This is a genomic window from Thalassotalea mangrovi, assembly GCF_005116735.1.
GTDB lineage: Bacteria > Pseudomonadota > Gammaproteobacteria > Enterobacterales > Alteromonadaceae > Thalassotalea_A > Thalassotalea_A mangrovi.
In genome coordinates this window covers 1-225976 of record NZ_SWDB01000004.1, presented here as the reverse complement: position 1 = coordinate 225976, position 225976 = coordinate 1, and the positions used below count along the sequence as shown (strand labels likewise).

At 46.2% G+C, this 225976-nt stretch carries 188 protein-coding genes, 1 tRNA gene, 1 pseudogene and 1 riboswitch; of the genes and pseudogenes, 98 read left to right on the top strand and 92 right to left on the bottom strand.

What is annotated here, in order from left to right; translation table 11 throughout:
* Positions 1-201 precede the first annotated feature (201 nt).
* Genes E8M12_RS02790 through E8M12_RS02765 form a run of 6 tightly spaced genes read right to left on the bottom strand, consistent with a single transcriptional unit; the run spans position 202 to position 5197 of the window.
* On the bottom strand, positions 202-753 hold the full coding sequence (locus tag E8M12_RS02790; RefSeq protein ID WP_136734553.1) for a lipid-binding SYLF domain-containing protein: 552 nt from the start codon (positions 751-753) through the stop codon (positions 202-204).
* A gap of 32 nt (positions 754-785) precedes the next feature.
* Positions 786-2672: a DNA topoisomerase IV subunit B gene (gene parE / locus E8M12_RS02785; RefSeq protein WP_136734552.1), complete on the bottom strand. Its 1887-nt coding sequence runs from the start codon at positions 2670-2672 to the stop codon at positions 786-788.
* Positions 2669-3301 carry a YqiA/YcfP family alpha/beta fold hydrolase gene (locus tag E8M12_RS02780; protein WP_136734551.1) on the bottom strand — a complete coding sequence of 211 codons (633 nt, stop codon included), beginning with the start codon at positions 3299-3301 and terminating at the stop codon, positions 2669-2671. The genes parE and E8M12_RS02780 overlap by 4 nt, the downstream gene beginning before the upstream one ends.
* A 17-nt stretch (positions 3302-3318) precedes the next feature.
* Positions 3319-4083, bottom strand: coding sequence for a metallophosphoesterase (locus E8M12_RS02775; RefSeq protein WP_169303020.1), 765 nt, complete (start codon positions 4081-4083; stop codon positions 3319-3321).
* Between the two features lie 17 nt (positions 4084-4100).
* On the bottom strand, positions 4101-4550 hold the full coding sequence (locus tag E8M12_RS02770; RefSeq protein ID WP_246033989.1) for a DUF1249 domain-containing protein: 450 nt from the start codon (positions 4548-4550) through the stop codon (positions 4101-4103).
* A gap of 23 nt (positions 4551-4573) precedes the next feature.
* Positions 4574-5197, bottom strand: coding sequence for an NUDIX domain-containing protein (locus tag E8M12_RS02765; protein WP_136734549.1), 624 nt, complete (start codon positions 5195-5197; stop codon positions 4574-4576).
* Between the two features lie 156 nt (positions 5198-5353).
* Here E8M12_RS02765 and tolC point away from each other — a divergent pair, with 156 nt between their 5' ends.
* Positions 5354-6775, top strand: coding sequence for an outer membrane channel protein TolC (tolC, locus tag E8M12_RS02760; RefSeq protein ID WP_136734548.1), 1422 nt, complete (start codon positions 5354-5356; stop codon positions 6773-6775).
* A gap of 274 nt (positions 6776-7049) precedes the next feature.
* On the opposite strand, the gene hldE is transcribed toward tolC, so the two are convergent.
* Entirely contained in the window at positions 7050-8477 is a 1428-nt protein-coding gene (gene hldE, locus E8M12_RS02755; RefSeq protein ID WP_136734547.1) for a bifunctional D-glycero-beta-D-manno-heptose-7-phosphate kinase/D-glycero-beta-D-manno-heptose 1-phosphate adenylyltransferase HldE, read from the bottom strand.
* Between the two features lie 141 nt (positions 8478-8618).
* On the opposite strand from hldE, the gene lpxL reads away from it, so the two are divergent.
* Entirely contained in the window at positions 8619-9560 is a 942-nt protein-coding gene (gene lpxL, locus E8M12_RS02750) for an LpxL/LpxP family Kdo(2)-lipid IV(A) lauroyl/palmitoleoyl acyltransferase (RefSeq protein ID WP_136734546.1), read from the top strand.
* 12 nt (positions 9561-9572) lie between these two features.
* Here the strand turns inward: lpxL and glnE are convergent, their stop codons facing one another.
* The gene (gene glnE / locus E8M12_RS02745) at positions 9573-12440 is read right to left on the bottom strand and encodes a bifunctional [glutamate--ammonia ligase]-adenylyl-L-tyrosine phosphorylase/[glutamate--ammonia-ligase] adenylyltransferase (protein ID WP_136734545.1); all 2868 of its coding nucleotides are present in this window, start codon (positions 12438-12440) and stop codon (positions 9573-9575) included.
* Positions 12441-12557: 117 nt separating this feature from the next.
* Between glnE and E8M12_RS02740 the strand changes: the two genes are divergently transcribed.
* The 5 genes from E8M12_RS02740 (at position 12558) to E8M12_RS02720 (ending at position 16012) form a co-directional block, all read left to right on the top strand.
* On the top strand, positions 12558-13388 hold the full coding sequence (locus E8M12_RS02740) for a hypothetical protein (protein WP_136734544.1): 831 nt from the start codon (positions 12558-12560) through the stop codon (positions 13386-13388).
* Between the two features lie 11 nt (positions 13389-13399).
* Positions 13400-14302, top strand: a complete 903-nt coding sequence (locus E8M12_RS02735) for a DUF350 domain-containing protein (RefSeq protein ID WP_136734543.1) — start codon at positions 13400-13402, stop codon at positions 14300-14302.
* 138 nt (positions 14303-14440) lie between these two features.
* Positions 14441-14854 (top strand): YjfI family protein, encoded by a 414-nt coding sequence (locus tag E8M12_RS02730; RefSeq protein ID WP_136734542.1) that lies wholly within the window; start codon positions 14441-14443, stop codon positions 14852-14854.
* An 85-nt stretch (positions 14855-14939) separates the two neighbouring features.
* Complete coding sequence (locus tag E8M12_RS02725; RefSeq protein ID WP_136734541.1) at positions 14940-15629, top strand: PspA/IM30 family protein; 690 nt, start codon at positions 14940-14942, stop codon at positions 15627-15629.
* 59 nt (positions 15630-15688) lie between these two features.
* On the top strand, positions 15689-16012 hold the full coding sequence (locus tag E8M12_RS02720; RefSeq protein ID WP_211244968.1) for a hypothetical protein: 324 nt from the start codon (positions 15689-15691) through the stop codon (positions 16010-16012).
* Positions 16013-16080: 68 nt separating this feature from the next.
* Here the strand turns inward: E8M12_RS02720 and E8M12_RS02715 are convergent, their stop codons facing one another.
* A complete protein-coding gene (locus tag E8M12_RS02715; protein ID WP_136734539.1) occupies positions 16081-17601 on the bottom strand; it encodes a CYTH domain-containing protein in 1521 nt (506 codons plus the stop codon).
* Between the two features lie 242 nt (positions 17602-17843).
* On the opposite strand from E8M12_RS02715, the gene E8M12_RS02710 reads away from it, so the two are divergent.
* The 3 genes from E8M12_RS02710 to E8M12_RS02700 all read left to right on the top strand — a co-directional run bounded on the left by E8M12_RS02710 (position 17844) and on the right by E8M12_RS02700 (position 20781).
* Positions 17844-18452, top strand: a complete 609-nt coding sequence (locus tag E8M12_RS02710; protein WP_136734538.1) for a TIGR04211 family SH3 domain-containing protein — start codon at positions 17844-17846, stop codon at positions 18450-18452.
* Positions 18453-18464: 12 nt separating this feature from the next.
* Positions 18465-19565, top strand: coding sequence for a CDP-glycerol glycerophosphotransferase family protein (locus tag E8M12_RS02705; protein ID WP_136734537.1), 1101 nt, complete (start codon positions 18465-18467; stop codon positions 19563-19565).
* Positions 19566-19740: 175 nt separating this feature from the next.
* Positions 19741-20781 carry a CDP-glycerol glycerophosphotransferase family protein gene (locus tag E8M12_RS02700; protein WP_136734536.1) on the top strand — a complete coding sequence of 347 codons (1041 nt, stop codon included), beginning with the start codon at positions 19741-19743 and terminating at the stop codon, positions 20779-20781.
* Between the two features lie 21 nt (positions 20782-20802).
* Here the strand turns inward: E8M12_RS02700 and E8M12_RS02695 are convergent, their stop codons facing one another.
* Positions 20803-21204: an FAD synthase family protein gene (locus tag E8M12_RS02695; protein ID WP_136734535.1), complete on the bottom strand. Its 402-nt coding sequence runs from the start codon at positions 21202-21204 to the stop codon at positions 20803-20805.
* A gap of 369 nt (positions 21205-21573) precedes the next feature.
* On the opposite strand from E8M12_RS02695, the gene leuA reads away from it, so the two are divergent.
* Genes leuA through leuD form a run of 4 tightly spaced genes read left to right on the top strand, consistent with a single transcriptional unit; the run spans position 21574 to position 26259 of the window.
* Entirely contained in the window at positions 21574-23139 is a 1566-nt protein-coding gene (gene leuA, locus E8M12_RS02690) for a 2-isopropylmalate synthase (protein ID WP_136734534.1), read from the top strand.
* Positions 23140-23151: 12 nt separating this feature from the next.
* Positions 23152-24261: a 3-isopropylmalate dehydrogenase gene (leuB, locus tag E8M12_RS02685; protein ID WP_136734533.1), complete on the top strand. Its 1110-nt coding sequence runs from the start codon at positions 23152-23154 to the stop codon at positions 24259-24261.
* Entirely contained in the window at positions 24254-25660 is a 1407-nt protein-coding gene (gene leuC, locus E8M12_RS02680; protein ID WP_136734532.1) for a 3-isopropylmalate dehydratase large subunit, read from the top strand. The genes leuB and leuC overlap by 8 nt, the downstream gene beginning before the upstream one ends.
* A 2-nt stretch (positions 25661-25662) precedes the next feature.
* The gene (gene leuD / locus E8M12_RS02675; RefSeq protein ID WP_211244971.1) at positions 25663-26259 is read left to right on the top strand and encodes a 3-isopropylmalate dehydratase small subunit; all 597 of its coding nucleotides are present in this window, start codon (positions 25663-25665) and stop codon (positions 26257-26259) included.
* Positions 26260-26308: 49 nt separating this feature from the next.
* On the opposite strand, the gene E8M12_RS02670 is transcribed toward leuD, so the two are convergent.
* Positions 26309-27295 (bottom strand): general secretion pathway protein GspB, encoded by a 987-nt coding sequence (locus tag E8M12_RS02670; protein ID WP_136734530.1) that lies wholly within the window; start codon positions 27293-27295, stop codon positions 26309-26311.
* Positions 27295-28989 (bottom strand): ExeA family protein, encoded by a 1695-nt coding sequence (locus E8M12_RS02665; protein WP_136734529.1) that lies wholly within the window; start codon positions 28987-28989, stop codon positions 27295-27297. Before E8M12_RS02665 ends, E8M12_RS02670 begins: the two co-directional genes overlap by 1 nt.
* Positions 28990-29225: 236 nt before the next feature.
* Between E8M12_RS02665 and E8M12_RS02660 the strand changes: the two genes are divergently transcribed.
* Positions 29226-30482 carry a multifunctional CCA addition/repair protein gene (locus E8M12_RS02660; protein WP_136734528.1) on the top strand — a complete coding sequence of 419 codons (1257 nt, stop codon included), beginning with the start codon at positions 29226-29228 and terminating at the stop codon, positions 30480-30482.
* Between the two features lie 365 nt (positions 30483-30847).
* Here E8M12_RS02660 and E8M12_RS02655 read toward each other — a convergent pair whose 3' ends face one another.
* Genes E8M12_RS02655 through folB form a run of 3 tightly spaced genes read right to left on the bottom strand, consistent with a single transcriptional unit; the run spans position 30848 to position 32497 of the window.
* A complete protein-coding gene (locus E8M12_RS02655; RefSeq protein WP_136734527.1) occupies positions 30848-31645 on the bottom strand; it encodes an undecaprenyl-diphosphate phosphatase in 798 nt (265 codons plus the stop codon).
* Between the two features lie 4 nt (positions 31646-31649).
* A complete protein-coding gene (gene folK / locus E8M12_RS02650) occupies positions 31650-32141 on the bottom strand; it encodes a 2-amino-4-hydroxy-6-hydroxymethyldihydropteridine diphosphokinase (protein WP_136734526.1) in 492 nt (163 codons plus the stop codon).
* The gene (folB, locus tag E8M12_RS02645; RefSeq protein ID WP_136734525.1) at positions 32141-32497 is read right to left on the bottom strand and encodes a dihydroneopterin aldolase; all 357 of its coding nucleotides are present in this window, start codon (positions 32495-32497) and stop codon (positions 32141-32143) included. Before folB ends, folK begins: the two co-directional genes overlap by 1 nt.
* 291 nt (positions 32498-32788) lie before the next feature.
* On the opposite strand from folB, the gene plsY reads away from it, so the two are divergent.
* Both plsY and E8M12_RS02635 read left to right on the top strand, forming a co-directional pair.
* On the top strand, positions 32789-33388 hold the full coding sequence (plsY, locus tag E8M12_RS02640; protein WP_136734524.1) for a glycerol-3-phosphate 1-O-acyltransferase PlsY: 600 nt from the start codon (positions 32789-32791) through the stop codon (positions 33386-33388).
* A 77-nt stretch (positions 33389-33465) separates the two neighbouring features.
* Positions 33466-34002: an acyl-CoA thioesterase gene (locus tag E8M12_RS02635; RefSeq protein ID WP_136734523.1), complete on the top strand. Its 537-nt coding sequence runs from the start codon at positions 33466-33468 to the stop codon at positions 34000-34002.
* An 87-nt stretch (positions 34003-34089) separates the two neighbouring features.
* Here E8M12_RS02635 and tsaD read toward each other — a convergent pair whose 3' ends face one another.
* Positions 34090-35103 carry a tRNA (adenosine(37)-N6)-threonylcarbamoyltransferase complex transferase subunit TsaD gene (gene tsaD, locus E8M12_RS02630; RefSeq protein WP_136734522.1) on the bottom strand — a complete coding sequence of 338 codons (1014 nt, stop codon included), beginning with the start codon at positions 35101-35103 and terminating at the stop codon, positions 34090-34092.
* A 239-nt stretch (positions 35104-35342) separates the two neighbouring features.
* On the opposite strand from tsaD, the gene rpsU reads away from it, so the two are divergent.
* From rpsU to E8M12_RS02600, 6 genes are all read left to right on the top strand, one after another.
* Positions 35343-35558, top strand: a complete 216-nt coding sequence (rpsU, locus tag E8M12_RS02625) for a 30S ribosomal protein S21 (RefSeq protein ID WP_136734521.1) — start codon at positions 35343-35345, stop codon at positions 35556-35558.
* 24 nt (positions 35559-35582) lie between these two features.
* On the top strand, positions 35583-36029 hold the full coding sequence (locus E8M12_RS02620) for a GatB/YqeY domain-containing protein (RefSeq protein ID WP_136734520.1): 447 nt from the start codon (positions 35583-35585) through the stop codon (positions 36027-36029).
* A gap of 221 nt (positions 36030-36250) precedes the next feature.
* Positions 36251-38011 (top strand): DNA primase, encoded by a 1761-nt coding sequence (dnaG, locus tag E8M12_RS02615; RefSeq protein WP_136734519.1) that lies wholly within the window; start codon positions 36251-36253, stop codon positions 38009-38011.
* A gap of 93 nt (positions 38012-38104) precedes the next feature.
* Positions 38105-39958, top strand: a complete 1854-nt coding sequence (rpoD, locus tag E8M12_RS02610; RefSeq protein ID WP_136734518.1) for an RNA polymerase sigma factor RpoD — start codon at positions 38105-38107, stop codon at positions 39956-39958.
* A gap of 176 nt (positions 39959-40134) precedes the next feature.
* Complete coding sequence (locus E8M12_RS02605) at positions 40135-40749, top strand: putative outer membrane beta-barrel protein (protein WP_169303019.1); 615 nt, start codon at positions 40135-40137, stop codon at positions 40747-40749.
* A gap of 170 nt (positions 40750-40919) precedes the next feature.
* Positions 40920-40996, top strand: a tRNA-Ile gene (locus tag E8M12_RS02600).
* An 83-nt stretch (positions 40997-41079) separates the two neighbouring features.
* Here E8M12_RS02600 and E8M12_RS02595 read toward each other — a convergent pair.
* Positions 41080-41469 carry a PEP-CTERM sorting domain-containing protein gene (locus E8M12_RS02595; RefSeq protein ID WP_136734516.1) on the bottom strand — a complete coding sequence of 130 codons (390 nt, stop codon included), beginning with the start codon at positions 41467-41469 and terminating at the stop codon, positions 41080-41082.
* A 273-nt stretch (positions 41470-41742) separates the two neighbouring features.
* On the opposite strand from E8M12_RS02595, the pseudogene E8M12_RS02590 reads away from it, so the two are divergent.
* Positions 41743-42024 (top strand): annotated as a pseudogene (locus E8M12_RS02590) (transposase); the annotation flags it as partial.
* A 183-nt stretch (positions 42025-42207) separates the two neighbouring features.
* On the opposite strand, the gene E8M12_RS02585 reads toward E8M12_RS02590, so the two are convergent.
* A complete protein-coding gene (locus tag E8M12_RS02585; RefSeq protein ID WP_136734515.1) occupies positions 42208-43338 on the bottom strand; it encodes a hypothetical protein in 1131 nt (376 codons plus the stop codon).
* Positions 43339-44498: 1160 nt separating this feature from the next.
* Here E8M12_RS02585 and E8M12_RS02580 point away from each other — a divergent pair.
* Positions 44499-45248: a DUF1194 domain-containing protein gene (locus E8M12_RS02580; protein ID WP_136734564.1), complete on the top strand. Its 750-nt coding sequence runs from the start codon at positions 44499-44501 to the stop codon at positions 45246-45248.
* Positions 45249-45415: 167 nt separating this feature from the next.
* On the opposite strand, the gene E8M12_RS02575 is transcribed toward E8M12_RS02580, so the two are convergent.
* Positions 45416-45928, bottom strand: coding sequence for a DUF3016 domain-containing protein (locus E8M12_RS02575; protein ID WP_136734514.1), 513 nt, complete (start codon positions 45926-45928; stop codon positions 45416-45418).
* A gap of 345 nt (positions 45929-46273) precedes the next feature.
* Here E8M12_RS02575 and E8M12_RS02570 point away from each other — a divergent pair, with 345 nt between their 5' ends.
* Entirely contained in the window at positions 46274-48097 is a 1824-nt protein-coding gene (locus E8M12_RS02570; protein WP_169303018.1) for a metallophosphoesterase, read from the top strand.
* Here the strand turns inward: E8M12_RS02570 and E8M12_RS02565 are convergent.
* Positions 48054-49340, bottom strand: coding sequence for an NTP/NDP exchange transporter (locus tag E8M12_RS02565; RefSeq protein WP_136734512.1), 1287 nt, complete (start codon positions 49338-49340; stop codon positions 48054-48056). The genes E8M12_RS02570 and E8M12_RS02565 overlap by 44 nt on opposite strands.
* Before the next feature lie 173 nt (positions 49341-49513).
* Positions 49514-50443, bottom strand: a complete 930-nt coding sequence (locus E8M12_RS02560; RefSeq protein WP_136734511.1) for a hypothetical protein — start codon at positions 50441-50443, stop codon at positions 49514-49516.
* 798 nt (positions 50444-51241) lie between these two features.
* On the opposite strand from E8M12_RS02560, the gene E8M12_RS02555 reads away from it, so the two are divergent.
* The 3 genes from E8M12_RS02555 to E8M12_RS02545 all read left to right on the top strand — a co-directional run bounded on the left by E8M12_RS02555 (position 51242) and on the right by E8M12_RS02545 (position 58085).
* Positions 51242-53260: a pectate lyase family protein gene (locus tag E8M12_RS02555; RefSeq protein WP_136734510.1), complete on the top strand. Its 2019-nt coding sequence runs from the start codon at positions 51242-51244 to the stop codon at positions 53258-53260.
* Positions 53261-53508: 248 nt separating this feature from the next.
* Complete coding sequence (locus E8M12_RS02550) at positions 53509-54345, top strand: hypothetical protein (protein ID WP_169303017.1); 837 nt, start codon at positions 53509-53511, stop codon at positions 54343-54345.
* Between the two features lie 182 nt (positions 54346-54527).
* Positions 54528-58085: a M60 family peptidase N-terminal accessory domain-containing protein gene (locus E8M12_RS02545; RefSeq protein ID WP_136734508.1), complete on the top strand. Its 3558-nt coding sequence runs from the start codon at positions 54528-54530 to the stop codon at positions 58083-58085.
* 170 nt (positions 58086-58255) lie between these two features.
* Here E8M12_RS02545 and E8M12_RS02540 read toward each other — a convergent pair whose 3' ends face one another.
* Entirely contained in the window at positions 58256-58651 is a 396-nt protein-coding gene (locus E8M12_RS02540) for an MAPEG family protein (protein ID WP_136734507.1), read from the bottom strand.
* A 511-nt stretch (positions 58652-59162) separates the two neighbouring features.
* Between E8M12_RS02540 and E8M12_RS02535 the strand changes: the two genes are divergently transcribed.
* Positions 59163-59573, top strand: a complete 411-nt coding sequence (locus tag E8M12_RS02535; protein ID WP_136734506.1) for a DUF3718 domain-containing protein — start codon at positions 59163-59165, stop codon at positions 59571-59573.
* Positions 59574-59690: 117 nt separating this feature from the next.
* Here the strand turns inward: E8M12_RS02535 and E8M12_RS02530 are convergent, their stop codons facing one another.
* Positions 59691-60461, bottom strand: a complete 771-nt coding sequence (locus E8M12_RS02530) for an NnrU family protein (RefSeq protein WP_136734505.1) — start codon at positions 60459-60461, stop codon at positions 59691-59693.
* Between the two features lie 256 nt (positions 60462-60717).
* Here E8M12_RS02530 and E8M12_RS02525 point away from each other — a divergent pair, with 256 nt between their 5' ends.
* Both E8M12_RS02525 and E8M12_RS02520 read left to right on the top strand, forming a co-directional pair.
* The gene (locus E8M12_RS02525) at positions 60718-61365 is read left to right on the top strand and encodes an outer membrane beta-barrel protein (protein WP_136734504.1); all 648 of its coding nucleotides are present in this window, start codon (positions 60718-60720) and stop codon (positions 61363-61365) included.
* A gap of 231 nt (positions 61366-61596) precedes the next feature.
* Entirely contained in the window at positions 61597-62013 is a 417-nt protein-coding gene (locus E8M12_RS02520) for a hypothetical protein (RefSeq protein ID WP_136734503.1), read from the top strand.
* 52 nt (positions 62014-62065) lie between these two features.
* On the opposite strand, the gene E8M12_RS02515 is transcribed toward E8M12_RS02520, so the two are convergent.
* Positions 62066-62608, bottom strand: a complete 543-nt coding sequence (locus tag E8M12_RS02515) for a putative outer membrane beta-barrel protein (RefSeq protein ID WP_136734502.1) — start codon at positions 62606-62608, stop codon at positions 62066-62068.
* A 149-nt stretch (positions 62609-62757) separates the two neighbouring features.
* A complete protein-coding gene (locus E8M12_RS02510) occupies positions 62758-63018 on the bottom strand; it encodes a DUF5062 family protein (protein WP_136734501.1) in 261 nt (86 codons plus the stop codon).
* A 152-nt stretch (positions 63019-63170) separates the two neighbouring features.
* On the opposite strand from E8M12_RS02510, the gene E8M12_RS02505 reads away from it, so the two are divergent.
* The 4 genes from E8M12_RS02505 to E8M12_RS02490 all read left to right on the top strand — a co-directional run bounded on the left by E8M12_RS02505 (position 63171) and on the right by E8M12_RS02490 (position 65480).
* On the top strand, positions 63171-63989 hold the full coding sequence (locus tag E8M12_RS02505) for a polyphosphate kinase 2 family protein (RefSeq protein ID WP_136734500.1): 819 nt from the start codon (positions 63171-63173) through the stop codon (positions 63987-63989).
* A gap of 49 nt (positions 63990-64038) precedes the next feature.
* Positions 64039-64200: a pleiotropic regulatory protein RsmS gene (gene rsmS, locus E8M12_RS02500; protein ID WP_136734499.1), complete on the top strand. Its 162-nt coding sequence runs from the start codon at positions 64039-64041 to the stop codon at positions 64198-64200.
* Positions 64201-64268: 68 nt separating this feature from the next.
* Entirely contained in the window at positions 64269-64880 is a 612-nt protein-coding gene (locus E8M12_RS16525) for a lytic transglycosylase domain-containing protein (protein WP_136734498.1), read from the top strand.
* A gap of 12 nt (positions 64881-64892) precedes the next feature.
* Positions 64893-65480: a GNAT family N-acetyltransferase gene (locus E8M12_RS02490; protein ID WP_136734497.1), complete on the top strand. Its 588-nt coding sequence runs from the start codon at positions 64893-64895 to the stop codon at positions 65478-65480.
* On the opposite strand, the gene E8M12_RS02485 is transcribed toward E8M12_RS02490, so the two are convergent.
* Both E8M12_RS02485 and E8M12_RS02480 read right to left on the bottom strand, forming a co-directional pair.
* Positions 65469-66620, bottom strand: a complete 1152-nt coding sequence (locus E8M12_RS02485) for a DUF1501 domain-containing protein (protein WP_136734496.1) — start codon at positions 66618-66620, stop codon at positions 65469-65471. The genes E8M12_RS02490 and E8M12_RS02485 overlap by 12 nt on opposite strands.
* A 2-nt stretch (positions 66621-66622) precedes the next feature.
* Positions 66623-68017, bottom strand: coding sequence for a DUF1800 domain-containing protein (locus E8M12_RS02480; protein WP_246033988.1), 1395 nt, complete (start codon positions 68015-68017; stop codon positions 66623-66625).
* Positions 68018-68262: 245 nt separating this feature from the next.
* Between E8M12_RS02480 and E8M12_RS02475 the strand changes: the two genes are divergently transcribed.
* The gene (locus E8M12_RS02475) at positions 68263-68760 is read left to right on the top strand and encodes a DUF6491 family protein (RefSeq protein ID WP_136734495.1); all 498 of its coding nucleotides are present in this window, start codon (positions 68263-68265) and stop codon (positions 68758-68760) included.
* Between the two features lies 1 nt (position 68761).
* Here the strand turns inward: E8M12_RS02475 and E8M12_RS02470 are convergent, their stop codons facing one another.
* Positions 68762-69220, bottom strand: a complete 459-nt coding sequence (locus tag E8M12_RS02470; RefSeq protein ID WP_136734494.1) for an Lrp/AsnC family transcriptional regulator — start codon at positions 69218-69220, stop codon at positions 68762-68764.
* Between the two features lie 155 nt (positions 69221-69375).
* Here E8M12_RS02470 and E8M12_RS02465 point away from each other — a divergent pair, with 155 nt between their 5' ends.
* The 7 genes from E8M12_RS02465 to E8M12_RS02435 all read left to right on the top strand — a co-directional run bounded on the left by E8M12_RS02465 (position 69376) and on the right by E8M12_RS02435 (position 80438).
* Positions 69376-70560: a PrnB family protein gene (locus E8M12_RS02465; RefSeq protein ID WP_136734493.1), complete on the top strand. Its 1185-nt coding sequence runs from the start codon at positions 69376-69378 to the stop codon at positions 70558-70560.
* Positions 70561-70562: 2 nt separating this feature from the next.
* On the top strand, positions 70563-71672 hold the full coding sequence (locus E8M12_RS02460) for an aminotransferase class V-fold PLP-dependent enzyme (RefSeq protein WP_136734492.1): 1110 nt from the start codon (positions 70563-70565) through the stop codon (positions 71670-71672).
* 172 nt (positions 71673-71844) lie between these two features.
* Positions 71845-72366 carry a DUF2878 domain-containing protein gene (locus E8M12_RS02455; protein WP_136734491.1) on the top strand — a complete coding sequence of 174 codons (522 nt, stop codon included), beginning with the start codon at positions 71845-71847 and terminating at the stop codon, positions 72364-72366.
* The gene (locus E8M12_RS02450) at positions 72363-72998 is read left to right on the top strand and encodes a chalcone isomerase family protein (protein WP_136734490.1); all 636 of its coding nucleotides are present in this window, start codon (positions 72363-72365) and stop codon (positions 72996-72998) included. Before E8M12_RS02455 ends, E8M12_RS02450 begins: the two co-directional genes overlap by 4 nt.
* The gene (locus tag E8M12_RS02445) at positions 72995-73549 is read left to right on the top strand and encodes a DUF3833 domain-containing protein (protein WP_136734489.1); all 555 of its coding nucleotides are present in this window, start codon (positions 72995-72997) and stop codon (positions 73547-73549) included. The genes E8M12_RS02450 and E8M12_RS02445 overlap by 4 nt, the downstream gene beginning before the upstream one ends.
* A gap of 281 nt (positions 73550-73830) precedes the next feature.
* Positions 73831-78831 carry a S8 family serine peptidase gene (locus tag E8M12_RS02440; protein ID WP_136734488.1) on the top strand — a complete coding sequence of 1667 codons (5001 nt, stop codon included), beginning with the start codon at positions 73831-73833 and terminating at the stop codon, positions 78829-78831.
* Positions 78832-79016: 185 nt separating this feature from the next.
* A complete protein-coding gene (locus E8M12_RS02435) occupies positions 79017-80438 on the top strand; it encodes a sodium-dependent transporter (protein WP_136734487.1) in 1422 nt (473 codons plus the stop codon).
* Positions 80439-80698: 260 nt separating this feature from the next.
* Here E8M12_RS02435 and E8M12_RS02430 read toward each other — a convergent pair whose 3' ends face one another.
* Both E8M12_RS02430 and E8M12_RS02425 read right to left on the bottom strand, forming a co-directional pair.
* A complete protein-coding gene (locus tag E8M12_RS02430; protein WP_136734486.1) occupies positions 80699-83107 on the bottom strand; it encodes a penicillin acylase family protein in 2409 nt (802 codons plus the stop codon).
* Between the two features lie 210 nt (positions 83108-83317).
* Positions 83318-83554: a hypothetical protein gene (locus E8M12_RS02425; protein WP_136734485.1), complete on the bottom strand. Its 237-nt coding sequence runs from the start codon at positions 83552-83554 to the stop codon at positions 83318-83320.
* A 28-nt stretch (positions 83555-83582) separates the two neighbouring features.
* Between E8M12_RS02425 and E8M12_RS02420 the strand changes: the two genes are divergently transcribed.
* Entirely contained in the window at positions 83583-84503 is a 921-nt protein-coding gene (locus tag E8M12_RS02420; protein ID WP_136734484.1) for a class I SAM-dependent methyltransferase, read from the top strand.
* A gap of 82 nt (positions 84504-84585) precedes the next feature.
* Here the strand turns inward: E8M12_RS02420 and E8M12_RS02415 are convergent, their stop codons facing one another.
* On the bottom strand, positions 84586-85125 hold the full coding sequence (locus E8M12_RS02415) for a manganese efflux pump MntP (RefSeq protein ID WP_136734483.1): 540 nt from the start codon (positions 85123-85125) through the stop codon (positions 84586-84588).
* Positions 85126-85154: 29 nt separating this feature from the next.
* Positions 85155-85766, bottom strand: coding sequence for a LysE family translocator (locus tag E8M12_RS02410; RefSeq protein WP_136734482.1), 612 nt, complete (start codon positions 85764-85766; stop codon positions 85155-85157).
* A 280-nt stretch (positions 85767-86046) separates the two neighbouring features.
* On the opposite strand from E8M12_RS02410, the gene E8M12_RS02405 reads away from it, so the two are divergent.
* The gene (locus E8M12_RS02405; RefSeq protein ID WP_136734481.1) at positions 86047-86379 is read left to right on the top strand and encodes a hypothetical protein; all 333 of its coding nucleotides are present in this window, start codon (positions 86047-86049) and stop codon (positions 86377-86379) included.
* A gap of 148 nt (positions 86380-86527) precedes the next feature.
* Positions 86528-86782 carry a PGPGW domain-containing protein gene (locus E8M12_RS02400; RefSeq protein ID WP_136734480.1) on the top strand — a complete coding sequence of 85 codons (255 nt, stop codon included), beginning with the start codon at positions 86528-86530 and terminating at the stop codon, positions 86780-86782.
* A 38-nt stretch (positions 86783-86820) separates the two neighbouring features.
* On the opposite strand, the gene E8M12_RS02395 is transcribed toward E8M12_RS02400, so the two are convergent.
* The 3 genes from E8M12_RS02395 to rsmE form a co-directional block, all read right to left on the bottom strand.
* On the bottom strand, positions 86821-87375 hold the full coding sequence (locus tag E8M12_RS02395) for a YqgE/AlgH family protein (RefSeq protein WP_136734479.1): 555 nt from the start codon (positions 87373-87375) through the stop codon (positions 86821-86823).
* Positions 87376-87438: 63 nt separating this feature from the next.
* Positions 87439-88404, bottom strand: coding sequence for a glutathione synthase (gene gshB / locus E8M12_RS02390; protein ID WP_136734478.1), 966 nt, complete (start codon positions 88402-88404; stop codon positions 87439-87441).
* Positions 88405-88518: 114 nt separating this feature from the next.
* A complete protein-coding gene (rsmE, locus tag E8M12_RS02385; protein WP_136734477.1) occupies positions 88519-89271 on the bottom strand; it encodes a 16S rRNA (uracil(1498)-N(3))-methyltransferase in 753 nt (250 codons plus the stop codon).
* A 714-nt stretch (positions 89272-89985) separates the two neighbouring features.
* On the opposite strand from rsmE, the gene metK reads away from it, so the two are divergent.
* A complete protein-coding gene (gene metK / locus E8M12_RS02380) occupies positions 89986-91176 on the top strand; it encodes a methionine adenosyltransferase (protein WP_136734476.1) in 1191 nt (396 codons plus the stop codon).
* A 110-nt stretch (positions 91177-91286) separates the two neighbouring features.
* Here metK and E8M12_RS02375 read toward each other — a convergent pair whose 3' ends face one another.
* Both E8M12_RS02375 and E8M12_RS02370 read right to left on the bottom strand, forming a co-directional pair.
* Positions 91287-92408 (bottom strand): PilT/PilU family type 4a pilus ATPase, encoded by a 1122-nt coding sequence (locus E8M12_RS02375; RefSeq protein WP_136734475.1) that lies wholly within the window; start codon positions 92406-92408, stop codon positions 91287-91289.
* 14 nt (positions 92409-92422) lie between these two features.
* Complete coding sequence (locus E8M12_RS02370) at positions 92423-93466, bottom strand: type IV pilus twitching motility protein PilT (RefSeq protein WP_136734474.1); 1044 nt, start codon at positions 93464-93466, stop codon at positions 92423-92425.
* 42 nt (positions 93467-93508) lie between these two features.
* Here E8M12_RS02370 and E8M12_RS02365 point away from each other — a divergent pair, with 42 nt between their 5' ends.
* The 6 genes from E8M12_RS02365 (at position 93509) to hemW (ending at position 98357) form a co-directional block, all read left to right on the top strand.
* Positions 93509-94195 (top strand): YggS family pyridoxal phosphate-dependent enzyme, encoded by a 687-nt coding sequence (locus E8M12_RS02365; protein ID WP_136734473.1) that lies wholly within the window; start codon positions 93509-93511, stop codon positions 94193-94195.
* Between the two features lie 142 nt (positions 94196-94337).
* Positions 94338-95168, top strand: a complete 831-nt coding sequence (gene proC, locus E8M12_RS02360; RefSeq protein WP_136734472.1) for a pyrroline-5-carboxylate reductase — start codon at positions 94338-94340, stop codon at positions 95166-95168.
* Positions 95169-95210: 42 nt separating this feature from the next.
* Complete coding sequence (locus E8M12_RS02355; protein ID WP_136734471.1) at positions 95211-95759, top strand: YggT family protein; 549 nt, start codon at positions 95211-95213, stop codon at positions 95757-95759.
* Positions 95760-96063: 304 nt separating this feature from the next.
* Entirely contained in the window at positions 96064-96507 is a 444-nt protein-coding gene (locus E8M12_RS02350) for a DUF4426 domain-containing protein (protein WP_136734470.1), read from the top strand.
* Between the two features lie 101 nt (positions 96508-96608).
* Entirely contained in the window at positions 96609-97208 is a 600-nt protein-coding gene (gene rdgB, locus E8M12_RS02345) for an RdgB/HAM1 family non-canonical purine NTP pyrophosphatase (protein ID WP_136734469.1), read from the top strand.
* Positions 97209-97211: 3 nt separating this feature from the next.
* Complete coding sequence (gene hemW / locus E8M12_RS02340; protein ID WP_136734468.1) at positions 97212-98357, top strand: radical SAM family heme chaperone HemW; 1146 nt, start codon at positions 97212-97214, stop codon at positions 98355-98357.
* Here hemW and E8M12_RS02335 read toward each other — a convergent pair.
* On the bottom strand, positions 98352-98570 hold the full coding sequence (locus tag E8M12_RS02335; RefSeq protein ID WP_136734467.1) for a phage shock protein B: 219 nt from the start codon (positions 98568-98570) through the stop codon (positions 98352-98354). The two genes, hemW and E8M12_RS02335, sit on opposite strands and share 6 nt — an antisense overlap.
* Positions 98571-98868: 298 nt before the next feature.
* Between E8M12_RS02335 and tadA the strand changes: the two genes are divergently transcribed.
* Positions 98869-99375 carry a tRNA adenosine(34) deaminase TadA gene (tadA, locus tag E8M12_RS02330; protein WP_136734466.1) on the top strand — a complete coding sequence of 169 codons (507 nt, stop codon included), beginning with the start codon at positions 98869-98871 and terminating at the stop codon, positions 99373-99375.
* 81 nt (positions 99376-99456) lie between these two features.
* On the opposite strand, the gene E8M12_RS16520 is transcribed toward tadA, so the two are convergent.
* Both E8M12_RS16520 and mltF read right to left on the bottom strand, forming a co-directional pair.
* Positions 99457-99579, bottom strand: coding sequence for a hypothetical protein (locus tag E8M12_RS16520; RefSeq protein WP_281277701.1), 123 nt, complete (start codon positions 99577-99579; stop codon positions 99457-99459).
* A gap of 245 nt (positions 99580-99824) precedes the next feature.
* Complete coding sequence (mltF, locus tag E8M12_RS02325) at positions 99825-101204, bottom strand: membrane-bound lytic murein transglycosylase MltF (RefSeq protein ID WP_136734465.1); 1380 nt, start codon at positions 101202-101204, stop codon at positions 99825-99827.
* Between the two features lie 151 nt (positions 101205-101355).
* Here mltF and purL point away from each other — a divergent pair, with 151 nt between their 5' ends.
* The 3 genes from purL (at position 101356) to E8M12_RS02310 (ending at position 107491) form a co-directional block, all read left to right on the top strand.
* Positions 101356-105279 carry a phosphoribosylformylglycinamidine synthase gene (gene purL, locus E8M12_RS02320; RefSeq protein ID WP_136734464.1) on the top strand — a complete coding sequence of 1308 codons (3924 nt, stop codon included), beginning with the start codon at positions 101356-101358 and terminating at the stop codon, positions 105277-105279.
* Between the two features lie 222 nt (positions 105280-105501).
* Complete coding sequence (locus E8M12_RS02315) at positions 105502-106830, top strand: aminotransferase class V-fold PLP-dependent enzyme (protein WP_136734463.1); 1329 nt, start codon at positions 105502-105504, stop codon at positions 106828-106830.
* A gap of 103 nt (positions 106831-106933) precedes the next feature.
* Positions 106934-107491 (top strand): cytochrome b, encoded by a 558-nt coding sequence (locus E8M12_RS02310; protein ID WP_169303016.1) that lies wholly within the window; start codon positions 106934-106936, stop codon positions 107489-107491.
* A gap of 30 nt (positions 107492-107521) precedes the next feature.
* Here the strand turns inward: E8M12_RS02310 and E8M12_RS02305 are convergent, their stop codons facing one another.
* Positions 107522-108727: an MFS transporter gene (locus E8M12_RS02305; protein ID WP_136734461.1), complete on the bottom strand. Its 1206-nt coding sequence runs from the start codon at positions 108725-108727 to the stop codon at positions 107522-107524.
* A 196-nt stretch (positions 108728-108923) separates the two neighbouring features.
* Between E8M12_RS02305 and E8M12_RS02300 the strand changes: the two genes are divergently transcribed.
* A complete protein-coding gene (locus tag E8M12_RS02300) occupies positions 108924-109598 on the top strand; it encodes a nitroreductase family protein (RefSeq protein ID WP_136734460.1) in 675 nt (224 codons plus the stop codon).
* A gap of 322 nt (positions 109599-109920) precedes the next feature.
* Here E8M12_RS02300 and E8M12_RS02295 read toward each other — a convergent pair whose 3' ends face one another.
* The 4 genes from E8M12_RS02295 to E8M12_RS02280 form a co-directional block, all read right to left on the bottom strand.
* Positions 109921-110511, bottom strand: a complete 591-nt coding sequence (locus E8M12_RS02295; RefSeq protein WP_136734459.1) for an acyl carrier protein phosphodiesterase — start codon at positions 110509-110511, stop codon at positions 109921-109923.
* 136 nt (positions 110512-110647) lie between these two features.
* Positions 110648-110857: a hypothetical protein gene (locus E8M12_RS02290; protein ID WP_136734458.1), complete on the bottom strand. Its 210-nt coding sequence runs from the start codon at positions 110855-110857 to the stop codon at positions 110648-110650.
* 5 nt (positions 110858-110862) lie between these two features.
* On the bottom strand, positions 110863-111213 hold the full coding sequence (locus tag E8M12_RS02285; protein WP_136734457.1) for a ribonuclease E inhibitor RraB: 351 nt from the start codon (positions 111211-111213) through the stop codon (positions 110863-110865).
* A 68-nt stretch (positions 111214-111281) separates the two neighbouring features.
* A complete protein-coding gene (locus E8M12_RS02280; RefSeq protein ID WP_136734456.1) occupies positions 111282-111656 on the bottom strand; it encodes a hypothetical protein in 375 nt (124 codons plus the stop codon).
* A 165-nt stretch (positions 111657-111821) separates the two neighbouring features.
* On the opposite strand from E8M12_RS02280, the gene E8M12_RS02275 reads away from it, so the two are divergent.
* The gene (locus tag E8M12_RS02275; protein ID WP_136734455.1) at positions 111822-114701 is read left to right on the top strand and encodes an alpha/beta hydrolase family protein; all 2880 of its coding nucleotides are present in this window, start codon (positions 111822-111824) and stop codon (positions 114699-114701) included.
* Positions 114702-114809: 108 nt separating this feature from the next.
* Here the strand turns inward: E8M12_RS02275 and E8M12_RS02270 are convergent, their stop codons facing one another.
* Positions 114810-115070: a DUF2960 domain-containing protein gene (locus tag E8M12_RS02270; protein ID WP_136734454.1), complete on the bottom strand. Its 261-nt coding sequence runs from the start codon at positions 115068-115070 to the stop codon at positions 114810-114812.
* 177 nt (positions 115071-115247) lie between these two features.
* Positions 115248-115913, bottom strand: a complete 666-nt coding sequence (locus E8M12_RS02265) for an alpha/beta hydrolase (RefSeq protein ID WP_136734453.1) — start codon at positions 115911-115913, stop codon at positions 115248-115250.
* A 206-nt stretch (positions 115914-116119) separates the two neighbouring features.
* Between E8M12_RS02265 and E8M12_RS02260 the strand changes: the two genes are divergently transcribed.
* Complete coding sequence (locus E8M12_RS02260; protein WP_136734452.1) at positions 116120-117835, top strand: DUF4153 domain-containing protein; 1716 nt, start codon at positions 116120-116122, stop codon at positions 117833-117835.
* Positions 117836-117900: 65 nt separating this feature from the next.
* Here the strand turns inward: E8M12_RS02260 and E8M12_RS02255 are convergent, their stop codons facing one another.
* Positions 117901-118653: a DUF4097 family beta strand repeat-containing protein gene (locus E8M12_RS02255; RefSeq protein WP_169303015.1), complete on the bottom strand. Its 753-nt coding sequence runs from the start codon at positions 118651-118653 to the stop codon at positions 117901-117903.
* A 160-nt stretch (positions 118654-118813) separates the two neighbouring features.
* Between E8M12_RS02255 and E8M12_RS02250 the strand changes: the two genes are divergently transcribed.
* Positions 118814-120094, top strand: coding sequence for a CinA family nicotinamide mononucleotide deamidase-related protein (locus E8M12_RS02250; protein ID WP_136734450.1), 1281 nt, complete (start codon positions 118814-118816; stop codon positions 120092-120094).
* Positions 120095-120306: 212 nt separating this feature from the next.
* Positions 120307-121116 (top strand): YggN family protein, encoded by an 810-nt coding sequence (locus E8M12_RS02245; protein ID WP_136734449.1) that lies wholly within the window; start codon positions 120307-120309, stop codon positions 121114-121116.
* Positions 121117-121206: 90 nt separating this feature from the next.
* Here the strand turns inward: E8M12_RS02245 and E8M12_RS02240 are convergent, their stop codons facing one another.
* From E8M12_RS02240 to guaB, 3 genes are all read right to left on the bottom strand, one after another.
* On the bottom strand, positions 121207-121785 hold the full coding sequence (locus E8M12_RS02240; protein ID WP_136734448.1) for a glutathione S-transferase family protein: 579 nt from the start codon (positions 121783-121785) through the stop codon (positions 121207-121209).
* Positions 121786-122009: 224 nt separating this feature from the next.
* Entirely contained in the window at positions 122010-123587 is a 1578-nt protein-coding gene (guaA, locus tag E8M12_RS02235; protein ID WP_136734447.1) for a glutamine-hydrolyzing GMP synthase, read from the bottom strand.
* An 87-nt stretch (positions 123588-123674) separates the two neighbouring features.
* Positions 123675-125144: an IMP dehydrogenase gene (gene guaB, locus E8M12_RS02230; RefSeq protein WP_136734446.1), complete on the bottom strand. Its 1470-nt coding sequence runs from the start codon at positions 125142-125144 to the stop codon at positions 123675-123677.
* Positions 125145-125267: 123 nt separating this feature from the next.
* Between guaB and xseA the strand changes: the two genes are divergently transcribed.
* The gene (xseA, locus tag E8M12_RS02225; RefSeq protein ID WP_136734445.1) at positions 125268-126614 is read left to right on the top strand and encodes an exodeoxyribonuclease VII large subunit; all 1347 of its coding nucleotides are present in this window, start codon (positions 125268-125270) and stop codon (positions 126612-126614) included.
* A 67-nt stretch (positions 126615-126681) separates the two neighbouring features.
* On the opposite strand, the gene der is transcribed toward xseA, so the two are convergent.
* The 16 genes from der to E8M12_RS02145 form a co-directional block, all read right to left on the bottom strand.
* A complete protein-coding gene (gene der / locus E8M12_RS02220) occupies positions 126682-128154 on the bottom strand; it encodes a ribosome biogenesis GTPase Der (protein ID WP_136734444.1) in 1473 nt (490 codons plus the stop codon).
* A gap of 151 nt (positions 128155-128305) precedes the next feature.
* Positions 128306-129508: an outer membrane protein assembly factor BamB gene (bamB, locus tag E8M12_RS02215; RefSeq protein WP_246033987.1), complete on the bottom strand. Its 1203-nt coding sequence runs from the start codon at positions 129506-129508 to the stop codon at positions 128306-128308.
* Positions 129509-129523: 15 nt separating this feature from the next.
* Positions 129524-130162: a YfgM family protein gene (locus tag E8M12_RS02210; RefSeq protein WP_136734443.1), complete on the bottom strand. Its 639-nt coding sequence runs from the start codon at positions 130160-130162 to the stop codon at positions 129524-129526.
* Positions 130163-130166: 4 nt separating this feature from the next.
* Positions 130167-131447 (bottom strand): histidine--tRNA ligase, encoded by a 1281-nt coding sequence (gene hisS / locus E8M12_RS02205; protein ID WP_136734442.1) that lies wholly within the window; start codon positions 131445-131447, stop codon positions 130167-130169.
* A gap of 96 nt (positions 131448-131543) precedes the next feature.
* A complete protein-coding gene (gene ispG, locus E8M12_RS02200) occupies positions 131544-132659 on the bottom strand; it encodes a flavodoxin-dependent (E)-4-hydroxy-3-methylbut-2-enyl-diphosphate synthase (protein WP_136734441.1) in 1116 nt (371 codons plus the stop codon).
* A 39-nt stretch (positions 132660-132698) separates the two neighbouring features.
* A complete protein-coding gene (locus E8M12_RS02195; RefSeq protein ID WP_136734440.1) occupies positions 132699-133763 on the bottom strand; it encodes a RodZ domain-containing protein in 1065 nt (354 codons plus the stop codon).
* An 18-nt stretch (positions 133764-133781) separates the two neighbouring features.
* Entirely contained in the window at positions 133782-135125 is a 1344-nt protein-coding gene (gene pilW / locus E8M12_RS02190) for a type IV pilus biogenesis/stability protein PilW (RefSeq protein ID WP_136734439.1), read from the bottom strand.
* A gap of 21 nt (positions 135126-135146) precedes the next feature.
* Positions 135147-136307 (bottom strand): dual-specificity RNA methyltransferase RlmN, encoded by a 1161-nt coding sequence (rlmN, locus tag E8M12_RS02185; protein ID WP_136734438.1) that lies wholly within the window; start codon positions 136305-136307, stop codon positions 135147-135149.
* A 263-nt stretch (positions 136308-136570) separates the two neighbouring features.
* Positions 136571-137002 carry a nucleoside-diphosphate kinase gene (gene ndk, locus E8M12_RS02180; protein ID WP_136734437.1) on the bottom strand — a complete coding sequence of 144 codons (432 nt, stop codon included), beginning with the start codon at positions 137000-137002 and terminating at the stop codon, positions 136571-136573.
* A 459-nt stretch (positions 137003-137461) separates the two neighbouring features.
* Positions 137462-138706, bottom strand: a complete 1245-nt coding sequence (locus E8M12_RS02175; protein ID WP_136734436.1) for an ammonium transporter — start codon at positions 138704-138706, stop codon at positions 137462-137464.
* A 12-nt stretch (positions 138707-138718) separates the two neighbouring features.
* Positions 138719-139057 (bottom strand): P-II family nitrogen regulator, encoded by a 339-nt coding sequence (locus tag E8M12_RS02170; protein WP_136734435.1) that lies wholly within the window; start codon positions 139055-139057, stop codon positions 138719-138721.
* A 910-nt stretch (positions 139058-139967) separates the two neighbouring features.
* Positions 139968-141566: a hypothetical protein gene (locus E8M12_RS02165; RefSeq protein ID WP_136734434.1), complete on the bottom strand. Its 1599-nt coding sequence runs from the start codon at positions 141564-141566 to the stop codon at positions 139968-139970.
* 166 nt (positions 141567-141732) lie between these two features.
* The gene (locus E8M12_RS02160; protein ID WP_136734433.1) at positions 141733-142407 is read right to left on the bottom strand and encodes a lipase family alpha/beta hydrolase; all 675 of its coding nucleotides are present in this window, start codon (positions 142405-142407) and stop codon (positions 141733-141735) included.
* A gap of 34 nt (positions 142408-142441) precedes the next feature.
* Positions 142442-145591, bottom strand: coding sequence for an efflux RND transporter permease subunit (locus tag E8M12_RS02155; RefSeq protein WP_136734432.1), 3150 nt, complete (start codon positions 145589-145591; stop codon positions 142442-142444).
* Positions 145592-145593: 2 nt separating this feature from the next.
* Positions 145594-146880 (bottom strand): efflux RND transporter periplasmic adaptor subunit, encoded by a 1287-nt coding sequence (locus E8M12_RS02150; protein WP_136734431.1) that lies wholly within the window; start codon positions 146878-146880, stop codon positions 145594-145596.
* An 85-nt stretch (positions 146881-146965) separates the two neighbouring features.
* The gene (locus E8M12_RS02145; protein ID WP_136734430.1) at positions 146966-147361 is read right to left on the bottom strand and encodes a YacL family protein; all 396 of its coding nucleotides are present in this window, start codon (positions 147359-147361) and stop codon (positions 146966-146968) included.
* A gap of 126 nt (positions 147362-147487) precedes the next feature.
* Here E8M12_RS02145 and E8M12_RS02140 point away from each other — a divergent pair, with 126 nt between their 5' ends.
* Positions 147488-148225, top strand: a complete 738-nt coding sequence (locus E8M12_RS02140; protein ID WP_136734429.1) for a hypothetical protein — start codon at positions 147488-147490, stop codon at positions 148223-148225.
* Between the two features lie 113 nt (positions 148226-148338).
* Here the strand turns inward: E8M12_RS02140 and acnB are convergent, their stop codons facing one another.
* Entirely contained in the window at positions 148339-150936 is a 2598-nt protein-coding gene (gene acnB, locus E8M12_RS02135) for a bifunctional aconitate hydratase 2/2-methylisocitrate dehydratase (RefSeq protein WP_136734428.1), read from the bottom strand.
* A gap of 283 nt (positions 150937-151219) precedes the next feature.
* Here acnB and E8M12_RS02130 point away from each other — a divergent pair, with 283 nt between their 5' ends.
* Genes E8M12_RS02130 through E8M12_RS02115 form a run of 4 tightly spaced genes read left to right on the top strand, consistent with a single transcriptional unit; the run spans position 151220 to position 155189 of the window.
* On the top strand, positions 151220-151906 hold the full coding sequence (locus tag E8M12_RS02130) for a potassium channel family protein (RefSeq protein ID WP_246033986.1): 687 nt from the start codon (positions 151220-151222) through the stop codon (positions 151904-151906).
* Positions 151899-153011 (top strand): AI-2E family transporter, encoded by a 1113-nt coding sequence (locus E8M12_RS02125; RefSeq protein WP_136734427.1) that lies wholly within the window; start codon positions 151899-151901, stop codon positions 153009-153011. The genes E8M12_RS02130 and E8M12_RS02125 overlap by 8 nt, the downstream gene beginning before the upstream one ends.
* A gap of 14 nt (positions 153012-153025) precedes the next feature.
* Complete coding sequence (locus E8M12_RS02120; RefSeq protein ID WP_169303014.1) at positions 153026-154159, top strand: HlyD family secretion protein; 1134 nt, start codon at positions 153026-153028, stop codon at positions 154157-154159.
* On the top strand, positions 154149-155189 hold the full coding sequence (locus E8M12_RS02115; RefSeq protein ID WP_136734425.1) for a DUF2955 domain-containing protein: 1041 nt from the start codon (positions 154149-154151) through the stop codon (positions 155187-155189). The genes E8M12_RS02120 and E8M12_RS02115 overlap by 11 nt, the downstream gene beginning before the upstream one ends.
* A gap of 749 nt (positions 155190-155938) precedes the next feature.
* Here the strand turns inward: E8M12_RS02115 and lpdA are convergent.
* The 6 genes from lpdA to ampD all read right to left on the bottom strand — a co-directional run bounded on the left by lpdA (position 155939) and on the right by ampD (position 165731).
* Complete coding sequence (gene lpdA / locus E8M12_RS02110; protein ID WP_136734424.1) at positions 155939-157369, bottom strand: dihydrolipoyl dehydrogenase; 1431 nt, start codon at positions 157367-157369, stop codon at positions 155939-155941.
* Between the two features lie 377 nt (positions 157370-157746).
* Entirely contained in the window at positions 157747-159693 is a 1947-nt protein-coding gene (gene aceF / locus E8M12_RS02105) for a pyruvate dehydrogenase complex dihydrolipoyllysine-residue acetyltransferase (RefSeq protein WP_136734423.1), read from the bottom strand.
* A gap of 24 nt (positions 159694-159717) precedes the next feature.
* Positions 159718-162390, bottom strand: coding sequence for a pyruvate dehydrogenase (acetyl-transferring), homodimeric type (aceE, locus tag E8M12_RS02100; RefSeq protein ID WP_136734422.1), 2673 nt, complete (start codon positions 162388-162390; stop codon positions 159718-159720).
* Positions 162391-162522: 132 nt separating this feature from the next.
* Positions 162523-163296, bottom strand: a complete 774-nt coding sequence (pdhR, locus tag E8M12_RS02095; protein WP_136734421.1) for a pyruvate dehydrogenase complex transcriptional repressor PdhR — start codon at positions 163294-163296, stop codon at positions 162523-162525.
* Between the two features lie 776 nt (positions 163297-164072).
* Complete coding sequence (gene ampE / locus E8M12_RS02090) at positions 164073-164918, bottom strand: regulatory signaling modulator protein AmpE (RefSeq protein ID WP_136734420.1); 846 nt, start codon at positions 164916-164918, stop codon at positions 164073-164075.
* Positions 164919-165101: 183 nt separating this feature from the next.
* Positions 165102-165731: a 1,6-anhydro-N-acetylmuramyl-L-alanine amidase AmpD gene (ampD, locus tag E8M12_RS02085; RefSeq protein ID WP_246033985.1), complete on the bottom strand. Its 630-nt coding sequence runs from the start codon at positions 165729-165731 to the stop codon at positions 165102-165104.
* 472 nt (positions 165732-166203) lie between these two features.
* Between ampD and E8M12_RS02080 the strand changes: the two genes are divergently transcribed.
* The 9 genes from E8M12_RS02080 (at position 166204) to yacG (ending at position 175251) form a co-directional block, all read left to right on the top strand.
* The gene (locus tag E8M12_RS02080; RefSeq protein ID WP_136734419.1) at positions 166204-166731 is read left to right on the top strand and encodes a retropepsin-like aspartic protease family protein; all 528 of its coding nucleotides are present in this window, start codon (positions 166204-166206) and stop codon (positions 166729-166731) included.
* Between the two features lie 9 nt (positions 166732-166740).
* Complete coding sequence (gene nadC, locus E8M12_RS02075; protein ID WP_136734418.1) at positions 166741-167619, top strand: carboxylating nicotinate-nucleotide diphosphorylase; 879 nt, start codon at positions 166741-166743, stop codon at positions 167617-167619.
* A gap of 612 nt (positions 167620-168231) precedes the next feature.
* Positions 168232-168648, top strand: coding sequence for a pilin (locus E8M12_RS02070; RefSeq protein ID WP_169303013.1), 417 nt, complete (start codon positions 168232-168234; stop codon positions 168646-168648).
* Positions 168649-168737: 89 nt separating this feature from the next.
* On the top strand, positions 168738-170435 hold the full coding sequence (gene pilB / locus E8M12_RS02065) for a type IV-A pilus assembly ATPase PilB (RefSeq protein WP_136734558.1): 1698 nt from the start codon (positions 168738-168740) through the stop codon (positions 170433-170435).
* 57 nt (positions 170436-170492) lie between these two features.
* A complete protein-coding gene (locus tag E8M12_RS02060; RefSeq protein ID WP_136734417.1) occupies positions 170493-171740 on the top strand; it encodes a type II secretion system F family protein in 1248 nt (415 codons plus the stop codon).
* A gap of 72 nt (positions 171741-171812) precedes the next feature.
* Positions 171813-172727: a prepilin peptidase gene (locus E8M12_RS02055; RefSeq protein ID WP_281277699.1), complete on the top strand. Its 915-nt coding sequence runs from the start codon at positions 171813-171815 to the stop codon at positions 172725-172727.
* 264 nt (positions 172728-172991) lie between these two features.
* A complete protein-coding gene (coaE, locus tag E8M12_RS02050) occupies positions 172992-173597 on the top strand; it encodes a dephospho-CoA kinase (RefSeq protein ID WP_136734415.1) in 606 nt (201 codons plus the stop codon).
* Positions 173598-174187: 590 nt separating this feature from the next.
* Positions 174188-174934 (top strand): cell division protein ZapD, encoded by a 747-nt coding sequence (locus tag E8M12_RS02045; RefSeq protein ID WP_136734414.1) that lies wholly within the window; start codon positions 174188-174190, stop codon positions 174932-174934.
* 80 nt (positions 174935-175014) lie between these two features.
* Entirely contained in the window at positions 175015-175251 is a 237-nt protein-coding gene (gene yacG, locus E8M12_RS02040) for a DNA gyrase inhibitor YacG (RefSeq protein WP_136734413.1), read from the top strand.
* Positions 175252-175587: 336 nt separating this feature from the next.
* Here yacG and E8M12_RS02035 read toward each other — a convergent pair whose 3' ends face one another.
* From E8M12_RS02035 to E8M12_RS02025, 3 genes are all read right to left on the bottom strand, one after another.
* The gene (locus E8M12_RS02035; RefSeq protein ID WP_136734412.1) at positions 175588-176109 is read right to left on the bottom strand and encodes a hypothetical protein; all 522 of its coding nucleotides are present in this window, start codon (positions 176107-176109) and stop codon (positions 175588-175590) included.
* A 688-nt stretch (positions 176110-176797) separates the two neighbouring features.
* The gene (locus E8M12_RS02030; protein WP_136734411.1) at positions 176798-177679 is read right to left on the bottom strand and encodes a LysR substrate-binding domain-containing protein; all 882 of its coding nucleotides are present in this window, start codon (positions 177677-177679) and stop codon (positions 176798-176800) included.
* Positions 177680-178282: 603 nt separating this feature from the next.
* The gene (locus E8M12_RS02025; protein WP_136734410.1) at positions 178283-178747 is read right to left on the bottom strand and encodes a hypothetical protein; all 465 of its coding nucleotides are present in this window, start codon (positions 178745-178747) and stop codon (positions 178283-178285) included.
* A gap of 171 nt (positions 178748-178918) precedes the next feature.
* On the opposite strand from E8M12_RS02025, the gene E8M12_RS02020 reads away from it, so the two are divergent.
* From E8M12_RS02020 to E8M12_RS02005, 4 genes are read left to right on the top strand one after another with little or no spacing between them, the layout of a single operon-like run.
* Entirely contained in the window at positions 178919-180142 is a 1224-nt protein-coding gene (locus E8M12_RS02020) for a threonine/serine exporter family protein (protein ID WP_136734409.1), read from the top strand.
* Positions 180143-180157: 15 nt separating this feature from the next.
* A complete protein-coding gene (locus E8M12_RS02015; protein WP_136734408.1) occupies positions 180158-180997 on the top strand; it encodes an NRDE family protein in 840 nt (279 codons plus the stop codon).
* Positions 180994-181731, top strand: a complete 738-nt coding sequence (locus E8M12_RS02010; RefSeq protein ID WP_136734407.1) for an SDR family NAD(P)-dependent oxidoreductase — start codon at positions 180994-180996, stop codon at positions 181729-181731. The genes E8M12_RS02015 and E8M12_RS02010 overlap by 4 nt, the downstream gene beginning before the upstream one ends.
* Positions 181732-181743: 12 nt before the next feature.
* Positions 181744-182619 carry an amidohydrolase family protein gene (locus tag E8M12_RS02005; RefSeq protein WP_169303012.1) on the top strand — a complete coding sequence of 292 codons (876 nt, stop codon included), beginning with the start codon at positions 181744-181746 and terminating at the stop codon, positions 182617-182619.
* Between the two features lie 248 nt (positions 182620-182867).
* Here E8M12_RS02005 and E8M12_RS02000 read toward each other — a convergent pair whose 3' ends face one another.
* Together E8M12_RS02000 and E8M12_RS01995 are read right to left on the bottom strand one after the other, a co-directional pair.
* The gene (locus E8M12_RS02000; RefSeq protein WP_136734405.1) at positions 182868-184043 is read right to left on the bottom strand and encodes a mandelate racemase/muconate lactonizing enzyme family protein; all 1176 of its coding nucleotides are present in this window, start codon (positions 184041-184043) and stop codon (positions 182868-182870) included.
* A gap of 30 nt (positions 184044-184073) precedes the next feature.
* Positions 184074-184841 carry a class II aldolase/adducin family protein gene (locus E8M12_RS01995; protein ID WP_136734557.1) on the bottom strand — a complete coding sequence of 256 codons (768 nt, stop codon included), beginning with the start codon at positions 184839-184841 and terminating at the stop codon, positions 184074-184076.
* A gap of 126 nt (positions 184842-184967) precedes the next feature.
* On the opposite strand from E8M12_RS01995, the gene E8M12_RS01990 reads away from it, so the two are divergent.
* On the top strand, positions 184968-185924 hold the full coding sequence (locus E8M12_RS01990) for a L,D-transpeptidase family protein (protein WP_136734404.1): 957 nt from the start codon (positions 184968-184970) through the stop codon (positions 185922-185924).
* Between the two features lie 114 nt (positions 185925-186038).
* Here the strand turns inward: E8M12_RS01990 and E8M12_RS01985 are convergent, their stop codons facing one another.
* Positions 186039-186305 (bottom strand): Lpp/OprI family alanine-zipper lipoprotein, encoded by a 267-nt coding sequence (locus tag E8M12_RS01985; RefSeq protein ID WP_136734403.1) that lies wholly within the window; start codon positions 186303-186305, stop codon positions 186039-186041.
* A gap of 173 nt (positions 186306-186478) precedes the next feature.
* Here E8M12_RS01985 and E8M12_RS01980 point away from each other — a divergent pair, with 173 nt between their 5' ends.
* On the top strand, positions 186479-187003 hold the full coding sequence (locus E8M12_RS01980; RefSeq protein ID WP_136734402.1) for a macro domain-containing protein: 525 nt from the start codon (positions 186479-186481) through the stop codon (positions 187001-187003).
* Positions 187004-187046: 43 nt separating this feature from the next.
* Here E8M12_RS01980 and E8M12_RS01975 read toward each other — a convergent pair whose 3' ends face one another.
* Positions 187047-187520, bottom strand: coding sequence for an Lrp/AsnC ligand binding domain-containing protein (locus E8M12_RS01975; protein ID WP_136734401.1), 474 nt, complete (start codon positions 187518-187520; stop codon positions 187047-187049).
* Between the two features lie 152 nt (positions 187521-187672).
* On the opposite strand from E8M12_RS01975, the gene putA reads away from it, so the two are divergent.
* A complete protein-coding gene (putA, locus tag E8M12_RS01970; RefSeq protein WP_136734400.1) occupies positions 187673-191458 on the top strand; it encodes a bifunctional proline dehydrogenase/L-glutamate gamma-semialdehyde dehydrogenase PutA in 3786 nt (1261 codons plus the stop codon).
* Positions 191459-191796: 338 nt separating this feature from the next.
* On the opposite strand, the gene E8M12_RS01965 is transcribed toward putA, so the two are convergent.
* The 3 genes from E8M12_RS01965 to E8M12_RS01955 form a co-directional block, all read right to left on the bottom strand.
* Positions 191797-192912 carry a porin gene (locus E8M12_RS01965; RefSeq protein ID WP_136734399.1) on the bottom strand — a complete coding sequence of 372 codons (1116 nt, stop codon included), beginning with the start codon at positions 192910-192912 and terminating at the stop codon, positions 191797-191799.
* Between the two features lie 227 nt (positions 192913-193139).
* Positions 193140-193649: a TlpA disulfide reductase family protein gene (locus E8M12_RS01960; protein WP_136734398.1), complete on the bottom strand. Its 510-nt coding sequence runs from the start codon at positions 193647-193649 to the stop codon at positions 193140-193142.
* A gap of 33 nt (positions 193650-193682) precedes the next feature.
* Positions 193683-194009 carry a hypothetical protein gene (locus tag E8M12_RS01955; protein WP_136734397.1) on the bottom strand — a complete coding sequence of 109 codons (327 nt, stop codon included), beginning with the start codon at positions 194007-194009 and terminating at the stop codon, positions 193683-193685.
* Between the two features lie 192 nt (positions 194010-194201).
* Between E8M12_RS01955 and E8M12_RS01950 the strand changes: the two genes are divergently transcribed.
* Positions 194202-195044 (top strand): isopenicillin N synthase family dioxygenase, encoded by an 843-nt coding sequence (locus E8M12_RS01950; RefSeq protein WP_136734396.1) that lies wholly within the window; start codon positions 194202-194204, stop codon positions 195042-195044.
* An 88-nt stretch (positions 195045-195132) separates the two neighbouring features.
* Here the strand turns inward: E8M12_RS01950 and E8M12_RS01945 are convergent, their stop codons facing one another.
* Together E8M12_RS01945 and E8M12_RS01940 are read right to left on the bottom strand one after the other, a co-directional pair.
* Positions 195133-198297 carry an efflux RND transporter permease subunit gene (locus tag E8M12_RS01945; RefSeq protein WP_136734395.1) on the bottom strand — a complete coding sequence of 1055 codons (3165 nt, stop codon included), beginning with the start codon at positions 198295-198297 and terminating at the stop codon, positions 195133-195135.
* Positions 198297-199487, bottom strand: a complete 1191-nt coding sequence (locus E8M12_RS01940) for an efflux RND transporter periplasmic adaptor subunit (RefSeq protein WP_246033984.1) — start codon at positions 199485-199487, stop codon at positions 198297-198299. The genes E8M12_RS01945 and E8M12_RS01940 overlap by 1 nt, the downstream gene beginning before the upstream one ends.
* A 340-nt stretch (positions 199488-199827) precedes the next feature.
* Here E8M12_RS01940 and E8M12_RS01935 point away from each other — a divergent pair, with 340 nt between their 5' ends.
* Positions 199828-200448 (top strand): tellurite resistance TerB family protein, encoded by a 621-nt coding sequence (locus E8M12_RS01935; RefSeq protein WP_136734394.1) that lies wholly within the window; start codon positions 199828-199830, stop codon positions 200446-200448.
* A 101-nt stretch (positions 200449-200549) separates the two neighbouring features.
* Complete coding sequence (locus E8M12_RS01930; RefSeq protein WP_136734393.1) at positions 200550-201389, top strand: CvfB family protein; 840 nt, start codon at positions 200550-200552, stop codon at positions 201387-201389.
* Positions 201390-201781: 392 nt separating this feature from the next.
* On the opposite strand, the gene E8M12_RS01925 is transcribed toward E8M12_RS01930, so the two are convergent.
* Together E8M12_RS01925 and E8M12_RS01920 are read right to left on the bottom strand one after the other, a co-directional pair.
* Positions 201782-204226 carry a TonB-dependent receptor gene (locus E8M12_RS01925; protein ID WP_136734392.1) on the bottom strand — a complete coding sequence of 815 codons (2445 nt, stop codon included), beginning with the start codon at positions 204224-204226 and terminating at the stop codon, positions 201782-201784.
* A 139-nt stretch (positions 204227-204365) separates the two neighbouring features.
* Positions 204366-204680, bottom strand: a complete 315-nt coding sequence (locus E8M12_RS01920) for a hypothetical protein (RefSeq protein WP_136734391.1) — start codon at positions 204678-204680, stop codon at positions 204366-204368.
* A 272-nt stretch (positions 204681-204952) separates the two neighbouring features.
* Here E8M12_RS01920 and E8M12_RS01915 point away from each other — a divergent pair, with 272 nt between their 5' ends.
* Positions 204953-205795, top strand: coding sequence for a crotonase/enoyl-CoA hydratase family protein (locus E8M12_RS01915; RefSeq protein WP_136734390.1), 843 nt, complete (start codon positions 204953-204955; stop codon positions 205793-205795).
* 137 nt (positions 205796-205932) lie between these two features.
* On the opposite strand, the gene E8M12_RS01910 is transcribed toward E8M12_RS01915, so the two are convergent.
* Both E8M12_RS01910 and dapA read right to left on the bottom strand, forming a co-directional pair.
* Positions 205933-207015, bottom strand: coding sequence for a M14 family metallopeptidase (locus E8M12_RS01910; protein ID WP_136734555.1), 1083 nt, complete (start codon positions 207013-207015; stop codon positions 205933-205935).
* 72 nt (positions 207016-207087) lie between these two features.
* On the bottom strand, positions 207088-208005 hold the full coding sequence (gene dapA, locus E8M12_RS01905) for a 4-hydroxy-tetrahydrodipicolinate synthase (RefSeq protein WP_136734389.1): 918 nt from the start codon (positions 208003-208005) through the stop codon (positions 207088-207090).
* A 147-nt stretch (positions 208006-208152) separates the two neighbouring features.
* A riboswitch (Lysine riboswitch) is annotated at positions 208153-208349 on the bottom strand.
* Between the two features lie 185 nt (positions 208350-208534).
* On the opposite strand from dapA, the gene E8M12_RS01900 reads away from it, so the two are divergent.
* Positions 208535-209563 carry a methyltransferase gene (locus E8M12_RS01900; protein WP_169303011.1) on the top strand — a complete coding sequence of 343 codons (1029 nt, stop codon included), beginning with the start codon at positions 208535-208537 and terminating at the stop codon, positions 209561-209563.
* A gap of 395 nt (positions 209564-209958) precedes the next feature.
* Positions 209959-210678 carry a two-component system response regulator ArcA gene (gene arcA, locus E8M12_RS01895; protein ID WP_136734554.1) on the top strand — a complete coding sequence of 240 codons (720 nt, stop codon included), beginning with the start codon at positions 209959-209961 and terminating at the stop codon, positions 210676-210678.
* A 29-nt stretch (positions 210679-210707) separates the two neighbouring features.
* Here the strand turns inward: arcA and E8M12_RS01890 are convergent, their stop codons facing one another.
* Positions 210708-211064 (bottom strand): Hpt domain-containing protein, encoded by a 357-nt coding sequence (locus E8M12_RS01890; RefSeq protein ID WP_136734387.1) that lies wholly within the window; start codon positions 211062-211064, stop codon positions 210708-210710.
* A gap of 265 nt (positions 211065-211329) precedes the next feature.
* Here E8M12_RS01890 and folE2 point away from each other — a divergent pair, with 265 nt between their 5' ends.
* The 4 genes from folE2 to E8M12_RS01870 all read left to right on the top strand — a co-directional run bounded on the left by folE2 (position 211330) and on the right by E8M12_RS01870 (position 219369).
* Positions 211330-212259, top strand: coding sequence for a GTP cyclohydrolase FolE2 (gene folE2 / locus E8M12_RS01885; protein ID WP_136734386.1), 930 nt, complete (start codon positions 211330-211332; stop codon positions 212257-212259).
* A 197-nt stretch (positions 212260-212456) separates the two neighbouring features.
* On the top strand, positions 212457-213002 hold the full coding sequence (locus tag E8M12_RS01880) for a YkvA family protein (RefSeq protein ID WP_136734385.1): 546 nt from the start codon (positions 212457-212459) through the stop codon (positions 213000-213002).
* A 458-nt stretch (positions 213003-213460) separates the two neighbouring features.
* Complete coding sequence (gene gltB, locus E8M12_RS01875) at positions 213461-217918, top strand: glutamate synthase large subunit (RefSeq protein ID WP_136734384.1); 4458 nt, start codon at positions 213461-213463, stop codon at positions 217916-217918.
* Between the two features lie 8 nt (positions 217919-217926).
* Entirely contained in the window at positions 217927-219369 is a 1443-nt protein-coding gene (locus tag E8M12_RS01870; protein WP_136734383.1) for an FAD-dependent oxidoreductase, read from the top strand.
* Positions 219370-219436: 67 nt separating this feature from the next.
* Here E8M12_RS01870 and E8M12_RS01865 read toward each other — a convergent pair whose 3' ends face one another.
* Positions 219437-221617: an OsmC domain/YcaO domain-containing protein gene (locus E8M12_RS01865; protein ID WP_136734382.1), complete on the bottom strand. Its 2181-nt coding sequence runs from the start codon at positions 221615-221617 to the stop codon at positions 219437-219439.
* Positions 221618-221998: 381 nt separating this feature from the next.
* On the opposite strand from E8M12_RS01865, the gene E8M12_RS01860 reads away from it, so the two are divergent.
* From E8M12_RS01860 to E8M12_RS01850, 3 genes are read left to right on the top strand one after another with little or no spacing between them, the layout of a single operon-like run.
* Positions 221999-222829, top strand: coding sequence for an HAD-IIB family hydrolase (locus E8M12_RS01860; protein ID WP_169303010.1), 831 nt, complete (start codon positions 221999-222001; stop codon positions 222827-222829).
* Positions 222830-222860: 31 nt separating this feature from the next.
* Positions 222861-224105: a glycosyltransferase family protein gene (locus E8M12_RS01855; RefSeq protein WP_136734380.1), complete on the top strand. Its 1245-nt coding sequence runs from the start codon at positions 222861-222863 to the stop codon at positions 224103-224105.
* Between the two features lie 21 nt (positions 224106-224126).
* Positions 224127-225860: a sugar phosphorylase gene (locus tag E8M12_RS01850; RefSeq protein WP_136734379.1), complete on the top strand. Its 1734-nt coding sequence runs from the start codon at positions 224127-224129 to the stop codon at positions 225858-225860.
* Positions 225861-225976 lie beyond the last annotated feature (116 nt).

The window sequence follows — 225976 nt, the reverse complement described above, 5'->3', positions numbered from 1 at the left end:
GGTTTCAGGTTTCAGGTTTCAGGTTTCAGGTTTCAGGTTTCAGGTTTCAGGTTTCAGGTTTCAGGTTTCAGGTTTCAACAGGCTAGTCGTGATTACGAGATTGCAAAACAATTCTGGATTTCAGTTTTTCGCCTGTGATTTTCAGGCCTTAAAAACCAAAAAAGGCAGGAAAACCTGCCTTTTTTAGAAAAATGATCAAGCTTAGTTTAGCTCGTCGTTTTTCACATACTTAGTACCTTTGACGGTAGCCTGTAATGCCAGGCCATTTTCGGTAAGCTGATAAACGATAATATCACCAATGGTAACGCCACCGCTGGCCTGCCCGCCTTTTTCTCCGGCTTTAGCAGCGGCATCCGCCTCACCACCAAACGCCCAGCCATCATCAACAAACTTGTCCATGGCTTCTTTGGTTTTAAAGACAAACACAGCGCGAAAATCTTTCGCTCCTAAACCGATACCGACGCCAGCTTCGTACATGTCCATATAGGTATTTTCGCCACTGGCATTATCATGGACCACGCCATAACCGGTGCCTGCAGCGACAATGAATAAGTTGAGTTGGGCATTCGAGAAAACCGCATAACCAGGAGCTTCCATGATTACATCTTTGGCTCCGGGGCTAGCTTCCTCAACGTCAGCAACCACCTCTTCACTCATCGACAGGATGGCGGCGCGTTGTTCTTCCGGTGTGTCACCATCGGCTGAACAGCCAACAAACATAAAAACGGCTACAAGAACGAGAAGTTTTTTCATTACAATTGCCTCACTTGGATCGAAATTTAGTGTTAGAGGCTTACCAAATTTCCTTTTTCCTGAAGCCATTCTTTGCGATCACCTGCACGCTTTTTCGACAGCAACATATCCATGAGTTCCATAGTATTGTCGTAATCGTCGACGGTTAGCTGAACTAATCGCCGCGTGTTTGGATCCATGGTGGTTTCACGCAATTGCAATGGGTTCATTTCACCCAAGCCTTTAAACCGCTGTACGTTAACCTTGCCACGTTTTTTCTCAGCTTCAATCCGATCCAGTATCCCTTCTTTCTCCTGTTCATCCAGGGCATAAAACACCTCTTTGCCGACATCGATACGATATAACGGCGGCATTGCCACATAAACATGACCGGCCTGAACCAAAGGTAAAAAATGTTGGGTAAACAAAGCACACAGCAAGGTCGCAATGTGCAATCCATCCGAGTCCGCATCGGCAAGAATACATATCTTACCGTATCGCAATGACGATAAATCGGAGCTGTCCGGATCAATACCCAGGGCCACGCTAATATCGTGGATTTCCTGGGAGGCGAGAATCTGTCCTGATTCCACTTCCCAGGAGTTCAATATTTTACCTCGTAAAGGCATTATAGCCTGAAAATCCCGATCCCGTGCTTGTTTAGCACTACCACCAGCAGAATCCCCCTCCACCAGGAATAATTCTGATCTTTCAGGCTCTTGGGAACCACAATCAGTAAGCTTACCTGGTAGTGCCGGGCCCTGAGTGACTTTTTTACGAACGACCTTTTTACTGGCTCGCATCCGCCGCTGGGCATTGCTGATACAAAACTCGGCAAGCGCTTCGGCAATATCGGTGTGCTCGTTTAACCACAGGCTAAACGCATCTTTAACAACCCCGGAAACGAACGCCGCGCATTGTCTTGAGGAGAGTCGTTCTTTGGTTTGCCCGGCAAATTGCGGATCCTGAATTTTTACCGACAAAATAAAGCAGCATTTATCCCAGATATCATCGGGTGTTAATTTCACCCCGCGCGGTATCAGGTTGCGGAACTCACAAAACTCGCGCATTGAATCGAGTAAGCCCTGGCGCAAACCGTTGACATGTGTCCCTCCCTGAATGGTAGGGATTAGGTTTACATAACTTTCGCCAACAGTCTCACCGCCTTCCACCAGCCAGTTAACCGCCCAGTCAACTGCCTCATGCTGCGATGCAAAGGAACCAACAAAAGGCTCTTCCGGCAAGCTGGTCCACTGATTTACCGCATCCTTTAAGTAATCCTGCAGGCCATTTTCATAACACCAGTGATGTTTCTCATTTTTCACCTTATCGTGAAACTTGATACTCAACCCAGGGCACAATACCGCCTTTGCCTTAAGAATATGGCACAATTTATTTACCGCAAACTTGGCGGAATCAAAGTAGCTGGCATCTGGCCAAAATCGTACCCGGGTACCGGTATTGCGTTTACCAACGGTGCCGGTTTCTACCAGGTCAGACGCTTTCTCACCATTTTCAAACGCCATTTCAAATACTTTGGTATTGCGCTTAACCGTTACTTCTACCCGGGTTGACAAAGCGTTGACCACAGAGATACCGACCCCATGCAAACCACCGGAAAACTGATAGTTCTTGTTCGAGAATTTACCACCTGCATGCAACTTAGTGAAAATCAGCTCAACACCTGGGACGCCCTCTTCCGGATGAATATCCGTCGGCATGCCGCGACCATCATCGATCACCTCTAGTGACTGATCTTCATGCAGGATAACCTGAATGTTACTGGCATGACCGGCCAGTGCTTCATCCACAGAGTTATCGATAACTTCCTGTCCAAGGTGGTTGGGTCGGTTGGTATCGGTGTACATGCCAGGACGACGGCGAACCGGGTCCAGGCCACTTAATACTTCGATAGATTCAGAATTATATTGCTCGCTCATCTGCTTAATCTGGCTGTTGAATTTATGCTGTTATTATTATTTGGGTTACATGTTTGCAGTTGGAAAAAGTTTACAATATTGTCCAGCATGTTGGCAAAACCAACAAAACTGTGGTCCCCACCTTGCTGCACAATCATCTGACATTGCTGATATTTTTCCACTGCCTGACGATAATCTAACACTTCATCACCAGTTTGTACCATCACTAAAAAATTTTCCGGATGATTAATGCTGACAAAATATTCTCGCAACGACTGTAAATGTGCCGATGTTACCAGGTAGGTTTCCGCCGTATAGGGGTTGGTATGCTCGCCAAGTACGCCCTGCAGCAACTCAAAAGGACGAACCGCCGGGTTTACTAACACCGCTTTGGCATTGAGTTGCTCAGCCAGGTAAGTCGCAAAATAACCACCGAGTGAACTGCCAATAAACAACCATTCACTGCCGGGCCTTGAGTCGACAATTGCCAGAAGTTGTTGCATCGCAGCGTCTGGCGTACTTTCTAATTGCGGGCAATGAAATTCTATATTGGCAAAATTTTGTTGAAAATATTCCCGCGCTTTTTCCGCTTTTAACGATCGAGGCGAGCTGTTAAAGCCATGAATAAAAAGAACTTGTGGATTGTTCAAAGGTAATTCCTTGCTAACTAGATAGTTGGGTTTGCTACGGGCAGCCGTACAATACGGGAGCTAAGTTCGCCGTTGTCATAATAAAACGTTCGATATGCCGGTCCCTCAGGTAATGCTTTGACGCCATCAAATTCCGGGTCAAACTGAATTGAGGTTGCCGGACAACAATATACAGGAGCGCTGGCATTCTTATCCGCGTTCTGGGTTATCGCTCGGTGTACATGGCCACAGGCGACGCCAACTACACCCGGTAAATGCTGCAACAGGAGCCAGAACGCCGATGCATTTTGCAACCCATGACGATCAATAAAATAGCCGACCGGGCGCGGATGATGATGCATAAACAACAAGGTTGCGTCGGTTTTATCGATATCCTGCAAACGCGCCAGCTCAGTGTCAGCCAACAGTCCTGCAGGGGTTGCAGATTTTGAATTCAGTAACATCAATCTCAAGCCATCCAGGACAATGTCTTTGTCATCGTTCAATAATGGATGTACTAACAGGTTTTGCATCTGCTCAATGGAATCATGGTTGCCGGGCAACCAGTAGATCGGAACCTGGATGCCACTTTCACTAATCGCCTCATTAAAGTTGCGATAGGACTGGTCACTGTGGTCCTGACTCAAATCACCGGTAAAAACGGCGAATTGCAAGTCCTTCATCTCCCGCATGTCGCCGAGGGTACGAACTAAATTTGCATAAACAGGTTGTCCGAAATGCAGGGCGGATTTATCTGCATAAAGGTGGCAATCACTAAACTGAGTAAATACGACGCTGGACACGGCTGATACGAAATAAGTTATTTAATTGCAGTTTGCCCCAGTCGCAGGCAGGTTTGCAACCACTCCGTCAGAAATTGGTAAGTTTGTTGTTTTTCATCAGGGTGCAGCATTGATGGGTTTGGATAATCGTAGCGCGGCTTAATTGCACGACTTTTAGCCGTTTCTATCACCTCCGCAACCCGTGCATCGTGATACAAGCGAATGATCATGGTCGGTTTGGGCAGAAGTTTACCGATGCGCAAAGAGTCTGATTCTTTGCGGGTTAGTTGTCGAAACTCGACCACATGGGTATAGCGCGACTGTTCGGTGATGGTCAGTTGAAAGATATGGTCATTATCAATACAAAACTCTCGCTGTTCACCGATCTCGGTGATCCCTGCCAGCAGTCTCATCAACAGCACATAGTTAACCTCACAACTGGTTAACAATTGCTTGAGGTTAGGATGATATCGCTGCGAATAACTCACATTGGGTCCCGTATTTATGCCGTTCAATTGGATAGTTTCTGATAATTTAACGCTAGCCACTGTAAGGCAATTATAGTTGAAGCGTTGGTGATCCGGCCTTGAGCAAGCCACTCCAGTGCCCGTTCACGCGACACCAGGTGGGTGCATATATCTTCATTTTCATCATCCAGGCCATGTAGTTGCCCATCAAATGTTGCCGGTAAGTTACACAAACCGAGGTATAGAAAAAGCTTTTCACTGGTACCACCGGGGCTGGAAAAATACTCCATTATAAATATCAGTTTGTCTTCACTGATCGACAATCCTGCTTCCTCATCCGCCTCTCGCACAGCAACGTCTTTCGGTGACTCACCCGGTTCGATCATCCCGGCTATCGGTTCCAGTAACCAGGGGTCTTCACCGTTGCGCACCGCTCCGGCACGAAACTGTTCAACCAACAACACCTTATCCTGGCGTTTATCGTACGGTAGTAAAATCACCGCATCTCCACGTTCAAAGATTTCCCGGGTAAAGCATGCTGACATACCACCAGCAAACAACTCATGCTGAATGTGCCATTCATCAACCCGGAAGAAGCCCTTGAACACAGTCTTCTTGTCTTTTATCTGAATTATTTGCGGTTTTTGTTTGAGGTCTTTATTTTCCATATATTTGCTGGATTCTTTGGAGTTAATACAAAGCGTTAGAAATAAATTCTGTTACACTTTATTCGAGATCAATGACTAATATCTCTTCAGCATACCACTAATAATCGCTACAATGGCTGAAAATAATTAAAGTTTGAGTATCAACAGGAAACACTCATGACAAATAAACTGAATTCGTTATTTGTCGGCATAGCACTGGCATGTACCAGCTCCATCGCCGCCGCCGAAGACTTAAAGGAAATTTATCAACTGGCTCTGGCTAACGACCCAACGGTTCAAAAAGCGAAAGCTCAGTTTCTGGCTAGTGAAGAACGGATCACCCAGGCACGTTCTGTGTTATTACCGCAAATCAATGGCTCTGTAACTTATTCAACAAGTGAAACCGTGACACCTGTCACCTATGAAGATTTGGCAGGTGACGAATTAGAATTTGATGTGACGACGGAAAGAGATTCTTTCGAATATGGAATCAATCTTAATATGCAACTGTATCATCACAACAGTTGGATCACCCTGGACACCACAAAAAAAGCAGCGCATCAATTTGACTTAAATTACCAATTTGCAAAACAACAATTGATTACACGCGTCACCGCCGCCTATTTTGATGTCCTTGCCGCTCAGGATGGTCTTGAGTTTGCCATTGCCGAGAAAAATGCCATTGAACGCCAGCTTGAACAAACCAAGCAGCGTTTCTCTGTAGGCCTTACCGCTATCACCGATGTGCACGAAGCCCAGGCCCAGTACGATACCTCGGTAGCCGAGGAAATCCGTGCCCAGAATGCCGTGTATCAGGCGGAGGAAATCTTGCGGGAAATCACCGGTAAGTATCCTCGTCAGTTGGATACCTTAAATACCGAACGCTTCAGTGCGGTTACTCCACAGCCAGGCACTGCCGATGCCTGGCAGGATCTGGCGGAAGCGAAGAACTTACAGCTGATCAACCAGAAAGTTGCCGTTGATATCGCCAAAGAAAGTATTGATTTAGCGTTTTCCGGTCATCTTCCGACCTTAAGCTTAACCGGTAGCTACGGAATCGCAACAACAGACCAGTCAAACGATCCAGCATTTTTCCCAGGCACCCAATCGCCTATCGGTCAAACACTCGATGGCAGTAAAATAGATAGTCAAAGCATTGGTGTGCAATTAAATGTGCCGATTTTCTCCGGTCTGCGCACCAGTGCTGAAGTCGATGAAGCCAAACACCTGTATGTATCGGCCAATCAAGACTTGCAAATCACTTACCGCGCAATTGTTCGTGAATCACGAAGCGCCTACAACACCATAGTAGCAACCATTTCCGGGGTGAAAGCCTTTGAACAGTCTGTGGTTTCGGCAGAGAGTGCGTTAAAAGCAACAGAAGCCGGTTTTGAAGTGGGCACCCGTACTATCGTTGATGTCTTAGACAGTACCCGTAACCTCTATAATGCCAAGCGTAACCTGTCGACGACTCGTTATCAGTACATCATCAATATGTTACGGTTGAAAGAGGCCGCCGGTACCATTACCGAAGAGGATATCAACACCATCAATGCCGGTTTGGAAAAAGCCAAGCCGATGGATCCGGATAACGTCTAAACTTAAAAAAGCCCGCTACGCGGGCCTTTTTTGTTTTAGAGGGAAGCTTCGCTGAGGGAATCAAAATGAACAGAATTTTGAAGGTGGAGTTTCAATAAAATTGAAAAGGTGGAGTCGAGATGATGGACATCTCGATGAAAGCTAAATTCTAACTACCAAAATGCGATTTGAAGAGCATTTTCTCCACCATCAAAACGATTAAGTTTTGACTCCACCCAAAACATCACAACGAGAATGTTTTATCCCTCTGCGAAGCTTCTCTCTCCGATTCGCCTTAATCTTCGAGGCGAATCGTATTAATAATCTCCGTGGTTGAAATGCCATCTTCAAAATTCAGCACTTTGACCACCCCACCATTAGCAATGACTTCCCTACCACCAGCGATATCCTCGACCTTATAGTCACCACCTTTAACCAGAATATCCGGCAATAATCCGGCAATTAATCGTTGTGGCGTATCTTCAGAGAAATCGACCACCCAATCCACTGCACCAAGACCTGCCAATACTGCCATGCGACGATCAACCGGGTTAATTGGGCGACCCGCACCTTTCAACCGTTTAACCGAGTCATCATCATTGACCGCGACAATTAACCGATCCCCTAATTGCGCTGCATGAGTCAGGTACGATACATGACCCGCGTGGAGAATATCAAAGCAACCATTGGTCATGACAATTTTTTCACCACGTTGACGGGCATGTTCGATGATCATTTTTAACTGCTGTTCGGTGACAACTCCCGAACCGCTTTCCTGACCAGAACTTATCGCCTGCGCGATTTCCACTTCGCTGACCGTTGACGTACCCAGTTTGCCAACCACAATGCCAGCGGCAATATTGGCTAGAGCGCTTGCCTGGCCATAAGAGGACCCGGCGGCGATAGCCAGTGCCAGGGTCGCGATTACCGTATCCCCGGCACCAGTAACGTCAAAAACTTCCTTGGCATGGGTCGGTAGGTGCAACTCTTCTTCATTGGCACGAATCAGTGTCATCCCATGTTCAGAGCGGGTAACCAGCAGGGCTTTTAAGTCTAGCTCGGCGAGTAGTTGCTGGCCTTTATCAAGAATTTCCTGTTCGTTCGCACAAGGGCCAACGACCGCTTCAAATTCAGCCATATTAGGGGTAATTAAATCGGCACCACGATACTTAGTGAAGTCGTCACCTTTGGGGTCCACCAGCACCGGAATATTGTGCTCTTTGGCCAATCTAATCATTGCCTGCACGTCACTTAATGTGCCTTTCGCATAATCCGACAATAACAATAAGTGATGTTGGTCAATGTGTTGTTCGACGAGCTGGTACAGCTCGCTTTTATCAACATCTTCCAGACCATCCTCGAAATCGAGACGAATCAATTGCTGATTACGACTCATAACCCTTAGCTTGGTAATCGTTGGAACGTCCGGATAACGGGCAAACTGACAAATCACGTCCAGGGACGACAAGGAGGAATCCAGGGCATCACTGGCTTCATCTTCACCGGTGATCCCGGAAAGGGTGACCTGGCCGCCAAGGCTGGCAATATTCAAAGCGACGTTAGCGGCACCACCGGGACGGTCTTCATTGTGGTCAATTTTAACAACCGGAACGGGTGCCTCCGGCGAGATTCTCGATGTTGGTCCTAACCAATATCTGTCGAGCATAATATCGCCAACGACCAATACTCTGGCATTGTTAAAATTTGGAATATCTACTTTCATACCGCTTTCCGTTTTGGATATAATTTCACAAATGTGCCTCTGCTGTGTTCAATTCGTCACCGCATGACGGGCAGTTGAAAACATTCACAGGCCAAACATGGCTATAGTGTATCATAAGCTTTTTCCAGAGTTGACGTTGTCTTGAGTAAAAACAAAGTATTACAAACCAAATTTAAAGCCAGTTTTCTGTTACCTAAGTATTGGCTTACCTGGCTCGGAGTGTTAGTTCTGTTTAGCATTTCTTTGCTTCCCTATCGACTGCAGTTTTGGCTGGGCCGCGGCATTGGACGATTATTGCAAAAAGTTGGCGGTTCCCGGCAACGGGTTGCACAGCGCAACATCGAAGTTTGTTTTCCACATTTAAATGAACAAGAACGCCAGCAACTGATTCGTAAAAATTTTGAAAATACCGGAATTGCGTTACTGGAAACGGGAATGGGCTGGTGGTGGCCAGACTGGCGGGTTAAACGTAAATTCACTTTAAAAGGGCTGGAACACATCACCCAAGCCCAACAACAGGGGCACGGCGTATTGCTACTGGCCTTCCACAATTTATCATTAGAATTACATTGCCGTGGCTTCGGCTTGCATCAGAAGAGTGTCGTTTTTTATCGACCCCACAACAATCCGCTGATGGAGTATTTCCAGTTTAAAGGACGTGGGCGTTCCAACAAATATATGCTCGGCAAACGTGATGTGAAAGGATTAATCTCGGCCTTGCATGATAAAGAAAGCTGTATTTACCTGCCGGATCAGGATTATGGCCGCAATCGCTCTGTGTTTATCCCTTTCTTTAATGTGCCCGATGCGGCGACCACCACAGGCACGATGATTTTCGCCAGTCAGAAAAATGTTAAAACCCTATTGGTAGTACCTAGTCGTAATGACGATACTGGCCAGTACCTGGTCGAAATCAAACCGGTATTTGATGATATCCCCAGTGGCGATGATATTCGCGATTTAACTCGTATTAATCAGGAAATCGAGAAAGCGATCGCGGCTAACCCGGAGCAGTATATGTGGTTGCACCGTCGCTTTAAGACCCGTCCAGACGCCGATGCTGAGCCATTTTATAAAAAGTAATCGTTTGTTCGCTTAATCACTGTCCTGCAACAGATAGCGGTTCCAGCAATCCCAGACCAACTCAGTTTGGGATTGAACCTGTTGATGGGCGATCATCTTCGGGCAGTTTTGCAACACCAGTTCATGGCCGAGATCACGTAAATGACAATATGCCCGAGACAGTTTTTCGGCAAGGCTATTATCGATGAACTCCAATTGTGCCAGTCCTTCGAAAATGCGGACATTATCGGAATAGGTCGCGAGGCTCGGATATGGATGACTGTAAGCCAGGACAAAGAACTGAGCGATAAATTCAATGTCCGCCAGTCCGCCCTCGCCCTGTTTGATATCAAATAAATTGCCATCGCTTTTATCAAGATGCTGACGCATTTTTTCACGCATGTTTACCACCTCTGTGCGCAACGTAGACAAACTTCGGGACATGCTCAGGACATTACGACGTATTTCCTCGAACTGGTTAAGCAGTGCCTGGTCACCGGCAACACCCCGGGCGCGAACGAGCGCCTGGTGTTCCCAGGTCCATGCATCCTTTTGCAGGTACTGATGGTAGGTATCAATATGCACCACCATAAGCCCGGAATTGCCAGAGGGACGCAGTCTCATATCCGTTTCATACAAGGTGCCACTGGCGGTGCGAGTATTAAAAAGATGTAATATGCGCTGCGCCAATTTCAGGTAAAACTGGCTGCTCGGTACCTGTTTATCACCTGTGGTCATATCCGATTGAGCACAGTTATGAACAAATACCATATCCAAATCCGAGCTGTAGCCCAGTTCAATGCCACCAAGCTTGCCATAACCAAGCACCGCAAAGCCTTTGTTGTCGCTGCCTAGCGTCGCCTGTGGCTGCCCATAGCGAGCACATAGCTGTTGCCAGGCCAGCTCCACGACTTCAGCAATAATTCCCTGGGCAAGCCCGGTAAGCTGGTCGCTGACCTTCATTACCGGCAGAACATCACTCACATCGGCAGCCGCGATCTTCAACTGGTGCGACTGTTTAAACTGACGCAAGGTTTCCATTTGCTCTTCCAGGTCATCATTAGGAACGCGGATCAGGTTCTCTTGCAGCAAGGTCTGGTAACCAGACGGTTCAGGCAGGGCCATCAGCAATTTTGGATCAATTAATTCATCAAGCAAGATCGGAAAACGAGCCAGGGTCTCACTGATCCACTCGCTGTCCCGGCATAATCGAATTAACTGTTGTAACGCGCCCTGGTTTTCATAAAGTAGCTCAAGATAAGCGGTGCGGCTGACAATTCTTAACAACACATGCAGGCAGCGGGTTAATGTGAGTTTTGGCATTTGCTCGCCAATTGAACTCAGAAGCAGCGGAATTAACTTATCAAGAATGATTTGGCCGCGACGGCCAATCGGGCGTTTGTGGATGTCTTCCTTGAAGTTGCTTAACTCGCGATGGATGTCCTGATGCGGCCATTGTGGCCTGAGTTCCTGCAACCAAACCAATGACTCCTCAGGCTCCCAGTTTGCCAGCCAATAGGTAACCCAGCGATCACTGAGTGGTAATTCATTGGGGTTATCTTCACCGATAAGTAAATTAAACTCGCGGTGAACTGCGGCCATATGCTGTCGGCATTGCTGGTAATATTGATCCCATTCTGGATAGCCCATAACATCCGCGAGCCTGGCTTGATTCAACTCATCGGCAGGCAATAATTGTGTCTGTTTGTCGGAAAAAGCCTGAATCGCATTTTCGCTGCGTCTTAAGAAATCGTATGCATGCAATAATGTGGCATGAGTGTCAGCACTGATACTACCGAGTTCTGTTAACAATGCCATAGCCCGATAGATATTTCGTTCCTGTAATTGTGGGTTTCGTCCGCCACGAATTAGTTGAAATACCTGGACGATGAATTCAATTTCCCGGATCCCACCCGGTCCCAGCTTAATATTGTCCTTCACAGATTTTCGGCGGGCTTCCTGGGCTATCATCAACTTCATTTTGCGGAAGCTTTCAATCACCGAGAAATCGATATAGCGTCGATATACAAAGGGCCGCAGCATCGAAGAAAGACGGTTATGATATTCGGAGTTACCAACCAGTCGCGCTTTTAACATGGCGTAACGCTCCCAGTCTCGCCCCTGATCCTGATAGTAGTTTTCCAATGCCGCAAAACTTAACACTAAAGGCCCGCTGTCGCCAAATGGCCGCAAGCGCATATCAACCCGATAAACAAATCCGTCAACGGTTACCTGATTTAAAGCAGCAATTAATTTCTGCCCGAGTCGGGTGAAAAACTGCTGATTATCGATACTTTTTCTTGCTCCACGGGTTTCCCCGGCATGAGGATAGGCAAAAATCAGATCAATATCCGAAGAAAAGTTAAGTTCTCCGCCACCGAGTTTACCCATCGCATAAACCAAAAGGGGTTGCAGCTGACCATCGGCATCGGTGGGCTCTCCCCAGCGTTGCTGGCAAAAGTCCGTGAGCCAGTCCAATGCCACGCTGATCAACGCTTCAGCCAAATCGGTTAAGTGCCTCAGGCTGGATTTTAATGGTAGTGACGAGCAAAAATCATTGACCGCAAATCGTATTAAATAGCGGTTTCTAAATTGACGAAGCACACGATGTAACTCGTCCTCCTGCTGACACAGGGCGACAAGTTTGTGTAACTCCAGTGTCAGGTCTGGCAGGGAAAAGTGATGATCCAGTGGCTCAGTAAATAATGAGGGAATGACACCAGGGTTGGTTAGTAGATACTCTCTGGCAAAATCAGACAAGGCAAGCGTACGCTTTAGGGCAAGGCGCTGTTGTTCGTCCAAATCCTGTAGTTGTGGTGCCAATGAGGCCTGGCAATGTCGCCAATAGCTTTCTGATTGTTGCTGTAAATAACTGTTTGCAAACGGCTTTATTTGTAACACAACATTATCCTAAACATAGACCATAATAATGACATGCATGGTTACCGATGAGTTTTCAGAACTCCTGCAGGTGCATTAACTTTAATTTAACAGTTTACCAAGAAAATACGCCGACCAATGAGACTTTTTATTGCATCCATCATCATCAGCCTGTGTTTACTGGGTGCCTGTTCCGATTCAATTGAGGATCAGATCAACGTTCAGTTACCTTTGACCGAGCAGAAATTAGCCGAGTTAAAACAGGCTCTTAGCGATGGTGAAGTGGAAAATGCCGTTCTTATTCAGCAATATGCGAACAAACTCCTTACCCTTAACCCCAAATTAGAACAACCGGTTGCCGTTCTTATTCGCAATGCCGGTTCCGAGGGCCAACTGTACAAACGCTTGTATGAACGATTGCAGACCGTCAGTTTTCAAAGTGACCTGTTTGTCTCTGAAGAGCTCAGATATCAGGAGCTACTCAACATTTATCAGGCCGCTGACCCGATACTGTTTTCCGATGCGTTAAGCGATCCACTCAATGTTCTCGCCGATTTATCACAAGGACAATTGCAACGAGTTAATGCCGAAACAAAATCATTAACCCTACAGAAAAATCAAGCCGAGGATTTTGGCGCTGCAGCACTGTTAATTGCTCATCCGGCCTTTGGCACTTGGCAGACGAACTCTGAAAATGAGGTTACCTGGCAGTGGTTTAACCGAACCAAGCCACTTTCGACTCTGCTGAAACGCTCGTCAGTCGATTACGAGGAGTGGGCAAAATACCGGGATTATAGCTTTTATGCGGATATTGGCAGGTCCCGTTATTCCTCGGTATTTACTCTCGCCAGACAAACGGAAATTGAGGAAGAATTATCGAGCCCGGGCGCATTTGCATTGCAACGCTTTGGCGATAGTGATTTATCTGCACCGGGATTAGTGTTAAAAAGTGGTTACCACCAATTTTAACCAATATCGTTATGGAATACTTATTTTCATTCGCGCCGATTGACCCTGAGGTGCTGCTGATCCTGGTCGCTGAAATTGCCATTGCCATTTTCCTGCTGGCACTGATGCGCTACTGCTATGGATTATTCTTTGCTACCAACAGCACTGATGAATTGGCGAAAGTTGATAATTTCGCCTTTGGCATTAGCCTCGCCGGCTCCATTGCCGGACTTGGCATTATTTTAACCGGCGCGATCACGCCAAAGTATAATGCGGGTATGGGCAGTGAATTGATTAACATGTTCAGCTATGGCGTGCTTGGCATGATACTTCTCTACCTGGGGCGCTTTGTTCATGACCGCTGGTCACTTCACCTGATAGATAAACGTCAGCAAATCGCCGATAAAAATATAACCGTAGGTATTGTTGATGCTGCCTCGGTGATCGCCACTGCAATCATTATCCGGGCAATGTTACTCTGGGTTGAAGGATTCAACCCCTCCGCGATAATTGCCATGATCAGCGCCTTTGCTGTTGCCCAAACGATCCTGACCCTGGTTACCCGCATTCGCGAACATCATTATGCCAAGTACAATCAACTGGATTCACTTCAGGATGCTTTTGCCGATGGGCAAATTGCCCTGGCCCTCAGGTACAGTGGTCAATTACTATCCACGTCGCTGGCAGTGACATCGGCCAGCTATTTTCTCGATTACCACCCAGACACCATAGTGCAGAACCTGATTGGCTGGTTGATCTTTGGCCTGCTGATGACGTTAGCAATGTGGATGTTAACCACCATGGCGAAAAAGTTAATATTGCGCGGGATCAACCTCGAAGCTGAGGTGGATCATCAACACAACGTTGGCGTCGCCAGTGTCGAAATGGCGATAAGCATTGGTATCGCATTGATGCTTACCACCCTACTTGCTTAATACCACAGTAACCGAAGATGAATAAAAAACATTGACATATTATGTCGAGATGCTAAGGTTTAGCAATCGACATATTATGTCAAGGAATGGAATAGACGAAATACTGCAACAGTATTTATGGTTAAGATGAGGAACACTATGAACATCCACAGTATTGCAGCTCACCTGAACGAACTGGCTGACAACACCAGTACCGGCATGGTATTTGACTGCCAACCTATTTCTGGTGAGGTTGATGTATTACAAATCACCATTCAGGGTCGAGAAGAGTTACCGGTGTTTTTATCGGTCAGCGATGACCAGGTCATCTGTATCACCTATCTCTGGGGTGAGCAGGAAATCATCAAGGAAAAACGCGTTGCGATGTTGGAAGCGATGTTGGAGATGAGCATTCCAATGCCACTCTCAGCATTTTCAAAAATTGGCGATAAGTACGCCATATTCGGCGCGCTATCGATAAATTCCAGTTTCGCAGATATTGAACATGAGCTGGCGGTACTGAGTAATAATGCGTTAGAAGTGATTGACGATATGAGCGAGTTTTTAATTTAACCGGGCAAAGTGAGACGTTAAGTAGCACAAATTTGTATTCACATTCGTTGCGCTAAAACGAATTCGAATTTAAGGAATATCCAAGATGAGTATTTTTAAAAAGATTATGACCGCCATCCGCGGTGGTGCCAGTGAAATGGGCGAGAGTATTGTTGACGCCAATGCGACCCGTATTTTTGAACAAGAAATCCGCGACGCGCAAAACCATTTAACTAAGGCAAAACGTGACCTGACCAGCGTCATGGCTCAACAAATGTCGGCTAGTCGCGAAGTCGACCGCATTAAGCGAGACATTGCCGAGCATGAAGGCTATGCGCAACAGGCTCTGGCTCAGGAAAATGAAGCACTGGCATTGCAGGTAGCTGAAAAAATCGCTGGCATGGAAAATGAGTTAGAGACCCAACAACAGGCGCTGGATAGCTTTTCTACCAATGTCGATCGACTCAAGGAACTGGTGAAAAAAAGCGAGCGCCAGGTTGCCGAATTCAAGCGTCAGCTATCGATGGTGAAAACCACAGAAAACGTACAAAAAGCGACGTCAGCAATTACCGACAATTTCTCTTCGAGTAACTCGAAATTGTTAAATGCCAAAGACTCCCTGGAACGAATCAAAGCCAAACAACAGAAATTTGACGACCAGATGAAAGCTGCGGAATTGTTGGAGTCAGAAGACTCTGATGCATCGCTGCAGGCACAACTTAAAGCTGCCGGCATCACCAAGGCGGATAAAGATGCGTCATCGGTGTTAGATCGCATTAAAGCGAAGCAGTCTTAATCAACTAGCCGGGTACAGCCTGTTGTTGTACCCGGCGTATATTTCAGTTCACAGACATTATGAGCGATCGTAAAATTCCCAACAAATGGCAATCCGGGGTAAACGCGTTAAAAGCCGTCCAGGTTGCCTTTGATATGGACGAAAAAGTGCAAAAAACCATCCGCAAAACGGCGGTGGATGCCGGCCTGAGTCCTTCTGATCAAATACGGTTAATTCTTGGACTGCCAGTTAACAAGCGCCCGAAACGTCCTCGCCTGACCGTTTCACTGAATGAACAGGATTACCAGATTCTTGCCGAGAAGTATGGATTGGCAGTCGACGATCAACTGGAAATCAAACGTAAGTTAATGGATGAATTAATAGCTTTCGTTGACGATCAATAGGCTTGAACAGAACAGAGATAAACAGCGTTGCTGCTCCGGGGCAGCAACTCCTATCCAGATGCAAATTGTTAACGCCAGTACGGAGGGATGCTTAACGCCACCTGGCGACAGTGTTCCAGAGCCTGAATCAGGCAATCTACCTGGCTTTCTAACCAATTAACCAGTTTTTTCGGTAATTTGGACTGTTGTTGCAAGGTCTCTCTCAGCAAACAAAGGTTTTCCAGCTCATCAATGCCCGAATGCATATCCAGCCAGGGGCGTCGAAATTCACAACGCTCCTCAGCGGCAAATAGTTGCCCAAACCAGTAACCAGTAAGCAAACTACGAACTAATACCATGTGACTTTGCAGGTATTGTTGCTCCGCCATGTTTTGTTCCATCGAGATCGCCCGCTGCAATTGTTGAAGCCCATCATCAAGCCAGTTACTGGCAAATTCCAATAGACCAGATTCGCTTGCAACCCTGGTATCCAGCGTCACTATCAGTTGCAATTCCTGCAGTTGTAATTCATTAAAATCAGCGGAAGTGAAATACATTTTCATTTCCTGCTCACTTGGAAAGCCTTGTAACTTTCCTTGCAACTCGGTTAGTAAATTTTGACTGTATTCCACTTTCTTCCGGTAATTACCGCTAGCAGTGGTCAACTCCTGTAATTGCAGTGCACTTTCCACCCAGGTTAAATCCTGTAACACTCCGGAAAACTGCGTGCGAATCCGTTCGGATTGCGATTCAGGGAGATAATCCTGATATAACCATAACCCATGTCGGGACAAGGCTAATACGTCGGCGATTTGCTTTATCAGCTCAAGTTTTGGCTGGTGCAGATATGCTGCCACGAGTTGTTGTTTCAACATCAACGCCTGCGAAAATCCGCTTACAAAAGACTCACGGATATTCATTGATTCGTTCAGGCATATCACCGAACTGTCGAAACTTGGAATAGCTGCTTGCTCAGCGTCATTGTTAAATGCTAACTGGTAACCTCGGGCCGCTTTGCTGCGCTGTCCCGGACGCAGACTCAGTTGCGAAATTAGCAACCGTGATAGTTCGAATAAATGCTCTGCGTCACCATCAACCAATTCAAGTTCAATCTCGTTAATTGCCTCTTGTTGATCGTTCGCAACGATTAAGCCAATGTCTAACGCAAGTTCAACTTTACTGCCGTCGGCGAACTGAACCATCCAGCAATGACGATTAAAGTCGGTGCGAAATATGGGTAATAAGGCGGCTTGTAACTGTGCCACCGGCTCACCATCAGGCCAGATATGTGCAGGAAACTCTGCCAGCTCAGGAAAGCTGCCAGCAACCGGAAGATTGTATTCCGGGCGCTGATGCAGGCCAGCGACCACAGTTCCGGCGGTTTTTATTGTTTGTTCGGCTTCACCATGTTGGTTTTTTCGAATCCGCAGGCCAATATCCAGACTTCGCAAACGTTTATCCTGAGTATCAAAATACACATTACTTAAATATTTTTGCGAAGGGGTAACGCTGACATCGGGTTGAGCGAGTAGTGCGGAAATATTTTCGATCAGTTGATTCTGCTCAATATCATTACAAATCAGATACTTGAGCTCTAACTCAGTGTCCATCTTTAGGAACGTTCTGCCTCTTTTTTAAACAATAAACCCTATAACCTTACAAAAGCATATCGATACTGGCAAACAAAATTGTATTTTTTTAAAAAAGGCCTCCAAATCAACAATCTATTAACATAAAAAGCGACATCACAGTGACAATTAAATTACACTTTTTTACTTTTCCACGTCTTGCCATCCCTGTCACAAACACCTAATATCGTTACACCTTAAACCCATAAGTTGTAACGGTTTACATGAAATCAATTTCCAAAATCCTGTTAGTGAGTCTGCTGACCCTGTCTGGCCTTAGTTTTGCTGAAGAAGAGGCGCAACAACCCCAGGTTAAAGTGACCGCGGGTGCAACTGGCTACGTCAGCGACAACCTTTATGTATTCTTTCATTCTGGCGCTGGCAATCAATACCGTATTTTAGGTAGCGTCAATGCCGGTGATCCGATTGAGTTTATTGCCGGCCCGGTCAATGATTACGTCCAGATAAAAGATGATAAAGGTCGCACTGGCTGGATAGACCAACGCTTTTTATCGAACAAGCCGGGACTGCGTCAAACGGTTGGCACATTAAACGCCGAGTTAGCAGACAATAAAGTCGAAAACGAAGATCTGCAGAATAAGCTCGACGACGCGCGCCAGCAACTAGGCGAGTTAAACCGTAATTACAAACAATTGCAAAGTGATCATGACAAACTCAGTAAAGAGTACGCTATTGCACAGAAGAAAATTGACAATGCCAGTATGGAAGTGATGAAAACGTATTTTCTGTACGGCGGCGGTGTTTTATTTGCTGGTCTGCTGTTTGGCCTGATCCTGCCAAAACTGATGCCACGCAAGAAAACCAGCTGGTAATCGGAAACCGCAATGTACGTACTATTTGATGTCCTGCATCTGTATTACTTGCCACAATATCTGCCGGTACAGAAGAAACTGGCAGATCAGGGCGTCACTACGGCCTTTGTATTTTATCACAGCACCCATGACCACATCATGGAGCAGATCGCCTCAGAAAATGGTTTGCAGTATATCTGGGTAGAGAATGACAAAGAGGCGGCAAGCTACTACCAACAACAAAAAGCAGACTGGGTATTTTTTGCCAACAGCTTTGCTTACCTCGATGACCTGCACCAGGTGAGTAAATCGGCGCAGATTGGCCATGGCATAGGCCCCAAGTCTTGTTATTACACCGCGTCAGACACGGCAATGACGGTTCGTTTTGTCGAAGGTGCCTATCGCTGTGAACGTTTGCGTTCACTCTACCCTGAGAGTACCTTTATCGATGTGGGTTTCAGTAAACTCGACCCACTATTTAGTGATGAAGAACCAGGTTTTGATATGGCTCAGCTAGGCCTGGACCCAAACAAGCCAACCCTGACCTACGCACCGACCTTTTATCCCAGCTCTATCGAATGCTTTGACAAAAACTGGCCAGCAGATTTTAACGACTTTAATATCCTGTTAAAACCGCATTATTTTTCTATCGCCAAGGAAAAGTATCACCGCCAAAAAGCGCTGCTCGAGCATTGGGCCAGCTTTGATAATGTCTACCTTGCCAAAGAAACTGACTATAACCTGGTGCCATTTATGGCCAGTTCAGACATCCTGATCAGTGATGCATCGTCGGCTTTGTTTGAATTCGCGGCCTTAAATAAACCGGTGATTTGGTGCGATTTCCTGAAATTGCGCTGGAGCTATCGCGGACTCTTCTCTTATCGATTCAAAAAGCGCATGGATGAAGATTTTGGTGAATATGCCAATATTGCGGTGCATGCAAAAACCTATAAAGAGTTGCGCAACCTGGTGATAGAACAATATCAACAACCGCAATTACTAGCGCCAATTCGTGCTCAGCTGGCGGAAAAACTGGCTGGTCGTCTCGACGGAAAAGCCAGCGAACGTGTGGTTGCCTACCTGATGAATAACGCTAAATTCATTATCGACCCGCAATATGAAAATCTGCGCTAATTTTTGCGGCTCCCCCCGCCGGAGTATCGCGATCGCACCACAATTTTGTAAGGTATCAATGTCAGGGGGGATAAAAATCATGGATTTTTTAGCGGCTATTATTTTTACAAAGCTCGAATTTCGGTTAACATTCCCAACCAGTTAAGACTTTAAGTCCTCAGGATCCTCAATACATATGGCGACCAGACGTTACCTTTTTTTTGTCTCTCAAAACTATAGCTATGCGATACTGCGTCCCGTTCAGGAACAAATCATCGCTCGCGGAGAGTCCGTTGCCTGGTATGCGCATGGCGACAGTATTGATCGCTCCTATTTTCGCGAACATGAACGCGTGTTAAATGACCTCGACGAGGTATTTGCTTACAAGCCAGATGCCGTATTGTATCCATCCAACCAGGCACCAACATTTCTGCCCGGCATAAATGTCGCAGTATTTCATGGGTTCGATGCAGGTAAAGTGGACAAAAAAGGCAATAACGATCATTTCAAAATTCGAAACTGTTTTGATTTGTATTGCACCCAGGGACCAGATTCAACGCAAAAATTTAAGGCCTTAATGCCTGCCCCCAGCCACTTCAATGTTATCGAAACCGGGTGGTGCGCATTAGACCCGCTATTTTCCCACCCACGCGTCGTCAATAAGCGTCCTAAAATTCTCCTCTGTTCAACCTTTTCAAAAAAGCTAAGTTGTGCGCCACATTTACTGCAACAGGTAAAACAAATCAGTGCGAGTGGAGAGTGGGACTGGGTGGTTCAGTTTCACCCGAAAATGCCAAAAGATATTGTTGAGCAATACAAGAGTATTCAGAGTGAATATTTAACCTATGTGGAAACGGACGATGTCATTCCACTGCTGGCTGAAGCCGATTTAATGGTCTGTGACACTTCGTCCGTATTAATCATGTTTATCCTGCAGGGAAAACCCGTTGTCACCTTTAACAATATTGATCCCGGCGATTATTTACTGGACATCAATGATCCCGAAAAGCTACAGGAAACCATTCGCAGGGGATTATCGAGACCAGATACGCTGATGAACGCCATTAATCGATTTATCCAACAGCAACATCCGTACCAGGACGGTCATTCATCGAGTCGCCTGCTCGATGCCGTCAATGAAACCATTGATAATCAGCACCGGCTTGCCAAAAAGCCAATAGACATCATTCGTCAATTTAAAATGCGTCGCAAGCTCGGTTACTGGAAGTTTTTTTGATCAGCAAGCGTTGCGGCAATGCTAAGGATTATGATCGGATTTAACGATTTCAATGATTTCCGTTGTCGATACCGAAGGTGTACGCGGTAAATAAATGACCTGGCAAATATCTTTGAGGTGATCAAATTTCCCCTGCCAGTCATCTCCCATCACCAGGATATCAGCATTGTAATACTTGATGTATTCCGCCTTCAGTTCCAGCGACTCTTCAACAAACACTTCATCAACACAACGCAATGAACGGATAATATGCATACGATCCTGCTGTGAGTATATGGGATAGCGATTTTTTTTAGACATGTTAAGTTCATCGGACGAAACCCCGACAATCAGGTGGTCGCCATGCAATCGCGCCCGCTCAAGAATATTTACGTGACCGACATGAAACACATCAAAGGTGCCAAAAGTTATTACTCGCATAATATTTTTACTACTTTATGAATCTGTCACAAAAGTAAAACAAAACGCCCTTACTATCCAGCCATTCCAAAAAAAACCGTATATCTTTGCACACTTCCTGAGCAATTCAACATTCAAGTATTTATTCTATTTTTCTGTTGACAGTCACTTTTTGAACACATACATTTATAGTTAATGAAATGTTAAGCATAATATCTCAATGAAAACGTATAATTATTTAAACCAAGATTCTCTGCTATCGCTCCTGCTGCTTAACGCACGCGGGCGTTCTTCTTATGTTTAACTAAGCAAAAAGATTAACCAAAACCCGCACTAACCCTGCGGGTTTTTTCGTTTTCAGCTTAATGAAATTAATACGGATAAGGTAACACCATGACTGACCAGGTAATAATTTTTGACACCACATTAAGAGACGGTGAGCAGGCGCTAACCGCCAGCCTGTCATTTCATGAAAAAATTCAGATTGCTTTGGCTCTCGAACGACTAGGTGTCGATATTATCGAAGCAGGTTTTCCAGTATCTTCCCCAGGAGACTTTCATTCGGTACAGGAAATTGCCAAAGCGGTGAAAAATGCCACCGTTTGTGGTCTGTCCCGTGCCGTGGAAGCTGACATTAAAGCCTGTGCCGATGCGTTGAGCGTTGCCGATCATTTTCGTATCCACACCTTTATTTCAACCTCTGATGTGCACGTACAGCAGAAACTGCGTAAAGATTTCAGCGATGTCGAAGCAATGGCCATTCATGCGGTGAAATACGCGCGCCAGTTTACTGATGATGTTGAATTTTCCTGCGAGGATGCCGGACGTACGCCGATCGACAATTTGTGTCGCATGGTTGAATCTGCCATAACCGCGGGGGCCACAACCGTGAATATTCCCGATACTGTGGGTTACACCTTGCCCGATGAGTTTGGTGGAATTATTTCGACCCTTTTTAATCGCGTTCCGAATATTGATAAGGCCATAATCTCAGTGCATTGTCATAATGATCTGGGCCTCGCCGTAGCCAATTCCATGGCCGCAGTACAGGCCGGCGCGAGGCAGGTAGAATGCACGGTAAATGGCATTGGTGAACGTGCAGGAAACTGCTCACTGGAAGAAGTGGCAATGATTATGAAAACCCGAGAGCAATATTTACAGGTGCAAACCGGTATCAAGCACCAGGAAATCGCCCGCACGTCAAAATTAGTCAGCCAGTTATGTAATATGCCGGTACAACCCAATAAAGCGATCGTCGGCGCCAACGCTTTCTCTCATTCCTCCGGAATCCATCAGGATGGTATGTTAAAAGCCAGCAATACCTATGAAATCATGACACCGGAAAGTGTTGGCATTAGCAAAACCAAGCTCAACCTGACCTCCCGCAGTGGCCGTCACGTCATCAAACACCGCATGGAATCATTGGGGTATCAGGAAGACGATTACGATTTAAATTCCCTGTACGACAAGTTTTTAAAGCTTGCTGATAAGAAGGGCCAGGTGTTTGATGATGATCTGGAAGCGATTTTATTCGACTCACAGCAAAAGGTTGTCGATGATTTTTACCAGCTGCGCTATTGCTCAGTTCAGTCCGGCACCGGCGACTTTGCTACCGCCAGCGTTAAGCTGACAGTCGGCGAGCAACAACAAATCTGTTCTGCTACCGGGAATGGCCCGGTCGATGCCCTGTTCCAGGCAATCAAACAAGCCGTGGATATCGAATTTGAAGTCGCAGATTACAGTATTTCCAATAAAGGCGAAGGCGAAGATGGTTTAGGGGTAGCAAACCTGGTAGTAAGCTGGCAACAGCGTAAGTTTCATGGCTATGGCCTGGAAACGGATATCATTCAGGCCTCTGCTAATGCCCTGCTCCATACCTTAAATAGCATTCACCGCGCACAACAGGTTGCCCAGCTTAAGCGGGATGCGCAACTTCAACAAGTCAGTAAACAACTCTAAGCAGGAACGAAGATGGCAAATATTGCAATTTTGGCCGGTGACGGCATTGGTCCGGAGGTCATGCAGGAAGCAGAAAAAGTGCTGATGCAGGTCGCTAAAAGCTTTTCACTGGATTTAACCTTAAATCACTATGATGTCGGTGGCTGTGCGATTGACCTTCATGGTAAGGCGCTGCCCGATGCAACCATACAGGGTTGTGAGCAGGCCGATGCGGTACTGTTTGGTTCCGTGGGTGGCCCAAAGTGGGCCTCATTACCACCGGCTGAGCAACCGGAACGTGCTGCCTTGTTGGGATTACGTGGCCACTTTGGCCTGTTTTGCAATATGCGTCCTGCATCGCTGCAAAGCGCCCTGTCGCACCTGTCAACATTGCGAAGTGATATTGCTGACGCTGGTTTTGATATCCTGGTGATGCGTGAACTGACCGGTGGAATTTATTTTGGCGAACCTAAAGGTCGACGTGGTCAAGGCGAGCAGGAAACCGGTTTCGATACCATGTTATATAGCCGTGCAGAAATCGCCCGCATTACCCATCTTGCATTTAACGCGGCACAAAAACGGCGCGGTAAAGTGACATCGGTCGATAAGGCCAATGTCCTGGCCACCAGCCAACTATGGCGCCAGGTGGTCGAAGAAATTGCACCACAATATCCAGATGTGGCACTGGAACATATGTATGTCGACAATGCGGCGATGCAACTGGTAAAGAATCCTGCTCAGTTTGATGTGATCCTGACTTCGAATTTATTTGGCGATATCCTTTCCGATATTTGTGCCATGGTTACCGGCTCAATGGGACTGTTACCAAGTGCCAGCCTCAATGAGCAGGGTTTTGGTCTTTATGAGCCGGCGGGTGGTTCAGCTCCGGATATCGCCGGTCTTGGTATTGCCAACCCTATTGCCCAGATATTGAGTGCCGCCCTGTTGTTAAGATACAGTCTGAACGAGGGTGCAGCAGCCGATGCCATAGAACAAGCGGTTAGCACCGCTTTAGATGAGCAGTTTATTACTCGAGATTTGCTTAGAGAAGAACAAGCACACTTAGCGAAAAGTACCCGGGAAATGGGCGACTTTATTTGTGCCCACATAAAAGAAAATGCAAAGGAAACCCGTTATGCCTAGTACCTTGTATGAAAAATTGTGGCAACGCCATTTAGTTGAAGATAAAAGTGGTGAAACCCCATTAATTTTTGTTGATCGTCATTTGATTCACGAGGTGACTTCACCTCAGGCATTTGCCAACCTGAAGTTTCACGGCCGTAAAGTCCATTGTCCAGAGCGCACTATCGCCACCATGGACCACAACATTTCTACCCGCTCAGCAGATATTAATGCCGCCGGTGAAAGTGCTGCTCATCAGCTGAAAACCCTGGAAAATAACTGTGAAGAGTTTGGCGTAAAACTTTACGGTATGGGACATAAGAACCAGGGTATTGTCCATGTTATGGGTCCAGAACTTGGTTTAACGCTTCCAGGTCAGGTGATCGTTTGTGGTGATTCACACACTGCCACCCATGGTGCCTTTGGCTCATTAGCATTTGGTATTGGTACGTCAGAGGTTGAGCATGTTTTGGCAACCCAGACATTGCGTCAAAATAAAGCCAAAACCATGAAAATCGATATTCAGGGCAAACGTCCGTTAGGCATCAGCGCTAAAGACATAATCCTTGCAGTTATCGGTAAAGTTGGTACCGCTGGTGCAACGGGTTATGTGGTGGAGTACTGCGGTGAAACCATACGTAACCTCAGCATGGAAGAACGTATGACCGTATGTAACATGAGCATTGAATTCGGTGCCAAGGCCGGTTTAATCGCCCCGGATCACACCACCTTTGAATACTTAAAAGGCAAAGAATTTGCGCCAAAAGGCGATACCTGGTTGCAGGCGGTAAACGACTGGCAAACTCTCACCAGTGATGAAGATGCTGAATTTGATACGGTAGTGACTATTGCTGCACAAGACATTAAACCTCAGGTTACCTGGGGGACAAATCCGGGACAGGTTACCGCCATTAATTCGGTAGTCCCTTCACCAGAAGATTTCAGTGATGCGGTTGAGCGTGAGTCCTGTGTAAATGCATTAAAATATATGGATTTAGAACCTGGTACCAAGATTACCGATATCAACATCAATAATGTGTTTATTGGCTCCTGCACCAATTCTCGCATAGAAGATTTACGAATTGCAGCTTCGGTAATTAAAGGCAAAACCGTTTCTAAAAATGTCACTGCCATCGTGGTTCCTGGCTCTTATCGAGTCAAACAGCAGGCAGAAGCCGAAGGTCTTGATGAAATATTCAAACAGGCCGGTTTTGAGTGGCGCTTACCAGGTTGCTCCATGTGTCTTGGCATGAATGACGACAAACTGGTTGCTGGTGATCGTTGTGCTTCGACCTCAAACCGAAACTTTGAAGGTCGCCAGGGTCGTGGAAGTCGGACTCACTTGGTAAGCCCGGCGATGGCAGCCGCGGCAGCCATTGCCGGACATTTTGTCGACGTTAATCAATTTGCAGGAGCTTAATGATGGAAAAGTTTATGACCCACACAGGTAAAGTGGTGCCATTGGATCGTGCCAACGTCGATACCGATCAAATTATCCCAAAACAGTTTTTACAAAAGACTACACGCACGGGATTTGCTCAGCATTTATTTCATGACTGGCGTTTTCTTGACGATGATGGTTTGCAACCTGATCCAAGCTTCATTCTAAATGAACAGCAATACCAGGGTGCCAGCATTCTGTTAGCACGTGAAAACTTTGGTTGTGGCTCTTCTCGGGAGCATGCTCCCTGGGCCATTCAGGAATACGGTTTTAAGGTAGTAGTAGCACCAAGCTTTGCCGACATTTTCTACGGAAACTGCATCAACATTGGTGTCTTACCTATTGTGCTTAACGAAGAGGCCATTGATGAGCTATTTGATCATGCGTTGCAAAAGCCATTAGAATTAACGGCTAGCCTTGAAACCATGACATTGAATTATGGCGACAAAAGTTTCCCATTTTCTTTGACGGAATTTCAACAATACTGCCTGAGAAATGGCATCGACAGTGTTGGCTGGACATTGCAAAGTCAGGACAAGATTGACCAGTTCGCGGCATCATTACCAGCCTGGCAATAACCTGCTGCGCATCCCTCCAAGAAAAAAAGCCCGCGTAAGCGGGCATTTTTTACCAACTGGATAAGGCTGCTAAACGAAACGCCCGGCCTTGAAAGCTGAGGATCACAAATTGCGGCTCAATCTGTTCAACCATAATCCCCTCGGGACTAACACCGCCTTCAAAATAATCCTGACCGTTCATCCGCACCCAGCGACTGCTGATATCAGAAGAATACATGTGCAGTGAAAACTGGATTGCAGGTACCGAGTTTCGATAACGACTGGGTAACTGGGTTAACAGCGGAACTTGATTCCCACTCTGATTTTTCTTATCGATTTTATTATCGGGATCAGCACCAGCGTTTAACGGCCGACCAGTAACCTCAGTTACTGCCGTTTCAATGCGTTGCTTTTCCTGCTCTGATGCATAGGCCTCATCGATGGCCTGGTTAAAGGCCGCCAGTAACTCCGGGGAGATTTGGTCTTGTTGCTGAGCGTTTAAATCAATCACAGGTTTAGTTACCAGACTTTTCTGTTGGCTGCTACTCGAAGCGGAATTTGCCAGAGTCTGTGAATTTTGCCCAACACCAGCCGCTTGGTTATTCAAGGTGTGCTTGGCTATGGCTTTATCAATCTGAGCCGCAATCAGCTGAGTTTGTCGCTCCTCGTTTGCCTGCATTTCAGCCTCAACCTGCGATTGTTGTTGCTGTAACTTTATCTGCTGTTGCTCGGCTCGCCACGACACTAGCTGTTGATTGTGCTCATCACCATTGTCAAATTTTGCTGCCAGTGGATGTGCACTCTGGTAGCTCGCCCGTAATATCTCTTCTACCTCTGGTTCAGGTGTTTTCGAAAACCAGGTGCTGGCAATCCAGTGAGTACCGCCAAAAAACAAATAACTGCCGACGAACGCACTTAGCGCCAACAAACTCAATAGCAAATTTTTACTCACTAACGGCGCTCTGGCGCTTTGATGATGATACTGACGCAACGGGTCGATATTAAGCTGCTGTTGAGTTTTAGGATCTTTTTTCAGGGCTTCTAGAATGTAGGACATTAACTCTGATCTCCCGCTTCAGGCCATACTTTTCGGGCATTATTGGCCCTTTGTCGCTGAACATTTGCTAATGCATCGACGAGTGGTTGTTGAACCTGTACTGATTGTGGCGTAATGGCTGCAAAATTACCCGGGTTTGCCAGTGCGACAACGGTACCCAAATCCGCATACTCCAACACGGTTAGTCCCATCTTGCGCTGAAACTGCTGAAGTTGGTTCTTCAGCCTCTGGTCAAATTCGTTGACCGTTCGCTGTGGACGCGCCTGCATCAGGCTTAACCGGTTTTCCAGCCACTGGATTAAATCGATACTTGACTGACTATCTATCTGTTCAACAAATCCAGCTGGTGGTTGCCATAACAGCAAAGCCGAGCCGCGATAATGGCGCTGCAACCAATCGAGATCAACCGCGCGGGAGATACCAGCAAGATTTAGCTGAATATCACTCTCCGGTAATGAAAAATCTGCACGGTCTGCATTATCCTGGTTGATGTTAATTACGCCGTAGAACAACTGCCCCATATCGTCTTCAAACTCAACCAAAGCTGGGTATCCGAGCGATATCAACTGTTCTGGCCCGACATTGAGCCAATGACAGCTAAGCGAAAAATCTAATGCCTGTTGGCAAGCCTGTAGTTCGTCAGCTGGTAAATTTAAATGCCAGGTTTTAAACAACGACATCAGTGCCACTTGTAATTCCCTGGCATTGTTAATATCCCGGTTTGTTACCCCCGATAGCAACGTATTGGCAGAGAGCGCCTGAACTGACTGCTGTTGCCAGCTGCCTAGCTGTTTCCCGGCAATCGCGCAAACCATAATGGCAGCAGCAATGGCCGAACGCTTGAGCCAGGGGCCCCAATCTTGGCCTGTTGGTTTGCTGTCGCCGAGTGTTTCAATTGCCGCTTCTTTAATTAGTTTATTATCGACCTGGGTTTTTTCCTGGGTATACGCTGCCAGTAATGCCCGATCGCATATCAGGTTTATCAATCGTGGGACGCCCTGGCTGTAGCGGTGGATTGAACGAATTGCTGATGGGGTAAATAACGGTCGCTCACAACCGGCAACGTTTAATCGATGTTTGATGTATTGTCCGACTTCCTGCACCGACAACGGCATCAGGTGATAGCGGGCGGTGATGCGCTGTGCAAGCTGACGAAGATCCTGACGTTTTAACAATTGCTGTAATTCTGGCTGGCCAATTAATATTACCTGCAACAGTTTCCTGGCATTAGTCTCGAGGTTAGTAAGCAATCGCAACTGCTCCAGCACCTCCGCCTGCAGGTGTTGTGCTTCATCGATGATTAGCAGCGTGGATAGCCCTTGCTGGTGGTTATCTAAAAGACGTGCGGAAATTAAGTCGGTAAAAACTTTCAGGCTGGCATTATCTGCTGGATAGTCGATATTCAGTTCATCACAGACACTTGCCAGCAATTCCATCGCCGACAATGTCGGATTGATAATATAAGCGACCTGAGCATTTTCGGGAAGCTGCTCGAGTAAGCAACGAGAGACTGTGGTTTTTCCGGTTCCAACTTCTCCGGTTAACAAAGCAAAACCACCGGTTTCCCCTAGCCCGTAACTTAAATGCGCCAGCGCTTCGCGATGACGATCACTCATAAACAGGTAATGAGGATTAGGGGCGATAGAAAATGGCACTTCATTCAGGCCGAAAAAGCCGGTATACCCTGAAAACATGGCGACTGGTGTCCGTTATTTTTGTTAATTAACTGCCGATGAAATTACCCGTAAGTCCGGCGTAAGTCAAAAATTGCCGCTAACTATCGGTAACTTTTTTCGGTACACTAAATCACATTAGCTCTTTGCGTCAGGTTGACATACGTCAGTTCGATTCAGAAAACCATAATCTGTCCTGAATACTGTCATCAGTCTGCGCTAGCGATTATTTATTCAGTATAGCCAGAATCCAAACCATGAACTCGATAAAAGACAATGAGTTACAAATTTACCTGGTCGGCGGTGCAGTTCGAGACCAGCTGTTAGGCCGTCCCGTTTATGATCGAGACTGGGTAGTCGTCGGCGCCACTGCACAGCAAATGCTGGATCGGCAGTTTACGCCGGTTGGTAAAGATTTCCCGGTGTTTCTACACCCTGACACAAAAGAAGAATATGCACTGGCGCGTACTGAACGCAAGCAAGGTAAAGGCTATACCGGTTTCATCTGCCACGCATCGCCGGATGTCACCTTAGAGCAGGATTTGCTGCGCCGTGATTTGACCATTAATGCGATGGCCATGGATGCCGATGGCAATCTGGTCGACCCCTATCACGGTGAACAGGATTTGGAAAACCGTGTGTTTCGCCATGTATCGAGCGCCTTCAGCGAAGACCCCTTGCGGGTTTTACGTCTGGCCCGATTTACCGCCCGGTTTCATCAATATGGATTTACCATCCACCCGGATACCCAGTCACTGTTAACCCATATGGTTGAATCTGGTGAGCTGGAAAATTTAAGCGGTGATCGGATCTGGAAAGAAATATCCCGGGCATTAACAGAACCCAATCCGGAGCAGTTTATTGAAGTGCTGCGACATTGCGGCGCGCTAAAGGTGATTTGGCCGGAATTGGACGCACTCTGGGGGGTACCAAACCCGGTTGCTCATCATGGTGAGGTAGATAGTGGTATTCATACCCTGATGGTTTTGCAGGAAGCAGTTAAGCTTACCGACAGTGTGGCTGTGCGTTTTGCCGCCCTATGTCATGATTTAGGCAAGGGCTTAACCGAGCAAAAGTACTGGCCAACCCATCACGGCCATGAAAAATCCGGATTGCCACTGGTGCGTGATGTCTGTGAACGTTTTCGGGTGCCAAAGCAAATGACCAACCTGTCTCTATTAGTGTGCGAATACCACCTGCATTGCCATCGCCTGTTCGAATTAAAGCCGACAACCATTTTAAAGCTGTTAAACACGCTCGATCCCTGGCGTAATCCAGAGATGCTTGAGCTATTTATCCTGTCATGTCATGCGGACAGTAGCGGCCGGCTAGGCAAAGAAGACAGTCCCTACCCTCAAGGGGATTTCCTGCGAGAAGCCGCTCAACAATGTCAGCAAGTAACGGCACGACCTTTCGTTGAACAGGGCTTGCAGGGCAAGGCAATCAGAGACGCGATAAATAAGCAACGGCTGCAAATCATCAGCGACCTGAAATCAAGGGGTCAGAGTTGTTGAAAATCAAAAGTGACTTTTGAGAGGGTGACAAACACGACGAGAGTCGTGTTAGGGTGTCGAATGTTGACTAACGGTGTCAACGAAGCGCCTTAACTTAAACCACTTACCGCTTATAGATTTCCGCTTACAGCTTGAGGCTTGCAGCCTAAAACCACCCCCAAGTTCGTCATCTCCGAGTAATCGGAGATCTCAAATGTACTGCTATGGCTTAGATTTCCAGTCGTAGCTGGAAATGACCGGTTTTTTGTGAGTCGTATCGTCAAGGTTTGACCAAGAGTCCTAGTTCAAACCACTTAAAGCTCACCGCTTAAAGCTTATAGCTTATCGCTTACAGCCCTGACGACAGTCGACTTTAGAGGCTGTCGTCAGCTAATAAACCACACCAAAAACCCGCCAAGCGCCAGACGATAAATAACAAACGGCATCATTCCCAGTTTATCAACCAAAATCAGAAAATAATGAATACAGGTATAGGCACTGATAAATGCGAGGCCGCTACCTAACGCTATGGCCTGCCAATCGACCGGCTCGGCACTGGTTACCAACTTCAGCGTCAGGTAACTTCCTGCCATGGCTATGGCGGGAATCGACAATAAAAATGAAAAGCGTGCGGCTGCGGTTCTGGTTAGCCCCAGTGCCAACCCCATAGTCATGGTTATGCCACTTCTTGAGGTTCCCGGGATCAGCGCCAGTGCCTGTGCCAGACCAATCATCATCGCGCCTTTAAATCCCAGCGCATTGATCTCCTTATCTTGCTTTCCTTTGATATCGACAAAGCCCAACAGCAAACCGAACACTATGGTCGTTAGCGCGATAACCGCTGCCGAGCGCAGATTTTCTTCGATAAATTCTTTCCCGAATAATCCAAACAAGCCCGCAGGAATGGTGGCAAACAGTATCCACCAGGCGAGTTTGCTATCGGCGCTGTGCTCTTTCCTGACAATTGAATTGCTCCAGGCAAACAGCATATTTGCCACCTCGTGACGAAAATAAATCATTACCGCCAATAAGGTACCAACATGCACAGCAACATCGAATGCCAGCCCCTGATCATTCCAGCCAAGTAATTGCGAAGGTAAGATTAAATGGGCAGAGCTGGAAATAGGTAAAAACTCAGTCAGGCCCTGGATCAGCGCCAGAACGATGATTTCAATGGTGGACATAGGCTTACTCAGGCCAGTTAAATGGCACTTTCCTTATGATTTGTTTATTTTTATCGTATTCTTGCCAGAGTTGCTGGTAGCTTTTATTTAATACCGGATGCAATAGATCTGGCGCCAGTTCGGCCAATGGCCATAACACATAGGCATTTTCCGGTATTTCATCTCTCGGAATTTGTACCGGCGCATCGAGTATTTGATCGTCATACAACAGAATATCAAGATCTAATTTGCGCGCACTAAACTTTTTCGAAAAATCGATACGGCCATGAGCTTTTTCCAAAGCTTTGAGATCCTGTCCGACCTGTCCGGGACCGACGTCGGTTTGCACCTCAGCGACAAGGTTATAGAAATGGTCGCCAACAAAACCGACCGGCTCACATTCATAAACCGAAGACAGTGTCACTTTGCCGTACAGATTTCGCAATGCCCGCACGCCGGCAACGATTTGTGCCTGGCGATCAATATTGCTACCTATCGATATAAAGACTCGTGCCATTAACCGCGCTTGCCTCGTTCAATGATGATACCGACAGAACTTGCCTGCTCGACCGCCCCTGGTTTGGCTATTTTAATTCTGATCCAGTCAATCGCATACTGGCTTTGCAGCGCATCCACCAGGCGTTGACCCAGAGTCTCAAGTAGATCCACCGGATTAAGCTGGCAAAAGCTATCAATAAACTCTGACACTACCGCATAGTCAATGGTTTTTGCCAGTTCATCATTTTCCGCCGCTGGACGGACATCCGAGGCAATCTCGACATCAAATACTAATAGCTGCTTGATTTGCTTTTCCCACTCGTAATATCCGATCGTGGTATTAACCTTCAAACCTTCAATAAAAATAATGTCCATAGTGGTTGATTTACCCGGTATTAAACAAACTTTGTATAGAAAAGTATCGATTGGGGGTCAATAAATCAGTAAAAGACTTAAACTTCACCAAACTCCTGATACATTTGCTTAGAAGCGTTAAGAATAATTACTTATAAACAAATATGAATAGCGTCAAATATTACCCATTCGGCGCTAGAAAAACCACTAAATACCTTGTTAGAATGGGAATTCATTGCATTTTGTTTAAATTTCCAACACCCGCTTTAGACGGGTACCGAAAAAACAAATCAGAGGTTGCGGCGCACAATCATGGTATGGATTTCGATAATCATCATTATTCTGGCTTACCTGTTAGGCTCGATCTCCAGTGCAATCTTGATTTGTCGGTTACGAGGCTTACCGGATCCACGAACTCAAGGCTCGCAAAACCCAGGTGCCACCAATGTTCTGCGCATTTCCAATAAAGCGACTGCCGCCGCTGTATTATTTCTTGATGTGTTAAAAGGTGCGGTACCCGTGTATGGCGCCTTCCTGCTTGGTGTTGAACCAATTTACCTTGGCCTTATTGCCATTGCTGCTTGCCTTGGCCATATGTATCCTGTGTTTTTCAATTTTCAGGGAGGCAAAGCTGTCGCCACTGCATTCGGTGCCCTATCCGCGATCGGCTGGACCTATTCGCTGGCGTTGATCCTGACCTGGCTGGTTGTATTTAAAGCGACAAAATATTCTTCCCTTGCTGCCATTGTCACCGTCTCCCTGGCGCCCTTATATACCTTTTTCCTGAAGCCTCTCTATGTCCAGGAAGTAACCATGTTGTCTTTACTCATTATCTTCCGACATCGCGAGAACCTGGTGCGCTTATGGCTCGGTCAGGAAGGAAAAATGACCTCAAAACAAAGCAGTAAATAGAAATACCTACTTGCTTGCCCGGCCAGTGGTTGCTACCATTCCTGGTCTAACCAGTTCAGACTCAATGTTTCCCAATCATGAATTTATACTTTCGTTTTTTCTCCATGATGCTGACCTCATGGTTTAAGTCAGCTATTGATATATTTGCACCATTTACTACCCGACATATCGTCTGGCCCAGCGACTTGGATCTGCTAGGCCATATTAATAACGGCCGTTATTTTACCATCACCGATAATGTTCGGGTGGAGATGATGATCCGCGCCGGATTATGGCAGGCGATTCGCAAAGAAAAGTTTTATCCGGTGATCGCCGGTGAAACGGCGCAGTTTCGAAAACCGTTATTGCCGTTTCAACGGTATGAAATTGTCACCCGTTTCAGTGGCTGGGATGATAAGTTTCTTTATGTGGAACACACCTTTAAATCAAAGCGTGGCGTGCATGCATTACTGATGGTGAAGATTCGCATCATCAGCGATAGCGCCAGACGTATATCTCCCAAGGAAATGTTGGATTTAATCCCGGATGCTGACGTTGACGCGATTAACGTCTGTCATATTGTTGATAAATGGAACGAGAGTTCGCTCAATCACTGGCAGCAATTAGAGAGCTAAAAGAAAGACAACAAATCAAGGGGTCAGAGTTGTTGAAAATCAACTACCCTGACCCCTTGATTTTAATTTGCTGTGATTTTGCTGCTGCTAAACTGCAGGCAAGGTGTCCAGCGGCCAGCGCGGGGTAGCCTGGAACGTCAGCTCAGCGTGAACGCCGGCTTTTAATCGCTGCATTCCGGCAAACGCGATCATCGCGCCATTATCGGTACAGTACTCCGGGCGCGGATAATAAACGTTGCCATTGAGTTTTTTCATCACTGCTGCCAGTTTAGCCCTAAGCTCTTTGTTAGCACTTACTCCACCAGCAATAACCAGTCGATTCAACCCACATTGCTGCAGCGCACGTTTACACTTGATGGTTAAGGTATCAATCACCGCTTCCTGAAACGCGTAAGCAATATCCGCTTTGGTCTGTTCACTGTCATCTTCTTTATGAATAGTGTTAGCAGCGAATGTTTTTAACCCGGAAAAGCTAAAATCCAGTCCCGGCCGGTCGGTCATCGGCCGCGGAAACTTGAAACGCCCAGGTGTGCCACTTTCTGCCATTTTTGCTAATACCGGCCCGCCAGGATAATCCAGTCCTAAAAGTTTTGCGGTTTTATCAAAGGCTTCTCCGGCGGCATCATCAATGGACTCGCCAAGCACTTCATATTGACCAATGCCATCAACCCTTACCAACAGGGTATGACCACCGGACACCAGCAAGGCGATAAAAGGGAATTCGGGCACATCATCTTCCAGCATAGGCGCAAGTAAATGGCCTTCCATGTGGTGCACCGGCACTGCCGGTATGCCCCAACCGTATGCCAGCGAGCGACCGATTGAACACCCCACTAACAATGCCCCTACCAAACCAGGTCCTGCGGTATAAGCAACACCGTCTAAATCTTCCGGGCTGAGATTGGCATCTTTCAAGGCCTGTTCAATTAACGGCAAGGTCTTTCTGACATGATCCCGCGATGCTAATTCTGGCACCACTCCACCGTAATCTGCGTGCACATCAATTTGCGAATACAGCCGATGTGCTAGGATGCCTTTTTCTTCGTCAAATATGGCAATACCGGTTTCATCACAGGATGTTTCTATACCTAAAATACGCATGTCTTATTTACCTAAAATTAACATTTTCAAGCCGTTAGTAGCTAAAGGATCATGGATTGATCGATTAATTGACGAGGATCTTAGCCTCAGGCGATTGATTTCACCAGATGTTTTAAATAAAACTCGATTAAAACTTTACATCCAAGGATCGATCAGATTAAAATACTGCACCATTTTTAAACAACCCGGAATTTATATAATTTGTCGGGTCAAAGTATTCACTAGAGGTGAGAGGCACAATGCCAGTAATTAAAGTAAGAGAAAACGAGCCGTTTGATGTAGCTCTTCGTCGTTTCAAGCGTTCATGTGAAAAAGCAGGTATCCTTTCTGAAGTTCGTCGTCGCGAATCTTTCGAAAAGCCAACTTGGGAACGTAAGCGTAAGAAAGCAGCAGCTGTTAAGCGTCACGCTAAAAAAGTTGCTCGCGAAAACGCTCGTCGTATCCGTTTATACTAATACTTTAAGGTTTCTCCTGAAGTTATGAGTTTGCTTAGCCAACTCAACGACGAAATGAAAAACGCCATGCGTGCCAAAGACAAAAATCGTCTGGGCGTAATACGCATGGCGTTGTCAGCTATTAAGCAGGCGAAAATCGATAACCAAAAAGAAATGTCTGATGATGACATTCTGGCGCTGTTAACCAAAATGATTAAACAGCGTAAGGAATCGGTTGCCATGTATACCGAGGGTGGTCGTGCTGAAATGGCCGCTGCGGAACAAGCTGAAATTGAAGTGATTGAAGAGTTTTTGCCACAGGCATTAACTGCCGAAGAAATTCAGCAATTAATCACTCAGGCAATTGCCGACACAGGCGCTGAATCCATGGCCGACATGGGTAAGGTGATGGCAATATTAAAGCCACAAATGCAGGGTCGTGCCGACCTTGGCAAAGTTAGCGGCCAGGTGCGAGCAGCACTGAACAGCTAATTTCTGACAAGTCGAGCTATCCATGCTTCATAACCGTGCTAATCACCATTAGCGCGGTTTTTTTATCTTTGAAATCTAACTGATACCAAGTCCACTAAGTAATTTCCCGTTCAGTGAGAATTTAATGGAATTGGTATGAATTAGCTGACAACTCACACGCCATTAGTGTAAGTTATAGGTTTCAATCGCTCGCAAAAAACTAAGCGTAATTCGAATAGGCCATGGCAGGATTAATCCCACGACACTTTATTGACGACTTGCTTGCCCGCACCGATATCGTTGATCTTATCGACTCCAAAGTCAGTCTTAAAAAAGCCGGTAAAAATTATCAGGCCTGTTGTCCATTTCATAGCGAAAAAAGTCCATCGTTTACCGTTAGTCGTGATAAACAGTTTTATCACTGTTTCGGTTGTGGTGCACATGGCAACGCCATTTCCTTTGTAATGGAATATGAACGACTGGAGTTCGTTGACGCCATTGAAGAGCTTGCCGCTCTCGCTGGCGTTGAAGTAGAACGTGAACAAAGCACTAGCCCCGAACAACAACGTAAACAGGCGCAAATTCACAAGCAAAAGCAGGACGATTATCAGTTAATGGGCAATATTGCCCGTTATTATCAGCACAACCTCAAACATCACGCCGACTCAAAAGTGGTGATCGCATATCTTAAGGATCGCGGTTTGAGTGGTGAAATCGTTAAACGTTTCGGCATTGGCTATGCGCCAGACAGTTGGGATGGTGTCATCGGCCAGTTTGGTCATAACCCACAGCAATGCGCGCAACTGGTAGAATTGGGTATGGCCATTCAGGGCGATAAGAGTCGCCCCTATGATCGTTTCCGCGGTCGGGTCATGTTCCCGATAACGGATAAGCGTGGCCGGGTCATCGGTTTTGGTGGCCGGGTGTTAAGTGATGCCACACCAAAATACCTGAACTCGCCAGAGACTCGTATTTATCATAAAGGTCAGGAACTTTATGGCCTTTATGAAGCGCGCAAGTATGCCAAGGATTTGCAGCGTCTGGTCGTGGTTGAAGGTTACATGGATGTGGTTGCTCTGGCTCAGCACGATATTCCTTATGCCGTTGCCTCACTCGGGACATCCACCACGGTTGAGCAATTACAGACATTGTTTCGCACTGTTAAAGAAGTCATTTGCTGTTATGACGGGGATCGCGCTGGTCGCGATGCCGCATGGCGCGCGATGGAAAACGCGCTGCCGTTGATCCGCGATGGATTTTCATTAAAGTTCGTATTTTTGCCGGATGGGGAAGATCCGGATACCCTGGTGCGCAAGCAGGGCAAGCAGGTCTTTGAACAGATACTCGATAGTGCTAAGCCTCTGTCCCAGTTTATTTTTGAGCACCTGCTCGCAACCGTCGACGGCAACTCAGCCGAGGGCAAAGCGGCTCTGATCGATAAATTTCAGCCTTATCTCGAGAAGATGCCGGATAGCGTATTAAAGGATTCAATTATCACCGAACTTGCCAATAAGTTTGGCCTGGGTAGTGAACAGCAGCTGAAGAAATTAACCAAAACAACGGCTAAAACCGTTACACCGATAAAAAAAGATGGAAAAAATAAAGTCACTCCGGTACGACTGGCTATTGCATTATTGCTCGAGCATCCCCATTTAGAAGGAGTACTGGAAGATTTTTCAGTGCTGGATTCTATCGAACTCCCAGGCATTGAGATTCTCCGGCAGTTACTGCACAAATGCCGAGCGAATCCCCAATACACCGGCGCGCAGCTGGTTGAAAGCTGGCGTGACAGTGAAATAGGACCAGTGCTGTCCAGGTTATTAATTTGGGAGCATCATATTGAGAAAGATGCCGCCGAAGGCGTATTTATCGATACCCTGGATAAGATTCTCAACACTTTTGTTGAACAACGTACAGAAACTCTTTTACAAAAAGCACGGTTAGGTCAATTAAATCCGCAGGAAAAACAGGAGCTTCAATCACTTTTAAACGCCCAAAACTAGCGTTTCTGGTGACTGGTATTTCTGAATTTGACTTGCTATAATTTCGACCTTTACTGTTCGTATTTTGATAGCCAAATAGGTGGACAATCGTAGATGGATCAAGCCCCGCAATCTAGACTCAAAGAACTCATCACTAAAGGTAAAGAGCAAGGTTACTTAACCTTTGCCGAAGTGAACGATCACCTGCCGCAGGACATTATCGATTCTGATCAAGTGGAAGACATTATCCGCATGATCAACGATATGGGTATTCAGGTATTTGAAAATGCGCCGGATGCCGATACATTGATGATGAGTGAAGCCAATACCGATGAAGATGCAGCGGAAGCTGCCGCACAGGCATTGGCAACGGTAGAAAGCGAAATCGGTCGCACTACAGACCCGGTACGTATGTACATGCGTGAAATGGGTACCGTAGAACTACTTACCCGTAAAGGCGAAATCGTTATCGCCAAGCGCATTGAAGAAGGGATTCGCGAAGTACAACGCAGCGTTTCCGAGTATCCACCGGCGATCAATTTCCTGTTAGAACAATGGGACAATTTTGAAGCCGAAGAAGTTCGCTTAAGCGATATTATCCTTGGCTTCCTTGATCCGGATGCGGAAGAGGAAGAAGCACCTACCGCCACTCACATTGGTTCTGAATTATCTGAAGAAGATTTGGACGATGAAGACGATGATGGCGTCGATGATGACGACGATGACGATTCATCGGATGAAGAAGAAGATAATGGTCCGGATCCGGAACTGGCGCGCGAGCGTTTCACCGAGTTACGTAACCTGTATGAAGCGGCCAACAAGATTATCGCCAGCAAGGGGCGTGACCACAAAGATGCCGTGGTAGCTATCGATGCCATCGCGGAGTTATTTAAAGAATTCCGCCTGGTACCGAAACTTTTCGATCGCCTGGTGAAAAACATGCGCGATGTGATGGACCGTGTTCGTGTTCAGGAGCGCCTGATCATGAAACACTGCGTGGTTGGTGCCGGTATGCCGAAAACCACCTTCATCAAGATATTCCCAGGCAATGAGACCAAACTTGACTGGTTTGAGAAAGAAGTCGCCGCTGGCCATCCGTATTCCGATAAATTAAAACTGGTTCAGTTTGATATTGAGCGTTGTATCTACAAATTAAATGCTCTGGAAGAAGAAACCTTTTTAAGCGTACAAAGCATTAAAGATATCAACCGTCGCATGTCGATTGGTGAAGCTAAGGCTCGCCGTGCGAAAAAAGAAATGGTTGAAGCTAACTTACGTTTGGTTATCTCTATCGCTAAGAAATACACCAACCGTGGCTTACAATTCCTGGATCTAATTCAGGAAGGTAACATCGGTCTGATGAAAGCAGTCGATAAATTCGAATACCGTCGTGGCTACAAGTTCTCGACCTACGCCACCTGGTGGATTCGTCAGGCGATCACCCGCTCAATCGCGGATCAGGCACGTACCATTCGTATTCCGGTGCACATGATTGAAACCATCAACAAGCTGAATCGTATTTCCCGTCAGATGCTTCAGGAAATGGGTCGTGAACCGACTCCGGAAGAACTGGCGGAACGGATGATGATGCCGGAAGATAAAATCCGTAAAGTGCTGAAGATCGCCAAAGAGCCAATCTCAATGGAGACGCCAATTGGTGATGATGAAGATTCGCACTTAGGTGACTTTATCGAAGACGGTAGCGGTGAGTTACCAGTCGATGCGGCAACTACTGAGAACCTGAAAAATGCCACTCACGAAGTTTTAGCCGGCCTGACGGCTCGTGAAGCTAAGGTATTACGTATGCGTTTTGGTATCGATATGAATACCGACCATACCCTGGAAGAAGTTGGTAAGCAGTTTGATGTAACCCGTGAGCGTATTCGTCAAATCGAAGCTAAGGCGCTTCGTAAGCTTCGCCACCCTTCCCGCTCTGAGCAGCTGAAAAGCTTCCTCGACGGCGAATAAAAAAAACGATTTAAAAAAAGCCCGCACTAGCGGGCTTTTTTATTGGAGCTGTAAGCGGCCTCATCCACCTTCCACTTCCACCTCCCTCTTCCACCTCCCCTCTTTTTTTTCCTTTTTCGGTTTCCTTTTAACCATTCATGACTATCCTTAAATTATCCAACCATTTGCAAAGAAATATGAATAATAAAGGCTATATTCTCGTTTGGTTTAGCTTGTTATTTTGCCCTGTCGTGGCACACGCTTTACCGGATGAAAATTTTGAACAATGGCAGATCTCACTCACCTCGGCACCGACCGGGGAAACGGTTATTTCCGACTCTCTACTCGATAACTACTTCGAACCGGTCAATCCGATGAATGGCATTCTTGCCTGGGACACCAAAAATCATCACAAAGGCGAAATTTTTCTCAGCCAGAGCATGAGTGACAATTCCTCCGCAGCAAGCTTTTTAAATTCAGATATTCAAACCAGCTTTGTCCATATTGGTGGTAACTTACGACTCAACAATGGCCGCGTGCCGCTCTACCTGCTAGGCGGCCTGGGGGTATCCCATATAGACACCAATAGCGATGAACTGGGAAGCTCCACCCACCCTTCTGCCAACGTCGGTCTGGCCGCGGAATTTCCGGTCAACAAAGCCATAAACCTGAAGTTTGAAACCCGGGTGATTGCAACATTTTATGAAGGAAATGATGAAATGTTCTGTGATACCGGCGAATGCGCCATCAATGGTTCGTCCAATTTCTGGTACCAGGCCGATGTCAGTGCCGGGGTGGTTTTTAAGTTTTAAAAGTGGCCAGAACCCAACTGAACAACATTTAGCCAATCAATCCTGAAAGCTTCCACTTTTTCCATTTACACTGGTGACATTAAAATAAAAAATGCTTATACTTGCCGCCACTTTTTGCTAATGTCATTAGCAATGTTCTGGTTTAGAACTTCGGTTCTACTTCTCTGAATGGCCCTTTAGCTCAGTTGGTTAGAGCACCCGACTCATAATCGGTAGGTCCCCAGTTCAAGTCTGGGAGGGGCCACCATTCTTTTCCTCAGAAAATGACTATTAATTTTTCTATAGCTTCGCCGAAAAATATCAGACTTAAAAAGTCTACGTTAATCAATCTCAGCTATGACGACTTCGAACAAAAACCAAAAATCCCATAATAAACAAAATCAGGGTTGTCGGTGCAGGAACGCTTGTGCTTTTTCGTGGGGTGAGTCCTAAAGTGAAATTTCGATAATACCCATCAATAGTTTTAGCCTCTCCGAAAATATACCCATTCGCTGAATAACGCACGACCCTGCTAATGAAAGCAATACCGTTAGCAGCCAACTCATCAGCTCCAACTAACTCTGAAATATCAAAAAAACCTGAGTCGATCGTGAATCCGAATGCTCGTAGGGCTCCTCTACCTATCTGATAACTACCGAATGCTATCCCTTCTTCTGTAATAAGAGAAAAGTTACTACTAGTTCCCGAAAGTGGAACAACATCAAACGTGTATGTAATCATGGTATCTGCATCATAAAACCAGGCTGTCCTCCCTCCACTACCTACATAGTGCGTGGAGTATCCAATAACTTGACCTGCTTCGTTTTGCTGCAGACTGTCAGACTGTTAATTTGCATGCAGAATTGATCCAAAAAGAAAGAAAATTTGCACTCAAAAAGTGAACCACAGTATGAATGCTAATTATCTGAATAAAAGATACAATATTTTGGTTAGACCGGATTATTTTTGAATGCAATTCATGGTTCAAATTTAAGTGCAAATCAACACTCCTGACGTAATAAGTGGGCTAATTTGTCTGTGTACTTCAAGTACCCTGACTATGTGCGCAAGGCAATTTACACCACCAACGCCATCGAGGCTGTTCATCGCCAGTTTCGAAAACTGACGAAAACGAAAGGTGGTTTCCCGAATGAAAACAGCTTGCTAAAGCTGCTGTATGCTGGGATATTAAATGCTTCTAAGAAATGGTCAATGCCAATCCAGAACTGGAATATGACATTGTCTCAACTGGCGATTCACTTCGATGGGCGCTTAGATAATCTCTTAGATATTTAAAGCAATTTGGCTGACACAGAATTCTGAACGCCCTCGGTCTGAGCTAATACACTTATGTAGTCCCATTTTTTTAAACCCACCATTACCTCCTGATTAACCTTTACTACTCCAGCCCTTTCCTTTAGAAGAAAAAGTCCCGAACTTTTTCGAGACTTATTCAGAGACTTAAAAAAGACACCAAAACTACTTTCCTTGGTACCCTGGCCGCTGGCCTTGAGGTGTCAATAATAAACTTTGAACTTGCTGAGTTAATTCTTCTAATCTTATGACTTGCTGTTCTAATTTTAAAACACCGTCTTGTACGTCTTTCAGCAAAGCATCGGTTTCTTCTTGCCCACTTTTTAATTCGCCAATATTAGAACTCAGTTCAGTTACACATTCTTGAGTGAAATCTATACGTTCTCCTGTTCGATTTCCGTCTGCGTTTGCCAACATTTCATACTGACCTACAAAAACCAACTTTATGAGAACAGAAACAAGACAAGCGCTTGATGAGTTAAAACCAGCTACGTCTTGATTGCATACGACCCACGCACTATCGGCAATATTTTCCATGGCTATCTTTGCAACTAACGACGCCCATAAATAACCATTATCAATTTTTCTTTCAAAAACCTTGCCTCCCGGATCACAAGCAGCAGCTGAAAACGCACTAATTTCCTCACTTTCTATTTGAGCCGCAATAAGGTTCTGTTTCTGTGAAATAGAAAACTCTTCCAAACTAGCATTAGCCGACTCTTGCAAAGTAATTATATCGTCGAGTCCCTCAGCTAAGTCTTCTCCTAGTTGCTCGCTCTCCTCATCTTCCTCCGTATAACAAACCTCCAAGCAAACTTCCCTTTCATTGGGTCTCCCTTGAGCTATACAAAAACCATCATCATTACCTACACCATCCCCGACAACCTCCTGGCACAAGTCTTGGCTTCTTTCAGAGGGTTGGCATACACCATCTCCATCGCCTTGGTAGACTTCTTCTTGCAATAGTTCATCAAAGACTTTCGCCTCTGCAATAAAACATGATTTGTTTTTCTTTCGAGCAAGGTTTTTGAATTCTTCAGGCTTTGTTCTCCCATGAGCTTTTTTCGCTCTCTCAATGACTTTTTTGTTTGCTGCTTTTTGCTGGTCGGTTATACCTGGAACCTCTCCCAGTAACTCATTGGTGGTTTCTGCATTGACTAGAATTTGTTCCATTTTTTCGCAAAGTCGTTTGTCTACGCCTTCCGAGTCTTCGCAATGATTGCCAGCAAAACTGTGGTTTGAAAATACTAGAGACAATACTAATGGAATTATGTAAATTTCACGCCCGATGATCATGTATATACCTTTTAATAAATACTGAATTACGGATACGGAAAGCAAATATAGAGCCAACCATAATAATAATATATATATCAGTCAGTTAAAGCATCGCTTCATTAATATTTACACACTTAGTAAAATATCCTGACGTCTGATGCTCATTTCACTAACATTAACCATGAACTACTTTTTCAGGATTTCTTCTCATATTTTCATAAAAGACAGCTAAAAGGGGCAACGACCCTTGCACCATCAATAGCGATAAGTCTTGGATACTAAAACATAAGCTTATCGCATTGCTATGACACTGGTTCTTAGATTCCCACTCCTGCTCCCCCATCCCCCCACCGAGTTCGGTTCGGTGAATGCTCGGAGTTCGGAACATTTTTCCCATAGAAACCTTGGAGTTACTATAAAGGCCAACTTCGAGGTGAAGTCATAGTTCGGTATAGGGTCGGAACCGGTCGGGGATGCATGTGTGACTGCTAAAAACTCAACACTTTCAGCTGGTTACCGGTGCATTTTGGACTTATGCTTGGTCTGGTAGTCCTCCCATTTTTAATTCTGGGAGGGCTATTCTTACAGGCGTTTCAAGCAAGAGCTGTATTCCTAAGTTTAGAAATAATAAAACAGTCTCCAATTAGATTATAAAACCCATTTGAATATTACTTAATCAATTCTAATGCTCATTTTTCTAATATATCGTCATATATTTTTACACTTTCAACTAACATTAAAATTCCCCACCATACAAAACCTATATATATCAAAGACATTGATGCCTAGGCATGAAAATTGCTGAAGTTAAACACTGTTGTATGACAGAATTTGTTTTTACAACTAAATTTAAAGCTCAAACTTTTAGGAACACTGAGTCTAAGCGCCGATAGGCGCGGTTTCTGCTCTATTTGGGGTGTTTAACATCCTCCTACTGAATTTGTCACAATGGAATGCGATAGCACTAGTTTATAGACCTTTAAACTCTATTGTAACGTTGTTGGCGTCAACAAATTTTACACCTTTTCACGTGCACAATCTCGTAATATTCATGCACCCTCTGACCATATCTGATTTATGGGAGAGATGCATTTTATCGAGAATACTGTGCGTTATAAGGAAGCAGTAATTTAATAATCACGTAGTTAATAATTAACTTACTTATAGGAAAAATAATAATGTTAAAACATTTATTAAAATATGTGTTCGTAGTGGTATTTGCAATTGCGGGCTTTCAAACCAAAGCAATGCCGATATCGGTTGACTTAGAATTACAATTACTCGTTGATGTCTCCGGCAGTGTGGACAACAATGAGTATCTTCTCCAAAAGCAAGGCTATGTCGATGCATTTAATGACGTGAATCTTTGGAATGCAATTGAAGAAGGTTCCATTGGTGCGATAGCCGTTCAATATATTGAATGGTCAGGTAGTACTCAACAAGCCGTATTGGTTGATTGGGTGTTAATTGATTCCTTTGCAGCAGCACAGGCTTTTGCTGCACAAATAGATGCAACGTCGAGAACCTATGCTGGAGCAACGGCTCCAGGAAGTGCGATTAACTTTGGGGTACAGGAATTTACTGATAATGGCTTTGATGGAACGCGTCAGGTTATTGATATCTCGGGCGACGGTCAACAAAATGATGGTGCCAACACTGCCGCTGCTCGAGATGCTGCTCTGCTTGCTGGCATAGATGCCATCAACGGCATCGTCATTAGTGGCGACGCTGGCCTAGAGGCTTGGTACAACGCTAATGTGAAAGGTGGTACTGGTAGCTTTGTACAGCCGGTATCAGATTTTAGCGACTTTGGAACTGCGGTAGAAAATAAATTGATTAGGGAAGTTAGTTCTGTGCCAGAACCAACTACCATGTTAATGTTTATCGCTAGCATTCTGGGTTTTGCCGGTAGACGAGTATTTAGCTAGTAAGAATTTCGATTACCCGGGGCCTGTTGCTCCGGGCTTTCTCCATTTGAGCATATACATCCCTTAAGAGCGTTAACCCCGCAGGTCGCTATTTCAAGTCGAAGAGCGCTATTTAAGGTATGACGTTGCGGTTCCGTTATCTGTTAATAACGGAAAATAGTCTTACCTTACGAATGGTCATTCAAGACTTTGTCAAAATACTCCACCAGCAAGCGTTTGTCGTAGCCGATCATTTCATTCGCCTTACTACCAAACAGCGTTCTGGTTAAATAGCCCATCTCTTTAATATTTGCGGTATCTTCTGTCACCACCTCACCGGTCGCGTCTTTTATTACATATTCAAACGACATTCGTGGGATGTATAAATCGTCCAGGACTCGTATTTCCTGAAAATTGAATCGAGTTTCACCCGCTAAATCAATATCCGTGAATTTAATTTCGATAGTGATATTTTTTCCTTCAATATGGTCGGCCAATGCCTCGGCTAACTTGTTGGCAACACTCTGCTCAAAATCAGGCTGGGTGCCCATATTGCCTGCTTCTATATCGCTAAAGTCGTCGGGATTAAGCAATGTCACCGTAACCCCTCTTTCGGTTGCCGATATAAATTCAGGGTTGTCGCTAGTACTTGAGCATGAGATCAGAAACGGCGCGAGCAATACCATTAGCCATTTGTTCATTTGGTTCCCCTGGAAAACATAGATTTAACTGGTTGCTGAAACAGCCTATTCAACCAATATGACCCATAAAGAGACAAGATGCTTCTATTTTTATGAAATATCTGTATCGAATTACAATGTTGTTATCGATTCCGTGACAATAAGCTAGATTTTACCCTGGCAATTCTGGCAGTTAAAACCTGTGTAGCTAAAAATCCAAAGGCGATTCGAAAACCAACACTGCGAAAATTCGATTTATTCCATATTGCTCTTCTAAACTTGAAAGTGTCACAGCCAACAACTTGATTACTAAATGAAATGAATAAGCCATTCAAACCAATATGGTTACTGCTAATAGCCTTGTTAATGACATCATTCACGGCTTTATCTGCGAAACAACCGTTCAACCTATCCACCGATGAAAAAGTTATTATTGTTGGTGATATCCACGGCGATTTTGAAGGCTTATCCGGTCTGTTAATAGCAGCAGGTGTTATTGATCTAAATCTTAACTGGCAAGCCGGTAAAACCCATTTTGTCAGTGTTGGTGATTTACTTGATAGAGGTCCCGACTCGCGAAAAGTGATGGATTTTTTTATGCGCCTGGAAACTCAGGCTTCGTCGCAAGGCGGCGCTGTGCATGTAGTGTTGGGTAATCATGAACTGATGAACCTGGTCCGAGATCTTAGATATGTTACCGACCAGGATTATGATGACTACCGGGCCGAGGAGAGCACATCGCTGCGTAATGATTACTGGCAAAGATTTCAGGACAGCGCATTAAACGCATCTCGCAAAGTAAATCAACAGGTGCTGAGAGCTGATTTTGAGCGCCAATATCCCCCGGGTTATTTTGGTCATATGCAAGAATTTTCCGCCGCTGGTAATTATGGCAGTTGGCTTATGAGTAAGCCAAGCATGTTGAAGATTAACGACCTGCTTTTTGTGCACGGCGGGCTATCAAGTGACCTTCCTCAGATCGCCTTATCGCAAATCAATCAACAATCTAGCGCGGCGATCCGAGCGTATTTACAAGCCTATTGGGAGCTTGAAAAACGCCTGCCTTTATACCAGATGAGTACATTTTTTGATGGTTCTAAAACACTGGAAGAGTTTGTCAGCAATTCACAAAGTGATATAGAACCATACTATCAAAAGTTTATTAGTGCCGAGCAGTCCTTCTATCTGGGTGGTACCAGCCAGTATTGGTACCGGGGATCAGCACTCTGCCATCCGATTTATGAAGAGGAAATACTGGACACGGCACTACAGCATTTTCAGGCCAAGAGGTTAGTGATAGGACACACGCCAACCTTAAGCCGAAAAATTGAAAGCCGAATGAATGGTAAGGTAATTAATGTCGATACAGGGTTATATCGTGACTATTATCATGGCAATCCAATGCTGTTATCAATCCATCAGGATAAGTTAGAGCAATTTGATGGCAGCAAATGGCTACCCTTTTCCACAGCAACTCAACAATTTCGACAGACGTATCACGGCCAACATTATGAAAACTGGGAAGATTACCTGAAAAATGCGGAAGTAAAGGCAATCGAGCCGCTCAAAAATGGCGAATTAAAACGCGAAATGATTCAGTTAGACCTTGATGGACAAACGTTTAGTGGGATTTTTACCAATGAACATAAGGTGTCAACGCGCGCTGCCAGGGCAGAATATGACAATACCTACAGTTATAAATATGAGGTTGCCGCCTATAAAATTGCCCGCACTATCGGCCTGTACATGATCCCACCGACCGTGCTTCGGGAAGTAAACGACAAAGAAGGTGCATTGCAATTAAGCATTGACAAAAGCTTCAGTGAAGCCACGAGGCTGGCGAAAAATTATTACCCCAATGAAGGCTGTGTACTCGCTTATCAGGCTAATTTAATGCGTTTGTTTGACTATTTAATTTACAATAGCAATCGTTCCTCAAGCAACGTTCGTTACACCGGCGACTGGCGAATGTGGCTCAGCCAACACACACACAGCTTCAGAACCCACACAACAACGCCAGATAGCCTGCGGTCAAACCCGATACCCTATTCGAAAACGTTAGAGCTGGCACTAAAAAACCTGGACAAACAAAACATTGAAGAGGTAACCCAGGATCTGCTGACAACATCCCAGCTCAACGCGATTTTCAAGCGTCGCGATAAGCTGTTAGAGCTTTGGCATGGTGATTAGCACTTTCGTCCTTAATTAACTGCTTATGTTGCTTCGCAAGCTTTAATGCGATAACAATCCATAGTAATGATAGTGTCAGGTTGACCGCTGCAAATTGGTAATAATCCAGCTCAAACATGTGAAAACCAACCACCACAATACCGACATGAAGCAGATCGCCTAAGCGCCAGCACAACGCATCAATGACGGTTTTCCCTTCATAAATCTGCTGCTGGTTTAATGGTAAAAACAAGGCGTGCCGAGCGGTATTCTGCAATGAATAATCAACGCTATTTTCGGCAATTTTGATTAAATAAAATAACGTAAAGATCGGAAAAAACGTGGCAACTCCATAACCAATAAATGCCAGAACAGGCAAAATTAGAATCGCACCATGAACATGGATCCATTGCAATATTCTGGACACTAACAGTAACTGGATTAACATGCTAAGCAGATTTACCCATGAGTAATAATTGCCATAGAATTTACCGACAAAAACCTGCGGGTCCTGAGCCTGTTGCGCATACTGATATACCCATTTGGCAAGAATATATTCGCCGGTTGTATTCACACAATTTAACAACATAACAAAACCGGCGATGACCAGCAGGTAACGGCTATGAAAAAACGTATCAAACCCAGCCTTTAACGAAGGCATACGGTGGCTTAATCCACGTTGTTTTTGCGAGGGCATGGCAACCAGGCTGGGAAGCCAAATCGTTGCCAGCAAAAGCACCGCCGCCAATAACATCAACCCTTCAGCACCAATTAATGCAAATAACCTATTGCTGATCTGCGCCCCGGTTAACGCTCCTGTTGCCGCTCCGGCAACAATAAATGCAAATAATCGTTTGCCTTCATCCGAGGTATGGATATCGGCAGCGTATGCCCAAAACTGAGCTATCAATAAAACATTGATAACCCCTAACCAGACATAGAATGGAATAGATACCGGCAACCTGAATAAATACAGTAACCAGAACAATAGCAAGCTCAGGGCAATAATTAAGGAGACTTTTGCTAAGATTTTATCCGCCCCTTTTCCGCGGATAAAACTGCCGTAAAGCGGCACCACGATAATCAGTATCAGAGCCTGAAGGGCAATGGAGTAGCTGCGTACTTCGGCGGTATGTTCTGACAGGATTAATGCTTCGCGGATAGGTTTTAAAATGTAATACAACAGCATAAGTAAATATGCGTAACCGGCGAGCATCAGGGTCGATTTCCCTTCACCGGGATGAACATGAGTAAATATCCTCATGACCCTTTCCAGGTAACTGTAATTGCTTGAATTACTGTTTTCCACCCAATTAAAATCCCTACATTTTATCCGGTTATGTCAAAGCTTATTCTTGAACTAAGAAGCTGTCAAAAAAGGGATTACAAACAACGACCACATCGTAGCAGGCAACGTTCTATCCAGGACTTGATGAATTACTTTACCTGGTGCCACCGCCCAGAACTGTAAAACTCACTATCCGGTTTACCGCTTTTTCGTTGTTCGTTTTCGATATGATTTTTTACCTTTTGAAAGCGCCCTTCAACGCTATCGAGATGCAAGCTTTGCACTTGCTTGTCTGATAAACCACTGCTGCGCAGCAATTCTTTTACCTCATTAATATCCCAGTTTCTCATGCCTTGAATAAACTGCCTGCTCACCGCACCTTCGGCCAACTTACTTAATCGACAAATGCTCGACCTCATCGGTCCTTTATAGAACGATCTTGAATGATCGATTGCCCATAATTTACCTAAATAGACCTGAACCTCATTGCTTTGTCGCATCGCTGAATCAAATCTCTTATTAAGGTCAACCAGGATGTTGCCTTCATGTCGATCAACATTGCCAATAATACAGTCGAACGCTTTAATCTCCTTAATCTGACTGTTTTTATCTGCCAGACTTCCCGGATAAGGAATACCTTCTTTTTTTAAATCAAAAAGGACCATCGAATTTTCAACCCAAAGCTGCAAGGTACCGGGGAGTAATTCCTCGCTGGCAGTTAACCCGGTTTTCGAGATTTTTAAACTTCTGCTTACGGTTGGCGGAATAATGTTTAACCCCAGGTACCTGGAAATCAGGTAGGCAGCCAACTCGTTATAATAAGCATCGTTATACCTGATTTTACTGCGGGTAATGGCAACTTGGTGAGAACGATAGCTTTTATCGCGAAACGCCGCACGAATCCTGTGTTTTCCTTTAAATAATCCGATTCGACGAATTTGAGTGATGCTTTCTTTTTTACTCAACTCCCTGGCAACACCTTCGCTAAGATCAACCTCTCCGGTATTTAATAATTCAAAGATAATGGCTTCATCACGAACGACAGGCGCAGACTCAGCAGGCCCCCCGATAATCACCATGCAACTTATCAGGGAAAGCAGGCAAGTTGTCCTTAACTCATTGAAAATTGGCAGTGTTCTCATTGGTAAAATTAAAGCGCTACAATTACTTGCAAGTATAGTCAGCTAATAATATGACTTTAATATGAAAGCTAAGGTGTTGTTGAACCGCATTTAAACCATGGAGGTGTTTAGTGACTGTATTTTTCTGCTTTTAACTTTTATAAACCTCTTAGGTATTGGACATAACAGGCAATTGCAACACACCTAATTAATCAGTCTCTCCTGATTAAGATCATCCCCCCTTAAAATGATTCTCCAAATGAATTAATAATGGCTCAGCCTAATATCTCACCTGTTCACGGCACTACAGCAAACAGGCAGGAAGAGCGACCAAAGTCGGGCGGATACGCGAGCAAGGTATCTCCGTTAAATTGCAAAATTTAGCAGGATGCGGTGAGCTATGAGTTCTCTGGTTATCACTTAATACGCCGTATTTCATCTGCCGCTCCCAACCTAGCACCTAGAGACTTGAATTCGCTGAAAAATAGTCAATCTACCGATCGCAACTGTACAAACCTTTGCAAATTGTTACAGATTGGCTCGCCGAACTAAGAGATACTTTTTTCGAAAAATGCTTAATTCCGCCGTTGCTAGTGCATTTAATAGGGCTATTTGGTGTGCACTGAAAACTCCTATAAACGCATTCAGCTGAGGTGAAGGTTCTATTGACGTTTCCTGCAATATGACGAATACCCGGCCTTTTTCTCTTTTTTAAATCGATAGAATAATTTTGATAATTCCCTTTAAAGGTGGTTTATGCGTAATAAATTTAAGCAACCGATAATATTATTGTTTTTAGTTTCAATTCTCACAGCTTGCACAAAAGATGATGAAGTTAGCACCGATGAAGACAGTAGCTCCATAGTTCAAAAACCAGACTCATTTTCATTCACGGCGCGAAAAGACCAACCTCGAAATACGCTCATTTCGTCCGACGAGATTACGATATCTGGTATAACATCTAAAGCCGAGGTGAATGTTGATAATGGCGAGTATTCGATTAATCAAACAGCATTTACCAAGGATAAAGGATTCATTGAGAGTGGCGATACATTAGCGTTACGAGTATTAAGCTCAAGCGAATATAACGAAAAAACATCGGCAACAATTAATATTGGCGGAGTACAAGCGAGTTTTGAGGTAACAACTGAAACTCAGTCGCAAGATTCCCTCCCTGAACCTTTTCGCTTTATCAACGCCACTGAACAAACCCCATCTTCACAAACCATTTCAAATAGCATCACGGTTACAGGTATCAATACAGCGACACCAATTAGGATTGTTGGCGGTGAATATAAGGTTAATGGCGGCGCATTTGTATCAACAAAGGGCACTGTAAACAATGGTGATAGAGTAAAAGTACGAGTACAAAATTCCGCTGACTTTAATTCTACCGTTGCAGCCACTCTATTCATTGGCGATGTCAGCGCTGAATTTCGATCGACAACTGGCGATGAAGAAAAAGAAGTTGCCAGCTTACCTTTTCAAGGATTTGTCGGAAATACAACCGGTGGCGCTGGCGGACAGGTCATCAAAGTTACCAATTTAAATGCCAGCGGCCCGGGAAGTCTGCAAGATGCAATTGACCAACCTGGTGCGCGTATTGTCGTGTTCGATGTTTCCGGCGTTATCGATGGCGACATAACCATTAACCATGGTGATTTAACGATTGCAGGCCAAACGGCGCCAGGCACTGAAGGTGTTACGCTCCATGGTCACCTTTACACACGCTATATTCGTGACCCTGATAATAGCTTTGGTAACATTATTGTCCAGCACATTAGAGTACGCCCGCCATTAGGGAGAAAGTCTCAACAAGATCATGATGCCATTCAGTTTTCATCAAATAACCATATTATCCTTGATCACGTGAGTACATCGCACGGTAGTGATGAAAATATTGATTTCTATTCCGGTGCCAAAAACATCACGGTGCAGTGGTCGCTTATCAGTTTCCCACGAGAGACGGAAACCCACAAAAAAGGAAATGGCTTACTTAATGGTCCGGGCGGCGGTCTAATTGCCGTACACCATAACTTATTTGCACACAACCGAAGACGAGCGCCAGCCATTGCTTACGGGCCAGCAGATATCCGTAATAACGTTATTTACAATAGTAAGGAAGCGACCGTACACCACAACCCTGCAAATGGTGAATTCAACATCATTGGTAACTATTACATTGATGGTCCAAGTGAAACCTTATTGCCAATTTGGTTAGACCCTGAAAATTCAGACCCGCAGTTAAGTTATTATTCCTTTGATAATTATGTTGATGATCCTAATAAACCCTACACAGGCACGTTTAACAACCCTTTTCAGGAATTGACGAATTACAATTTTTATAAAAAAGGGGTAGTAACGGCAGATATGTTTGAAAACGAACAGCCTATCGATTTCAGCAAACGACCTGGTTATGAGCCAATCACCACCGATAGCTCAGCGACAGCCTATCAAAGAGTGTTGAAGTGCGCGGGGGCGTTTCCAAGAGATGCCATAGATAGCAAAGCAATAAACGATGTCATGGATAGAACCGGCAAGTATAACGGTAATAAAGATCCAGACCTGTTCTGGGGATCAACATCTCGAGATATCGATACCGAAGACAGTGATAACGATGGTATGTTAAACACATTTGAACAAAAAAATGGTCTCGATCCCAATAACCCTAATGACATTCATACCCCTCTTGGTGGCGGACGTTCAGCAATAGAAATGTATTTAGAACAACGAGCTATTCAAATCATGGGAAATGCACAAGAATGCTTTGAATAAAGCAATTCGAGAAGAGCCGAATTATTCGGCTCTTTTGTTACTCCGGCCTCCACAACCCTTTAATATTCAGTTTTAAGATCTCTAAGATCGTCACTTCCTAAATTCAAACTAGCATACAAACTCCCGTAAAATTACGTCGTTGAGTGATTTGTTTTCCCTCATTTAACTACCTACTATGTAATTAATAACAACCAAATCGCGATACTTACCACATGAAAAGTAAAGAATATTTTTTAAATAAGGTAGTTTTGAGTATTGTTGTTCTTGTTGTCGTTGCCCTGGGGCTAATCAATAACCTAGACAGGGTGGCGAATAAACAGCTAAATGCTTCCTTTAGTAGCGCGATGACCACGTTTGTTTTGGTTAGAGGTATGAATGCGGCCATCTCTGTGTTTCAGGGTACGGAAGTCTCGGTAGAACCGGGAGGCGTTGGTGTGACGATGACGCCGGGTCAGGTGCTCGACCCAGTCAATGATCTGGTAGAGCGTTTTTCATGGATTGTCCTGGCCGCGGCAACCTCCCTGGGCGCGCAAATACTATTGTTAAATTTCGGCTCTTCAATCGTTGCCAAAATTCTCCTGTTATTCGCCGGCACCACCATACTGATGAACGTCTGGACCTCACTGTTGGACAAGGTAAGCTGGCGGCACATTCTGATCAAACTTGCAGTGGTGATCCTGTTATTACGATTTTTAATGCCTGCCGTCGTTCTGTTAAATGAGACCGTATACCGGGCTTTTTTAGAGCCTACCTATACAGATTCCTACAAAGCCCTCGAAGGCGTGGCAAAAGATGTCGATGAATTTCAGCATCAGGAGAGCGGCCCCATGGCGGATGACAGCGAAGAAAGTTTACTAACTTCTATCAACCGGTATTATGAGCGCCTTAAACAAAGCATGAACCTTACTGAGCAATATCAGGAATTTTCAGAAAGGGTATCCGCTGGCGCCGATCATATCGTCAAAATAATCGCTATTTACGTATTTCAAACCCTGTTATTTCCATTACTTTTTCTGTGGTTAGCCATAAAAATAGGCGGTCAGATGATTAATGCCGACTTCTGGTTGCAAAAACGCGGTGGTTGATTTCGAACATTAGAACTGCCGATTTTAAGAGAGAAGTTTCTTTAAAAATTCGTACCTTACCCCTTCTCATTAGTTTCTTGTTTTGCCTAATTAATTTCTATAAAGTATGTGCCTTGTGCACAGGCCTCATGCAGGTGTAGCAACCTCCTTAACAATAATAAAAATCCTATTTTGAGATCGAAATGAAGAATAAAAATACCGGCGCATTTGTTAATTGGCGGCAGATTGGCTCCATTTGCACCTTGTTAACTGCATGCATTGTAGGCAGCACCTCCGTATCTGCAATTGCTAATCAGGGCGAGCACAAGTTTTTGGAAGTGCAAAAACCTAGATCTGTAACCACGTTGCAATTACAACAACCACAAATAACCAGTCAACTGACTCCAAAGGCAAGCACTGCTAGTGATGTAATAGTGAATTCGGAATACTTGTTCGAAAACTCATTGAACGATGAAGCAGGCGCTTATAACTTACAACTAGTGGGCGGTTCACAAAACTATGCACAGCGAGGCAGTGGTAATGTGTTAACCATGCAGGGAGAGCAATACCTGGAGTTACCTGTACAATTAAGTCAGGATTTTCAAACGGATAAACCTATATACATCAGCGTCGATTTTATGTTGCCTGAAATCGACATAGATGAAAGTGTTCGGGTTATCCTCAGCAATAAAAACTGGGCCTATGATGTCTATGGTCTGAAATTAACAGCCTTTAATGAGAAAACGGCATGGCAGCCAGAAGGCACGTTTTATGTAGTTTTCAACATCGGTGTCGGCGTAACTGAAATTGCATCTGGTTTTCATAATTTGAAAATGGATACCTGGTACACCGCAACAATAGAGCTGGATTTTGAAGATAACACGGTAGGATTTGGTATCAATGGCCGTGTCGATAACAAATCTCTTACCGAAAACATTACCGGAAATACCATCGACCCAACGGGATTCATTGATTGGATGGGAAAAACGCCATTGCGCATCGGCGCCCATTATTCCGAGCCAGGTACTGAGCCGGAGTGGCGCCATGAATATGACATTGAAAATGGTAATTTGACTACCTCGAATTTAGCGGATGTTCACTTAGATAATTTAGTTATTCGTTCGCCAATGCCCGACGGCAATCCGGAAGTTGTAAAAGCAGCACTCACCGCTTTCACCTCACACTTAAATGGTCAGCCGATCTTATCTAACGAGGAAATGAGCGAATGGTTAACCGAGCTTCGACAAAACCTTAACGGTGTAAATATCACCGACTTTGCAGAGGAAGCAAAAAACTTTATTGACACCCATGCTGATAAATTTGGTGCTTTATATAAAATTGAGCACAAAAATAATCTAGATAGTGTTGTATATGATGACTTTTCCGATGTTTCAAAAGCCTATGTTGACCTTGGCGTATGGATGTTAGAAACAGGCCTGACTCCCGATAATGCCAATGCCGCCACCGGCATCAGCTTGATTGAACATCAGCAGTTTCCCGGCAGTCTTCCTTCTGGTGCGCAACGCATTACCAATGGCGAAGCCGACATCAATGCACAGTTTGTCCTCGTTCCTGGTTATCTAATGGGTGGCATGAAGTCGGATCCAGACGGTGAGCTTAGTGCCGCGCTTTATCGCCCCACGGGTTACTATGCACCGGCAGGCGAAACGGTTACCGTGACCGTTGATGAATCCTGGGTAAATTCCGGCTTACATATTCGCGTTGGTGCGCATCAGGATAATCACATGACGCTTGCTTCTACAAGTCGCTTTCCCAAACTCAATGTGGATTACCGAATAGAGTCAACCAGTATTGAAGTGATCAACCCGATGGGTGGCGGTATCTACATTCTGGTGCCACAGGGTGTCGATTTAGGCTGGCATAAAATTCATATTGACGGTGCCGTACGAGCTCCATATTTCTCCACCCGCAAGGGATACGAAACCGCAGAACAGGACTGGCAGTCGATTCGACAGTTTCCGGGAGTTTTTGCTGACTTTGAATCGGATAAATTTATGGTCACGGTACCAACCTATGGCATTCAAAACTTTGATCAGCCGAAGGCGTTGTTGGATCGTTGGGATGAGATCATGGACTTATTCCAGATAATTCATGGCCGTCCTCTGGAACGCTCCCGCGCTGAAGCTTATCTTTTGGATGCCACCCAGCTAGTCATTGGCTCATTCCCTGGTGGATATCCTGTCACTCCGGGATTTTATGCGGAAGAAAATGGCGACATTACCCAAGGCTATTATTCACCATTTGCGGTATTAAATGACAAACACTGGGAACAGGATCGGGGCATGCTAGTGATGTTGCATGAACTCGGTCATCATCACTATGGTCGATTTATTAATGTTGGGGAGCAGGAATCTTTTGTAAACGTACCTGCGGCGGCCGTTTTGAATTCAGTATTTGGCTTAAGCTATGACGAAGCAACACGTTATTCCGGCTATCAGTTATTTACCCGCACAGAAGCGGCTATAGATTGGATGGTGACGCACAATTTCCGCAACGGCAATCCCATTGGTAATGATCCAACTACTGAATTTCAGCCCATTGAAACCTCATATCAGACTCGTGGCCATGCTAAATACATTGACTTGGCCGATATCACTGGTGGCTGGGAAGGCCTGGGCAAAGTCTATGAAATGTTTTATGTGGAGGATCTTGCCTCCGGTACCCCACCGCAAACGCAAATTGGCGTAAGTCATGATGAATTTCTTATTAAAGGCAGTGAAGCCCTTGACTGCAACCTCGGGAGTTTATTTCATTTCTGGGGCATCCATCCGAGCGAATCCGTATCTGCGCAACTTGCCTCTTATCAAGCCTGTGATGGGGCATTAGAACGCGTACTTCACTATCTGGATAATGCGCCAAGAACCAATGAAGAGCTAATTCAATTCCACGCAGAAAAAACCGCCGTCGATGAAGGCCAATTAAAGGCTCATATTTACGAGCCTTTACTTAAATCCTTTGATGTCAGTGCCGCGCAACAAATTAGAGACAACGGTGCATATATTCTGAAAACCTATTTTGACATCAACGAGGACTTGGCACCAGGCAAGCCGATAGTGGAAAACACCATGGTTTACTACAGCGGCGAGCACCCGGGTGCAACGGAGTTCTCCTGGTTAGCAGCCAACGACCCAGAAGGGCAGAGCTTACGGTATAGCTGGGTGTTAAAACGAGCGGATACCGGAGAAGTACTGTTATCCCGCAATTGGGTCGATGGATTATCAGTAACCATCAACGCAGCTGAAATGAAACAACTAATGGATACCATTAACGCTGCCGGTGATGAGGTAAGCTTAGTACAGCAAGTGACGACTTCCGATACCTTCACGATAGTGCAAAGCGAGCAGGCAATAACATACCTGATGCAGGAAGTCGATAGCGATGGCGACGGTTTAAGCGATAGTGCTGAAGCGGAATTAGGAACCGATCCAAATAATCCGGATACCGATGGTGATTCTGTCAATGACGGTGAAGATTTTGCGCCGCTTGATGCGAGCGAGTCGCTGGATACTGATAACGACGGTATAGGTAACAATGCAGATACAGATGATGACGGCGATGGTGTACCCGACAGTGGAGACGCCTACCCTCTAGATCCCAGTCGCTCAGAAGCACAACCAGAAAATCCGAATAACGGCTCTGAAAGTAGCTCCGGCGGTGGTTCACTTGACTGGCTGGCAATAGTATTTATTGGATTGGCGGTCAGTCGACAGCGCCTGTTGGGCAAAGGTAACAATAATTAACCGAGTCATTAAAACGACAACAGAACTGAATTAATGCACAGCTGATGGCATTAGTTTCAACGGATTTCATACCAGCCAAACCTCTGACTGGTTATAACCATGAAAATAGCTGACTTGATATTAGTTAATGATATCAAGTCAGTTTCTTACAGCTGTATCATTATCATCGGCTAGTTCCCCCAAGCGGGGCTGATTAACAAGGCCAATGACGACAAATATCCAATTATCCATATTAGCGAACGTAAGGTAGAGATATCTTTGACATAAAGAATCAGGTAAACAATCCGGGCAATCACATAGGTAATAGCCAGAAAACTCACCATGCTGGAGGACACATCAGCAACCATGGTTACTAATACACCTGACGCAAATAATGGCAAGCTTTCGATCTGGTTTTGATGGGCTGCCAGAGCACGTTTGCCCCACCCGGTTAGGCTCGCTTGTTGTTCACGCGGATTGTTATTGTCATAGCCACCCGGACACTGGGCTTGTGCTTTGATCAGCGGCAGTTTTGATAAAGGGTGTAATAAGCCGGCGATAAATAAGCACCAGAGTTGAATTGTCATATTATTTTTCTCCTGATTAAACAATTCGGCAATGGCCTTAGGATAATATACCTTAAAGCCCTAAAGCTTTAGCGCTGTATAGCTGTAAAGTTCGAAAGCGCTGTCTCCTTTCCGGCCTATAGCCTTATAACCTTATCGCGTTACAGCCATACAGCTTTACCGCCTTAAAGCCTTATAGCTCTGCAGCTTTATAGCGTTTTTTCCACATCAATCCTTGGCAATTTGACGAATTCCCACAACTTTCAAAACCATCAATCTAACCTATTGATATTTACTTTAAAAAAACAAATATATTCGACTTACCTCAGGAAGTCCTCAGGTTTTTACCGTAGGTTTCCGCTTTAATTATAGGACGTTTCGTTGAGGCCTGATGCAAAACCGAATTACAGCAACGCATTGAACGCTGTCAGTTTGACCTCAAGCACTTAAGCGAGACGGTGATATTGCGATAACGCATCAAGCAAACACTGAACGGCAAGGCAACAGACATTGCCATTCATGAGGAGGAACCATGAAACACCCTATTTCGCTAACTTCAGTAACGGCATTAGCAGTAATGGTTATCGCTTTACTTCTGGCGCCATTCAAAGGCCATGCTGTTGACTATGAATTTGTAGCTGCGGACAACTCTACAGAAACCAAGGCATGCCTGTATGCGGTGACCGATGATTTAAGTGGACTTAAGTTAATGGCAAGCAGAGGGTTTGATCGCAATTATAAAAGAATGAGCTTAGAGCTGAAATGTAATGGCCAGGACATCAATCATTTTTCTCATAGCTATGGCGCCGTCGAAACCAGCGCGTACTTAAACAAACGCGTGTCTTCAAAATTTCGAGTCGATGACGATATTGAAATTATCGATATCAGTTCTGCAAAGCCTAATGCAGAAGGGAAAGCGGTCATATACATTGCCAGTAAATAGACTTAGATAAAACCTGTTAAAAAAAAGCACCCTAGGGTGCTTTTTTTAAGTCCTCAAAGACCGTAATGAATAACAATCTAACTTCAATTTACCAGGGCATTTGCAAGCTACTTTTTATCAATAAACCCCGGGAATAAACGCCGCAATTCGACGTTTGTATTCGGCATAGGTTTCACCAAAGTTCTTGTTAAGATCGCGTTCCTCGAAGTAAATACCGACCGCAATATAGAGGGTAAATAACACCGACATAACAAGACGGGTCGCCGACATTACAGGTACCGACCAAAGTAAGATAAGAACCCCCAGCATCATTGGGTGGCGGCTGTAACGGTACATGTACTTATTGGTGAACGGCAGTGGAGTATAAGGCGTTTTCCTGAAATAAAGGTATACCTGTCGTAGCCCCATCAATTCAAAATGATTCGTCACCAGCGTCGACAACAATAAATAAATAACGCCAAACAGATACAGACCATAAATAACATATACAGCTATCTGATTTTGCACCTGCCAGATCACTCCCGGCACCGATTGCCAGAAATAGAGTAGGATGCAAACAACAATACCGGACAGCAACATAAAGGTCGGGCGCTCGGCAGCTTCTGGTATCAGCTGAGTCAGCCTGGCTTTGAATGCGCCCCTGGCCATCACTGTGTGTTGAATGGCAAACAATAAGATTAAACCGATGTTAACCATTAACGCCATCCCTGTAGAGTCAGCGCGCCAGTTACTTATCCCGATTGGCACCAATGAGCCAGCGCCAAGAATAAGCCAGAACAAACCTATGCACCCCACGACGTAGGCGAGTATTCCGTATATAAGTACCAAAAATCGCTTACTTAAGCTTCCAGAGTCTATATGTGTTGATACATCAAGGGGGCTATTCATGTGCTTTCCTTACTCCGGTGAGATTTGGTACGTACGCGAATTAACAGGCTTTGGCCACAAGTTTAGTCGCAGCCCCTGATTCTGAAAAGTTATCGCAAGTTTAAACCCATAAAAGCAATTATCGTTTACCGAGATCCCACAATCCAGAGCCTTTAAGTAGCAACAACGACACACTTTGGGTCTTGCCACAAGTTGTCATATCAGCAACACCTGCTAAATTAAATAAAAGAAAACAATAACATTTGGTAAGGCGTTAATGATCGATAAAGTCATAAAGACATGTCAGCAATTAGTGCTGATAACGCTATTCCTGCCCTTCGCTGTTCAGGCCGAGCTGCCAAAATCTCTTGTTCCGTTTTACCTGGGAGTTGGCTTAGGCTCCAGCAGTTATGAAGTCGCCAACAACGACCTGCAATCACGCAAAATTGATGAAACCGGATTTTACTATCAGCTCTATGCTGGTATCCCGATAAATCAATACATTGCGGTTGAAGCGGGGTTCGCTGATATCAGCAAACTTGACGAGACCATCAGGCAGGAGTTTGCAGGAACAAGCGAACGAAATGTTGAACTCTATCGCCGTTATGAACTTGATTATTATGGTTTTCGATTCGATCTAAAGCTGTCAATCCCGGTCACCGAATACGCCGCTATCTATGGCAAGGTTGGAGTATTCAGCTGGCAATCTGATTATTACAAGCAGCTGACCGTTAATTACTTTGATCCGCAAATCACCGATATTGACCGTCGCGAGTCCGGGTCTGCCAGCGATACTGACGGCCATTATGCAATCGGCATTGAAGGCGGCAAAAACCGCTTCACATTTTTTATAGAACATGAATTATTCGAAACCGACAATGAGAATATATACGGCATCAATGCGGGTTTAGCCTATCACTTCTGATTCTTTTCTAGTTATTGCAACAGATATATCCCAAACCATTTATTGAACAATTTTCAGGCGATCAATACCGCTATACATGGATTCTCTTGCCTGCCACCAAGGAGTTAATTAAGATGCTGGCAATTGATACTGTTTAGGTATTTGCCCCCGCCAGACTTATCCTATGCACAGGTATGTTGTACCGGCAACCGGGATAGATAAATTTAACAAAGACAATATTTGGTTATCTATATGAAATCATTCGCAATACGCCTGGTAGTAGCGTTATCTTTAATTCTACCATTCTCTGCATCTGCCAATATTAAACTCGGCCTGGGAATTGATAAGGGTCTGGGGGTAACGGCGCAAATCGACAACGTACAATTATTCGCTGGCAACAATGGCGTTAGTTTTGATTATTTATTTAAAGCGGGTAACTTCGAGCAACAATCACCGCTTAGCTGGTATCTGGGCGCTGGTGCTTACGTAGGTGAACATGATCACGGCCTGAGAATGCCATTAGGAATCAAGTTTTACTTCGCCAGAGGTTGGGAACTATACGGACAATTGGCACCTCAACTGGAAATGCATGATGACGATCACCGTAATGACGATGATGAAATTCAATTTGGCTTAAGTAGTGCCATTGGTGTGCGTTACAGTTTTTAAAAAGAGAGGGCACCAAATGGTGCCCTTTTTAATGCCGTAATAGAATATCAATTTAGAAACGATAGCCTATTGATAAAGACGAAGACATGGCCGTGGTATCAATCTCGGCAAAGTCTTCGTATTCACCGGTCGAGCGAATACCCAGGGTCAGGTCCAGGGTCACCGATGGCCAATGATAACCAATACCACCATTTAGCTGAAAACCACTGAAGGTTTCATCAAAGCTGGAAACTTCCCAGGTTTCCCGGTAAACACCGCCACCAATATATGCTTTAAACCCTTCGTTCAATAGCCCGGTTCCAAAATAACCCACCAGGTCAAATCCGTTGTTTTCCAAATCAGACCAGTCATCATGTTCGGTATTGTAGTAGGTAAATTTGCCGGCCACCATGTCAGAAAAAGCATAGGCTGCATTAAGTTGAAATCCAGAGAATTCATCATCTTCATAACCGGATTCATCGGCACTGACGATCAAGGCATAGCTGCCGATGCCCACAGAAAAAGGCTTTGCATAACTCGCTTCGGCATTAGCCTGGCACGCGACTGACAGACTGATAAGACTAAGGGCATAAATCCCTGTTTTTAATGGCTTCATCCTGAGAATCCTTATAAAACGTAAACCACAAGGTTCCCTATTAAACGAGATTAATAATACAAAGTAAAACAATTAATTACCCTGTTCAAACCGGATACCGGCAAACCGGGATGTAAGGCAATTACAGATACCGGGGCAGCAATATAGATTTAATTAAGTAATGGATGCTCCGCTGGCAACTGATGACTGATCCACTTCACCAACCGTTTTTTCATATGCACACCATTTTCCTGATCCGCAGGCAAAGGTATTAACAATTTATCATTGACCAGTAATCGATAAATACATTCAACCTTCTGATCAAACGAGTCGGTGGGGCCAAAGCTCTGATAGCCACGGTTTTTAGCATAAACCTGGCCAACCTGTAACGCTTTTTTCAACAGCTCTTTTTCATTTTTCACTTTTTTCATCAGGCATTCCCCACGGTTAAATTCTGTTAGCCACATGTAAGGTGTTACATGTTACATCATAGTGGTAATTATTGATTCGAGTCATTGACTTTCTTGAGTTTTCTCCAGTTCTCTTCAACACTGAATGCATCCCCTTATAAAAGTGAGTAGCAATGCAGCAACCATCTGCCATTATCATTGATAGTCCTACCCCAAGTCTTCATGATGTCGATTTTACTAAGGGCTATATCGACTCTAAGAAAGAGTATCAACAGCAATTGAGCCACTGGCAAAAACGACTGCTGTCAGTGCAGCAGGCGTATTTCCATCAAGGCCGGCGAGTCATCATTGTGTTAGAAGGCTGGGATGCCAGCGGCAAAGGTGGCTTAATCCGCCGAATCACCGAACGACTCGACCCCAGGGGATTTCAGGTGTATCCGATTGCAGCCCCTAGCAAAGAAGAACAGGGACGACATTATCTTTATCGGTTTCAAAAAGTCTTACCTCCACCGGGCCGGTTCGCCATTTTTGATCGTTCATACTATGGTCGGGTATTGGTTGAACGAATTGAAGGGTTTGCCAGCGATAATGAGTGGCAGCGAGCCTACCAGGAAATTAATGAATTTGAACGCTTGTTGATTGATGATGGAGTGCGCATTATCAAAGCCTTTATCCATATTAGCAAAGAGCAACAGTTGCAACGCTTTAAAGAGCGATTAACCAATCCGGTAAAACGCTGGAAGCTCACCGAAGAAGATATTCGCAACCGTGATAAATGGCCTGAGTACGAACAAGCCATCAACGAAATGTTTGCCCGAACCTCGACTACCCATGCCCCATGGCACTTGGTGAACGGCAATCACAAATGGTACGCCAGGGTTTCAGCGATTCAAGGATTGGTGACCTTACTGGAGCAAGGTGTAGATACAACACCACCACAACTTGATCCGGCAATGTATGCCTGGGCAAAAACTCAGTTAGGGTTTGAATAAATGACCACACTTGTCGCTCTAAGATTTTTATCTAGCGCGAGGTCACCGCATGACACTTGAACAAGCTCCCGATCACGTAAAACTGGCAGTTGATTTAATTCAATTGCTGGAAGAAAACAAGGTGCCAGCCAAAACCGTTCTGGCTGCCCTGGCAATTGTTTCAAAAGATTATCAAAACAAGTTAAAATCGGAGGCTCAAGATAGCCAATAACTGGATTTTTGGTTATGTTATAACTATCACGATAGAATTTTAAAAAACAATAAGAAAATAATGGATTTATGGCGACTTGGCAAAACGGACTGAGCTTACTGATTTTTTTCCTGTCAGGCATTTGTCTGGCGAATAATACGACCATTTATCAGTACACTTCCAAAGACGGTGTCGTTACCTTTTCTGACAAACAGCCAGAGGCTCGACCCTACACCTTATATCGTTCGGAATGTTATGCATGCAGCACCAACTCAACGGTTAACTGGTACCAAACCCGCCTCAATACTCAGGACTTTCAGCAGGAAATCATCTCTGCAGCGGCAAAGTACCGGGTCGACACGGCACTAATTCGTGCCGTTATCCATGCCGAGTCACATTTTGATCACAGAGCGCTTTCCAAGCAAGGTGCTCAGGGATTAATGCAACTGATGCCTGCAACTGCAGAATCATTGGGTGTGAGCAACCCATTTGTGGCAGAACAGAATATTTATGGTGGCGTTCAGCATCTTGCCAGGTTGTTAAAAAAATATCGCGGAGATATTAAATTAGCGACCGCAGCCTATAACGCCGGCGAAGGTAATGTTCGAAAATATGGCGGCATCCCACCATTTACGGAAACAAGAAATTACGTTGAAAGGGTGCGAATACTGCACCAAAGATACCGCAACGCCCGATCATAAGCAGAACCCGAGATGTTATCAAAAGCAGACATTCAAACCAGCCTTAATCACTGCCAGTGGCAAACCGCAAGATTACAAATCCGTAATTTTCAGGCAACGGATCTGGCGACCGAGCTATCTCACAATAAAGATCCGAGAATCATGCGCTACATTGCTGACATTGAAGATGACGCGGCGTTAGCAAGCAAGGTAAAGGATTTTCTCAAACCCTGGCAATGCGATGACGGCAACTGGCTGGGATTGGCCGTCTGTTTGCCTGGTGTCGATGAATTTATTGGCATGGTTTGTTTGCGCTTCGAATCCCTTGAGTATCGCCGGGTCGAAATTGGTTATCGTTTTCATCCTGACCACCAGGGAAAGGGTTATGCTAAAGAAGCGGTAAGCCAATTGCTGGACTGGCTGTTTAATGATTGCCAGGTTGAAAAAGTTGTTGCTTACTGCGTGCAGGAAAACCAATCGTCGTTTCGGTTAATGGAAAAACTTGGCATGCAACGGGAGGGTTGTTTGCGCCAGCATTCCACCTTAGGGGGACGCTGGCACGATGAATTGGTTTATGGATTGTTACACCAAGAATGGCATAAGCTACAATCAGGCAATTAAATTACCGCGGTAAGGGCTTGCCTGAGGAAAGACTTCGGCGATCTGCTGATTGTCCAGTCGCCAGTGTTGCGACAATATCGAAGCTATCCAGGAAAAAGTATTCGACGTGGGTGCTAAATCCCGACCTTCGAACCGTTGCTTTTGGCTCAGCCCCGGCCACTCGCCTAACACCTGGCCACCAGCCACAGCACCTCCCGCCATAAACATACAACTTGCGGTACCGTGGTCGGTACCCAGGGTGCCATTTTCTTTAACGGTTCGTCCAAACTCCGTTGCCATGATCACAACCGTATTGTCCCAATATTCTCCTAAACTTTCCTGTAATGCCTGCAGGCCTTCATTGAGATCGACCAGATGTTTGTGCTGACGTCGTATCTCATAGTTATGAGTGTCCCAGCCACCAACTTCCAACATGGCACAATCCGTGCCCTGATCATTAGCAAGGATTTTACCGCAGGACTTGGCTAAATCGACAAAGCGACCACGGTTATAGCCATTGCTACCTTCGCTGGTTAACTGTCGTAACGCCAGTCCCTGGGCGAGGCGTTTACTTAACAACGAATCCGACTGGTATAAGTCCTGAAGGGCGTCAAAAATTGCCGAATCAGCACTATGAAAGCGAGATGGATACCAGGTAGTTACCTTGTCGTAACCACGAAGGCTTATCGGTACTGAATTCGATACCGCAATGGCCTTGTTAACCCGGGATGCTGCAGCGCGCCCGAGCCAACCGGAATCAGCATCAATCCGAGCGAGGCCACTTTCCAGAAAATCCTGGCCATCAAAATGTGAACGTTCGCCAAACCCGGAAGACACTGCATTGATCACCAACAACTGCTTCTTCTTGTACAATGAATGCATATGGGTCATTGCCGGATGAAAACCAAAACCATTATCAATGGCCAATAAGTCATCCTTAATGGCTGGATACAGATTGGGACGCAGTCTGGCCATGTCCGGTTCAAAAGTAGGCACGACGGTATGCAGGGAATCTAGGGCACCGCGCATGATCACCCAAACCAGCTTTGCGGGTTTATCATTGCTTGCAGACTTCACCGCAAGGGGGGTTGCCGCCAGCAACGGGGTATGAATTGTTACCAGTGATGCGCTTAGTGCTTTAATAAATTGTCGACGACGCATCGTCACCTCCGTTGGAATTCCGGGCTCATCAGAAATAACGTCATGGCGACATCCCGACTTTCGGCACGACTGACATGGGCATAAGTATCGTGACTTACGGTACTTCCGAGGGTGGTACTCATCAATGTCTCCGGCTCCGTTCGTTTTGTCCGGCGCACGGTTTCGGTAGTCCATTCGATCCGCGCCATCAGAGCACTGGCACCATCCCAGGTTTGCTGCATATCACCAAAACCAGCAGGGGAGCCTGCTTTAAAAGGAGCCTGACCAAGAGAGCGCATGGTGGAAAAATACTGTCCCTGCCCCACTTGTGTTACCCCTAAACCGCGTAACGATGAATAAACAAAATCTTTCGGATTCTTAAACTTGGCGCGATCATGGTGCCAGGCATCGGGATGACGTACCAAAGCCTCCATCACCTGTCGGATATTGCCATTGGATTGTTTCCAACGTTGTTGCAATGCCTGCAGCAGCTCCTTTGACGGGGTATCGCTGACAAAATGAGTTGCCAGTTTAGTGGTAATAAATTTCGCAGTATTGGGATGGGCGGCAAGGTCCCTGAGCATCGCCTCTCCCTGCTCTATGCCCTTTTGACGGTAAATTTTCCCCAGCAGAATCCGTTCTCCGGGTTCATGACCATAACTGCGATATTTAAATCCCGTGGTATGTTTATCGACTGGCTTTTTCACGCTCCAGCCGGTAATCCCCTTCGCTAATTCGACAACATCGGCCTGATTGTAGCCACCGTCTACGCCCAGAGTATGTAATTCTAAAATTTCGCGCGCCAGATTTTCATTCAGGCCCAACCGTCCGTGCTGAACAAATATCGAGTTCGGTCCAAATGACTTTTCATTATTCAAATATATCAACATCGCCGGATGCTGGCATACCGCAATTAACATATCGGTAAAAGAACCGAGCAGGTACGGAGCAATGGCTTCCCTCTCCAGAGTCGCCGCCAAAGCTGTCATCCCCTGAGAACTTGCCGATACACTGAAATGATTCGAGAAAAAATCAAGTAGCCGCCAGCTCACACCATGTTCGGACGCAAGCGCCTGATTAAAACTGTCTGTAGCCAGCTGACGATACGTGCTCTGAAAGTAGTTTCCAGCCGGATCCATCAGTTCTTGTGGTATTTCTCCATCTTCTTCACGCATACCACTATCAAGAAGTTGCTGGCGCTGTTTTCGTAATTGCCGAATCTCAGCCAGTTTTATTAAAATTTGTGATGAGTTTGGCGACGAACTTTTGGAAAAATCGATGGCTCGCAAGTTTGCCATCACCCACCCCTGCGGGTCGGCGGCGGCCGCCGCCAGGTCATCTGGCCTGGCTCCAATACCAAAACGATTTACCGCAATAGCAGCAGCATGACTGATATTGACATTATCAACTGGTTGCATAATAGATTACGTATGAATTTTACTCTCTACTATTAACTTAGTAGTGATCATTGGCTTTGCCAAATCATCCAAATCTAAGCCGGCTATACTTAATCGAACATAGCCACCAGGCTGTGTTAACCTGACTCGCTATATGAACCATAGGCAACGAGCCTGTTCCATTCTGACTCGATGAAACTTAACCAAATTAGAATGGGTATTATCGATTCAGTTCGTTTCAACTTCGTTAACCAAAAGGCCTGACAATGATGCATATCTCTCTAAACTCCTGGCTTAGAATAAGCAGTATTCCGCTATTGCTGATGATTTTCGGTTGTGGTTCAAATGGCACCGGAACCGCCGAACAAAAGCCGGTGGATCCCCGTCAGGGCAAAGAAGTCTCGCAGGTATGTTACGCAAGTTCTCTTGATCGATGGAGCACGTTAGATAATGAACGCAAGGCCTTGCTGATTTACCCCAGGGCAAATAAAGCTTACAAACTGACTCTGTCTGGCACCTGCGACCCACAATGGGCATTTACCCGAATTGCGACGGTACAGCGCATGGGCTCAAGTTGCTTGTCGCGTGGTGATAAAATCGTGACCGACATGAGCGGAGGTATGGCAGATAGCTGCATCATTACCCGCATTCACGAGTGGCATCCAGAGAAAACAAGCGACAACAGTGATGTCAAAGATGGCGATACTCAAGCAACCGACAATGACGAAAATAGTGAAGAAAAAGACAAGCTACAGCAAGACTAACTCAATCAATGACTGGTACTGTATCCCTGGAAAAGGTTTGTTTGAGCACGACCGTCGATTCAATACTATCGATGGCTGACACTTTGCCCAACGACAATTTTAGAAAATGTTCATAATGGCCCAGATCTTTGGCAATGATTTTCAGTAAATAGTCGTAACTCCCGGTAACCACGGAACATTCCAGAATCTGCGGCAGGGAACGCATCGCCTGTTCAAACTCTTCGGCCTTATCGAATGAATTCTCGGTCAGGCGAACCTGAGCATACACGAGCACTGAATAGCCCAGTGCCTGCGCATCCAGGGTCGCCCGGTAGCCTTTTATTACCCCACTCGACTCTAATTTTTTAACACGTCGCAAGCATGGTGTATCGGATAAATTCACCTGTTCTGCCAACTCAGACATGGCAATACGAGCGTTTTGTTGTAATGCATCTAGTATGTGTAAATCTTTATTGTCCACCCATGGTTCTCCACTTAACGCGAAATATAGCGTATTCCACCACAATATAACCAATAATTAGGAATTATCACCACAAAAATAGAAATTTATTAAATTATTTTATCGTAATTCACTGACCAAGCTTTGATAGCATTTAGACAACGACTTATTGAAGGATGGATACTGTGACTGCGAATACCCGTGCTTTTGATCAATGGATCAGAAACGAATTTTGTCAGCTTAATTCCGAGCTTGAATCCCTGTACTGGCAACAGGACGATAAAGCCAATGTAGAAAACCTTGGTGATGATTTAAAACAAACCTTAACCACCGAGGGCAATGCGCTAATTACCAGCTTATTGGCCGAAGGCAATACTGACGAAGGCTTTGATAATGCATTTAACCTGCTCGGTAATGTGGGACTGTTTATGGCCGCTTGCCGCCGCCATGAAATTACCGAACCAACCCGGGAAACCGTATCACCGCTGACGGAAGCATCGGCGCTGGCGATGCATATTGGTGCGTCCATTGGGGTAACACCAAGATTCGCAACAGCACACCTGACCACTCATAACAGTGCGATTAACGGCGTATACAAGCGCTTCACCGATTTACCCGATGAAGCCCTGTTCATCGATTACAATACTAAGGGGATCCTGGCCTACAAACGCGCGGCCGATGCGTTATTAAAAATTCAGCCCCTCGGCATCAGTCACCCTATCACCGCCGATTTACTGAAAGTCGCGAAGCAGGCACTGCAGGATGTTCTTGATTCAAATCAGATTTTATTTGAGCGATTAGATACGGATCGATTTTTCTATTGTGTGCGCCCATATTACAAACCTTATCGGGTCGGTAAAGAAGTGTATCGCGGTGCAAACGCCGGAGACTTTGCCGGTATAAACGTCATTGATATGCAGCTTGGGCTGTGTTTTGCCAACGAGCCCTCCTACTCGCAGATGCTGGTTGATAAGTTTTTGTATATGATGCCAGAAGACCAAACAATTCTTCGCGATTGTATGCGTCGTCCAAGCTTGATGGACGATTTCCTGGCTGCAAAAGATGCCCACAGGCAACAATGGTACCAGGAAAATTTACAGCTGTTTCTGGACGTCTGTAAGTTGCATGGCGACACGGCGATTGCACACCATAATCAACTGGTTGAGAAGTATATTCGCGTGCCATCAATGTCAATGATGCAGCAACACATGGATAAAGTGACCGCCTCTGGTCCTCCGCTACCAGCCTTGCTTGATGGCCTGGAAAAACTCAGGGATAAGCGATGTGCCGCCAAACGAGATGATATCCGCACCCGTTATCAGGATATTGAAGATTTAAAACAGACGCTGGATAAACGCTAATAATGAGTAAAGCCGACTTCCACCTTCCCGACGGTAATTACCTGTTAAACCATAGTGTTGGCAGGCCGTTAAAAAGCCTGGAGCAAAGCTTTCAGGAACAGTTTTTTGCCCCGTGGCAACGAGGGGTAACCGAACCCTGGGGCCAATGGCTTGGCATTATCGACGACTTTACCGCGCAATTATCCCAGCTATTCAATTCCGATGCTAAATTGTTTTGCCCACAGGTTAACCTGTCATCGGGCCTGACCAAAATTTTACACGCTTTGCCTGCCCTTTCTGCGAAAAACGTCACCATTGTTATGACAGAACAAGACTTCCCAAGTATGGGGTTCGCGATACAGCAAAGTTTACCGAATGCCCGGATACGTTATATCCCCGAGACACAGGACGTAACCGATAGCAATGTCTGGCATCAACACCTGACTAACGATGTGGATCTGGTTTTTATCAGCCATGCCTATTCAAATAGCGGTCAACTCGCCCCCATTGCTGACATTATCAGCCTTGCGCGGGATCGGGGCATTATTTCCATATTGGATATCGCTCAATCCGCTGGAGTCATCCCCCTGGATCTGTCGCTAACTGCACCTGACTTTATGATCGGTTCCAGTGTCAAATGGCTTTGCTCCGGTCCGGGAGCAGCGTATCTATGGATAAATGAACAGCATCTCGATAGCTGCCAGCCCGTGGATGTCGGTTGGTTTTCCCATGAAAACCCGTTCGAATTTGACATTCACCACTTTAAATATCACCCGACGGCGATGCGATTCTGGGGCGGTACGCCGTCAATCGCCCCCTATGCCATCGCCGCTCATACCCTGAAGTACTTCAACCAGCACGACAATACGTGGTTGCATCACCATAATCAGCAAATGCTCGATATGATCTGGCAGCAGCTTGGTGACTTTATTCGTTCGCCGCAATCCCCGGCAAGCCGCTCAGGCACCGCCATTATGCATTTTAATGACAGGCACGAAACGGTCTTGGCAGCACTCGCTGAGGAGCGAATCGCTATCGACAGCCGTGCCCTGGGAATTCGGGTATCTCCTCATGTTTACAATCAGAAGGACGATGTCCAGCAATTTATCCAGGTGGTAAAAGCACAGCTTTAATATATCTGGCAGCCCAATGGGGGTTGCCAGGCTCGCTTTTGGTGAGCGCTAACGGCAAAGCTTCGTGTCTTTTCAGACTCATCTCTCGGTTAACAGGATAAATCCAATCAGGTATTAGCTACGTATATATTCATCAACGAGTTCTTTCGACGAGTAAAGAGTCGACGCGCAGATGAGTACAAGCCAAGTAAACAAAGCGAATATCGAACAGACCAAGCCGCCATCACTGCTATGGCACGGTTTGGCCTTTAACCTTGTCTGGTTTTTAATCGTGGTCATGCAGTGGGGTGCGGTTGCAGCCATGCTAACAGTGATATGGTTCAGCGTCGCACCACCGCGATCAACATCCCTGAAACTGATAGTTGGCTTTGCCAGCATCGGCATCATTGCCGACTTCGCCTTTATCAATGCCGGACTGTTGACTTTCAACGACCTCACCATCAATCCACTGTGGTTGAGTGTACTTTGGATTGGATTCGCCCGCTTCGCGTTTGTCTTTTTGCAGCACTGGCCTCTATCCTACTGGCAGCTAGCACTGATTTCTGCTGTATCCGGACCACTCAGTTATTACATTGGCCACCTCAACCAGGCAGTCATCTTCGACTGGCAACTGATTCCACAAATTCTGTTCTTCGTGCTGTTTTGGGCAGGTCTAATGCCGATGGCACAACGTAGTTGGAGGAAGTTTTCATGATTCCATCAATACCCTCGTCATTATTAACGATGGCAATGTTCCTTGGGCTTAGCGTCACGCCCGCGATGGCTTTCGCTGATGCTTTAAATACGACACAACCGAGCAACATCACCCACTCCCCAGACCCTAACCTGGGTCAGCAGGTTGCCATTTCCAGCAGTGATGGCGGCGGCACGGCTAACATCAGTGATTGGCAGCAAGTGGGACAAGCCGAACTGAAAGTCCTGTTTTGGGACGTGTACCTGGCAAAATTGTTTACTCCAGACGGAGAGTTTGACACGGGCTCTGAGGGTATCGAGCACCCATTGAGGCTACACTTAACCTACTTCCTTGATATCGAGGGCGAAAAACTCGCTGAAGAGACTGAAAAGCAGTGGCATAAAATGAAATTTGAGCACCCGCGCAATTCATCATTCATTGCCCAGTTAGGCGACGTTTTTCCGGACATCCAGGAGCAGGACTCCCTCACTATTGAGACAAGTTCATCGGGCGATGCGAAACTGTTCCACAACCAGCAACTGATCCATGAATTCGAGCCGAGCATTCAAATCGACCAGTTCCTGGCGATTTGGCTATCAGAGAAGTCGTCGCGACCAAAATTGATGAAACAGCTAACCGGACAAAATCAATGAAACTAATACCGTCATCCTGCAAAACGCTAACTGTAATATTCGCTGCACTCTGGGTTATCCTGCTGCTTAGCAGTTGCTCACAATCTGTCGAGGAATATCAAACCACAGGGCCGGATTTTAAGCTCGAGCAGTTTTTTAACGGCAAGGTAAAGGCGTATGGCCTGGTCACCAATTTCAGTGACGATTTTGTCCGTCGTTTCACTGTCGATATCGATGCCAGCTGGGAGGGCGACACAGGTGTACTCGATGAATACTTTCTCTATGATGACGGCGAAAAGCAGTTTCGCCGCTGGGTAATTAAGAGACTGAACGACTCAACCTATCAGGGCAAAGCCGACGACATTATTGGTACTGCAACTGGCGAGCGGTCGGGTGCCTACATTCGTTGGCAATACAAAATGTTGTTAACGGTCGAAGACAGCGAATACGAAGTCTCGTTTGACGATCAGATGATGCTTATCGACGAAAATCATATGATGAATATCGCCAAAATTAAAAAAGTTGGCATTACGGTTGCCAAGGTTACCTTGTTTTTTGAAAAAGAAGAGTAGTAAAACTACTCTTCAAAAATTCCCAACTTACGATCTCGCTCGACGTAGCGATTGAAGCGCTACCACGCACCCTGCCTTGATGTGATTATCCAGTCTATCCCACAATAATGCGACTAACCTGCCCTAAATAAATATCAAATAATAATGATACAAAATGGTACACACTAACCGTTGCTTTATAACTCACCACTGACATATGTTCGTATACCTGAATTTTTATTCAGTCCATTTTACTAACGAGCTGCTCATTACGTAGCAGTAACAAACAGAAGAAGTAAACAATGAATAATAAAAACCCGCTATTTAAACAAAGTTTAATAGCAACTCTGACTGCTATGTATGTCGGTGCTTCAGGCGTCGCAGTGGCAGAACCAGGAGTTAAAAAAGTTGAAGGAACAAGCTTCTACGAGCCTACCTTTACCGCTGAAGATATCGCTCAGGTACAAAAAGAACGTCAGCACTTCTTAAGTGGTGATGTGTTTATTGGCCAACCGGGTGTTGCCAATAAAATCATTAACCCACGCAGCCCTGAACAGATTTTTCAGGCCGAAGAAGGTGTAACAGGTAAGCGCCAGTACATTGTGCAACTCGACGATGAGCCACTGGCAACCTACGATGGTTCCATTTCAGGACTGGCGGCGACAGCCGCACCAAAAAACAGGTCGGTGATGGCTCGCGGACGTGTAAACGTTAAATCTTCCGCTGCAATCGATTACAAAAACTACCTGGTTTCACAACAAAAGCAATTTGTCAGCCAGGTACGCAGTAAAGGTGCAAATGTCAAAGTAGAAAAGCGTTTCACACTTGCTAATAACGCCATGTTGGTGGAAATGACCCAGCAAGATGCGTTATTAATGGCTCAACAACCAGGTGTTAAACGCATCACCCCAAACCGTATTTTTGAACTTCGTACCGATCGCGGTCCGGAATTTATTGGTGCCGAAGCCGCCTGGACCGACGCATCAGCGCCTAATGGCATTGGTGCCAAGGGTGAAGGCATGGTAGTGGGTATCATCGATACCGGTATCAATACTGACCATGTAGCGTTTGCCAGTGATGAAGAGTACACCAATTCAAATCCGTTCGGCCCTGGCGTTTTTGTTGGTGACTGTGTTGCTGATGCAACCCTGTGTAATGATAAATTAATCGGTGTTCGCTCTTATTCGGAAATCACCGATGTTTATTCGGCACCGGAATTCCAACAGTATTCATGGCAATCAAATATGATTCGCCCGGCGAACGGCGAAGATTACAATGGTCACGGTTCTCACACGGCTAGTACCACCGCCGGTAACTGGGTAGAAAATGTCCCACTACAGACAGTTGATGGTACAGAAACCAGTGATGGTGTCGATTTACCATTTAACTTTCCAAAGACTTCTGGTGTAGCACCGAGAGCTCACATTATTTCTTATCAGGTCTGTTGGCCAGGTGGCTCCGGCGATCCATACGCAGGGTGTCCGGAATCCGCAATCTTGTCGGCGTTTGAAGACGCTATCGCCGATGGTGTCGATGCTATTAACTTTTCAATCGGTGGTGGTGAATCCTTCCCTTGGGAAGATCCGATGGAACTGGCATTTCTATCGGCCCGTGAAGCTGGCATCAATGTCGCTGCCGCCGCTGGAAACTCAGGTCCATACTATTGGTCTGCCGATCACACCTCACCTTGGGTAACTACGGTTGGTGCTACTACCCATGATCGAGTGATCGATGCAGGTAAAACGTCAATTTCAGGCTTTGAAGGCGATGCACCATCATGGCGCATTCCGAGTTCCCCTATTGAAGGTAAAGGTTTTACTGAAGAAATTTCTGGTGAATTTGTATTAGCATCGAGCTTTGCTGACCCTGATGAAAACGATGCATACTCGCCGTATTCGTGTAACGTGCCATTCCCGGCAGACACGTTTACCGCAGATCAAATTGTTGTCTGTGAACGTGGCGATATCCCACGTGTTGATAAAGCTAAAAACGTTGCTGCCGGCGGCGCCGGCGGTATTGTACTGGTTAATACCCAATACGGTCAGGCAACCGTAGCAGACAATTTTGTTATTCCAGGCATTAATGTTGCCTCCAACAACAAATTTAAACTTGAGAACTGGATCAAAAACTCTACAGCAGGCACCGCTCGGGCAACGATTAATGTAGCAACTAACAATTACTACATGGATGAAAACCTGGCCAATAACCTGGCACGATTCAGTTCCATGGGACCAAGCCAAACCAATAACACCCTGGTTCCGGATCTTGTTGCGCCTGGCGTTGATATTTACGCCGCAAACGCTGATGACCAGCCATTTACCATGTATCCACGCGCGTCCGACTGGACCTTTATGAGTGGTACCTCAATGGCAACACCACACGTAACTGGTGCGATGACATTATTAAGCCAGTTGCATCCAGACTGGACACCGGCGGAAATTCAATCAGCGTTAATGCTGACAGCGGGCGATGTGTGGTTAAACAATGGTTATCAACTTCTTGAGCCTTATTACAACTTCATGGCCGGTGCCGGTTCTATTAATGTAGACCGTGCCAATAACACTGGCCTTGTCATGGATGAAACCATTGAAAACTATGTCAATGCAAATCCACGTAATGGTGGTTTTGATAACTGGTTGAATATTCCTTCCATGGTTGAGATGGAGTGTGAAGGTACCTGTACCTGGATGCGTACTGTGAAAGCCACCAAAGATGGTAGCTGGACGGTTACCGGCATCGGCCAGGAAGAGGGCGTAGAAATTAGCGTTTCTCCTGCCAACTTTACATTAAAAGCCGGTGAAACCCAGAGCATTATCATTAAGGCATCGCTGCCTAGCATTATTGAGCAAAAAGTCGACCCGAGTGAGCCAGGTGCGCCATGGGAAGTAGAGCTAAACAATTTTGCTTTCTTTAACGGCAAGGTGGTATTAAGCGAAGATAACGGCAATGCACCTGATGTTCATATGCCAATTGTCGCTGCCAACGTTGCTGCACAATTACCAGTATCTCACGATATTGACATTACCCGTGAGCAAGGTTCCGACACCATTATCGTAAATACCGATAATTACTCCCAGTTAACGCCAAGATACTATGGCCTGGTTAAGCCAGAAATCCATGGTGCAGAGTTAACCACGGTAAGTCCATTCTTGTCGAATAACAATATTGAGAAAGGCTGGGACATCAGAGCGATTGAAGTACCGGAAGGCACCAAGCGCTTAATGGTTGAAGTGCAATCTCACGATTATAGCAATCAATTTATGGAGGATAATCCAAGATACGCGAGCTTTAATCCATTTATTGCCGTAGGGATAGATAAAAATGCTAATGGCAGTTTTATTCCGACCGAAGAACAGGCAGCCGAAGGTATTCAAATGCGTGATGAGTACCGCGATGAAATTGTTTGTTTATCGAGCTCACAAGCAGAAAACAATTACTGTAATCTGATTGACCCGATGCCAGGTACATACTGGATAGCGACTATGGCTATTGGGCAGACAGGGGAACCAGTAACCGTTGACACTGGTGTTGCCTTAATTGGTGACAATTCAGACACTGGTCAGCTTACGGTATCTGCGCCAGCGTCACACGACGGTAATGGTGATTACCCGCTGACTATCGGTTGGGATATCCCGGGTGCGAAGAAAGGTGATAAGTACTATGGTGGTTTTGACTTAGGTAATACCGAAGGCGCAGAAGGCACTATCGGCTTTACTGCTCTGAATTTAACTCACAGTGGGGATGCGGTAAGCTGGGAAGTCAGCCAGGACCGAGCAAAATCCATGGACGTTCTTGACGTTACCATGAAGGTTAAGCCAAACCTGGAGTCTGACGATCGCGACTATAACTTCGCTATTACTTTACCTGAAGGCATGCGCTTAGCGCCGGCAACCGTCAAAGCGAATAACCCGCAAATAAAAGCGGCTATCCAGGCGGATGAAAATGGCTTGACGCTAGCTGGTACACAATTATCTACTCGCAATGTCATGCGTGACTATGTTATGACCACTAACCTCACCGATGAGATGTGTCACACACCTCTGATTGATGAGTATTCAGACGGTGGTTATATCGACCTTCATGGTGAATTCCGCATGCAGCCAAACGCTGAGTGGATGGTCGGCGATCACAGAAGTTACGTCGATGCACCGATTGACTGGTTATTCTGGAACCAGGATGCAAGCTTTAAAGTTTACAACCAGGAAAATGGCGGCTTTATGCGTATGCACGCTGTCGGTGCTATGCAGTTCAATCAATCTTACTGGATGATGAGCCTGCATCGTGGTCCTGGTTTCCTGTATGAGTCACTGGCACCTTTCTGGCGCGGTAGCTTTACCATGGATTACCTGCGTAACCCGGACAACCCTCGTGGTTTAACCATTGCGTCGCAGTATGCGGCCGAGCGTCCAGACCTGGGTGATTTACTATTCCTTGAGTTTGATAACGTGACCGATAAATACACCGGTGATGAATTTGACTTTGAAATGATTCTGCGCAGCGGTTTTGACGATCATCCTGGCATGCATGAAATCATCTATGCATACGATAACCTGGGCGCAGATCTTGCCAAAGGTGTTGTCATGATTGAAGGCTTCGATTCAACATTCTCTGCTAACGCTGGTCCTAAAAATGATTATCTTTGGGAAGTGTTAGGTTTTGATAACCTGGACGAAGTACTGCAAGATGACCTGGTCGTGTGTTTTGATTACGTTGGCCCAGAGCAAAGCGAGATCGAATTGTCATTCAAAGTCGCGGTACAACCAGAAGCGACAGGCAAAGACTTAACGATTAACTTTGACTATGACCTTGAAGGTCAGGACAGCGTAGCTTTAAGTCATGACGTGTCTGTTTCCAGCAACCTGAAAATCGCAGAATTTGCTGACATGACGGTTGATGAGAATGGTCGGATTGACGGTATCGAAGTCTTCTACGTGGATGGCAACAAAGTGCCGAACACTATCGAAGTCACGGGTGAAAACATCAGTGCAGAAATCGATGGTGATACGTTTAACCTTATCCCAGATGCCGATACTCATGGTGAAACCATGGTTACCGTTACTGTTCGCGACATCGAACATGCCGGTGACTTTGCTTCAACCTCATTTATGCTAACGGTAATTTCCGATGGCATAGAGAAAGGCTGTACCGACAGCAATGCTACAAACTTCGACAGCAATGCTAACGAAGATGACGGCAGCTGTGAGTATCCACAGCCTCCGGGACAAGAGAAGAAGAAATCAGGTGGTGCTATGTATTGGTTACTGCTGATCCTTGCCGGTGCGATGGTTCGTCGCCGCGGTTAAGCTTAAGCGGTTCTGAAAACTAAGGCTCATTGCCTTAAGAAAAAGCCAGTGACTTGTCACTGGCTTTTTTATTTTCCGTTCAAATGTTTGCAGAAATTTTGTTAATTCTAGTCATGACAACCAGCTCAAACCTTGCTAGCATCGGGCATTAGCAAAAATTATAACAATTAAAATCTGGATCTTTTATGAGCGCTTCTCGTGAACATTTCAGTTCAAAACTAGGCTTTATTTTGGCTGCCGCAGGTTCCGCTGTGGGAATCGGCAATATCGTTGGCTTCCCGGTCAATGCGGCAAAAAATGGTGGTGGTGCATTCCTGGTAATGTACGCTATTTTCGTATTCATGATTTGTCTGCCGGTAATGTTGGCAGAGATGTCGGTAGGACGTAAAACCGCAAAGAACCCGGTTGGGGCTTACCATGCTTTGGGCGGTAAATCCGGCCCCTGGCATTTCGCCGGCCTTCTCGGCATTATCACCCCGTTTATGATCGCCGTATTCTATACGGTACTGACCATTTGGATTTTCATATACCTGATTATGTCGGTCACCGGTAATCTCGATTACCTGGCCAGTGCCGATGGTTTTGGCAATATCATTAACAGCCCATATCTGTTCCTGTCGATGATAGCCGTTGGTGGCCTGGTTGGCTCGATTCTTTCCCTCGGAGTTAAAGACGGTATCGAAAAAGCGGCGAAGATCATGATGCCAGCCTTATTTATCATGTTGGTATGCCTGGTTATTTTCGTATTAACGCTCGACAACGCGATGGCAGGATTAGAATTTTATCTGATTCCAGATTTCTCCAAGATCACCCCGCAGGTAATTAACGGCGCCATGTCACAGGCCTTCTTCTCATTGAGCCTGGGGATGGGAATTTTAGTGACCTATGGTTCCTACATTTCGAAAAAAACCGATATCGCTGGTTCTGCAAAGCTCGTTGCTATCACCGATACATCTGTGGCCTTTATTGCCGGATTGATGGTGCTACCCGCTATTTTTTCATTCAACCCAGATGTTAATACCGATAAACTGAGCGATAGTTCGGTGTCGATGATCTTCGTATTTTTACCGAAAATCTTCCTGGCATTACAAGCAACGGTAGGCTATTTCGTTGCCAGTTTGATTGCTTCGATTTTCTTCCTGTTGGTATTTTTCGCCGCTTTAACGTCTTTGGTCTCCATCATTGAAGTACCGGTTTCTTATCTGATTGATGAGCGCAAACAGCCTCGTAAAACGGCGTTAAGAAACATATTTATTTTCGGTGGTATTCTGGCGGCACTAGCAACTTTATCGTTCGGTATGGTGGATTTCCTTACCAGCCTGACCAGCTATGGCGGTAAATCAAAATCCTTATTCGATGTGATTTACGATATTTTCTATGACACGATTTTGCCGTTAAATGGTTTACTAATCTGTTTGTTCGTCAGCTATCGCTGGAAAAAGCATAACCTTAATGCTGAACTGAGTGAAGGCAACCCGGGCTTTGGACAGTCATTAATGGCCAAGTATGTAGACTTCTCATTGGGAACCTTTATTCCACTTATCCTGGCGATTATCTTTATCAACACGGTTGCCAAGATATTCTTCGGTGTCGATTTGATTGGCTAACCAACCTATCTATCAAACGAAAAAACGGGACCTGGTGTCCCTTTTTTTGTCTCCAAAATTCAAAGGGACATAGATACTGAAAATCAATAATTCTGCCCCCTTGATTATAAAAAAATCCTTTCAATGGCAGTAAATATAACGCCTCATCTGCAAGTATAAAACTGTTCACTAACAATAAAGCCTTCCTCTAGGAAGGCTTTTTAATTCAAACTTTGGGCGTTTCGGCAAAGCTATTTGCCACATTAAGCTTTTGAATTAACTTATTGAGGTAAAAATTCCAGGGTATATATGCTCGCACCTGGCAGAAGCGGTGAAGCAACGCCTTTGACCCAATCATCATGACCTTTACCATAAAATGGTGACAGTGGATGCCCGGACTGGGATGAAGGCATATGAAAGATAGCCTGTTTTTCATGCCCTGGGGATACGACCATACGTTGTGATGAGCCAAACGCTACCCCTTGTACTCTCGGCATAAAGGTGTCACCACGAACCGGCTGTTGTGGCATATCCAATAACCAACCCAAAGCAGGTATCGCTTTTGAGAGGGGGTGTTGAATTTTGGTAATATTGTGAGCCCCCCAGGTTGCCTTATCAATAGAGCCATATTGTGCAACCAGTTGCTGATAGGTAGAGGTTGCAACCGCCTGGCTAAATTCGGTCCAGCTCGAATACCCGTCCGGTAATAAGTGTTGTGGCTGCTCCGTTAAAAGCTGCCACATCGGAACTTCAACCTGACTGCGAATTGGCCGGAACGATAATGCTAATGTGTTTTCCTTACTAACGGATTGCATCATTGCGGTTAATGGCGCAAACAGCTCATCCCTGAGGTTTAATCTGAACTGACGCACAAATAAATACCCAACAGAGTCTATCGCCGCCCGGGCCTGCCAATTGTCCAGAAATTCAACCAACTCAGTATAATCATGTTGTTTTACAAAGGAATCGGTAAAGACTTGGTTCGATAAATAGTTATGCCATGGTGTTAAAAAGACCGCTCTATCGTCGTTTTGAATGTCTAATAAGTCTTGCTCGCTAAACTGCTCTATTGCATTTAAACCATCGCGAATTTGCTGGCTGCGAGCACCAAGTGCGTAGCCACCGTTACCCAAAGTCTGATACATCTCATTACCAACGACCCGGCTGTTTCCCGTCCATAATCGATTCTTCTCTGGGTTTAATACGACAGGGTATTCATCGGACGTCAGGTAGCCAGTCCAGCCAATATCACCCGCACTCCAGTCCTGGGGCACAGCCCAGCCCTGGCTGCCGGTGCTATCTAAGCCAAATTTTCTTGGAATTGCACCGGCAATCGTCCAAGCAATATTGCCATCTTTATCACCAACCATTAGATTTTGCGCAGGAATGCCTGCACTGTGAGCAACGTCGATGGCCTGTTCGACATTTTGCGCGTACTCTAATCCGAGTAAGTTAAAGTTAATGCCCTGTGCGTCGTGAGCCACCCAACGCATGGCGATTAAATTCCCCTGATGGTCTTCACCAATGACTGGGCCCCACTGGGTTAATTGGATGTCTACCGACCTTGATTCCTGGCCTTTTATTGCGACAGTTTCCTGTTCAACACTGAATGCTTTGTAACCTTGTGGGGTTAAATATTGGGCGCCATCTTCTGACAACACTAATTTGATCAGATCGTTCCAGTCACCGTAACTATTGGTAAACCCCCAGGCTATATTATGATTACTGCCAACAACAATTGCTGGCGTGCCTGGTAAAGAAACGCCATCAATCAATAATGGCGTATTATCAGAGGCGTAGCGCAAGCTGGTTCGATACCAGATATTGGGTACCCCGATACCTAAATGCATATCATCGGCAACGATAGCGCTACCAGTTTTAGAAACCTTTCCGGACACAGCCCAGTTATTGCTGCCTTTAAGGCCTTCCTGATTGTCGGGAAATAAGTCAAATCGATTGCCTTGGCGGTTTGTCGGTTGATAAGCAATATCGGCAAAGACTTTGTCCTTAGGGATTTCGCCTTTGGGTAACTGAGTGCCATCTACCGCGGCATCCCAGTTTGAGCCCTCAGGTGTTAAAAACTGAAATGCGTCTTTGGATAATAAATCGGACATCGCCCCTAACAATAATTCTCTGTCACCATACTCATATTGCAGGTCCATGTACATTGAGTACAACACCAATAAACTGTCCTCTGGTAACCAGGGTTTGGGCTCAGCACGCAATAACGCATATTCAAAAGGCTTAGCACCCAGTTCATTTAAACCTTGATTAACGCCTGCGGTGTAATATTGCAATATGGACTGTTGCTCATCGGTTAGTAACGTTACAAATTCAGTCACACGTTTTCTAAACTGGTGAACCCGGACTTTCTTGTCATGATTAAACGCTAATTCACCGAACAGCTCTGCTAGCTCCCCGGCAGAATTTCTGCGTAACAGGTCCATCTGGAAAAAACGCTCTTGTCCATGCACATAACCTAACGCGAAACTCACATCCTGCCGGTTGGTTCCCGAGATTTGCGCAATTCCCTGTTGATCCCGGGTTACTATCACCTCCTGGTCAATCTGACCAACCACCTTACCGTCAAGTTTTGGCAAGCTTTGGCTTAGATACCAATAGATGGCGATCACCATCATTATCAGCACGATGAGTAAAATTTTTGTGGATTTAACTAACAGATTAGTCATTAAGTCATCCTTAGATTTTTATTGTTGTTTGGCATCAGGGAAATAGGCTGTTTCTTGGCTGCTTTTACCTAACATTAATAATGAGTTTACCGCAAACATGAATACGAAAAACAGCCCTGATTGTGCAGAAAATACAACTAATTTTCGTTTAATTGCAGCAAACGTTGCTTATCTGTTCTTCGTGTTCATAGAAGAAAATGAAATACTCACTTAGATTCCCTGTCGTAGCAGGGAATGACTCGATGTGGGAGCCCGCACTCCACTTCCCACCGAAAATACGCGTCCATGCATTTTCGGCATACCGGTCATCCATGACCATAACCTTCCTCTTACGCTTCCACCTAAAATACGCATCCGTGCATTTTCGGCATACCGGTCATCCATGACCATAATGCGTAACTGGCGCTGTTGGCACTGACGTTGCTTTTTCGCTACACTAGCGCCCAATCCCTGTTACCTGATTAACACCGTAATCATGCAAGAACTCATTCCTTTGATCCGCCTGCCAGGCCACAACGACGATATTCCCGCGACAGATGCACAGCGTCTGTTTCACGGCCGTGGGCATCAATACCCGGGATTTGAGCATATTTGTATCGACTGGATTCCGCCGGTTGCCGTGATTTCGTTATTCAGGGAAGAAAATGACGAGGCGCTAAACAGGTTAGCGGATTACCTGCAAAGCAACATTGATGGTTGTTGTTCAGTGCAGTTGCAGGAAAGGTTTCTATCGCAAGCACCGTATCGGCTGCTACGTGGCAAGCAAATCGATGCATTAGATGCCATCGAAACAGGGCTCAAATACGGACTAACGCTGGGTAAATCGCAAAATCATGGTTTGTTTTTTGATATGCGCAATGGCCGTAACTGGGTAAGGGCAAACGCAAACGACAAAAATGTCCTTAACCTTTTTGCGTATACCTGTGCATTTTCCGTAGCAGCTATCGCCGGCGGTGCCCGTCAGGTGGTCAATATTGATATTGCCAAAGCCCCCCTGGCACGGGGCCGGGATAATCACCGACTTAATGGTCATCCGTTAGAGAGGGTAAAGTTTGAGGGTGTGGATATTTTTAAATCCTATGCGCGCCTCAGAAAATATGGTCCTTATGATTTACTAATTTGCGACCCGCCTTCGTTTCAAAAAGGCAGCGTTAATATCCAGCGTGACTATGGGAAAATCATTCGCCGCGTACCACAACTCATAGCTGATCATGGTTTACTCATGTTGTGCCTGAATTCACCGGATTTAGACCAAAAATTTTTAAAAGATACGGTAGCCCAGGAATGCCCCGAATGTGAGTTTATTGAAGAGCTTTCACCGCCAGACGTCTTTATCGATGCCGTTGCTGGTAAAGGCCTGAAAGTGTTGATTTATCGTTATCGAAAATCGGAATAAACACTCATTTTGCCGGTTTCAGGTTTCAGCGGTCAGTGTAGGCCTGAATCGAATCCTGGCTCACGTTTCTCGTTTCTCGCTTTTAACCAACAACCATCTTTAGTGCAATAGCGATCAAAATCAGGCCACCGAAAACCTCGGCTTTACCCTCTAACCAGGTACCGCTGCGATGACCAATATAGACACCTAATGCACTGAAAACCGCGGTGACTGCCGCGATAACGAGGCACGCCAACAAAGGCTGAACGGCAAGCAAGGTAAGGCTAAAACCGGCTGCCATTGCATCGATACTGGTTGCCAATGACAGAATCAACATGACTTTGAAAGTGATTTGAGCAATATCTTCTTCAATTCCCTCAGCGAAACCCTCATAGATCATCTTTGCGCCAACCAGTGCTAATAGAGCAAACGCAAGCCAGGGAGCAAAGCCGTCAATCCAGCCCAGCATACCTTTACCACCCAGATAGCCAAGTAGGGGCATAAGCCCCTGGAACAGGCCAAACATAATGGCGGCAATCATCGCCAACCGAAATTTCGATGACACAGGTTTTGACCCTAAACCAATCGAAACGGCAAAGGCATCCATGCTAAGTGCAATGGCTAAAAATATAACTTCAATCATCAACTTATCCGGTAAATTCTGCCCGCACCCTATATCACCACTCTGATCGCCAGAGCGATTAATACGATGCCGGTTATTTTATCCACGATCACACTGTTTTGCTTTAACCGGTTCAGTACCGGTCCTCGAGACAAACCGTACGCAACAATGCAGTACCACAAGGTATCTATGCCGCCGACCGTGGCGATCATAATCAATTGTTGCTGCAAAGTCGCATTTACATCAACAAACTGACTGAACAGGGCGAGGAAAAACAACGCCAGTTTTGGATTTAAAAACGCGATAAGAAAGCCATCACGCCAGCCGTGGACCTTAGGTTCCCCATCAGTATTTGCATAGTCTAACTTGATGTTGGTTCCCTTGCTGCGTAGCGCATTAACGGCTAAGTAAACGAGAAAGGCTGCACCGGCATATTGAATAATGCTGTAAAGCGTTGGCGACTGAACAATAACCAGGCCAATCCCGGTTACCGCGATGGCCGCATAAAGGGCAACACCAAATCCATGACTAATTGCCGTTGCAAGACCTGCACGTTGCCCACCTAACATGGTATTACGCACAACCAGCGCCAGGCTGGGCCCAGGAGACAGTGCCCCAAGAATGCAGACCAGGACTAGTGATAACCAGAGTTCAACCGCCATTTCGTTATTTCCAGGAATTGTGAAGGACTTATGATAACAATGCTGAATGATAATACCAATGGAGAAAGAAAGTTGGTTGATTCTAATTTTCAGCACAAGGCATTTAAAAATGTGACGTTATTTAAACCTGGTGGTGTCATTTTAAGTAACACTATTACACGAAAGTTACGCCCGTTGCTTGTCATTAAATTTATCTTTTTTACAGTCGTAAGAATAATCAATCTTCAGACGCCATTGCTATAAACTACACTTAGAATTAACTGTAATGGGAGAAAACCTGATGTTTAACAAATCCTTGTCTGTGTCTCTGCTCTTTACCTGTTGTTTGCTTTATACGGGGTTAAGCGTATCGGTTTTTGCGAATCAAAACTGTCAGCTTGCCGCGACTGAACTCAAACAATTGAAACTGGATATGCGCCAGAGCGAAAATCAGTACAAAGAAATGCAACGGCGGCAAAGCCAGCAAAGAAATATGCCCCAATCGGAGAGCGAGCGGCAGCTCATGTATATGGAAAAGCAACGCTATCAACGCCAGCAAACTGAATACCAACAGCGCCAGGATGCCCTTGAGAAAATTCTCGAAGACTGTCGCCAATATCGAAACGATGAATAACGAAAAAGGCCAAAAAGTTGCTTTTTAAGCTAATCAGATTACCACCCCCTATCTCAACACTAAATTAATATCAATAAAATCAACGCATAACAAATTCGGTTCGATATTTGCTTGTTTACTAATAATTAGTTATCGATAAGGAACACGCATGTTGGCAACAAAGATTAAGACCCAGCTGTTAATGCTGATCGGCTGGATGCTGTTGGTAATAGGGTTGATTTTCATATTACTGCCGGGACCGGCAATTCTGTTCATTCCGTTAGGGCTTGGCATCCTGAGCCTGGAGTACGCGTTCGCCAAACGCTGGCTGCGAAAATACCAACGTTATTCCAGTCAGGCAGCCCAAAAGATGGATGACTGGTTCACACGTCGCCAGTTTCAAAGAGTGTTTAAACGTCATTAGTCGGGTAACGTTGCCACTACGGGTTTTTATGGCGGCGTTTATGCGTGGCCCACTTCACTGGACAAATGACCCAGGTCAATACCGAGTTTTTCAGCCGCTCGCTGCCAACGAAGTTCGATCGGCGTTTCAAACAGGATCTGCTTATCGGCATCGGTATTTAACCAGGAATTTTGTTGAAATTCTGCTTCCAGCTGGCCGGCAGACCAGCCCGCATAACCCAGTGCGACAATAAACTGATCCGGTGCTTTGTCGGTACCTAAAGACTGCAGGATGTCCTTCGACGTCGTGATCATAATATCATCTTTAAGTAATAACGATGAATGCCATCCGGATTGGCTATTATGCAAGACAAATCCGCGATCCGGCGATACAGGTCCACCGGCAAGAACCCGTTGGTTGCTGACATCCTGTAATGAATGTTCAGAATCAATCTGCCGGAGTAATTCTTTCAGGGTAATTCTTACCGGTATATTGATCACCAGGCCCATGGCGCCATTGGCATTGTGCTCGCATATGTAAGTGACCGTTTTAGTAAAATACGGGTCATTCAGAGTGGGCATCGCGATTAACAACTGATGTTCTAAACTTTGCACGCAAATATTCCTATGTGTTAGACCAGGAAGCCAGTTTATTACTACTGGCTTTTGCGTTTCTTGTTATTGTTCGGATGGTTTCTGGTTGATGTTTTCTTCAATAGCATCCATCAATTTACCACTGATGTTGATTGGGTATGCTGCTTCAATTTCACGAATACACGTTGGACTGGTGACATTGATCTCGGTGACTTTATCGCCAATCACGTCAAGGCCAACAAAATACAAGCCACGTTTTTTTAATTCCGGAGCGATGCTCTCAGCAATGAGTCGATCACTGGCTGACAGAGGTCGCGCTTCTCCTCGTCCGCCGGCTGCCAAATTTCCCCGGGTTTCACCTTGCGCAGGAATGCGCGCCAGACAATACGGCATAGGCTCGCCGTTAACGATAAGAATGCGTTTGTCGCCATCCACTATCTCGGGCATGTATTCTTGAATCATAGCATATTGACTGCCATATGCCGTTAAAGTTTCTATGATGACACCGACGTTTGCTTCATCCCCTTTCATGCGAAAAATTGACGAGCCGCCCATACCATCCAGGGGCTTGACGATAACATCCTGATACTGCTTATGAAAGTCTCGAATACGCTGGCTGTCACGGGTCACCAGGGTAGCCGCCGTCAGCTCGGGAAACCAGGCGGTAAATAACTTTTCGTTACAATCGCGCAGGCTTTGCGGCTTGTTGACAATTAAAGTACCCTCAACCTCGGCACGCTCAAGCATGTATGTGGCATAAATATATTCCGTATCAAACGGCGGATCTTTGCGCATAATGATGGCGTCCAGATCCTTAAGTGCCATATCCTGTTCGCCGGTAAATTCATACCACTTTTCCGAATCGTCAAAGACCTTTAGCGTTTTGCTCACGGCTCTTGCTTCGCCTTGCAACAAATATAAATCGCCCATCTCCATATAATGTAACTCATAACCTCGGCGTTGAGCTTCCAGCATCATTGCCATACTCGAATCTTTGGCTATTTTCACCGTTTCTATCGGATCCATTACTACGCCAAGTTTAATTGTCATGAAAAATTCCTGATAAGTTAATGTTCGTTGGTTAAGCGAATCGTTTTTGCCGAACCGCCATTTTAAAGCAGCGGTGTCAACAAGTTAAGTATTCGTTGCGTTGCGTTGAATTGTTCAACGTAAATCGCCGAATCGGCATTGTAATGCGGTAATAGCAGTCAGCGCCGCGGTTTCGGTGCGTAACACCCGCGGCCCGAGCAGCACCTCTTGATACCCCTCAGTGCTGGCCTGGCTGATTTCTTCTTCCGTTAGTCCCCCTTCAGGGCCAATTAACAAGCGAACGCGATTTTCATGTTCCAGGGCCAAGTCTTTGACCGGTAATCCGATAATCGAATGCTCCGCTCTCGGATGCAGGTTTATTTTAAGCGCCATTGTGTCCTGCTGCAGAAACTCTTCAATGTTGCGGGCATCATTTACCTTAGGAACAATGGCTCGGCCGCTTTGTTCGCAGGCCGCGACAACAATTTTCTGCCACTGGGCAATTCGTTTTTGTAAGCGCTCACCACTAAGCTTTACCCCACAACGTTCACTGAACAAAGGGGTGATTTCGCTTACCCCTAACTCAACCGATTTCTGCAGGGTGAAATCCATTCGGTCACCTCGTGAAATAACCTGTCCTAAATGCAGATGCAGGGGCGATTCATTAGCAACCCTAATCTTTTCCACCACCTTGATATCAGCACGTTTTTTACTGACATTGATCAGTGTTGCCAAATACTCGTCACCATCACCATTAAATACGGTGATGGCATCCCCTTCCTTTAATCGCAAAACCCTGATCACATGACCAAAGGCATCATCAGAGAGACTAACGGTTGCATCATTCGTTAACGGTTCGGCTAGATAAATTCGGGTTTTAGGCGTCATATATTCGTTATCGGGGTGTGATATAGGTTATAGGTTAAAGAGTTTAGATTGAAACTGCATTGTACGGAAAAACGAAATGAAAAGGAAAGACTCTGTCAGGGCAATGTAAGTGTGATATACAAGCGAACAGCCGTGGCCAGGGCACGATTCAATACAGCTGCACGAATCTATCTAGTAAGGAAACTAATTAGCCAATCGTGCCCTGTGCATAGATGGATAACAGCAGGATACTGAATGGCAGGAGATATTTAATGAAAATACGATATTTCAAAGGCATGGTTTACTCCTTGTTGTTCATGGTTAGCTCCTGACAAAAAACAACCAGGTCGACCGTCAATCATTTTGCCCTTATGCGCAGACAATACAGTTATCACGTTAACTCGTGCACCACGGGTTGATGTTAACTACAACTCTAAGCATATTGCATTCACTATGTTCTGCATTTACCGTGCCTAAATTAAATAATTCGATTTAACATAGAGTTAGACGAAGCTGGCAATTGCCATCGGCTGGAGTGTCAAATCCACTGACATTACCACCCTGTAAAAGAAAGACTTCAGAAAGCCATTATTTAGACGTCTAGACGTAAAAAAGTAGATTTATCCAGTTTGAGCGGGTAGAATTCGCACTATATTGAAATTGGCTTATGTTTAATCATCAGCTGAGCGGTCATAATCTAATACCACGACCGACATTACTTATTACAGAGGCGTTATGGCAAAGCAATACTTTACTTCAGAATCAGTTTCTGAAGGCCACCCAGATAAAATCGCAGACCAGATTTCTGATGCCGTACTGGATGCAATTATCGCCCAGGACAAGCACGCTCGTGTTGCTTGTGAAACTATGGTTAAAACTGGTGTCGCGATCATTTCCGGTGAGGTAACCACAGAAGCCTGGGTTGATCTGGAAAAAATTACCCGTCAGGTAATCTGCGATATTGGTTACACCTCGTCCGATGTAGGTTTCGATGGTGAAACCTGCGGTATTATGAACCTGATTGGTCAACAATCTCCTGAAATCGCCCAGGGTGTTGATCGTGCCAAACCGGAAGATCAGGGTGCTGGCGATCAAGGCTTGATGTTTGGTTATGCAACCAATGAAACCGAGACATTAATGCCGGCTCCGCTTTACTATTCGCATCGTCTGGTAGAACGTCAGGCCGAAGCCCGTAAATCAGGTATTTTGCCTTGGTTACGTCCCGATGCAAAGTCACAGGTAACCTTTATCTATGAAGATGGCAAGCCGGTGGCTATCGACACCGTGGTATTGTCGACGCAGCACAATCCAGATATCAAGCAGGAAGATTTATTCGATGCGGTGATGGAAAATATAATCAAGCATACCCTGCCGGCCGAGCTGTTAACCGCAGATACCAAATATCACATTAACCCAACCGGTCGCTTTGTCATTGGCGGTCCCGTTGGTGACTGTGGTCTTACCGGTCGTAAAATTATCGTTGACACCTATGGCGGTATGGCTCGTCATGGCGGCGGCGCATTCTCAGGTAAAGATCCGTCGAAAGTGGATCGCAGTGCCGCCTATGCCGGTCGTTACGTGGCTAAAAACATCGTCGCCGCCGGCTTGGCAGATCGCTGTGAAATTCAGGTCTCGTATGCAATCGGTGTTGCCGAGCCAACGTCAATTGCCATTGAAACCTTCGGTACTGGTAAAATTAGTGAAGAGAAACTGGTTGAATTGGTTCGCGAGCATTTCGATTTGCGCCCGTACGGCATTACCAAGATGCTTGATTTGCTGCATCCAATGTACCAGCAAACTGCGGCATATGGTCACTTCGGTCGTGAACCTTATGAAATGACCGTAGGCGACGATACCTTCACCGCCTTTAGCTGGGAAAAGACCGATAAAGCCGACGCGCTTCGCAAAGCGGCTGGTCTGAAGTAGTTATCCAGACATTAAAAAAGGGCCTTAAGGCCCTTTTTTAATAAAGCTATAAGCTATAAGCTGTAAGCGGTTTCGTTATATTCTGCCAGCTCAAGTTGTTTTGTTAGTGCTTAATCGTTATCCAAGCCGTCTAACGTAACCCCTTTTAAGCCACCCATTCCGGTTTGCTCATTCGATCGTAGCTTAATCATCAGACGCAAGTCATTTGGAGAGTCGGCATGATGCAAGGCATCGGTGTAACTAATCATACCACCTTCGTACAAATCAAATAATGCCTGATCGAAGGTCTGCATGCCCAGTTCCCGCGATTTGGCCATGACTTCCTTAATGTCTCCCACTTCGCCTTTTTTAATCAATTCGGCGATGTAAGGTGAATTTAACAGGATTTCAATGGCAGCAGCACGACCATTACCATCCCGGGTCGGTACCAACTGCTGAGCGATAATGCCACGCAGGTTCAACGCTAAATCAAATAACAACTTACCATGTTGCTCTGCCGGCACCAGATGCATGATCCGGTCAATCGCCTGGTTCGCATTATTGGCGTGGAGCGTAGCGATACACAAGTGACCCGTTTCCGCAAAACTGAGCGCATGTTCCATGATTTCCTGTGATCGGATCTCACCAATCAGGATCACATCCGGAGCCTGACGAAGTGAGCTTTTCAGGGCCGCATCAAAGGATTCGGTATCCATGCCAACCTCACGTTGGGTGATCATCGATTTACCATGCTCGTGCACGAATTCCACCGGATCCTCAATGGTGAGGATATGGCCACGGGCATTACGGTTGCGATAACCAATCAGTGATGCCATTGAGGTCGATTTACCGGTACCGGTACCACCCACAAACAACACTAAACCACGTTTCGACATCACCACATCTTTTAACACCTGTGGTAATCCGAGTTCATCGACATCAGGAATCTGGGTGACGATACGACGAATCACCATACCCGGCATTTCCCGCTGCCAGAACGCGGAAATACGAAAACGACCAATACCATCAACGGCGATTGCATAGTTACACTCTTTGGTTTCTTCGTATTCCTTAAGCTGCTTCTCATTCATTGAGCCTTCGACCAGCTCAAGCGCGGACCCATAGGTCAGCACCTGCTCATCGATAGGTGTTAATTCGCCATTGATTTTTGCACTTGGTGGCAGATTTACGGTAATAAATAAATCCGAGCCGCCCTTCTCAATCATGGTTTGCAGTAGTTGATGAAAGTACATGGGAAAGCCTCGGATTAGTACACTTTGAACTGGTTCTTATCAACCGCTTTGGCCATCGCATCTTCGCGCGAAATCATGCCGCGGCTAAGCAGGTCCTGTAAACATTGATCCATCGTCTGCATACCGTGTTGCATACCGGTTTGAATCGCCGAATACATCTGTGCAATCTTATCTTCACGAATCAGGTTTCGAATCGCCGGCACACCAACCATTATCTCGTGTGCAGCCACCCGGCCACCACCCACTTTCTTGATCAGGGTTTGTGAGATTACCGCACGCAGGGATTCGGAAAGCATTGAGCGAACCATATCTTTTTCTTCACCCGGAAATACATCGATAATACGGTCAATGGTTTTCGGTGCTGATGTGGTGTGCAAAGTACCAAATACCAGGTGACCGGTTTCTGCTGCGGTCATGGCCAGGCGAATGGTTTCCAGGTCACGCATCTCACCAACCAGGATAACGTCCGGATCTTCACGAAGTGCGGAACGCAAGGCGTTGTTGAAGCTCAAGGTGTCACGGTGCACTTCCCGTTGGTTAATCAAACACTGTTTGTTTGGGTGGACGAATTCGATAGGATCTTCGATGGTCAGAATATGATCACGCTTGGTGTCATTGATATAATCTACCATGGCCGCCAGGGTAGTTGATTTACCGGAACCGGTAGGACCGGTGACCAATACTAACCCACGCGGATTCTCGGCGATGGTTCTGAAAATATCGGGACAACCTAATTGATCGAGAGACAATATTTCACTGGGAATGGTACGGAATACCGCTGCAGGCCCACGGTTCTGATTGAAGGCATTTACCCTGAAACGTGCCAGGTTTGGCACCTCAAAGGAAAAATCCACTTCCAAATTTTCTTCGTATTCTTTACGCTGGCGATCGGTCATAATATCGTAAACCAGCGCGTTGACGTCTTTATCTTCAAGAGCGGGTACGTTAACTTTACGTACATCACCGTCTACTCGAATGGCGGGGGGCATGCCTGTAGATAGATGTAAATCGGATGCATTGTGTTCGACACTAAATGCTAATAGTTCGGTAATATCCATACATTCCCTTAAGTTATAATCATTGTTATAAAGAAATAAAACATGACAGAAATTGCTACCCGGCTGACACAGGTTCGACAACAGATCATTCAGGCATGCCAGCAGGCAAAGCGGGCGCCTCAGTCTGTCACTTTACTGGCAGTCAGCAAAACAAAATCGGCATCATTGATTCAGCAGGCTATTGACGCCGGCCAACGGGATTTTGGTGAGAATTATGTACAGGAAGCTGTCGAAAAAATTCAGCTACTCGCCCACAATACCGACCTGACCTGGCATTTTATCGGGCCAATTCAGACCAATAAAACACGCCTGATTGCGGAAAATTTCTCCTGGGTTCATAGTGTTGACCGGGAAAAAGTCGCAAAACGCCTGAATGAACAACGTGACCCTAACATTACCCCCCTGAACGTTTGTTTACAAGTGAATATTAGCGACGAAACAAGTAAATCAGGTGTTAACCCCGATGAATTACTTGCACTTGCGGATTTTATCAGCAACTGCAATCAGTTACGCCTGCGGGGCGTGATGGCAATACCCGAAAAAACCGATAATATCGAAACATGTTTACAACAATTTAACGCCTTGCAAAACTTGTTTAAGACATTGCAACAACACTACCCTGATGTAGATACGTTATCGATGGGTATGAGCGGTGATATGAAGCAGGCGATCACCTGCGGTTCGACCATGGTTCGCATCGGTACCGCAATTTTTGGACAACGGAATTAGAATCTGGTCGCGAGAAATGAGACACTAGAAATTAGAATCAATCAGACAAAACGCTGAGCCAAAAGCCATAAAGAAAAACAACAAAACCGCTTACAGCTTAAAGCTTGCGGCTTACAGCTAAAAAACAACTCAAGGAAACCCAATGACCAATGAACATCAGACAGTAGCTTTTATCGGCGCCGGAAACATGAGTGGCGCCATTATTGCTGGTCTTGTATCTAATGGCTATCCGGCATCGAACATTATTGCCGCCAATCCAAGCATGCCCAAACTTGAGACGTTACAAAACAATCTTGGTATCAATATCACGACCGATAACATCCAGGCATGTCAGCACGCCGACGTGGTAGTGTTAGCGGTAAAACCCCATCTGATCCAGCAAGTGTGTCAACAGCTCGCTGACAGCACAGATTTAAGCGGTAAATGTTTTATCAGTGTTGCCGCCGGCGTTAATATCATTCCCATGCAAGCAGCATTGGGATTTGCTGCGCCAGTTATTCGTTGTATGCCAAATACACCATCGCAAATCGGTCTCGGGGTAAGTGGCATGTATGCATCAGGCGAGGTATCTGAGAATCAGCGACAGTTTGCCGATCAACTGATGCAGAGTGTTGGTATCGTTCAGTGGCTGGACAGTGAAGCGCAGATCGATGACTTAATCGCCGTTGCCGGTTCCGCTCCCGCTTATTTTTTCGCATTTATGGAAGCGATGCAAAATAAAGCCATGGCTCTGGGATTCAGCAAAGCGGATTCGAGAAAACTGGTCCAACAAACCGCCCTGGGAGCTGCTCACATGGTGGTTGAGAATGATGATCTGGATATTTCGACCCTGCGTGAGAATGTCACCTCAAAAGGCGGCACCACACAACAGGCACTAACGACCTTTGCTCAAGGCGGTTTAGCTGAACTAGTCGACAAGGCGATGCAATCGGCAATCGACCGCGCCGTTGAAATGGCTAAAGATAATTCCTAAACGTATACTGAACTTATATCAAAAATAAACTTTGGAGAATTCATGGAAGCCGTCAATTTTCTGCTTAACTTCCTGTTTGATACCTATATTATGATCCTGTTACTCAGGGTCTGGTTACAGGCTGCCCGCGCAGATTTTTATAACCCTTTCAGTCAGTTTGTTGTGAAAGCAACGGCTCCTGTGGTAAACCCGTTTCGTCGCCTGATTCCAGGATTTGGTGGCGTCGATGTTGCCACCCTGGTGGTCGCATTACTGGTTGGAATCGGTAAATTTGTCGTCCTATCACTATTAAATGGCGCCCCCATTGATGTTCTGTCCTTTGTCCTGATTGGCGCACTCTTTACGATAAAACAAGCAGGATTTTTAGTATTTTGGGTAATGATACTCATGGCCTTGATGAGTTGGGTGGTACAGCATGGCAATCCCATTCAACTGGTTTTCCATCAATTAACTCAGCCCATTCTTAATCCAATCCGTCGTGTATTACCCGACTTGGGTGGACTCGATCTATCGGTTCTGATTGCTTTGGTTGCGCTGAACTTTCTCAACCTGTTTATCGCCGGCCTGCTGCCAATCTGGCGCATCCTGTAATCCCACTCCCTAATCGTTTCCTTTCGTGTTAACAGCAATAATCCCAACTTTAAAGGTTATTGCTGTTTGCCTGTCACGTTGGCCAATAACATTAGCCGGCTTGAAACTCTCCTCTTAATTTTTTGAGAAATGATATAAAATGCTGAATTACTTTATTTATTTACTGAAGCGAGATAAATAAAACATCGCTCAACTGCGATATCGGTTCACGCTTTCCCGGTTAACATCGCTTTAGTGGATAGCTGTTATAATTAATACCAATTGATCACATATCTATAGCTAGATTGGCGTGTGAGGAAATACAATGTTTAAACCCTGGATCGTTCTACTCTCATCCTTATTCTTTTCCAGCCTGATAACTGCGCAGCCAGCAGAGACCTATGTAAAACAGTTAGGTGATATGGAAGTGCACTTTATAGGCATACCCACCTCTTTTTTAACCCCTGAAGTTGCCAGCAGTTATAAAATTGAGCGCAGCCGCTATCGGGGATTGATCAATATCGTGGCCCTGGATACCACCGGTGAGGATAAAAAGGCTCTTTCAGTAGGTATTTCTGGTACTGCTACTAACCTGGTAGGCCAGACCATAAATCTGGAATTTAATAAAGTGACTGAAGGTGACGCCATTTATTATCTGGCAACGGTAGAGTATCCGAATGATGAAACTTATCGCTTCGATATTTTAATCAATCATGATGGTGATGAGCAGCAACTAAAATTCACCCAGAAATTTTACGTGGATGAATAAAGCCCGGACGGTAATCCATCCATTGGTATCAAAATTGAAATGCGGTATGATGCCGCATTTTTAGTGTATCGCACATTTAATGTGAAATAGCGGGCAGGATAATGAAACAAACGCTGGTGTTAGCAACGGGTAATCCCGGTAAAGTCGTAGAGCTGTCGGAATTACTGGCGGAGCAGCATATCGAAGTGTTACCACAGAGTAACTATGATGTACCTGACGTCCCTGAAACCGGGACCACCTTTGTTGAAAATGCCATAATTAAAGCCCGCCATGCCGCCAAATGTACCGGATTACCCGCCATTGCCGATGACTCGGGTTTAGAAGTCGACTACCTGCAAGGTCAACCGGGAATTTATTCAGCAAGATATGCTGGAGAAGCGGGAAATGACAGCGCCAACAACCAAAAATTGCTGGCTGCAATGTCGGCCGCAGGCACTGATCAACGCAGTGCAAGATTTCAATGCGTACTGGTGTATATGCGCCATGCCGATGATCCTACGCCGGTTATCTGTCAGGGGACCTGGGAAGGTAGCATAGTATCTGAGCCTCAGGGTGATCAGGGCTTTGGCTATGACCCGGTTTTTTGGGTCGATGCCCACAAGTGTACATCCGCAGAACTGCCAAGAGCAGTAAAAAATCAGTTAAGTCACCGGGGTAAAGCGCTTAAGAAACTACTGGCCTATTTTGAGCAACAGAGTTAATTGATGCTGGTATTACCGAAACTGTCGCTCTACATCCATATCCCCTGGTGCGTACAGAAATGTCCCTATTGTGATTTTAATTCCCACGCGTTAAAACAGGATATTGACGAACCCGCTTATATTGATGCCTTAATGCAGGATCTCGACGATGATATTGCCCGTTTTCAAATTGACCGGCCTGTGCACTCTATCTTTATTGGTGGCGGTACCCCGAGTTTATTTTCGGCCAAAGGGATCGCAACAATCCTCGATGGTGTGAGTGAACGATTAACACTTAATACCGACACAGAGATCACCCTTGAAGCCAACCCAGGAACTGTTGAAGCCGGTAAGTTTAAGGGATTTGCCGATGCCGGTGTGAATCGATTATCTATCGGCGTGCAGAGTTTTGCCTCAGATAAATTACTTAAACTCGGCCGAATTCATGATTCATCTCAGGCGATCCGGGCTGCAGAGCTCGCGCATCAGGCTGGCATAAAAAGTTTTAATCTCGATTTAATGCATGGCCTGGAACAGCAAAATGTTGCTCATGCGTTAGACGATTTGCGTCAGGCCATCGACCTTAATCCACATCACCTTTCCTGGTACCAGTTAACCATAGAGCCAAACACTGCCTTTTCATCGAAGCCGCCTACCCTGCCTGAGGATGATATTTTGTGGGATATCCAGGAACAGGGGTTTGAATTGCTGAGTAAATCAGGCTTTCAACAATATGAGATTTCCGCATTTAGCCGGGGACAAGAGTATCAAAGCCGTCATAACCTCAATTACTGGCAAAACGGAGATTACCTGGGAATAGGTTGTGGTGCCCATGGCAAGATCAGTGACGTCAACGCACAGACCATTCACCGGACCGTAAAAATCAAACACCCGAAAGGATATTTACAGCCAGAACGAAAAGCTCTGGATCACTGGCACCAGGTGGCGGAGGCGGAACGACCATTTGAATACATGATGAATCGCCTGCGCCTGTTTAAACCATTTGACCTGCAAGACTTTCAACAAACCACCGGGTTAAGCGCAGGTATCCTGACCCAGCCATTGCAGGAAGGATTAAGCAAAGGCCTGTTGCAGGAAAATGCTGGTCAGTATCAGGTTACACCGCATGGCCACCGCTATCTCAACGACCTGCTGGCATTGTTCTTATAAGCGATCGATTTCATCCTTCAAGTCATAGCCTTTATCGGTGACGATTTTTTCCAGGGTGGCAATACGCTGTCGTAGCTCTTCGATTTCATTTGCCAGGGCATCATTCTGATCATCAGAATTCTTTTGGTTCAACTGAATTCTTTGTCGCTCATTAAAATATGCAAAAATCAGCGAAGCGACGACAATAATGACGATAAAATTAAACACAGACATCGATAAATATTTCCTTAATTCAATTCGTGGCAGCCATTTTACTGAGCATTCTGACGTACGTTAACCATCAGCTAGCCCAATGCAACGAGAGTTTATACCTACTATAGAATAAGCAATTACCAGACCAAAGCCATCAATAATTGAAAAACAACAATAAATACATCAGGTTGACTATGTATAGATTTAAAAAACAAGGTCAAAAGCGGCAAACTTTTAGACAGGCAGGGCTAATAATTAGTAAAATTTACCAACTTTCACCGAAATACATACCCAATCAATTAAGATGGCAGAGTGATCAATGAATCAGGATATGCAGGCACGGGATCAGGAATTTATGCGAGCAGCCATGGTCGAGGCTGAGCGGGCAGCGTCGCTGGGAGAAATTCCAGTGGGAGCAGTGCTGGTTCATAACGATGAAATCATCGCCCGGGGCTGTAACCAAAGCATTTCTCTCAACGATCCCTCTGCCCATGCAGAAATGCAGGCAATGCGGGCTGCCGGAGATATTCTCAATAATTACCGCATGCTTGATTGTACCTTGTACGTAACGCTTGAACCCTGTCCTATGTGTGCGGGTTTACTGGTTCATAGTCGGATATCACGATTGGTTTATGGTGCCAGTGATTTAAAAACCGGTGCCTGTGGCTCGGTGTTTAACCTGGTACAAAGTGGTCAACTGAACCATCAGGTAGAGATAACTGCTGGTGTTCTTCAGGAAGAGTGCTCGGCCAACTTGTCGGCGTTTTTTAAGAAACGCCGGGATGAGAAGAAACAGGCGAAGCGTGCGCAGCGCAAGGCACCTTAGGAACGATTAATTTGATCTGCAATTTGACTGGGGCATAACCATTACTCGCTGGTGATGGCCATTGTTATTCATGTCGCGGTTTCAGGCAGCATCCTGATTTTGCAGCACCACCCGGTAAAATACCCGATAACGCGCATTAACTTTACGATGAGTCGAACGGGCCTGACGACGTCGATGATTAGCTCGTAGGGTTTTTCTTTTCATAACAACCTCCGTTGCGTTAACCCGCCGCTACGGAGCTCGATGAACATTTCCTGAATTGAGCTCACCATCCAGATCCATCTCAGACAGGTGTTAACGTAGCCAGCAGGTACTACCCTTTAATTATACAAAACCAATATGACATTTTTGTGACTAAATTGTCGAGTACGGATTTGCAATCATCATGCAAAGTACCAAAAAATGAAATAAACGCGTTATTTCAACTCGTTAATAACGATCGGCGGGCCTTAGTCCTGATGCAAATTTTGTTCATCCAAATGCACTAATGTGTCGTAATAAGCGCGGATATTTTCCACATAGCGAACCGGTTCATCACCACGGACATAACCAAATTTTGCCTGTTGATAATACTTACGCTGCTTTAACAATGGTAAACTTGCTTTCACATCCAGCCAGCGATCAGGGTCGCCCCCTTGCTGTTCTGTCAAGAGTCGGGCATCTTCGAGATGCCCCCAGCCAATGTTGTAAGCGGCCAAAGCAAACCATTGCCGATCCGGTTCATCAATCCGCTGCGGAATACGGGCAAACATTTGCTGAAATAATTTGGCGGAGCCACGAATACTCTGCGCCGCATCCAGTCGCGAATGCACATCCAGTTGCCGTGCGGTTTTCTTGTCTAACATCATAATGCCCCGTCCCCCCGTGTGGGAGCGGGCGGTAGGTTGCCATTGGGATTCCTGATAGGCAATCGCCGCCAGTAATCGCCAGTCCATGCCTTCAGCATGGCGACGAAACAAAGACTCAAACTGAGGCAACTTAACTTTCGCGGCGCTGATAAAGCCGTTGTTATCCAGTGCGACGATTCTGGTCACATCGGTGAAATACTTTTCCTGTAACGTGAGCAATGTACCGTCATGGTGCGAGGTTCCAAAAAACTCAACCAAGGAGGCGAGTAATGCATCATCGGCATCCCTGGCTAACATCCAGGCTATCGGTTGTGATTTTTCAATGGTAAACGCCACATTGATTTGTGGATACAAGGGTTGATTTAATGCAAGGGTATTGGAATCGACAATGGTAAAATCAATGTCTCCGTCGGCAACCGCGTTGAGCAGTTCCTCGCTATCATGAGAATCAGTTTCCTGCCAGCTTAGCTGCGGCTCAAGCTTTTGCAGTTGTTCAAGGCTTTGTGCATGAGAGGAATCCTGAACAACCATCAGCTTGCCGTCGATTTCATTAATCGATTTAGGCCATTTTCCGCCTTGCTTAAACACCAATTCCTGGGAGACCTCTGTGTAACTTGGTGCAAATCGATAATTTTCTAATCGTTGCTCGGTTACGCTCAGCCCCGCAGCCAGTATATCGACCTGCCCACTATCCAATTTTTGCAATAGCTCACTCAGACTGTCTGCAACCACCATATCGAGCTCGACGCCAAGGTATTGGCTGTATTTACGCGCCAGTTCAAATTCAAAACCAGCCTCATTCGAGGCCTGACGATAATAGTTTGCCGGCCCTTGCAATGTGCCAACCCGAACCACGTCTCGCTTAAGGATACTGGCAAGCGAGGTTGTATGCCCAGGGTCTTTACAAGCTGCCAGGGAGCAAATAATAAGCCCGATAAACAACAGGCGAACATATTGAACAGTAAGGATAAATTTTTTCATAGCAATTTTATTGTGTCGCGAATTCAGAAATTTTTACAGCACTTTTTAGATTTAGTGCGTTTTCGCGGGGTTTTTATCTTATCAAAGGTCATCTTTTCTTCTATAATGCGCAGCAAAATTTCCCCTTCAATCTAACCATGGTATTTAGTTTATGGAAATCCTACGCGGCGCTCCGGCGTTATCCGATTTCAGAATAAAAAAACTCCTGGCGCAATGTGCGCAATTGAACCTGCCCGTCACCGACGTTTACGCAGAGTTCATGCACTTTTCGCACAATAGTGCGGCATTGACCAGCGATGAGCTCAGTAAATTAGAGAAGCTGCTGACCTACGGACCAACGATAGAAGAGCACGAACCACAAGGTACTCTGTTTCTCGTTACCCCCCGCCCCGGCACCATCTCCCCCTGGTCTTCCAAATCTACCGACATCGCTCACAACTGTGGCTTAGATAAAATCATCCGACTTGAACGTGGTATCGCCTACTACGTAGAAACCAGCAAAGAACTATCTGCTGAACAAACCAGTGTGTTAACAGCCTTATTCCACGATCGGATGATGGAAGTGGTTTTTGCGTCTTTTGAGCAAGCTGAATCGTTATTTGCCAGCGCCGAGCCGGGTACATTGACCTCGGTCGATATTCTCGCTGGTGGGCGTGAAGCTTTGGCCAAAGCCAATATCGATTTAGGCCTGGCATTAGCAGACGATGAGATTGACTACCTGGTAGAAAACTTCACCAAGCTAGGCCGCAACCCGAACGATATCGAATTGTATATGTTCGCCCAGGCAAACTCAGAGCACTGTCGTCATAAAATCTTTAACGCCGACTGGACTATCGATGGCGTTGCTCAGGATAAATCATTATTTAAAATGATTAAGAACACCTACGAGCAAAACAGCGACTACGTGTTAAGTGCCTACAAAGATAATGCGGCGGTAATGACGGGTTCTGAAGCCGGTCGATTTTTCCCGAATCCGGTAAGCAAAGAATACGAATATACCCAGGAAGACATTCATATCCTGATGAAGGTGGAAACCCACAACCACCCTACTGCTATCTCACCTTATCCAGGAGCCGCCACAGGTTCTGGTGGTGAAATTCGTGATGAAGGGGCAACCGGTATTGGTTCCAAGCCAAAAGCGGGTTTAGTTGGTTTTACCGTATCCAACCTTCGTATTCCTGGTTTTGAACAGCCGTGGGAAACCGACTTTGGCAAGCCAGGCCGCATCGTATCGGCGCTGGATATTATGATTGAAGGTCCGTTAGGCGGCGCCGCGTTTAACAACGAATTTGGTCGTCCGAATATCCTCGGTTACTTCCGTACTTACGAAGAGCAGGTACATTCGTTCAACGGTGAAGAGGTTCGTGGTTACCACAAACCAATCATGATCGCCGGTGGTTTAGGTAACATCCGCGAAGAGCACGTTCAAAAAGGCGAAATCTGCGTTGGCGCTAACCTGATCGCATTAGGTGGTCCGGCGATGAACATCGGCCTTGGTGGTGGTGCGGCATCTTCGATGGCTTCAGGTCAGTCAAACGAAGATCTCGACTTTGCCTCGGTGCAACGGGAAAACCCGGAAATGGAGCGTCGTTGCCAGGAAGTTATCGACCGCTGCTGGCAGTTAGGTGATGACAACCCAATTCTGTTTATCCACGATGTGGGTGCTGGAGGTCTGTCAAATGCCTTCCCAGAGCTGGTATCCGACGGTGGCCGCGGTGGTAAATTTGAACTGCGCAATGTGCCAAACGATGAGCGCAGTATGTCGCCACTGGAAATCTGGTGTAACGAATCTCAGGAACGCTATGTATTAGCCGTTGCGCCTGAGCGCATGGATGAGTTTAAAGCCATTTGCGAACGTGAGCGCGCCCCGTTTGCGGTTGTCGGTTACGCTACTGAAGAAGAGCACCTGACCCTAACCGATGAGCATTTTGCCGATGATGCGAATAAGAATACACCAATCGATTTATCGCTTGATTTATTGCTTGGTAAGCCGCCGAAAATGCACCGCCAGGTGGAAAGTAAGAGCGAGGCGGGTAAAGCATTGTCGCTGGCAGACGTTGATTTAAATGATGCTGCCGATCGCATTTTAAGCTTGCCGACCGTGGCTGAGAAAACCTTCTTAATCACCATTGGTGACCGCACCGTAACCGGTATGGTTAATCGTGACCAGATGGTTGGTCCGTGGCAGGTACCTGTAGCAGACTGTGCGGTTACCGCTGCTGCACTTGATAGCTACCATGGTGAAGCCATGTCAATGGGTGAGCGCACGCCAGTTGCCTTGCTTAACTACGGCGCTTCAGCACGTTTAGCCGTGGCAGAGTCACTAACTAATATCGCCAGTGCCGATATTGGCGATTTAAACCGCATCAAGCTTTCTGCTAACTGGATGGCCGCTGCCGGTCACCCAGGCGAAGATGCCGGTCTTTACGAAGCCGTTAAAGCGGTTGGTGAAGAATTATGTCCAGCCCTAGGCCTGACCATCCCGGTAGGTAAAGATTCCATGTCAATGAAAACCAAGTGGCAGGACGAGAGCGGCGCAGATAAAGCCGTTACCGCACCACTTTCATTGATTATCACTGCCTTTGGCCGTGTCGAAGATATCCGTAAAACGGTAACGCCACAGCTTCGCAACGATAAAGGCGATTCTCGTATCGTTGCTATCGACCTGTCCGGCGGTAAAAACCGTTTGGGTGGTTCATGTCTGGCCCAGGTTTACAAACAGCTTGGTACTGAGACTCCGGATGTTGACGACCCGGAAGTTTTAAAAGGATTCTTCAATGCGATTCAGCGCCTGGTTCGTGAACAGAAACTGCTTGCTTATCATGATCGCTCGGACGGTGGTTTGTTTGCCGCCGTCGCCGAAATGGCATTTGCCGGTCATACCGGTGTGGATATCGACATCAGCAAGCTTGCTGGTGATGATTTAAGTGTCCTGTTCAACGAAGAGTTAGGTGCAGTCATTCAAATTCGTGAAGCCGATGTTGATGCTGTCCACGCTATCTTGGCAGAGCATGGCATCCTCAGCTACTGTAATGACATTGGTCGTTTGAATAATGAAGATCAGATTCGCTTCAGCCGTGACGGTAAGGAAGTACTGACCAACAGTCGTACTCACTTCCGCACAGTATGGGCGCAAACCACCTATAAAATGCAATCTTTGCGTGATAACCCAGAGTGTGCTGAACAAGAGCATATGCTTAAGTTTGATACCGAAGATCCGGGCCTGAACGTCAACCTGACTTTTGACCTCAACGAAGATATCGTCGCCGAGCACATCGCTGCCGATGCAGAAAACGAAACCAACCCTCGAGTTGCGATTCTGCGTGAGCAAGGCGTTAACTCGCACGTGGAAATGGCGGCGGCATTCGATCGTGCAGGTTTCATCACCGTTGATGTCCATATGTCCGATATTCTGGCTGGCCGAGTCGATTTGGCTGACTTTAAAGGTCTGGTTGCCTGTGGTGGTTTCTCCTACGGTGACGTTTTAGGTGCTGGTGAAGGCTGGGCGAAATCGATTCTGTTCAACGACCAGGCCCGCGAGATGTTCAAGACCTTCTTCCATCGTGAAGATACGTTCTCGTTAGGCGTCTGTAACGGTTGTCAGATGTTGTCGAACCTGCATGAGATTATCCCTGGCTCGGAAGCATGGCCACGTTTTGTACAGAACAAATCTGAGCGTTTCGAAGCCCGTTTTTCCTTGGTAGAAATTCAGGAAAGCCCATCTATCTTCTTTAAGGGCATGGAAGGTTCACGTATGCCAATCGCTGTGTCTCACGGTGAAGGTCGTGCGGAATTTGCATCGGAACAGGCCATTGCAACCGCCAATGACTCGGGTACCGTAGCGATGCGTTATGTCGATAACTATGGTCAGGTAACGGAAACTTACCCGTCGAACCCGAACGGTTCTCCGGATGGTATCACCTCACTGACCACTACCGACGGTCGCGTCACCATCATGATGCCACACCCTGAGCGCGTGTTCAGAACCGTGGCGAATTCATGGCACCCGGATGACTGGCAGGAAGACTCACCTTGGGTCCGCATGTTCCGCAACGCCAGAAAGTTTGTCGGTTAACGAACAAAAAAAGCGCCTCAGGGCGCTTTTTTCAATTTAGTTGCAGGCTACAAGCTTTAAGCTGTAAGTCGCTCTTCGGGGTCAGGTCTTGCATTGTGCTTCGAAAATGCACAATGCAAGACCTGACCCCATCACTCCTCTGATCCCATCATACCCGAAGCACCAACCTCTCGACGCTATTCTATACTTACCCAAGCACCTGATTACTGAGCGGGGGAGCTCATGTTACGACGTCAATTTTTAAACCGCCTAGGCCTTAGTCTCGGCGCCACCTTTCTAACCACTCAACAAGCCTTAGCTTTTACATCTGCCAGCAGCAAAGACAACACCGGATTTAGCAGTAATGAACCAATATCACCGGGAGACTGGCAAGCCCTGAGAGACTTATTTCCGCTTACCCGGGATTATATTCAACTGGCAACGTTTTTACTCGCCTCGCACCCGAAACCTGTCGCCGATGCTATTACCAGGCATCGACAGGCCCTCGATGAAAACCCTGCCGATTACTGGCACAGTAAATACCTGACCATAGACGGTGACATTGCCAAGTCCGCCGCCGATTACATGGGTGGCGACCCTAAATGTATTGCCCTGACCGACAGCACCACCATGGGCCTCGGCCTGGTTTACAGCGGCTTGTCATTGAAACCCGATGATGAAATTCTGCACACCACCCATGATCACTACTCTACCGATATGTCACTGGCTCACCGAGCCAGCAGGACCGGTGCTAAGGTGCGACAAATAGACCTTTACGACAATGCCTGGGAAGTAACTGTCGATGACGTTTGTCAGCGCTTAAAATCTGCGATTCAACCACAAACCCGGGTATTTGCCTGTACCTGGGTGCATTCATCAACCGGCGTGAAACTGCCGATAAGGGCAATGGCTGATGTTATAGCCGAGATTAACCAGGGTCGGGATAAACAGGACCAAATCCTGTTTTGCGTCGATGGGGTGCATGGCTTTGGCATCGAAGATCAGGATATCAGCAAACTTGGCTGTGATTTCTTTATTGCCGGTACCCATAAATGGATTTTTGGCCCGCGCGGTACGGGAATAATCTGGGGCAAAGACACCGCATGGCAACGAAGTGAAGTCGTTATCCCAAGCTTCAGTGCCTCTTACGATGTCTGGCTTGGCAATCTGACCCAGGATAAAGTGCCAGTTGGCGAGCATATGAGCCCAGGTGGATTTCACTCCTTCGAACATCGCTGGGCCCTGCCTGAAGCCTTCAAACTGCATATGCAGTTAGGTAAGCAAAATGTTCAACAACGCATCCATGAGCTAAACACCCAGACCAAACAAGGCCTGGCAAAAATGTCCCATGTGAAGTTACACACGCCCATGGACTCACAATTATCCTCCGGTTTAGTCTGCTTCGAAGTTGATGGCTTACAACCAGAAGAGGTGGTTAAAAAATTACATACACGAGGGGTGATCATGAGTAATACCCCGTACCGTAAAACCTACGCAAGATTCGCCCCCTCATTGTTAAACAATGAAAAAGAAATGGATGTCGCACTGGCCGAAATTAACCGCCTTGGATAACGATATTGGCTAATCTTATACCAATAGTATTCAATAGACTAATTGGCGAAATTTACCGTTTTGAAAATTGCTGAGTAATCAGTAATTAATGTGGATTGGTATTATGAAAGACATGAAAGCACAGTTGTCAAAAACCACGTTAACGCTGCACTGGCTGGTGGGCGTCACGGTGATTTTATTATTGATTGTCGGTTTTTACATGGATGCCGCCAAGGCCAGGGAACTCTATCCGATTCACAAGTCCATCGGCATGTTAGTATTAGTGCTGGCCGTTGTTCGTATCCTGTGGCGCATCAGGCAAGGCTGGCCGCAGCCCCTGACCGACAATCTTTTGCAGATAGGATTAGCGAGAATTGCCCATTGGATACTGATCACAGTTACCATCATAATGCCGGTTTCCGGTATGGTGATGAGCGCGATGGGCGGCCATGGCCTGATACTGTTTGGTTGGGAGTTGGTTGCCGCCAACCCTGATCCGAATAACCTGGAAAAAGTCATCGCTGTCGACAAAGGTCTGGCAAAGCTGGCAAAAAGTGTTCATGAAAGCTGTGCTTATATTGCCGCACTGATTGTCACAATCCATATTCTCGCCAGCTTATATCATCACTTACTGAAAAAAGATGGCACCTTAGAGCGCATGCTGGGGAAAAAAGTCGAATAACGGCCTGCTCCCGATAAAAACCAATGCGAATCAGATTTTACTGCCAGCGGGCTGCGATGACTGGTCGTTTATTTGCTCTGTTGGCTCTGCCATAGTCTGGACCCATTGGCTGGCAATTAACGAGCACATTGCTATCGCTGCACCACAATAAAATACCCAGGATGGCTCGACCAACCACAGCAAGCCGAACGAAGCGGGAATGATCACCGCGGCAATATGATTAATGGTAAAACTGACGCCGGCATTGGATGCGATGTCTGCCGGATCGGCAATTTTCTGGAAATAGGTTTTAATGGCAATCGCCATCGCGAAAAAGATGTGATCAACCACATACAATACCGCCGCCAGGTAACCATTCTCTACCAGGCCGTAACCACTGAAGACAATGATTAAACCAATATATTCAAAAGTCAGGGCTTTGCGCTCTCCCACCCGTCCAATCCACTCGCCCACCTTTGGAGCAATATAGATATTCAGTAAATGGTTGACCATGTACAGCATCGTAATATCCGCCACGGAATAGCCGAACTTCTCGACCATCATAAAACCGGCAAAGACAACAAAAATCTGGCGCCGGGCGCCGCTTAAAAAGGTCAGTAAATAATACAGAGAATAACGTTTTCTCAGTACCAGGTGCTTATGTTGTACCACCTTGGCAGGAAACAACGGCATATACAGCCATAGCCAGGCGGTTAGCGCGAGTCCCAGGCCACCTAATACCAGATAGGCCGAAGCAAAGGGCATCGAGAAGTATTCAAAGGCGATATAGATAAAACCATAGACGACCAGGGCTGCGAGAGATTTTACCGACAGTAGCTTGCCAAGTTTGGCCGGCGCTTCTTCTTTGCTAAACCACTGCAAACTCAGCGACTGGTTAATGGTCTCAAAATAATGAAAACCTATCGACATCAATACGGTGGTTGCATACAGTCCGTACTCGAACGGGAACAAGCCCGTAATCGCTACGCCGACCGTCAACAGGCACAGGGATACCAGGGCAAAATGTTGTTCTTTGATAACCAGCAGGATAAATACCGCGGTAAAGGCAAGAAACCCTGGGATTTCTCGCAGCGACTGGAGCATACCGATTTCAGCACCGGTAAACCCTGCCGCTTCAATGGTGAAATTATTTAACAGCGCCTGCCAACCGGAAAAGCTTAGCGTCATGATCACCGATGAGACGACGAGAAATACAAAAGGAGTTCGCCAGGAAGAGGTCGTTGCAGGCTGGTTCATATCATTCAATTATTTATAATGCTTAAGTAGTTAAGATTAACAGGAAAATGCCGTTAATGATATTTATCACAGGTCTGAGGCCCGGCGTATGATCAATAACCGAGGCAACTATCACTATTCGTATTGTTGTTCGAATTAGTTGTCGGTATGCTGAAGTTCGTTGTTAAACCTATTAGCCAGCATAAGAAGAGTCGCAATGAAAGACCATGCCAATGTCCCGTTAAATGATTATATCGAATATCCACCAGCAGAAATGCTCAAGCGCTCAGAGCAGTTTTTTGAGGACATCAAACGCCGCCACTCAATTCGAAAATTTAGCGATCGCCCCGTCGATAAGGCGATTATCGAGAACTGCATTAAAGCGGCTGGAAGAGCCCCGAGCGGCGCAAACCACCAGCCCTGGCATTTTGTGGCGATTCAATCAGCTGAGGTTAAAAAGCAAATACGCGAACAGGCTGAAGCACTAGAACAAAGCTTTTACCAAGGTCGGGCTGGAGATGAGTGGCTCGATGCGTTAAAGCCTCTGGGAACTGACGCGCAAAAACCCTATCTGCAACATGCGCCCTGGTTAATCGCCGTGTTTAGCCAGAAAAAAGGGGGCATTCACGCTGACGAGAAAAATACCAATTACTATGTTCACGAATCGGTAGGGCTGGCGACCGGATTTTTACTTAATGCGTTGCATCATAGTGGCCTGGTGACCCTGACTCATACCCCAAAACCCATGTCGTTTTTAAGTAAAGTCTGCTATCGTGACGATAATGAACGCCCTTATATGCTGATTATTGCCGGCTACCCGGCTGATGATGCAACCATTCCGGAACATGCACTGGTAAAGAAAAGCCTCGAAGATATCGCCACCTTTTTATAATACCAACCACATCAAGTTTGTGCACAACTCAGAGTTAGGGCAGAGGTTCTGTTACAACATAGATTTCATTGATATAGTCATTCTATATTATTGAAATCTAGGGCCTTAAATGGACCTCTGACAAACTCCCTACGGGTGAGTTTTAAAGGCGTTTATCCGGCGTTACTGATTTTGACAATGGAACGACCATTCTCTGCAATCAAAGCCTTGTCTAAACGCCTGTAAATTCTCACTGAGTGAGCAATAATTTAATGTGATTGGTATAAGGAGGCCTGTTTCAGGGACTGTTGCGCAGACAGAATTGTCAGAAACAGGCACGGGATTACCTGGCACCTTCGATATTTGCGCGCTTTACGTGAATAATCAATTCAGGAAAAAATGCCTCAAATGTCGCTCGGTAACTTTCATAGCTAACACGGACAGGGTCAATTGCCTGGTGCAACGGATTGTTAAAACGCATACGCTTACCAATCCCCGTTAATGCCCGGTCTATATTGGCCAATTGCTGATATCCATATAGCCAGTCCTGATCTGCCATGCGTTCTACCATATCCTGCATACGTGGTGGCATGAGATCGAACCGTTGCCGCAGTTGCTGATAACTGCGGTAGCGAAAACGGCTAAAACTTTGTTCACTGAAATCCTGCCAGTGCAGGGCGAGAAAATGATCGAAGACAACGTCTGAGATAATGCCTGAAAAGCGTCGCATTTCCTCAGGTAATTGCTGTTTTAACTTGCGGACTTTCGGGTGGTTATCGGTAAAGCGGTCAATGCTGCGATGATTCGCAATCCCCAACTGAATGGGTTCAGGTAGCGCAGAGATATCAAGTCCCTGGCAAAAATCGCCCATCAGATTGCCCGTCAACGAGTCACTGTTGTTTTGCGCCAAAAACAGATGGGCCAGATAATTCATCGACAACAGCTATTGGGGTCAGGTCTTGAATTCTGCATTGAAAATGCACAATTCAAGACCTGACCCCAATGGAAACCCCAATGGAAACGGACAATGATTACTTCAGACATAAATAGCTACCTGAAAACCAATGTTCTCAGCTTAAATCCAGTTCGATATCGGTACAACCTTTAGCGCAGGTGATCTTGGCTACGGAGCCATCTTGCGGAGCCAGAAATTGCAGCGATTGCTGACAATTAGGGCATTTTGCGGGTTTGCCCATCAAAACACGTTTTATCAGGGCTTTTTGGTCATTATAGGATTTTGCGGTTTGTTTATTTAATTGTTTTATTTGCTGCAGATCCATTCACACTACTCTGGGCCTTGGGGCGGACAATACCAGCCATCATAAATACCATCAAATTTGCGAGCATGGGTTTCCAGCAGCATTTGATAACCAATAATATTATCATAACTGGCCGGCATTTCCGGATAAGCGGTAATTTCCCACGGATGTTCCGGGTTATCCAGGTATGGGCAAAATGATAATTTCTGGTTATTTTCGAGTAGGATTTGCCCAAACTTCAGGGCTTTTTCCTGACTGGGAAATATCACTGAAAACTGTATTTCTCTTGGGTTTGCCAGGTTATCTCCGGTTTGTAACATATGCCAAAGCATATTGCCATTGGAGTCGGTTGGAAACTTGGAAAGATCTCTAGTCACGGTGCACCTTGCTATGAATCTTATATGAAATAACAACTTAGAATATTGACTATCCTGTTCTATCTAGCTTAGCAAGGGTTGCCAGTTTTCGAAACTCGTTTCAAAGTAAATTTTTCCCCGCTAACGATATGTTCGTAGGTAAATTGTGACTCTGATAGCTCCAGCACCCGGTAGGCATGGTAGTTTTGCTCATCACATCGATCGGCTGGATAATCTTTATCGTGCTCGATTTCACCGTTGGTAATGGTAAAGTGAATATCTCCGACCAACCCCCAGTCACCGACTTCACTTATTTGCGATAACAGCTTGCCTTCCAGGTTATAGCTATAGAAAGTGAAAATAAAGGTGCCATCGACCTTCAATTCGGCAAACTCACTAAATTGCTCCGAACCCAGATCTTCGCTGCGATGCCAGACTCCGACTAATTGCTGACGATGATACACGTGTTGGCTCCCCTTCCTGCTAACGCTAAACCAACACATACTTTAACAAAATTTTCAGCGTCTTATCGCTGAAAACCTGCATTTGATGCATTTTAAGTTGATTTAGCCCGTTTAACTCAGTTTAATCAGGGCTAAGTAAGTAAAAACGGGTTAAAAATCACGCTTATGTTAAAAATAACGCAACTTCTTTCTGCCTTGATCATTGTCGGCGTTTCCGCCACTACAATGGCCCAGGGTGAGCAACGACCGCTCACCGTCACTGACATCATGAAATTTCGTAGTATCGAGTCCACATCCTTATCTGATAATGGCAAATGGCTGGCATACAGTGCGCAACCCGATCGTGGCGATGCGACATTTTACGTTCAGTCGGTAGACTCCGATGCTCGTTACCAGGTGGAACGAGGTATTTCCGGCTATTTCAGCGACGACTCTCAGTTTGTCGCAATTAGCCAGAAGCCAGCGTTACTGACGTGGGAAAAAGCCAGTAAAAAAGCCCGTAAAGATCTGAAAAATGAATTGACGGTGATTAACCTGGTCACCGGTGAAAAACATCACTTTCTCGATGTCGAAGATTTTCAGCTGCATGCCAATGGTCCATGGCTGGCATTCTCGCAAACCGTAAAGAAAAACGAAGAGAAAAACGCCGAAGCAGGAACAAACAAAAGCGAAGGTAAACAGGATTACCTGGCTCTGGATAACGATAAAGAAACGCCGGCAAAATCTGCTGAAAATGCAGAAGAAAAGCCAGCCGATGAAGAAACGCCTGAGCTTTTCAATGAGAAGCAGATTAATAAGTCGCTAACCCTGGTAAATCTTACCAATGGCGAGCAACAGGTCATTGAACACGTCGATCAATTCAAATTTTCACCTCAGCTTGCGGTCATTGCCTATAGCCTCTCCAGCAAAGATGGAAACGATAATGGCTTAACATTGCTTGAGCTAGGTGCAACAGAAGCCAAGACCCTGGTTGCCAAAGATAATGCCAGCTTTACTCAGTTAAGCTGGAATGAGGAAGGCGATACCCTGGCATTTATGCAAGGTGATTTTACTGAAAAAGAGGAACGTCGCTCGCATCAACTGGCTCTGCTTGATGCAATAAAAGGCAAAGTAAAAACCGTTAAGCTTGATAGAAATGTTCCTGATTTAACCTCGCCTTATGTTCCTTCTGTAAGCAAACTTGTCTGGAGTCAGGACGATGAACGCCTGTTCTTTGGTTTTAAATCATTACCGGAAGAAAAGCCTGAAATGGCGAAAATTGAGTCGGAAGACGATCTGTTCGATATCGAGCGTTTGACCAGCGATCGTGGCCTACAGGTTTGGCACGGTGAAGACCCGTTGATTAAAACCAATGAAAAGTTTCAATATAACCGAGATAAAAAACACAGCTATCAGGCGGTTTACCATGTAAGCAAAAACAAAGTCGTACCGTTGGCAGGCAAAGATATTCCGTATCTTCGTGCAACGGAAAATGAACAAGCGATGATTGCCAGCAGTGATTTAAAATATCGTAAGCTGCGCACCTGGGAAGGATTTTTCAGCGACTTTTATTTAGTCGACCTTGATGACGGCGAAGCTAAACTTATCAAAGAAAAGTTAAGCTCATACAACGATATGAAAGTCAGTGAATCCGGTCGTTATGTGGCTTATTACGACCAGGGACATATCTGGGTCTGGGATAGCCGCAAAGATCGTCATCACAATGTTAGTGAAGGCATGGCAGTGAGTTTCGCCGATGAAGATCACGATTACCCTTCAAAGGTTCCAGGATATGGTATTGCCGGTTGGGTGGAAGATGACCAAGGCTTTTTCGCATATGACAAATTTGATATCTGGTTTTTCTCAGCCGATGGCGATGATAAAAACTGTTTAACCTGTGACATAGGCCGTATCGAACAGCGCCAGTTTCGTATCAATATTGAAGACGAAGAGCATGACTTTTTCGGTGAGGAACAAACACTATTGCTAACCAGCTACAACGATGCAAAGAAAAACTTTGGTTTTTATCAGTTGGCGCTGGAGTCAAATACGCTAACCAAGCTGGTAGAAGAAGATAAGAAATTCGAGTACCTGGCAACGGCCAAAGATGCCGATGCCATTTTATATACCCGTGAAGATTTTAATGAATTTCCGGATCTTTGGGTAAGCAAGCATGACTTTTCTAATGCCCGCAAACTCACCGACGTAAATCCACAGAAAGATGAGTTTTTGTGGGGTGATGCTGAGCTTGTAGAATGGACGTCAACGATGGGCGAACCGCACCAGGGCGTGTTAATTAAGCCTGCAAACTATGTTGAAGGTCAGACGTACCCCGTGCTGGTTTACTATTATCGTTTATTCTCACAACGCATGTATGAATTTAATGATATGAAGGTCAATCACCGACCTAATTTTCCATTCTATTCATCCAATGGCTATGCCATCTTCCTGCCGGATGTCCATTTTGAAATTGGCAGCGTCGGCCATTCGACCAATAAGTCTATCTTGCCCGGTATTCAAAAGCTGATTGATATGGGAGTTGCCGACAAGGATGCGATTGGTTTGCATGGCCATAGCTGGAGTGGTTATCAAACCCTGTTTTCAATTACTGAAACTGACATGTTTGCTGCCGCCGTATCTGGCGCCCCGGTATCTAACATGACCAGTGCGTATTCAGGTATTCGCTTAGGCACCGGCCTTGCTCGTCAATTCCAGTATGAAAAGGGGCAAAGTCGCATTGGTGCCAGCCTGTTTGAGCGTCGCGATCTATACATTGAAAACTCACCGGTATTTTTCGCTGAACGCATCAACACGCCATTATTGATGCAATTTGGTGATATTGATGATGCCGTGCCCTGGCAGCAAGGTGTTGAGATGTACCTGGCGATGCGCCGTTTGGGTAAAGAGGTTATTTTCTTACAGTATGAAGGGGAACCACATCATCTGAAGAAGTACCCGAATAAAGTCGATTATACCATCAAAATGAAACAGTACTTCGATCATTACCTTAAAGGCGCGCCGGCTCCTAAGTGGATGACAAAAGGCGAAGCTTACAGCGAGCAGTAAAACACCATGAAGCTGTAAGGCTTTAAGGCTGTAGAGCTTTAAGGCCTTATGGCTTTATAGCTTTATAGCTTTATAGCTTTATAGCTTTATAGCCTTACAGCCTTGATTTTAGGTGCGGGGGGATTCATCTTCCTCAGACACCATTTTTATCTCGCTAAAGCCCATTCTGGCAAATTCTTTCTGGCGAAAATCCTTAACCGCATGCTTGCCTTTTGAGGTCATGCGTACCTGTTCTTCCATGGCGAGGAAATTGCTGATATCAATACCTTCCGCGGCGGCGGCGGCCTCATAGATATCATTATGACGAGAATAGGAAAACGGTAGTTCTTTGCGAACGCCTTTATAGATATAGGTTAGTTTTCTGGGCATCGGAACTCCTTAATCATCAGCGGATTCTCACTATATCGATGAAAACCCAAAAGGTGACAGTTGCAAGCAAGGCTGCATCTGCTGACAGCGCGAATTCACACATTCGCGCTGCTGACAAATCGTTGCTCGTTCTTCATTCTGATTTCTGAGTACTGAACTCGAAATATTTACTGGACCTTATCCTAAGCGCTGTTGCAGCCAGTTGGAAATATCTCGAACTTGCGGTGCACAAACAGAATGCGGCATTGGGTAAGTATAATATTCCGGATTAAAACCTAAGGTTTCTAACACAGATTTAGCCTGGGTGCCGAGCATTGGATTGACCACTGGATCCTGGCTGCCGTGCATGATGCAAATATCGATATTGCGATTGGCATCATTTAATTGGATGGAATCCTTGGTAGCGAAATAGGTCGACATTGTTAACAAACCGCCCAACGTTTTGGGATACGTCAACGCCGCCTGATAAGCAACGGCGCCACCCTGGGAAAAACCAGCCAATATGATTCTTTCAGCGGCAATACCAGAAGCAACCTGCTCGTCAATCAATGCCTGAACCGCCATCGCCGACTGGGTTAATTGCATAACATCGACTTTACGTTCAACACTCATATCTAATATGTCATACCAGGCAGGCATCACCATGCCACCATTAATGGTCACCGGCATCTGCGGAGAATGGGGAAAGATGAAACGAATTGGCAGAGTTTCGGGTAAGTGCAACTCAGGCACGATTGGTTCAAAGTCATGACCATCGGCACCAAGACCATGTAACCAAATAACACAGGCCGTAGCTTGCTGTTTGGGTTCGACCTTGATGGTTTGTAATACTAAATCGCTCATAAACGGCTTCCTGCGATTATACCAATCACACTAAGTTTGTGCACAACTCAGAGTTAGCAATAATTTAATGTGATTGGTATTAGAATTAAAGAAAGCCGATTATACACATAAACCCGACTGATGAATCTAGTCCTCCAGTCCAATGCCATTTTTAATGTACAAACAAAAGGTTAATTAATGTACAGTAAAAATAAAAAGGCCTGATAATGGATAAACAGCTGGCAAAAACTCTCACCTTAAGTGTGTCACTACTACAGGGCATTACCCTGTGGTTTCTTTATTACAGTTTTGAGCAACAGATATTTCCGGCCACCGACCCGATTTGGTTTAACCCTTTGGTGGCGGTAAGCATCGTATTACCGGTGTTATTTTTGCTATCTTCAACGCCGCAAAACTGGCAACGATTACTCTCTTTTCTTGGCATATTTGCCATTATCCTGACTGCGATGGCCAGCTATACTGGCATTCAACAAACACCCGTGGAAATTATCGAGTCTGGTGGCATACTGTTTGCGTTTGTAGTGACAACCGGCATTGCCTCATTTAAGGCCATCATGTACGGTCAACTGTGGAGCGAACATGACTCGCTCAATTACCAAAAGCTTTTTCAGCTATCCTGGCGCAATTTTTTAATTGCCGCAGAATCCACATTATTTACCTTAATTTTGTTTGCCATATTGAACTTAGGTGCGGCCCTGTTTGAGGTGATTGGCATTGACCTGTTCAGTAACCTTTTGCAGCAATCCTGGTTTAATATCCCGGTAATTTGTATGGCATTTGGCTTTGCCATCATCACCTTTCGCCGCATTAGCAAAACCGTCGACATCATTGCCAGTATTTTACAAACCCTGATCAAGTTCCTGTTGCCGATGCTGGCGTTTGTTGGCGTCGCTTTCCTGTTTACGTTACCGTTTACTGGTTTGGAAAAACTCTGGGCTACCGGGCACGGGAGTGCCCTGCTTCTGGCATTACAAGCGATGACGTTATTTTTTGTCAATGCGGTCTATCAAAATCAGCATCAACAACTACCCTATCCCATGTTCTGGCATCGTTTTATTTATCTGAGCATCGCGATATTGCCAATATACAGCGTCATTATTGCTTATGGTCTCTGGCTTCGTATTGATCAATACGGATGGAGTGTCAGCCGTTGTTGGGGGGTAATGATCTGGGCAATTCTCACCTGTTTTTGTCTCGGTTATTTACAGGGTATTGTTCGCCAAAAGGATAAGTGGCTGAACACATTGAGTCGGGTAAATGTACGTATGGGGTTGGTTATGCTGTTGCTGATGATTGTGGTTAATACCCCGCTCCTTAATTTTCAGCAAATATCTGCCAACAGCCAGATACAGCGGTTGGATGATAATGTTATCGAAGCCGAGGAATTGGATATTAATTATTTCCGCTGGAATCTCGGTCGCTCTGGCTATCTGGCACTGCAACAATTAAAAAAATCTCTGCAAGTCTCACACCCAGCGCTGGTAACAAAAATTGACCGTATCTATGCACCAAAACGGGATGCAGATGAAGAGGTAAGCCTGGCGCAATTTCAGCAGTTTGTCGATTACTGGCCAGATGCCAGGCAATTTCCTGATGACTTGCTCAACGCTTTATATAATCAGGAAAATAATCGATGGTTTCGACTCGGCCATCAGCATTATACCCTGATTGCATTTGACCTTAATCAGGATTCAACACCAGAATACCTGAGCGTTGAGCAGTCATCGAATTTCACCAACATTAATATCTGGAGAACCAACGAGGCCGAAGCCTGGCACAGTCAGGGGCTCTATTATAACGGCAATGACAGTGACGATCTGGCCGATATCAGGAAACTGTTAGATACGGGTAAGATTAAAACGGTTGATCCGATGTGGCAGGATATCATGATCGGTGAAGTCCGGTTACGGGTTCCTCTGTAAAGATCAATAAAAAGGGCATGAATGCGGTTTGCATACATGCTCCTCGTTATATCGTTCGGCGATGACTACTTTTTCATTACCCGAATCGAACCATTTACACTTTCCAGATCCAGTGATGAGCTGGCATCACCAAACTTGCCTTTCAGATCCGTACCGTAGTATTTTCCTTTTTCACCGGTCAATCCAAATTCAGTACGAATCGAACCATTACCAGTACTGGCATCAACTTTGGCGCCAAATTCTTCCGGCAGGTGAATGCGAATTCCACCGTTGACGGTTTCCACTTCAATATCGATATTCTTCGCATCATCGGCGAAGGTTAACTCGATGCCGCCGTTGACCGCATCCACTTCAACATTTGACGCCAGGCCCGACGCTTCAATGGAACCGTTGACCATATCCGCATTTAACTCACCACGGACTCCATCAACGCTTAACGCACCATTAACCAGATCAATCTCACTCAAATCCGTGGTTACCGGCACCTGGATCAGGTATTCAACACTGCCAGAATTATTACTGCCCCAGCCGCCGCGCTCTTTATAATCGGTTTCGATACTGACGCGATTACCACTTTGGCGCATTTTCACGTCAACATTTTCTAAGTCTTCCTCATCATCAGCGGTGACAATGGCTTTTACGCTAATTTGATTTTGATCCCAACCGGTAATTTCAACGTTGCCATTAACGTTATCGACTAACAGCTCGCCTTTACCGCTTAAATCGAAGGTTTTTTCGATGGTCTTGTCAGCGTCCGCCTGCGCCTGGAAGGTGATCAGCGACGCTAATGCCAGACTAATTAAAGATAACTTTTTCATTGTTTTTTCCTTTCGTAAAACTATGGGAATGACGATTAACATCATTGATTTGTTGAATAGGATGTCACTAACTGGAAAAAGGTTTAAAAGATGCTAAAAATTTTTCAATCCGCATCAAGAATCGCTATCATGACTGTCACCTAAAGCCTCGGATAACCCTATGTTAAATGTGCAACTCCTGTTAACTGGTAATGAATTAATGAGCGGCGACATCGTCGATTCTAATTCGGTATTTATGGCACAGAGCCTCAAAGAAATGGGTATTGAGGTCAGCAAAAAAGTCACCGTAGGTGACGACCTGACCTTGCTCGTCGATCAAATTGCCAAACTTTCTTCGGATGCCCATGTGCTGATTATTAATGGTGGACTGGGTCCAACGGTGGATGATTTGACGGCCCAGGCGCTAGCGGCAGCGTCAGGATTGGAACTTGCAGAACATCCAGAGGCACTTGCACAATTACAGGCCTGGTGCGACAAACGACACTACCCGTTGACCGAGCCAAATCGCAAACAAGCCATCTTGCCTATTGGTTGCGACATTATCGCCAATCCTATAGGCAGTGCCCCCGGCTTTTCCCTGGTACTCAATAAATGCCTGGTATTTTGTACCCCGGGAGTACCCAGGGAAATGAAACAAATGGTTATCGAAAGCATCCTGCCCCAAATAAAAACCCTGATGCCTGACGATATGAGTAACAAAACCCATAAGTTGAAAGTATTTGGTATTGGCGAATCCGGATTACAGAAAATCATTAATGAAAAAATTTCCGATTGGCCAAAGCACATTGATTTGGGATTTCGCGCCAGCCAGCCACTTTTAGAGGTCAAGCTTACTGCTCATTACGCAACTCACCATCAGGATTTAGAGCATTGGACCGACAGGGTTAAGTCTATTTTGTCACAGCATATTGTCTGCGAAGGAGAAGGCGACCTGAGTACAACCCTGGTTGATATTTTAAAAAGTGAGGGCAAAACCCTAACCACCGCAGAGTCCTGCACCGGCGGTTTAATTGCATCATCAATAACTTCAGTACCTGGTTCTTCAGCAGTGTTCGAAGCCGGTTTTGTTACCTACTCGAACCGCATAAAACAACAGTTACTGGCGGTAAATGAAAACATCTTAGCGACTGATGGAGCCGTAAGCGAGGCCGTTGTATGGCAGATGCTCAGCGGCGCGTTGCAAGTCTCGGGTGCCGATGTTGGCGTTAGCGTATCAGGCATCGCCGGCCCTGATGGCGGCAGTGAAGAGAAACCGGTGGGAACCGTCTGGCTGGCCTGGGGCAGCAAAGACAATATTCACACGGTAGAGTTATATTTCCCCGGACCTCGACGATTTTTCCAGACATATATTGCCAATGCGGCCCTAGACTTAATGCGAAGATTTTTGCTGGGTTACCAGGAAACCCCGAGGTACATCATTGAGCGGCAAAGGAAAAGATAACAAAAACACTAAAAAGTAGTGTGATTGACTACTTATACAATTTTTCAGCTCTCTGCTTTTGCGACCAACGTTATTAACATCTTGTTTTTATTGATTATTAACTATTGGCAAGGAGCTTGCTTAACTAAACTCAGACTGACAAGTTTGTCACCGTCAACCAGCAAATAACAATGGTTCAGTGTAATCACTGATACCCGACTCAGGAGTGAAACATGAAAAAGTTAATGCTAGCCGGTTTATTGGTTACCTCAACCCTGGCAACCACGGCCTATGCTCATGGCGACAAGGAATATGCAACCTTCACCTCAGATCATTGTTCGATCAATATGAACTACGGTGTTGTGGTTGAAGCGAACAGCATCCGCTTTCTCGATAACGACAACACCATCGTACAAATCAATAATCAAAAAGATCTGTTCGTCAACGGAAAGCAAGTCGACCTGAACGACGATCAACAGGCACTGGTGAGCGACTATGCAGCTGGCGTCAATGAACAAATTCCTCGTGTAGTAAATATTGCCCTGGATGCGGTGGAAATCGCTTTCTCAGCCTTATCCCACGTAGCGACCGGGCTTACCGGTGAGGAGAACACAGCCACCGATTCTTTAAACGAATCTTTTGCTGCCATTCGCGAAAAAGTAAGTACTCGCTTCCACTCAGAGGACGGTGCTGTATATCTGGCTGAGCAGGATTTCGATGATTTAGACCAATTTATTGAAGATGAACTGGAAGGGGAAATCGAGAATCTGGTCGCCAATTCAGTTGGCGATATCTTAATCGCCGTCGGCCAGGCCATGAATGATGAAGAAGGCGATTTTGAGCAAAAAATGGAAGCCTTTGGTGAACGTATGGAGCGCATGGGTGAAGATATCGAAGTCGCCGTTGAAGCACAAGCCGAAGAGTTAGGAGCTGAAGCTGAATTATTGTGTGAAGAACTCCATGATTTAAATAAGATCGAAAGCCAGCTTAGCGAAAGTGTTACCGCACTTGCCGATTTTGATTTAATCGAGGTTCGCGATTAGATAACCACTCTCCCCAAACGACTAAAGGGAAGCTATAAGCTTCCTTTTTTCTGGCTTTATCATGAGCAGGGGCAACTCTGCTCATTTGCATTATCGAGGATCGGTCCGCGTAATATCATCACGGCTCGCATATTGCTGATGAAAAGCACGCATTGATGGATACGGAGAAAAATCTACCAGCTCGCGAAACATCGCCCAGTCGATTAGGCAATACAGACAAATTGCCGGATAATACCAGTCGTTGTACTCACCACGCTCCACCTGTTGTTCCAGGACTGCGAATAATTTTCCCAGGCGTTCGCGCTGTAAATTAAAAAACAGGGCGTTTTGTGATGGATCAATACCACTGCGCATCAGCAACAGTATTTCCACCAAAGAGTCACTCGCTGCATCAATCAGGGTTAACTGATTTTCCTGCTGCCAATTCAGTTCATTAAGATCAAATTTTTTCGCCAGGTATCGAAAAATCACCCGTGAGTCGTAGATATTGTGCTCGCCATCGAGCAAAAATGGCACTTTCAGGGTCGGGTTATGCTGGCTTAACAGTTCCCGACCCTGTTGATCAAATATATCGATATCATGAAAGACCAGGCCATCATCCAGGTAGGCTGAGGATAATAACCTAGTGCGCCTGACAAACGGTGATGTGGTAGAACCGTAGAGATCCATATTAAATTCTCCAAAGACTTTTATTGAACCATGATTGCATCGATTGTTTAAACAGGAAAGCAGAAATCCGTTAAAATGTTGCCTGTAAACAACAATCAATGGGATTTTGATTCCGAGGATGGCTTTATCTTGAATCTGATGGCGGATTATCAGTTTTAATCGCGATTACATTGAAAAAGCCCGCATCACGCGGGCTTTTTTAGGCTAACAACTAAAAACTTGGATTATTCCCACTCGATAGTCGCTGGCGGCTTGCCTGAGATATCGTATACCACGCGGGAAATACCATCGATTTCATTAATAATCCGGTTAGACACTAATCCTAAGAAATCGTATGGCAAATGGGCCCAGTGCGCAGTCATAAAGTCGATAGTTTCAACGGCGCGCAGGGACACAACCCAGTCATACTTGCGGCCATCGCCCATAACGCCTACCGAGCGTACCGGCAGGAATACGGTAAATGCCTGGCTGACTTTGTGATACAAATCCGCCTTGTGCAGCTCTTCAATGAAGATCGCATCGGCACGACGCAGCAGATCACAATATTCTTTCTTCACTTCACCTAAAACACGAACGCCTAAACCAGGGCCCGGGAATGGGTGACGGTAAAGCATGTCGTATGGCAGACCCAGCTCTAAACCAATTTTGCGAACTTCATCTTTGAACAATTCACGTAATGGCTCAACCAGACCCAGTTCCATATCTTCCGGCAATCCACCAACGTTGTGATGCGATTTAATCACGTGAGCTTTACCGGTTTTTGATGCGGCAGATTCAATCACGTCCGGGTAAATCGTACCTTGAGCTAACCACTTAGCATTCGCTAGTTTACCGGCTTCTTCGTCAAATACTTCAACAAATACATTACCGATAATCTTACGCTTTGCTTCCGGCTCATCAACACCCGCAAGGCGATCCAGGAATCGGTCTTCGGCATTGACATGAACGATGTTCAGGCCAAAGTGATCACCGAACATTTCCATCACCTGTTTGCCTTCATGCAAACGCAGTAAGCCATTATCCACAAATACGCAGGTCAGCTTATCACCAATGGCACGATGCAACAGCATGGCGACAACCGATGAATCTACACCGCCCGACAGACCAAGAACGACTTCATCATCACCGATTTGCTGCTTCATTTTCTCGATTGCATCTTCGATGATAGAACTCGGCGTCCACAGCTTTTCACACTGACAGATATCAATCACGAAATGCTCTAAAATACGCATCCCCTGTTTGGTGTGAGTCACTTCCGGGTGGAACTGAACGCCATAAAACTGCTTGTCTTCATTGGCCATTGCCGCATATTTACAGCTTGGTGTCTGGGCGATTGTTGTGAAACCTTCAGGGATCTCAGAAACCTTGTCACCATGACTCATCCACACATCTAATAGTGCATTGCCATTGGCACCAATGCTGTCTTCGATGTGCTTAAACAATGAAGACTCTTTAATGATTTCTACCGCTGCATAGCCAAACTCTTTATGAGTCGAGCTTTGTACGCCGCCGCCCAGTTGCTCCGCCATGGTTTGCATACCATAACAAATGCCAAGTACCGGAACATTGGCATTAAATACATACTCAGGTGCACGTGGTGAGTTAGCTTCGGTAACGGACTCCGGACCACCGGCGAGAATAATTCCTGACGGGTTGAATTCGCGGATTTGCTCTTCAGTCACATCCCAGGCCCACAACTCACAATAAACGCCAATTTCGCGCACGCGACGGGCAATTAACTGGGTATACTGGGAACCAAAATCCAATATTAATATTCGATGATCGTGAATATTTTGACTCATTCGTCTCTTCTCTTAATAAGCTGGCTGTCGAAACAGCAAAAATTTAAATCTGGATGAACAAAAACAGGCCCTTGCGGGCCTGTTGTCTTAGCCTAAGCGATAGTTAGGCGCTTCTTTGGTAATGGTGACATCATGAACATGTGACTCACCCATACCTGCAGCAGTAATTTTCACGAACTGCGGCTTGGTGCGCATTTCCTCAATCGTCGCACAGCCGGTTAAGCCCATGGCGGAACGGATGCCACCGATTTGCTGATGAATAATCGCCGCCATTGGTCCTTTGTAGGCAACCCGGCCTTCGATACCTTCCGGTACCAGCTTGTCGGCTTCATCGGCTTTCTGGAAATAACGATCGCTGGAGCCTTCTTTCTGGTTCATCGCCCCTAACGACCCCATGCCACGATAGGATTTATAATAGCGACCCTGATACAGCTCAACGTCACCCGGTGCTTCTTCAGTACCCGCTAACATGCTGCCAACCATGACACAGTGCGCGCCTGCTACCAGGGCTTTTGCGATATCACCAGAGAAACGAATACCACCATCAGCGATAATTGGAATGTCCATGCCAGACACGCCTTTCACCGCTTCAGAAATGGCGGTAATTTGTGGCACACCACAACCAGTAACGATACGGGTAGTACAGATAGAGCCTGGGCCGATACCAACTTTAACGGCATTGGCGCCAGCTTCAGCTAACGCTTTCGCACCTTCGGCAGTTGCCACATTACCGGCAACAATTTGTAAATTCGGATATTCGGCGCGGGTTTTCTGAACCCGATCGATAACGCCCTGGGAGTGACCGTGTGAGGTATCAATTAGCAAAATATCAACACCGGCTTTAACCAGGGCAGCAATGCGCTCATCGGTACCAGCACCCACACCAACGGCAGCACCTACCCGTAAGCGCCCAAACTCGTCTTTACAGGCATTTGGCTTGCTTTCGGCTTTTTGATAATCCTTAACGGTGATCATACCGACCAGTTCAAAGTCATCATTGATCATCAGGATTTTTTCGATGCGGTTAGTGTGCATCAAATTCAGGATTTCTTCGCGGGTTGCATCTGGCTTGACCGTGATTAATCGCTCTTTGCTGGTCATTAACTCAGAAACCGGCTTGTCAAAGTTGGTTTCAAAGCGCATATCGCGACCGGTAATGATGCCAACCAGGTTATTGTCAGCATCGACAACAGGGAAACCAGAAAACTTGAGTTCATCTGCGAGGTTACGAACCTCACCTATGCTCATATCCGGGGTAACCGTTACCGGATCGGTAACGATACCACTTTCAAACTTTTTCACCTGACGTACATTTGCTGCCTGCTCTTCAGCCGTCATGTTTTTATGGATAAATCCCAGACCACCTTCCTGCGCCAATGCGATCGCCAGACGAGCATCGGTAACCGTATCCATGGACGCGGATAAAATTGGCACGTTTAGTTCTATCTTTTCGGTTAATTTGGTTTTAAGATTTGCGGTGTGGGGTAAGACAGTCGAATGGGCAGGTACAAGCAGTACATCATCGAATGTCAGGGCTTCTTGAGCGATTCTTAGCATGGCAACATCTCACCTAAAGGCATTAAAATATTGCGGATGGATTTTATCCGTTTACCCCCTTACAGTAAACTTAAATTTTGTAACAAAACGTCGAAAACAGGGAAAAACTCTTAAAAATTTATCATGACCCCTAATTATCAGCAAAAACGCCATATTATGCAGGTCAGCGAGCTGACCAAAAAGGTCCGTTTTCTACTTGAAACGGAAATGCGCACCCTGTGGTTATGTGGAGAAATCTCAAACTTTATGGCGGCCGGATCCGGGCACTGGTATTTATCATTAAAAGACAGTAAATCCCAGGTCCGTTGTGCCATGTTTCGCGGCAACAATCGCCAGGTTCGGATTAAACCAGAAAATGGCAAGCAGGTCTTGGTCAAAGCGAAAGTTTCCCTTTACGAACCGCGCGGTGACTTTCAGCTGATCATTGAGCAAATGGAAGATGCTGGTGAAGGACTGCTACGACAAAAATTCGAGATGCTTAAAGCCCAGTTACTGCACGAAGGGCTGTTCGACCAACGTTACAAACAACCGCTACCGGAAAATATTAAAACCGTTGGCGTAATTACCTCAGCCACCGGCGCTGCTATCCATGATATTTTAACGGTAATGAAGCGTCGCAATCCCGGTGTACAGGTGATTATTTATCCAACCCTGGTACAGGGTGATGGCGCTGCCGCGCAAATTGCTGAAACCATTGAAGTAGCCGATATCCGTGACGAATGCGACGTGTTAATCGTTGGCCGTGGCGGCGGTTCCCTGGAAGATCTCTGGGCCTTCAGTGAAGAAGCGGTGGTGAGAGCTATCTTTGCCTGTGAAATTCCGGTAATTAGTGCCGTCGGCCACGAGGTCGATATCAGTTTAAGCGATTATGTGGCCGATCTACGTGCCCCAACCCCTTCGGCGGCAGCAGAACTGGTCACCCAGGATAACAAAAGCCTGCTGGATAAGGTGCAACAATATCGACAACGCCTCGGCCACCTTATTGCCTACCAGTTCAGTCACCTGCACCGTCAACACGACAGAATACAACATCGGCTGGCGCTTACCCACCCCAAGCAACAATTACAACATCAGCAACAGCTCGCCGATGACTTGCAGCAACGACTGACTTACGGGTTACTGAATCAGCTACAGCAAAAACAATTACGCGCCGAAAGAGCGGAAAATCGCCTGCAGTCCTGCTCTCCGGGCAGAACACTGACCTTGCAACAATCCCGGTTGGTCGACCTTAACGCCCGACTGCAACAAAGCATTATCATTAACCGTGACCGACAGCGACAACGACTGGCGCATCTGGCGCATAACTTACATATTGTCAGTCCCCTGGCCACCATTGCCCGAGGTTATGCGATTCCCCGGGATAAACAAGGTAATATCATACGATCTTTAACAGCCATTGATGTCGACGATAACATTAGTGTGCAGTTAGCAGATGGTCAGTTCCAGGCCAAGATCACAGCCAAAGACTAAGTAATCTATTCCTCGATGACTACCCTGCATCGCTGACAAACAAGGACCACAATTGTGGTCCTTTTTTTTAATCGTTGCTTTTATACCCTTGGGTTGCCCGGGCTTTTTTCTTCTGCTCGGTATAGGTGAGTTTGCGCTTGTTGGCAAACGGGTTGGCGGTGCCCCTGAATTCAACTTTAATCGGTGTACCCATGATTTTAAGCGCCTTACGGAAATAATTCATCAGATAACGCTTATAGGACTGTGGCAGAGCATTTACCTGGTTACCATGGATAACAATAATCGGCGGGTTATAGCCACCGGCATGGGCGTATTTAAGCTTAATGCGGCGACCATTAACCATAGGTGGTTGATGATCAAATACCGCCATGTCCATAATCTTGGTTAACATCGCCGTTGACGTGCGACGAGTGGCTGAATCGAATGCTTCCTCCACCGACTCAAATAAATGGCCAACGCCAGTACCATGTAATGCCGAAATAAAGTGCAATCGCGCAAAATCGATAAAGCCAAGACGACGATCAAGCTCTGATTTGACTCGCTCCTTAATATCATTATCCAGGCCATCCCATTTATTAACCACCAGCACCAGGGAGCGCCCCGATTCCAACACGTAGCCTAAAAGAGATAGATCCTGATCAGTGATACCATCGCGGGCATCAATAACCAGTAATACCACGTTGGCATCTTCAATCGCCTGCAGGGTTTTAATGACCGAAAACTTTTCCACCGCATCGGTAACATTTTTACGGCGACGAATGCCAGCGGTATCAATCAAGGTATACTCGCGATCACCCCGCTCCATGGGAATGTAAACACTGTCTCGGGTAGTACCCGGCATATCGTAAACAACGACACGCTCTTCGCCGAGGATGCGGTTGGTCAAAGTCGATTTACCGACATTGGGTTTACCAATAATCGCCAGCTTTATTTTGTCGTCCTGAGCCGTCTCTTCACTATCGTCGAACTCTTCACCTTCCTCCAAGTGCACTACATTATCATAATCCTCGTCAGCATCGTCGCCCTCATCGGTCAGCGCCATACCATCAATATGCGGAGCCAGGGCCAGGTTTAATAACTGGGTTACGCCACGATTATGGGCAGCCGCTATCTGGTGGACGGTATCACCCAATCCCAGGTGATAAAATTCCGCCACCGCAGAATCGGCATCAATGCCATCGATTTTATTGGCAACAACAAAGACTTTTTTACTCTGCTTGCGTAGGTATTCGGCAATCGATTCATCTGCCGATGTTAACCCGGCACGGGCATCGACTAAAAACAATACCGCGTCCGCTTCATCAATCGCCATTAACGACTGTTCCGCCATCAGGGCATCGATACCTTCCTCATTGCCAACAATACCGCCGGTATCAATGACAATAAACGATTGCCCTTCAACCTCGGCCTGGCCATACTGGCGATCACGGGTAAGCCCTGGATAATCCGCCACCAGCGCGTCACGAGTTCTTGTAAGACGATTAAATAAAGTTGATTTTCCTACGTTAGGACGCCCAACCAGAGCAACAACAGGAAGCATGGCTACCTCAAAAAAATAATCTTAATAAAATAATAGCGGCCCCGTAAAACTTACGGGGCCGCTGATAACTTTAGCAAACTTTAGCTTTTATTGCCTTTGGCAAAAATCTGCTTTTCCTATAAAACCCGATGTTAAACAACGGGTTCAGAGTCTACTCTGGCGTTTTAATAACCTGGAGTTCACCGTCACGTGATTGAGCGTAGATAAGACCTTCGTCTACTACCGGCGTCACATAGATAGCACTACTGTCTACCCGATGACGGGCAACGATAGAACCATCAGTTTTATTTAGCCAGTGCAGGTAGCCTTCCAAATCGCCAATTACCACGTAATCACCGATGCTTACCGCACCGGTAGTCTCACGGTTGGTAAACGATAACTGGCTCCACAGCTCAGTACCGTCATTACGGTCAATCGCATAAACATGGCCTTTTTCATCGGTGGCAAAAATCTGGTTACCATCAATGGTAAGCTGGCGATAAGATGAGTATTTACGTTTCCACACTTCCCGGCCACTGCGCATATCCAGCGCCGCTAAATTACCATTCGATGAAATACCATAAATCTTGTCACCGAACACTACCGGAGTCACATCGACATCGACAATGCGTTGTAACTCGGTTGCCCCGGATGGTTCACCAATTTCGGTTGCCCAGCCCTGCTGACCATTGTCGATGATATAAACCACCAGTTCGCCTTTGGCATTACCAATAAAAGCACCACCGGCACTGGTAACCACGCCACTGGCACCACGCAATGTCAACGGCGGTACGCTTTGCTCGGTTTTCCACAACTGTTCGCCGGTCTGTGCATCCAGGGCAATAAGCGCACCTGAGCCGGTATTAACCAGTACTTTATTGGAATCCAGCGCCGGGTTGGAGATAACTTCGCCGGCAACTTTCGCCTGCCAGATAAGCTCGCCATTTTCCTGGTTTAATGCGTAAACGATACCGTTTTCACTTCCCCAGATAACCATGTTATATCCGGCAGCTCCGCCACCAGAAATCCGTGCGGTTTCGCGGTCATCGAAAAACCCTCGACTGCCATCAATATTGCTAAGGTCGACATGCCAGATCTCTTCGCCGGTCGTCTTATCAAATGCATAGGCATCACCCAGTCGCTCGGCAGTAAATACTTTATCGTAGGCGACCACCGGGTTTAATCGGGAAAAATAATGCTGAACGCCTTCGTCAGTCGATTGTTCCCATAAGACTTCCGGTTCAAACTGGGCATTAATTTCGGTTAATTCAGCCACCAGCGTACTGGTATCTTCGTCTTCATCATCGGAAGCACAGCCAAACAGCATCGCCGATGCCAGAATGGTGCTTAGTAATTTTTTATTCAGGTTTTTCACACCAGCACCTCAGCCTTAACCAGCAACGTTAATAGCAACGGCCAGGTCATCCAATTTCATTTGTAACTGCGGGCTGGTTTCAAGGCCGCCAGCATCCACGGCTGTCTGATAAGCCGTACGAGCCTGCTCTTTGTCGCCCGCTAATAAATAAGCATCACCCTTAGTTTCGGCAACATTAGCAGCAAATTTTTCCGGGAATGGGCTTTCCAGGGTAGCCAGGGCTGCATCCATATTCTGTTGTTGAATCTGTACGCGGGCCATACGCAACATGGCAATCGCCTTGATTTCTTCACTTGGTGCCAGTTCCGCTGCAGTCGTTAATTGCTTTTCAGCTTCAGCAAAATCACTGTGTGCTACCGCATCTTTAGCCAGTGCTAGCGCAGTGAAGGCTGCATAACTAGAATCTTTGTGGTCATTAATGAAGGCCTGGCTTTCACTGCGAAATTTCTCGTCATTGCTTTCCATTGCCTGCATGTTTTCCTGAAACTGAGTCGATGCGGTTTCCATCGCTTCAATTTTCTGGTCCTGATAGTAGTTGTAACCGAAAAAGCCGCCCAGTCCGATCACCAGACCAGCGATAATCGAGTTACCATTGTCATGCCAAAACTTTTTAATTGCTTCTACTTGTTGTTCTTCTGATTGATAAATTTCCACAACATTACCCTTCTACTAAATTCGTTAACAGCTCTGCGACTTGTGCAAAAGGCAGGCTAATTTGTTCTTTTTGTTGCCGTAAATATTTTACGGTCACGGTTTCTTGTTCTAATTCTGATTCACCAAGAATTATCGCGATCTGTGCACCAGATTTATCCGCACGTTTCAGTTGTTTCTGAAATTTGCCGCCACCACAATGGGTTTGAATGCGGATTTGAGGTACCGCATCACGCCATTGTTCGGATAAACGCAACGCCGCCAGTTCCGCGTCGGCCCCCATGCTTACCACATACACATCTGCGGCAGGGCGCAAGTTCTGAAACTTATCAAGGCTGGTGAGCAACAATACCAGGCGTTCAATACCCAAAGCAAAGCCTACCGCAGGCGTCGCTTTGCCTCCGAGTTGCTCAACCAGGCCATCGTAACGACCTCCCGCGCAAACGGTTCCCTGAGCACCGAGGGAATCTGTTACCCACTCAAATACGGTGCGATTATAATAATCCAGGCCCCGCACTAGTTTATCGTTTAAACGATAACTGATACCCGCAGCATCAAGGCGTTTACAAACGTCGGCAAAATGCTGCTGCGACTCTTCATCTAAATATTCAGACAACTTTGGCGCATCGACCAGCAATGCCTGAACGTCAGGGTTCTTGCTATCCAGTACCCGCAAAGGGTTGCTGTGCATGCGCCGGCGAGAATCATCATCCAGTTTATCTTCATGCTGGGTCAAAAATTCCACCAGCGCCTGACGATAATCGGCGCGAGCTTCATTTGAACCAAGCGAGTTAAGCTCTAGTGTGACAAAATCTTCGATGCCAAGTTCCCGCCATAGGCGAGCACTTAAGATAATCACTTCGGCATCAATATCCGCCGATGCGATACCGAAGCTTTCCAGGCCAAACTGGTGAAACTGGCGATAACGACCTTTTTGTGGTCGCTCGTGACGAAACATTGGCCCCATATACCACAAACGTTGCTCCTGGTTATATAGCAAGCCATGCTGATTACCAGCGCGAACACAACTGGCAGTCCCCTCAGGACGTAGCGTCAGAGAATCGCCATTGCGATCGTCAAAGGTATACATTTCTTTTTCAACGATATCGGTAACCTCACCAATACCGCGTTTAAAAAGCGCAGTTGACTCGACCACCGGCATACGAATTTCCGAGTAGCCATAATTACTGGCGACATTGCGCAGAACCTGTTCCACCTGTTGCCACTTTTCCGTTTCACCAGGAAGGCAGTCGTTCATACCACGGATTGCTTGGATAGCTTTAGTCACTCGAATGTTCTCTTAAATCTGTAAAATCTGTGTCGGTAAATTCGCCATAAGGGCGGCATTATAGGCAAATCTTCGGTTAACGCACAAGCCCGTCGATTAGACTTGTTTGAATTTGATTTGTCGTTCACCGGCCAGCATTTGTGCTTTGGCGCGAATTTTCTTTTCCAGTTGGTCAACAATATCCTGATTGTCGATACGTTCTTTTTGACGAACTCCATCTAAATAAAAGCCACTTTTGCGGTTAGACCCGGTAAGGCCAAGATCGGAAACCGTCGCTTCACCCGGACCATTCACCACACAACCAATAATAGATACGTCCATTGGTGTTAAGATATCTTCCAGGCGCTGTTCCAGGGCATTAACCGTAGAAATTACGTCAAACTCCTGGCGTGAACAGCTCGGACAGGCAATAAAATTGATGCCTCGCGAGCGCAGTCGCAATGATTTAAGAATATCAAAACCGACTTTAATCTCTTCAACCGGGTTGGCTGCCAGAGAGACCCGCAAAGTATCACCAATACCCTCGGCAAGTAACATTCCCAGTCCCACTGCCGATTTAACAGCACCAGAACGAAAACCACCAGCTTCGGTGATACCAAGATGCAATGGGTTTTCGATTTGTTTGGCTAATAAACGATAGGCGCCAACCGCCAGAAATACATCGGAGGCTTTGACGCTGACTTTGAACTGATCAAAGTTCAGGCGATCGAGGATATCAACATGGCGCAATGCAGACTCCAACAAAGCTTCAGGAGTAGGTTCTTTGTACTTTTCCTGTAAATCGCGCTCCAGTGAACCACCATTCACACCAATGCGAATAGGAATATTTTTATCACGGGCAGCATCGACAACGGCGCGAATGCGATCTTCACGACCAATGTTGCCTGGATTGATGCGCAAACAGTCAACCCCATATTCGGCAACTTGCAAAGCAATGCGATAGTCAAAATGAATATCGGCAACGAGCGGTACGCGCACCTGTTGTTTGATTTGCTTAAATGCTTCAGCAGCATCCATGGTTGGCACGGAAACACGGACTATATCAGCACCGACATTTTCCAGTTCGCGAATTTGCCTAACCGTTGCTTCAACATCGGTAGTCGGAGTATTAGTCATCGATTGCACGGAGATAGGGGCGTCGCCACCTACCGGTACATTGCCCACCATTATTTGTGTGGACTTGCGACGTTTGATCGGATTTTCACTAAACATGTGTTGTTGATTAATCTGAATTTACTGTTAAGGCAGCGCTTACTCCGCTGCCTCCTCAATTACGGGCTCGGGCACGATCATTTTTGCAATTTGCCCGACTTTATACTGGGACAGAGAGATCTGTTCTCCCTGATAGGTCATCTCAACCAATTCCGGTTTCCCCAGAGTCACATTAAACGGCGGCTTACCGTTCAAGGTCATGACATAATCGTTTTTCTTAATACCCCAGGCCAGTCGGTTGCCATCGGCATCAAAGATATTGACCCAGCAATCACCTTTAAAAACAAACTTTAATTGTGCGATTGCCGCATCGGAATTTGCTGGTTCGCCCGAATCCTGAGCAGGGATTTGAGTGGTCAGGGTTTCTTCTGTAGCCTGAGATTGTTGATCTGGCTCGTCCTCTTCGGCTATAGGTTGTGTTTGTTGAGGCACGGTCTCCCGGCTCTCAACGACCATCATGGCGGCAGTCAAGGGTTCACTGGTAACGGGCTGCTCATCATCTACCAGGCTGTCCTGGGTATCTGCGCCTGTTTCCGCCATATTGCCTGGTGCTTTAGACAAGGTTTCTTGTTCTGCTTCGAACGACGTTTCAGGGACGGATGACTGAGCATTACCTGCAGTGACATCATCCTGTTCGGCAGTTACCGGTAGTTCATCCGAGGTTACAATCTCGCTAACATCCTGCTTATCTTCCTGAATGAAATGATACGCAGAAATCCCTAGCATCAATGCAGCCAGGACCGAGCTGGTGACCATCAATAACTTGTTCTCAGCTTTTTTCGCTTCTTTTTGAGAAAAACTTTTCATTTCAGCACGTTGCTGGCGAGCAACACCTAGCGTCTGATAGCTTTCCAACACATCATTCTCATTAAGACCGAGAAACTTGGCATAATTGCGCAGATATCCACGCAAAAAGGTCGCTGGCGTATCTGGGTCAAAGGATTCAGTTTCCAGCTCGTTGACCAATGCCAAACGGAAATTCAGGTGCAGGGCAACATCTTTCTGACTTAGCCCTTTCGCTTTCCGGGCTTCCCGGAGCATTTGTCCCGGGCCTACTACTTCAATATCATCGCAGATATTAATAGGTTGATTTTGTTCGCTCATAATATTCTGTTAACTCTGCTATTTTTTTGGTCTGCTTAATCGAATTACCTGACCGACATGAATATTTTCATCCACTAAGTCATTCCAGCGCCGCAAGGTGCTAATGGTGATGTTGTATTTAAGCGAAATTCGATACAGGTTATCACCTTTGGCAACAATATGTACCGGTCCATCAACGTTTATTGCCGATGCCGCAGCTTGATTACCAACCGCAGTCACTGCCGGTTTCGGCGTTTGCTTGTTTACCGCAAACGCAGCGGCATTGATTGCTGGCGGCTGTACAGGAGATGTTTGTTGTTTCACAGGTGTCGCCGCCGTCTGCGTTTTCGAACTGCTGCTATTATCGACTGGCGGCTTGTTTTGCGGTTTGCCCTTATCCTGCGTCGCAGGCAATGATACAGGCTTCGTTGCCGCACTTACCACAGCACTAGCATCACCCTGGGGCGATTGTTGTTTGCTTTTCACAACGCTCTTTTTCACCCTTGCCGTTTGCTTGCCCGTCGTCGATAGCGCCGCTGTTTTTAACACATAACGATGGTATCGTTCGGCCAGGTCATCTTCAGCAATGCGTATCAAGCCATCTTCAAGGTAAGACTGTGCCTGTTCCGACTCCGGAAACATGTTGATCAGCATTTTGGCATAATTTTCAGCGATTTCAGCATTACCCATATTTTGTTGGATTTTAAAGGCTAAGGCCATTGCCTGTGGGGTAAAGCGGCGGGTCGCCAGTTCAAATCGACTCATATATAAGCCAGCCTGATCGTAGTCACCTTTGGCATATTTAAACTGTGCCAGCTGTAGCAGGCTAGTTGCGCGATTCGGGCTATGTGCCAGGCTGCGCTCCATCGCATGTTCAGCCTTATCGATGTCATTGACCTTTAAATGACAAAGGGCGATGTTTTCATAGGTTTCGGCTACCCGCAGGTAACTGGGAACGCGAATCGCTTTTTTGAATAAGGTCTCTGCCTCGCTCACCCGTTGCTGACGACACAGAAAAACACCGAAGTTATTCAATGTATCGGCATTATCGTCTTCGATATCAAGCGCCTTGCGATATGACTCTTCCGCCTGTTCTGTTTCACCCACCACTTCAAAATAATGAGCAAAAGCGGTATATACGTCGACCAAATCCGGAGCAAACTCTTTCGCCCGTTCCAGGTTAAACTTAGCCTGAGCCATATTGCCCATATTCAAATAACTCAGAGCCAGCGAAATCCGGGTTTTGGCTTTTTGTTCTTTGTTGACGTCTCGATCAACCACCGGTTTTTCTTCTGCATAATTTTGCGTTACACAACCGCTGGTCGCCATCGCTGTGACAACCGCCAGAGTGATTGCAGAGAACATCTTCACTGATTTATGCATCTTCCTGCTCTTACTTAGTTATTATTCTGATGACACCATTTTTACCGAAATCGCATCGCCTTGCATCTGTTTTTTTCCCGTGCGCTTGGTTCTGTCCAGGACATCGCCGGCCAATTGACCACAAGCGGCATCGATATCATCACCTCGGGTGCGTCGGGTGATCACCGTAAGGCCGTACGATTGCAATACTTTATCAAAGCGGTCAATACGGGAGTTGCTGGAGCGTTTGTATGGCGACCCAGGATACGGATTAAACGGAATCAGGTTAATTTTACTCGGAGTTCCTTCCAGCACTTTAGCAAGCTCATGCGCCTGCTCTGTCGAGTCATTGACATGATCTATCATCACGTACTCTACGGTTACCTGTTTATTAGCCTTCGAGCCTTCAATGTAGCGACGGCTTGCCGCTAAAAAGTCTGTTAGCGGGTATTTCTTGTTGATCGGTACCAACACATTACGTAACTCATCGTTGGGTGCATGCACCGAAATAGCTAAGGCACAGTCGATTTTTTCTTTCAGCATGTCTAACGCAGGAACAACGCCAGAGGTGCTTACCGTAACCCGACGCTTCGACAACCCATAGGCCAGGTCGTTAAGCATGTTGTCGAGTGCCGGAATCAAATTCTTCATGTTCAGCAATGGTTCACCCATGCCCATCATTACAATATTGGTAATCGGGCGGGTACCTGCAATACGGGTCGCGCCAATGTCATTGGCGACACGCCATACCTGACCAATGATTTCAGAAACCGAAAGGTTGCGATTAAAGCCCTGCTGCGCGGTCGAGCAAAATGAACACTCCAGTGCACAGCCCACCTGGGAGGATACACACAACGTGGCCCGGCCGTTTTCCGGGATCCATACGGTTTCTACTTCCTGACCGCCTTCAAGCTTCAAGGCGTACTTTATGGTACCGTCATTTGAGACCTGTTTTTGCGAAATCTCCGGTGCCTTGATCTCACACAAACGCTGCAGCTTTTGTCGTAATGCCTTGTTAAGGTTGGTCATTTTTTCAAAGTCATCATAACCAAAGTGATAGATCCACTTCATGACCTGATCGGCGCGAAAAGGCTTTTCACCGATACTGGCAAAATACTCACGCATCATCTGGTGATCAAAGTTCAGCAAATTAACCTTTTCAGGGGTAACTGATTCCTGGATTGCAACTGGGTTAGCAGACATTAAAAGCTCGAATTCTCTGGTGTTAAAACGGACGCCATTGTACACATTTTAAGCGCTACAAACAATTTTCAGTTGTTAGCAAAATGTTACTTTGCGTTATTATTTCGGTTAAAAAACGTCCCTTGTTCGACTATGGGTTAATCGATATTTTCCGGGCCGCAGATACAACAAAAGGATTTTACCAGATTCGGCAAAATCCTTTTGATTCATAGGAAGGTAAATTGGCGCAGCTAGATTCCTGCAATCCCTTCCTTACTCGTCAATTAGCGAGTACGAGGACAGATTTCGTCGTCGCTGAAGAAGTAAGCAATTTCGCGAGCCGCTGACTCTAATGCGTCAGAACCGTGTACCGCATTTTCATCAATTGACTCAGCGTAGTCGTGACGTAGAGTACCTGCTAAGGCTTCAGCTGGGTTAGTTGCACCCATGATTTCACGGTTTTTAAGTACCGCATTTTCACCTTCTAACACCTGAACCATAACTGGACCAGAAGTCATGAAGTCAACCAAAGCACCGAAGAAAGGACGCTCTTTGTGCTCGGCATAGAAGCCTTCCGCTTTCTCGCGGCTCAGGTGAACCATTTTAGAAGCGATGATCTTAAGACCAGCAGACTCAAAACGGTTGTAGATAGCACCAATTGCATTTTTAGCAACAGCATCAGGTTTTACGATAGAAAAAGTACGTTCGATAGCCATGATAAGCCCTCAATTACTGAATATAAAAAATTTTGGCGCGAATTATAGACGAAAGAGTGAGGGATTACATTATTTTTTTGGCCCCCAACGAAGCTGTAAGCTGTAAGAAAGACTTTAACGCTGCAGGGCTTTAACGCTGTAAAGAACACTCTGCTAGCTTACCGCTTATAGCTTGAAGAAGGCTTTAATGCTATAGAGCCTTCAGGCTGTAAAGAACACTCTGCTCTTGCTACTTAAAGCTTACCGCTTGTAGCTTGTAGCCCTAAAAAACGTAAGGAGCCCGAAGGACTCCTGGTAAGCTTTAAGCTGTAAACCATAAGCTTCAAGCTGTAAGCCGTAAGCTGTAAGAAAAAGCTTTAAGCGATAAGTGATAAGTGATAAGAGTCAGATCAAACTACTTAAAGCTTACCGCTTATAGCTTGTAGCTCTTAAAAACGAAAGGAGCCCTAAGGCTCCTTGTTAGTTTTTAAGCGATACAAATTCCGGATAAGCTTCAATACCACAATCTGACTTATCTACACCATTGTATTCTTCTTCATCACTGACTCTGATGCCAACCGTCTTTTTCAATAGGAACCAGACCAGTAGGCTCGCCAGGAACACCCAGGCAAAAATCATTGCTGCACCGTAAAGCTGGGCACCAAAGGTTGCATCGCCATTGCTGAATGGCACTGCCAGCAAACCAAACAAACCAACAACACCATGTACTGAAATGGCGCCGACTGGGTCATCGATTTTTAACTTGTCTAAGCTAACGATTGAAAATACTACTAAGACACCGCCTAATGCGCCGACTAATGAAGCGAATAACGGCGATGGTGATAATGGGTCGGCGGTAATAGCAACAAGGCCAGCTAACGCACCGTTGAGGATCATGGTCAGGTCCGCTTTACCCCATACCGCTTTATTCAGTAATAACGCGGCAACGGCGCCAGCAGCTGCCGCCGCATTGGTGTTAAGGAAAATTTGACCAACCGCAGTGGCATTTTCGGCATCTGACACCATTAATTGCGAACCACCGTTAAAACCAAACCAGCCCATCCACAGGATAAAGGTACCTAAGGTTGCCAGCGGCATGTTAGAGCCTGGAATTGGGAAAATTTCACCGTTAGCTCCGTATTTACCTTTACGAGCACCCAGCAACAGCACTCCGGCTAATGCCGCGGCAGCTCCAGCCATGTGAACGATACCGGAACCGGCAAAATCGGAGAAACCGGCTTCTGACAGGAAACCACCACCCCAGGTCCAGTAACCTTCAACCGGGTAGATGATACCGGTTAACACAACCGTAAATACCAGGAAAGACCAAAGCTTCATCCGCTCGGCAACGGCACCTGAGACAATTGACATGGCAGTAGCCACGAATACCACCTGGAAAAAGAAATCCGATTCCAGAGAGTGGTCCGCATCACCTGCCTGAGTACCAATCAAGCTGCCGAATGATGGCAGAATGCCACCTTCCGCGTTATCCACGTACATGATGTTGTAGCCGATTAACAGGAACATCACGCAGGCAATTGAATACAGACAAATGTTTTTGGTCAGGATTTCGGTGGTATTTTTAGAACGAACTAATCCGGCTTCCAGCATGGCAAATCCCGCAGCCATCCACATTACCAGCGCGCCTGAAATTAAAAAATAAAAGGTATCGAGTGCAAATCTCAATTCGGAGACTGTCGTTGATACTGATGCTAACTCTTCCATTGTTATCTCCTGTTAAAGTGCAGCTACATCAAGTTCACCGGTACGGATACGTACCGCCTGTTCAAGGTCATAGACAAAGATTTTGCCATCGCCAATCTTGCCAGTGTGGGCCGATTTAGTGATCGCCTCGATGATGCGATCCGCATCCTCGGACTTTACTGCGATCTCTAATTTGACTTTAGGCAGAAAGTCCACCTGGTATTCGGCGCCACGGTATAACTCCGTATGACCTTTTTGACGACCAAAGCCTCGAACTTCACTTACGGTCAAACCTTCAATGCCCACTTCAGAAATAGCTTCACGAACATCATCGAGTTTGAATGGTTTTATTATTGCGTTGATTAATTTCATTTCGCCCCCTATTAAAAGTTGAATTAACTACTACAAGTGGCGTGCCAACTTTTTAACCCTAGTAAAATCAAGGGTTGAGGGGAAATTATCTAGTTTCACCAATATGGTGCACCGAGATAGTGCAAAAAAAGTGCAATCAAAGTGCAGGGTTACGTGACGATGCTGGCGCACAGTTACGGTTAAAGAGGTAATCTTCGATGGTGGAAGAAAAGGGTTCTTATGCTCACCCTTTTCAGGTGGAGAAAATGCTCTCGTTGTCGCATTTTGGGTTATGCCCAGGGATGGGCTGTATGCAATAAATGCATGGATGCCGGCATGGACGCTGGTATGTCGGAAATGTCTGGAACAGATTTCCGATTCAATTTTCTGTGACAGACTGACGCGGTTATGGCCAGGGAAGGCCTGTATACCGAAAATGCACAAGTGCAAGGATGCACGCAGGTAGAATAACGCAGGAGCAGTTATCGAGGAGCAATTTTCGGTGACAACGAAGGGCCCTGGATTGGGTCTCAGGTTTCAGGTTTCAGCAGTCATCCCGGCGTACGACCACATGGATGTGGGAGGTAGAGCAATGCATGGAGCAATTGCCGAGGCCGGGACCTCGCTCTTTGATTTTTTGATGAGATTTCCTATCAAGTAGGAAATGACGAAACCATTAAGTTTTCGTGTTTCTGGCTTATAGCTTATGGCTTTAGTGCGCATATCCATTGCTAGGAGTAACCTCCGATTGCATTCTAGGAGCGCTAGCGTGCCTGGAATATAATGTGCCAGCAACGAAGTGTGCTTTCGTCTTCTACCTCCCACTTCCACCATAATTCTCGCTTTGCCAAGCGCAATCTCCGATTACATGCCAGGAATGATTTTTAATCGTGTGCCAGGAGCTGGCTTGCCAGCGTGCTCTAAGTCACACTTATTGTTCCTTATTTGCCAGCAGGTTGCCCTTGAACCGGCTGAATTTTTGCAATGGAAACTCCCACAGGAAACCATGGTGGAAAACATAACTTGAGTGATTCGACGGCTCGGTCGAGCTGGCACCTATCCAGGCGACCATTGCATTCGGCGGTAGGCGTTTTAACAGTTCTAGCGCAAAAATAGAAGTGGTTTTCTGCTCACCGTTTTGATTTTCAATCGGAAAGTTTTTATCCACTTTCTGGTATTCGTAAACGCCATCAGGCATAACATCAAATAGAATCAGGGTCTGACGTTGAAAACCGGTTTTCGAGGTTTGAATCGCATCATCATTAAACCTTAGGTAAGTTGCCTTGGAGCGAATCACATTGGGATAATGATTTGCAGCGCTATATCTTGCTGAACGAACCACCTGGCGTTGGGACCAGACGTAACTTTTATACGTCTCTTTACCCTGCCATTCATCTTCGGGGATTAGCTTAGGTTCCGAAAAGCAATCAAACTGGAATCTCGAATAAGCACCGCTGATTGCCATGTGGTAGACGGTAGGATCCAAACTACACAGAGCCGGTAAAGGTCTTAATAAGGTTTTACTGATCGGTAATGAGGCTTCATCTTGCTTAGTTTTCTCAGCTTCGAAAGCATCAGCTTCCTGTTGCGGATAGATATCTGCCATCCCTTCACTATTAAACAGGGTCGTCAATGCATAATCATCGAAAGCCTTGGGATTGAGCGTACGCGTAAAGTATTCCTGGTTGAATAAGCGGTCATCACTCAGCAATGCTGAGTCTGAAGGCAATGACACCACAACCTGGTTGTAATCAGGTTGTTGTAAACTAGTCTGAATCCAGGCGCCATATTCCCCTTGAAGGTGTTTTATAAAGTTTGCTCCGTAACCTTGCTCTTCATAAACGAAATGACGGCGGATGGTCAATTCATTATATGGGTATGGTGTCTCAAACGGGTGATTATCGATTTCCGCAATAACACCTTGTGGAACTACCTGGCGAATCTGGGTAAAACAATGTCGGTAAAACGCTTTTTGTTGATCTAAGGTTAACTCAGCAAGGGTTTTGCTACCAACAGGGTCGATACAGCGCTGAAACACCTTATCCACTGTCTTCTCATCAACATTAGTCACGTACCTGATAAGTAGGGCGGATATTGACTCTTTTTTTGCACTCGGTTTCGGGCCAAGATCCAGTATCGGTCCATTATCAACGATATGAGGCTGATAGGATGACGTTTCCCCGGCCATTGATACGCTAGCGGTGAATAGGCGTTGTGCCTCTTCAATCATCCAGTAATGCCAGTTACTGGCAACCTCGGTGGCGATGAATTTAGGCGTTTTAGCCGCTGTGCCGCTAACCGCCTGGATCCCACGATGCACGGCGATGGTCTCGTTGTGAAAAATCGGATTATCGGTATCAATTTTATATGAAAGCGGTCGCTCGTAAGCAGGAATATCATCAAATGATAACGATGATTGACTCACTTCATGCAAAGATGAAATATCAACAACAGGTTGGTGTCTGACGGATTTTTGACTGCTGCTACAGGCTGTGAGTGTGATTAGTAATAAGGGTGCAAAAGCTCTCATGTTATCTCCCTGATTATTCTGTCCGTTGCACACAAGGCTAACGAACGATAAATGGGGGCTTTTGACTTGGTATATCTAAAGATACCAGGGTGATTCTACAATGATTCGGTTACGGTTTACATCTAATCAGCAGAATTTTAATGAAAAATTTACCAATCAATCGGTTTTAGCGTTTGAGAAACTGTTTGATTGGGTGCTCGGCCGGCTGATAGGGTGCTGCCCCAAGCGCCAGGCGCGCATATTTATCGATTAAGCGAATGACATCGCGAGAATAGACCATTGAAGTGTGGGTTTGCTGAACGACAATATGTTTGGTCATGCCACTGATGCGGGTTTCGTCGACACTAACGGTTCCATCCGATTCTTCAACTCCATCACGCCATACCCGATCCAGCAATGGCCTGGCGCCGATTTTCAGGTTACCCGCTATTGAAATCAGATGGTTAGGCAAATTCCACTCGGCGTCGTAATGACTCGGCAATAAACCAAATTGAGTCGAAGATCCTAACATGCCCTGGATATTTAACTTCGCCAAATCTTCAGCAATCCTTGCACCCTGGTGCGGCGTCCCAAGGGTAATAACCAAAGGCACCGTATCACTATCGATCTGCCGGTGTTTGAGAAAATCACGAATAACCAACCCTCCCAAAGAATGACCAATCATAATCACCGGCCCCTCCGCAATTGCTACCTGCAAGGTATCAAACAACGCTTCCTTATCAGAACTGGTGCTGGGGTAGGACAGGTTGTCCACTTGCCAGCCCATTTTCTCCAGGCGCCGTGCCATCGGCGCCATAATCAGGCGATTCATGAACAGTCCATGCAAAATCACAATTTTCATTCAAATGTTCCGCTCGTTAATACTGGTGTTAATATCAATGGCTCGCTGGTTGCGTTGATACATCTTTGCCGCCGCGGCGGAACAAACGGATATTCTGCACATCCTCTTTAATCAGATACAGCGATGGAATCAAAAACAGGGTGATTACCGTCGCAAACAAAATACCAAAACCTAAGGAAATTGCCATTGGAATAATAAACTGCGCCTGCAAACTGGTTTCTGTGTAGATAGGTAGAACCCCGAAAAAGGTCGTCAAAGACGTCAACAAAATCGCGCGGAAACGTTGCATCCCGGCACTGACAACGACATCAAATAGCCGCATTCCCTGATCTTTGGCCTTGTTAATAAAATCGACCAGAATCAAACTGTCATTTACCACAACCCCGGACAAAGCAATAAAGCCAAACATCGACATCATGTTAATGGTTTTGCCTAGCAACATGTGACCAAAAATGGCACCGATGATACCAAAGGGGATCACTGACATAATGATCAATGGCTGAACATAGGATTTTGTTGGAATGGCAATTAAGCCATAGATAAGAAATAGCGAAATCGCCGTAGCCATCAGTAATTGCTGAACCAACTCCTGCTGCTCTTTACCAGCCCCTTCCATGCCGTATTTCACTGTCGGGTATTTGCTAAGAATTTGAGGAATAATTTCGGCGTTTACATCGGCAATAATCTTTCTCGATTCGACTTTAGCTGAGTCGATTTCGGCGGCAATGGTAATCGAGCGTTTTTGGTTGATCCGGGTTATCCGTGAGAACCCCTGCCCTAATTCGACATCGGCAACCTGATAGAAAGGCACCTCATCTCCGGTAGGAGTTCGCACCCACATATTTTCCAGATCAGCCAGTGAACGACGCTCTTCTTCCGGATAACGCACCATCACCTTCAATTCATCGCGTCCACGTTGAATACGCTGTGCTTCTTCTCCGTAAAACGCCTGACGGGTTTGCCGTGCCAGATCCGCCAGCGTTAAACCGAGAGCCTCAGCCGCAGGCTTAATACGTAATTTCAATTCTTCCTGACCACGGCTGAAAGAGTTACGAATATCATAAACGCCATCATACTCGGACAATTTATTCTGCAGCTCAAGTGCCGCCAGCTCCAGCTGATCATCATTGCTACCAGTCAGCTGAAATTCCAACGCCGAACCACCACCGGCGTTCGTGCCTGCAAACAAGCGCAATTCACGCACGCCAGGTAATGCTCCCACTTCATTGCGCCAGAGTTTTTCAATGTCAAAAGCGCTGAGTTCGCGAAACTCTGCTTTATTGAGCTCGACGAGCATACCGCCACCAAGATCGCCCTGGGTCCAAACCATGCTATGTTGGATAAATGGTAACTTATCGCCAGTGTGTTGCTCTGAAACCCGATAGGCGGCATCAATAACCGCATCTATCGCCCGATTTCGTTGCTCTGGTGGTGTACCATCGACCATAGTTATCTGTCCCTGGATAAAATCGCTGGGCACATTGGGAAATACTTCGACTTTCACTAAAGAGCCCGCAACGATACCAATAGACAGGCATAACACCGCAAAAAATGTCGCCAGGGTACTGTAGCGATTTCGCAGCGCGAAATTTAAGGTTTTTTGATATTGGTTATTAATAAAGCCATCGAGCCATTTCTTGAACCAGAGCTGAATTCGATGAACGATATGGGCATTCTCCGGGTCAATTTCTTTGTACTTAATATGGGCTAAATGCGCAGGCAAAATCCATTTCGATTCAATAATCGAAAACACCAGGCAAAGTGCCACTACGACAGCAATGGCCCGGAAGAATGTTGCCGCATTGGCATCGATAAAAACCAGGGGGAGAAACGCGGCAATGGTAGTTAAAACACCGAAAGTGGCCGGCATCGCCACCCGGTGCGCACCGCGAATGATACTATTTTCTGAATGACCACTGGTCTGAATTTCTGAGTAGGCACTTTCACCAATAACGATGGCATCATCGACGACAATCCCCAACACCATAATAAAAGCAAACAGGCTGAGAAGGTTTATAGTGACAGAGTATTCGCCCAACAGTGGCATCACCATAAAGGCGCCTAGAAAACAAATTGGTATCCCAACCATCACCCAGAAAGCGACACGAACCCGCAGGAATAAGGTCAGCACAATAAATACCAATAAAGCACCAAGCAACAGGTTAGTGATCATCATATCCAGACGTTCTGACAGGTAAAACGAGCTATCACCGTAGACATCCAAAGATACACCTTCAGGCAATAACTGACGTTTCTCTTCAACGTATTTTTTCACCGCATCGGCTATCGCCAAGTCGTTCTGATCGGCAGTAGACTTAATGCGGATATTGGAAGCCGGTTTGCCATCGAAACGGGCAAAGCCTTCACCCTCGACGAACTCATCTTTGATGGTTGCGACATCTTTTAATAATAAGCGGGTACCATCGGGGTCGGTGCGCAACACCAGGTTTGCATACTCCTGCCCGGTATAGGCCTGGCCTTCGGTACGCAGCTGGATATAACCACCACTAGATTTGATCGTACCACCCGGCAGGTCCAGGGAGGATTTGCGAATCGCATCACTGATTTGATCAAAGGTCAGCCCATATTCCAGCAGGGTAAGTTCAGAAACTTCAACGCTGATTTCATAATCTCGGTTTCCTACCACAGAGGCAATATTGACCTCAGGCAATAACATGATTTCATCACGAATGTTTTGCGCCAATTCCTGGCGGGTGCGACGATCCATATCGCCAAAAACGGCCACCCACAACACATCCGCTTCAAATTCACGTTTCACCACCAGCGGTCGTTCAATTTGATCGGGAAAGGTCTGAATGGTATTGATTTGCATCTGGATCTCATCGAGCTTTTCTGACAATGGGAATCCATTTTTAATTTCAATGGTGACGGTTCCGGAACCTTCCTGAGATTGCGAGGTAATGCGCTTAATGCCTTTAATGTTTTCCAGCACGTCCTCAATTTTAATCACCACTGACTTTTCCACATCCTCGGGAGAAGCGCCGGGGTGAATAACGCTTACCTGAATTGAGTTACTGGCAAACTCCGGAAACATTTTTTTGGTAATGGTCAGGTAGGAATAGGCCCCCATCACCAGAATAAATATCATTAACAGGTTGGCGGCAACACTGTTGCGGGTAAACCAGGCAATAATGCCCGTCAGTTTTTCATCAACTGGCTGCATCTTTACTGCACCTGTACATTGGTTTTATGAGCAACTTCAAGCTGAGCATCATTCATCGCCTCATCGCTCCCCTGTTCGCCACTGATCCTGAGTTTCATTCCCTGAACCGGCATTTCCAGACGGGTGGTGACAACGCGGACACCGTCGATAATATCCCCTTCAATGTAGGCGTATTCTTTATCCGAGCGAAGGATATCAACGGTTATAATTTTCAAGGTATTGTCTTCGTCTACCAGGTGAACCTGGCCAGCACCGCGAATGGCACTGCGGGGAATTGCGACAATATCCTGAAAAGTCTTGCCTTTGATGTTTGCCTTAACAAACATGCCCATCCGTAATTCACCGCTATCACCGTTATCATCGCTGAGCAGGTTGTAGGGGTCATTGATTTGCGCCACCACATAGTGCACCCGCGAACGATCATTGACGACCCCCTCATAACGGGAGATAAATGATTCCCAACTCTGCTTACGTTTGCCCTGGCCAGAGGAAATAATCACTTTATTTTCCGGATTACCCGGCTGATTTACCTTGGGCAGCCGCACAAAGCCAATATCCTGTTGTTTAATTGGCAGGCGTACCTCGGCATAATCTACTGCAAAGGTATCGACTAACTGAGTTCCCGTTCCCACATACTGACCAATATCCACGTATTTGGTTTTTACCAGGGCATCATAAGGCGCAACGATTTTAGTGCGCTGCAGTTTTAACTGTGCTTCCTGAAGGTCTGCGGCCGCAGCCTCGACATCTGCCTGTGCCCGCTGTAATTGCGGCAAACGCAGTGCCAGAATAGGCGCCGAAGACAGAGGTTTGCCGGTAAGCTGCCACTCATCTTCGGCCTGGTCGGCGCGAGCTTTTTCTTCGATTAATGTTGCTTTTGCTGCATCAAGGCGGGACTGGGCTTCCAGCACCCCAACCTTATAGGTAATCGGGTCGATTTCCAGTAACACTTCGCCCTTCTTAAAAAAGCCGCCCGCCTTCATTTTATCGGCTACAAAGGTGATTTGCCCGGCGACCTCCGATATTAGCGTCGTCTCAGTACGTGGCATTACCGTGCCCTGACTATTGATAATAAAAGTGACATCTCGTTTTTTCAGGTCTGTTACTTCCACCACCGGCAATTGCGCCAGACTGGGTTTCTTTTCGGGTTTTTGAGCCAGTGCCGTTAATCCAGTACAGCCAACGAAACCAGCGATCACAATTGCAATTGGGGCAATGTAAACCATGATCGAACGCTTTTTCTTTAGCGCTAGTGATTGTTGTTCAAATTCGCTTTTGAAACTACTCATAGGGGTCTCTAATCAGTTAATTTATACGGACATTCAGTATGTTACGTGACTTGCTATTATACGCATATTTATCCCTAATGGATCCTCAACGTAAAAATTCCTGCCAGCGCTGCAGCATCAAAAGGAAGTCTTCGCTGCCACATTGGGCAACCATAAAGCTTTGGTCTTCTTCTAATTCAGGTCGATATCCGTCATCGTCCTGGTGCCAATCGCCCTGGTGCTTTGGGTACTGCTGTAACTGGGTGTTGGCAGTAACAACAACATCATCACAGTCCGCCTCTAAGCTAAACTCCTTACCTGGATATTGCAACTGGCCAAAACCATTGTTAATAATTTGTTGCATTTGCTCACTGAGCACCGACAATTTTATTTCGTCGTCAGCGATTTCCTGTTCCAGCCAAAAGCCTACAACTTCATGACCGTAGGAGAAGCTGGCTTTTGGACTCTGGTCAATAAAGTCGCGATAAAATTCGTATTCCATAATGCCTGATAAACCAAATACTCAATGCTTAATTCACTTCGTTATCTATAGTGTAACCGAGAACTTTTCTGGTACGTAACGGTCTGATGGGAAAATAAAATCATTTTGTCTATGGATTTTTCAGGGATGCCCCAGCCTATTATCAGGTTTACGCCCTACTTGTTGCCATTCATCCTGGCCTTAACGGTACACGGCATAATCCTTTGGCTATTATTACCTAAGCCAGCAGCCATCATCGAAAATAAACGTTTGCCACTTCCTGCTGGCAACATTGACAGCTATTTATACCGACCGACTCCATCACTAAAGGTCGACTCGAAAACGGATGCGGCTAATAGCATTTTGGAGCAAGCGCCAGAAACAGAAATTAAACCGCTAAAACCGATGGCCCCAAAGTCATCCGTAGTTGGCAAAAAAGAGTTTCTGCCCGCTGAGCAAAAATCGCCTGGTCAGCGTTCCCTATCCCCTGAGAACTCTCAAAACGCCAGCAAACAAGCGTCAGCTAAGGCCAGATTTAATCCCTATCAGGGGTTAGCCGAAATCAATCAGCAAAAAGATCTTCAGGCCTCTGGCAATCCATATCGCAATAGCCGTGGTTATTCTGTATTTCAGCAATTGCCTGAGCCGGTACCAAAAAGCTTAATAAGTAAAAGTGACGAACAGGTTCGCCGTGAAAATACCAGCATAGTCGGTCATGAAACTATCGAAAAACGCGATGGCTATTGCTACCAGGAAACGGACTTAAGTTTTATTAATGATGAATTTGGCAAGGTAGCATCAATCAGTGCCTGTGGCGAAAGTTCCGATGAAAGGTACTTTCGGGAGTTTATGAAAACGAAGCTAAAAAAAGCAGGTAACAGGTAAAGAAAAAGCAGGTTCAACTCAAAGGACTAAATGCAAAAGTGATTTATGCACTGAATCCTGAGACCTGAGACCTGCTTGTAAGATACCAGGGTAGCCCTGGTATCTTGGCGCGGTTATGCCACGTTCTGGGCGATAACTACTTCTTTCGCTTTATTGGTGTAACTTTCCATCTGATGGAAGTTCAGGTAGCGATATGTATCGGCTGCCGTTGCATCAATTAGCTTAGCGTATTCCATATACTCTTCGACGGTTGGCAAACGACCAACAATAGCACCTACCGCCGCTAGCTCTGATGAGGTCAGGTAGACATTCGCGCCATTACCTAAGCGGTTCGGGAAGTTACGAGTAGAAGTAGACAGAACCGTAGACTTCTCAGCAACACGAGCCTGGTTACCCATACATAATGAACAACCCGGAGTTTCGATACGAACGCCGGCTTTGCCGTAAGTCGAGTAATAACCTTCTTCGGTTAACTGATCACGGTCCATTTTCGTTGGCGGTGCAACCCACATACGAGTTTTCAGCACGCCACCAAAGTTCTCCAGCAGCTTACCCGCAGCACGGAAGTGGCCGATATTGGTCATACAAGAACCGATAAATACTTCGTCAACCTCGTCGCCAGCAACTTCGGATAACAGCTTGGCATCATCCGGGTCATTTGGACAACAAACGATAGGCTCTTTGATTTCGTTCAAATCAATCTCAAGCACGTGCGCATATTCCGCATCGCTGTCAGCTTCCATCAGTGACGGGTTATCTAACCATTCCTGCATCGCATTAATACGACGTTCGATGGTGCGAACATCACCGTATCCTTCACTGATCATCCACTTAAGCATAACGATGTTAGACTCAAGGTATTCAGCAACAGACTCTTCTTCCAGCTTGATCGTACAACCCGCCGCAGAACGCTCTGCTGAGGCATCAGATAATTCAAACGCCTGCTCAACAGTCAGGCCTTTCAGCCCTTCAATCTCCAGGATACGACCGGAAAATTCGTTAACCTTGCCAGCTTTTTCAACCGTCAGAAGGCCATTTTGGATACCGTAGTAAGGGATAGCATGAACCAAGTCACGTAAGGTGATACCTGGCTGCATTTCGCCTTTAAAGCGAACCAGTACCGACTCAGGCATATCCAGAGGCATAACGCCAGTTGCAGCAGCGAATGCCACCAGGCCAGAACCAGCCGGGAATGAAATACCTAATGGGAAACGGGTGTGAGAGTCACCACCAGTACCTACGGTATCTGGCAATAGCATACGGTTTAACCAGGAGTGGATGATACCATCGCCTGGGCGCAGGGAAACACCACCACGGTTCATGATGAAATCTGGTAAGGTGTGGTGAGTATGAACATCAACAGGTTTTGGATAAGCTGATGTGTGACAGAACGACTGCATCGTCAAATCCGCTGAGAAACCAAGACACGCCAGGTCTTTTAACTCATCACGGGTCATAGGGCCGGTAGTATCCTGAGAACCAACCGTAGTCATTTTCGGCTCACAGTACTGACCTGCACGAACACCGTCCACACCACAAGCTTTACCAACCATCTTCTGAGCTAAAGTAAAGCCTTTGTTGGATGCTTCAACGTCAACTGGTTTTGCGAATAAGTCGGTCTCGCCTAAACCAAGAGCTTCACGAGCACGACCGGTCAGGCCACGACCAATGATCAGAGGAATACGACCGCCGGCACGAACTTCATCCAGTAACACCGGGCTTAATTCGAACGTAGAAATCACTTCATCGGTGCCAGAACGTTTAACAACACCTTCGTACGGGAAGATATCGATAACATCGCCCATATTCATTTTCTGGACGTCCAGCTCAATCGGCAATGCACCTGAATCTTCCATAGTGTTATAGAAAATCGGAGCAATCTTACCACCTAAACAAACACCACCGCTGCGCTTATTCGGCACGTAAGGGATGTCTTCCCCCATAAACCAAAGAACCGAGTTAGTCGCAGATTTACGAGAGGAACCGGTACCAACCACATCACCAACATAGGCCAGTGGAATACCATCTTTTTGCAAGTCTTCGATCTGCTTGATCGGACCTACGTTGCCATCGTCATCCGGGTTGATACCATCACGACCAATTTTCAACATGGCTTTGGCATGCAGAGGAATATCCGGACGAGACCAGGCATCAGGTGCCGGAGACAAGTCATCAGTGTTCGTTTCACCAGTTACTTTAAATACTTTAACGGTAATTTTCTCAGCAACGGCAGGCTTATTCAGGAACCATTCAGCATTCGCCCAGGATTCCATCACTTTTTTCGCGTGCGCATTGCCCGCTTCCGCCTTTTCTTTAACATCGAAGAAAGCGTCGAACATCAATAAAGTCTTTGACAGGCCTTGTGCCGCCAAGTCGGCATTATCGGCGTCATCCAGCAGGTCGATCATCGGCTGGATGTTGTAGCCGCCAAGCATAGTGCCCAGTAATTCTGTCGCTTTCGCCGCATCAATGATTGGCGATGTAGCTTCACCTTTGGCGACTGCAGCAAGAAAAGCCGCTTTCACATAAGCAGCATCGTCAACGCCCGGTGGTACGCGGTTAGTGATTAGGTCGAGAAGAAAATCTTCTTCACCTGCAGGAGGGTTTTTGATCAGTTCAACAAGTTGAGAAACTTGTTCAGCATCAAGTGGTTTAGGAACGATGCCTTCTGCGGCGCGCTCTTCAACGTGTTTACGATATTCTTGAAGCACAGTACTTTCCTCTTTTCTGTGAATGCCGGAATATCCCTGTTCAGGACAGGGATTTTTTGTTGGCGGCATTATACGTGAATCGGAACTTAAACTGAACCGCATAACCAGTAATATAATTTATATCCGCTATAAACAATAACTATAAAGGTGACAAAAATGTAAGTACCATTTACGTTGCCTTAACCGGCCGCAACAATGCATAAATTGTCCCGAAAACTATGCTTTTCAAGCGCTTTAAACTAATTTTAATAGATAACCCGACACTTCATTACAGGTGACTGATTTGGATAATAAAATATCCCATCAGGACAACTTTGTGTTTCTTATCATTGCCCTGGTATTGTTACTCGCCGGGGTGGCAATGGCACAGCAATTTTTTGCCGGCACCATGCAACGATTGATGCAGTCAGCAACCGTAATTACCCTGCTTGTCGCCGTCTGGGGAAGCCATGACAGACACTATCTGTTTCGTAGCTCGCTGATATTTCCCGTCGCCATCGTTATTACTTCAACCGCCGCCTACTTTATTGAAAACATTAACAACCTTTATATCCATCTCTTTCTATTACTAATTTTTTTTATTATTACGGCGCGAAAAACAGCCACCCAGGTTTTATTCAGTGGCCCGATCACCTGGAATAAAATCCTTGGCTCAATATGTTTATACATGCTGATGGCAATGATTTGGGCACTCATTTATACCCTGGCTCAGCTCTATGCAGGTGCAGCCTTTAACGGGGTCGAAGAAGGGTTGCAATGGCATCAGCTTTTACCTGATTTCGTCTACTTTTCTTTCGTAACCATAACAACCCTGGGTTTCGGTGATATTTCACCATCGATACCCATGACTAAATTTTTAGTGTATCTGGAAGCGACTGTCGGTCAATTCTATCTGGCGATACTTGTTGCCAGCCTGGTTGGTGGCCGCGTAACAAATCGCTCAACCCAGGAAGAGGCAAACCATGACTGAACCTAATAAAACCAAACCGGAGCTTACCCAACAGGATTTACAGTTTACCCGACGAATGATCGATACCGCGATCAAACTAACCGCGATTTTTATCGTTCTGTTCTGGTGTGGTGCAATTCTGGCCCCATTTATCCTGCTGATTCTCTGGGGAGGCATAATCGCCATCGCTTTGTATCCATTTTTTCAACGCCTTAGCAGTATCTTAGGGGGGCGTGGCAAACTGGCAGCATTCGTCATAACCCTGCTCGGCCTGGCCCTGCTGGTGTTGCCTACGATCAATATCTCCGCATCGACTATCGATAGCGCACAAGCCGTATCGGAAAGTATCAAGGATGGCAGCTTTGCCGTTCCTGAACCCACCGAAGCGGTAAAATCCTGGCCACTGATCGGTGAAAAGGTTTATCAGATATGGGGACAAGCTTCCGATAATTTTGAGAATTTCGTGGTTGAGCACGCCGATACCTTAAAAACCATTACCGAGACCCTGCTTGGCGCCATCGCCGGCATAGGCGGAACCGTACTGCAGTTTCTGATTTCACTGGTTATTGCCGCTGTGATGCTGGTTAATCACAAAAAATGCCTGTATGGCTGTCGCCTGGTCTTTAATCGCCTGATGGAAGAAAACGGCGAGTCGGCAATATCGGACTCGGTTGCCACCATTCGCAGTGTTGCCCAGGGTATTCTTGGCATTGCCGTAATCCAGGCGTTACTGGCTGGCATCGGTATGTTTATCGCCGGTATTCCGGGTGCGGGCATCTGGGCCTTACTGGTATTAATTCTGGCAATCATGCAACTACCGCCATTGTTAGTGCTAGGGCCGGTTGCGGCATATTACTTCTCCGTCGCCGGTACCACCGCAGCCAGCATCTTTTTAGTCTGGGCACTTATCGTCAGCTTTAGCGATGCCATCTTAAAACCTATGCTACTGGGCCGCGGCATTGACATCCCGATGTTAGTTATCTTACTTGGTGCTATTGGTGGCCTGCTCCTGTCGGGCATTATTGGCCTGTTTGTCGGAGCGGTTGTGCTGGCTCTGGGATATAAACTCACCATGTACTGGCTGGCACACTCAACAGTTCTTATCGACAAGCCTTCTGATGATTAATTGCGGAGCAGATTGTGACCAATAATGAGCAGGAGTTAGTGGCGGGTAAGGCGGAAGCTACTGATAACGAGTCTTCCGCACCACCGGAAAAGGGCGATCTTGCGAATCGTCTTACTCGCATTATTTTGGTAATCGCCGCGCTTTATTTTGTCTGGTACCTGATCAGTGATCGACTGACGCCAATTACCGATCAGGCTCGGGTGCGGGGTTTTGTCATTCCCATTGTCCCGGAAGTATCCGGACAAATTTCCCGCATTCACGTTGGTGGTGATAAACCGGTGAAAAAAGGCGAAGTCCTGTTTGAAATTGACCCAAGCGATTATCAACTGGCAGTAGAGAAAGCCAAAGCCGCGCTTGAACAGGCCGGGCAGGATGTTGGTGCCAGCACCGCCAATGTGGCATCCGCGAAAGCAGTATTGGAAAAAGCCAAAGCCAATCTGCAGACCATCCAGGAAAATGCCGATCGCGTTTTTGCTCTTGAAAAGCAGGGCATTATATCGACGGCGCAAGCCGATGAAACGCGCGGTGCCGTGACTCAGGCGGAACTGGAGATCGCTAATGCCCAGGCTGCCTATGAACAGGCGCAACAACAACTCGGTGCAGCCGGTGAAGAAAATCCGGCGATTCAGTCAGCCCTGAGTCAACTGTCTGAAGCGCGTCTTCAATTAGCCCGTACGAAAGTGCTGGCACCTAGTGATGGCGTTGTCTCTTACGCCAAGGTGAACGTTGGCTATTATGCCGCCGCCGGGGCAAAAATCATGACCTTTATTGCCACCGATATTGCCTGGATTGAAGCGTCTTATCGGGAGAATAACCTCGGCAATATTAAACCGGGAGACGCGGTAGACATTGTTCTTGATTCAGCCCCGGGAAAAATATTCCCGGGACAGGTCAAGTCGGTGGGATACGGGGTAAGTTTTGATAAGACTCAACCCGGAGAGCTTTCCACCCCAGAGAAACCGAAAGGCTGGATGCGTGATCCGCAGCGGTTTATCGTCGTCATCAGTTTTGTCGACGACTCGGTTCGCGGTTATCTGCGTGAAGGCGGGCAGGCTGATGTCATTACTTACACCTCAGATAATCTTGTGCTTAATGGTATTGGCAAATTCTATATGCGCCTGACCAGCATTTTCACCTATGTTAACTGAGCATTTGTGGCAAAACTCCAGCAATACCATTCGCATATTACGCCTGGTATTCGGAGCCGGTTTGGCCATTGCCATCGCCTTCGCATTTAACTGGCCGCTGGCATTTCTTTGCCCGGTGCTGACCTCCAAGTTTCTGGCCACTGCCACCCCCAAATTACCAGTAAAAACCCTGACCAATATATTTTTAGTGGTGGTGGTTGCGTTCTCTTCGGCGATTCTAGTTACCCGGTTTCTGCTGCCCTTTCCCATGGTATTTATGTTGGTAGCATTTTTGTTAATTTACTGGTTGGCATACTGGAGTCATAGCGGTGGCAATGAATTGGTGATCACTATGTTGCTCATCGGTTTCACTATTATTCCACTACTGGCATTGCTGCATCAGGTAATTGTTATTGAAGTGACTTATGGCTTTATCTTTTCCTGCCTGTTAGCACTGGTTATTACCATGATCGCCCATGAACTGGTACCCGATAAGCCTGGTACCCAGTATAAGAACGCAGAAACCGCAAAGGCGGCTGAACGGAAACTGCCGCGTAAGACTCGATTGCAACTTGCGGCACTGACGACGATTATTATCATGCCGGTACTCACGCTGTTTTTACTCTTCGATTTAAGTAATGCCATGTTAATTCTGGTTTTTGTGGCCATATTGGCACAAAAACCCAATTTACTGGTGGGAATCCAGGGAGCAAAAGCATTATTGCTTGGTAATACCATAGGCGGAGTCGTTGCTATCCTGATCTATGCGTTACTGGTCATGGTGCCGCAATATGCATTTTTGATTTTCCTGTTTCTGCTGTTGTTCCTGGGGTTTGGAAAACTGATATTTTCACCGCGACCGCTGGCTCCTATCTATGCCATGGCGATGACCACCGTCATTATTCTGGTGTCTTCGGCAACCCTGGGGAATGCTGATGCTGATGAAAAGTTTTATATGCGTATCATCCAGGTTGCTGCCGCCTGTGGATACATTATTTTTGCGACGACCCTGACCCGGCCGTATTTTGATCGATTAGAAACGGAAGACTAGGGGCGAGAGGTGTCGAAAGGTGACTAGGGGTGTCAAAGGGTGACAACGAAACGCCTTTACCCGAAGTAACTCCTGGAGTTACGTACCCGAAGCCAATGTTTTTTATTGGCGTACCCGGAATAAACCTTGAAGGTTTATGTACCCGAAACGCAGTGTACCAAAGTTTCTTTTAAGGCCGTTCGCCCTCCGAAACCTGAGACCTGAATCCCGAGACCTGCTCCTAAGATTTTCATTGAAAATTTGCAAAGATACCCTGTCGTGGCAGGGTATGACGAAGCTAACAGGTTTATTTGGTGGCTAGGGGTGCCGAAAGGTGTCTAACGATGTCTAAAGGTGACTAAGGGTTATGGTCATGGATGACCGGTATGTCGAAAATGCACAAGTGCAAGGATGCACGCAGGTAGAATAACGCACTAATACATGGAAGTATGTAGGTAGAATAACGCAGGAGCAGTTATCGAGGAGCAGTTATCCGGGAGCATTTTTCGGTGACAACGAAACGCCTAGGAGTTTGTCATCCCGGTGTAGACCGGGATCTCGCTTTTTAAATTTTAATTCGGTGCAATCTTCCACCTCCCCCTTCCACCATAACTCTTGCTCTTTTCTAGGCGCAATCTTCGATTGCATGCCAGGAACGCAGAGTGCTAGAAGCTGACTTGTCAGCGTGCTAGGAACAACGTGTGCTTAAAATTTTTTCAAAAAAAAACCAGGCTATTCAGCCTGGTTTTTTGATGAAAAAATAGAAACTCTTATTTCTTTTTCTTAACCGCTTTCGCGTTTGGTAAGTCAGTGATAGAACCTTCAAAGATTTCAGCAGCCATACCAATTGACTCGTTCAGAGTCGGGTGAGCATGAATGGTTAGACCAACGTCTTCCGCGTCAGCACCCATTTCAACCGCCAGGCCAATTTCACCTAACATTTCACCGGCATTAATACCGATGATTGCACCACCTAGTACGCGACCGCTTTCTTTATCAAAAATAAGTTTGGTTTTACCTTCAGTACGCGCTGATGCAATCGCACGACCAGATGCCGCCCAAGGGAAGTTCGCCACTTCAAAGTTCAGGCCCTGCTCTTTCGCTTCACGCTCGGTCACACCAACCCATGCAATTTCCGGATCTGTGTAGGCAATCGAAGGAATACAACGTGGTTCGAACACGTGCTTCTTACCAGAAATCACTTCAGCAGCGACGTGACCTTCGTGTACCGCTTTGTGAGCCAGCATCGGTTGACCAACAACGTCACCGATAGCGAAAATGTGGTTTACGTTAGTACGCAACTCGTTAGTTACATTGATAAAGCCACGCTCATCAACGTTAACACCAGCTTTATCTGCATCGATCATATGACCATTTGGTTTACGACCAACTGCCACTAAGATCTTGTCATAACGAACCTGGCCTTCCGGAGCATTCTTACCTTCAAAGGTGACATACAGACCGTCATCTTTGGCATCAACCGCTACCACTTTGGTCGATAACATAAGGTTGAAACGATTCTTCACGTACTTGGTGTAAATCTTCATGATGTCAGCATCAGCTGCAGGCACTAATTGATCCGCAAATTCAACAACCGATACGTTAGCACCCAATGTGCTGTATACGGTACCCATTTCCAGACCGATGATACCACCACCTAATACCAGCATTTCGCCTGGCACGTCTTCAAGCTCAAGCGCACCGGTAGAATCCAGAACACGTGGATCTTCGGTTGGGATAAATGGCAGGTTTACCACAGAAGAACCAGCGGCAATGATAGCATTGTCAAAGTTAACCGTAGTAGTACCGTCTTCGCCTTCAACCGCTATGCTGTTAGGACCAGTAAACTTACCAAAACCATTAACAATCTTTACTTTACGCTGCTTGGCCATGCCAGCCAGGCCACCGGTTAACTGACCAACAACTTTTTCTTTCCAGCCACGAATTTTTTCAATGTCGATTTGTGGCTCACCGAAAGTAACTCCATGTGACGCCATTTCTTTTGCATCATCAATGACTTTGGCAACATGCAGTAAAGCTTTAGAAGGAATACAACCCACGTTCAGGCAAACACCGCCTAAGGTTGAATAGCGCTCAATTAATACCACATCCAAACCCAGATCCGCGGCGCGGAATGCGGCAGAGTAGCCACCAGGTCCAGAACCTAAAACAACGACTTGAGTTTTAATATCGTTACTCATGTTAACCTCAAATTTTGATTATTAACTCAAAGGCCTGCCGACCTTAGAGTTTAGATTTTATTCATTTAACTGTGTTACCGGAGATTGACGTTAATCATCGTATGACTAGCAACCATAAAAGCCCGGTTTAACGCATCCACAGTACTTAATTTGTTGTAAAAAAATTAAGTTTTTTCATTCATTCGTAGCGTTTCGTTCCGTTTTTGTCATTATGTTTAAAACATTACAACAAAGAACCAAACACAATAATTTGGCGCGCCAAGTGTACCGTGTGTGACAAATTTTCGCCAACATTAGTGCAAAATAATGGGAAAAAATTTCACTATGACGCTAAGTGCGCCAACCGATACTTACCTCGGTTGGCGCATATTACTTAATTACAGAATTAACTGGCGGATATCTGACATCATTGACGACAGATGCACGCTGAACCGTGCCGCAACCGCACCGTCAATTACGCGGTGATCATAGGATAGCGACAGTGGTAGCATCAATCTTGGTTCAAATTCCTTACCATTCCACTTCGGCTTCATTTCTGATTTGGAAACGCCAAGGATCGCCACATCAGGAGCATTAACAATTGGTGTAAATGCGGTACCACCGATGCCGCCGAGGCTGGAAATCGTAAAGCAGGAACCTTGCATATCGGCAGCGGTTAATTTACCAGCGCGCGCCTTTTTAGAAATTTCCAGCAATTCTTTAGAAAGCTCATGAATACCTTTTTGATCCACATCGCGAACCACCGGCACAACCAGGCCATTTGGCGTATCAACCGCAACACCAATGTGGACGTATTTTTTCATGATCAGGCTTTCACCAGACTCACTCAGGCTTGAGTTAAACACTGGGTACGCTTTTAACGCGCTTGCTGCTGCCTTCATGATAAATACCAACGGCGTGATTTTAAAACCAAGCTGTTGTTTTTCGGCGATCACATTCTGCTCTTTGCGGAATGCTTCGACATTAGTAATGTCGGCTTCATCAAACTGGGTCACATGCGGAATGGTTACCCAGTTTCGATGCAGGTTAGGCCCAGAAATTTTCTGAATTCGGGTTAAAGCGACTTCTTCCACGTCACCGAATTTACTGAAATCCACTTTAGGCTGGGCAATAACCTGTAAACCACCGGCACCACCAGAAACACTGCTACTTGCGGTTGCCTTAGGACGAGACAGTTCATATTTAACAAACGACTGCACGTCTTCTTTAAGGATACGACCTTTGTTGCCCGTACCTTTCACTTTGGTTAAGTCAACACCAAACTCACGTGCCAGGCGACGAATCGACGGCGAGGCGTAGATATGCCCTTTGCTTTGACGCTCACCGGCACTTGGGTGATGTGGTACTGGAGCCGCTTTTGCCGGAGCTGGCGCAGGTGCAGCCTGGCTCGCCGGTTTAGCTTCAGTTTTTGCCTGCTGCTCTGGCGCCGCTGCTGGTGCCGTGTCGCCACCTGAGACTTCCAGCATAATAATCAGTGAACCTTCGCCGACCTTATCACCAGTGCTAACTTTTACGTCTTTTACCACACCCGCTTGTGGTGCAGGAACATCCATGGTCGCCTTGTCGGTTTCCAGGGTAATTAAGCCGTCTTCCGCTTCAATACTGTCACCCGCATTAACCAGGACGTCAATAACATCCACTTCACCATCCTGACCAATATCCGGTACCTTAACCTCAATCACTGAGGACGATGCAGGAGCTGGAGCGGCTTGTGGCGCTGGTGCACTCTCTTGTACCGATTCAGCATTTCCTGAAGAGATTTCCAGCATCAGGATGAGGCTACCTTCACCGACTTTATCACCCGTACTGACTTTGACTTCCTTCACGATACCCGCTTGTGGCGCTGGCACGTCCATGGTTGCTTTATCAGTTTCCAGGGTAATCAAGCCATCTTCCGCTTCGATGCTGTCACCAACATTCACCAGAACATCGATGATATCGACTTCGCCGTCCTGACCGATATCTGGTACGGTGACTTCGATAACCGAAGAACTGCCTGAAGACGCTGCTGGAGCTTGTTGCTGTTGAGGTTTCTCGGCAGGCTCACTGGCAGGAGCGGGCTCTGCAGCTCCGGCATCTGATGCCGCTGCAGTTTCCAATAATGCAATCAGGTCGTCCTGCTTAATTTTATCGCCAACGGCCACTTTTAACTCGGTAATTTTGCCGGCAAAGGGTGCCGGAATATCCATCGACGCCTTGTCGGTCTCGACGGTAACAATGGCATCCTCAGCCTCTACCTGATCACCAACGGCTACACATAACTCAATAATTTCAACTTCATCGCCACCAACATCCGGGACTAGAATTTGTTTAATATCTGACATCTGTATTTTCCTTATCCCGTCTGATTACGCGTAAAGCGGATTAAGTTTTTCCGGGTTAATGGCAAACTTATCGATCGCCTCTTTAACGACTGAAGCATCAATATCACCGCGCTGGGCTAACTCGTACAAGGCTGCAACTACCACGTATTTATGGTCCACTTCAAAGTGATGACGCAGGTTAGCGCGTGAATCGGAACGACCAAAACCGTCCGTACCCAAAACGCGATAATCCGTTTTAATGAAGGCACGAACCTGATCGGAGTAAGCTTTTACGTAATCGGTTGCCGAGATAGCCGGACCGTTTTCCGCTTTAATCACCTGGCTGATGTAAGGCACTTTCGCTTCCGCTTCAGGGTGCAACATGTTCCAACGCACCACTTCATTACCTTCACGAGCTAGCTCATTGTATGACGTCACTGAGAATACATCTGAGGAAACACCGTAATCCTCAGCAAGAATGCGCGCCGCTTCGCGAACCTGCAGCAAGATGGTACCTGAGCCCATTAACTGAACATTCGCTTTCGCTTTACCTTGTGGCTCAACACGGTCCAGTTGGTAGATACCTTTGATGATACCTTCCTCTGCGCCTTCCGGCATTTCCGGGTGTTGATAATTCTCATTCATCAAGGTGATGTAGTAGAAAATGTTTTCGTCATTTTCATACATACGACGCATACCGTCCTGAACCACAACCGCGACTTCGTAACCATATGTTGGATCGTAGGTGACACAGTTCGGAATCAGGTTCGCCTGCACATGAGAATGACCATCCTGATGCTGTAGACCTTCACCATTTAGTGTCGTTCGACCAGCGGTTGCACCTAACAGGAAGCCTTTTGCCTGGCTGTCACCAGCCGCCCAGGCCAGATCGCCAACACGCTGGAAGCCAAACATAGAATAATAAATATAAAATGGAATCGTCGTCGCATTACAGGTTGAGTAAGACGTACCTGAGGCAACCCAAGATGCCATTGCGCCCAGTTCGTTGATACCTTCCTGCAAAACCTGGCCTTTCTTATCTTCACGATAATAAGCAACCTGATCCGCATCCTGAGGTACATATTTCTGACCTTCGTGGGCATAAATACCAACCTGGCGGAACAGACCTTCCATACCAAAGGTGCGCGCTTCATCCGGGATAATTGGTACGACACGTTTACCAACTTTTTTATCCTTAATGATCGAGTTAAGTACTCGCACAAAGGCCATAGTTGTGGAAATGGTGCGTTCACCTGAGCCTTTTAAAACAGCATCGAACGCTTTTAATTCAGGAACCACGATATCTTCGTCGTCTTTTTCACGGCGTGCCGGGGTAAATCCGCCCAGCGCCTGACGGCGTTCCAGCATGTATTGCATTTCCGGGCTGTCTTCCGGGAAGCGGAAGTACGGCAGGTTTTCTAAGTCACCATCTGCAATTGGTACATTAAAACGGTCACGGTAATGCTTAACCGCATCCATGCCCATTTTCTTAACCTGGTGCGCAATGTTCAGGCCTTCACCTGCATCGCCCATACCGTAACCTTTAACGGTTTTCGCCAGGATGACTGATGGACGGCCTTTAGTATTCTGCGCTTTATCATAAGCAGCGTATACTTTCACCGGATCATGACCACCACGGTTTAAGCGCCAGATGTCATCGTCTGACATGTTAGCGACCATCGCCTGGGTTTCCGGGTACTTATTAAAGAAATGTTCGCGGGTGTATTTACCACCTTTGGCTTTACAGTTCTGATACTCACCATCAACGGTTTCGTTCATCAGTTGTAATAGCTTGCCAGAAGTATCACGGGCCAATAGTGGATCCCAGTAAGAACCCCAGATAACCTTGATAACTTCCCAACCCGCGCCGCGGAAGGTACCTTCCAGTTCCTGGATGATTTTGCCATTACCACGCACCGGGCCATCTAAGCGCTGCAGGTTACAGTTAATAACGAAACACAGGTTGTCCAGGCCTTCACGAGCAGCCAGGCCAATAGCACCTAATGATTCCGGCTCATCACACTCACCATCACCCAGGTAACAGTATACGCGCTGGTTAGAACAGTCTTTAATGCCACGATCGGTAAGATATTTTAAAAAGCGGGCTGTGTAGATTGCCTGCAACGGTCCAAGACCCATAGATACGGTTGGGAACTGCCAGAAGTCTGGCATCAGGTGCGGATGCGGGTATGACGACAGGCCGTCACCATCGCATTCCTGACGGAACTTATCTAGTTGCACTTCACTCAGGCGACCTTCCATAAAGGCGCGAGAGTAGATACCCGGAGAGATATGGCCCTGGGCAAAAATGAAATCGCCACCATCGTTTTCGTTAGCCGCTTTAAAGAAGTGATTAAAACCTACATCGTAAAGCATTGCCGATGATGCGAAACTGGAAATATGGCCGCCCAGTTCCAGATCTTTTTTCGAGGCACGCAATACCATCATCAAAGCATTCCAGCGGATTGCGGCACGAATGCGGCTTTCCATCGTCTGGTCGCCCGGCATGTTTGGCTCCTGGCCTGCCGGAATGGTATTAACATAGGCGGTCGTCGCATCGAAAGGCAGGTGAGTACCACCACGGCGGGCACGGTCAATTAACGTTTCCAGTAATTGATGTGCTCGTTCAGGGCCTTCCTGCTCCAGCACGGCTTCCATGGACTCTAACCATTCTTGCGTTTCTTGCGGATCGATATCGTGGTTGAGGATCTCAGACATAACGATGTTCTAACTCCAGTTTATAAAAAAATACGGCAAAATTTTTTGTATTAAAGATAGTTGAAATTCCACAACTGTCTTTACTTTGCCATCAATAAATAAATGCTCGCGTACGTATGCAACACCTTATCTTTATAGGGTTTGCAGTCGTCGCAACGAGCGTTTAACCCGGCTGTTCTCTTCGCCGAGTTTCAGTAATACTTCTTCGATGTAGGCCAGGTTCTTGTGGCTGGCTCCCCACGCCTTATTCGGTTCGCCACTAATAATGGCTTCCAGCAGGCGCTTTCGATATTGGGCAATCTTTGCCGGAACCTCCGGACGTTTGGCCAATACCTGTAAATTTTTCTCGATATTGTCAATTAATAAAGTCGCCATAGAGCGAACCAAATGCAGCAACACAGCATTATGCGAGGCATTACAGATAGCCACATAAAAATCGAATACCGCTACCGCTTCACCATGAAAGTTTTCGCTGATCGCCGTATTCTCAATTTGTGCATCAACCATGGCGTCATATTTTTGCTGGATGATCTCAAAGTCAGCTTTAGTGCCGCGCATGGCGGCATAATAAGCGGCCATGCCCTGAATACCGTGACGAAATTCCAGCAGGTCATATTGGGATTCACCTTTCTTCGCCAGTAAGTCAAACATGGGATCTCCCATGCCACTGAGCAACTTGTCATTAACAAAGGTGCCACCACCCTGACGACGGTAGACTAAGTCTTTACTTTCCAGTTTCTGAATCGCTTCTCGCAATGAGGGGCGCGATACCTGAAACTGTTCGGCTAATTCGCGCTCCGGCGGTAGCTTTTGGCCCGCCTTGAGACTGCCTTCCAGAATCATGGCTTCAAGGTGCTCAACGATCACATCCGATATTTTTGCTTGCTGTATCTTCTTGTAGGCCATTGATTTCGCTCTGTATTGCCATGAACCCTTGATAAGACCAAATCTTCACCAGGATAAAAACCCTGAAAAACAATGGTTAAATGGTCTTACCAATTTATGAAAAATCAGGTTAAAACATAACAGAAGATCAGGGATATGTAAAATTTATGGCTAAAAAATGGTATCGTAGACACAAGGATTGCCTGGAAAAATTGCGGGCATTTCACAATGGTCCGACCAATACAAAAGGAGGTTTCGGGTCTCAGGTTTCAGGTCTCGGAGGGCGAATGGCCTTTACTTTAAGCAACTAGCACGCTGACAAGTCAGCTTCTAGCACACTGCGTTCCTGGCATGCAATCGAGGATTGCGCCTAGAAAAGAGCAAGAGTTATGGTGGAAGTGGAAGGTTTCGGCCAGGGATTGGCCGGTATGCCGAAAATGCATGGATGCCGGCATGGACGCCGGTATGTCGGAAATGTCTGGAACATATTTCCGATTCAATTTTCGGTGGAAGAAAAAACAAACCTAACCACGTCATACCGTGATACTACACGGTATCTTGGACTAGGAAAAATGACTCTTGAGCGCCAAAAACAGGAGTTAAATCTCCCTGAACACGTATCGCGAACAATACTCCGGGCAGGTGACAAACAACGTCGCTGCGAGAACTAGCTATTGCAAATGAGGTAAGCTGCGCTGAGGGAAGTGGAAGGTGGAAGATTGCACCTGTTAAAATTTAAAAAGCGAGATCCCGGCCTTCGCCGGGATGACAATGTTTTAGGCGTTTCGTTTTCCTGGCTAGTTCGCCACGCCCGCAATGGTCATAAACGCGGTGGCGGCCAGTAACAGCAGGACATTACGTTTTGCCAGGCGAACTAATAGGCATGGTTCTGCGGTGCAGTCCTCATCATCGATTTGGTAATCTTCGGCAATTTCAGCAACTTCACAAAGGTACTGGCGTGGGCTTTGTTTAAAGTTCAGCATTCCTTCGAGCCACAAGGTTGAAGCCTTTGAGAAGTGACCAACCAGCATATAGCCGAATGCGACTGCCCGCGTTGGAATAATATCAATATAAAACAGGAGTTTTCTGGCATGGTCGGCAGCCGCTTCTGGCAGGAAACTTTCACCATCGTGCTCACCACTTTGATTGGCGACGGCTACCAGGATACGGTAAAAAACAACGCCGAAAATACCAAAGAAGATGAAAATTAACATTAACGCCATGTAATATTGGTAGTTCATCCATACCAGGGTCTGACCAAAGCTTTCTCCTTCAAACTGTTGGCCCTGTTGCAATTCATCCTGATGCAGCACCACCGCTTCCTGATCACCGCGCATTGCCGCGTTAAGGTAATTCTTGTAGCTGTCACGAATCCTCTGGCTACCAATACATACAATAAGCACCAGGGTTACCACAACAAAATCAATCAGAGTGTGATCAAATAGCCAGAGAATTATTGAGAGTATTGAAGCCGGTAGTAAGGCAAAGGCTACGAGGTTAATGATATTGCGGCTTATTTCGCCTTTGGAGACAAACCCACGGGCAAAACCGACATATTGGCCATAGTAAAAATTAAACTGCCAATACCGGGAAAGTAAGATTCGTTCGGCCGCCAGGGCAATAAGCAAACTTATTAAAGTCATTGAAAACCCAACTATTATAGTGATGTTATTATCATCGTATTTAACAAAAATTCTACAAGCAGAATGACAGGATTACCAGAAACAATTGCGGTTATTAACCTGAGCTTACAAAAACCAGTAAGCATTTCGCCTCATACAACCCGGGAGCAAGCAATCTTCCACCTTCCACCTCAGACTTCCACCTTAACAGCCCTCTTCCACCTGCTTTAGTTTCGCTTTGTAATATTTCCAATCAAAATACTCTCCCGGATCGGTTTTCCGGCCCGGAGCAATATCACTGTGGCCTGTGATGCTATTATCGTTGATCTCCGGATACTCTGCTTTAATGGCCTGGCTAATATAAACAAGCTGTTGGTATTGCTGCATGGTATAAGGCAAATCATCACAGCCCTCTAATTCGATACCAATCGAAAAATCATTACATTTTGTGCGCCCGTGAAATTCGGATACACCGGCATGCCAGGCACGCTTATCAAAAGGTACATATTGCACCACCTGACCATCGCGCTTCACCAGGCAATGGGCAGATACTTTCAGTTGATGAATTTCCTGAAAGTATTCATGTTCATTAGGATCCAGACAACCGGTGAAAAGTTGGTCGATATAAGGACCTCCAAATTGCCCCGGTGGAAGGGAAATATTGTGGACCACCAGCAAGCAGATATCGGAACACCCCCTATCATCACAATATGGTGAAGGACAATATGAGATGGGAGAACTTCGTTCGTAAGTTAAATTGGTTTCGGCTTGCTTTAACCAGCCATTCTTTATTGTATAGATACTTGTCATTAGCCTGAGATTTTCGAAATTCATTTGTCGACATCCTGTCAGCATAATAACGATTTAATCAATGGGTGGCGAGTACGCTGAATTTAAAAGTCACGAATACGCTGAATAAATTCAGGCCCGGGTACGTGAAATTTTTAATTTCACTCCGGGTAGCGGGTTGGTTTAGGTACATAGGCTTCTCGCCTAAGCATTACCTCCCTCGTCATTCCGGACTCCGCTCCGGAATCTGAAAAAGCGAGATACCGGGCTCGGCAATTGCTCCCTGCATTGCTCTACCTCCTATATCCCTAAAGTCGTACCCCGGTATGACGCGTTAAAGTAGCTGTAAGCGGTAAGCCAAAAGCTTTAAGAATAAAGCTGTAAGCTGAAAGTAGCTGGTGACCTGCTATTGGCTGTCCAAGAATTCCATAGCAGTTATTGTAATTTCAATTTCGAATCTCAACGGGTTCTGGTAGCGTATAATAATCAAAGTTGGGTAAGTATGCTGGAGCGCACGATGCAGGAAAAGGATGACAGTCAAAAAATCGGTAAAGCAATGACCTGGGTTGCCTGGATAATAGGTCTGTTACTGTTGGTATGGTTTTTCCAGACAAAACTGGACGCTGATTGGAATCCAAACCAACAACCTAAAGTCGCGGTTAATACCAGTGGCCAGCAGCAAGTGGTTTTAGAACGTAATCGCTATGGCCATTATGTCACTGCGGGTTTTATCAATCAGGAAAACGCATTATTCATGCTCGACACCGGTGCAACCAGCGTATCCATTCCAATGGAGATAGCCGACAAGTACGGTTTGGAAAGACAAGGCAGTCATCGGGTACAAACGGCCAATGGCTCAGTCATGGTTTACGCAACAACCATCGATGAGTTGAGTATCGGCAATATTAACCTATATAATGTGCGCGCCAATATTAACCCTGGGATGACGGGGCAGGAAATATTACTCGGCATGAGCGCATTAAAGCAGCTCGAGTTTAGCCAAAAAGGTAAATACTTACACCTGACCGTACCCGGCAACTACTAAGTGACATATATGCAGGACCATTTATCCAACGATATTCAGTACAGCGTAACTTCTGCACTGTCTGAAGATCTTTCTGAGCAGCTTAACGGTCAGGCAAGTGCCGACCAGGATATCACCGCTAGTTTGATTCCTGCCGATGCCAATGCCGTAGCCACTATTATAAGTAGAGAAGACTGCGTCATTGCAGGGGTCGCCTGGGTTAATGAAGTCTTTAAGCAACTAGATGCTACAAGCAGCACTGACCAAAAAACCGAAATTACCTGGTTTGTTAATGACGGTCAGTCAGTCAAAGCCAACAATACCTTATGCGAAATCAAAGGTAATGCCAGGTTGTTGCTAACCGGCGAGCGCACCGCCCTTAACTTTTTGCAATCTCTTAGTGGCACCGCAACCATTACCGCCCGCTATGTTAGAGAACTAGAGGGTACGAATACCCGATTGTTGGATACCCGCAAAACCATTCCCGGCATGCGCAGCGCGCAAAAATATGCCGTCACCTGCGGCGGCGGTCATAACCACCGCATCGGCTTATTCGATGCTTTTTTAATTAAAGAAAATCATGTGAACGCCTGTGGCGGCATTGCCCAGGCAATTACTACCGCGAAACAAAACTTCCCGGGTAAAACCGTCGAAGTAGAAGTCGAGAACCTTGATGAGCTGAGCGAAGGCATAGACGCCGGTGCCGATATCATCATGCTAGATAACTTCACCACCGAGATGATTGAACAGGCAGTAGCGATTAATAACGGCAGAGCGAAATTAGAAGTGTCCGGTAATATGACCCTGGAAACATTGAAAGAATACGCCAAAGCCGGCGTTGACTTTATCTCTGTTGGTGCATTGACGAAGCATGTAAGAGCGGTCGACCTATCAATGCGCTTTGTTTAAGACAAAGCGCATTGAGGTTTCCGGTCTCAGGTTTCAGAACTTAAAGCTACTAGCACACGAACAAGTTCGCTCCTGTCACACGATTAGAAATCGTTCCTAGCATGCAAAATCGAAGATTTTGCGCCTAGAAGGGATTGCTAAGGCCTGTAATTTTAAGCACAAACACCCCCCTGGTTTCGTCATACCCTGCTACGACAGGGTATCTCAAGTACGTCAGCAAAGAACAATAGCTCACTTTCCTCAATATGACTGACTAGTCAGCCCTTGGGTCATCATAGTATTAACTTACCCATAGCAACGACGAAGTCCTCACCTTCCAATCGCCTCCGGCTCCCCTTTGTCCTACGCTGTCATCGCCAATCCCTCCTTGCATCTTTGTGCAATTAAACTTTCATCAAATGTTAATATTTGTTACCTAACTAATTAATAATGAACAATTTTTGATTAGAGCTTATTTATCAGAAAGTGAAACTCGGCGATTTTTTCAGCACTTAAACCGGTTTTTCCTGAAAAAGCTAATTTTTTGTTAAAAAGTGTTTTACAGAGATTTTTTTTTGAAGCATATTAGAAAAGGCCCCCTAAACATAACAATAACGTTAATGGATGTTTAACATGAAAACTATGAAAAACAACAAAGGTTTTACCTTAATCGAATTGATGATCGTTGTTGCGATTATCGGTATTCTTGCTGCAGTTGCTCTGCCTGCATACCAAAACTACACCAAGAAAGCTGCATACTCTGAAGTAATTCTTGCTACTACGCCATATAAAGCAGCAATTGAAGTGTGCTCACTTACTAACGCAATTGCTGACTGTGACCTAGGTACCAATGGTATTCCTGGTTCTCAAGCATCTCAAGCAGTAGCTTCTGTAGGCGTTACTGACGGTGTTATTCTAGTAACTCCAAATGCATTTAAAGGTATTGTTGCTGGTGATACTTATACGTTATCTCCAACTCAAGCGACCGGTGCTGCTGGTGAGCAAATCACTGCTTGGACAGAGACATGCGCTAACGCAGACTTCTGTTAATAGTTAAGTAAGAAAAAAGCCCCATTTGGGGCTTTTTTTATGGCTTTTTTTAGGTACACTGTCAAAAAAGGCTATATGAAATGAATGCTATGAAAGGACTTCATCGTCAATCAAATTTATTATCAAAATTTGTTAGAAGCGAATTAATCAACCAACAACAAGCTACAGAAATATTTAAAGCTTGTCAGCAGTCAAAACTGTCTGTTTTAGATTATATCGCTAATGAATTAAAAATAGACTCACTAACCATAGCAAAAACTTTATCAAAAAGTTATGGCTACCCATTGGTAGATTTAAAAGCCTTCGAATTCGATAACTTTCCTGAAGGTTTGAGAAATCAAAAACTGGTTGAGAAACATCAGGCGCTACCTGTCTATCTTCGCGCAGGCGTATTACACATTGCCGTGTCCGATCCCACTAATCATGATGCCTTAGAAGAATTTCAGTTTAATACTGGCTACACTACTGAGTTTATTCTTGTTGACAGAGACAGTTTACAAAAACAAATAGAATCTTATTTAGATAATGAAGCCGAAGCCCTTGAGATAACAGAGCTTGACTCTGAAGAGTTAAGTGGAATTGACGTTGCCGAGACTGAGCATAAGGATGATGAATCCGGCGGCGAAAATGACGCACCGATCGTTGTTTATATCAACAAAATTCTGCTCGACTCTATTAAAAAAGGAGCATCCGATTTACATTTCGAGCCCTTTGAAAAGAAATTTCGAATACGTTTTCGGATTGATGGTGTTTTACAGGAAGTCGCTAGCCCACCTGTTGGCCTGGCCAGCCGGTTAACAGCCCGCTTGAAGGTCATGTCAAAGCTGGATATTGCCGAGCGCCGTGTACCTCAGGATGGTCGTATCAAGCTTAATATCACCAAAAATAAGGCCATCGATTTCCGTGTTTCCACCCTGCCTACCATGTGGGGGGAAAAGGTAGTAATGCGTATTCTTGACTCTTCGAGTGCCAAGTTAGGTATTGATATCCTGGGTTACGAAGAAGAACAGAAAGCCATGTATATGGAAGCCCTGGCTAAGCCACAGGGGATGATCCTGGTAACCGGTCCAACCGGTTCTGGTAAAACCGTATCTCTTTATACCGGCCTCAATATTCTTAATACCGAAGAGCGTAATATTTCAACCGCAGAGGATCCGGTTGAGATAAACCTCGAAGGGGTAAACCAGGTCCAAATCAATAACAAAGCTGGTTTGACGTTTGCGGAAGCTCTGAAATCTTTCCTACGTCAGGATCCGGATATCGTCATGGTTGGTGAGATCCGGGATTTGGAAACTGCGGAGATTGCCATTAAAGCAGCACAAACGGGTCATTTGGTATTATCGACTCTTCATACAAACTCGGCCGCAGAAACATTGACTCGCTTATTGAATATGGGCGTTCCGTCGTATAACGTAGCAAGTTCAGTGAGCCTGATAATTGCCCAACGACTTGCCCGACGATTATGCAGTCATTGTAAAGAAGTAGATCAGGTTACCGATGAAGCGCTATTGGAAATAGGTTTTAAACCAGACGAATTAAAAGACCTGACCATTTACAAACCAGTCGGATGCGACGAGTGCACCGCTGGATACAAGGGCCGGGTCGGTATTTATGAAGTGATGAAGATTTCAGAAGAAACTGCTGAGATTATTATGCAGGGCGGAAACTCATTACAGATTGCGACCCAAGCTCAGAAAGAAGGATACAATAACCTGCGCCAATCTGCGTTGTTAAAGGCCAAAGCTGGTGTAACTAGCCTGGCAGAAGTAACTCGTGTTACGGCTTAAAATTAGAGAATATAGATATTATTGCCCCCTGAATAAATAGAATAACAGGTAAAAATCATGGCAGTTACTGCAGCAAAGAAAGCACCAAAAGTTAAAGAGCTGGATACCTTCATCTGGGAAGGGGTAAACCGCAAGGGTAAAAAAATTAAAGGTGAGCTTTCTGCCGCCAATATCGGCGAATTAAAAGCTCAATTGCGCGCGCAAGGCGTCACACCGCTAAAACACAAGAAAAAGCCGAAGCCGTTATTTGGCATTGGTGGGGGTGATAAAAAAATCACCCCTAAAGATATTGCTGTAGTTACCAGGCAACTAGCAACGATGTTAGCCGCTGGTGTTCCTCTGGTTCAGTCGATAGAGATGATCGGAAAAGGAAATGAAAAGCCGAGAATGAGAACTCTTTTAGGGGAAATTGGCGCTAAAGTACAAGCAGGTATTCCATTGTCCGATGCCCTACGTGAGCATCCACAATATTTCGACGACTTATATTGTGACTTAGTCGAGTCCGGAGAGCAATCCGGTGCGTTAGAAACTATCTATGATCGAATCGCACTTTATAAAGAAAAAGCCGAAGCGTTAAAATCTAAGATAAAGAAAGCAATGACATACCCAATTGCGGTAATCGTTGTCGCTGCAATAGTGACTTCAATTCTACTCATTAAGGTTGTTCCTACTTTCGTAGATATTTTTGCTAGTTTCGATGCCGAGTTACCTGCTTTTACATTATTCGTAGTAGGAATTTCCGATATTATGGTCGCTTCCTGGTACTTTGTGCTCGCTGGGTTATTTGCCATTGGTTACGTCTTTAAACAGATGCACTTAAAGAGTCAGGATTTCAGAGACAAAGTAGACCATGCAATATTAAGAATCCCCGTAATTGGTATGATTTTAGATAAAGCAGCAGTTGCGCGTTTCGCACGTACTCTCTCGACAACATTTGCTGCAGGCGTTCCTTTGATTGATGCTCTTGATTCTGCTTCGGGTGCAGCAGGCAATGCCGTATATCGTGATGCCATCCAGGAAATTCGTACCGAAGTGTCCGCAGGTATGCAGATGAACTTAGCGATGCGCAATGTTAATGTTTTCCCTGACATGGTCATTCAAATGGTCAGCATTGGTGAAGAATCTGGTGCTCTTGATGATATGCTAGCGAAAGTTGCTACTGTTTATGAGCAAGAAGTTGATGACGCGGTAGATGGCCTGACTGCACTTCTTGAGCCAATGATCATGGCCGTCTTAGGGGTAGTGATTGGTGGTTTGATTATTGCAATGTACCTACCAATTTTCCAAATCGGTATGGTTGTATAACGTCCAATCTATTTATTTCAGTTACCAGGGTAAGCAACACGCTTACCCTGTTCTTTTAACAAGGAATGTATTTTGTTTTCCGATCTAACCTCCCTGTTTGAACAGTCTCCGCTGTTTTATTTTTCAACCGTATTCATTCTCGGCCTGGTGATTGGCAGCTTTTTAAATGTGGTTATATATCGACTACCGAAAATGCTGGAACAGGAATGGTATTGTGAATGCCGTGAACTTCTTAGCCAGGAGCTTAATGAAAAAGGCAGTAAAGCGCTAAAAGCTTCGCGAATTGAAGCAGAAAAATCTGGCATTTTGTCTTTATCAAAACCTGCATCCTCTTGTCCTAATTGTGGTCATAAAATTAAAGCCTGGGAAAATATACCTGTTATTAGCTGGTTGCTTTTAAGAGGCAAGTGTTCATCCTGTAAAGAGCCAATTTCAATCCGTTACCCTGCCATAGAATTAGTAACCGGTTTATTATCAGTGGCGATCGCCAGCCATTATGGCGTGACCTGGGTGACGGTTGCCATGCTATTGCTGACCTGGTGCCTGGTGGCTCTTACTATGATTGATTTCGACAAAATGATTTTGCCGGATCAAATGACCCTACCCTTGGTTTGGATTGGTTTGTTATTAAATCTGAATGGTATGTTTGTCAGTATCGAAACCGCAGTCATCGGGGCAGTTGCCGGCTACATGAGTTTGTACACAGTATTCTGGCTATTTAAGCTTGTCACCGGCAAAGAAGGGATGGGTTACGGCGACTTTAAATTGTTCGCAGTTTTCGGCGCCTGGTTCGGCTGGCAGTTACTACCGCTACTAATCTTAATGGCTTCCTTTGTTGGCGCGATTATCGGCATTAGCTTAATGGTACTTCGTAACCATGAGGGCTCGAAACCCATTCCATTTGGCCCGTATTTAGCCATTGCCGGTTGGATTACGGCGTTGTGGGGAGAAGGGATATGGCAATGGTATTTAGGCCTGCTAGCATAAACATTAGCTTCTAGCACGAGGCCTGCAACGCCTCTCCTAGCACATGAACCAAAGGTCCATTCCTAGCATGCGACAACGAGTGTCGCGCCTGGCAAAAGCGGTTTTAACTAGGAGCAAAATCTCTGATTTTGTGTGCTAGGAACTGCGTGTGCCAGGAGCCGTTACGTAGGCGTGCTAGTAGCTAAAGAGTGCTAGTGCAGGCACTTGCACTCTTTACGCTTTTTACGCTATAACTCTCCCATCACACGCATTCGGACATTCACTTTGTCAAACCTTATCATTGGCTTAACCGGCGGGATCGGTTCCGGAAAGACCACCGTCGCCAATCTGTTTAAACAATACGATATCGATATCATTGATGCGGATATTGTCGCTCGCCAGGTTGTAGCCAAAGGCGCTCCCGCCTTACAGCAAATACAACTGCATTTTGGTGAGGATTACCTCTTACCAAATGGAGAGCTGAACCGTACTAAGTTGCGACACAAGGTATTTCAGGAGCCCGAAGCTAAACAGTGGTTAAATACCCTACTCCACCCGCTCATTCGCGAAGAAATGATAACTCAATGTCAGCAGGCGAAAAGCCCTTATTGCCTGTTAGTCGCCCCACTGCTGATTGAAAATAGTCTTTTTCAAACCGTCGATAAAGTTTTAGTGGTCGATATTCCAGAACAAGAGCAAATTAAACGTACCATGACCCGCGATGAAAACACCCAGGCACAAGTTGAAGCCATCATGGCCTCACAAGTATCGCGACAGGAGCGTTTGAAACATGCGGATTTCGTCATTGAAAATACTACCGGTGAACAAGAGCAACTGCCATTGAAGGTAGAGCAGTTGCATCGGCATTTTCTAAAGCTAATAGCTAAGTGACAAAGCTAACGCCTTGTCACTGTTTAAAGAGGTAAGCTACGCTGAGGGATAAAATACTCTCGTTGTCGTATTTTCGGTGGAGACTATCGTCGGTGGGTGCTTGAAACAAGAATTCACTCATCCTCACGTAAATAGGGAACTCTTTCTCAGTAACTTTGCATAGATACCCTGTCGTAGCAGGGTATGACAAAAATAGTGATCGCTTACAACCTGTGTATAGAGGAGCGGCTAGCATAGACAAAAAAACGCTAGGCGCACAATCTTTGATTTTGCATGCTAGGAGCAGCCTTGGCTGCGTGCTAGGAACGAAGTGTGCTAGGAGCTGACTTGTCAGCGTGCTAGTAGCTTAAAGTGAAAGCCGTTCGCCCTCCGAGTCCTGAAACCTGAAACCTGAGACCTAAAAATTTCAAAATACTTCAGAATTTCACAAATCTGAAGTATTTTTGAAATTTTTCCTATCCCCTTTCTTAAAAACTTGTTAAGTTACTAAAAGCGTTAGTTTATTCCATATTGGAAAACTGCGAAAAATTAAAAACTTAAGTTCCGCTTTTCCCCCAGATTGCGTGAAAAATAATAAGAACAAGCACCATATGTCTGAGATATTGTACGAGCACCCTTTAAATGAAAGGGTTCGTAACTATTTAAAACTTGAGCAACTCTTTGAGCAAATCCAAAGCTCACTTGGCGACAGTTTTGTGCATAGCTATCCTTTGTTTTTCAATGCATTTTTTTCCATTCTCGATATTCTTGACCGTCATGATATTCGTGGTGATTTGATCAAAGATTTGGAAAAACTCGAGCGCAATCTTACCAACTGGGGAAAATCACCTGAAGTGGACGGTAATGCGTTGCAATCTGTGCTTGAAAAAGCAAAATCCTTGTCGACCATTTTCCGCTCTAAAAGCCCATTATGGGCAGCGTTAAAGAAAGATAAGTTCCTGGATGGGTTGCGGAAACGTTTCACCCTACAAAGCGCCTATTCTGGTTTTGACCTACCGGCGTTAACCTTCTGGTTTAATCAACCACCGATTATAGTTCGCGAAGACATTAATCGCTGGCTCGTAGAAGTTAACAGCCTCGAAAGAGCTTTGACCCTGGTATTAAAGTTTATCCGCCAGAAAGCAGAGTTTGAAAATATTGAATCCAACAACAGCTTTTACCAGGATAGCGGTGAGGGCTTACTTATGCTGCGCGTCAAGTTAAACAAGGGTGTTGATTACTTCCCAAGCGTCAGTGGCAACCATTTTCGTTACTCGATTCGCTTTATGGAACTTTGCGAACAAAAAGGTCAACAGTATATCAATGATAAAGTGTCCTTTAAGCTAGCCAAGTGCTGATTACCTTATTCATCTGCTTAACGCTTAACCTTCAATTAAAATTCCGATAGACTCTGACTATTTCCCGTTGGAGGCTTAATATGCCAACCGTTGTTGACTGCCCTACTTGCAAAGCCAAGGTAGAGTGGAAACTTGAAAACCAATATCGCCCATTTTGCTCTAAGCGCTGCCAGTTGATTGATTTAGGTGACTGGGCCGAAGAAAACCACAAAATTTCCCAACCGATGCAAAGTAACGAGCCGTTAAGCGAAGAAATGCTCGACGCTCTGGAAGAAGAGTTTTTGCAGCATAATAAATTTTTTGTGGAGCCAGAATGAGCTTAAATCAAAAGTTACCGCTTTTGATTTTGCTATAAGAGGTATGCTGCGCTGGTGGATAATATGCTCTCGCTGTCGCATATTTGAGGTAAGCTGCGCTGGTGGAAGGTGGATCACCAAAAAACGTTACTTGCGGCTTACAGCTTGTAGCTTTCAGCTTTTCGCTTTTTTCCGTCTATAACGACGAAAAAAAGCGAATGATTCTGTTTAAACCATTCGCTTTCGTTGTTGCTGTGACATATTTTTTATCCTGTTGTCCTGATGTTACTCCGCTAACCCTGGTGAGTTAAACATGGGTTAAACGGTCCCGTGCTAGTTATTACTATGTTGACGGGGTTAAGGACTCACCTGAGACTTTAGGTATGCCACGTTCAAACGGGTTAAATTACCCATCACGATTTCATCCTGGCTAAATTCCAATGCCCGGTTTAAATCGCTGTATGCTCCCAGAGTATCGCTCATAAAATACCGAACAATCGCCCGGTTACTATACGCCATGGCAGACAGGTAGCGTAACGTTTCACTGTCCTTTTCAATACCTGCCAACGCTTGAATCGCATCGCTACAGGCGCTGTCCGCCGCTGCATAATCTTTGGTTTTAATATTCAGGGCACATAATCCCATGGCTTTTTCGTACTGGGTTGCAGCATCCATGGTCGCTGATGCTAACTCACTTGCACCTTCAACCAGCTCGCCGGACATTATTGCATCACTGCCAGGGGCATTTTTCACTACCGCTACTTTGAATGGCTTTTCCAGTTTCGCCAGTTCCACATTTTCATTAGCTCGAGCCCCATGCGAGCAGGCCAAAATACAGAAAAGCAAAGATCTGTAAAAATAGGTTGTTTTAGTCGACATGATGTTTCTCCTCGGTTTGGTTTTCATCATCAAAGTTACCTTGTGGCAACACTGACAATTTAGTGAATCCCTGGCCCGACTGACAAACGAAAAATGTTGTAGATATGACGTGAATTTATTTCACGCCATAAAGCGAACTTTGCGCTTTATGGCTGGTTTTTAAGAAGGCATCTAGCATGAGGCGAAAATCGCCTCGCCTAGCACATGAACCGTAGGTTCATTCCTAGCATGCGACAACAAGCGTCGCGCCTGTTAGACAACATTAGCTTCTAGCACGAGGCAAAAAACGCCACTCCTGGCATGCGACTACATCAGTCGCGCCTAGAACGCTAATATTTACTAGACCTGAATGCTTCGTGAATATGCAACGTGCAAAAAGTCAATCTAAGTACAGAGTTAGTTTGACTAAATCCGTTATATAGGCTCGTTGACGACCTTCTTTTCTCGGTTGCCAGAATCCAGTACCTAAATTATTCAATTATTTTGCAGAGATACCCTGTCGTGGCAGGGTATGACAAAACTGGAGAGCGTTTACAACGCGAGTTTGGATACTGACAAGCGTCAGACAACAGCAGCCAGGCGCAAAATTTTCAATTTTGCATACCAGGAGCAGGTTAGGCTGTGTGCTAGGAGTGAAACGTGCTAGGAACGCAGTGTGCTATTCGCTCGCCAATTAAGCGAGCGAATATCAGGCACAATCTGCAAACGCCGCTTTTACCCAATTGGCAAAGGTTTCCAGCTCTGCTGAGTTTTCGATATTCTCATGTTGCAGTAAATAGTACCTGTCATTCGTTGCCAATTCCTGTTCAAACAAACGTACCAGGTGTTGTTCCTGGAACCAGCTCTGGCTGATTGGCATGGGCACCAGAGCAATACCCATTCCCTGCTGCGCCGCACGAGCCAGACCAAACATACTATCAAACTGAATGATCTGCTTTGGATCGAAATCATGAACACCCACATGTTCCGCCCACTGATGCCATGACCAGGGCCTTGACTGATGCAGGATAAGGGGCACTTTTTTGAGTGCTTCAAAGCCATCCTGAGCATACTTGCGATATAAGCGCTTACTACACGCTGGTACATAACGCAGAGGGAATAACTCAGTAACGATACTGCCATTGGGTTTGCCATTTGCCAAAACTACGCTTAAGTCGCCACGAACCGGGGTTGCTCCAGCTTTTGCCGTTTCCAGTTGCAGGTTGATGTCCGGGTTTAAATCGGTCCATTCACTTAACCTGGGCACGAACATTTCACTGGCAAAAAATTCCGGTAGGCTGACACTAATGGTTTTGTTTTGCTGGTTATTGGTAAAGTCGGAAATTGTCGTTTCTAAGTCGGTAATAATCGGCTGTACCGCCTTATAAAATTGTTTACCTGCATTGGTCAACTCAATTGCACGGGTCTGACGTTTAAATAAATCTGTGCCCAGTTGGTCTTCCAACTGCTTAATTTGATGACTCACTGCGGATGGGGTGAGGAAAAGTTGCCCGGCAGCATGCTTGAAACTCAGGCATTTAGCGGCAATGCAGAAAGATCGTAATCCACGAATCGGTGTTTGAACGGCCATAATAATAAATCAGTGTTATTGGTATCCAGCGGTATTGAATTATTTATAAAGCAATTCTCACGCCAAGTTAAAAACACGCTACAGCCCTGAATTTTCGTAATAAAAACAGATAGCAACGCACCAACAACTAACAACCGCACCAAAGAGGTGCAAGGCAAGCTTCGCTGATGGTACACGGCCTATGTTTAGCGCTATAACCAACATCGAAGCTGGAACTACTGTGTTTTTTCAGCAAAGATACCCTGTCGTGGCAGGGTATGACGAAACTACTAGGTTTATTGGGTGTCGAAGGGTGACGAAACTACTAGGTTTATCGGGTGTCGAAGGGTGACGAAAGTTGTCTAAGGGTGACATCCAAAAGCCCTAAAAACCTAAAGCCTTAAAGCATTGTCATCCCGGTGTCGACCGGGATCTCGCTCTTTAGTTTTTGCCAGGCGAAAAATCCATGATTTTGCATGCTAGGAACGCAGTGTGCCAGGAGCTGATTTGTCAGCGTGCTCGGAACAACGTGTGCTAGAAGCAGCGTGCTCGTAGCTTAAAACAAAGGCCGTTCGCCCTCCGAAACCTGAAACCTGAAACCTGAAACCCTCGATTTCATCGTCTTTATTCTTCCATTCGCTCGCATCGGCCTATTTCCATCATCGGCTCCGGGCTAGTGCTATCGGCCTTATAATGAATTGGGCGCGGCGAATTGTAAGCAACATAGCCTTTATCGCTGACAAACAAAAATCGTTTACTGTCTTTGTGAAACTCCAACTTACCTATGCCTTTACAATGCATCCGGGCGTCGAGATTAAAATCTCTGCAAAAACCTAAAAATGAATCGTCTGTCACCCGAACCCATTCATACGGATATTCCTCGATATTGGAACCTCTGGAATTTGGCTGAATTTTATAGGCCTCAATCACTTCATGCGTAGCGTTTGATGACCAACTTTTAGTTTCTTGTTGATATTGAAAACCAGCACTATGTTCCACCTGGCAAAGATAACTATTATTAGCCGCCGAAGCAGTAGCCACAAACAGAGTTAAAGCGGGAAACATCACCTTAATTATTGTTTTTTTCATCTACTTTTTTTCTTCTTTTCTTCTTATTGGTAACCATTACAATCTTCTCAGAACAAAATAACAACACAAGTTTTTCTTTGTATTTTCAATGTAATTGCGATTCACTAAGGTCGATTCTTTTGCCAATACCAAGTAAAATTGGGTTAACTATTCGGTCAATTTGGAAGTTACGTGAAGCCCGATTCATTTACCCAGAAACGTCACTTTATCGTCGCCCTCGGAAAATCGCTACACAAGTTCGGTGCTACGGCCTACCGCCTCGAAAGTCACTTGAAAAGTGTATCCAACTTTCTTGAAATTCCCGCCTCTTTCGTTATCACCCCGACTGCCCTGACGTTTGTCCTTTACAATATCGAAGATCAGCAAGAATACAATTATGTAGTGCGGGTTAACCCAGGGGATATTGATTTAGGCGCCCTCTCCCGAGCTAACGATTTGGTTGAAGAACTCGCGTCTGGACAAAGAACACTGGCCGAAGCCATTGAACGGCTCGAAGATATTGCCCAGCGCCCTTCTCCTTATCATGGGTTTCTTATTTTTCTTGCTTATGGTGCCTCTCCGGGCGCTTTCGCGCTACTTATGCATACCACCTGGCACGATGTTTTCTGGTCAACCATATTAGGCTTTCTGGTTTATTTCCTGGTGCTCTGGTCAGAACGCTCAAAGGGCGTTGCCAACGCACTGGAGCCCATCACGGCGATCATCATCGCCCTTGCGGCCAGTGCGATAAGCCAATACGATCCATCGATAAATACAACGCTGGTGATTTTGTCATCCATTATTATTTTTATTCCTGGTTTGTCACTAACCACAGGTCTTGCGGAACTGTCGGAAAAAGATTTGATATCAGGAACGGCGAAAATCATGCATGCGGTGATGATCCTGTTTAAGCTCTATTTCGGTGGTGTACTGGGAATGGCAATCGCCAACCTGATATGGGGCCGGGCAGAATTTGTGGCCAGCACTCCGGTTCCCGACTGGACCGTATGGCTGGCGGTATTTATTCTCTCGTTATCACTCGTGGTCATATTCCGTGCCCGCCCTCGCCATGCGCTGTGGGGCATTTTAGCCGGTTTCATTGCTTTCAGCGCCAGCCGCTGGGCTGGCATGTATGTGGGCGTGGCACTCGGTGCCTTTGCTGGAGCCTTTGCGATTGGCGTCTATTCCAACCTGTTCGCCCGCTTTGCCAAAGCCCCAGCCACCATAGTAATGCTGCAGGGCCTTGTCGTTCTGGTACCCGGTTCGAAAGTGTATATCGGCTTAAACTCTTTAGTGACAGGCACAGAAATTGTTAAAATCAATCAAATTGGCTCTGAAACCTTTTTGATTTTTATGTCGATAGTCGCAGGATTAATCTTTGCTAATGTCGCGGTACGGCCTAAGTCTTCCCTGTAAAAGGTTAAAACAACCATGTGCATCTTGTTTATCGCCATCAACCAACATCCCGATCACCCACTGATCGTGTGCGCCAATCGCGATGAGTTTTATCGACGGCCGACGCAAGCCATGCACCACTGGCCAATACAACACCATGACGCGTCTTCTGGTAAATGGCAAATTACCGCAGGCAAAGATAGTCAGGCAGGTGGAACCTGGCTCGGCGTGGCGTATGATCCGGACAATATTGCCAATGGCCTGCGCTTTAGCGCCCTGACGAATATTCGCGATGGCAATGCAACTGATCATCCCCAGCAACAGCGGATGCGCTCACGCGGTGAGTTGGTAAGCACCGCACTATCAAAAGATAGCGATATTGATCTCGATTGGTTGCTAGTGAACGGTTACGAATACAATCCATTTAATCTGATTTACCAGCGCAATGACATCAGCGATCCGGCGCTGTTTTGTTACAACTCACGAACCCAGCAACAACAAAGACTCGGCGAAGGTTTTCATGCCATCTGCAACGGCAATCTTAACGATAAATGGCCGAAAATGGCCAAAGGCGAGAAAGCCCTTGAGACGATAGTAACTAAGCATGAACCCCTACAAATAGATGCCTTACTGGAGATAATGCAGGATCAAAGTACCGCCCCGGATGCACTTTTACCGGATACCGGCGTCGGTATCGACTGGGAAAGGCGGTTATCCAGTATTTTTATTCAATCAGAACACTACGGTACTCGCTCGACCACGCTATTTTTCACCCATAAGCAAGGTGGCGCCAGCCTGTTTGAGTTAACCTACGATAATAACGGCAACCGACAGTCGATGGCAGAATTTCAATTACAGGATAAACATTACTCATGAGTAATCAGGAAAATATTTGCATCATAACCGGTGGGTCATCCGGTATCGGCGCCGCCATTGTCAAATGCTTTGAACAAAATGGCTATCGGGTATTTAACCTGGATTTAAAACCCGGCGAAAATGGTGAATATGTGCAATGCGATGTCAGTGACTTTAATGCCACACAAAAGGCCATCGAAAACATTATTAAACAATCCGGTCGAGTCGATGTACTGATCTCAAACGCTGGGCGTCATTTGTCTGCCAATATTGAAAACACCAGTGAAAAAGTCTTTGATGACCTCATTGATCTTAATGTAAAAGGTGCCTTTGCCGCGACGCAGGCTGTGCTGCCGATGATGAAACAGCAAAACTCGGGGGTAATTTTATACATCGCTTCCGACCAGGCACTGATTGCCAAAAGCAATTCATTTGCTTATTGCCTAAGCAAGCATGCCCTGGCTGCCATGGCAAAAACCACGGCGTTAGATTATGCTCAGTTTAATATCCGCGCCAATGCCATTTGCCCTGGCACCATCGAAACGCCCTTGTATCACCGGGCGATCGATGCGTATTGCAAGCGTTCGGGAGCCGACAAGCAAGAGGTACATCGGGAGGAAGAAGCCCTGCAACCAATCGGACGGCTTGGACAACCCGATGAAGTGGCAGAATACGCGTTATTTCTGGCTGGCGACAAGGCAAGCTTTATTACCGGTGCGCTGCAGGTCATCGACGGTGGTTACACCACAGGGTAAATGGGAGTTACCATGGCTGATTCGATCAACATCATCGATCCCCATCTACATTTTTTTGATTATCAAAATGGTCATTATCATTGGCTAAAACCCGATCACCCTCCCTTTTGGCATAATAAAAAAATACTCCAGAAAAACTTTAACGAGACGCATTTACCCACCAACCCAGCTATCCAGTTACAAGGCTTAGTGCATATCGAAGCCGGATTCGACAATCTTAATCCGGAAAAAGAGCTGGATTTCCTCAACAACCGGACATTACCCACTTATCGTTCCATTGCCTGTGCGGATTTAACCAAAGACGATTTTCGCGAATCTCTCAAGCGCCTGAAACACTACAGCCATTTTATCGGTGTTCGGCATATTATTGATGAACATGGTGAGTGGTTACTCAATGACCCAACGTTTGAGAAAAACCTGGCGCTACTGGCGGAAAACCAACTCATTTTTGAAGCACAGCTCGATTGCTGTGATTTAGATAGTGCGATACGTCTGGCAACGCTTGCCAGTAAGTATCCTGATTTGCAGATATGTATCAACCATGCGGGCATTCTCAGGGATTACAGCGAATGGCCCGCGTTGCCCGAATATGCCATGTGGCGAGCGGCCATGCATTACTTTTCTGATCAGGATAACATTGCCGTGAAAATTTCCGGCATGGAAATGCAAAACCTACGCTGGAACTGGCAACAGGCAAAGTGGCTGGTTCATAAACTAAAAAACTTGTACGGCCTCGATAAGTTAATGCTGGCCAGTAACTTTCCAATTAATTTGCTCAGCATTCCATACGACGACCTCTGGCTTGGTTATTCTGAAGAGTTAGACCTGAGCGACGAGGCGTTCCAGGTACTGGCTCATGATAATGCCAAAAGGATTTACAGACTTTAGGTCAGCGACCTAAAGTCTTTGTTTATGGTGGGAGAGTGCGTCGCCGAGGACGATGTCGGTGAGGATTTCATCGGTGAGGACGTTGTCGTAACAGCACTCATTGCTTAAGTATTTTCTGCAACCATGTCGTCTGTGGCGATAACCGACACTAGTTTCCTTCGACGCAGTCCTCACAGAAAATTGCTCCCTGCATTTTCTGCATACATGCCGTCCGTGGCAATAACCGACGTTAGTCTCCCTCCTAAAACTTATTTAACCTCCATATTCGGAGACCGGTAAACCACCTCGTCATTAAGCTCGATGCCTAAACCTGGCTCATCACTGACCTGGAAATAGCCATTCACTGGCTGCAAATCCTGAACGCATAGTTCCCTGTTCCAGTCTTTAATCGCATAGGTGTGGTGCTCATGAATCAGGAAATTAGGTAGTGCGGTTTCCAGGTGCAAGGCAGCAGCGGTCGCCACCGGCCCACCGCATACATGGGCCTGAATTCGAACATCGAAGGTGTCGGCATAATCACACACTTTTTTCGTTTCAGTAAATCCTCCACACAAACCAACATCCGGCTGTAGCACATCGATTGACTGGTCCTGCATGTAAGGTTTGATGCCCCACCGGTTATACAAGCGCTCACCGCCGGCAATCGGTACATTGACCTTATCAGCGACTTTCTTATGTAAATCCGAATTTAGGTAATTCACCGGCTCTTCGTAATACATACAACGGAACTCTTCGACCATATCGCCCAACTGTATCGCTGTCGTTGCGCCTAACAGGCTATGGCATTCGAAAATAATATCGCCATCATCGCCCATGACATCGCGAATTGCTGCCAACCGGGCCCGGAATAACTTCAGCTCCGGATTGGTGAACAACTTAGTCCGGTCAAAGTGAGTGACGCCATGCATGTCATACATAATGGGATCGACTTTGACTGCATCGTAACCTTCTTTTAAGGCTTTTTCCGTCGCCCTGGCATAATCAGCAGGATCGTTTAAGCGATTCACTTGTGTATCCCAGTCAAATTGCAGCTGACTGGCATAGGTACGCAGTTTTTCATTAACTTTGCCGCCCAATAGTTGATATACAGGCACATTCAAAGCCTTGCCCTTAATATCCCACAGAGCGGTATCGATGGCACTCATCGCCGCATAAATCACCGGACCGCCGCCGAGCCCCCAGAAACTTTCCCTTAGCATCCGCGACCATAACAGTTCAGTTTGAAAGGGGTTGAAGCCAATCAGCATAGCTTCGGCTATCTCTTTGATCATATGAGCTGCAGCGCTGTGACCCAAATCATAGGCCAGTCCCGCTTCACCAACGCCACTGATGCCAGCATCGGTATGAATTCGCACAAAGACCGGATTCCAGACCTCTCGCTTAGGGCAATGAATATCAAAAATCTCAACTCGGGTAATTTTCATGGTGATTCCTTCCTGCAATTCCTGAACCTGTTATTTAATGAAATCCGGGTTTATTTTATAAGCCTTGCGCAACATTGCTGGCCAGGCTTTTTGACCCCCGGTTGTACCGCTATGAACGATATTCGCCTGGGCATAAATATTATCGATGATGGGCTGTCCAACACTTATGGATTCCACACCACTGCCCTGTATGGCCAGTTGAATTTCACAGGCACGATTTAAATCATACATGCGCATAAAGGCATCGCCGATGGTGTTTCCTACCGTAAGCGCACCATGGTTTCGGAGCAGCATATGATGGTGATTACCGAGATTGTCCTGCAAACGCTTCTTCTCTGCCGGGTTTACCGCCAACCCCTCATATTCATGGTAGGCCATTGAAGCGATTGAAAACATCGAATACTGACTTAACGGCAACAAGCCGTTTGGCTGGCTGGCGACCGCTATGGTCGGAACGGTGTGAAGATGCAAAACGCACCCCGCATCATGGCGCACCTGATGAATGGCGCTGTGTATGGTAAAACCTGCCGGATTTATCTGAAATGGACCACCATCAAGTATATTGCCGTCAATATCGATTTTTACCAGGTTCGAGGCGCAAACTTCATCAAACGTAATACCAAAAGCGTTGATCAGAAAGTGTTCGGTTTCGGGGATGCGGGCGGAAATATGGGTATATATCAGGTCGTCCCAGCCAAAGTAGGCAACCAGCTGGTAACAGGCGGCAAGATCAATCCGCGTCTGCCACTCGATATCGCTGACCTGATCTTTTAAATTTCGTATCGGTAAATCAAACACCATCAATCCTTATATTATTCTCTGGCTTAAGTATATCTGCTTTAATGTCGATATCGCTGTCTGGTAATTAATCACTGGTCAGAGTAAACTAGCTGTCAGCAATTGTCATACTATGGATAGCAGCTATTGAAAAACGCAGTACTTTTTCTTGTTTCACTGATTCTAATCGTCCTCAGCTCCGCCTCTAATGCCAAAGAATACACGTTAACCCCGGATAATGGCCGATTAATTGGCAGTATTACTTACCATACTGTTGAAAAAGGTGATTATTTTCAAAAGATTGCCGAACAATATGATATTGGATTTCTGGCCTTGATGGAATCAAATCCTGGCGTTGATCCGACTCGACTAAAACCCGGTATGGTGCTGACTATTCCGAGTCAGATGATCCTGCCATACGCAAAACGCGAAGGGATTGTGGTCAATTTATCGGAATTACGTTTGTATTATTTCCCAGAGGAAAGTAATAAGGTGCATGTGTTTCCGGTCGGTATTGGTAAAATCGGAGACTCCACCCCTACGCTGATTTCACACATCAGCGAAAAGCGACACAAGCCAGACTGGTATCCGACCGATGATAAGCGCGAGGAATATCAGCAGCAACACGGTACGCCGATGCCGAAAGTGATACCAGCAGGTCCGGAAAACCCGCTTGGTGATCATGCGCTACGCCTTGGCCAAAGCGTTTATCTGATCCACGGCACTAACCAACGCTTTGGCATTGGCATGCGGGTAAGTTCTGGTTGTATTCGTATGTACCCGAAAGATATTGAATGGTTATTTAACGAAATAGATATCGGCACCAAAGTGACCATCATCGACCAGCCGATAAAAATGACTTACCAAGAGCCGAATACCCGCCTGATTGAGGTGCATTCGCCTTTGTCCCTGGAAAATCACCAACAGCCAAGCCTGCTGCCATTTTCTGATGGGGTGAAGAATTTTCTTGGCAACGACCCCGATCTACTGGGGCTGTTAGAAGAGTATGTGAAATCTCCGAAAGGCATCCCGATGCAGATATCGCCCGGTAGTTATGCCAATGAGCAGGACAACAGCCAAGTTAGTGAAGCCGGAAGCCTGTAATCAACACACTAAGCTTCATATTAAAGCTACTTACAGCTTATTGCTTGAAGCTTATAGCCATCCAGGCACAAAAAAAACGGGCGTTGCCCGTTTTTCTGTGCCTGGATGAATCGCTTATTTCTTGTAAGATTCAACCACGTTATCAACGCGTTCATTCGCTTCTGCGGCCATTTCTTTTGCCGCCATCGCGTCAGCAGTAGCCTGTTGTTGTTGCACTTTAAGATCCGCAACTTCGCTACTAAGGCTATCCACCTGAGCGGACAGATTATCGACCTTCATATTAAGATCGGCAACATTTTTTTCTAACATTTCGTTACTTGAACAGCCTGCAAGACCGAGAGCAAATACCATCCCCGCAAGTGTCATCATCTTGTTTTTCATCTAGCTACTCCAAAATTTACCGCTAACAATTACAATCACTTAACCACCCAACCTGGTCGAAAAGCAATCAATATCTTCTGGCAATATAGCACAATAATTAAAAAACGCTTTGTTTTTTTTGAAGAAATTCGCCACAACAACCATAGTTAAATTTCAATATGGGAGAGTAAGGGATGGGAACAATAAATATCATTCAGGGTGACATAACCACCGCTAAAGTCGATGCCATCGTCAATGCGGCAAACCCACGCATGCTTGGCGGTGGTGGTGTTGACGCGGCAATCCACCGCGCCGCTGGCCCGGAATTATTATCTGTGTGCAAGAAAGTGCCAGCGATAAACGGTATCCGCTGTCCTTTTGGCGAGGCCAGGATCACCAGCGCCGGTAATCTTGCCGCCAAGTACGTCATACACACCGCAGGCCCGATATACCAAAGCGACAAAACGCCACAACAAACTCTGGCAGCAAGTTACCAAAACGCCTTAACCCTGGCGTTAGACCACCATTGCAAGTCCATCGCCTTTCCGGCAATTTCCTGTGGTATATACGGCTACCCGATTGAGGAAGCGGCCGAAATTGCTATCGACGTTTGTCAACGGCCTGACTATTCCGGGTTGAATATTCAGTTTTACCTGTTTAACGACGCGATTATGGCGATCTGGAACAGAGAATTAATTTCAAGGGGTCAGAGTTGTTGATATTCAACAACTCTGACCCCTTGAAATATGGTTGCTTTGAGTCTTAGATTATTGGTAACCCCAAATCTTCTTTTATCTTATCAATCACCACATAGGTATGGGTCTGGCTGACTCCGGGTAACTCGACAATTTTACCGAGCACATCACGATAATCACGCATGCCGGTGACCCTAAGTTTTAACAGGTAATCGAAACCGCCGGCAACCATATGGCATTCGGCGACCTCTTTTAATTTGACCACTTCGCCACGAAAATGATTAAAGACATCAGCGGTGGTTTTATCTAACGTCAGCTGTATAAAGGCAGACATGGGTATATTGAGCTTTTCAGCATTTAATATGGCTGCATAGCGCTTCACATAACCTTCACTTTCAAGCCGTTTTACCCGGTCCAGGCAAGGGCTGGGGCTTAAATTCACTTTTTTTGCCAATTCAACGTTTGAAATTCGACCATCCTTTTGCAAAGTGTCTAAAATAGTAAGATCGATGCGGTCCAATGAACGTGGTTTGCTACTCATGACGCCACCCTTAGTAAACAATACAATATTTGGCACTTTTTAAACTTAGCCGAATATTACACTGAAATTAGCTGAATATCACTCACATATTCTGTCGCAAATTCACTAGAATCTTGCGCACTAAAAATAGTATAAATTTCGGGCCACTTGCCATGCTTTTTAACGGAAAACTTATTACTTCAGATCCTATTCGTCAGCAAATTCGCGACCATTATCGCGCTGATGAAAACCAGGTACTTGCCAACCTATTACCGATTGCTGAAATCAGCCCTGCCGCGAAGTCCAGAGCCTGGGAGCGTGCCCGCCAGTTGGTGGTTGAAATACGCAAAGAGCAGGTCGGTAAAGGCGGTGTCGACGCCCTGCTAAATGAATTTGCCTTATCAACCGATGAAGGTGTAGTACTTATGTGTCTGGCAGAAGCCCTGCTTCGCGTGCCAGATAAAAAAACGGCCGATAGTCTGATTCGTGACAAATTAGCGGAAGGTGACTGGAGTTCCCATATCGGTAACTCCGACTCAATTTTTGTTAACGCTTCATCATGGGGTCTGTTACTAACCGGCAAAATGGTTAACTACACTGATCAAAACAAGAAAGAGCAATTTGGCCTGTTAAAAAAGACCATGGGGCGCCTGGGTGAACCGGTTATTCGTAAAGCCGTGCGTTACGCCATGCAGGTGATGGGTACTCAGTTCGTGATGGGTCGAAAAATTGACTCTGCTGTTGAGCGTGCCAAGAAAACCGAAGCCAAAGGTTATACCTATTCCTACGACATGCTCGGAGAGGGTGCGCGCACCATGGCCGATGCGGATCGCTACTTCCAAAGCTATATGACCGCTATCGATGCCATCGGCAAAGCGGCAAAAGGCAAGGGACCACAGCAAAGCCCGGGGATTTCCATTAAACTTTCAGCGATTCATCCTCGTTACGAATTCACCCATCGTGAGCGCGTACTGGACGAATTGATCCCTCGCTTAAAAGAATTAGCGCTGGCGGCAAAATCATACAATATCGGTTTTACTGTTGATGCAGAAGAAGCGGATCGCCTGGATATCTCGCTTGATGTGATTGGCGCTGTATTTGCAGACAAGGATCTCGATGGTTGGGACGGCTTTGGTATTGCGGTTCAGGCCTATCAGAAGCGAGCTTTGTATGTGATTGAATGGGTACGCCAGCAAACCCAAAAGGCGAACCGACAAATGATGGTTCGCCTGGTAAAAGGTGCCTATTGGGATTCTGAAATTAAGATCTCTCAGGTGGAAGGCTACGAAGACTTCCCGGTATTTTCCCGCAAGCCATCAACAGATGTTTCCTACCAAGCCTGTGCAAGACGTTTGCTCGACTACCGTGATAGCATTTATCCGCAGTTTGCAACGCACAACGCATACACGGTCGCCACCATCCTGGAGATGACCGACGACCACAGTGGCTTTGAATTCCAGCGCCTGCATGGCATGGGTGAATCACTGTATGACCAGGTGGTTCGTAACGATAAGGTAGCCTGCCGGGTATATGCACCGGTCGGTGAACATGCGGACCTGCTCGCTTATCTGGTTCGTCGTTTACTTGAAAATGGCGCTAACAGTTCATTCGTTAATAACATCGTTGATGAAGACATCCCGGTAGAAAGCCTGTTACAGGATCCGGTTGAGCAGGTGCAGGCCTGGGTCAATAAATACAATCCGCAGATCCCTCAGTCCCTGGATATATACGGTAGTGAGCGCGCCAACTCAAAAGGTATCGATTTAACGAACGTTGACCAGGTAAGTGTGATGCGCGAGAACCTGGATAATTGGTTTACTAACGCAACATCACAACCGGCCATTGAAGGCGCCGAGCCGGTTATTAATCCAGCCAATCATGATGAAGTGATTGGTTACCTGAAACACATGCAGCCAGAAGAAATGACAGCGGCAGTCGACAAAGCTCAGGCGGCGTTTGCCAACTGGTCAGAAACGCCAGTAACCGAGCGTGCCAACCTGTTGCGTAAAATTGCCGATGTGTTGGAATCTCACCGTGATGAGATGATCGCCCTGTGCATTAAAGAAGCGGGTAAAATCCCGGTAGACGGTGTTGCCGAAGTGCGTGAAGCCGTGGATTTTTGTCGTTATTATGCCGCTCGCGCCGAAGAAATGCTGCCGTCACAAGAATTGCAATCTCGTGGTGTAGTGCTTTGTATCAGCCCTTGGAACTTCCCGTTGGCGATATTCCTTGGACAAGTCGCGGCGGCGATTGTTATGGGTAATACGGTAGTGGCAAAACCTGCGGAACAAACCAGTTTAATCGCCCTACGCACTATCGAGTTAATGCAGCAAGTCGGGATGCCGGATAACGTTGTCGTTCCAGTTATTGCCAGAGGCTCTTTGGTCGGTGCTCATGTCGTGCCTGATCAGCGAGTGCAGGCTGTGATGTTTACAGGTTCTACCGAGACCGGTACCTGGATATCGCAAAAACTGGCTGAGCGCCGTGGCCACCAGATCCCCCTGATTGCCGAAACTGGCGGTCAAAACTGTATGATTGTTGATTCAACGGCATTGCCAGAACAGGTAGTCGATGATGTGATTGCCTCAGGTTTCCAGAGTGCCGGACAACGCTGTTCAGCATTGCGGGTATTATTCCTGCAAGAAGATATCGCCGACCGGGTGATTAACATGATTAAAGGCGCAATGCAGGAGTTGCACGTAGGCGATCCGGCTATGCTGTCCACCGACATTGGTCCGGTTATTGATAATAAAGCGTTTACCAACCTTAATAATCACGTAGATTACCTGCAGGATAAAGCGACCTTGCATTATCAATGTGAGGTACCGGATATGGGCGACACCGGCCACTTTTTCTTCGCACCACGCTTGTATGAAATTTCCGAACTGTCGGTATTAACCAAAGAAGTATTCGGTCCTTGCGTACACGTGATTCGCTATAAAGAGAAAGATTTGGATAAGGTTATCGATCAGGTTAATGCCACCGGTTTCGGATTGACGATGGGTATCCATACCCGTATTGAAGAGAAGAGTGAATACCTGACTAAACGTTCACGCGCCGGTAACATCTACGTAAACCGTAACATGATTGGTGCCGTGGTGGGTGTCCAGCCATTTGGTGGCCGTGGTCTTTCTGGCACTGGTCCTAAAGCCGGTGGCCCAATGTATTTAAGCCGTCTGGTTAAGGAAGTAAGCGACGATACCATCACCACAGAGCAGGTTTCCGTTGAGCAGATTCTGGTAATGACTACAACTAGCAATCAACTCGATGTTGAGAAAATCATGAGCCAGGCCAAGCGTGATGAAAACAAATGGTCGATGACCGATGTACAGATTCGCTCCTCGATCGCTCGTCAGTTGCTGGCCAACCTGGCCAAAAATCCGATTGTCCAGAACCTGGAAACGGATCTCGATCAGGCAATGCTAGCAGCGCGGGCGCAACTCAACAGTTTTGAAAAAGCTCTTAGCAAACCAACTACCTTGCCTGGGCCGACGGGAGAGTCGAACAAACTCTACCTGGAATCCCGTGGTACCCTGGTGGTAGTAAGAGACACAAATACGCCGTTTGAATACTGGTTAGTTAGCGTTATTTCAGCATTGGTTGCCGGCAACACCGTCGTGTGTGCGGTTGCTGATGATTACCTGAATGAAGTCATTGCCATTGAAAGCGCATTGCAGAAGCTTGGTCTGGTATCTGGTATCTTCCAGGTGGTTGGCTTAGCGCAGTTGCCAGAGGTACTTGCTCATCCTGTGCTTGCTGGTGTCGTGTGTGGTCCTCAAAGTTCCCTGGTGGCTTATTTAGCCGAGCAACTGGCAGCGCGTAAAGGGGCGATCTTGCCCGTTATCAGCCCTGCTCGTTATTCGGCCATGTTGCATCGCCTGGTTACCGAGAAAACCGTTACCATAGATACAACTGCCGCCGGTGGTAATGCATCGTTAATGACTATGGAAGATGCGTAATATCTTCCTTTTTGAACACCCAGCTTTTCTCTGAAACGCTGGGTGTTCGGGTTTCAGGTCTCAGGTTTCAGGTCTCGGATGGCGAACGGCCTTTGCTTTAAGCAGCGAGCACGCTGACAAGTCTGCTCCTAGCATGCAAAATCAAAGATTTTGTGCCTGGCGACAACAAAAGAGCGAGATCCCGGTCGACACCGGGATGACATTTGGAACCTAAAATCAAGGCGTTTCGTTGTCACCGAAAATAGCTCCTGCATTTTCGGCATACCGGTCATCCATGACCATAACCCTTAAACACCTTTCGTCACCTTTAGACACCCTTAGACACCTTTTGTCCCAAGTTACCAGTAAACCCTTAACGCCCCGGTAATACCGAAACCATCGAATTCACCACCATCATTGGCATCATCGTCCATATTGGCGTATTGGGCACCCAGGTGAATTTTGAATTTATGCTCGTTTAAAAAGAAATTTACCCCGGCAAACAACTCGTGGTACGTATCACCGCGGTCACTTTCAATTTGGTTTTCGTATCGCCCAAGACGCACACCATTGTCGCCATCACTATTTAGGTAGGTATAACGAAATACATACTGAACGACTTCACTCTGATCATAATAAGGCATCACCACCAGGCCAAATAAATCCGCCTGGTCAAAGTAACCGCTTCCGAAGGCTAAATCCGTACGCAACCCCCACTGGCCCTTTTGAAACTGTCCTGACAGACTGCTTACATGGCCAAAGTCCCGGGTTCCGGCATTTTCATCTTCTTTGTTGTACACATAATCAAGGCGGATCTCGCCCCCATCAAACCAGTCGTTGGCAGTGAACTCGCGACCAAGCGCCAGTAAGGTGAAATAGGCCGCTTCGGTAAATCCTATTTCCTCCTCGGGATCACTGGAAAACAGCCCGGCATAGTAAGTCCAATCATCGGCAAATGAATTAGTAACACTGACACCGGTGAAGTACTCGGCGGTGAACCAGAGATTATTGGTCAGGTTATTTCGCTGTGGCGTCAGAAGTTTTTTCGATGAGGTTTTACCATCGAGGGTAAAACCCGCCGATTGCTTTAACACTTTCAATGTCATGCCATTATCAAATGTCCAGGCGATGTTGGCATCGGTAAGGCGGTTATAACTATCAGAGAGAGCATCATTGAGATCGAAATCCCCTTCAAACGAAATCGTCGCTCCGTTAATCTCGCTTTTAAAGCCAAAGCGCAGTCGACGCCATAGCAAGTCATTAAACTCGCCCTGGTCGGCATCAAACCATGCCGCGTCCGCATGCAGCCGGCCAGACAAACTAAAATAATCGCCCTCCTCGTTCTCCCAGATCTCAGCTACATCCCAGGCGGATTCAAATGCCGATTTTTGTTCTTCGGCGTACGCTACCGGGATAACCATGAATGGGATAAGAGAGAAAGCAGAAAAGGACTTAACCATGGATGTAAGGGACATCAACTACCCCCGATTTTGACAAACTCTCTGAAAAGGTAGTTTAAAAGATGAAATTCAACAACTTATTATAAATACCAGTGGCCCTGCATGCCGGTTTATTCTAAAGCAAAAGTATTCTCCCGGTTATTACCGATTGTTTCCGTTATAAAAAATTATCTTTCTACAATTATGAAGCTTTTAAGAAGGTTTGGTGACAGGAGGTGATTCATTACTGATAATCCTGAGGTTCAGGGCTGTGCGTTCAAGATTTCCACTAACTTTTGTTCGTACTCAGCGACTTTATCCTCAAAAAATCCGACTTCTTCACGAACCACACTGCCATCACGACCAATCACATAGCTGGTTGGCATGCCTTTTAGCTGGTATGCCTCCCCTATCTTACCTTCCGGATCATAGATTACGGTGAAATCGGCGGGATATTGTTTGAGGAATTCTTTAGCGAAGCTTTTATCAACATCGAGGTTGATGGTAATGACTTTAAAACCCTGATCCTGATATTTACTCTGCATCTCATTCATCCACGGGAAGGATTTACGACAGGGTATGCACCAGGATGCCCAGAAATCGAGGTAAATTACATCTCCCTGATGTTGCTCCAGTAACTGCTTAAGCTGCTGCTCGGCAATATTACCAGTGCTGGATCTTGCCTCACTCTGAGCCTGTCCAAGCATGCTATATAAACCAAACCCGGCTAGCACAACCAGAGAACATAAAAATATCGATATAGCTTTAGACATATAATTTACAACCTACGACTTCATTTTTTGGCATTACCAGGAGGAAAGCTGTTTCTTCTCGTCAATGGCTTCCTGCTCGGCTTCTTTGCGCACTTCCTCCAGTTGTTCCTGGTTCTGGCAACGCTCCACCACTTGATCATCACGATAATAACGAAGGTTCAGACAGTCTTGCTCATAGCGGCGCTCCAATTCGGTGCGCAGTATCGGCTGGCCACGAGCGTTATCAATCTGCTTTTTGAGGCTAATACATTCATTTTGCTGCTCCATGCTCACTTGAATGTCATCACAATTAACCGCATTGGATGAAGAACAGGCGGACAAACAAACCGTTACAGCGATGGATAACAGGAATGGTTTCATCAATTTCCCCTTTCTTTTAATAAGCTTGCACTGACTGTCATCATTGTTATCGGCAGTGACTTTAACCAACATAGCAGTAACCATTCATATCGGCAATGTTCTTCGCGGCAACGCATTAGCAATACACGATAGCTATCGCTATGTTATCACTCCGGAATTGGTATAAAATGTGTAGCAACACAGGAGTACAAGATTATGATGCAGGTAGTTGACTATCGACACCCTGAGGCCGCACAACAGTTTGTCGCCTCGTTGCGGGAAACTGGGTTCGGGGTTTTGAAAAATCACCCAATCCAACAGCAATTAGTGGAATCCATTTATCAAAACTGGCAAAAATTTTTCGACTCTGAGGAAAAATATGACTATGCCTTTGATCCTAAAAAACAGGATGGATATTTCAGCCCTCAAATTTCAGAAACCGCCAAAGGCCATAAAGAAAAAGATATCAAAGAGTACTATCACGTATATCCCTGGGGTCGCATCCCGCAGAGTCTAAAAGAGGAAATCCTCGATTACTATCAAAAGGCGTCTTCCTTAGCACAGGAATTACTCGACTGGGTTGAAAAATACAGTCCCGATGAAGTATCAAAGCTTTATCATGAGCCGTTATCGAACATGATTAAAGATACGCCAAATACCCTGTTACGGGTCTTGCACTACCCACCGTTGCAGGGGGATGAACAACCGGGCGCCATTCGAGCCGCCGCTCATGAGGACATCAACCTGTTAACCATTTTGCCAGCGGCCAATGAACCAGGCCTGCAGGTACAGTTGAATACCGGCGAATGGATGGATGTGCCGTCCGATTTTGGTAACTTGATCATCAATATTGGCGATATGTTGCAGGAAGCCAGTGGCGGCTATTTTCCATCGACCAGCCACCGGGTAATTAACCCGGAAGGGGCCGATATGAAAAAGTCGCGAATTTCCCTGCCGCTGTTTTTACACCCTCGATCTGAAGTGGTGTTATCGGAACGCCATACCCAGGCTAGTTACCTTTTAGAACGGTTGCGCGAGTTGGGCGTTAAAGACTAACGAATGCTGTCATCGGCCGACATTAACTTTATTGTCAGCCATAAAAAAGGGCCAATCGAGTTGGCCCTTTTTTTATGTTCGCGAATCCTTAGGATTCCGATACTGTTTCCGCTTCAACTGACGGTTTTTTCTCATCGCCTTTAAACCAGGCAAACATGCGTTTGAAGCCGCGCCCGATATCTTGGAAAACGATATACAAACAAGGGATCAGAATCAGAGTCACCACTGTGGCAAACAACACGCCGTAAGCTAACGATACCGCCATCGGTACCACCATTTTCGCCTGCATACTGGTTTCCAGCATGATAGGCACCAGGCCGATAAAGGTGGTTAACGAGGTCAACAAGATCGCTCTGAAGCGTTTACAACCCGCCTCTACGACGGCTCTGGCTGCCGCCATGCCCTCAGCTCGGGCTTTGTTGACAAAATCTATCATCACCAGGGAATCGTTGACCACCACACCGGCAGCCGCAATAAGGCCAAAGTATGAGAAGATACTTAAATCCAGGCCATGCACCATATGACCAATGACCGCACCGATAAAACCAAACGGGATCACCGACATAATGATGATTGGCTGGCTATAGGAACGTAATGGAATCGCCAACAAGCTATAAACGATCAGCAAGGTAATGACGAAGTCACGAATCAAGGTGTTCTGACTGTCAATTTCTTCCTGGATCTGGCCACCGAGTTCACTATTTAAGCCGGGATATTTCTTTCTCAGCTCGGGAATAAAATTCTCGCGAATGTCTTTTGCGATCTGGAATTTATCCGCCTGGAAGTTATCAACCTTAGCCCAGACATTTATCAGGCGGGCACCATTTTCACGACGGATCTGGTTAACGCCATCGGTAATGCGAATATCAGCAATTTCTGATAGCGGCACTTCCGCACCATTTGGCGCTTTGATCATCACGTCTTCCACATGGCCGATTGAGCTACGTTGTTCTAATGGGTAACGCACCATCACTTTGATTTCTTCGCCGTTACGCAGGATACGTTGCGCCTCCAGTCCATAGAAACTGTAACCCACCTGAGATGCGACGTCGGCAAGGGTAAGACCTAACGAATACGCCAGCGGTTTTAAGTCAAATTGTACTTCCTGGGCCGCGTCCATACGAGAGTCATTGACATCGCTAACCCCAACCAGTGAATTTAGTTTTTCCTTCAACTCACGAGAGGCGGCCAACAATTGCGGACCATCCTGACTTTCCAGGCGGAAGCCGATATCACCATCATCCATCTGGTTATCGAACAGGCTATCCTGAATATTAAGCTCTTTTACGCCAGGAATAACCGGCAGGTTAGCCCGCCATAACTCGGCAAGTTCGAACGTATTCAGTGGACGATCTTCCGGGTGCACTAACTTAATCGTCATATTCGCCCGAGTGCGGCTTTCCACATACACCGCCATCGACGCAATCATCTTCTGGCCGTATTCTTGTTCAAGCTCGTTATCTACCTCGACAATCGACTTCTCAATCGCCCGAATCGCATTAAGGGTCGCCTGCTCAGAGGTATCCAGGTTCATTTCCAGGCGAACTTTAGGGAAATCATGAGGGATTTTCGGCATCCCGGTATCCCGCACAAATCCAGCCTGCATAATACCAATACAGATCAGCACAAAGGCCAGGAATGAACACACCAGGGCATAGCGATACTCGACGGTTTTTACCAGCATCGGGCGATATACGTTCTCAATGAAGGATTTCAGGCCATTGTCGATTTTCCGGCGGGCAACATCGAATGGATTTTTTGGGTTATGAACCTTGGTTTTCATCGAGGCCAGGTGCGTCGGTAAGATTAACTTAGACTCAATCAGCGAGAACACCAGACATAACACAACCACCATACCTATCGCCTGTCCCCAGGCGGCCTGTGGACCATCAGCCATGACAAATGGCATAAAGGCGGCAATGGTAGTTAACACCCCGAATGTCGCCGGGATTGCAACCCGTTTCACGCCGCGGATCACGCTGTCGATGTTATTACCATTCTTTTCCACTTCCGTATGGGCACTTTCGCCCATCACGATGGCATCATCAACGACGATACCCAGCACCATGATAAAGGCAAACAAGCTAGTTAAACTGATGGTGACATTGATAAAGGACATCGGCATAAACAACAGGGTACCGAGGAAACAAACCGGTAGGCCCATCATTACCCAGAACGCCAGGCGAATGCGCAGGAACAATGCCAACATTAAAAATACCAGTATCGCTCCTCCCAAAAGATTCGACAGCATCATATCCAGTCGTTCTTCCAGGTACTCGGTCAAGTCGACCCAAGCATCGATAGCGACGCCTTCAGGCAAGGTCTTTTGTTTGGCTTCGATGTAGTTATTGACGATTTTAGCGATGTCGGTGATGCTTTGATCCGGCGCCGCTTTGACTTCAAAACTCACCGCATTTTTGCCATTAAATTTCGAGTACTGAATACCCTGTTCGAATCCATCACTGATAGTAGCGACTTCGCCCAGCAATACTTTTGAACCATCTTCACGGGTGATCAGCGGCAGGCGCTCGAACTCCTGGCCAATATATGCCTGGTTTTCTACCCGCAGATTGATATAGCCATTTTCCGCGCGAATCTGTCCGGCCGACATATTTCGCGACCAGTTACGAACTGCACTGGCAACATCAGAGAAACTCAAATCATAAGCGCGTAACTTATCTTTCGATACTTCAATGGCGATTTCATAATCCAGGCCACTGTGAAAATTGACGATGCTCACCATCGGCAATTTACGGATTTCATCGTGAACTTTGCGGCCTAATTCTTTCAGTTGAATTTGTGACAGGTCGCCATACAAGCTGATAAACAGAACTTCCTGTTCCATTTTTACGCGTTCAACCGTCGGTCGTTCCATCCCCGCCGGAAAGGTAGAAATAGAGTCAATCGCCGATTTTACTTCTTCAAGCACCACCTGGGCATCATAGTTGTCGTCGATTCGAAACCAACCATTGGAGTTATTACGGCCCGAATAGGTAATGGTGCGTTCCAGCCCCTGTACCGACTCTAAAGCCTCTTCAACTTTAATGGTGATGCCTTCTTCCACTTCCTGGGGCGCAGCACCAGGATACATGGCCTGGTAACGTAACCAGTTGATTTCGATTTGCGGAAATATCTGCTTGCGAATGGTACCCATAGTGAACAAGCCACCAAGGATAATCACGATCATCAATAAATTCGCGGCGACCGGATTTCTGGCAAACCAGGCAATGATCCCTTTTTTGGTATCATCCATTAGTTATCTCCCAACGCGACCTGAGTTTCATTTTCGTCGCTTTCAGCATCCAAAGGACTGTCGACATCATCGGACAGGATCGCAAGTTTCATGCCGGCAAGCGGATAATCCAGTGCCGACGTGATAATTCTGTCACCATTGTTTAAGCCCTGGTCAACCACTACCGATTTACCTTGCTGGCGAAGAATATTGACCTGGCGATATTCCAGTGCATCGTCACCGTTCATAATGGCAACCTGTTGATCAAGCACCAAATGACGCGGTACCAGCGCCGCATCTTCAACCTTAATACCGTCAATACTGGCATTTAAGTAAGTACCAAACTTAAGCGGTGATTTTTGTTGTTGCAGAGCGTATGGATCGGTAACTTCCACCACCAGGTAAGACATACGTGACTGATTATCAATAACACCTTCGGAGCGAACCACTTTACCCTGCCAGGATTGGCCACTTGCCGCCTGGTCAGAGGTAAGGGTCACAGAACTGCCAACCCCCTGGTTTTTCAAGAACCGTAACTGATTATTGGCCACCGGCAAGCGAATTTCACCGTTCGCAATTGACATCACCGTGCCCATTGGATTGCCCATACCAACCACAGCGCCAAGGCCTACATTACGATCGGCAACTAAGGCATCGTAAGGGGCGACAATCTTAGTGCGCTGTAAATTACGACGAGCCCGCTTAACGGCAGCTTCAGCGGCTTTTACCCGCGCCATTTCCTGCGCTAACTGAGGTTTGCGCAGGCTAAGCTCTGTCGGCGATGTGTCTTTGATTCGCTGCCATTCGCGTTCGGCCACTTTGCCCTGTGCTTTTTCAAGCTCTAGTGCGGCTTGGGCAGAAGCAAGCGTCGCTTCGGCATCGACTAATGCCGCTTCATAATCACTTGGATCAATTTGTGCCAGTAACTCACCTTTCTCGACAAATCCACCGCGCACGAAGGTATCAGAAAGTTTGACAATCTGGCCGCTGACCTGGGCAATAAGCTGGGTCTCATATTTCGGTTGCATTACGCCATAAGACGAAACATCCAAAGATAAAGAGCCAAGCGTTACATCCTTAACAGCAACAATAGGAACGACGTCTTCCTGAGGCTTCTCTTCTGGTGGTTTCCGCATACTGGAAAGGCCAAGGAAAGAGCCTACACCCACGCCCAGGATCACAAATGGCAGTACGATTCTTTTGATTTTCACGTTTAAACCTCGGTATTCAGGCAATTTTCTGCGCTATATGTTACCTATTTGTAGTCAAATGTAACTGACAAATGTGTAAACACATGTAACAAGTCATTACAATCCACTTAAAAATCACATAACAAGCTGTTTTATATAGAGATATGCCAAAAATATTTTTTCAGTTAAAAGGTAGGTTTTGATCACATTTTTGCCGGAAAAATTCAGGTTTTAATTGAAAAACCCGTTTAAGGAGTCGGTTTTGACTATTTTGTTGAAATCTATGTTGCAAATGGGCCTCTGCCCTAACTCTGAGTTGTGCACAAACTTAATGTGATTGGTATAAATACGCAAAATATTTGTGCACTGGCTGAAATTAGATAACCGTGTTGGCGACTCTCCAATACAGGCTCTGTTCACCTGCGCTAACAAGCATCAGAATATGACCGACAATAACTCTCAGTCAGGGGGGTTACCTTTGTCAGAATTCGATGCTAGATTTAAAGTATTATTATCAGGCAAAGAATATTGGACGGTCATGCTAACTCGCGTACGTGTATTTTTTAGAACCCTACAGCAAGACGATGTGGTCAACCAGGTGCTGTCATTAGAAGTAGCAACCGCGGTGTTACTGTTTGAAGTAATACGAGCCGATGACGAATATACTGAAGAGGAAAAGCGCTATTGCCAGCAAATGTTAATCGAACAGTTCGGCCTGGAGCGCAATGAAGTCGACGCGATCCTTGCCGCTGCTGAGGATGAATCATTTCATGCGACCGACTACTACCGCTATACCAGCCTGGTAAACAAGCACTTCACCCTTGGACAGCGCATCGAAATTGTCGAACGTTTATGGCAGCTGGCGTTGAGTGATGGCAAACTCGATGCTATTGAAGAGCACACGATCCGAAAAATTGCCGATTTATTGCATTTAAACCATCAGGAATACATTCAAACAAAACTCGCCGTGCAAAATGGCTAATACCAATTCCGCACGGAGTTTTTTGTTAAGCCTTAGTAGGCACACCGATTTCAGGCTGGTAAAATGCGAACCTAAACCTTCCTACCCCCTGAGTAAACAACATGGCTGACGTCGGCAAAACCAACACCCTGAAAATCGTAAAAATTACCGAAATCGGAGCCTACCTTGATGGTGCGGAATCGGGCGAGATTTTGTTACCGACCCGCTACCTGCCGGAGTCCGCCGAAGAGGGTCAGGATTTGCAGGCTTTTATCTATTACGATTCAAAAGATCGATTGGTCGCGACCACGGAAATACCGAAAGCACAACTTGACGATTTTGCCTATTTAAAGGTGGTCCAGGTTAATAAAATGGGCGCGTTCCTGGATTGGGGCCTGCCCAAAGATCTGCTGGTCCCTTATAACCAGCAGAAGAATCGCATGGTCGTCGGCAAGTCGTACCTGGTGAAATTATATCGCGATCACCATACCGACCGCATCGCCGCTTCCAGCAAGCTGGATAAATACCTCGATATCTGGCCCGCCCGCTATGAAATCGGGGAGCAGGTCGAATTAATCATCGCTACCAAAACCGATTTAGGCTTTAAGGCCATCGTCAATAACCAGCATTGGGGCTTATTGTACGATAACGAGGTGTTCCAGCATTTGCGCACTGGCCAGAGGCTCAATGGTTTTATTAAAAATGTCCGCGATGATGGTCGCATCGATTTAATCCTGACTCGCGGAGGTTTAGGAAAAATCAAAGATTTTGCACCTTCGTTAATGGAGTATTTAAACGCTCACAAGGGATATTGCAGTCTGCATGACAAAAGTAGTCCGGATGAAATTAAGCGTGTTTTTGGAGTGAGTAAAAAGACCTTCAAATCCACCATCGGTAACCTGCTGAAGCAAGGCAAAATAGAACTGCTGGATTCGGGCTTTCGGTTGAAAGACAAGAAGTAGCAGCGCCGTTTCGAGCACACAATCTAAGATTGTTCCGGGCACGTGACAAAAAGCGTCACTCAGAGAACACAATCAAAGATTGTTCCGGATACGTGACAGAAAACGTCACTCCGAGAACACAATCAAAGATTGTTCCGGGTACGTGACAGAAAACGTCACTTCGAGTACACAATCGAAGATTGTTTCGGGTACGTGACAAAAAACGTCACTCCGAGTGAGGTGAGCGGCACTGAGTCATTCCCTGCCACGACAGGGAATCTTTGCTAACCCTGAACGACGGTTTCTAGTTTTATCGACAATCAAACACCACAGGGCCAGTTCAAGTTTCTCGTTTCTAAAGAATACAAAAGGCACCATAAAGGTGCCTTAAAAGTTCAGGGATGCGATGCCAATTAGAAACTCGCGCGTACCCCTAAGGTGATACCACGTCCTGGAAGTGGCGCAACGTCTTTTAAGAAAGACGAGTGTACTCGCGCTTCGGTATCGAACACATTATCAACTTTCAGGAACAATACCGTATCATTGCCGATACCATCTAAGTAATAGTTGGCGTGCAGGTCAACCATGGTATAACCGCCGGTCTCGGTTTCCAAAGACGCCAGTCTATCCTGCTCGAAATAACGGGTAACGTTCACACCGGTTTCAAAGCTGTCCGCCTGATACTGCAATCCGCCACCGACACGTAATGGCGGAATGCGGGGCAAGTTACCACCATCAGACAATTGCGCACGAATGTAATCGGTAAACAGGTTGGCTTTTAAAGAAGCATTCAGCTGATACACCATTTCCGCTTCAAAACCGTACATATCGACATCATCCTGGCGGTAAACAAAGATTGGCAAACCTTCTTCATCATGAGCGTGTTCTTCCGCGCCACCGTCGATTGCTTCTTCACTCGCTTCCTCTCCATGGTCATGAATGCCACTTTCTTCAAAGACAAACCCGGTGTCCTGTTGATAATAGAAATCATCCGAGTGGTTATAGAATACGCTTGCAACAACCCCCAGGTCACCAGAGAACTTACGCCAGGTCAGGTCAAGGTTATATGAGGTTTCAACCTCGACATCCTGATCGGATAACTCAATATGGTAGCCGTCTGCTTCTTCATGCAACTCATAAAGCGCACCCAGCTCAAAGCTATTAGTACCTATATGAGGGCCGTTGGAAAATAATTCAGCCGCAGACGGTGCACGCTGTGAGAAAGCAAAGGACAATCCGAGGTTGTAACCTGGCTGATAGTCCCAGACTAAACCCGCCGATGCACTGACAGGAGTAAAGTCCTGCTTTGCCAGCTCCAGCTCTTCATGTTCTTCGTGCTCCTCCATCGCATGATCATGGTCTTCCTGGCCATGGCCTGGCTCAAGGGTTACATGCTCAATCCGCGCACCGAATTGCAGCAATACATCTTCGAAGTGTTTTTCTTCTAACCAGGCAAAGGCGACGGTGTCGGTTTTTGAAGGCGGCGTGAAAGCTTCTTCACCCTGCGCTTCAAAATCCGATTGCTTATAGTGCAATGTCCAGGCACCTTTAAAACCCTGGTATTCACGATGGTAGATATCGAACTTGGCTTCCCATAACTGATTTTTAAACGTGGTACCGATTTCACCATCTTCAATTTCCTGATGTTGATAATCGGTATAAGAAACTTTAGAAGCGACACGATTTAAAAAGTTATCGTCAAAACGCAGGTCACTTAACACCTGAAAACGATCCTGGGTTAAATCGCCAAATACAGATTCTTCCTCATGCTCTTCCTGGGTCTCTTCTGCAGTAACGTCTTCTTCATGACCGGCATGAGAATGCCCCGGTATGCCATAGGTACGGTCGGTACGACCATATGAAAAACCCACATAACCATTATCTAACAGGTAACTGGTACCTAAGGTAAAACCTTTTGCATCGTTTGCCGTGTTTGCCAGGCGAGAGCCGCTTTCTTCATGCTCTTCATGGCCTTCTTCGTGCTCTTCGTGCTCATCATGTTCAAGCTCAGCCGGACCGGGAATTTTGTAATCATTCGCTTCACGCCAGAAACCATCAAAATGAATCGCCAACGAATCGGTTCCGGTATTAATATCTATGGTGGCTAAATCTTCGTCGGCGACCGTATTGTGTTGCAATGAAAAGCCAACACTCTGCTCTGATTCTGTTGGTACACGCTTATCAACCACGTTTACGACACCACCAATGGCACCGCTCCCATAAAATAAGGTGGCAGGTCCGCGCAATACTTCGACTTGGGTGGCGGTACTTGTTTCCGTTGCCACGATATGGTCTGGACCGACGCGAGATGCATCTCCGGCGTCTAAGCCATTTTGCGTGACTAAAACACGAGGACCATCCAGGCCGCGAATAATCGGGCTACTGGACACCGGCCCGAAGTAGCTGGAATGCACGCCCACTTCATTTTTCAGAGTTTCACCCAGGGTAGAGGCTTGCTTTAAACGCAACTCATCCGCGCTTAACACATTTACCGGCAGTGCTGACTCCATGGTTGAGGAATGTAACGGCGTTGCATACACATCAACGACATCCATAACCGACGGCGAAAGTTTGACAATAATGTTGTCAACATCATTTCCTGAGATGGTCAAGTTGTGATTTTTATGTACGAAGTAGCTCGCCTCAACATGAAGTTCCGCCGCACCATCGGTCACATCCGTTAAGGTAAAGTGGCCATTTTCGTCGGTGGTCACGCGGTTTTGCGAAATGCTGACTTCAGCATTGGCAACGCCCTTGCCCTGATTATCGATAATGGTTCCTGATACCGTTGCCGCCCAAGCTGGGGTAGTAACAGCTAAAGTCAACGCTGTGGCGGTGTATAAGCGATTTAAACGCATAAGAATGTCCTGAAATACAAAGTTGGAAAAAAGGCATCGCCAGCCACTCACAAACCACACCGTTAAAGTCTGGTTTGATTAGCGCAAAATAATAGGGAAAATGGTTATTGCTGTTAGCACGAGCCCGGTTAAACAAGAATCAGATGATGCCTGGCGGTCCACGACAGGTTGCCGTGTGCACTGCAGCAGAGTGGTAAACTGGCTGTTGCTGGCAAGATTGGTGAAAACTCGCAACCAGATGCGGTTGATGTAATTCAGATTTTTCAGGCTTGTCCAGATCGCCGGCTAATTGCCAACAAACCTGGCAGTGCATGTGATTCGACTGTAACTCGTGCTCTGCCTGGTGATAACTGGAAAAGATAAAAGTGAGCAGCAGTAACCCAGCAAACAAGAATCCCAGAGCATTACGGCCTGAAACGTTTCGATTCAAATTGTGCGGTATTATCGCAGTCATGTTTACTGGTCTGTCGGTAGCGTGAATTGCTGTTTATTTACTAGATATAGCTTGTACTGGGAATTCAATAATTAAATTATCCTGGACATGCTAATCACGGCTCCAATTAAGATGTGTTATATTATCACACTTAATTACCGAAAATAACAAGTATCACATGGTACAAAAATCTTAAACGAGTAAATGTTTCCTTCAATACTCATCCCTTCTATACTCATCGGTCCAGTCGTGATAGCTTAGTTTTATCATTACCTTAACTATACAGTCAGTTCATGAGCGCTCAACAAAACCTTGCAGACTCGCGTCATTCGTTACGCCATCCAGTAGACCTTACCATTCGCGATGATATTGCCTATGTCAGCTTAAATCGCCCGGATAAGTTGAACGCCCTGAATTTAGCCACCTTTAAGTCACTGGCCAGTATTGCCCGTTCGTTGCGCAACAACCGTAATATTCGCGGTGTTATTCTACAAGGCGCCGGCGCTGATTTTTGCAGTGGCCTGGATGTTAAATCGATCATGGAGGATAAATCCGGCATGGTCCGCCTGTTAAAAAAATGGCTTCCTGGTTCATCAAATCTTGCCCAACAAGTCAGTAGCAACTGGCGTAAAATTCCGGTGCCGGTGATAGCAGTGATTCAGGGACGGTGTTGGGGAGGCGGATTACAGATAGTGCTGGGAGCAGATTTTCGATTTGTCACTAGCGATGTCAGTCTGGCGGTAATGGAGAGTAAGTGGGGCCTGATCCCGGATATGGCGGGGAATATGGCATTACGAGAACTATTGCCAAAAGATCAGGCTCTACGATTGGCAATGACCGCCGAACCAATATCCGCCACCGAGGCACTGGCGATAAATTTGGTCACTCAGGTTTCCGATACACCATTGCAGGACGCGGAATCGCTATTAGGGGAGCTAAAATTAAAATCTCCCGATGCGCTGGCCGCGATCAAACGGCTGTACACCCGTAACTGGCAAAGCCCGGACTGGAAAATGCTGATGATGGAGACCTGGTACCAGGTCAAAATAATCTTAGGTAAAAACCAACGCCGGGCAGTGAAAAAACAACTCAACCCGGACGACGCCAAACCCTATCTACCCAGAGGTCGTTGGTAGACCGAAAACAAGCTGTAAGCTTTAAGCTGTAAGCTGTAAGGACTAAACCTCTTATATCTTATGGCTTGTGGCTTACCGCTTTCGAAAGGTAACCACTTATGGCTTGTGGCTTACAGCTTTCGAACTGAGCGCCCGGCTCAGCTCAGTTCGAAAAAGCGAGTAAACACCTTATACAACTCCGTCCCCTGATTCACACTCGCTGAAGCAAAATGCAAAATCGGGATCACCGGCTGTTCGAGGCTAAGATAATGTAGTGGCTCGGCATCCTCATCACTATAATTGTCCATTCGCAGAATTCGTGCCAACGGCTGACCGGGCTGCAATGGCTTGCCGAACTCTGCAAGATAATCGACCATGCCACCCATCGGCGCGTAAAACACTTTGTAATCCTTTAAATAACAGGCGTATCGGGTTAGCGTCTGCGGCGTAAAACCGTTTGCTGCGATAACACCTTTTGCCTGCAGATAACTGAGAATGCTTTGCGCATCAAATTTAGCTTCATCAAGGTCGATGAGTTCCTGCGAGCCCAACTCAAGGGTAAAACTTTCCTTATTAAAGTCCATCTCACGGCCTATCCGTTGATATGCCTGTTGCAAATCCCACCACGGGCAAAACGTGGCTTCATCAAGGGCACCGGCAAAATCGTTAGGAATTAATATGGTGTGGGGGATATTAAAATAATTGGCACTTGCCCTGGCATATTCCGGGCAATATAAATGCTTGCTGGAAATTGGCCCGGTGTGCAGATCCAACACCAAATCAGCCTGCAACGCCATGCGCTGTAATTGAAAAGCAATCCGACGACCAGTGGAAAGCCCGTAAATATTATGCTCCAACTGTTGGTCAATTTCTGCCAGCATCCATTGTTGGTAATCATTCAAAATGGTGGCTTCGTCTGCTTGTGGATACTGGGATACAAACCTCGCTGCCAGCTCACCATTATAGTGATACATCCGATTCCAGTTCACCCCGGTAATCGGGTCAAATCGACCAAGGGTATATTCACCATTTTTATGATTACAGCCAACAGGGTTGGCATAAGGTACCAGGGTTACATCGCCAAATAGCTGCTGTTGCTGCAACAACTCAAGGAGTTGATAAATAACTGCATTGCCCTGCACCTCAGCACCATGGATATTAGCCTGGATGTAGACGCTAGGCCCCCGGCCCTGTCCTTTCAGGACATATACAGGTACGGTAAGCGCGACACCGCTGGCCATTTCGCCAACGTGTAAAATTTGCTTTTCTACCACAATAAATTCTTATTATTAATGTAAAGTCACCCTGACCGATTAATCAGTCAGGGCATGTTGTTTTAGCTCGGCATTATGCCAGTCGTGAATACGCTTATCGGCATCGATAATGCCCTGGTGATCAGTCAATTCAAGATGGGTAAGCGGGGCACGCAGCATCGGTGAAGCAATCATCTTGCGTAAATGCATTAGCACTTTTACTGGAATCGGGTTGGCAGCACTAAACAGGGCGTTGGTGGCATTATACCAAACCGGGAATAATGACTGGTTGTCACCGCCGAGAGATTTTTTCACATACAGATTGGTCGCTTCAGGCCAGACATTCGAGCAGACAGAAACCAACCCTTTCGCTCCGGCGGCGGCGAGATAAGGCATTAATGCATCTTCGCCACTATAAATGGCCAGACCCGGCGCCACCTGACGATAAGCAAGAAACTGATGAATATCGCCACTCGCTTCCTTCATCGCCCACAGATTAGGATGAGAGACGAGATTTGCGACCGTTTGCGCAGGAATATTAACACCACTTCGTGATGGCACATTGTAAATCATGCACGGATGCTTTGCCGCATCCAGTAAATTCTTGAACCAATGGGTTTGCCCGGCGACGCCAGGCTTAGCATAAAATGGTGTGCCGAGTAGGTAAGCGTCGATATTGAGGCGATTACAATGTTTCATCCAGGTCAGCTGAGCTGGAAGATCCGCACCGCCGACAGCAACCATAATTGGCACACCAGGATTCAGGTTAGAGACGAAGCTTACCACTTCTAACTGATCTTCCAACGAAATCGCTAACCCTTCTCCAGTGCTCCCCATCAACAAAATGGCGTTACCGGCACTGTCCTGCTGATCCACCAACTGGGTTAAGCTATCAAAATCGATAGCACCTAATTCATCAAATGGCGTGATTAACGCGGTCCAGGTTGCAAAATCTGCCAAATTATATGATTTAGTCATGTTTAACTCTTTGTCTTTAATTCTATGTCAGGCACAGTATTGTGCCTGTATACATTCCAACCACCACAAGGTTGACGACGAGTGGGTCGGTTGATATTAATCCAAATTCGGGAAAGTTGAGGTATTTGCCTGACACAGAGTCACGCAAAGACCAGAAGCTCTCCACCTTGTACGGGTGACAGCTGCCAGGATTCAGCCTGCACAGCCGGTAGCATGATCATCAAAAATCGCATTCAACCCGGGTTGAATGGTTTGCCACCTCGGCGCTAATCCCCCTCATTACCCTTCAATGGAGTTTGATCTCCTCCGGATAATTACCTGGTTAACGCTCCTCTTCTGGCCCTTATTTAGAAGGGCATATATGCATTTTCCGGCCACCAAGTTCGCCAGGCAAACCGGTTTGCATACGTAACGCGTATTAAAGCACTAGATCGGTGACAATTCAACCTGCAATTATTTCTTCTAAACTCTTTACTCAGTGGCTGAAACTAATGAAAATATGCGGCATACAGACCCCAGGAGCCCCGACATGGCATTATCAAACCCCTCACAACTGCTGCTTAGAAACGATGATCTGCTTCAGGGGCAATCGATTCTGCTGGTTAATTGCCCGGATCCGCAGTTTTGTCAGCAATTACGACAGTTAAACCCAGACTCGCAAATCAGCGCGTTTAACGTTAACTTTGCCGAGCATCAGGCTCTGGCGAATATGCCCGGTATCGACGCGCATTTTGGTGAGCAGTATCAAGCTGATCAGCCGCACGATTTGATTGTGCTGTATTTCCCAAAATCCAAGCACGAGTTTCAATATCTGTTGAGCATGCTCGCATCAGTGTTACATAAACAAGGTTCGGTGTTAGTGGTCGGCGACAATAAAGGCGGAGTTAAATCGTCACAAAAACTTGCCAGCGATCTCACTCAAAGCTACCAGAAGCTGGATTCTGCCAGACATTGCACCCTGTTCTCTCTCACTTATCAGGACAGTCTGCCACCGTTTAACCTGGTTGACTGGATTGAAACCTTTGCGATTACCCAGCATGGACAGGCGCTACAGATTTGTCATTTACCAGGAGTTTTTAGCCGTGGTGAACTGGATAAAGGCACCGAACTGCTGTTAGCCAGTTTACCCGAAAGAATGAATGGCAAAGTGCTCGACTTCGGCTGCGGCGCGGGCGTCATTGGTGCCGTAATCGCCAGTTTATACCCACAATGTGACGTTGATATGCTCGATGTAAATGCTATGGCCGTAGCAAGTGCGCGCCTGACCCTGGATGCCAATAAACTTAAAGGCAATGTATTTGCCTCGGATGGCCTTAGCAAGGTTGTTGGCAAATATCAGCATGTAGTTTCCAACCCGCCATTTCATCAGGGTATCAAAACCCATTATGCGACCACTGAAACATTCCTGAGCGATATCCGCCATTATCTCACCGGCAATGGCGAGCTCAGCATCGTCGCCAATAGCTTTTTAAAATATGCCCCCATTTTAAAGCAGCACTTTAACCATTGTGAGCTTAAAGACAATGCTAATGGCTTCAGTATCCATCACTGCAAATAATATCGAACGCCACATGTTCAAGGTCGCTGGCGGCTCCCAGAAAGGGTTAAAAATGCCGCTTTGCGACGAAAATTACACTTAATTGCAATTTAATTAACAAAAATTAAACAAGACAGTCTTTCTTTTTACAACACTTCATTAACTTAATCAGTGAGTTATCACTACATAGGTGACAAATTTGTTGAATATTTGCTGTACATTTTTACAACAATTTCACCATTGTTTCCAGCTCAGAATTCTTTATCATACCCCCATCGAAATTAGCAGCTACGCCAAAACCAAGGCTCAGTGGGAACACGCGCTAATAACTCAGGGATCAGGGATTAAATTGAAAATGGAATAAAGATCTGGGCGGGCGTAGCTGACCCCATTAAACATTGTTAGAGGTGGAAATGATTAAAGAAGCCAATATTTTAATTGTTGAAGATGAAGACGTTACACGTTTAAGTTTACAAAGTCTGTTTGAAGGTGAAGGTTATCGCACCCATCTGGCCACTAATGGTGAAGAAATTTTACCTATTATTGAATCGCAAAATATTGACCTGGTGTTAATGGATATTAACTTACCAGGTAAGAATGGCCTGATCATGGCTCGTGAAGTACTCCAGAAACATCAGGTTGGATTAATGTTCGTTACTGCGCGCGACAGTGAAGTCGATAAGGTCCTTGGCCTGGAAATCGGTGCGGATGACTATGTTACCAAACCGTTTAATCCTCGCGAATTAACCATTCGTGTCCGTAACCTGTTAAACCGTTTAGGTAACAGCGCAGGTCGCGTCGAACAGGCTCAGGAAGATACGTCGGTGATCCAATTCGACAACTGGAAACTGGATCCTAATTCGCGCCAGATGATTTCACCTCAGGGCAAGAAAATTGCGATTCCCCGGGGAGAGTATCGGGCACTGCGCCTGTTAATGGAAAATCGCGGCAAGATCGTTTCCCGCCAGGAGTTGATCCGGCGCATGACTGGTCGCGAATTGCGGGAAAATGACCGTACCGTTGATGTAACCATCCGCCGCCTGCGCAAGCATTTTGAAAGCGATGAGCAAAGCCCGGAATTTATCAACACCATCCATGGTGAAGGTTACCGCTTCGTGGGTAACCTGGACAGTTAGTCCTTGATTGGATAACCGGAACAGTGGTTCTATTCGAGCCACTGTTCCAGTGCTTTTAAAGCCTGATCATTTTTTACGATTAATTCCATCAATCGCTCGGACAGTTCATCAAAATCCGCCTGCGAATATTCCAAATCACTGGCCAATTGATACACTTCTTTTAAGCCAGTGTTACCCGATGCGGATTTTAAAATGTGACAGTTTTCCTGCCACAGACTGTAACTTTGCAGTTCGATCGCCTGCTCCAGCTTTTGGAAATATTTAACGGCTTGCTCGCGGTAAAGCTCGACATTCTGCATGAAAGCTTCATGCCCAAGGACATCACGATACTGACTGATTAAGGTTTTGTCTAAAATGTCCATAACGTGCGATATCTGTAGATTCATATTAAAAATCTAGCAGTTATCCAGAAAGTGGCGAATACTTTATCGTATTTTATTGCCGAGTCGGCATTTGTTTTACAGTTTTTAACTGAGTACAGGCCCCGTATATATTGATTTTAATCGACTTTTGATCCAGAATACCCGACCTTTTTACTAGGGCATAGCATTGCACTACCAATGACATGCTATGAACCATAAATAACCCTTTGGTTGTCCGTGTTTCAACGGCAACAGGGTAACGTGACTGATGACATAACGCGGAGAAGTAATGCCAACATCAATGCCTGATATCGCCAACCACACCAAGGCCCAGACAGAGGGAGTCCTTGACCGTGTCGGTATGGGGAATATTGAAATGCCAATTATGCTAGCAGCGAAAGATGAAGCTGAACGCATGGTATCGGCACATATTGACGCATTCGTTAATTTAAAAGAGCCAAAAGCAAAAGGCATTCACATGTCTCGGCTGTACTTGTTGCTGGATGAGTTGGCCAGTAACAATACCCTTAATTATCAGTCGTTAGTGACTCTGCTGGATGAGTTTATCAGCTCCCATCATGATTTAAGCGATACCGCGTTAGTAAAATTTCAATTTGATTACCCAATGCGCCGGGAAGCGTTAATCAGCGGTAAGCTTGGCTGGCGCGTATACCCGGTGACGATTACCGGCAAACTTGAACAAGGTCGATTTGATATAGAGTTAGGTATCGATATCGCATACTCCTCAACCTGTCCATGTTCGGCAGCTCTGGCTCGCCAACTTATTCAGCAATCCTTTAGCGAAGCGTTTGCGGATCAGGATCAGGTCGCCTCAGAAGATGTTCATCAGTGGTTAGGCACGACCCAGGGCATTGTAGCCACACCTCACAGTCAGCGTTCTATTGCTGAAATTAAGGTGAAGCTAAACAGCCAGGTCAACAACTTCCCGATTACGGATATCGTCGATACCGTTGAAAACGCCTTGCAAACGCCGGTCCAGGCAGCGGTAAAACGTGAAGACGAGCAGGAATTTGCCCGTTTGAATGGTCAGAACCTGATGTTCTGTGAAGACGCTGCCCGCCGTGTTCAACATGTGATGAACCAGGTTACCGGGTTTGACGATTACTGGGTCAAGATCAATCACCTTGAGTCGCTGCATGCACACGACGCCGTTGCCGTTACCACTAAAGGTATCGATGGTGGTTATACGCCGGAATAATCGTCGTTAAGCGTCGTAATCTGACCTTAAAAAATTCCCAAAAAGGTTGCTGAAAAGCAACCTTTTTTCGATCTTAACGTAGGAAAAATGGCACCCAACATCCTCATTTTTTCCCCGGTAAATGGTGAAAAATCAAATCTTTGTTAAATTTAACTACATAGATTTTTATTTCCTGGCGAGCTACGAGGAGAACACCAATGGCATTTGAAGTGACGTTTGAGTTATCAGACTCTGATCTGGAGCACTTTCGTGGGGTCATGCATAAGGCACAAAATAACGCTAAACATCTAAGCGAAGAGACCATTCTGGCGAATGCCAAGCGCCTGATTGATGCAATACATGGCAATGTGCCCGGGTTTGTTAAAGAGCGCATCGATAAACTTCAACGACTTATCGCTATGATCGAAGACCAGGAATGGCAACTTCCCGAAGAAGAAAAGCAAGATGTCCTGTGTGCCCTCGCCTACTTCAGTGATCCCCAGGATCTAGTACCTGACGATATCCCTGCCCTTGGTTTTCTCGACGATGCGATTATGATCGAACTGGTCGCTATGGATTTACATGATGATATCGAAGCGTTTGATGAGTTTTGCAGTTACCGGGAACGAGAAAAAGAGCGGGCTTCGGATACCATTACCAAAGATGACTGGTTAGATGCAAAACGTCGTGAACTGCACTCCAGAATGCGCCACAGGCGCTCATCGCGGCGAAGCGGTGGATCATCATTCCGCTCTATTTTTTAATCGTTGCCGTCGTGCGATTTGCATAAAGTAATATCGCGTTAAGCTGCAACCTATGGTCAGTTCAACTTTCTGAAACCTGAATCCTGAGACCCGCAGAAACCACATCTTCTATCCCTAATATTGGATAGATGATGTGGCCTCTGCATATATATTTAAATTTTTTTAACCTCAATTTAATTCACTTGTAAAACTTTCAGGTTAAATTTCATACTTTACTACTGCCCTTACCACTTCTGGCTTTGTTGAAAATATATTCATTATTCGCCTGTATAACAGACGGTATTTAGCCTACCCTTATTAAGAGTAATCACTCTATTTTTTATTGACCTGATTAAAAACTGGTTATATGGTGAGAGATTCCCCCCGGCTGGAATTGCGGTATTTATGCGCAAATAAAAAATGTTTATTCAAACCAATTGCAGCATTACCGCCAGCGTGTTTTAGAAGGAGATACAGCCATGCAACTTTATGATCACAGTCAACAGAAAGACAACTGTGGTTTCGGGTTAATCGCTCATCAGGAAGGTGAAACCAGTCATAAGTTGATCAAAACCGCCATTGCGGCACTGGACCGCATGCAACATCGAGGTGGCATTGCCGCCGACGGTAAAACTGGTGATGGCTGTGGCTTACTACTCCAGAAACCCGATAGTTTTTTTCGCGCCATTGCTGAGGAAAATGGCTGGCACCTTAGTAATAAATACGCTGTAGGTACCATTTTCCTGAATCCGGATCCGGTCATTGCCGCTGCAACAAAGAAAATCCTCGAACAGGAATTAAGCCAGGAAACCCTCGATGTTGTCGGATGGCGTATTGTCCCTACCGACACTAATGTACTTGGGCCGATCGCCAGGAGTAATTTACCGGCCATTGAGCAAATCTTCATAAATGGGCCACGTGGCTGGCGCAGTAAGGATTTAGAGCGTCGCCTGTATATGGCACGACGTCGCGCCGAAAAACGCATTTCCGACTCGGTGTTTTATGTCGCCAGCATGTCTTGCCTGGTCAATATCTATAAAGGGTTAGTCATGCCGGCAGACCTGCCGAGGTTTTATCTGGATTTAGCCGATATTCGCATGCAATCTGCGATTTGCGTTTTTCACCAACGGTTCTCAACCAATACCTCACCGCAGTGGCATCTGGCACAGCCATTTCGCTACCTGGCTCACAATGGTGAAATTAATACCATTCAGGGCAACCGCCAGTGGAGCAAAGCACGAACCTATAAATTTAAAAGCCCGTTAATGCCAGACATGCAGGATGCCGCACCGTTTGTCAATGTCACAGGTTCCGACTCGTCATCGCTGGATAATATGCTGGAACTGTTTATGGCCGGCGGCATGGACTTGTATCGGGCAATGCGCTTATTAATGCCACCAGCCTGGCAGAACAACCCTGCGATGGATGATGAAATAAAAGCATTTTACGAGTTTAACTCGATGCATATGGAACCCTGGGATGGTCCTGCGGGTATTGTTATGACCAATGGCCGCCATGTGGCCTGTAACCTTGACCGAAACGGATTACGCCCTGCCCGCTATGTCATTACCCGGGATAAATTTATCACCCTGGCATCAGAAATTGGTATCTGGGACTATGGCGAAGACGAAGTGGTAGAAAAAGGCCGCGTCGGTCCCGGTGAAATGCTGTCGGTCGATACTTACACCGGTAAAGTGTTAAAGTCAGAAGATATCGATAACGATCTCAAATCCCGCCACCCCTATCGTGAGTGGCTGAAGAATAACATTCGCCAACTGGTGCCATTTGAACAACTCGCTGCCGAGCTGGTGGGCAAAAGGGTGTTCTCCGATCTGCAAATGGCAGAGTTACATAAACTGTTCAATTACTCCTATGAAGAGATCCAGCAGGTGATCAAAGTCATGGCAGAAAATGCGCAGGAGGCGACAGGCTCGATGGGCGATGACACGCCAATGGCGGTACTTTCAAGCCGTCCAAGAACCCTGTTTGATTATTTCCGCCAGCAATTTGCCCAGGTAACGAATCCACCAATCGATCCATTGCGGGAACGTTATGTGATGTCTTTGGCGACCTGCATCGGTCGCGAGCACAATGTATTCAACGAAACCACAGGTCATGCGGACAGGATTCAGTTTGAAACCCCGGTATTAATGTACACCGGCATCAAGCAGTTACGAGAGTTAGAAGCCGAGCATTATCGATCCAACACCATTTGCCTGAATTACTCTCCTCAGGAAGGCCTGGAAAATGCTATTCGTCGGGTCTGTGACGAAGCCGTTGAGATGGTTCGTAATGACACCGTCATCCTAATTTTAAGTGATCGTAAGATCAGCAAAGATAAGTTACCGATTCCGGCGGCAATGGCCGTCGGAGCCGTACAGCAACGCCTGGTCAACGAGCAATTGCGTTGTGAGTCGAACATCGTTGTCGAAACGGCTGCGGTGCGTGATCCGCATCATTTCGCGGTTTTATTCGGCCTCGGCGCAACGGCAATTTATCCGTTTTTGGCGTATGAAACCATTGAGCAATTGGTTGAACAAGGCAAGATTAACTTGCCAGCGCGTACCGCATTACAAAATTACCGCAATGCCATTAATAAAGGCCTGCTGAAGATTCTTTCGAAAATGGGCATATCGACCATCGCCAGCTATCGCTGCTCTGGTCTATATGAAGTCATCGGCCTGAACCAGTCAATCATGGAACTTTGCTTTCCCGGGATCCCGAGCCGGATTCAGGGTGCCGATTTTAGCGATATTCAACAGGACACTATTAACCTGGCGCGTCGCGCCTGGTTACCACACCAGAAAGTCCCCCATGGCGGACTACTGAAATATGTGCATGATGGCGAATATCACTGTTTTAACCCGGATGTAGTGAAATCACTGCAAAATTCGGTGCAAACTGGCAATTATCAAGACTACAAAGTTTTTGCCGATGCGGTAAACCAACGTCCAGTCGCCACTTTGCGCGACTTACTGGCGTTAAAAGACGACACCCAAGCCATTGACATTAAAGACGTCGAAGCCGATACCGAATTGTTTAAACGATTCGACAGTGCTGCGATGTCAATCGGTGCCCTGTCTCCGGAAGCACATGAAGCGCTGGCCATCGCGATGAACCGACTCGGTGGGTTTTCCAATTCCGGTGAAGGTGGCGAGGATGCGGCTCGATTTGGTACGGTGAGAAATTCTCGTATAAAGCAAGTTGCTTCTGGTCGATTTGGCGTAACACCGCATTACCTGGTCAATGCCGATGTGCTGCAAATTAAAGTGGCGCAAGGGGCAAAACCCGGTGAAGGAGGACAATTGCCCGGTGATAAGGTCACCCCGCTGATTGCCAAACTACGTTTTTCGGTGCCTGGTGTAACCCTGATCTCGCCACCACCGCATCATGATATTTATTCGATTGAAGATCTGGCGCAATTAATTTTTGACCTCAAACAGGTAAATCCTAAATGCATTGTCTCGGTCAAACTGGTTTCGGGTCCGGGTGTTGGTACTATTGCTTCTGGCGTGGCAAAAGCCTATGCCGACTTTATTACCATTTCCGGTTACGACGGCGGTACCGGAGCCAGCCCACTGACCTCAGTAAAATATGCCGGTTGCCCCTGGGAGCTTGGTTTAACTGAAGCCCACCAGTCATTGGTGGCTAATGGCCTGCGCCATAAGGTTCGCCTCCAGGTTGACGGTGGCTTAAAAACCGGTCTGGATATTGTCAAAGCCGCGATTTTAGGCGCTGAGAGCTTTGGTTTTGGCACCGCGCCAATGGTGGCGCTGGGATGTAAATTCCTGCGCATCTGTCACTTGAATAACTGTGCTACCGGTGTTGCTACTCAGGATGCCTTATTGCGCGAAGAGTACTTCAAGGGTCTGCCTGAACAGGTGATGAATTACTTCCGTTTTATCGCCCAGGAAGTGCGTGAAATTCTCGCTCAGCTAGGGGTTGCCAGCCTGACCGAACTGATTGGTCGCACCGATCTGCTGGTACCATTACAGGGCATTACCGCTAAGCAGCAAAAGCTCGATTTGAGTCCAATCATCGCCCCAGTTGTTGCCAATAGTGATACCGCATTGTATCAAACCGAAGCTAATACGCCATTTGATAAAGGTAATTTGAATCGGGCGATTCTGGCTCAGGTAAAAGAGGCCATTATTAACAAGACCGGCGGTGATTTTAACTTTACCAGTCGCAATACCGATCGCAGTATCGGAGCTCTTATTTCTGGAGAAATCGCCAGATTGCACGGTGACCAGGGCATGAGCGCCAATCCCATTCATATTAAGCTCACCGGCAATGTCGGCCAGAGTTTTGCCTGCTGGAATGCTGGCGGCTTGAATATGACCCTGATTGGAGATGCTAACGATTATGTCGGTAAAGGAATGGCCGGCGGCCAGGTGGTGATTAATCCACCCAAAGGCGTCACCTACCAGCCACACCTGACCCCAATTATGGGTAATACCTGCTTGTATGGTGCCACCGGTGGCCGCTTATATGCTGCGGGTCGCGCTGGTGAGCGTTTCGCGGTTCGCAATTCCGGTTGTAATGCAGTGATCGAAGGAACCGGCGATCATGCCTGTGAATATATGACAGGCGGTATTGTCACAGTACTCGGCGATACCGGATTAAACTTTGGTGCCGGGATGACCGGTGGCTTTGCTTATGTCCTTGATGAGGCCGGCGATCTGGACCAGCGCATCAATCAGGAATCGATCGATACCGTCTCTTTGGATGAACTGGTGATTCACCAGGAACACCTGCGCGGCATCATTAGTCGTCACCTTGAGCTGACAGGAAGTGAGCGGGCGCGAACCATTTTGGAAAATTACCACCGGTTTAGCCAGCAATTCAAACTGATCAAACCGAAAGCTGTCGATGTACAAAGCCTGCTGGGGCACCGCAGCCATAGCGCTGCCGAGTTACGAGTCCAGGCACAATAGAGGCAACTATGAGTAAAAATGTTTATCAATTTGTCGATGTAAAGCGCGTCGACCCACCGAAAAAGGCCATCGAAGAGCGCAAACAGGCGTTTGTGGAAATTTATAACCCGTTGCAAGCCGAACAAAGTAGTGATCAGGCCGAACGTTGCCTTGACTGCGGTAACCCATATTGTGAATGGAAGTGCCCGGTGCACAATTACATTCCCCAATGGCTGGAGTTAGTCACCGCCGGCAAAATTTTCGAAGCGGCGGAGCTTTGCCATCAGACCAACAGCCTGCCAGAAATGTGTGGCCGCGTCTGTCCCCAGGACAGGTTATGTGAAGCGGCCTGTACCCTGAACGATGAATTCGGCGCGGTAACCATAGGCAATATCGAAAAATACATCACCGATAGCGCCTTTGCCCAGGGTTGGAAACCTGACTTGTCCAATGTCGTAGCAACCGGTAAAAAAGTGGCGGTGATCGGTGCCGGACCGGCCGGCCTTGCCTGCGCCGATGTACTAACCCGCAATGGGGTAAAAGCCGTGGTGTTTGACAAACAGGCACAAATTGGCGGCCTGCTTACCTTTGGCATTCCATCTTTTAAACTGGAAAAAGAGGTGATTCAGCGTCGCCGGGAAATATTTGAAGGGATGGGCATCGAGTTTGTGCTCAATACTCATGTCGGTGTCGATATTGAGTTTTCCACCTTATGTGATGACTACGATGCGGTTTTCCTGGGTCTTGGCACTTATACCGATATGACCGGCGGTTTTAGCAACGAAGGCGCTCAAGGGGTGTACAATGCACTGGATTACCTGATTGGCAATACCCAGCATGTAATGGGTATTAGCAATAATGCCAAGCCCTATACTAACTTCAAAGGTAAAAAAGTTGTCGTGCTCGGTGGCGGCGATACCGCGATGGATTGCGTTCGTACGGCGATTCGCCAGGGCGCTGCTGAAGTCACCTGCGCCTATCGTCGAGACCAGGCCAACATGCCAGGCTCACCGCGCGAGGTACAAAATGCCAAAGAAGAAGGCGTGGATTTTCAGTTTAACCTGCAGCCTTTAGACATAAGTGTCGATGACAATGGTATCGCTAATGGCGTCACGTTTGTGCGCACCCAACTGGGCCAGCCAGATAGTAATGGTCGCCGCTCGCCAGAGCCTATTGCCGGTAGTGAATTTACCATGGCGGCAGATGCGGTTGTTATTGCCTTTGGCTTTTTACCCAGTCCACCGCAATGGATGAAAGATGCCGGGGTTGAGGTAGATGCCAGAGGCCGGGTAATTGCCAGTGAAAAATCCGCCTTTGCGCTGCAAACCAGCAAACAGAATATTTTTGCCGGCGGCGATATGGTGCGCGGTTCCGATTTGGTGGTAACCGCTATCGATGAAGGTCGCAAAGCGGCGCTCGGCATTCTTGATTTTGTTTTTGCCGACGAGCTGATTCAGATCCAATCCGCTTAACCGACTGACTTGGTTAAAAAATTAAGGGGAGCTAAGCTCCCCTTTATAATGTATACCCTTGTCGATACTATTTGTTGGCCGCGGCGCGGGCTTGATGCAGCTTTTTGTAGCTGTCAATCAAGCGCAGGTGCCTATCCAGGCCTTCGAGCTTCATACTGGTCGGTGTTAATCCTGGAAATCTGACATCGCCGTAAACCGTGGCCACTACGGTTTCGAAAACATCCGCACCAAACATACGGCTGAGATTATGGTGATAATCGTCCAGCTCTAAATCTTCTTCCAGGGTGATTTCCAACACCGCGTGTACGGCCTGATAAAACAGGTTTCGCTCTACCGTGTTATCGTTGTATTGCAGGAACTCTTCTACCAGTTCCTGGGCAGTTTCCAACTCACCGATAGCCAGGTAAATCAGAATTTTCAGCTCAAGTATCGTCAGCTGTCCCCAAACCGTATTTTCATCAAACTCGATACCAATCAGGGTAATGATATCGATGTAATTATCCTGTTGACTCTCCTCCAGGCGCTCAACTAAAGCAGTGAGCTGAGCTTCGTCAAGCTTATGAATATTGAGAATATCTTCACGATAGTCGAGCGCTTTATTGGTATTATCCCAGATTAAATCTTCAACCGGGTAAACCTCCGAATAATCCGGTACCAGGATGCGACAGGCCGATGCACCGAGTTGATCAAATTCCGCGACGTAAACTTCTTTACCCATTTGTTCGAGGATTAAAAATAGGTATTGGCTCTCTTCTTCGTTAGTACCGGTAAAGTCCCACTCGACAAATTCATAGTCTTTCTTAGCACTGAAGAACCGCCAGGAGATAACCCCGGTTGAATCAATAAAATGTTCAACGAAGTTTTCCGGCTCACTGACCGCCATGCTATTAAACGTCGGCTTAGGTACATCATTCAGCCCTTCAAAACTGCGGCCCTGCAACAATTCGGTCAGGCTCCGCTCTAATGCCACTTCAAAGCTTGGATGGGCACCAAACGAGGCAAATACGCCCCCGGTTTTCGGATTCATCAAGGTGACACACATCACCGGAAACTGTCCACCCAAGGAAGCATCTTTAACCACCACCGGAAAGCCCTGCTCTTCGAGGCCCTGAATACCAGCAACGATTCCCGGGTATTTTGCCAATACCTGATCAGGAACGTCCGGAAGTACGATTTCCTGCTCAATAATCTGGCGTTTTACTGCCCGCTCAAAAATTTCCGATAAACACTGTACATGCGCTTCATGGGGATTGTTGCCTGCACTCATGCCATTGCTCAGGAACAGGTTTTCAATGAGGTTGGAAGGAAAATAAACCGTCTCGCCATCGGACTTTCGCACATAGGGAATCGAGCAGATACCTCGTTCGACATTGCCGGAATTGGTATCGATCAGGTTCGAGCCTCTGAGCTCGCCAGCCGGGTCATAAATCTCACGGGTATAATCATCAAGAATGCCGTCCGGCAACTCATCATCGGCACCCGGCTTAAACCATTTTTCATTGGGATAATGAACAAATTCAGCGTTGGCAATTTCTTCGCCAAAATACTGGTCGTTATAGAAGAAGTTACAATTTAATCGTTCGATAAATTCACCCAGTGCCGAACACAGGGCACTTTCCTTGGTTGCCCCTTTACCATTGGTAAAACACATCGGCGAGGCTGCATCGCGAATATGCAAAGACCAGACATTGGGGACAATATTACGCCAGGATGACACTTCGATTTTCATCCCCAGGTCAGCTAGCATTTGCGTCATATTAGCGATGGTTTTTTCAAGCGGCAGGTCTTTACCCAGAATGTATGTGCTTTCATCTTCCGGGAATTCAGTAAGCATGGCATTGGCGTCTTCATCCAGGCTTTCGACAAAATCGACCTTAAATTCGGGCCCTGTCTGCACCACTTTTTTCACCGTACAGCGGTCAATGGAACGCAAAATACCCTGGCGATCCTTTTCCGAAATGCTATCCGGCAATTCCACCTGAATCTGGAAAATCTGATTATAACGATCTTCCGGATCAACGATATTATTCTGGGACAGGCGAATGTTTTCGGTCGGAATATCACGGGCATTACAATATACCCGGACAAAATAACCGGCACACAAAGCAGATGATGCGAGGAAATAATCGAATGGGCTGGGCGCAGAACCATCGCCTTTATAGCGAATCGGCTGGTCGGTAACGACGGTGAAATCGTCAAACTTGGCTTCAAGTCTGAGGTTTTCAAGAAAATTAACTTTGATTTCCATGGTATGGCTCCGCAATCATGCGTGTTTTGGTGTGCGTAATAGAAGCTATTATATGAGATTGAGCCCGGATCCACATTAATTCCTGCTTAGAATATGTATCTGAATTTGCTATAGCCTATTCCTTTGTGCACATCGGGAGTCAGCAAAATTTGGCACCCACCTATTAGCATCCACATACATCACGCACGAGCACCGGCAATAAATTGCACCAAATTAGAGCAATCGCACAATAACAGTTCATTTTTCATACCGATTTGCGAATTCCCCGCTCCTATCCGTGGGCATTAGCCCGATTTCATCTTGGTACAATTGTTGCTGAATAACATCAGGACAACACCAATTAAGTGACTTAAACCTGAATTGAATCAGAAGGCTGGCATTTTGGAAAAAGACTACATCATCGCAACGGATCTCGACGGCACATTGTTGGACCATCATACCTATCGATTTAACAAGGCCATGCCGGCGCTGGAGTATTGTGATAATGCCCAGGTTCCAATCATTTTTAATACCAGCAAAACCTTTGCCGAAACCGAACGTCTTTGCAAAACCCTGAACAACAATCACCCGTTCATTATTGAGAATGGCTCTGCCCTGTATGTGCCGAAACATTACTTTGCGCGCGAGCTCGAAGTGAATATTCCTCGCTTTGATGCCGGAGCCTACTGGCTTTATAAATTCGGACTGAACCGTTCCGAGATTCTTTCCAGGCTAACCACCTTTAAGGCGCAGCATACCTACCAATACTGGGGGTTTAATTCGATGTCGAACCGCGATTTATGTCGGGTCACCGGATTAAGTTTAGAGCAGGCTGCCAGTGCTCAGGAGCGCCAGTTTTCCGAGCCATTGCTTTGGCAGGATAAGGTCGAAAAGCTGGCAGCCTTCGTCAAGCACCTGCAATTGTTTGGCCTGAATGTGATTAAAGGCGGACGGTTTGTCCATGTCCTCGGCCAGAGTAACAAAGCCAAGCCGCTGACCTTCCTAAAAGAGATGTATGAATTAAATAGTGATAACCAGCAGACACTCATCGCCCTAGGCGACAGTGACAATGACAAAGATATGCTCAACTGCGCCGATATTGCTATCGTGATTGCTTCACCGGTTCACGAAAATCCTATCATTGAGCAACACCCGCACCTTATCCGCTCTCGCTATCAGGGACCGGATGGCTGGAACGATTCAATCTTAACCCTGCTACAGGACAATGCCTAATCCGGCATAAAGTTACCTAGGAGAATGTGTTATGGGCGATTTTTATCAAAACGGTATTATCACCACCTTACATAATTTGTCTCGCCGTCCGGTGGAAGACATGGAAGAAGAACTAAAACAATTCAGCCAGGTTCGGCCGATGGGGCTGGTACTGCCTTCCCTGTATTCTGAATTAGAAACCAAAGCGTTACCCAATATCATTGATGAGCTCTGTAAAGTTCCTTACCTCTCGCAGATCGTCATCGGTCTCGATCGCGCCGATGAACAGCAATATCACCACGCGCTGGAGTTTTTCTCAAAATTACCACAACCCCACCAGGTATTGTGGAATGACGGCCCCCGGTTAAAAGCCCTGGATAAAGAGTTACAGGAATTAGGTCTGGCACCAGAACAAATGGGGAAAGGGCGCAATGTCTGGTACTGCTTCGGCTACGTATTGGCCTGTAATCAGGTAGAGTCCATCGCTTTGCATGATTGTGATATTTTAACCTACGACCGAAATCTATTGGCACGGCTGATCTATCCGGTAGCGAATCCAAAATTTAACTACGAATTTTGCAAGGGCTTTTATTCGCGCATTGCCAACGGCACCTTAAATGGGCGTGTCAGCCGCTTACTGGTCACGCCATTAATACGGGCCCTGAAAAAGCTCGTCGATAAATCCGATTACCTCGATTACCTCGACAGTTATCGGTATGCCCTGGCCGGTGAATTTTCGTTTCGTATTGATGTGCTCAATGACTTACGCATCCCCAGTGACTGGGGGCTGGAAATTGGCGTATTGGCAGAGATGAAGCGAAATTATGCGACCAATCGCCTGTGCCAGGTGGATATTGCCGACGTTTATGATCATAAACATCAGGACTTATCGCAACACGATGATTGTGGAGGCCTGTCAAAAATGTCGATTGATATCGCCAAGGCGTTATTCAGAAAGCTGGCGATCCAAGGCGCGGTATTCAATAACGGTACATTTCGAACCCTTAAGGCGACTTACTATCGGATAGCCCTGGATTTTATTGAAACTTATCGCAATGACGCGATGATTAATGGTCTGGAGCTGGATGTTCATAAAGAAGAGCAGGCGGTAGAACTGTTTGCCGAAAACATTATTAAAGCCGGTAATAAGTTTCTCGAAGATCCGATGGAAACACCATTTATCCCCAGCTGGAATCGGGTCATTAATGCCAAGCCTGATATTTTTGAGCGACTAAAAGCCGCGGTAGAGGCAGATAACCAGGAATTTTCTGCCCAGTTACAGAAAAAATCTGCCTGAAAAACATTATAGAGGCTAGCCATGACCAATGAACTGATGCAACGCGTTGAAGCACACTTGAATGTGATCTACCCCGATCAAAATTGTCAGGATCTCAGCCAACAACTGGTCAGTACGATGGGCATAGCCATCGATGCGAAAGCGCCGGTACCATTTACTAACTTGTGGGATCAAAACGATATCTATTTAATTACCTATGGTGACAGTCTGATTGATGAAAGTCTGTCTCCCGGGCAAAGACCGTTACAAAGCCTGCACCATTTTATCCGCAACTATTTGCAACAGGTAATCAGCGCCGTTCATATTCTGCCATTTTATCCATACAGCTCCGATGATGGTTTTGCGGTAATTGATTATTACCAGGTCAATGAATCCCTGGGGGACTGGCAAGATATCCAGGCCATCAGCGAGGATGTAAAAGTCATGGCCGATGTGGTCATCAATCATTGTTCGGCCCGCAGTGGCTGGTTTGAAAACTTTAAACAAGGTAAAGATCCTGGCAACGATTTTTTCTTTACCGCATCGCCCGATGAGGATACGTCGCTGGTGGTTCGACCAAGAACCCACGATCTGCTCAAACAGGTAATCACTCCGGATGGCAGCAAATACGTATGGTGTACCTTTAGCCATGATCAGGTAGATTTTGATTTTCGAAATCCAATAGTGCTTAACGAGTTTGTCAGCATCCTCAATTATTATCTTGAGCAAGGGATCACTATCTTTCGTTTCGATGCGGTGGCTTTTTTGTGGAAAGAGGCAGGCACCAGTTGCCTGAACCTGCCACAGACCCATGAAATTGTTCGCCTGTTACGGTTATTGGTTGAACATAAAAACCCACAGGCGGTGATCATCACCGAGACCAATATCCCCAACCGCCAGAACCTGATGTACTTTGGCAATGCCAATGAAGCCCATGCCATCTACAATTTTTCGCTACCACCGCTACTCATTAACACCCTGGTTACCGGTGATTGCACCCATTTAAAAACCTGGTTGATGTCCTTACCGCCAGCACAAAATGGTACCGCTTATTTTAACTTTATCGCTTCCCATGATGGTGTCGGTTTGCGCCCGGTAGAAGGGCTACTCAGCGAAGAGGAAACTGACTTACTCATTAATACCATGGTAAGTTTTGGTGGCCGGGTTTCCTGGCGGGCGTTAAAAGGCGGCCGCAACCAGCCCTATGAAATCAACATCAGCCTCTATGATGCGCTGTCAGGCACGGTCAATGGACCTGACAGTTTACAAAAGCAACGTTTTATCTGTGCCCATGCGATTATGCTGGGTATCGAAGGGATACCGGCAATCTATATCCATAGTTTTTTTGGAACCCAAAATGATTTAGAACGAGTCAATTTAAGTAATCAGAATCGCTGCATTAATCGTCACAAATGGAATTATCCTGAGTTGCAAGGGCACCTGGGTAATGCCTTCAGTCACCACGCACAGGTGTTTGAGGAATTAACCGCGTTAATCAAATTACGCAAACAACAAAAAGCGTTTCACCCCAATGCCACGCAATTTACCCTGCACCTTGGCGTCCAACTGTTTGGCTTCTGGCGCCAGAGCCTGGATCGGCGACAGAGTATTTTTTGCATATCCAACGTCACCTGTGAGCCCCAGCCATTATCACTGGCTGATTTAAATTTGATTGATATGGGGGATTGGCGCGACTTGATCACTGGCCAGACATTTACCAATGTCCGCGAATGCATCACCCTGGCGCCTTATCAAACGGTGTGGATTTCCAATTAACACGGCAACGTAAAATCAAGGGGTCAGAGTTGTTGAAAATCAACAACTCTGACCCTGTAGGATCCCCACAAATTTATAACGCTTCATAGCCGAGTCCTTCGCTCTGGTTTTGAAGC

Excerpts from the sequence above, each read along its gene's own strand:
- E8M12_RS01865 (WP_136734382.1), bottom strand. The coding sequence starts at position 221,617 with ATGGAAATCAAAGTTAATTTTCTTGAAAACCTCAGACTTGAAGCCAAG.
- ndk (WP_136734437.1), bottom strand. The coding sequence starts at position 137,002 with ATGGCTATCGAACGTACTTTTTCTATCGTAAAACCTGATGCTGTTGCT.
- E8M12_RS01855 (WP_136734380.1), top strand. The coding sequence starts at position 222,861 with ATGGGCGATTTTTATCAAAACGGTATTATCACCACCTTACATAATTTG.
- E8M12_RS01870 (WP_136734383.1), top strand. The coding sequence starts at position 217,927 with ATGAGTAAAAATGTTTATCAATTTGTCGATGTAAAGCGCGTCGACCCA.
- E8M12_RS02355 (WP_136734471.1), top strand. The coding sequence starts at position 95,211 with ATGGAAGCCGTCAATTTTCTGCTTAACTTCCTGTTTGATACCTATATT.
- rpoD (WP_136734518.1), top strand. The coding sequence starts at position 38,105 with ATGGATCAAGCCCCGCAATCTAGACTCAAAGAACTCATCACTAAAGGT.
- E8M12_RS02430 (WP_136734486.1), bottom strand. The coding sequence starts at position 83,107 with ATGACTAATCTGTTAGTTAAATCCACAAAAATTTTACTCATCGTGCTG.
- E8M12_RS02165 (WP_136734434.1), bottom strand. The coding sequence starts at position 141,566 with ATGAGAGCTTTTGCACCCTTATTACTAATCACACTCACAGCCTGTAGC.
- E8M12_RS02265 (WP_136734453.1), bottom strand. The coding sequence starts at position 115,913 with ATGAGCGATTTAGTATTACAAACCATCAAGGTCGAACCCAAACAGCAA.
- E8M12_RS02290 (WP_136734458.1), bottom strand. The coding sequence starts at position 110,857 with ATGGATCTGCAGCAAATAAAACAATTAAATAAACAAACCGCAAAATCC.
- E8M12_RS02400 (WP_136734480.1), top strand. The coding sequence starts at position 86,528 with ATGTTGGCAACAAAGATTAAGACCCAGCTGTTAATGCTGATCGGCTGG.
- E8M12_RS01920 (WP_136734391.1), bottom strand. The coding sequence starts at position 204,680 with ATGACTGCGATAATACCGCACAATTTGAATCGAAACGTTTCAGGCCGT.
- E8M12_RS02300 (WP_136734460.1), top strand. The coding sequence starts at position 108,924 with ATGAAAGACCATGCCAATGTCCCGTTAAATGATTATATCGAATATCCA.
- E8M12_RS02445 (WP_136734489.1), top strand. The coding sequence starts at position 72,995 with ATGAAACTAATACCGTCATCCTGCAAAACGCTAACTGTAATATTCGCT.
- E8M12_RS02375 (WP_136734475.1), bottom strand. The coding sequence starts at position 92,408 with ATGTACTTTCATCAACTACTGCAAACCATGATTGAGAAGGGCGGCTCG.
- E8M12_RS02260 (WP_136734452.1), top strand. The coding sequence starts at position 116,120 with ATGGATAAACAGCTGGCAAAAACTCTCACCTTAAGTGTGTCACTACTA.
- hldE (WP_136734547.1), bottom strand. The coding sequence starts at position 8,477 with ATGAAAGTAGATATTCCAAATTTTAACAATGCCAGAGTATTGGTCGTT.
- E8M12_RS02790 (WP_136734553.1), bottom strand. The coding sequence starts at position 753 with ATGAAAAAACTTCTCGTTCTTGTAGCCGTTTTTATGTTTGTTGGCTGT.
- folB (WP_136734525.1), bottom strand. The coding sequence starts at position 32,497 with ATGGACATTATTTTTATTGAAGGTTTGAAGGTTAATACCACGATCGGA.
- leuA (WP_136734534.1), top strand. The coding sequence starts at position 21,574 with ATGACTGACCAGGTAATAATTTTTGACACCACATTAAGAGACGGTGAG.
- E8M12_RS02245 (WP_136734449.1), top strand. The coding sequence starts at position 120,307 with ATGAAAAAGTTAATGCTAGCCGGTTTATTGGTTACCTCAACCCTGGCA.
- E8M12_RS02670 (WP_136734530.1), bottom strand. The coding sequence starts at position 27,295 with ATGTCCTACATTCTAGAAGCCCTGAAAAAAGATCCTAAAACTCAACAG.
- E8M12_RS02465 (WP_136734493.1), top strand. The coding sequence starts at position 69,376 with ATGGATACTGTGACTGCGAATACCCGTGCTTTTGATCAATGGATCAGA.
- mltF (WP_136734465.1), bottom strand. The coding sequence starts at position 101,204 with ATGAAAAAATTTATCCTTACTGTTCAATATGTTCGCCTGTTGTTTATC.
- E8M12_RS02620 (WP_136734520.1), top strand. The coding sequence starts at position 35,583 with ATGAGTTTGCTTAGCCAACTCAACGACGAAATGAAAAACGCCATGCGT.
- E8M12_RS01910 (WP_136734555.1), bottom strand. The coding sequence starts at position 207,015 with ATGGCCAGCGGTGTCGCGCTTACCGTACCTGTATATGTCCTGAAAGGA.
- E8M12_RS01900 (WP_169303011.1), top strand. The coding sequence starts at position 208,535 with ATGGCATTATCAAACCCCTCACAACTGCTGCTTAGAAACGATGATCTG.
- aceE (WP_136734422.1), bottom strand. The coding sequence starts at position 162,390 with ATGTCTGAGATCCTCAACCACGATATCGATCCGCAAGAAACGCAAGAA.
- E8M12_RS02350 (WP_136734470.1), top strand. The coding sequence starts at position 96,064 with ATGTTTAAACCCTGGATCGTTCTACTCTCATCCTTATTCTTTTCCAGC.
- E8M12_RS02060 (WP_136734417.1), top strand. The coding sequence starts at position 170,493 with ATGGCAGTTACTGCAGCAAAGAAAGCACCAAAAGTTAAAGAGCTGGAT.
- E8M12_RS02725 (WP_136734541.1), top strand. The coding sequence starts at position 14,940 with ATGAGTATTTTTAAAAAGATTATGACCGCCATCCGCGGTGGTGCCAGT.
- E8M12_RS02565 (WP_136734512.1), bottom strand. The coding sequence starts at position 49,340 with ATGAGGATATTTACTCATGTTCATCCCGGTGAAGGGAAATCGACCCTG.
- E8M12_RS02125 (WP_136734427.1), top strand. The coding sequence starts at position 151,899 with ATGACTGAACCTAATAAAACCAAACCGGAGCTTACCCAACAGGATTTA.
- E8M12_RS02455 (WP_136734491.1), top strand. The coding sequence starts at position 71,845 with ATGAGTACAAGCCAAGTAAACAAAGCGAATATCGAACAGACCAAGCCG.
- xseA (WP_136734445.1), top strand. The coding sequence starts at position 125,268 with ATGACCCCTAATTATCAGCAAAAACGCCATATTATGCAGGTCAGCGAG.
- E8M12_RS01975 (WP_136734401.1), bottom strand. The coding sequence starts at position 187,520 with ATGAGTAGCAAACCACGTTCATTGGACCGCATCGATCTTACTATTTTA.
- leuB (WP_136734533.1), top strand. The coding sequence starts at position 23,152 with ATGGCAAATATTGCAATTTTGGCCGGTGACGGCATTGGTCCGGAGGTC.
- E8M12_RS02740 (WP_136734544.1), top strand. The coding sequence starts at position 12,558 with ATGAGACTTTTTATTGCATCCATCATCATCAGCCTGTGTTTACTGGGT.
- rsmE (WP_136734477.1), bottom strand. The coding sequence starts at position 89,271 with ATGACGCCTAAAACCCGAATTTATCTAGCCGAACCGTTAACGAATGAT.
- dnaG (WP_136734519.1), top strand. The coding sequence starts at position 36,251 with ATGGCAGGATTAATCCCACGACACTTTATTGACGACTTGCTTGCCCGC.
- E8M12_RS02515 (WP_136734502.1), bottom strand. The coding sequence starts at position 62,608 with ATGAAGCCATTAAAAACAGGGATTTATGCCCTTAGTCTTATCAGTCTG.
- E8M12_RS02505 (WP_136734500.1), top strand. The coding sequence starts at position 63,171 with ATGCAGCAACCATCTGCCATTATCATTGATAGTCCTACCCCAAGTCTT.
- E8M12_RS02440 (WP_136734488.1), top strand. The coding sequence starts at position 73,831 with ATGAATAATAAAAACCCGCTATTTAAACAAAGTTTAATAGCAACTCTG.
- E8M12_RS02475 (WP_136734495.1), top strand. The coding sequence starts at position 68,263 with ATGATGCATATCTCTCTAAACTCCTGGCTTAGAATAAGCAGTATTCCG.
- E8M12_RS02195 (WP_136734440.1), bottom strand. The coding sequence starts at position 133,763 with ATGAGCGAACAAAATCAACCTATTAATATCTGCGATGATATTGAAGTA.
- E8M12_RS02585 (WP_136734515.1), bottom strand. The coding sequence starts at position 43,338 with ATGATCATCGGGCGTGAAATTTACATAATTCCATTAGTATTGTCTCTA.
- ampE (WP_136734420.1), bottom strand. The coding sequence starts at position 164,918 with ATGACTTTAATAAGTTTGCTTATTGCCCTGGCGGCCGAACGAATCTTA.
- E8M12_RS02510 (WP_136734501.1), bottom strand. The coding sequence starts at position 63,018 with ATGAAAAAAGTGAAAAATGAAAAAGAGCTGTTGAAAAAAGCGTTACAG.
- pilB (WP_136734558.1), top strand. The coding sequence starts at position 168,738 with ATGAAAGGACTTCATCGTCAATCAAATTTATTATCAAAATTTGTTAGA.
- E8M12_RS01980 (WP_136734402.1), top strand. The coding sequence starts at position 186,479 with ATGGGAACAATAAATATCATTCAGGGTGACATAACCACCGCTAAAGTC.
- tolC (WP_136734548.1), top strand. The coding sequence starts at position 5,354 with ATGACAAATAAACTGAATTCGTTATTTGTCGGCATAGCACTGGCATGT.
- ampD (WP_246033985.1), bottom strand. The coding sequence starts at position 165,731 with ATGAATTTCGAAAATCTCAGGCTAATGACAAGTATCTATACAATAAAG.
- E8M12_RS02045 (WP_136734414.1), top strand. The coding sequence starts at position 174,188 with ATGTCTGAGATATTGTACGAGCACCCTTTAAATGAAAGGGTTCGTAAC.
- E8M12_RS02720 (WP_211244968.1), top strand. The coding sequence starts at position 15,689 with ATGAGCGATCGTAAAATTCCCAACAAATGGCAATCCGGGGTAAACGCG.
- E8M12_RS02735 (WP_136734543.1), top strand. The coding sequence starts at position 13,400 with ATGGAATACTTATTTTCATTCGCGCCGATTGACCCTGAGGTGCTGCTG.
- E8M12_RS02730 (WP_136734542.1), top strand. The coding sequence starts at position 14,441 with ATGAACATCCACAGTATTGCAGCTCACCTGAACGAACTGGCTGACAAC.
- tsaD (WP_136734522.1), bottom strand. The coding sequence starts at position 35,103 with ATGCGTATTTTAGGTATAGAAACATCCTGTGATGAAACCGGTATTGCC.
- E8M12_RS02145 (WP_136734430.1), bottom strand. The coding sequence starts at position 147,361 with ATGGAATACGAATTTTATCGCGACTTTATTGACCAGAGTCCAAAAGCC.
- E8M12_RS02255 (WP_169303015.1), bottom strand. The coding sequence starts at position 118,653 with ATGAAAAAGTTATCTTTAATTAGTCTGGCATTAGCGTCGCTGATCACC.
- E8M12_RS02580 (WP_136734564.1), top strand. The coding sequence starts at position 44,499 with ATGTTAAAACATTTATTAAAATATGTGTTCGTAGTGGTATTTGCAATT.
- E8M12_RS02765 (WP_136734549.1), bottom strand. The coding sequence starts at position 5,197 with ATGGAAAATAAAGACCTCAAACAAAAACCGCAAATAATTCAGATAAAA.
- E8M12_RS02000 (WP_136734405.1), bottom strand. The coding sequence starts at position 184,043 with ATGAAAATTACCCGAGTTGAGATTTTTGATATTCATTGCCCTAAGCGA.
- E8M12_RS02605 (WP_169303019.1), top strand. The coding sequence starts at position 40,135 with ATGAATAATAAAGGCTATATTCTCGTTTGGTTTAGCTTGTTATTTTGC.
- E8M12_RS02595 (WP_136734516.1), bottom strand. The coding sequence starts at position 41,469 with ATGATTACATACACGTTTGATGTTGTTCCACTTTCGGGAACTAGTAGT.
- guaB (WP_136734446.1), bottom strand. The coding sequence starts at position 125,144 with ATGCTAAGAATCGCTCAAGAAGCCCTGACATTCGATGATGTACTGCTT.
- E8M12_RS02635 (WP_136734523.1), top strand. The coding sequence starts at position 33,466 with ATGAATTTATACTTTCGTTTTTTCTCCATGATGCTGACCTCATGGTTT.
- E8M12_RS01985 (WP_136734403.1), bottom strand. The coding sequence starts at position 186,305 with ATGAAAAACAAGATGATGACACTTGCGGGGATGGTATTTGCTCTCGGT.
- plsY (WP_136734524.1), top strand. The coding sequence starts at position 32,789 with ATGGTATGGATTTCGATAATCATCATTATTCTGGCTTACCTGTTAGGC.
- E8M12_RS02275 (WP_136734455.1), top strand. The coding sequence starts at position 111,822 with ATGTTAAAAATAACGCAACTTCTTTCTGCCTTGATCATTGTCGGCGTT.
- E8M12_RS02365 (WP_136734473.1), top strand. The coding sequence starts at position 93,509 with ATGACAGAAATTGCTACCCGGCTGACACAGGTTCGACAACAGATCATT.
- der (WP_136734444.1), bottom strand. The coding sequence starts at position 128,154 with ATGCTTCCTGTTGTTGCTCTGGTTGGGCGTCCTAACGTAGGAAAATCA.
- E8M12_RS02415 (WP_136734483.1), bottom strand. The coding sequence starts at position 85,125 with ATGATTGAAGTTATATTTTTAGCCATTGCACTTAGCATGGATGCCTTT.
- putA (WP_136734400.1), top strand. The coding sequence starts at position 187,673 with ATGCTTTTTAACGGAAAACTTATTACTTCAGATCCTATTCGTCAGCAA.
- E8M12_RS02175 (WP_136734436.1), bottom strand. The coding sequence starts at position 138,706 with ATGGAAGAGTTAGCATCAGTATCAACGACAGTCTCCGAATTGAGATTT.
- E8M12_RS02270 (WP_136734454.1), bottom strand. The coding sequence starts at position 115,070 with ATGCCCAGAAAACTAACCTATATCTATAAAGGCGTTCGCAAAGAACTA.
- hemW (WP_136734468.1), top strand. The coding sequence starts at position 97,212 with ATGCTGGTATTACCGAAACTGTCGCTCTACATCCATATCCCCTGGTGC.
- E8M12_RS02010 (WP_136734407.1), top strand. The coding sequence starts at position 180,994 with ATGAGTAATCAGGAAAATATTTGCATCATAACCGGTGGGTCATCCGGT.
- E8M12_RS02015 (WP_136734408.1), top strand. The coding sequence starts at position 180,158 with ATGTGCATCTTGTTTATCGCCATCAACCAACATCCCGATCACCCACTG.
- E8M12_RS02530 (WP_136734505.1), bottom strand. The coding sequence starts at position 60,461 with ATGAATAGCCCCCTTGATGTATCAACACATATAGACTCTGGAAGCTTA.
- E8M12_RS02310 (WP_169303016.1), top strand. The coding sequence starts at position 106,934 with ATGAAAGACATGAAAGCACAGTTGTCAAAAACCACGTTAACGCTGCAC.
- rsmS (WP_136734499.1), top strand. The coding sequence starts at position 64,039 with ATGACACTTGAACAAGCTCCCGATCACGTAAAACTGGCAGTTGATTTA.
- E8M12_RS02655 (WP_136734527.1), bottom strand. The coding sequence starts at position 31,645 with ATGTCCACCATTGAAATCATCGTTCTGGCGCTGATCCAGGGCCTGACT.
- guaA (WP_136734447.1), bottom strand. The coding sequence starts at position 123,587 with ATGAGTCAAAATATTCACGATCATCGAATATTAATATTGGATTTTGGT.
- E8M12_RS02335 (WP_136734467.1), bottom strand. The coding sequence starts at position 98,570 with ATGTCTGTGTTTAATTTTATCGTCATTATTGTCGTCGCTTCGCTGATT.
- E8M12_RS02710 (WP_136734538.1), top strand. The coding sequence starts at position 17,844 with ATGAAATCAATTTCCAAAATCCTGTTAGTGAGTCTGCTGACCCTGTCT.
- E8M12_RS02700 (WP_136734536.1), top strand. The coding sequence starts at position 19,741 with ATGGCGACCAGACGTTACCTTTTTTTTGTCTCTCAAAACTATAGCTAT.
- E8M12_RS02485 (WP_136734496.1), bottom strand. The coding sequence starts at position 66,620 with ATGCGTCGTCGACAATTTATTAAAGCACTAAGCGCATCACTGGTAACA.
- E8M12_RS02035 (WP_136734412.1), bottom strand. The coding sequence starts at position 176,109 with ATGTCGACTAAAACAACCTATTTTTACAGATCTTTGCTTTTCTGTATT.
- E8M12_RS02480 (WP_246033988.1), bottom strand. The coding sequence starts at position 68,017 with ATGCAACCAGTTGATAATGTCAATATCAGTCATGCTGCTGCTATTGCG.
- metK (WP_136734476.1), top strand. The coding sequence starts at position 89,986 with ATGGCAAAGCAATACTTTACTTCAGAATCAGTTTCTGAAGGCCACCCA.
- E8M12_RS02405 (WP_136734481.1), top strand. The coding sequence starts at position 86,047 with ATGTTTAACAAATCCTTGTCTGTGTCTCTGCTCTTTACCTGTTGTTTG.
- E8M12_RS02005 (WP_169303012.1), top strand. The coding sequence starts at position 181,744 with ATGGCTGATTCGATCAACATCATCGATCCCCATCTACATTTTTTTGAT.
- E8M12_RS01915 (WP_136734390.1), top strand. The coding sequence starts at position 204,953 with ATGAGCGCTCAACAAAACCTTGCAGACTCGCGTCATTCGTTACGCCAT.
- E8M12_RS02540 (WP_136734507.1), bottom strand. The coding sequence starts at position 58,651 with ATGACAATTCAACTCTGGTGCTTATTTATCGCCGGCTTATTACACCCT.
- parE (WP_136734552.1), bottom strand. The coding sequence starts at position 2,672 with ATGAGCGAGCAATATAATTCTGAATCTATCGAAGTATTAAGTGGCCTG.
- E8M12_RS02575 (WP_136734514.1), bottom strand. The coding sequence starts at position 45,928 with ATGAACAAATGGCTAATGGTATTGCTCGCGCCGTTTCTGATCTCATGC.
- E8M12_RS02715 (WP_136734539.1), bottom strand. The coding sequence starts at position 17,601 with ATGGACACTGAGTTAGAGCTCAAGTATCTGATTTGTAATGATATTGAG.
- E8M12_RS01955 (WP_136734397.1), bottom strand. The coding sequence starts at position 194,009 with ATGAAACCATTCCTGTTATCCATCGCTGTAACGGTTTGTTTGTCCGCC.
- purL (WP_136734464.1), top strand. The coding sequence starts at position 101,356 with ATGGAAATCCTACGCGGCGCTCCGGCGTTATCCGATTTCAGAATAAAA.
- E8M12_RS02545 (WP_136734508.1), top strand. The coding sequence starts at position 54,528 with ATGAAGAATAAAAATACCGGCGCATTTGTTAATTGGCGGCAGATTGGC.
- E8M12_RS01890 (WP_136734387.1), bottom strand. The coding sequence starts at position 211,064 with ATGAATCTACAGATATCGCACGTTATGGACATTTTAGACAAAACCTTA.
- lpdA (WP_136734424.1), bottom strand. The coding sequence starts at position 157,369 with ATGAGTAACGATATTAAAACTCAAGTCGTTGTTTTAGGTTCTGGACCT.
- E8M12_RS02295 (WP_136734459.1), bottom strand. The coding sequence starts at position 110,511 with ATGAATTATCTGGCCCATCTGTTTTTGGCGCAAAACAACAGTGACTCG.
- E8M12_RS02460 (WP_136734492.1), top strand. The coding sequence starts at position 70,563 with ATGAGTAAAGCCGACTTCCACCTTCCCGACGGTAATTACCTGTTAAAC.
- dapA (WP_136734389.1), bottom strand. The coding sequence starts at position 208,005 with ATGACTAAATCATATAATTTGGCAGATTTTGCAACCTGGACCGCGTTA.
- E8M12_RS02525 (WP_136734504.1), top strand. The coding sequence starts at position 60,718 with ATGATCGATAAAGTCATAAAGACATGTCAGCAATTAGTGCTGATAACG.
- E8M12_RS02535 (WP_136734506.1), top strand. The coding sequence starts at position 59,163 with ATGAAACACCCTATTTCGCTAACTTCAGTAACGGCATTAGCAGTAATG.
- gshB (WP_136734478.1), bottom strand. The coding sequence starts at position 88,404 with ATGACAATTAAACTTGGCGTAGTAATGGATCCGATAGAAACGGTGAAA.
- nadC (WP_136734418.1), top strand. The coding sequence starts at position 166,741 with ATGCAGGACCATTTATCCAACGATATTCAGTACAGCGTAACTTCTGCA.
- E8M12_RS02250 (WP_136734450.1), top strand. The coding sequence starts at position 118,814 with ATGTTAAATGTGCAACTCCTGTTAACTGGTAATGAATTAATGAGCGGC.
- E8M12_RS01945 (WP_136734395.1), bottom strand. The coding sequence starts at position 198,297 with ATGGATGATACCAAAAAAGGGATCATTGCCTGGTTTGCCAGAAATCCG.
- rpsU (WP_136734521.1), top strand. The coding sequence starts at position 35,343 with ATGCCAGTAATTAAAGTAAGAGAAAACGAGCCGTTTGATGTAGCTCTT.
- E8M12_RS02305 (WP_136734461.1), bottom strand. The coding sequence starts at position 108,727 with ATGAACCAGCCTGCAACGACCTCTTCCTGGCGAACTCCTTTTGTATTT.
- aceF (WP_136734423.1), bottom strand. The coding sequence starts at position 159,693 with ATGTCAGATATTAAACAAATTCTAGTCCCGGATGTTGGTGGCGATGAA.
- E8M12_RS02315 (WP_136734463.1), top strand. The coding sequence starts at position 105,502 with ATGTTACGACGTCAATTTTTAAACCGCCTAGGCCTTAGTCTCGGCGCC.
- E8M12_RS02170 (WP_136734435.1), bottom strand. The coding sequence starts at position 139,057 with ATGAAATTAATCAACGCAATAATAAAACCATTCAAACTCGATGATGTT.
- E8M12_RS02160 (WP_136734433.1), bottom strand. The coding sequence starts at position 142,407 with ATGAAAATTGTGATTTTGCATGGACTGTTCATGAATCGCCTGATTATG.
- pdhR (WP_136734421.1), bottom strand. The coding sequence starts at position 163,296 with ATGGCCTACAAGAAGATACAGCAAGCAAAAATATCGGATGTGATCGTT.
- E8M12_RS02070 (WP_169303013.1), top strand. The coding sequence starts at position 168,232 with ATGAAAACTATGAAAAACAACAAAGGTTTTACCTTAATCGAATTGATG.
- leuC (WP_136734532.1), top strand. The coding sequence starts at position 24,254 with ATGCCTAGTACCTTGTATGAAAAATTGTGGCAACGCCATTTAGTTGAA.
- E8M12_RS02150 (WP_136734431.1), bottom strand. The coding sequence starts at position 146,880 with ATGAGTAGTTTCAAAAGCGAATTTGAACAACAATCACTAGCGCTAAAG.
- E8M12_RS02370 (WP_136734474.1), bottom strand. The coding sequence starts at position 93,466 with ATGGATATTACCGAACTATTAGCATTTAGTGTCGAACACAATGCATCC.
- E8M12_RS02490 (WP_136734497.1), top strand. The coding sequence starts at position 64,893 with ATGTTATCAAAAGCAGACATTCAAACCAGCCTTAATCACTGCCAGTGG.
- E8M12_RS01850 (WP_136734379.1), top strand. The coding sequence starts at position 224,127 with ATGACCAATGAACTGATGCAACGCGTTGAAGCACACTTGAATGTGATC.
- yacG (WP_136734413.1), top strand. The coding sequence starts at position 175,015 with ATGCCAACCGTTGTTGACTGCCCTACTTGCAAAGCCAAGGTAGAGTGG.
- E8M12_RS02705 (WP_136734537.1), top strand. The coding sequence starts at position 18,465 with ATGTACGTACTATTTGATGTCCTGCATCTGTATTACTTGCCACAATAT.
- E8M12_RS01880 (WP_136734385.1), top strand. The coding sequence starts at position 212,457 with ATGGCATTTGAAGTGACGTTTGAGTTATCAGACTCTGATCTGGAGCAC.
- rdgB (WP_136734469.1), top strand. The coding sequence starts at position 96,609 with ATGAAACAAACGCTGGTGTTAGCAACGGGTAATCCCGGTAAAGTCGTA.
- E8M12_RS02450 (WP_136734490.1), top strand. The coding sequence starts at position 72,363 with ATGATTCCATCAATACCCTCGTCATTATTAACGATGGCAATGTTCCTT.
- E8M12_RS02030 (WP_136734411.1), bottom strand. The coding sequence starts at position 177,679 with ATGGCCGTTCAAACACCGATTCGTGGATTACGATCTTTCTGCATTGCC.
- rlmN (WP_136734438.1), bottom strand. The coding sequence starts at position 136,307 with ATGTCTGCTAACCCAGTTGCAATCCAGGAATCAGTTACCCCTGAAAAG.
- E8M12_RS01930 (WP_136734393.1), top strand. The coding sequence starts at position 200,550 with ATGGCTGACGTCGGCAAAACCAACACCCTGAAAATCGTAAAAATTACC.
- E8M12_RS02555 (WP_136734510.1), top strand. The coding sequence starts at position 51,242 with ATGCGTAATAAATTTAAGCAACCGATAATATTATTGTTTTTAGTTTCA.
- E8M12_RS02665 (WP_136734529.1), bottom strand. The coding sequence starts at position 28,989 with ATGTTTTCAGGGTATACCGGCTTTTTCGGCCTGAATGAAGTGCCATTT.
- ispG (WP_136734441.1), bottom strand. The coding sequence starts at position 132,659 with ATGTTTAGTGAAAATCCGATCAAACGTCGCAAGTCCACACAAATAATG.
- gltB (WP_136734384.1), top strand. The coding sequence starts at position 213,461 with ATGCAACTTTATGATCACAGTCAACAGAAAGACAACTGTGGTTTCGGG.
- E8M12_RS02520 (WP_136734503.1), top strand. The coding sequence starts at position 61,597 with ATGAAATCATTCGCAATACGCCTGGTAGTAGCGTTATCTTTAATTCTA.
- E8M12_RS02115 (WP_136734425.1), top strand. The coding sequence starts at position 154,149 with ATGTTAACTGAGCATTTGTGGCAAAACTCCAGCAATACCATTCGCATA.
- tadA (WP_136734466.1), top strand. The coding sequence starts at position 98,869 with ATGAATCAGGATATGCAGGCACGGGATCAGGAATTTATGCGAGCAGCC.
- folK (WP_136734526.1), bottom strand. The coding sequence starts at position 32,141 with ATGGCACGAGTCTTTATATCGATAGGTAGCAATATTGATCGCCAGGCA.
- E8M12_RS02660 (WP_136734528.1), top strand. The coding sequence starts at position 29,226 with ATGAACTCGATAAAAGACAATGAGTTACAAATTTACCTGGTCGGCGGT.
- E8M12_RS02420 (WP_136734484.1), top strand. The coding sequence starts at position 83,583 with ATGCAAGAACTCATTCCTTTGATCCGCCTGCCAGGCCACAACGACGAT.
- E8M12_RS02140 (WP_136734429.1), top strand. The coding sequence starts at position 147,488 with ATGCCCCAGCCTATTATCAGGTTTACGCCCTACTTGTTGCCATTCATC.
- E8M12_RS02240 (WP_136734448.1), bottom strand. The coding sequence starts at position 121,785 with ATGGATCTCTACGGTTCTACCACATCACCGTTTGTCAGGCGCACTAGG.
- E8M12_RS02570 (WP_169303018.1), top strand. The coding sequence starts at position 46,274 with ATGACATCATTCACGGCTTTATCTGCGAAACAACCGTTCAACCTATCC.
- E8M12_RS02025 (WP_136734410.1), bottom strand. The coding sequence starts at position 178,747 with ATGAAAAAAACAATAATTAAGGTGATGTTTCCCGCTTTAACTCTGTTT.
- proC (WP_136734472.1), top strand. The coding sequence starts at position 94,338 with ATGACCAATGAACATCAGACAGTAGCTTTTATCGGCGCCGGAAACATG.
- E8M12_RS01965 (WP_136734399.1), bottom strand. The coding sequence starts at position 192,912 with ATGTCCCTTACATCCATGGTTAAGTCCTTTTCTGCTTTCTCTCTTATC.
- folE2 (WP_136734386.1), top strand. The coding sequence starts at position 211,330 with ATGCCAACATCAATGCCTGATATCGCCAACCACACCAAGGCCCAGACA.
- E8M12_RS01960 (WP_136734398.1), bottom strand. The coding sequence starts at position 193,649 with ATGTCTAAAGCTATATCGATATTTTTATGTTCTCTGGTTGTGCTAGCC.
- E8M12_RS16525 (WP_136734498.1), top strand. The coding sequence starts at position 64,269 with ATGGCGACTTGGCAAAACGGACTGAGCTTACTGATTTTTTTCCTGTCA.
- E8M12_RS02155 (WP_136734432.1), bottom strand. The coding sequence starts at position 145,591 with ATGCAGCCAGTTGATGAAAAACTGACGGGCATTATTGCCTGGTTTACC.
- E8M12_RS02435 (WP_136734487.1), top strand. The coding sequence starts at position 79,017 with ATGAGCGCTTCTCGTGAACATTTCAGTTCAAAACTAGGCTTTATTTTG.
- E8M12_RS02410 (WP_136734482.1), bottom strand. The coding sequence starts at position 85,766 with ATGGCGGTTGAACTCTGGTTATCACTAGTCCTGGTCTGCATTCTTGGG.
- E8M12_RS16520 (WP_281277701.1), bottom strand. The coding sequence starts at position 99,579 with ATGAAAAGAAAAACCCTACGAGCTAATCATCGACGTCGTCAGGCCCGT.
- E8M12_RS01925 (WP_136734392.1), bottom strand. The coding sequence starts at position 204,226 with ATGCGTTTAAATCGCTTATACACCGCCACAGCGTTGACTTTAGCTGTT.
- pilW (WP_136734439.1), bottom strand. The coding sequence starts at position 135,125 with ATGCATAAATCAGTGAAGATGTTCTCTGCAATCACTCTGGCGGTTGTC.
- E8M12_RS02560 (WP_136734511.1), bottom strand. The coding sequence starts at position 50,443 with ATGGTGATTATCGGGGGGCCTGCTGAGTCTGCGCCTGTCGTTCGTGAT.
- leuD (WP_211244971.1), top strand. The coding sequence starts at position 25,663 with ATGGAAAAGTTTATGACCCACACAGGTAAAGTGGTGCCATTGGATCGT.
- E8M12_RS02080 (WP_136734419.1), top strand. The coding sequence starts at position 166,204 with ATGCAGGAAAAGGATGACAGTCAAAAAATCGGTAAAGCAATGACCTGG.